We start from the raw sequence: 182,584 nt of genomic DNA on the forward strand, positions 1-182,584 counted from the left end.
TTCTTCGAGCGCGGCGGCACCGGTGCCGTCTCCCTTTACCCAGCGGTGTGTGGAATCGAAAGGCGCCTGCAGGTCGATGATGGTGACCGGTACCGATTCGGCGTCCATCGCATCGACCATCAGTTTGCCAAAGCGTCCGTGTCCGCAGATGATCCACGGCCCCCGCGGCGGCTCGCGGTGCAGTTCGATCCGGGTGCCGGGCAGGCCGGTCAGCCAGCCCAGCAGCTGCCAGGCAGCGGGGGTATGGAGCGCGAGTTCCAGCGTATCGCCGAAGCGCTCGAACGGATTGATGATGTGCGGCGTGCCGAAGGAGGCCATGTTTGCCGCGGTCTCTTGCGTCTCTGCACGCGCCAGGACGGGCAGGCCCGGCGCGAGCAGGCGCGCGGCAATGGCGATGGCGAGGTTTGCGCTGTCGTCGTTGGTGAGCGCGATCACGCCCACGCAGCTAGGGTGAGTGAGGCCGGCATAGCGCAGCGTCTCCGGGTTGCTCGCATCGGCGGTGATGGTCGGTACGTCCGCCGCATAGCTTTGCAGATCGATCTCCCCGACCTTGGATTCCTCGCGCTCGATGACGACTGCGCGGTAGCCGAGGCGGTCGAGCGCATGACAGATCAGACGCCCGGTCTCGCCGTAGCCGCACACGAGATAGAAAGGTTCGCCAAGGCGCCGGACCGCGCGCACGAAACGCTGCATGGCGATGGCCTGCTGCAGGTTGCGGTCGGCGAGAATGGCGAACACCGTCCCCAGCGTGTATGCCCACCCCACGACCGAGAGGTAGATGCAGACCAGCACCCATAGGCGCTGCTGGTCGGAGAACGCATAGGGGATCTCGCCAAAGCCGATCGTCGTTGCGGTATAGCTGGCGAAATACAGCGCATGGAAGAAGCTCAGGTGATGCGGCTTGCCTTCCGCATCCACGCCTGGCGCAAGAGTCAGGCCGAGCACCGTGACCGCAACGATGGTGATCAGCAGGATCAGCGGCACCCGCAGGCGCCGCATGATCAGGAAAAAGACGCTGTGGTGCCGCGCCAGCGGTTCGAGCGGAGGGGTGATCATCAGCGGCGCTGCATGATGGTTTCCGCGATCAGGATCACGACCGATACGACGTTGGCGAACAATGCGCCGCCCGAAAGGGAGACGACTCTGGCGGTCATTTCCGGCGTGATTCCGGCGGTCGTGATGTGCGCGGCGTAGCCCCACACCATCGCCGCAGCGATCAGTTGCAGGTCTGCAACCAGACTGGTTGCAAGGTGTACCGCGCCAATCTGCGTGCGATCACCGAATTTCAGCATGGTCGCAATCAGGCTTACGACGATGGCCGCGAACAATTCGTAGATGTCGTGATGACCGGGGTCGGCGATGTCCCCCACGAAAAAGCCGAAGTTCAAGGTGGCGGCCAGCAGGATGAAAAAACCGAAGATGACTTTTTCCAGGTTCATGTTCTTCTCTTGGGCAGGGCTTCGGAAAGTGGCGTACTCGATTATAGGGGGGCTTCCGGGCGCATGTCGGTATCGTGCATGTCGCCATCGACATAGAACCAGTGCCCGTCTTCAAGGACGAAGCGGCTGGTTTCATGCAGGCGGTGGGCCCGGCCGCCGACCCGGTAGCGGGCAATGAACTCGACCTCGGCATGGGTGGCATCGATCTGCCTGTGCCGTCGTACCTCGAGGCCGATCCACTTGGGCAAGGGGGTCGTATCGAACAGCGGCGGTACGGGTCGGGTCGATACATGCCAGGTCGACAGCAGGTAGGCTTCATCGCGACGGACATAGGCGGTGTAGCGCGAACGCATCAGCGCCTCTGCGCTGGCCGGCCGGACGCCGCCATCGATCGCCGGGGCGCAGCAGCGCGATTCGGGTGTGGTGGAGCCACATGGGCAGGGAGCAGGTTTCATCGCGCATGCGCCAAGGTTTCAAGGCCCTCATTCTGCCCCATCGGGCGGCTTCCACGCACGAGGCAAGGCGATGCACCTTGCTGGCAGTCGTGCTACCGGAACCGTACACTCCGACGATCCCCGCCTGTGGGCCGATGGTGGGCACGATGCCTCGACGATGCCACTTTCCGCATGTCCGTTTGCGGTAAAGAGGCTTGCCGAGCGTGTTCGAATGTCGGTTGCGCCGCGCTGGGGCTGTCGCGCGTCGAGGGCTTGGCTGCCAAGGCTTCCGGTCACCGCGATGCGCGCGGCGGGCGGGCAAATTACGTGTCGAGGTCTATTGCCCGACGAGGCGACCGGAGTAGAATCGGGCGACGTCCAATTTGTCTTCCATAGGCGAGGGTGTTGCACTGCACCCTAAGTCTTATAAAAGACATATAATATGTTCTGAGCCGAGCGGGGGAACCCCGGTCGGAGCCCCTGCCACCGTTATAAACTGGAAGGAAGTCGCCGTGCTTGAAGCCTACCGTGCCCATGTCGCCGAGCGTGCAGCCCTCGGTATCCCGCCGCTGCCCCTGACCAAACAGCAAACCGCCGAATTGGTCGCCCTGTTGAAGAATCCGCCGGCCGGCGAAGAAGCCGCCCTGGTCGAGCTGATCACCTACCGCGTTCCGGCCGGGGTGGATGATGCAGCCAAGGTCAAGGCCGAGTTCCTCGCCAAGGTCGCCAAGGGCGAAGAAGCCTGTGCACTGATCTCGAAGGTCAAGGCCACCGAACTGCTTGGCACCATGCTGGGCGGCTACAACGTCAAGCCGCTGATCGACCTGCTGGCCGACGGCGAGTGCGGCGCCACCGCCGCTGAAGGTCTGAAGAAGACCCTGCTGGTGTTCGACTTCTTCCACGACGTCGCCGAACTGGCCAAGGCCGGCAACGCCAACGCCAAGGCCGTGATGCAATCCTGGGCTGACGCAGAGTGGTTCACCTCGCGTCCGGCCGTCCCGGCGTCGCAGAAGCTGACCGTATTCAAGGTCACCGGCGAAACCAATACCGACGACCTGTCGCCGGCGCCCGACGCCTGGTCGCGTCCGGACATCCCGCTGCACGCGCTGGCCATGCTGAAGAACCCGCGTCCGGGTATCGAGGCTGACGAGCCGGGTGCCCGCGGTCCGATCAAGCAACTGGAAAAGCTGGCTGCCAAGGGCAACCTGATCGCCTACGTCGGTGACGTGGTCGGTACCGGTTCTTCGCGCAAGTCCGCCACCAACTCGGTGCTGTGGTTCACCGGTCAAGACATTCCCTTCGTGCCGAACAAGCGTTTCGGCGGTGTCTGCCTCGGCTCCAAGATCGCGCCGATCTTCTTCAACACGATGGAAGATGCCGGCGCCCTGCCGATCGAAATCGACGCCGGTCAGATGGACATGGGCGACGAGATCGAACTGAAGGTCGACGAAGCCACCGGCAAGGTCACCGCGGTCAAGAACGGTGCCGTGATTGCTGAATCGCAGTTGAAGACCCTGGTCATCCTCGACGAAGTCCGTGCTGGTGGCCGCATCCCGCTGATCATCGGCCGCGGCCTTACCACCAAGGCGCGCGAATTCCTCGGTCTGCCGCAAAGCACCCTGTTCCGCCTGCCGCAGAACCCGGCCGACGACGGCAAGGGCTACTCGCTGGCGCAGAAGATGGTCGGCAAGGCCTGCGGCGTGGCCGGCATCCTGCCCGGCACCTACTGCGAGCCGAAGATGACCACCGTCGGTTCGCAAGACACCACGGGCCCGATGACCCGCGACGAACTCAAGGATCTGGCCTGCCTCGGTTTCTCCGCCGACCTCGTCATGCAGTCCTTCTGCCACACCGCCGCCTATCCGAAGCTGGTCGATGTGCGCACGCACCGCGAACTGCCGTCCTTCATCAGCACCCGTGGCGGCGTTTCGCTGCGTCCGGGCGACGGTGTCATCCATTCGTGGCTGAACCGCCTGCTGCTGCCCGATACCGTCGGTACTGGCGGTGACTCGCACACCCGCTTCCCGATCGGCATCTCCTTCCCGGCCGGTTCCGGTCTGGTCGCCTTTGCCGCCGCCACCGGCGTCATGCCGCTGGACATGCCGGAATCGGTGCTGGTCCGCTTCAAGGGCAAGATGCAGGATGGTATTACCCTGCGCGACCTGGTCAACGCCATTCCGTACTACGCCATCAAGCAGGGCCTGCTGACTGTCGAGAAGAAGGGCAAGAAGAACGTCTTCTCCGGCCGCATCCTCGAAATCGAAGGCCTGCCGGATCTGAAGGTCGAGCAAGCCTTCGAACTGTCCGACGCCGCCGCCGAGCGTTCCGCCGCCGCTTGCGCGATCGCCCTGAACAAGGAGCCGATCGTCGAGTACATGCGTTCGAACATCACGCTGATGAAGTGGATGATCGCCGAAGGCTACCAGGATGCCCGCACGCTGAAGCGCCGCATCAACGCCATGGAAGAGTGGATCGCCAATGGCACGCTGCTCAAGGCCGATGCCAACGCCCAGTACGCCGCCGTCATCGAAATCGATCTGGCCGAAGTCACCGAGCCGATCCTGGCATGCCCGAACGATCCGGATGACGTCAAGCTGCTGTCCGAAGTCGCCGGCGACAAGATCGACGAAGTCTTCATCGGCTCGTGCATGACCAACATCGGCCACTTCCGTGCCGCCGGCAAGGTGCTCGAAGGCAAGTCGGACATCCCGACCCGTCTGTGGATCGCCCCGCCGACCAAGATGGATGCGCTGATCCTGACCGAAGAAGGCTACTACGGCGTGCTCGGCAAGTCCGGCGCCCGTATGGAAATGCCGGGCTGCTCGCTGTGCATGGGTAACCAGGCGCAGATCCGCAAGGGCTCGACGGCGATCTCCACCTCCACCCGAAACTTCCCGAACCGTCTCGGCATCGACACCCGCGTCTACCTGGGCTCCGCCGAATTGGCCGCGATGTGCGCCCTGGCCGGCCGCATCGTCACGGTGCCGGAGTACATGGAGCAGATCAAGCTGGTCAACGCCAAGGCCGCCGAAGTCTATCGCTACATGAACTTCGATCAGATTGCGGAGTTCGTGGAGCAGGCGGCTACGGTCGAGATGTAATTCGCGAGATCGGCGCTTTTCACGCGTCGGATGCAGTCAAGAGCCCCCGCCGGGAAACCGGCGGGGGCTTTTTTGCAGATGAACAAGCGCTATGTAAGAGTCGTACTCTTATTCAGCTCAGGACAGTTTGGCCATAGTCTGATATCTGTTGTTGAAGCCAAAAGCTGATCTTTAGCCGGCTATTGCTGAGGCCTGTTCCGTGTAGCCTCGTCCCGCAAGCGGTGGTCGTGGACTGTAGCCCAAGCATTCTTCGAATATCCGGCAGTGCTGCAAGAGCTGGTCTTCCTGCCAGCGCCGACCGACCACCTGGATGCCGACAGGAAGGTCATCGACAACGCTGACCGGTAAGGCGACCACCGGGCTGCCCGTCAGCGAGAACGGCGCAGTCAGGCTGATCGTTGCCTCGATATAGGAGAGCGGCTGGTCGTCGATCAGTAGGCTCGGCGGCGGGCGGAATCTGGACAGGGGGAAAGCGGGGTTGGCGACTGTCGGTGCCGTCGGGCAGAGCCAGACATCCCACTGGCCGAGAAAGTCTTCGAGCGCCTCGATCAGTTGTTCGCGCCTGACCAGTGCCGCGTTGTATTGGCCGGGTAGGGCATTCACGCCGCCGATAAAGGCCCGGCCCAGTATCTGCCGGCGGGGTAGAAAAGCGCTGCCGAGAAGGAAGTACAGCCGTTGCAGGGTCGGCAGGCCGCGGCCGATTTCGCTGCCAGCCAGCGTGCCGAAAGCCTGCCAGGCTTCTTCGACAGCGAATCTGTCGGGAGCGCATCGTTCGACCCAGTGCCCGGCCGCTTGCAGTTTGCTCACGGCTTGTTGCAGGCCCTGGCGGGTGCGCCGACACAGCGGCGTGCCGGCGAAATCGTCCGACCAGGCGATGCGCAGTGGTCTTTCGACGGGCGGCAACGCCAGACCGGCTGGAATGGGTGGCACCTCGCAGTCCTCTCCGTCGGGCCCGGCAATCAGAGGAAAACCGAGCTGGAGGTCGGCGACCCGCCGGCCGAGCAGGCCGAAAGACAGTAGGTGACGTACCGTGCGCGGCCGGCCCGGTAGCTGTGGAATGTGGCCGCTACGCGGAATGCGGTTTTCGGTCGCCTTCAAACCCGTTACACCGCAGTAAGCGGCAGGAATGCGGATCGAGCCAGCGATGTCGCTGCCCGCTTCGAGCAGCGAAAAGCCCATGGCGATGGCGGCAGCAGCGCCACCTGAACTGCCACCCGGCGTTCGTGCCAAATCCCAGGGATTGCGTGTCGGGCCGAACAGCGGGCTCCAGCATTGCGGATCGCCAGCCAGCTCCGATAAATTGCTCTTGCCGAGCAACACGGCGCCAGCTGCCTTGAGGCGGGCAACGACGGTCGCATCGCGGGTTGGCCGGTAATCGGCAAGGGGTGGAAAACTGCTGGTGGTGCGCAGTCCCTGCGTCGCGAAAGCATCCTTGATGCTGATCGGAATGCCGAGCAGAGGCTGCTCTTTCGGTCTGCCGGATTGCCTGATGACGGCATCGGCTGCTTCGGCCACCCGCCGGGCTCCGGCCAGGTCGAGGGTGACCAGGGCGTTGAGCGCCGGATTGTGCTGGGTAATCTGTTGCGTGCAGGCATTGAACAGATCGACGGCGCTCAGGCGACCGGCAGCGATTTCCTCGGCGGCGCGGCTGGCGCTCAGCGTATCGAGGAGATTCATGGTGTGGCACCGTTGTTGATGATCCTGACCATCCGCCTGGCCATGACGCTCGAGATGAGGTGGTGAAAGGGCAGAACGATGGCCAGGTAAAGCCAGCCGACGGCGTTATGCGGGCGGACCAGGGTACTGACTCGCAGTTGCCCGCTGGCGCAGAACAATGAAACGCGAAAATCGAGGTGCCGGTCGTCTTCGCCGAGAATGGCTTCGCCGGGCGCCAGGTGCAGGATACGAAAAACGCCGAGTTGTTGGCTGACCCGGAACGGCGCTTGTGGCACGCCTTGACGCGGGCCGGTGGTTTTCAGGCCGAAGACGCCGACAATTTGGTCGCGCGCCCGCATCAGGCTGTCGGCCCAAGCGGGCGTGGCGGCCAGGAAGGTGGCAATCAGTTCATCGCTACCGACTGTCTGGCGCAGCACCGGGTGGCATTTGCTGTCGCCGTAGGGATATTCCTCCTGTTCGGCGGCGAGGGCGGACGAGGCGGGGAGTTTGACGGGCATGGGGACACGATTCCGTGGGACATGCGGCCAATTTACCGGCCGGACAATGCCCCGGTCTTGTACCGAAACGACATCGTTCAACTGGCCGTCGTGCCAAACAAATGGGAAACCTGCTGCGAACTCAGGCGGTAAGGCCACAGGGCGGGATCATTCCCGGCCAGTTGCCGGCCGAGCATGGCCGGGGTGTAACCGGTGTAGCGGCGAAGATCGCGGCTCAGGTGGGCCTGGTCGAAATAGCCTGCACTGGTCGCGATGTCGGCCCAGGCGGCGAACCGGCGACGGCCGAAGACCAGGTCGACGAGCATGCGGCTACAGCGGGCCTGCTGGCGAAAAGCGCGCAGACTCTGGCCGTAGCTTTGGTTGAAACGCCGTTCGAACTGGCGCGAGCTGAGCGCGAAGGCGTCGGCGATGTCGGTGAGTGGGCGAAACAGCCAGTCTTGGGGGACGACCAGGTCGGCGGTGCGTTGCGCCTGCATGGCCAGCAAGGCTTGAAGAAAACTTTCGCAGTGCGCGACCCGGCTTGTTGTCGATGCGCTGGCTGCCAGTTTCTCGCTTAACTCAGCGAGCATTGGCCGTGGCAGTAGATCGATCTGGGGAACGAACTCTTCAATGACGGACGAGGCTGAGAAACCGAATAATCGCGGTAATTGCCCGGGTAGCACCGAGGCAAGCAGGATTTGCGTACCCGGCGTGGCGCTGGCGCGACGCGTGCCGCTGGTGGCGCCGCTCAGGCCAAACTGGGGGAGGTGTTGCTCGTGGCCGTTGGGCAGTTCTCGCCGGATTTCTCCATTCAGGACGAACACCAGCATCGGCTGCAATGTCGCTGGCAAGAGGTAAGGGCCACCGGGCAGCGTGCAGACCAACAGATTGCCGATCAAGCCGGAAAGCGGTGGTTGAATGGGGAAAAGTACATTGGGCATATGCGGATTGTATTGCCTCGGAGCGCTTCGTGCTGCTCCGCTTCGAGGGCAAGATGCAGGATGGCATCACGCTGCGCGACCTGGTCAACGCCATTCCGCACCATGCCATCAAGGCCGGCCTGCTGACGGTCGACAAGAAGGACAAGAAGAACGTCTTCTCCGGGCGCATCCCGGAAATCGAAGGCCTGCTGGACCTTCAGGTCCAGCAGGCCTTCGAACTGTCATTGCGGCAGGAGGCGGGTTCCTGACGCCGCCTTCCGGTCTTACAGGCCCAAGCGTGCGGCCACGTAGTCCGCGTCCTTGTCGCCACGGCCGGACAGGTTCACGAGAATCGTCTTGTCCGGATCGAGCGTGGGCGCGGTGCGCATGGCCCAGGCGACGGCGTGGGCGCTCTCGAGTGCGGGGATGATGCCTTCGACCCGCGACAGGGTCATGTAGGCGTCGAGGCACTCGTCGTCGGTGGCGGTGTCGTACTGCACCCGGCCCAGGTCCTTGAGATACGAATGCTGGGGGCCGATGCCCGGGTAGTCGAGGCCGGAGGCGATGGAGTGCACCGGCAGCGGTTCGCCGGCGTCGTCCTCGAGCACATAGCATTTCATGCCATGGATCTGGCCGGGCTTGCCCTTGCTCAGGGTGGCGGCATGGTCGGGGGTGTCCAGCCCCTTGCCGGCCGGTTCGACGCCCACGATCTTCACCGAATGGTCTTCGAGGAAGGCGGTGAACAGACCCATGGCATTGGAGCCGCCGCCGACGCAGGCGGTGATGACGTCAGGCAGCCTGCCGGTCCTGGCAAGGAACTGTTCGCGCGCTTCGCGGCCGATGATGCTCTGGAAGTCGCGCACCATCTTCGGGAAGGGGTGGGGGCCGACGACCGAGCCGATGGCGTAGATGGAGCCCTCCGGGTCCTTGAGGTATTCCTCGAAGGCGCTGTCGACCGCGTCCTTGAGCGTGGCAGTGCCGCGCGTGACCGACACCACCTTGCAGCCGAGAATCTTCATCTTGGTGACATTGGGGTGTTCCTTCTCGATGTCCACCTGGCCCATGTGGATCTCGCAGGGGATGCCCACCAGCGCGCAGGCGGTGGCCAGCGCCACGCCGTGCTGGCCGGCGCCGGTCTCGGCCAGCACCTTCTTCTTGCCCATGTACTTGGCCAGCAGCGCTTCGCCCAGACAGTGGTTGATCTTGTGCGCGCCGGTGTGGTTGAGGTCTTCGCGTTTGAGGTAGATGCGCGCGCCGCCCAGTTGCTCGCTGAGCCGGCGGGCCAGGTAGATCGGGCTGGGGCGGCCGACATAGTCGGCATACAGCATCGTCAGCTCGGTCTGAAATTCACGTTGGTGGCGTATCTCTTCATAGGCACGATCGATGTCGTCCATGATCCGTTTGAGTTCCGGCGGCACGATCTGGCCGCCGTAGTTGCCGAAATAGCCGTCCTGGGTGGGCATGGGGGCAAATTCAAAGGGCTTCACGATTTCTCCTCTGGTAATGGACCGCGGCGAGTCTAACAGCGCTTCGCGCCGCGTTTTCAGATGCAGGTCAAGGAAGTGTGCATACGGCTTGCGCACGCCGCCGGCGTGCATCGGGGCAGGATGAAGGAGCGGCTCGCTCACCCGGATGGGACCGGCCGGAGCCGGAACAGCGTGCCCGAGAGCCGGAGCAGGTCGAGCGCCTGGGTTGCAGAACCCCCAAGAACGGTCCTCTGGCGTTCATCCCAGTCCGGCCTTTTCGGGTTCCAGTCTCTCAGACTCCAGAGGGGGGCGGCGCCTTCCTGAAAGTGCTTGATTTCGCGGGTTATCAGCTCGCTTAGCGAATTCTTAGCATTCTCAGGACTGGAATTTAGTGAACCGGCTATCGCCAGGAAGGCAGACTTTGCCCTGTCCCCGCCACGATGCATCGACGGTAGCGATCGGGGATCGTTCGGGAAATCAGCATTCGAAATACCTTGAGGAGACCTTGATGTCCAAGTTGTCGATGTTGTGCGCTGCTGCGTCCTTGCTTGCCACGCCACTTTTCGCTCATGCCGGAGACGCCGCCACGAAGGAGGGCGCCTCGGCGGCGCGGGGCCGCTATCTCGTGCAGATTTCTGGCTGCAATGACTGCCATACGCCTGGCTATGCGAGCGGTGGTGGCATGGTTGCACAGGAACAATGGCTCACCGGAGATCGGCTTGGCTGGCATGGGCCCTGGGGCACGACCTATCCGACAAACTTGCGGCGCTATTTCGCGCGCGTGTCGGAGACTGACTGGCTCAAGGCCGCGCGCGCGGGCAAGTACCGTCCGCCCATGCCGGCACCCAGCCTGCGCGACATGTCCGATAACGATCTGCGCTCGATCTATCGTTTCGTGCATTCTCTGGGCGCGGCAGGTGAGGAGGCTCCGTCCTACGTTGCACCGGGTCAGGCACCTGCCGGTCCGGTGGTACTGTTTCCAATGCCGCCGGGTTGATTTTCGCGTGTCTTGCGGCGGGCTATTGGCGAGGCATGAGCCGGTGTAATTCGGGGCATGTGAATCTGCTGTAAGTGGCGTAAAAGCTGGCTATCATTCCAGCACGATGCCACTGAATGCCCCACCTGTTCTCGATCTTGACAACGCTCGGTTCATCACCGGCGCGGTGTCGATCAATGTTGCCGCCTGTCGGTCGGGCGGCTTTCCGGCGCTTGTCCGTGGGTTGGGTTGCCGATTGTCAGCCGATCGCAGTACGGTCACGTTGCTCCTTCGGGAGTCTGCAGCGGCTGAAGTCCTCGAGGCGGTGCGGCGCAACGGCCTGATTGCTGCGGTGTTCAGCGATCCGCCGACGCACCGTACCTTGCAGCTCAAGGGCGTCGATGCCATGGTGCTGAGGCCGGAGGCGGGTGATGTCGAACTGGCCGCGCACTATTGCGATCAGTTTGCTGCGGTGCTGCTACCTTTCGGGCACGAGGTGCCGATGGTGCGCGCAGTGCTCGCCTGCCGCCCGGATGATCTGGCGACCGTCCGCTTTACGCCGTCTTCTGCATTCTCGCAGACCCCGGGGCCGCAGGCCGGTGAACCCCTGGCGGGGGCGAGATGAGCATCAAGCTCGACGCGATCCGCGAGTGCCTCGAAGGCGTCGTGCCGGGCAATATCGCCACCTGTGCCGCTGACGGCACGCCGAACGTGGCCTATCTGTCTCAGGTGCAGTATGTCGATAGCGAGCATGTTGCGCTGTCATACCAGTTCTTCAACACCACCCGGCGCAATATCCTGGCCTCGCCCTATGCCCGGGTGTCGGTGATCGATCCGCACACCGGGGCCCAGTACCGCCTCAGCCTGCGCTATCTGCGCACCGAGGACAGCGGCCCCCTGTTCGAGAACATGAAAGCCCGCCTCGCAGGTATTGCCTCGCACACCGGGATGAGCGGCGTGTTCCATCTGCTAGGATCGGATATCTATCACGTCCTCGATATCGAACAGGTGGCGGGCGAACCGCTGCCTTCGCCACCGCCGCGGCGCAATCTGCTGGCGGCATTGCGTGCCTGCACCCGCAGCCTGTGTGCGGCTGCGGATCTGGATGACCTGCTCGCGCGCCTGCTCGACGGTCTCGAAATTTACTTCGGCATCGGGCATGCAATGGTGCTGATGCTGGATGAGGCTGGCGGTCATCTATTTACGCTTGCCAGCAGAGGCTATGCGGTGTCCGGCGTGGGGTCGGAGATCGCACTCGGCAGCGGAGTGATCGGGGTGGCGGCGCGCGAGCGCACGCCGATCCGCATCGGTCACTTCACGGCCGAGTACAGCTATGGCCGCGCGATCCGCAACAGCCTCGAGCAACGCGGTATCGCTGGCATCGAGACCGAGATTCCCCTGCCCGGACTGGCCGCGTCTTGCAGCCAGTTGGCGGTGCCGATTCTGGCCTGCGAGCGGCTGATTGGCATGTTGTATGTCGAGAGCGAGCAGGATCTGCGCTTCAGCTACGATGACGAGGATGCGCTGGTGACGCTTGCCGGGCATCTCGGTGCCGGCATTCGCCTGCTGCAGCAACTGGATGTTCATGATGACGTCGCCATTGCCGATGTGGTGCCGCCCCCTGTGAGCGGTGCGCCGGTGCTGGTGGCGCACTATGCCGAGAATGACAGCGTGTTTCTGGATGGCGACTACCTTATCAAGGGGGTGGCGGGGGCCATCTTCCGGGTGCTGGTGAGCGACTATGTGAATAAGGGACAGATCCGCTTTTCCAATCGCGAACTGCGCCTGGACAAGCGCATCCGGCTTCCCGATCTTGCCGACAATCTCGAGGCGCGGCTGATCCTGCTTGCGCGCAGGCTGATCGAGCGCGACGCGCCAGTGCGAATCGAAAAGTGCGGCCGCGGTCGATTCACCCTCAAAGTCAGCCGCGAACTGGTGCTCTCCGAGCGCGGCGGCAGCCGAAGCTAAAAGTTTCCTCGCGATTTCCTAAGTGTTTGCTAAGCGAATTCCCGCATGCGGTCCGCGTGGATAGAGTGCGCCTCAGCGCGTCGGCATCAAGGCCGGCGATGCACTCTATCTGGAGGATGGCATGGGCATCAGACGATATGAAGGGCGGCCTGACGAATTGCTGCAGGCGATGCTGTTGATTCGACACTATGAGGAGCGCACGGCGGCATTGCAGGCGGAGTCCGGTGTGCCAGGCACCTGCACGGCGGTGGGGCAGGAGGCCGCCGCCGTTGGTGTGGTGTCCGCGCTGGACGAGCATGACCTGATCCTGACCAATCATCGCAGCGCCGGCCACCTGCTGGCGCGGGGCGCCGATCCTGGGCGGATGCTGGCCGAGGTGATGGGGCGGCGCGGGGGCTATTGCGGGGGCAAGAGCGGGTCGCTGCACATCTCCGCAAAGGAACTCGGCGTGGTGCTGACCTCGACCATCGTTGGTGGGGAGCTCGCGCTGGCGACCGGGGTGGGGTTGTCGCAGAAGATGCTGCGGCGCCAGGGGGTCGTCGTCTGCTTCTTTGGCGACGGCGCCGCCTGCGAAGGTCGCTTTCACGAATCGCTCAATCTCGCTGCAGTATGGCAACTGCCGATTCTCTACGTGTGCGAGAACAACCAGTGGCAGGCATTCGTTCATCGGCGTGAAACCATGGTCAATGACAGCATCGCCGCCTTTGCGGCTCCGCATGGTATCGACAGCGCGGCGGTGGATGGCAATGACGTGATGGCCGTGCGGGCGGTCGCCACCGAGGCGCTCGATGCCATTCGCGTCAGCGGCCGACCTTTCCTGCTCGAAACCCGAACCTATCGTTTGCGCGGCCATTTCGAACCCGACGACCAGAGCTATGTCGATCCCGCGGAGCTGGCGTCCTGGCGCCAGCGCGATCCCTTGCCCCGCCTGCAGGCGCGCATGCTCGAATCGGGCCAGGTCACCGCTGCCGGGCTCACCGACATGGATGCGGATGCACGGCGACAGATCGATACCGCAGTGGCCTTCGCGGTCGATTCGCCGTTTCCGGATGCAGACGCACTGCTGACCGACGTTTACGCTTGAGGAAGGAAAAAATGGCTCACATGACTGTGCAGGAAGCGATTGATCAGGCACTGCAGGAAGAAATGGCTCGCGATCCGTCGGTGATCCTGATGGGCGAGGGCGTTGCAACAAAACGCAGGCATCTCGTCGACGCCTTCGGCGAAGAACGGGTGCGCAACACCCCGCTTGCCGAGGGCATCATTGCCGGTACGGCGGTGGGGGCGGCGGCGACGGGGCTGCGTCCGGTCATTGATCTGCTGTTCGCACCGTTTCTTACCCTCGCGATGGACGAACTGGTCAATAGTGCGGGCAAATTGCGCTACCTGTCGGGCGGACAGTTCTCCTTTCCGCTCGTGGTGATCGCGATGACGGGCGCAGGCTGGTGTGTCGGTGCCCAGCACAATCACAACGTCGAGGCATGGTTTGCCCATGCGCCGGGCTTGAAGGTCGTCATGCCGTCGTGTATCGATGACTTCAAGGGGCTGCTCAAGGCTGCCATCCGGGATGATAACCCGGTGCTGTTCTTTGTCGACATCGGTCTTGTCTATTCGACCGCCGATCTGAGTGAGGATCTGCCCGATATGTCGGTCGGGCAGGCCGCCGTGCGCCGCAGCGGTGAGGATGTCACCCTGATCTCCTATGCAAAGACGGGGGGCGTGTGCGAGCAGGCGGCGCAGTCGCTGGCGTCGCAGGGCATATCAGCCGAAGTCGTGGATCTGCGCACGCTCAGTCCGCTCGACGAGAAGACGATCGTGGCATCGGTACGCAAGACCGGGCGCGCGGTGATCGTGCATGAAGCCAGCCGCAGCTGCGGGGTCGGCGCTGAAGTGGCCGCGATCCTTGCCGAGCATGCGCATGGCGCGCTCAGGGCACCCGTCGTGCGCATTGCCGGGCCCGATGTGCCGGCGCCTGCAAGTTATCCGCTGGAGCAGGCATTCGTGCCGCAGGTCGACGCCGTGGTGGGTGCGGCAAGGCGACTGATGGGGTGATCCGGTCGCCGTTCGACGCTGTCCGGCCGGGGTCCCCCAAAAGGCTGGCTGAAGGATCGGCGCGGTGGCCGGGAAAGCGTTTCAATACACGAACGGGATCAGCTTCTTCACCCGCCGGCGGTAGTCTGCATACGCCGGAAAACGCGCGTCGAGCCAGGCTTCCTCGCGACGCGCCTTGATGTCGAAGAACGCGAACAGGATCGCGGCATAGGCGAGCGTGAGCCAGCCCTGCACGAACAGGGCCCAGCCGATGGCCATGACGATGAGCGCGAAGTAGATCGGATGCCGCACGACGCGATACAGGCCGCTTTCGACGAGCACCGCATTGTCCTTCGGGTGCGGAAGCGGGGTGAGATTGGGGCCGAGGTGGAGCGCCGCAACGATCGACACCATGCCCCCCGCCAATAGCAGGAGCAGACCGGCCCAGCCCGCCAACGACGCAATCGCGGGCGGCCACGGCGGCAGGTCTGGCCAGGTTCTGGGGCCGAGCACGACCAGCGCCAGCAACATCCCCTGCACCAGCACATACCATTCGCCACGCTTGCCGCCCAACCACTTTACGTTGTCTTTCATGATTCCGGCTTGCCGAAGGTGGTCAAGGTGGCCATCATGATCACGATGCCTGCCTGCGGCAAGCGGTCTTCGATCGGGATCTGCCGCGCCCGGGCCGTGTCATGGGCAGGGCTTGCGGTGCGATGTGGGCGCCGGTCGCTGCGGCGGGCAATCGCCGAGGCGCGCACCGTGTCCGGATACAGACTTTCGCAAAGGAGGAACGCAGTGAGTTCAGTAACGGGAAAGCGGGTGTTTGCGCTGGTACTGGTGGTCGTTGCCGGCGTGGCGTACTTGTTGTGGCGATCGGCGCCGCCGACGATCGAGGCGACGCCGACGCAGGTCGAGACTGTCCCCGCGGCGCAGCCCAACGCGGCGACAGGTGCGGTCGAACCGACCATCAAGTATCCGGTGCCGGCGGCGCCAGCCGACGATCAGACCTTGGTCGTGCCGACAGCGCCGGCAACCGCGGCACCGGATCTGGAAACAAGCGACAGCGTTGTGGGCGAGGCACTCGACAGCCTGCTGGGCAAGGGTGGATTGGCTGAACTTGTGATCGTAAAGGACATCGTCCGCCGCATCGTGGCGACGGTGGACAATCTTCCGGGCGAGCAGATGCCTTGGGCGCGCTCCCCGGTTCGGCGCGCCGAGGGCGGTTTCGTGGTGGATGCCCGCGATGGCGCAATGACCGTCGCAGCGGAGAATGCCGCGCGCTACCTGCCGTATGTGCAGTTGGCGGAAGTGGTCGACAGTGGGCGCCTGGTGGCATTGTATTCGCGTCTTTACCCGCTTTTCCAGGCCGCCTACGACGAACTCGGCTACCCGAATGCGTATTTCAACGATCGCCTGGTCGTGGTGATTGACCACATGCTCGCTGCGCCCGAGATCGAGGGGCCGATTCGGCTCGTGCAGCCCAAGGTGCGCTATCGGTTCGAGGATCCCGCGCTGGAAAAACTGTCAGCCGGGCACAAGATCATGTTGCGCATGGGGACGGAAAACGCGCGCAGGGTCAAGGCCAGGTTGCGCGAGCTTCGCCAGCGTCTGACTGCAGCGGCGCCACCGCGCGGATGATCCCGGCGCGAGCGTCTGCTGCGGTCTCAGGCCGCTCGCATGCCGCTGGCTTGGGCGACAAGCGAAAAGGATCGCAGCCGCGATGCGTGGTCGAAGATCTGCGAACTCAGCATGATTTCGTCCGCTTCCGTGGCGGCGAGCATCTCGGCGAGCTGGTCGGCGATCGTTGCAGTTGACCCCACCAGTGAGCACGACAGCGACTCATCGGCGAATGCCAGTTCGGCGGCAGACCAGTCGCGTTCGTCGAAGGCTTCCGGCGGCGGCAGCGGGCCGCGAATGCCGCGCGCCATGGCGGCAAAACGCAGGCGCAAGGAACGCATCAGATACTGCGCCTCATCGTCGGTGTCGGCCGCTACGGCGTTGGCACCGAGCATGAAGCAGGGCTTTGCGAGCACGGACGAAGGGCGAAACCCGCTGCGATAGACGTCGATGGCCTGCATCAGCAGACGCGGCGCGAAGTGCGATGCAAATGCAAAAGGCAGGCCGAGCTGGGCAGCGAGCTGGGCGCTGTACAGACTCGAGCCAAGCAGCCAGATCGGAATGTCGAGTCCGGCACCCGGCACGGCCTGTACCGCCTGGTCCAGCGTAGCGGGCTTGAAGTAGGACTGCAGTTCGAGCACGTCCCGTGGAAAGCTGTCGTCGCTGTCGGCGGCAAGATGGCGGCGCAGCGCCCGCGCCGTGCGCTGGTCCGTACCGGGGGCACGCCCCAGCCCGAGGTCGATGCGGCCGGGATGAAGCGATTCGAGCGTGCCGAACTGCTCCGCGATCACCAAGGGTGCATGGTTGGGAAGCATGATGCCGCCAGCCCCGACCCGGATATGCGACGTGGCCGCAGCGACATGCGCGATCACGACGGCAGTCGCCGCGCTGGCGATGCCAGTCATGTTGTGGTGTTCAGCAAGCCAGTAGCGGCGAAAGCCCAGCTGCTCGGCGTGGCGGGCCAGTTCGGTGGTGTTCCGCAGTGCATCGGCAGGGCGGCTGCCCTGGGGAACAGGGGCAAGGTCCAGTACCGACAGGGGAACGACGGAAGTGGCCATGACGCCTTATGCAAGCACGCGCTTGTCGCGTTCGATCAGCGCGTAGGCCGAGTGGTTATGGATGGATTCGAAGTTCTCCGATTCCACCGCATAAGCGTCGATGCGTGGCTCACTGTTGAGCAGTCCGGCGACGTCGCGCACCATGTCTTCGACGAATTTTGGATTGTCGTAGGCACGTTCGGTCACGTACTTTTCATCCGGGCGTTTGAGCAGACCATACACCTCGCAAGAGGCCTGGCCTTCGACCAGTTGCACGACGTCCTCTATCCAAAGGTGATCGTTCAGCGTTGCAGTGACGGTCACGTGCGAGCGCTGATTGTGGGCACCGTATGCCGAGATCTTCTTCGAGCACGGGCACAGGCTGGTGACCGGCACCAGAATCTTCATCGTGAACTCGTAGCGCCCACCTTCGACGATGGAGCCGATGAAGGTGATGTCGTAGTCCATCAGGCTTTGTACGCCTGACACCGGCGCTGACTTGTTGATGAAGTAGGGAAAGTTCATCTCGACATGTCCCGTCTCCGCTTCGAGTCGCGTGACCATTTCGCGCAACATCGGCTCGAAGGATTCGACGGAGATTTCACGTTCGTTGCCATTCAGGATTTCGAGGAAACGCGACATGTGCGTGCCCTTGAAATTGTGTGGCAATCCAACATACATGTTGAAGGTGGCAACGGTGTGCTGCACCCCGCCCGACTTGTCGCTGACCTTGATCGGGTGGCGAACGGCCTTGATCCCGACCTTGTTGATCGCGATCTGACGGCGATCGACACTGCTCTGTACGTCCGGGATGGGCGGTATGGCCAGGGTGTTCATGCGGGTTCTCTGTTGTGGTCGGGGTCTGCGCCCTTTGCAGCGCAAATCATAGCAATCCCGACAAGTCTGCTCAACTATTGCCCGGATAGGCTTTTGCAATACTGGCCAGGATGCCGGTCTTGTCGAGGCCGACCGAGGCCAGCAACTGGCCTTGTTCGCCATGGTCGATAAAACGGTCGGGCAGGCCCAGACGCAGCACGCGTGGCCGTTGCGGGAGCGCGTCGACGGCACGCGCCACTTCCGCCCCGGCGCCGCCGATCAGCGCGTTCTCTTCTAACGTCACCAGCAGTTCGTGCGTGCTGGCAAGTTCGGCAATCAAGGCTTCGTCGAGCGGCTTGATGAAGCGCATGTTCACGACGGTGGCATCGAGTTCTTCGCCGACGGCCAATGCCGTGCCGACCATGCTGCCGAATGCGAGCAGCGCGATCTTCGACCCGCGTCGACGTAGTTCGGCCTTGCCGAGTGGAAGGGCTGTCATCGCGGTGGCGGGGGTGATGCCCGCGCCGCTGCCGCGCGGATAGCGCACGGCCGTCGGGCCGTCGTGGCAGACGGCGGTGTATAGCATCTGCCGGCACTCGTTCTCGTCGGCAGGCGCCATGATCGTCATGTTCGGGATGCAGGCGAGGAAGGACAGGTCGAACGCCCCGTGGTGTGTGGCGCCGTCCGCGCCGACCAGGCCGCCGCGGTCGATGGCGAGTACGACGGGCAGATTCTGCAGCGCAATGTCATGGATCAGCTGGTCGTAGGCGCGCTGAAGGAAGGTCGAGTAGATCGCGACCACCGGGCGGTAGCCCTCACAGGCCATGCCGGCTGCGAAGGTCAGTGCATGCTGTTCCGCAATTCCGACGTCGTAGTAGCGATCGGGAAACTCACGTGCAAACCGGACCAGGCCAGACCCTTCACGCATGGCGGGGGTGATGCCGACCACCCGCGGATCGCTCGCCGCCATGTCACACAGCCAGTCGCCGAAGACTTGCGTGTACGTGAGTTTTGCCGGTGCCTTGCTGCTCTGGATGCCCGAGTTGTGGTCGAACTTTGATACGCCGTGGTAGAGGATGGGGTCGGCTTCGGCGAGCTTGTAACCCTGCCCCTTGCGCGTGATGACATGCAGGAACTGGGGACCCTTGAGCTTGCGGATGTTCTGCAGCGTGGGCACCAGAGCGTCGAGGTCATGGCCGTCGATCGGGCCGTAATAATGGAAACCGAACTCTTCGAACAGGGTGCCTGGCGTGATCAGGCCCTTGACGTGCTCTTCCACCTTGCGTGCAAGTTCCGCCATCGAAGGGGCCTTGCTCAGCACGCGTTCGCCCACTCGGCGGGCGGTGTTGTAGGTTGAGCCCGACATCAGTCTGGCCAGAATCTTGGTCAGCGCACCGACTGGCGGCGAGATGGACATCTCGTTGTCGTTGAGGATCACCAGCAGGTTGATCCCTTCCATGTCGCCGCCGTTGTTCAATGCTTCGAACGCCATGCCGGCCGACATCGCTCCGTCGCCGATCACCGCGATGCACTGGCGGTCCTCGCCGCGGTCACGGGCTGCCACAGCCATGCCGAGCGCGGCCGAGATCGACGTCGAAGAATGGGCGGTGCCAAAGGTGTCATATTCGCTTTCGCAGCGGCGGGGAAAGCCGGAGATGCCGCCCCAGCGGCGCAAATTGTCCATCGCCTGACGGCGGCCGGTGAGAATCTTGTGTCCGTAGGTCTGGTGACCGACGTCCCATACGATGCGATCTTCCGGTGTATTGAAGACGTAGTGCAGGGCAATCGTCAGTTCGACCGTGCCGAGGTTGGACGACAGATGTCCGCCCGTCTTCGACACCGACTCGATCAGGAACGCGCGCAACTCATCGGCGATGAGACCCAGATCGCGGCGGTCAGTGGCGCGCAGGTCGGCAGGGGAGTCGATGCGTTCTAGATTGGGAAACTGGGACATGTGTCGGGTCGGCAGAATGGGGGAGAGTCAGAATGGGCGATGCACGATGTAGTCGGCAAGTGCGTGCAGTCGATTGGCACGCTCGCCGAGCGGCGTCAGCAGCGCATGCGCTTCGGCCAGCATGTCCGCCGCCAGGCGTTTGGATTCGTCGAGGCCGATCAGGCTGACGTAGGTCGGCTTTGCATGATCGGCATCCTTGCCGGCGGTCTTGCCCAGCGTTGCAGTGTCGGCTTCGGCGTCGAGAATGTCGTCGACGACCTGGAATAGCAGTCCTACCAGTTTTGCATAATGGTCAAGGCGTTGCAGGTCCTCATCCGTTGGCATGTTGCCCGCCTGCGCACCGAGCAGGACCGATGCGCGAATGAGGGCGCCGGTCTTGTGAACGTGCATCACTTCGAGTTCTTCGCGCGACAATTGCTTGCCGACTGCTGCAAGATCGATGGCCTGCCCGCCGGCCATGCCGCGCGAACCTGACGCGGTGGCAAGCAGCCTGATCATGTTCAGCTGTCCGGACGGGGTGAGGCTGACGGCATGGTTCGAAAGTACCTGAAATGCCAGGGTCTGCAATGCATCGCCCACCAGCAGCGCGGTGGCTTCGTCATACTGGATATGCACGGTAGGCTTGCCGCGCCGCAATACGTCGTCGTCCATGCACGGCATGTCGTCGTGCACGAGCGAGTAGGCATGGATCAGTTCGACCGCACAGGCGGCGTGGTCGAGATGCGCAATGGGGGCGCCGGCGATTTCACCCGCTGCATGCACCAGCAGTGGCCGGACACGCTTGCCGCCGCCGAGAACGGCGTAGCGCATGGCTTCGTGCAGGCGTGCGGGGGCGATGGACGGTTCCGGCAGCGCCGCCGCCAGCGCGGTTTCGGTCCGGCTCTGGGTGTCCCGCATCCAGCGGGCGAATTCGGCGTTGCTCATTCTTCGTTCCGCATGGCGTCGGCCGGGAGGGGGGCCAGTGATCCGTTCTCCAGGACCTGGATGCGTTGTTCTGCGGCAGAAAGGGTGTCCTGGCAGTACTTGAGCAGACCGGCTCCGCGCTGATAACGGTCGAGGGCGTCTTCGAGCGTCATTTCGCCCGATTCCATCTGGTGGACGATGGCCTCGAGTTCAGAGATCGCGGCTTCGAATGATTTTGGAGCTGACGCCGACTTTGGCATGGACAGGACGTGGCGCGTGCAAAGACAGGAAAATAACCGATCGGGCGTCTGGCGGTCAAACCGGGCTTGGCTTAAGATAATACGTTTATTTGTCCGGATTCTTGTCCAGATCAGGGGGTTCGGTAATGTCCGACATCGCGGCCAAGTCGCAACTGGCGCCTGCAGCATCACAGCTGCCGGTTTCATGGTACTTCGACGAGAAGGTATTCGAATTGGAGAAGAAGCTTCTCTTCGATGCCGGGCCGGGGTACGTTGGCCATGCGCTGATGGTACCGGAAGTCGGCAATTACCGTTCGCTTGATTGGCTTGATCACTCGAAGCTGCTGTTTCGCACCGAAGCGGGCGTTCACCAGTTGTCCAATATCTGTCGGCACCGGCAGGCGATCATGCTGCAGGGCGCGGGCACGACCGAGCACATCGTGTGCCCGATTCACCGCTGGACTTACGACCGGCAGGGCGTTTTGCTGGGGGCGCCGCATTTTGCCGACAAGCCATGTCTCAATCTCAAGCGCGATGCGCTGGAAGAGTGGCAGGGGCTGTTGTTTAAGGGGCCGCGCTCGGCGGCTGCCGATCTGGCTGGCATGCAAGTGGCCCCTGAACTCGACTTTTCCGGCTACAAGCTTGATCGCGTCGAGATTCACCAGTGCAACTACAACTGGAAGACGTTCATCGAGGTCTATCTCGAGGATTACCACGTGGTGCCGTTTCACCCTGGTCTGGGAAAGTTCGTCACCTGTGACGACCTGACCTGGCAGTTCGGCGACTGGTACTCGGTGCAACGTGTCGGCATTACGTCGCTGGCCAAACCGGGATCGGCCACCTACGGCAAGTGGCACAAGGCGGTACAGGACTACTACGGTGAGAAGAAGCCCGCACATGGGGCGATCTGGCTGACCTATTATCCCAATATCATGGTGGAGTGGTATCCGCATGTGCTGGTGGTCAGTACCCTGATTCCGATCGATGTCGACAAGACTACGAATGTGGTCGAGTTCTACTATCCGGAAGACATCGTCGAGTTCGAGCGTGAGTTCGTCGAGGCCGAACAGGCGGCATATATGGAAACGGCGATCGAGGATGACGACATCGGCGAGCGCATGGACCGTGGCCGTCGTGCGCTGCTGAAGGAGGGGCGCAATGAAGTCGGGCCCTACCAGTCACCCTTCGAGGATGGCATGCAGCATTTCCATGAGTTCTATCGGCGCATCATGGAGTCGAATATCTGATGAGCTTGCACTGCGCTTTTGCGGCGGCGCAAAAGCGCAGTGCGGGTGATCAGCTTGCGTCCTGCAGTTCCTTTGGCAGCGGAAAAGTCACCTTTTCGGGCACGCCATCCAGATTGCGTACCGAAGCGCCGCTGAGCGACTCGAGTCGCCCGATGACTTCGGTGACAAGAATTTCCGGCGCGGAGGCCCCTGCGGTCACGCCGATGCGGCGCTTGCCGCTGACCCATGCGGGGTCGATGCCCTCGGCGTTATCGACCAGGTAGGCGTCGACGCCGCGTAACTGGGCAACTTCGCGCAGGCGGTTCGAGTTCGAGCTGTTTCTTGAGCCGACCACGAATACGACGTCGGCAAGCGGCGTCATGAATTTCACTGCGTCCTGTCGGTTTTGGGTGGCGTAGCAGATGTCGTCCTTCTTGGGGCCGACAATGGCCGGAAAGCGCTCGCGCAGTGCGGCGACGATCGCCGCGGCATCATCCATCGACAGCGTTGTCTGGGTGACATAGGCCAGTTTTTCGGGATCGGCGACCGCCAGGCTGGCAACGTCGCTGGCGCTTTCGACGAGGTGAATCCCGTCTTTGACCTGGCCCATGGTGCCTTCGACTTCGGGGTGCCCCTTGTGGCCGATCATGACGATCTCGCGCCCCTGGTCGCGCATGCGGGCGACCTCGATATGAACTTTCGTGACCAGCGGGCAGGTGGCGTCGAAAACACGCAGGCCGCGCCGCTCGGCCTCGTCGCGCACGCCTTGCGAGACGCCGTGTGCACTGAAGATCACGGTATTGCCCGGCGGTACTTCATCGAGTTCATCGACGAAGATTGCCCCCTTGTTGCGCAGATCGTCGACGACGAACTTGTTGTGAACCACTTCGTGGCGGACATAGATCGGCGCGCCGAAGCGCTGCAGCGCGCGCTCGACGATCTCGATGGCACGCTCGACGCCCGCGCAGAAGCCGCGCGGGGTGGCGAGCAGGATTTCCTTATCGTTCATCTAATCTCTCTGTGGGAGGCCGTGGCATCACGACGTGCCGATGATGTTTACCTCGAAGCGGATGTTCTTGCCAGCGAGCGGATGATTGAAGTCGATCAGGGCCGATTCGGCGTCGATTTCGCGCACCAGACCGGAGTACCGCGAGCCGTCGGGTGCGGTGAATTCCATGATGCTCATCGGCTCGATGTCTTCGGCAGGCATGTGTTCGCGCTTCACGCGCTCGACGAGTTCTTCGCGATGTGGTCCGAACGCGTTCTCTGCTTCGAGCTCGAAGACGTGATTGCTGCCAAGTTCGAGGCCGACGATGAGTTTCTCCATGGCCGGCAGCATCTCGCCGGCACCGAGCTGCAGCGTGGCAGGCGTTGCCTCGAAGGTGCTGATCAGCGGCTGCCCGTTGGCAAGCGTGATGCGGTAGTGGAGGGTGACAAGGCTGTTTTCGGCAACGGTCTGGATCACGAGGAACGCTCCGGGTGGGAATGGGTTTCATGTTTGCTGCCGCGCAATTGCGCCCACAGCATCAGCACGACGCCGACAAAGATGGCGGAGTCGGCGAGGTTGAATGCCGGCCAGCCATACCGCCCGACATGGAAATACAGAAAATCTACGACAGCGCCGTGCATCAAACGATCCACGACGTTGCCGATTGCACCGCCAATGATGAAGGCGAACGCGGTGGGCAGCAGGCGTTCATTGCGGTGCTGGTGAAGCAGCACGGTCAGCCAGCCGCAGATCACGACCGCCAGTCCGGTGAAAAACCAGCGTTGCCAGCCCGAGTGTTCTGCAAGGAAACTGAATGCCGCGCCGCGGTTGAATACCAGCACGAGATCAAAGAAACCGGTGACCGGGATGTGCTGGCCGAGGCGCAGTGCATTCAGGACCAGTTGTTTGGTCATCTGGTCGAGTACCGCAACCAGTACCGCCAAGGCCAGCCACGGCGCCATGGCCAGCATCGGCGAACGAATGCGACGCGGGTTCTCAGGCATGCGAGCGCGCTTCTCCGCTGCCGAACAGGTTGTCTGCGCAGCGCTTGCACAGTGTCGGATGCTCGGCATCATGACCGATATCATCGGTGTAGTGCCAGCAACGCTCGCATTTCTGCGCTTCGCTTGGTGTCGCCACGATGCGCTCGTCTTCCACTGCGGCCACTTCGGCAAGCGTGGCGCGCGAGGTCATGGTGACGAAGCGCAGGTCTGCGCCGAGACTCTGCATCGCTGCAAACTTGTCTGCCGTCAGGTGCAGTGCGAGTTCGGCCTGCAGCGATGCGCCGACCTTGCCATCCGTGCGCAAGCCCTCGATCACCTTCAATGCGTCGGCACGAACCTCGCGAATGATCTCCCATCTTGCCTTGAGGCCCGCTTCGCCTTCCTGCGCGGGGAGGGCATGGAAGGTGTGCAGCATCACGCTGTCGTCCTTGCCCGGGTTGAGCACTTCCCAAGCCTCTTCCGCGGTAAAGGACAGAATCGGAGCCATCAGCTTGAGTAGCGTCTGCGTGATGTGCCACAGCGCGGTCTGGGCGGCACGGCGCGGCAGACTGTCACTCTGGGTCGTGTACAGACGATCCTTGAGGATGTCGAGATAGAAGGCGCCCAATTCTTCCGAGCAGAAGATCTGAAGGGCCTGGACAACCTTGTGAAACTCGAAACGGCTGAAATCCGCCTCTGCCTGCACCGCCATCTGCCGAGTGAAGGCCAGTGCATAGCGGTCGATCTCCATCCACTGATCGATCGGCACGGCGTTTTCTTCGATGGAGAAATCAGCGGTGTTGGCCATCAGGAAGCGCAAGGTGTTGCGGATGCGGCGGTAGCCCTCGACGACGCGTGCAAGAATCTCCTTGGACATGGCCAGTTCGCCCGAATAGTCGGTGCTGGCGACCCACAGGCGCAGGATTTCCGCGCCCATCTTGTCCGACACTTCCTGCGGAAGGATCGTGTTGCCGAGCGACTTGCTCATCTTCCGTCCCTGCTGATCGACGGTAAACCCGTGCGTCAGCAGTGATTTGTACGGCGGATGGCCATCGATGGCGCAGCCCGTCAGCAGCGAGGAATGGAACCAGCCGCGGTGCTGGTCCGAGCCCTCGAGGTAGAGGTCGGCACGTGGGCCGTCGACATGGCCGTCATTGTGCGAGCCGCGCAATACATGCCAGTGGGTGGTGCCCGAGTCGAACCAGACATCCAGCGTATCGCTGATCTTGTCATAGTGCGCGGCTTCGTCGCCGAGCAGTTCGGCCGCATCGAGCTTGAACCAGGCTTCGATGCCTTCCTGCTCGACGCGCGTGGCGACTTCTTCCATCAATTCGATGGTACGTGGATGCAGCTCTCCGCTTTCCTTGTGCAGAAAGAACGGAATCGGAACTCCCCAGTTGCGCTGGCGCGAGATGCACCAGTCGGGCCGGTTGGCAATCATCGCATGCAGGCGCGACTGGCCCCAGGCGGGGAAGAAGCGCGTGGCTTCGACGCCGCGCAGCGCCCGCTCGCGCAGCGTCGATCCATCGGCGACCTCCTTGTCCATGCCGACGAACCACTGCGCGGTGGCGCGATAGATCAGCGGCGTCTTGTGGCGCCAGCAATGCATGTAGCTATGCGTGATCTTTTCTTCGGACAGCAGGCAGCCGACTTCTCGGAGCTTGGCAACGATCTCGGGGTTGGCTTTCCAGATGTTGAGGCCGCCGAAGAAGGGAAGGTCGGGTGCGTAACGTCCGTCGCCCATGACCGGGGTGAGGATGTCGTCGCTCGTCATGCCGTTGTCGCGACAGGACTGGAAGTCCTCGAGGCCGTAGGCCGGCGCACTGTGGACGATGCCGGTACCGGCATCCAGGGTGACGTAGTCGCCGAGGAATACCGGCGACTGGCGGTCGTAGAACGGATGGCGGAAGGTGATGCGATCGAGGGCCGAGCCCTGCACGGTGGCCACGACACGTCCATCGAGTTGGTATCGCTGAAGGCAGGTTGCGACGAGATCATGTGCCAGCACCAGATAACGCTCGCCGGTATCGACAAGTGCGTAGCTGAACTCCGGGTGCATGTTCAGCGCCTGGTTGGCCGGGATGGTCCACGGCGTGGTGGTCCAGATCACGGCCAGTGCCGGCTTGTTGAGCGGCGCGAGCCCGAAGGCATCGGCGAGGCGCGCGGGTTCTGCGCACGGGAAGCCGACGTCGACCGCGGGCGAGGGCTTGTCCGCATACTCCACCTCGGCCTCTGCCAGCGCGGAGCCACAATCGAAACACCAGTTGACCGGCTTCAGGCCCTTGAAGACATAGCCCGCCCGCGTCATTTGCGCGAGCGCACGGATCTCGTTCGCCTCGTTGGCGAAGTTCATCGTCAGGTACGGATTGTCCCAGTCGCCGAGCACACCGAGGCGGATGAACTCATTTTTCTGGATCTCGACCTGTTCTGTGGCGTAGGCGCGGCACAGTTCGCGAACCTTATCGGCCGACAGATTTTTGCCGTGCGTCACTTCCACCTTATGTTCGATGGGCAGACCGTGGCAATCCCAGCCCGGCACGTAGGGCGCATCGAAGCCCGCCATCGTCTTGGAACGCACGATGATGTCCTTGAGGATCTTGTTCAAGGCGTGGCCGAGGTGAAGATTGCCGTTTGCGTACGGCGGACCGTCGTGAAGAATGAACTTCGGACGCCCTGTGCTGGCCTTGCGGATACGCTGGTAGAGCTTCTTTTTCTGCCAGTCGGTAATCCAGTTCGGTTCGCGCTTCGGCAGGTCGCCCCGCATCGGGAAGGGCGTGTCGGGCAGGTTGAGCGTTTTGCGATAGTCGGCCATGGCGTTTGCGTCGGTCTCTGTTCAGCCTAGAAGGCTAGTCGGATTGTGTTCGAACCAGGTGCGTGCACGTTCGGCATCGCGGGCAATTTGTTCTTTCAGTTCATCGAGCGACGCGAATTTCTTCTCTTCACGCAGCTTCGACAGAAAATGAATGCGCGGATGGGCGCCATAGCAGTCGCCGCTCCAGTCAAGCAGATGTACTTCGAGTCTGGCGCGTCCCGCATCGGTTGCAGTCGGGCGTATGCCGACATTGGCGACGCCGGCCAGCGTGCGGCCATCCAGTCCTTCGACGGCAACCGCAAATACGCCCGATACCGGTGGTCGACGGTGCTTGAGCTGGATATTCAGCGTCGGGAAACCCAGCTGGCGTCCAATCTTGTCGCCGTGCACCACGCGTCCGGCAATGCTGTAAAGGCGGCCCAGCAGACGCGCCGCGTGTTCGAGGTCGCCGTTGGCAAGCGCGGCCCGCACGGCAGAGCTCGATGCCCGCTCGCCATTGACTACCAGCGTATGCATCGATTCGACTTCGAACCCGTGGGCCTGTCCCGCCGCCTTGAGCATGGCCAAGTCACCCGTGCGGCCGGACCCAAAACGGAAATCGTCGCCGATGAAAAGGTGGCGCACGGCCAGTCCCCTGATCAATACGTCGTCGATGAATGCACTGGCTGGCTGTGCCGCGAAGCGCGCGTCGAAACGACAGACGTGCACTCTGTCCACCCCGCTCGTGGCAAGCAGCTGCAACTTTTCGCGCAGGGATGCGAGCCGCGCAGGTGCGCTCTCCGGTGCGAAATACTCGCGCGGATGCGGTTCGAAGGTGAGCACGACCGCGGGCAGCCCAAGCGCACTCGCCTTGTCGGTGAGTTGCTTGAGTAGCGCCTGATGCCCGCGATGCAATCCATCAAAATTGCCGATGGTAAGCACGCAGGCACTCTGTGCCCTCTTCGGGAAACCGCGTAAAACCTGCATAACCGCCTGAAAAAAGCCGCGATTATACCGGCAAAGAAGCAATCAAATCAGCCCAGCTGAGCAACCCGTGTGCGTGGCGCGGGCGGATTGTCGTCAAAATACCGCCGAATGCCGCGGAGAATGGCCTCTGCCATCTTGTCCTGATAGGCATCGTCGTTGAGCCGACGCTCTTCTTCGGGGTTGCTGATAAAGGCTGTTTCAACCAGGATCGAGGGAATGTCTGGCGCCTTCAGCACGGCGAAGCCGGCCTGTTCCACATGGGCCTTGTGCAGGGTGTTGATGTCACCCAGCTCTGCAAGAACGGCCTTCCCAAGCTTGAGGCTGTCATTGATCGTTGCGGCCTGTGACAGGTCGAGCAGAGTACGGGCAAGGTGGCCGTCCTGACGGGCAAGATTGACGCCACCGATGAGATCGGCATCGTTTTCCTTTTGTGCCAGCCACCTTGCGGCGGAACTCGAGGCGCCGCTTTCCGATAGCACGAAGACGGAACTGCCGCGTGCTTCCGGGCGAACGAAGGCGTCGGCGTGTACGGAGACGAAGAGGTCGGCCTGCACGCCGCGCGCGCGAACGACGCGCTGTGCGAGCGGAACGAAGTAGTCGCCGTCCCGGGTCAGGACGGCGCGCATGTTCGGCATGGCATCGATCTTCTTGCGCAGGCGTTTGGCGATGTCGAGCGTGACGTTCTTCTCGTAGCTGCCCCCGCGCCCGACTGCACCGGGATCTTCTCCGCCGTGTCCGGCATCGAGTACGACGGTAAACAGCCGGTTGACCCGCGGGTCGTTTCTGGCTGCACGTTTCTGCTGCGGCGCGTCCTTCTGCGCAATTTCTGTGCTGGTATTGTCGTTGGCATCTGCTGTGCCCGTTTGTCCTGCCGCGGCGTCGATCGGTGAGGATTTCTCAATCAGCGCGAGGAGCGGATCCATTGGCACGGATGGGTACAGGTCGAGCACTAGCCGATGGCCATAGTTGCTGACGGGGGCGAGGGTAAATATCTGCGGATTGATCTCGGCCTTGAGTTCGACCACGACGCGAACGACCCCCGGCCGGTTCTGGCCCGCCCGGATATTCCGAATGTAGGGGTCGGATTCAAGCACCTTGTCCGGCAGCGACTGCAGGACGCTGTTGAGTTCGATGCCCTCGAGGTCGACCACGAGGCGCTCGGGGTCCTTGACCATCAAGTGCGAGAATTTCAACTCGCGATTACCTTCGAGTGTGATTCGCGTGTACTCCTCGGCCGGCCATACCCTTACCGCGAGCAGGCTGCCGGCGGCCATGCCGACCGGACTGACGAGAAGCGCCAGCGAGGCGCCGGCAAGTTTGAGCAGGGCGCGGCGATTCAACCCCCTTGTGGAGGGTGCTTCTGTTTCAGGATATGTGCCAGTTCTTCTATGCATTTTTGCCCCGCTTCGGTGAGGCCGCTGAGGTTGGCTCGGCGCCCGTCACCTTCTGGTTCGAGGAGTGCAACGAGGTCGGGTGGCGACACGTATGGAACAGCCTTTTCCGGCCACTCGACGATGCATACCCCGGGTCCGTCGAAGTACTCTTCCAAGCCTGCGTCAAGGTACTCTTCTGGTGAGTTCAGTCGATAAAAATCAAAGTGATATAAGTGTAATCTAGAAACTACATAAGGTTCAATCAAGGTGTAGGTCGGGCTCTTGACTTTTCCCATGTGTCCGAGCGCTCTGAGGATTCCGCGGGTCAGGGTTGTCTTTCCGCTCCCGAGGTTGCCTTCGAGCCAGATTTTCAGCCCGGGAGCGAGTGCATTCGCCAGCGCGGCGCCCAGGGCAAGGGTGTCCTCTTCATCGTCCAGGTGCGCGAGCAGTCCGCGGTCGCTATCATCATCAGGGTGAACAAGATCAAGCATGAATCTTCCTCGGTCATCGAAGGGTCGGCGGGTGACATGGTGGCATTGGCTGGGCAAGTCCGGTCGTGGGCGCACGAATTGGGGTTTGGCGCGCTGGCCATTACGGACACGAATCTTGCAGCAGCGGAGACGGGTCTTGGTGAGTGGCTGGAAGCCGGCTTCCATGGCGAGATGCATTATATGGTGCGACATGGGCTCAAGCGGGCGCGTCCGGCGGAATTGGTGCCCGGTACTGTCCGTGTCATCTCGGTGCGGATGAATTACTGGCCGGATGTCTCGCCCGCGGAGGCGGTTCTCGACGATCCCTCGCTTGCTTATGTCTCTCGCTATGCCTTGGGGCGCGATTATCACAAGGTGCTCCGGTCGAGGCTGCAGAAACTTGCCGAGAGGATCGTCACCGCCGCGCCCTCAGCTTCCAGGGTGTTTGTCGACTCGGCGCCAGTGCTGGAGGCGGAGCTCGGTGCCAAAGCGGGGCTGGGGTGGCGAGGCAAGCACACCTTGCTGTTGGACAAGACGCTCGGCTCCTATTTCTTCCTGGGTGAGATCTTCACCGATCTCCCTTTGCCCGTTGATGATCCGGTAAGCGCGCATTGTGGCAGTTGTGTCGCGTGCATCGAGGCGTGTCCGACCGGGGCAATCGTTGCGCCATATCGGCTGGATGCCAGGCGTTGCATCTCCTATCTGACCATCGAGTTACAGGGCGCGATTCCCGAGCCGCTTCGACCTCTCATCGGCAATCGCATTTATGGATGTGACGACTGCCAGCTCGTCTGTCCATGGAATCGATTTGCCCGGAGATCTGTCGAAACGGATTTTGAAGTCCGCAACGGACTCGATTGCGCGTCGTTGATTTCGCTCTTCCGTTGGAACGAGGAGGAGTTCGGTCAGCGCACTGCGGGCAGTCCGATCCACCGCATCGGCCATGAACGCTGGCTGCGAAACATCGCCGTTGCGCTGGGCAATGGCGAATGCACTGACGAAGCAGTGGCGGCGCTTCGTCAGCGCGCCGATGACCCTTCGGCGCTGGTTCGGGAACACGTCGTCTGGGCGTTGAATCAGCATCAGTGCAGGAAGAGGGCTGGTGCGGATGAACCTGGGGGTAATTGATAAGAATGGGTTGACGCAGGCTCTTAACTGTCTATAATGCGCACCTCTTCACCGCGAAACGCATTTGAGTTTCTGGTGTGCGCGCGCCCCGCGCACCCGACGGAGCGCGGGCCCGGCCCCACCGCGGCGGTCCCGAGGTGGAAGGGGGGGGGGGTGGTTTTCTCGCCGGACCCCCGCCACGCCGATGATGATCGACTCACCCCAGCCCTTATGGCAACACTCGAGCGCGGAGCGCATGACCTTCGTGTTGCCGATGCACTCGAACGAATAGTCGACCCCGCCGTCGGTGAGATCGACGATCACCTCCTGGATCGGACGGTCGTGGTCGAGTGGGTTGATGCAGTCGGTGGCGCCAAGCTGCTTCGCGATCTCGAACTTTGACGGATTGACATCGATCGCGACGATGCGTGAGGCCTTGGCCATGACCGCGCCAATGATGGCGGACAGACCAATGCCACCCAGTCCGAACACGGCCACGGTGGCGCCGGCTTCGACCTTGGCCGTATTGAGCACGGCACCGATACCGGTGGTCACGCCGCAGCCAAGCAGGCAGACCTTTTCCAGCGGGGCATCCTTCTGAATCTTGGCAACCGATATTTCAGGCAGCACGGTGTACTCGGAGAAGGTCGAGGTGCCCATATAGTGGAAGATCGGCTTGCCGTCCTTGCTGAAACGGCTGCTGCCGTCGGGCATCAGGCCCTTGCCCTGGGTGGCGCGGATGGCCTGACACAGGTTGGTCTTGCCCGACAGGCAAAACTTGCACTTGCCGCATTCCGGCGTGTACAGCGGAATGACGTGATCGCCAACGGCGACCGATGTGACGCCTTCGCCGATCGCTTCGACGATACCGCCGCCCTCATGGCCGAGAATGGCCGGAAAGATGCCTTCGGGATCGGCTCCCGACAAGGTGAAGGCGTCGGTGTGGCACACCCCGGTGGCCACGATGCGAACCAGGACTTCACCTGCGCGCGGGGGCGCGACATCGACTTCGGTGATTTCGAGCGGCTGCTTGGCGGCCCAGGCAACGGCGGCGCGGGATTTGATCATGGCTTGTTTTCCATCTGGGGTTGAACCTGCCATTGTAGGAAAGCCGGGCGGATGAGTAATCCCGTTCCTGGAAAATGATTATTGCTGAGCGGCAACAATTGTCGTTTTGCGGGTGCGTCTTGATATTTACGTGTCGGTTTGATCGGGAGGGTGTCTGCATACGGGTGATGAAAGTTGACGTTTACGTCAACGACAACTATGTTTCGGTGCTGGATATTGCGGCGCAGGCCGAGAGGAGAGGAGTACGCGATGAAAATCGACAACGGTGTTTTCGTGGTGACGGGTGGCGGGTCCGGGCTGGGCGCGGCAACGGCGCGCATGCTGGTCGAGGCGGGCGCCAGGGTCGTGTTGGCGGACGTCAATCGCGAAGCGGGTGAAGCACTCGCCGCTAAGCTGGGCGCGGCGGCGGCCTTTGTCACTACCGATGTAACCGACGAAGCCAGCGCGAAGGCGGCCATTGACCGCGCCGTTTCCGGATTTGGGGGGTTGAACGGGCTGATCAACTGTGCGGGCGTGGCACCGGCAGAAAAAGTGGTCGGCCGCGAAGCGCCGCATCGGCTCGAGTCGTTTTCGCGCACCGTGGCCATCAACCTGATCGGCACCTTCAACATGGTTCGTCTCGCTGCTGATGTGATGAGCAAAGCAGCACCGGATGCCGGCGGCGAACGTGGCGTGATCGTCAATACCGCTTCGGTGGCGGCGTTCGACGGTCAGGTGGGGCAGGCGGGTTATGCCGCGTCAAAGGCCGGCGTGGTCGGGATGACCTTGCCCGTTGCGCGTGAGTTGTCGCGCTACGGCATTCGGGTGATGACGGTTGCGCCGGGCATCATGGAGACGCCGATGCTGATGGGGATGCCGCAGGAGGTGCAGGACTCGCTGGGCAAGATGGTGCCCTTCCCCTCGCGCCTGGGCAAGCCGGACGAGTTTGCCAGCCTGGTGCGCCACATCATCGAGAATGCCTATCTGAACGGCGAGGTGATTCGTCTCGACGGCGCGATACGGATGGCGGCGAAGTAAGCCGCCGCTCCGCCCCCGTTTGCGCGAACGGGGGTAGCGCCGCCCGTGAGGCTGTCTCCGTTCGCGACGGGGCAGCCTCATTTTGCTTTCGTCTGCGCTGGCGCATTGGTGGCCTTGGGTAAATGTGCTAAAAGGGCGCTTCTCTTTTGCGCTCCCGGGCCGCCCGGAGCCGTTACCGGGCCTTGCTGCTGTTCATGAATTCAGATCAAGCGTCTCCTGTCGTGGTCGAAGAGGATCGCGACTGTTATCACTGTGGCCTGCCCATTCCGCCGGAAACCCGTCACTACGTGCGGATTGACGGTCGGGACCGGCGCATGTGCTGCATCGGCTGTGAAGCCGTTGCCGAGTCGATTGTCGATAACGGACTGGTGGACTATTACCGTCATCGTGACGCGATGCCGGAGACCCGGCGCGAGGCTCTGCCTGCCGAGTTGCAGGAGTTGGGGCTTTTCGATCACCCAGAGTTCCAGAAGAGCTTCGTTCGCCCGGTCGGTGAGCATGAGCGCGAGGCCTCGCTGATTCTGGAGGGGATTACCTGCGCCGCGTGCGTCTGGCTCAACGAGCAGCATGTGGCACAACAGCCTGGCGTGTCCGGCGTCGAAATCAATTACGCAACCCGGCGCGCACGGGTGCGCTGGGATGAGCGCCAGATTCACCTCTCCGACATCCTGGCGGCCATTCAGGCGATCGGCTATCGCGCCTATCCTTACGACGCATCGCGTTCCGAGCAGCTCGCCAAGAAGGAACGACGCTCGATGCTGTGGCGTCTGTTCGTGGCCGGATTCGGCATGATGCAGGTCATGATGTACGCACTGCCGGCCTACATCGCGCGTGACGGCGACATGACCGCGGATATCGCGTCGTTGATGCGCTGGGCGAGTCTGCTGCTGACCCTGCCCGTGGTGCTGTATTCGGCTGCGCCATTTTTCGTGCGTGCGGTCCGCGACATCCGGCTGCGTCGCCTTGGTATGGACGTGCCGGTCGCCCTCGGTGTGGGCAGCGCCTTTCTGGCAAGCCTGTGGGCGACGCTGACGGATGGCCCCGAGGTGTATTTTGATTCGGTCACGATGTTCGTCTTTTTCCTCCTCGGTGGCCGCTATCTGGAGATGCTGGCGCGGCAGAAGGCCGTGCGCGGTGTTGAGGAGCTCGGCAAGGTCCTGCCCGTATTTGCCGAGCGACTGAATGACTGGCCGGCGACAGGCGCGGAGCGGGTGCCGGTATCGCAGCTCATGCCTGGCAATCTCGTCCGTGTGCGTCCGGGCGAGGTGGTGCCCGCCGACGGGATGGTGATCGATGGTCAGGGCGAGGCAAACGAAGCCCTCTTGACCGGTGAGAGCCGGCCGGTCGCGAAGCATGTGGGTGACGCAGTCACCGGCGGCAGCATCAATATATCGAGTCCGCTGGTGGTGAAGGTGGAACATGTGGGCGACGAGACCCGGCTCGCCGCGATCTGCCGGCTGATGGAGCGCGCAGCGCTCGACAAGCCCAGAATTGCGGCCCAGTCGGATCGCGTGGCGGGTTACTTCATCGTGAGTCTGCTCTTCCTGGCGGCGCTGACCGGAGTGGTGTGGTACGTGATCGATCCGCATCGGGCACTGTGGGTGTTCGTGTCGGTGCTGGTGGTTGCCTGCCCTTGTGCGTTGTCACTGGCGACGCCCACGGCACTGACGGTGGCAACCGATGCGCTGGCGCGCATTGGGGTTCTGGTGACGCGTGGCCATGCCATCGAGACGCTTGCGCGGGCCAATCATTTCCTGTTCGACAAGACCGGTACACTGACTCAGGGGCGAATGACGCTCGAGGAAGTGGTGCCGCTCGCATCGATGCCCGTGCGTGCCCTGTGTGCGTTGGGCTCGGCGCTTGAGCAAGGCTCGGAGCATCCGATTGCCGCTGGCTTGCGCAACAGCGCCGAAGATGCGGTCCTGCCTATCGTCAGCCGCCTGGTCGCGGTAACAGGGCAGGGCGTGCGGGGTGAGATGGCCGATGGGCCGGTCTGGATCGGGCGCCCGGGCTTCGTCGCCGAATCGCTGGGGCTCGCGCTGCCAGCGCCCCTGGCGGCGCTGGAGGCGAAAGGGGGAACCGTGGTTGCGCTGGGCGGACCGGGCGGCTGGCTGGGGCTTTTCAGGCTGGCGGATCTTCCCCGGGCGGAAGCGGCCGTGCTGACGCGCAAGCTCAACGCCGAGCAGGTGCCGATGACCGTACTCTCGGGCGATGCGCAGCAGGTGGTCAGCGCCGTCGCCGGTGAGTTGGGTATTGGCGAGGCGCATGGGGGGATGACGCCGCAGGACAAGCAGACCTTCATTGCCCGCTTGCAGCAGAATCCCGACGCCGTTGTGGTGATGGTCGGTGACGGGGTCAATGACGCACCCGTGCTCGCCCAGGCACATGTGTCAGTCGCCATGGGTGGCGGCACTGATCTGGCGCGAAATCAGGCCGATATCGTGCTTTTGAGCGAAAATCTGGCTGATCTCGGGGAGGGCGCCGATCTGGCGCGCCGTACCCTTGCGATCATCCGCCAGAACCTGTGGTGGTCATTTACCTACAATCTGGTGTCGGTGCCGCTGGCCATGGCGGGGCATGTCACGCCCTGGATGGCGGGAATCGGCATGGCCGGCAGTTCCCTGCTGGTCGTTCTCAATGCGCTGCGTCTTCAACGGCGCCAGCGCAAGGCCTAGGGCGAAAAGTTGTGGAAAGTCTCTATCTTTTGATTCCCTTGTCGGTCGTACTGGTGTTCATCATAGGTGTGCTCTTCTGGTGGTCACTGCGAGATGGGCAATACGACGATCTCGAAGGGCCTGCCTATCGGCTACTGATGGATGACAAGGACGAGTTGCCGCCGTCATCTGGCGCCGCATCGACGGCCGACGAGCCGCGGCAGTCAGCGGATGAGGGGAGGGCGGAACCTGAGTCGCGCCACAAAGCACATGATGTTTGATCTAAGTCAAGCTGGGTTTGCACGGATTGGGCATACTTCCGTCATGGTTTTGGATGTACCGCAGCATCAGATGGCGGTGATCCACAAGGGTATTTTTGTCTCTCTGTTGGGGTTGGGGGTGCGTTCAATACGCACCCTTTTTTTTCGTCTGCACACGATCCGTGCGTGACTGGCCGGGCGCCGGCCGGAAATGCTCCAAAGCTGTGCCAGCGTGCTTTCCCCGGTCCCCGCGGTGCAATACAATGTTGATCTGTGTCAAATTGTAGATCCGGTCCGACGGTATCCTTGCCACGGATGATGACGAGGTCAAAGTCGTGATCGGATTAAGCGGTATCAAGGGGTTTTTAATCAAAGAGGTGACTTCACATGCAATCGCAAGCGACTTATAACTACAAAGTCGTGCGCCAGTTCACCATCATGACGGTGGTGTGGGGCATCGTGGGCATGCTGGTCGGTGTCATTGCCGCAGCACAGCTCGTGTGGCCTGAACTGAACGTGCACGAATTCCTGCATTTTGGCAGGCTGCGTCCGCTGCATACAAACGCGGTCATTTTCGCCTTCGGCGGATGCGCGCTGTTTGCAACGTCGTACTACGTTGTGCAGAGAACCTGTCATACCAAGTTGTTTGCGCCTGCGCTCGCCGGCTTTACCTTCTGGGGCTGGCAACTGGTCATCCTGCTGGCGGCAATCACGCTGCCGCTGGGCTACACGCAGGGTAAGGAATATGCCGAGCTCGAGTGGCCGATCGATCTTCTGATCGCCGTGGTGTGGGTTTCCTACGCCATCGTGTTCTTCGGCACCATCGCCAAGCGCAAGGTCAGTCACATCTATGTGGCGAACTGGTTCTTCGGTGCCTTCATCATCACAGTTGCACTTCTTCATATCGTCAATAGCGCGGCCATCCCGGTCTCGTTCATGGGCATGAAGTCCTACTCGGCCTACGCCGGCGTGCAGGATGCGATGGTGCAGTGGTGGTATGGCCACAATGCGGTGGGCTTCTTCCTGACCGCAGGCTTCCTGGGCATGATGTATTACTTTGTGCCGAAGCAGGCCGAGCGCCCGGTGTACTCCTATCGCCTGTCGGTGGTGCACTTCTGGGCGCTGATCTTCACCTACATGTGGGCTGGCCCGCACCACCTGCATTACACCGCGCTGCCTGACTGGACCCAGTCTGTCGGCATGATCTTCTCGCTGATCCTTCTTGCACCGTCCTGGGGCGGCATGATCAACGGCATCATGACGCTGTCGGGTGCCTGGCACAAACTGCGTACCGACCCCATCCTGAAGTTCCTCGTGACCTCGCTGTCCTTCTACGGTATGTCCACGTTCGAAGGCCCGATGATGTCGGTCAAGACGGTCAACGCGCTGTCCCACTACACCGACTGGACGGTTGGCCACGTTCACTCCGGCGCGCTGGGCTGGGTGGCAATGATCTCGATCGGCTCGGTCTACTTCCTGCTGCCGCGTCTGTATGGCAAGACCCAGATGTACAGCGTCAAGCTGATCAACACCCACTTCTGGATTGCCACCATCGGTATCGTGCTCTACATCGCTTCGCTGTGGGTCGCTGGTGTGATGCAGGGCCTGATGTGGCGTGCGACCAACTCGGACGGCACCCTGACTTACTCTTTCGTTGAGAGCGTCAAGGCAAGCTATCCGTTCTGGACGATCCGTCTGGTGGGTGGCTCCCTGTTCCTCGTCGGCATGCTGATCATGTTCTACAACATGGTGAAGACCATCGCCGGTGAAAAGGCCTACAACGCGCCGGTGATCGCACCTGCGGCTGCACACGCCTAAGCGGAGAAGAAGAACATGGCACAATCGAAACACGAAAAGATCGAACGTAACGTATTCCTGATGATCGTTCTCACGCTGCTTACCGTGAGCGTGGGCGGTCTGGTGGAAATCGTTCCGCTCTTCTTCCAGCACTCGACAACGACTGCGATCGATTACAAGGGCAACGAGCTCAATGTAAAGCCTTACGATGCGCTGCGTCTGACCGGGCGTGACATCTATATCCGTGAAGGTTGCTACAACTGCCATTCGCAGATGATTCGTCCGTTCCGCGCAGAAACCGAGCGCTACGGTCACTACTCGGTGGCGGGTGAGTACATTTACGATCATCCCTTCCAGTGGGGTTCAAAGCGTACCGGTCCCGATCTGGCCCGCGTTGGCGGACGTTACTCGGACGAGTGGCAGAAAGTTCACCTCCTGAACCCGCGTGACGTGGTGCCGGAGTCGAACATGCCTGCGTTCTCCTGGCTCGATCGCCCGGTCAAGGCCGGCGACATTCAGGACAAGATGCGTGCGCTGAACAAGGTTGGTCTGCACAAGTACAGCGACGAGGAAATCGCTGCTGCGCCTGCCGCCCTCGAGGGCAAGACCGAGCTTGAGGCCGTGGTTGCCTACCTGCAAGGGCTGGGCAAGGCACTTCAGAACGTAAGGTAAGGAACAGGGCGCGTCGTGGATATCAATGATCTTAGAATCGTCGTCACCGTGCTGGGCTTTGCCTGTTTCCTCGGTATTTGTGCCTGGGCATACAGCAAACACGCAAAGACCGGTTTCGACGAGGCGGCGCGTCTGCCCCTGACCGATGACGATCTGCCGGTCGACAACGACCGGCTGGAAAAGGAAGGAAAAACAAATGGCTGACTTTATCAGCGGTTTCTGGAACATGTACGTGATGGGCCTGGTCGCCCTGAGCATCCTGTTCTGTGTGTTCGTGCTGGTCTCAAACATGACCAAGCGCGAAGCGGGCGAAGTTCAGCTGCACGGTCACGTGTGGGATGAAACGCTTGCCGAGTACAACAATCCGCTTCCGCGCTGGTGGCTGTACCTGTTCTGGATCACCATTGTTTTCGGCATTGTTTATCTGGTGATCTACCCCGGCTTCGGCAATCACAATGCCGATCGGGGCGAGCACAGCCAGTACTACGCGGAAATGCAGGCCGCAGAAGCGAAGTACGGCCCGATCTTTGCCAAGTACCAAAGTATGGACCTCGCAGCCGTTGCAGCCGATCCGGACGCCAATGCCATGGGCAAACGTCTGTTCCTGACCTACTGCGCGCAATGTCACGGTTCGGCGGCGCAAGGCAACAAGGGCTTCCCGAATCTGACCGACGACGAGTGGAACTGGGGCGGTGAGCCCGAGGCGATCAAGACCACGATTCTCGGCGGACGCATGGGCGTGATGCCTGCCTTCGGGCCGGCGCTCGGCGGTGAAGGCGTGAAGGATGTCGCCAATTATGTGCGGTCGCTCTCGGGTCTGGCGCACGATTCCCTGCGCGCCCAGCGCGGTCAGGAAATCTTCGCCGCCAACTGCGTTGCCTGCCACGGGCCCGATGCCAAGGGTAACCCGATGCTGGGTGCAGTCAATCTGACCAACAAGTCCTGGTTGTATGGTTCGTCGGAAGCGACGATCATCGAAACCGTGACGAATGGCCGTCAGAACCAGATGCCGGCATGGAAAGACTTCCTTGGTGAAGCAAAGGTGCATTTGCTTACGGCTTATGTGATGAGCCTGAGCAAGGAACAGAAGTAAGTAGTGCGCTCCGGGGGCTCAGGCCCCCGGAGTTATTTTTCATACAATAATAAGAATCCACTAATAAAGCGATCATGAACAGCACAGCCCCGAGTACACAGCCCGTCACGCCGCCGCCCCCTCCCGAGCAGGATTCGCTCTACGCCGTACGACAGAAGGTTTACGTCCGTGCCGTAACGGGACTTTTCGCCAATTGGCGATGGGCGCTGGTCTGGATCACACAGATTCTCTTCTATGGTTTGCCCTGGCTGTCCTGGAACGGCCGACAGGCGGTACTGCTGCACCTGGTGGAGCGCAAGTTCTATATATTCGGTTGGGTGTTCTGGCCGCAGGATGTGTTTTTCCTGGCCATCCTGTTGATCATATCCGCATACAGCCTGTTTTTCTTCACTGCCATTGCCGGGCGTCTCTGGTGCGGCTATGCCTGTCCGCAGACGGTGTATACCGAAATTTTCATGTGGGTCGAGCAGAAGATCGAGGGTGACCGCAACAAGCGGATGAAGCTCGACAAGTCGCCGATGAGCCCCAGGAAGTTTGCCATTAAGGCGGCCAAGTACGGCTCGTGGGCGGCGATTTCCATCTGGACCGGTTTCACCTTCGTCTCCTATTTTTCACCCCTGAGTGATCTGCTGCGTTCGGTGCAAACCCTGAGCTTCGGTCCGTGGGAGTTGTTCTGGATTCTGTTCTACGGTGGTTTTACTTACCTGTTTGCTGGCGTCATGCGCGAGCAGGTATGCAAGTACATGTGTCCGTATGCGCGATTTCAGAGCGTGATGTTCGACCCCGATACGCTTGTCATCACCTATGACGAGGCGCGTGGCGAGCCGCGTGGTGCGCGCAAGAAGGGGGTGGAGCCGAAGTCAGTCAGCAAGGGCGATTGCGTGGATTGCGGGATCTGTGTGCAGGTCTGTCCGACCGGCATCGACATTCGCGACGGTCTGCAGTACGAGTGCATTGGTTGCGCCGCGTGTATCGACGCATGCGACCAGGTGATGGACAAGATGGAGTACCCGCGCGGCCTGATCCGTTATTCCACCGAGAATGCGATCAAGAAGGGGTGGGGGACCAAGGAAGTCGTGGCACATGTGTTCCGCCCTCGCACCTTGATTTACGGCTTTGTGCTCGTCGTTCTGAGCCTGGCATTTGTCTGGGGCTTGGCATCGCGCGAACCGTTGCGGGTTGACGTGATGCGCGACCGTTCCTCGCTCGCACGTGAGGTGGAAGGCGGCATGATCGAGAACGTCTATGAGCTTCAGATCATGAACATGACCGAACAGCCGCGCACCTTCGTGTTCGGTGCCCGAGGGATTGACGGTATTGCGATAGAGGGAGACAAGCGCCTGCAGGTCGACGCGGCTGGCATGCGGTCGGTGACCCTCAAGGTTCGGGCGCCCTATGATCCGGACAAGGTCGGCGCGACGGAGGTGTTCTTCGAGGTGTATCCTGAAGACAAGCCCAGCCTCAAGCTGAGCGAGAAAACCACTTTCCTCTTTCCCCGCTGAGTCTGAATCGACATGAGTGTCATGGTATCTGACAAGAAATTTCCCGTTACGCCTTGGTATAAGCAGGGATGGCCCTGGTTTCTGATTGCGTTGCCGGCAACGGCGGTCGTGGCTGGCACGATCACGTTGGTGATTGCGATCAAGAGTTGGGACGGTCTGGTCGTCGATGACTATTACAAGGAGGGCAAGGCGATCGTAAGGACGATAGAGCGGACTGAACTCGCCAAGCAGCTTGGGCTGACAGCACAACTCAAGGTGCGCAGCAATTCGGTTCGTGTCGAGGTTTCTGCCAGTGACCTCGACAATGTTCCGGGCGCGATTCATCTGACCATTTCACACCCGACTCAGAGTGGTTTCGATCAGATGTTGACGCTTAGAGGGCAGGGCGGCGTATTTGAGGGTGCGATTGCACCCTTGAGTACGGGCCGTTGGTTGTTTCAACTAGAAAACGAGTCCCGCAATTGGCGCATGAACGGGACCGCATACCTTCCGACAGAGACGGAGATCAGGATTGATCCATCTGGTTCTTAACCCGTCGTAGAAGGAGTAACAACATGGCCTGGAATGAATTGTTCAGCACCGACATCGGTCTGCTCAGTCTATTCACCATCGGTTTCATTCTCGTGATGGCGATTTACATTTACCGATTTGCAAAACGCCACATCGCGGAAGATGAAGCGAAACACCGTTTGACTCATCATTAATAGACGAGCGACTTGGCGCGGCAGTTGTTAAAAGCTGTAAGACTCGTGACTCAACGGGTCCAAGCGCATTTGGGCGGCTGCCAGCCTTGCTCGTGAAGACCGGTTTCATCACACGGTAAAAAGGGAGGATCCATGCAGAAATTGATACAGATTCTGTGGCCGTCTTTTCTGGTTGCAGGTGTCGTGGAGGCGATATTTTTTACCGTGATCAACCCCAGTGAACTGTATTTTTTCGGTTCACCGGTTCGCTTTGATGCCATTACGACATACTCGATCGGCTTCTTCGCGTTCTGGCTGATTTGTGCGGCATCCAGCCTGACCACGATCTATTTTCAACGCACTGCCAACGAGATCAATCATCCCGAAACGAAATCGTGATGGCCGGATGTCGATGTCCCGACTGGGCTGGTGACGGCGAGGGCTTCATTGTCGTACAAGTAATAATGGCCCTTGATGGGCCATTATTACTTGTCGCCTGAGATGCTGACTAGCGATAAACCAGAACCGGCGTCTTGCTGTGAGTCAGTACTTTTTGCGTTTCGCTGCCGAGCAGGAGGCCGGCGATACCCTTTCGGCCATGTGAAGCCATGAAAATGAGGTCGCAGCCGTGTCGGTCGGCCGCATCGATGATGGCTTCGTAGGGGACTTCATTGACCAAGGTATCGGTGCCGGCGAGAACGCCCGCAGCATCCGCGGCTGCCTTGGCTTTTTCCAGAATACGTTCGGCCTCCTGTTGCGCCGACTTTGCGAATTGCTCCGGGGTGGTCGGGTCGATCAGGGCACCTTCACCGTAAATCGGCATTGGAAAATCCGGCTGGGCATAGAAAAACGTGATGCGAGCACCTGCGTCCTTCGCAAATGACACCGCTCGCGATACAGTGCTTTCGGACAGGGGCGAACCGTCTGTCGGTACAAGAATATGCTTGAACATATCGATACTCCTTTTGGTCCCAATGCATAGTCAATTATAGCTGCGGCAGCATTGCTTACGGTCGTCGCTGCCAACATTCAGGTTTGATTTGTTCAGCGATGGCTCCGTCACCGGAGATTGAGCATGGATATCACGTTTTATGGCGCTGCCGGAGAAGTGACCGGATCCAGTGCTGTTGTACGCCACAGTCGCGGCGCGTTCATGGTTGATTGTGGCATGTTTCAGGGGGGCAGGGATGCAGACCGGAAGAACTTCTCTGCGCTCGACTTTGATTTTGGTACCATCGATTTCGTTCTCCTGACGCACGCCCATCTTGACCACACGGGACTCATCCCGCGCTTGGTCGCACTTGGATATCGTGGCCCGGTGTATGCGACGGACGCCACAGCGGATTTGCTGACCGTGATGTTGCTCGACTCTGCACATATTCAGGAGAAGGAAGCGGAGTGGAGCAACAAGCGCAATCGGTCGCGACGTATGCGCCGGCGTGATACTGCACCGCTCTATACGGTGGAGCAGGCGCGCACGAGTCTGCGCGCACTTGAGCGTGTTCACTATGATGAGAATCTGACGCCGCATGCCGCGGTCAGTTGCCGCTTCCGCGATGCCGGACACATCCTCGGGTCGGCAATCATCGAACTCGATCTGAGCGATGAGGGGGTAACCCGGCGACTGGTGTTTTCGGGCGATCTCGGGCAGCCGGATAGGCCGGTTCTCCGTGACCCGTTTATGCCGCGCAGGGCTGACTACCTGTGTGTCGAGTCCACCTATGGCAACCGTTTTCACCGCGACTTGCACGAAACCGAGAGTGAACTCGTCCACGCGCTCAACGATACGCTTGGACGCAAGGGGGGCAATGTCATCATTCCTGCGTTTGCCGTGGGGCGAACACAGGAGGTGCTGTTCATCCTCGCCAAACTCGTGCGGATGGGCCAGGTGCCGCGGCTTGAGGTCGTGGTGGACTCTCCGATGGCAACCGCAGTCACCGAACTGACGATGCGACACGCCGCGCTATGGGATGAGGAAACCCGAGAACTGGCTGAGTGGATGCGCACTGCGCCATCGCAGTTTCGTCTGCGCTTCGTGGCCGATGTGGAAGAGTCGATTGCGCTCAACCACAGCCGGGGCGGACTGGTCATCATCTCCGCAAGTGGCATGTGCGATGCGGGAAGAATAAAGTATCACTTGCGTTACAACCTTGGACGCGAGGAATGTTCGGTCATCATCGCCGGGTTTCAGGCTGCTGGAACACTGGGGCGGAGGCTTGTCGACCGGGCAAGGGTGGTGACCATCATGGGGGAAAGGATCGCCGTCCATGCGGAAATCTATACCATCGGCGGACTGTCGGCGCATGCTGATCAGGGCGCTCTGCTTGCCTGGATGCGGCATTTTGAAACACCGCCGCGTCAGACTTTCATCGTGCACGGCGAGGCGGAGGCACGTACCGCGTTCGCTCAGGTAATTGAGGCCGATTTGGGCTGGTCGGGGCTGATGCAGCCCGTGGCGGGAACGACGTATCATTTGAATTGAACTTGAGCCCGGCGCGTTCCTGCACGGGCGTTGGAGAAGGTCATGGCAACGAGTAGCAGCAGTAGCAAGCGCGGCAGCAAGGGGCGGAAGTCTGCGGGCGACGGCAACCACCGTCACCGTGCCGACGCATTCGATCCGGGGCAGGCGGTCCGGGAAGCGATGCGCGATTTGCATGATGGAGTGGAGGGCGCCGTGGACCCGCTAGGCATGAGCGCGCCGATCGTCCACGCGCAGATGGCGTGGCTGGCGCATCCGCAGGAACTCGCAGAGCGCTTCACCCGCCTGTCGTCGGATCTGTGGAAACTACAGATGCATTCGGTTCACCGCATGCTGGGCCTGGCAAGTTCGGATCCGATTCGTCCTCATGCCGACGATGCACGTTTTACCGATCCGGTGTGGACCGACTATCCATCGTGGGACCTGAGCAAGGAATGGTATCTCGCGTTTACCCGTCACATGCAAGACATGCTTTACGACACGCCCGGACTCGCCAGCAAGGAGCGGCGGCGTGCTGCGTTCTGGTGGCGCACGCTGCTCAACGCGATGGCACCGACGAACTTCTTGCTGACCAATCCGGTCGCGATGCGAAAGGCGGTCGAAACCAATGGTGAGAGCCTGGCGAGTGGATTCCGCAATTTTCTCGACGACATCAAGGCCGGGAATGTTCGCATGACCAACCCCGATGATTTTCAGGTCGGCAAGAATCTGGCCACCACGCCGGGCGAGGTGGTGTTTCGCAATCGCTTGCTGGAAGTCATTCACTACGCGCCCACGCAGCCCAAGGTGCATGCGGAGCCGGTGGTGATCGTGACCCCCTGGATCAACAAGTTCTACATTCTCGATCTTGTGCCGCGCAAGAGCATGATTCGCTTTCTGCTCGACCAGGGGCTGGATGTCTTCATCACGAGCTGGAAGAATCCCGATGCGTCGATGCGGGATTGCAGCTTTGACGACTATCTGACTGAAGGCGTGCACGCCATCGTCGAGTGCGCCCGTGCCTTTACCGGCGCCGAGAAGGTGCATGCGGTCGGGTACTGCATCGGCGGTACGGCCTTGTCGATGTACATGGCCTGGGCCAATCGGCGTTTCCCTGCCGATCAGGTGCCCGTTGCCGACTGGACGCTGTTTACCACGCTCGTCGATTTTCACAAGCCGGGCGATATCGAGGTCTTTATCGACGAGGCGAGCATCCGCTACATCACCGAGAACATGGCGGGGAAGGGCTATCTCGATGGCAAGGAGATGGCGTCGGCATTCCGTCTGCTGCGGTCGAACGGTCTGATCTGGCACTACGTGGTGCATGGATGGCTGTATGGCGAAACACCGCCACCGTTCGATGTGCTGTTCTGGAACATGGACACCACGCGTATGCCCTTTGCCATGCATGCATGGTATCTGCGCGAACTCTACCTGAACAACAATCTGATCCATCCGGACGCGCTCGTCGTGGCCGGTGAGCCGCTCGATCTTGGCGCGATTACACAGCCTCTCTATGCCGTGTCGGCCGAGGACGATCACATCGCGCCGTGGCTGCAGACCTTCCGCGTCGTCAATCACGTGACGGGGCCGAAGCGTTACGTATTGTCGAGTTCGGGTCACATTCTGGGTATCGTGAACCCCGTCGTCACGCCGCCGAAGCGGACTTTCTGGGCCGGGGAGGCGCATCGATCCGATACCGCCGAACAGTGGCGACATGGCGCGACCGAGCAGGCCGGAAGTTGGTGGACGGACTGGATGGCCTGGCTCAAGCCGCGCGCGGGCGAGTTGGTCGATGCGCGACCGGCGGCGACGAGCGCACATCCGTCGCTCGCGGCCGCCCCGGGCACTTACGTATTGGAGTCCTGAAACGTCGAGGCAACGAGCAGTTGCTTCGGCTGAGGCGATTCAGCCCGCGTGCACCCGGCGCGGGTTGCCGACGCCTTGGTGGATGAGGCACCGGCAGGGTGTTCAGCCGTTGAAGCGGGCGAGGGCCCGCGGGTCATGGAGGACGATGCGTTTGCCGTGGACGCTGATCAGCTTGCGTTCGGCCAGATCGTGAAAGATCCTCGAAAGCGTCTCGGGCGTCAGGTTCAGTCGGGAGGCAATGACCTGTTTGCTCGTTGGCAACGTGATCTCGCTCGCACTACTGCCGTCGTCGTCGGACTGTTGCAGCAGGTAGCCGATGACGCGCTGCGTGCTGGAATGCAGCGAATAGGTTTCGACGTCGCGGACCATGTTGTGCAGGCGTATCGCCATCCCTGCCAGTAACTTGCGGGCAAACTGCGCGTCGTGATCAATGAGGTCGGAGACGACATTCTGACTGATATGCAGCAGCGACATGTCGGTGAGAGCTTCGGCGAAGACGGGGTAAGGGCGGTCCATGAACATGACAGCCTCGCCAAAACTCTGCTGCGGGCCAACGATTTCGACGACCTTCTCGTTTCCTTGGGCAGACGAGAATGCGAGCTTGAGTTGTCCCTCGGTCACGAAGTAGAAGCCATGGGCGGGATCGCCGCGTTGAAACAGCAGTTCTCCCTTTCTCAGTCGGCGTTCGCGCGTAAACCGCGCGACCATCACGAGTTCGTCGTCGGTCAACTCTCCGAAGAGCGAAATCTGCCGCAATAGGGAGACGAGATCCGAAGGGGGCTGGGTCATGTGCTGCTCCTGCATCTATCTGAGGATCGCTTCATTTTGCTGTTCCCCGCGGGCACAGCCTGTATGCGTGGCACCATGATGAACTTTTCACGATGCGCTGCTGTTGGAGGTCCAAGTATGTATCAGGCGCTGAAGCACTTCCACGTTACCTGCGTCATTCTGAGCATCAGCGGATTCACGCTCAGGGGGTGGTGGATGTTTTCCGGCCATCGCCTGCTGAATCACCGCTTCACGCGTACGCTGCCCCACGTCATCGATACAGGCTTGCTTGCGAGTGCGATCGGGCTGGCAGCAATGAGCGGACAGTATCCCCTGCAGGCGTCCTGGGTGACGGCGAAGGTTGTCGGGCTCATCGGCTACATTTTTCTCGGAACAGTGGCGCTCAAGCGCGGCAAGACCCGATCGGTGCGCGCGGTGGCGTTTATTGCTGCCGTCCTGGTTTTCAGCTGGATCGTCTCGGTCGCACTGAGCAAGAACCCGGCCGGCTGGGTCGCCCTCGTCGGCTGAGCCGCAGTGCTCAGCGTGCGCCGGGCTGGTGCTGGATGAGTTTCTTCAGCCCGTCACCGTTGAGGATGCGAATATGCTTCTGCTGCACGCCCACCAGGCCGTCCTCCTGAAAACGGGAGAATGCCCGCGATACGGTTTCGAGTTTCAGGCCCAGGTACGAGCCGATTTCTTCACGGGTCATGCGTAGATGAAACTCGGCGGCGGAGAAGCCGCGGGCAGTGAAGCGCTGAGACATGTTGAGCAGGAAGGCTGCCAGGCGCTCTTCCGCGCGCATTGAGCCGAGCAACATCATCACGCCATGGTCGCGCACGATTTCGCGGCTCATGACCTTGTGAAACTGATGCTGCAGGCCTTCTACGACACGCGACAGTTCCTCGAGCTTTCCATACGGAATCACGCAGACCTCGCTGTCTTCGAGGGCAATCGCGTTGCACGAATGAAGTTCGGTACTGATGCCGTCGAGGCCGAGAATTTCACCGGTCATCTGGAATCCGGTGACCTGCTCGCGGCCATCTTCCAGTAGTACATCTGTCTTGAACGAGCCGGCACGGATGGCGTAGATGGCCTCGAACAGGTCGCCTGCGCGATACAGCGGTTGCTGGCGCTTGATCTTGCGGCGGGCGCCGACGAGTTCGTCGAGACGATCGAGCTCCGTATCCGTCATGCCGAACGGCAGGCACAACTCCAGGAGGTTGCACTGAGAGCAAGCTGTTTTCAGGCCTGCCGCAGTAAACGGCACTGATGCCTTCATTTGCACTGTAAGCTTTCTCCGAATCGGGGAAGGGGTTGGAGAATTGTTGCCGTTGATCCAAGTCAACCACAAATCGCCGACTTTCTGCCATTGTTAAGTACATTCTGACGCAGCCAAACCATGACCAGCCAGCCAGACCTCATCTTCGATCCGCAGTTGATTCGTCGATTCGACATCAACGGGCCTCGTTATACCTCCTATCCTACCGCAGACCGGTTTGTCGAGGCGTTCGACGCAAGCGCACTGAAGGACTGGTTGGCAAAACGTGCTGTAGGCGGCGTGAGTCGACCGCTGTCATTATACTTCCACATCCCTTTTTGTAACACGATTTGCTACTACTGTGCGTGCAACAAGATCATTACCAAGGATCATGGAAGGTCAGCCAAGTATTTGAATTATCTCGATAAAGAGATTCAGATGCAGGCGGATGCGCTGGGTGGGACGCGGCAGGTCACGCAGCTGCATCTAGGCGGCGGTACGCCGACGTTCCTGTCGCACGAAGAAATGCACCAATTGATGGCATCGGTGCGCAAGCACTTCAACCTGGTGCCTAACGGCGAGTATTCGATCGAGGTGGATCCGCGCAAGGTCGACTTCGACACCGTCGAGATGCTTGCCAATCTCGGGTTCAATCGCATGAGCGTCGGCGTGCAGGATTTCGCCGAAGACGTGCAGATTGCCACCAACCGCGTGCAGAGTGTGGAAGAGACCAAGCTGGTGATGGACGCCGCGCGCGCGACCGGCTTCAAGTCCATCAGCATGGATCTGATTTACGGCCTGCCCAAGCAGAATGTCATCAGCTTCAACCGTACGCTTGAGCAGGTACTGGAGCTGTCGCCCGATCGCATCTCGCTGTACAGCTACGCGCACCTGCCGGGGCTGTTCAAGCCACAGCGCAGGATCATCCCGATCGACTTGCCGTCGGCCGATGCGAAGCTGCAGATTCTGCAGTTGGCGATTCGCCGCCTGACCGAAGCAGGCTATGTCTATATCGGTATGGACCATTTCGCCAAACCCGAAGACGAACTGACCATCGCCCAACGCCAGGGCCGGCTTCACCGGAATTTCCAGGGCTATTCCACCCAAGCTGAATGCGACCTCCTGGCGTTCGGCGTGTCCGCCATCGGAAAGATCGGGCCGGTCTATTCGCAGAATGTGAAGACGCTCGACGAATACTACGATGCGCTTGATCGCGACGAACTGCCAGTGCTTCGCGGGGTGGAGCTGACGGCGGACGACTTGTTGCGGCGCTCGATCATCCAGGCCTTGATGTGTCACTTCGAGCTGTCGATCGAGTCGATCGAGATCGCCCACCTGATCAAGTTCGGCGAGTACTTTGCGAGCGAACTGGACGATCTCCGCGCAATGGAAGAGGCGGGGTTGGTGAAGATCGATGACGAATGGATTAGCGTATTGCCGGCTGGCAGGCTGTTGGTCCGGGGTATTGCGATGGTGTTCGACCGCTACCTGCGTTCCGATCGCGAACGTGCGCGCTATTCCCGCGTGATCTGACGCGAAGCAGCGTCGCCGTGCGGTGCGGCGTAGAATGCACGCTCTGCGTCGTCTGGATCGGAACTGACATTACATGCCTGAAACAGGTTATCTCGCTGTTTTCCTCATAGGCCTGCTTGGCGGCACGCACTGTGTCTCCATGTGCGGCGGCATCGTGGGCGCGCTTACGGTGCAGGTGCATACCCCTGCAGGTCGAAACCGGCAGTGGCCGATTCATCTGGCCTACAATCTGGGGCGCATCGCTACCTACACCGGCATCGGCGCCGGACTGGGCGCGCTCGGTTCGGTGGGCATGCTCTACGATGGCGTGCTGCCGGTTCAGATCACCTTGTACGTGCTCGCCAATCTCATGCTGGTGGCACTGGGCCTCTACCTGACCGGCTTTACCCGCCTGCTTGCCCCGGTCGAGAGGCTGGGGCACCAACTCTGGCGGCGTATCCAGCCGCTCAGCCGGCGCTTTCTGCCCGCGCGCTCGGTCAAGCAGGCGCTGCCCCTGGGGCTGTTGTGGGGGTTCCTGCCCTGTGGTCTGGTGTACTCGGTGCTGGCGACGGCGCTTGTCACCGGGTCCGCGGTACGTGGAGGAGGGCTGATGCTGGCTTTCGGACTGGGCACCTTGCCCAACTTGATGCTGGCGGGGATGTTGTTCAAACGCTTTCGCGATATCACCCGCAACGGCACCGTCCGTTTTGCCTCAGGCTTGCTGGTATTCGGCTTCGGCGTATTTGGCCTGGTCCATGCCCAGACCTTGGGCGGGCAACTCTGGAGCGGGGTGGTGTGCGCGACCTGAGTGAGCGTGTGCGGCCTCGCACCGCGCATTGAAGCTGCTCAATCGCCCTGTGACAGCGCGCGCAGAATCGGACACGGTGCGGGGGCATCGGTGCGCTCGCAACAGCCAACCAGTTCGGTCAGGGCTTTGCGCATGTCCTGCATCTGCCCGATACGCGCGTCGATGAGTTCGATCTTCGCTTGCGCCAGCGCCCGCGCTCGCTCCCGATCGGTGTCTTCGTTAAGGGCGAGCAGGCCATCGATCTCGTCCAGGGAAAAGCCCAGTTGTTGGGCACGTCGTATGGCTCGCAGGCGTACAAGGTCCTGCTCACCATACACCCGGTAGGCCCCTCGCATTTGGCGAGGTTGTGCCAGCAGGCCACGACGCTGGTAGTAACGAATGGTCTCCACACCAACGGCGGCGGCCTTTGCCAGTGCGCCGATTGTCAGCGCCTTGCCTGTCTCTTGATTCATCGCTTGACTCCGTACATGAGTACGGAGTTTACACTGCGCGCTATCGACTAGTCCCGCAAGGGGGATGCGCCATGCCAACGGGATCATCAGGCGCGCCAGGGTTGGCGCAATCTGACGCTTCGAATCAAACGCTCGAACTCGCCATTAGCGGCATGACCTGTGCCGCCTGCTCCACCCGTCTGGAGAAGGTGCTCAATCGTCTGCCCGGGGTCGATGCCACGGTCAATCTCGCCACTGAAAGGGCCACCTTGCATTTCCCGCCGGGCGCACTCACGCTCGACGCAGCGAAGGCCGCGGTGGCGCGAGCGGGCTTCTCCGCCAGTGAAGCGACCCGAATCGTGCGCGATCAGGCGCGTGCCGAACAGAAGGCGGCATGGGCCATCGAACTGCGCCATTTCTGGATTGCAGCGGCGCTGACGCTGCCGTTGGCGTTGCAGATGCCGGCGATGTTCGGACTGTGGCCAGGCGGTGAGACACAGCATGACCTGGTGCCGCGCGGGTTGCAGCTGCTGCTCGCCACTCCCGTTCAATTCTGGCTGGGTGCGCGCTTTTATCGCGGCGCATGGGCGTCGTTGCGCGGGGGTGGGGCAAACATGGACGTACTGGTCGCACTCGGCACGTCGATGGCCTACTTCTACAGTCTGTTGGTGACGATTGCGGGGCGGCACGACCTGCACGTGTATTTCGAAGCGTCGGCCATGATCGTGACCCTGATCCTGCTTGGCAAACTGCTCGAGGCACGCGCCAAGGCGCGGACGACGGCTGCGCTCGACGCGCTGCTGCGCTTGCAGCCGAAGATGGCACGCATCGAGCGCGACGGCGAGCTGCTTGAGGTTCCGGTCGAAAGTCTGGCGCCGGGAACTGTTTTTGTGCTTCGGCCGGGCGACGCGGTGCCGGTCGATGGCGTGGTCGAGGAAGGCCATTCCGCGCTGAACGAAGCCATGCTGACCGGAGAGAGTCTGCCGGTGGACAAGCAGCCGGGTGACAAAGTGTTTGCCGCGACCGTGAATGGCGACGCGGTGCTGCGTTGCCGCGCAACCGGTGTGGGGGCCAGCACCTTGCTGGCCGGAATCATCCGGCTGGTGGAGCAGGCGCAGGGGTCGAAGGCACCCGTGCAACGCCTGGCTGACCGGATCGCCGCCGTGTTCGTACCCGTCGTGGTCGCCATCGCCGGCATCACCTTTGCGGCGTGGTGGCTATGGTCGGGCGATTTCCAGCTGGCGCTGATCAATGCAGTCGCGGTGCTGGTCATTGCCTGCCCGTGCGCGCTCGGGTTGGCCACACCGACTGCGATCATGGTTGGTACTGGTCAGGGCGCGCGCGCCGGCATGCTGGTAAAGAATGCCGAGGCACTGGAGCTTGCCGAGCGACTGACGGTGCTGGCAGTGGACAAGACCGGCACCATAACCGAAGGCAAACCCGCGGTGACCGATGTCATGCCGGCGGGAGACTGGTCGGCGGCAGCCCTACTTGGCGCGGCTGCGGCGCTGGAGCAAAGCAGTGCGCACCCGATTGCGGCAGCGCTCTGCCAGGCGGCTCAGGCCGCGGGTTTGACGCTCGAACGCACGAGCGATGTCCGTGCGGTGGCGGGGAGTGGAGTCGAGGGGCGCGTTGGCGCGCGGCGCGTCATGCTCGGCACGCCGGCCTACCTGAGCGCGCAAGGCGTCGCAGTGCCTGACGCCGATAGCACGCAGCTGTCATCCGAAGGCAAGTCACTGGTTGTCGTTGCCATCGACGGCGCGTACGCGGGTGTGATCGCCGTCGCAGATCGGGTGCGCAGCGATTCCGCGGCTGCAGTAGAACGCCTGCAGCGCAATGGGGTGAAAGTCGTCATGCTGACAGGCGATCATCAGGCGACGGCGAGGGCGATTGCGGAACAGGTGGGCATTGCCCAGTGGCGGGCCGGTGTGCTGCCGGCGGATAAGGCAGCGGTCGTGAATGAATTGAGGGCGGCTGGCGAGCGAGTCGGCATGGCGGGAGACGGCATCAACGATGCACCTGCGCTGGCTGCGGCAGAGGTGTCGTTTGCGATCGGTGTCGGGGCCGACGTTGCCGTCGAGGCGGCCGACATCACGCTGGTGCGCAACAGTCTGCATGGTGTGGCCGACGCCATCGACCTGTCGCGAGCGACGCTTGCGAAGATTCGGCAGAATCTTTTCTTTGCCTTTGTTTACAATGTACTCGGCATCCCTTTGGCTGCGATGGGGATGCTCAACCCGGTGGTCGCGGGCGCGGCGATGGCCATGAGTTCGGTGTCGGTGGTAAGTAACTCCCTGCTGCTCAAGCGCTGGAAAGCCGGGCAGTGACGACTGGTTTTGTCCTCTAGGAGAATGACGGTGACTGAAGTGACGATCAAGGTGGAAGGCATGAGCTGTGGTGGTTGCGTACGCAACGTGACAGGCGTACTCAAGGCGCTGGCGGGGGTGGACGCGGCCGACGTGTCACTCGAGGAGGCTTCTGCCACCGTGCGCTTCGACCCGGCCCGGGTTGATGTTGCCGCGCTGCGGCAGGCAGTCGAGAACGCCGGCTTCGACTCGCCGGCGTGATGTGCTCTTATATCTTATAATCCGGACACTTTTTCCACGGGAGGGTTAAATGGGCTTGGACCTCGTAAAGGCCGGCAAGGATTTGCCGAACGATATCAACGTCATCATCGAAATCCCGGCGCAAGCCGATCCGATCAAGTTCGAGGTCGATAAGGAAAGCGGCGCTGTGTTCGTCGACCGCTTCATGGGTACCTCGATGCGCTACCCGATCAACTACGGCTATGTTCCGCATACCGTCGCCGGCGATGGCGATCCTGTGGATGTCCTGGTCGTGACGCCGTTCCCGCTTTTCCCCGGTGCGGTGATTCGCTGTCGTCCGGTGGGCGTGCTGAAGATGGAAGACGACGGCGGCATGGATGCCAAGGTTGTCGCTGTTCCCGTGTCCAAGCTCACCCCGCTGTACGACAAGGTCCAGTCCACCGACGATCTGCCCGAGTTGCTGATGAAGCAGACCGTGCACTTCTTCGAGCACTACAAGGACCTGGAACCCGGCAAGTGGGTGAAGATCCTGGGCTGGGGCACGGTCGAAGAAGCGCGTCAGGAAATCCTGAACGGCGTGGCCGCTGCTGCAAAGTAAGGCGTGCAGCCGGCCGCGACCGGTATCGCCTGGAGAAACCCGCCGCAAGGCGGGTTTTTTTGTCTACGCCAAGAATGCGAAACCGCCCGAGTATCGCCGGGAACCGTGAGGGGCATCGATGCAGCGGCGAGTGTCGCCGCCGGGACGGCAAAGGATCATAATCGAGCCACATCATTGACGACTGGCCGCTGTCCGTCCTGAATGTCCCGGGCGCAACGGTCACGCGGAGGGTGCAATCATGAGCCACAAGCATCTGAACCTGTTGAGAACCATTTTCCAGGACCCGATCAACGGCAACATCCATTGGCGGGAGATCGAGGCCTTGTTGATTCACCTCGGGGCGAGTGTCGAGCCCGCACATGGTGCGAGGTTCAGGGTGCTGCTCAATCGGGTGGAGTTCTTCCTGCACCAGCCTCATCACAGCAGCACCTGCACCAAGCAGGACATCAAGATGCTGCGCGAGAATCTGTCGCGCGCCGGGGTCAGCCCGTCGGCGTACGAGGCCCAGTCGGCGCAGCAGCAGTAGGCAATCGCGTGTAGTCGCGTTCAGGTACGGTTCGACCGTCCTGCAGGCAGTCGCTTTGCGTCTGTTACGCGGGCAGGGGGCCGGTCATCGTCGTTGGCGCGATCGCCTGGTCCGCTGCCCGGCGAACGAGCCTAGGCAGCCCGCAGTTCGCGAACACTGCATTTGGTGACACCAAAGGGCGTTTCCACCAGCAACGGATAGGACTCACCGTGAAAGGGCCCGAAGGTGCCGATGTTGTAGCCCACTACGCTCCCTTCGACCTGGCCGATCTGTACTCGCCGGCCGATCAGATAACCGTCCTCGATGGCTGCGGCAATTGCGTGTTCGACCGAGCCATGCCAATGCCTGGGATCAGGCGTGTTGCGGTCGCCATTGACGACGACGAATTGTTTCCTGTTCATGTCAGGCCTCTGCCAATCTATCAGGGCTGGATGTTGTAGTTATGATTAACGGCATCTCCATGCCGGGCATGACCTACTCTTAACGCTTCGCAGGCTTTGCCGCGTGATTTTTTTCACGTTTGCACCGGATTTCTGCATGCTGGCGGCTAGAGTGTCGTTTTTTTGCAATATTTCTTCCGGTTTGGAGGGGGCTCTCAGCCTGTCTTGTCGCGGAAAGGTGTGCGTTCGGACAGTTCGTCCAGGTAGAACTGGATGCCAGTGCTTTCCTGGTCGAGAAATCGATCCACTGCATCACGAAAGCGCGGGTCGGCAATCCAGTGCGCTGAGCGGGTGATGACGGGTTCGAGTCCCCGCGAGAGTTTGTGCTCGCCTTGGGCGCCACCCTCGAAGCGTTTCAGTCCGTGTTTGATGCAGTAATCGATTGCCTGGTAGTAACACAGTTCGAAATGCAGAAACGGGAGCTGCTCGATTGCGCCCCAGTAGCGACCGTACAGGGCTTCGCCGTCACAAAGATAGAAGGCGCCCGCCACCGCTTGACCATCACGCCTTGCCAGCAGCAGACGGACGCCGTCCGGGAGCGCACGACCGAGCGCAGGAAAGAAATCTGGCGTCAGATATGGCGTGGAGCGGTGCAGGGCATAAGTGGTGGCGTAGCAGCGGTAGAAGAAGGCCCAGTCGTCCGCGTCGGCGTGGTGGCCATCGAGCCATTGGAGCTCGAGGCCATGTGCGGAGGCACGCCTGCGCTCCTGGCGGATTTTCTTGCGTTTGTCGTGGTTGAGCTGTGACAGAAAGTGGTCGAAGTCGGTGTAGTCCCTGTTATGCCAATGGAACTGCACGCCGTGGCGCATCATCAGGCCTGCGTCGCCAAGCGAGTGCCCCTCGGCTTCGGTGGGAAATAGTACGTGGAAGGAAGACAGGCCGCTGTCGCCAACATATCCGAGGACCTCACGGAGCAGCTTCTTCCGGTCTGCTTCCTGGTGCCCGAGCAGGCGGGTGCCCGGTATCGGGCAGAAGGGCAGTGCCGAGAGCCATTTCGGGTAATACTCGAGTCCGTTCCTGGCATAGGCGTCCGCCCACGCCCAGTCAAAGACGTACTCTCCGTAGGAGTGGTGCTTCAGGTAGAGGGGCATGGCCGCGATCAGTTCGTTATTGCGCCACAGCGTTGCATGGCGCGGCAACCAGCCGGTGTCGCCGCCTACACAGCCGGTGCGTTCGAGCGCGCAGAGAAAGGCGTGCGTGAGGCAGGCCTGCCCGCCGGCGAGTGCGTTCCACTGTGCTGGATCGATCTGCTCGAGGCTCGAAACGAAAGCAAAATCTGCGTCTTCTGACATTTGGGGTTGCGTACTGTCGAGGGGTGTGAGCGGTTTCATGACTGCCTGAATTTTGTGCAACTGCAAAAAGCGCTTCCCTGGCAGTTGCTTGTGCGAGTTTCGCGCGGCTTATCCACAGCTTTGCCCACGCCTTCTGTGCAGACTTCGGGGTCACGCACAGCGGCAGCGCGAGGCCTGACGCGGTATAGTTATATCCCATGAATACCACGCTTTCTATCGCTGTTGCTCAGCTCAACTTTACCGTCGGCGATCTGGTTGCCAACGCTGACCGCATTATCGATGCGATCGCACGCGCGCGCGCCAGTGGCGTCGACCTGCTGCTGACCCCCGAACTTGCCCTTTCGGGTTATCCGCCCGAGGACTTGTTGCTGCGGCCCGATTTCTATCGCGCCTGTGATCGCGAACTGCGTCGCATCGCGATGGCGTCAGACGGTGTGTGCGTCGTGGTCGGGCATCCGCGCGCGCGTGGCGACCTGCGCTACAACGCCGCGACCGTCATCAATGATGGTGAAATCCTTGCGACCTATCACAAGCATCTATTGCCCAATTACGAGGTCTTCGACGAGGTCCGCTATTTCGAGGCCGGCACCGAAGCCTGTGTGTTCGATCTCAAAGGGGTGCGGTTCGGCGTCAATATCTGTGCCGACGTGTGGGCACCCGCGCCGGCTGCAGCGGCGCGGGCCGCGGGCGCAGAGGTGCTTCTGGCGCTCAATGCGTCGCCTTTCCACGTAAACAAGCAGAACAGGCGCTATCAGGTGCTGCGCGAGCGCGTGACTGAAATCGGCTTGCCCGTGCTCTATTGCAACATGGTCGGCGGGCAGGACGAGCTCGTCTTCGACGGATCCTCGTTTGCGCTTGATGCCGACGGCGGACTGGCCTATCAGGCAAGTGCTTTCGAGGAGCGGCTCGACATCGTTGCCCTGCGCGATGGACGCTGGGTGTCGGACATCCGCTGCGAACGACTGACGACCGAGGCAGAGGTATATGAAGCCTTGCGCGTCGGCGTACGCGACTACCTTGGCAAGAACCGTTTTCCGGGCGCCATCATCGGCCTGTCCGGCGGCATCGATTCCGCCCTGACGCTGGCCATCGCCGTCGATGCGCTGGGTGCCGACCGCGTGCGCGCAGTGATGATGGCTTCGCCCTACACCGCGCAGATGAGTCTTGACGATTCGCGCGAGATGGTGCGTCGCCTTGGTGTGCGGTATGACGAAATTCCGATCGAATCGGCAATGAATACGTTCGAGGCGCTACTGGCGCCGCAGTTTGCTGGATTGCCTGAAGACACGACCGAGGAGAACCTGCAGAGCCGGATTCGCGGCATGATCCTGATGGCCCTGTCGAACAAAACCGGCTCCATCGTATTGACGACCGGGAACAAGAGCGAGATGGCGACCGGTTACGCGACGCTGTATGGTGACATGGCCGGCGGTTTCGCAGTGCTGAAGGATATCTACAAAACGCTGGTGTATCGTCTGTCGAACTGGCGCAACTCGGTGGGTGAGGTGATTCCGCACAACATCATCGATCGGCCGCCGTCGGCCGAGCTCAAGCCCGACCAGAAGGACCAGGACAGCCTGCCCCCCTACGAGGTGCTCGATGCCATCATCGAAGCCTACATGGAACGCGACGAGTCACCGCGCGAGATCATCGCGGCGGGATATCCCGAGGTGGACGTGAGGCGAACCGTGGGTATGCTCAAGCGCAACGAGTACAAACGCCGCCAGGCTCCGGTCGGCATCCGCGTGACGCAGCGCGGATTCGGCAGGGACTGGCGTTATCCGATAACATCGCGCTATCAGGACGAGTATTGAACACGCGCGTGTTGCGGCGTTTGCCGTGGCACCAACCAGGAGAATGAAATGAAGAAAATCGAAGCCATCATCAAACCGTTCAAGCTCGACGAAGTTCGCGAGGCGCTGTCCGAAGTCGGCATCACCGGGCTGACGGTGACTGAAGTGAAGGGGTTCGGACGTCAGAAGGGGCATACCGAACTGTATCGTGGCGCCGAGTACGTGGTGGATTTCCTGCCCAAGATCAAGGTCGAGATCGTCATCGGCAACGACCTCGTCGACCAGACTGTCGAGGCCATCATCAAAGCGGCGCAAACCGGCAAGATCGGCGATGGCAAGATCTTCGTGTCGTCGGTGGAGCAAGTGGTGCGTATTCGTACCGGCGAGACCGACGAAGCCGCGATCTGATCGACGTGACTGGCAGCGGCCCGTGAGGCCGGGCCGGTTTAGCGGCGGGCGCTGTTTTGCGCCCGCAGCAGTACAAGCAGCGCGCCGCCGCCGCCGTCGTGCGGACCGGCCTGGCAAAAGGCGAGGATCTCCTCGCGCTGCGCCAGCCAGCCGCGCGAGAGTTGCTTGAGAATCGACACCCGTCCGGGTGAGCCCAGGCCCTTACCGTGTATGACCCGAACGCAGCGGCGACCCTGCTGCAGGCTCTGTGTCAGAAAGTGGGCCAGGGCATCGCGTGCCTGGTCGCGGATCAGGCCGTGAAGGTCGAGTTCGCCCTGCAGCACCCAGCGCCCGCGACGCAGGTCGGTCAGTACGCGTCGCGGCAGACCCGGGCGCAGGAAGGCCGCCTCATCGCCCATGTCGAGGCGATCCTCGAAAGTGAGCGGTGCGGTGAGCGATTCTTCCAGTGCGTCGCGTTCGTCCGCTTCGCGCTTGATCGGTGTGGGCTCGGGCGCGGCTGGGGCGAGTTCGACCCGGTTGCCGCTGCCCACGCGCTGGACGCCACGTGCGGCGAGGCGGAACAGCGTGGTGGGGTCGGAGAGGTCTGCGTCCGGCGGCAATACGATGGGCGGGAGTTCGCCATCCGCATGGGCCGCCTTGTCTGCCGGCTCGGGCGCAGCTGCCTCGATCCTGCGCCGTTGTCGGGGCGGAGAGAGCTCGACGCGGCCGCTGTTGGCCATGGGTGTGACATCGGTGTAGGCCGCCAGCAGCGGATCGGCCGATGGTCGTTCCGGTTTCTTTTCGGCTTCGGTATCACGCGATTTCGGTCGAGGGACCGGCGCCGGGCGTGGCGTATCGATGTCGGCGCGATTGCCTGTGGCCAAAGGTGCCACGTCGGCCAGCGTACGCCGAAACAGGGCCAGGTCTTCGGCTGCCGGTAGCGCCGCTTCGGTGGGCGGCGCTTTGCCGGATTTCGGGGGCGTTGCGGGGGCTGTGGAACTGGCATGCCCGCTGCGGCCCTTCAGGGCCGACAGGGCCTTGAAGGGGGTGTTCTTCGCAGCCACCCTGTCGGATGGCGCGGAGGATGCACGGGAGCGGCGTGCCATGGCGAAGCGTCTGCGCCGAGCGGGTCAGTGCGCAGTGGCGTCCAGGAAGCGTTCGGCGTCGAGTGCAGCCATGCAACCGGTGCCGGCCGACGTGACCGCCTGCCGGTAAATGTGATCCTGCACGTCACCGGCGGCAAATACGCCCTTGATACTGGTCTGGGTCGCATTACCGTTGCGCCCGCCCTCGGTCACGATGTAGCCGCCTTCCATCTCGATCTGGCCCTCGAAAATGTCGGTATTGGGCTTGTGTCCGATCGCGATGAACACGCCTTGCAGGGTCACGTCGCGCGCTTCGCCGGTGGTCGTGCTCCGGATTCGCATGCCGGTCACGCCGGAACTGTCGCCAAGGATTTCGTCGAGCGTGGCATTGAGTGCGAGCTCGATCTTGCCGGCAGCGACCTTCTCCATCAACTTGTCGATCATGATCTTCTCGGCGCGGAATTTCTCGCGGCGATGGACCAGTGTCACCTTCTTTGCAATGTTCGCAAGATAGAGCGCCTCTTCGACAGCGGTGTTGCCGCCGCCAACGACGGCGACTTCCTGATTGCGGTAGAAGAAGCCGTCACAGGTCGCGCAGGCCGACACGCCGCGTCCGGCAAACTTCTCTTCCGACGGCAGGCCGAGGTACTTGGCGGTAGCGCCCGTGGCGATGATCAGGGCGTCGCAGGTGTATTCGCCGGAATCGCCGATCAGCCTGAACGGACGCTCGGTCAGTCTGGCAGTGTGAATGTGATCGAAGATCATCTCGGTGTTGAAGCGCTCCGCGTGTTTCTGGAAACGCGACATCAGGTCCGGGCCCATGACACCGTCGGCGTCTGCCGGCCAGTTGTCCACCTCGGTCGTGGTCATCAGTTGCCCGCCCTGGGCCAGGCCGGTGATCATCACCGGATTGAGGTTGGCGCGCGCCGCATAGACGGCGGCGGTATACCCAGCGGGGCCAGAGCCGAGGATGAGCAGGCGGGCATGCTTGGTGGTCATGGTGTGGCTTTCCAGCGTGTTGGCAATGGCGCGGATTATAGCTGACCGACTTCGGGCTTCAGCTCAATCGTTCCGATAGCGACTGCCAATCGGGTCGCGGCGCGCAAAGGCATGGGCCGGGCGTGCCACGCGAAAATGCTTGGCCTGAGCGGTAATCTGTCGCATTCGTTATACTATTGTCCTTGACATGTTCTGAAAGCGTGCATCTTCGCGAATGGCCCGTCAGATGGAGACCTCATGAGCCAAGCTACATCGGTTTCGACCACCGCGCTAAAGACCTTCCCGTTGTTTACAGGGCTGACGGACGATGTGCTCGCTTCAGTCGCGCGCATCGCGATGATGCGACGGTTTCCGCGCGGTCAGTCGGTGGTGCGTGCGGGAGATCGCAGCGATTACGTCTATTTCGTGCTGACCGGCAGCCTCAAGGTCGTGGTGAGTGACGAGGACGGACGCGAGGTCATTCTGTCCATTCTCGGACAGGGCGAGATATTCGGCGAAATGAGCATGTTCGGTGAGCAGCCACGTTCGGCCTCGGTCGTGGCGGTGGTGGCTGCCGATCTGGTCATGATCGCCAAGCAGGATTTCCGTCAGTTGATGCAGGAAAACTTCGACGTTGCCTGGCGAATCATGTGCAACCTGGCCGAACGCCTGCGCAATGCCGACCGCAAGATTGAAAGCCTGGCGCTGATGGATGTCTACGGCCGGGTGGCCGGCCTGCTGATCGAAATGGCCGAGGATGTAGACGGCGCGTCGGTTGTGGTGCGCAAGATTTCGAAGCAGGACATCGCCAAGATGATCGGCGCCTCGCGCGAGATGGTCAGCCGCGTCATGAAGGATCTTGGGCAGCAGGGGCTGATCAAGGAAACGGCCAAGGGCATCATCCTGCAGGAACGCCTCAGCGACCTGTAGCGAGGCGCGTCAGCGCGGAGCGATCGATATTGCCCGACCGACATGTGATTGATCCGGTCGATTTGCCGCCATATTGTTTCGCCTGGCAACTTCGGCGGCGTGGGGCGCGACGGATCGCATATAATCGGGGTCCGTAGTCCCCGTTCCGGTTTTCGCCCCCTCAATGCTGTCTCGTTCGTCATCCCGCTCCCAGCCCCTGCCGGAAAAGATCTCGCTGTTGTTGCAGGAGGCACGCTGGCTGATCCTGGGCGTGATGTCGCTCTATATCGGGCTGGTGCTGCTCGGCTACAACAAGGCTGATCCTGGCTGGTCACACGCCGCGGCAGTATCGCGCGTCAGCAATCCGGGCGGCCGTTTCGGCGCCTGGCTGGCCGATCTGCTGCTCTACCTGCACGGTGTCTCGGCGTGGTGGTGGTTCGTCTTCCTCGGCTACGCGCTGATGTGGGGGTTGCGGCGGATCAAGAAACAACTGACGCTGGATCGGCGCTCCTTCTTTTTTGTTTTCGCCGGCTTTCTGGTAGTGCTCATTACCAGTAGCGCGCTCGAATACCTGCGTTTTCATTCTCACGGTGCCTCGCTGCCGCTGTCTCCGGGCGGCCTGTTCGGCATGGAGTTCGGCCGTCTGGTGCAGCGCAATTTCGGTTTCACCGGCGGCACCTTGCTGCTGCTGGCCCTGATGGCATCTGGGCTGTCCCTGTTTACCGGCATTTCTTGGCTGTCGGCCGCGGAGCGCGTCGGTGCGCTGATCGAGCAGGCAGTGGCGTCGACGCAGGCTGCGTGGCAGCGCTGGCAGGATCGTCGTGTTGGCCAGGAGGTGGCGCAGAAGCGAGAGGCGGTGATCGAGACCCGGCGGCGCAAGGTCGAGCAGGCTCCGCCCGCGCCAAAACTTCGCATCGAGCCTGCGGTGGCCGAGGTGCCGCGGTCGCCGCGAGTGGAAAAGGAACGTCAGCAGACCCTGTTCTCGGATGTCGGCGAAGGTGCGATACCGCCGCTGGGCCTGCTGGACCCACCAACCGTCAATGGCGAGCCGCCGTCGGCGGAGGCGCTCGAGTTTACCTCGCGCCTGATCGAGACCAAGCTCGCCGACTTCGGTGTCGAGGTCAAGGTGCTGGCCGCCTATCCCGGTCCGGTGATCACGCGATACGAGATCGAGCCTGCCGTCGGCGTGAAGGGCAGCCAGGTGGTGAATCTGGCCAAGGATCTGGCGCGGGCCCTGTCCATGGTGTCGATTCGCATGGTCGAGACCGTGCCTGGCAAGTCGTGCATGGCGCTCGAGTTGCCCAACCCCAAACGCCAGACGGTGAGGCTGTCGGAAATTCTCGGTTCGCGCGCCTACAACGACATGAACTCGCCGCTCACCGTGGCGCTGGGCAAGGATATCGGCGGTCAGCCGGTGGTGGCCGACCTGGCGAAGATGCCGCACCTGCTGGTGGCAGGTACGACGGGGTCGGGCAAGTCGGTCGGGATCAATGCCATGATCCTGTCCCTGCTCTACAAGAGCGAGCCCGAGCGCGTCCGGTTGATCATGGTCGACCCTAAGATGCTGGAACTGTCGATCTACGAGGGGATTCCGCATCTGCTGGCGCCGGTCGTCACCGACATGAAGCACGCGGCCAATGCGCTGAACTGGTGCGTGACCGAGATGGACAAGCGCTACAAGCTGATGGCGGCGGTCGGGGTGCGCAATCTGGCCGGTTTCAACAAGGCCGTGGTCGAGGCGCGCAAGAACGAAACACCGCTGACCAATCCGTTTTCGATCACGCCGGAAAGTCCCGAACCGCTGGATACCCTGCCATACATCGTGGTCGTGGTCGACGAACTGGCCGACATGATGATGGTGGTGGGCAAGAAGGTCGAAGAGCTGATCGCCCGCCTGGCGCAGAAGGCACGGGCGGCGGGGATCCACCTCATTCTGGCGACGCAGCGGCCGTCGGTCGATGTCATTACCGGGCTGATCAAGGCCAACGTGCCCACGCGTATTTCCTTCCAGGTCTCGAGCAAGATCGATTCGCGGACCATTCTCGACCAGATGGGGGCCGAAACGCTGCTGGGGATGGGCGATATGCTCTATCTAGCGCCGGGCACCGGCCTGCCGGTCCGGGTGCATGGCGCATTCGTCGCGGATGAGGAAGTGCACAAGGTGGTTGATCACCTCAAGCGCCTCGGTCCGCCTGACTACATCGATGGCATCCTCGCGGCACCCGAGGACGACCTGGAGGCCGCGCTCGGCGGCGGTGGCGAGGGCGGCGATACCGAGACCGACGCGCTTTACGATCAGGCCGTCGAGATCGTGGTCAAGACCCGCCGGCCGTCGATATCCCTGGTGCAGCGTCATCTGCGCATCGGCTACAACCGCGCGGCCCGTCTCATCGAGCAGATGGAGCGCGCCGGACTGGTGTCGCCGATGGGCAGCAACGGCAATCGTGAAGTGATCGTGCCACCCAAGGAAGGTGAATGAAGTCCGGATTGATGGCAGTGCTTGCAGTGTTCGCCATGCTCACCGGTGTCGGCCCAGCGCATGCGGTTGATGCCATCGCGCAACTTCGACAGTTCGTCGCGGCGACGCGAAGCGCCGAAGGCACGTTCGAGCAGACGGTCACGGCGCGCTCGGGGCGCAAGCCCCAGCAGGCCGAGGGACGCTTTGCGTTTTCGCGTCCCGGCAAGTTCCGCTGGGAGTACGAACTGCCCTATCAGCAGCTGCTGGTGGGAGACGGTCAGCGGCTGTGGTCATGGGATCGCGATCTCAATCAGGCCACGGTGCGGCCGATAGGCGACGCGCTCGGCGCCACGCCGGCCGCCATCCTGTTCGGGCAAGGCGACCTCGACCAGGATTTCGTGCTCACCGATGGTGGGACTGCGGATGGCCTTGCCTGGGTCGACGCCCGTCCGCGAAAGGCCGAAGGCAGTTTCGAATCGGTGCGGATTGGCTTGCTCGACGGACAGCTCAAACGCATGGAGATGCGTGACAACTTCGGGCAAACCACGTCCATTCGTTTTGTCAGTCTGCAGGTAAATCCTGCACAGGACGCCAGCCGTTTCCGTTTCGCGCCGCCTGCAGGCGCGGACGTGATCGGCACGCCCTGATTTCGACGTCGATGAGCGATCTCTTCGACTCCCAGGCGCCGGAGCGCGTGCCGCTTGCCGAGCGCATGCGCCCGAGCGCGCTCGACGAGGTTGCCGGACAGGCGCATCTGCTGGGCCCGGGCAAGCCCCTGCGGCTGGCGTTCGAGTCGGGAAAGCCGCATTCGATGATCCTGTGGGGCCCCCCCGGCGTGGGCAAGACCACGCTCGCGCGGCTCATGGCGAAGGGCTTCGATGCCGAGTTCGTGGCCCTGTCGGCGGTGTTCTCCGGCGTGAAGGACATTCGCGAAGCGATGCAGCAGGCGCAGGCGGCCAAGGCCCGCGGCCGCCATACCATCCTCTTCGTCGACGAAGTTCATCGCTTCAACAAGGCCCAGCAGGACGCCTTCCTGCCTTTTGTCGAGCAGGGGCTGGTGACCTTCATCGGCGCGACGACGGAAAATCCCTCGTTCGAAGTGAACTCCGCATTGCTGTCGCGGGCCGCGGTGTACGTGCTCGAATCTCTCGATGAGAACACGATGAACGCCCTGTTCGAGCGTGCGCGTCTCATCGCCTGCCCTCAACTCACCGTCGATACCGACGCGCGCGCACGCCTGGTGGGGTTTGCCGACGGCGACGCGCGGCGCTTGATGAATCTGGTTGAGCAGATCCAGGTGGCTGCCGAGACCGCAGGCGTCAATCCGGTCGGCGCCGATTTCGTCGACCAGGCGCTGTCGCAGAATCTGCGCCGCTTCGACAAGGGGGGCGAGGCCTTTTACGACCAGATTTCGGCGCTGCACAAATCGGTACGCGGGTCGAACCCGGATGCCGCGCTCTACTGGTTGTGCAGAATGCTCGATGGCGGCGCCGACCCGCATTACCTTGGGCGCCGCCTGTTGCGCATGGCGGTGGAAGATGTGGGGCTGGCCGATCCGCGGGCGCAGGAAATCTGCCTGAACGCCTGTGCCACCTATGAACGCCTCGGTTCGCCGGAAGGTGAGCTCGCGCTGGCACAGGCGACTATCTTCCTCGCCTGCGCGGCGAAATCCAACGCGGTGTACAAGGCGTACAACGCTGCGCGCAAGCACGTGGCCGAAACCGGGTCGCTCGCCGTGCCGCTGCATTTGCGCAATGCGCCGACGCGGCTGATGAAGTCACTCGGCTATGGCAAGGCCTATCGCTACGCGCACGACGAACCCGAGGCCTACGCCGCTGGCGAAAACTACTTTCCCGACGGCATGGACGCGCCGGGTTGGTACCAGCCCGTTGCACGGGGCATGGAAGCCAGAATTGCCGAAAAGCTGGCTCACCTTCGCCGCCTCGACGAGGAAGCGAAGGCGCAAGCCAGCCCGGAGCGGACGTGAGTCTGGGAAGGGTGCGTTGGCGTCAATGCGGGAGCGGGTGGTCGGCCATGAAGCGCGAGCACAGGCTGCGTGCCTGTGTAGCTTTTTCGGCATCGCCGCGTGCATCCGCTTTTTCGATGAGATCGAGCATGTACCGGGTCAACAGGACAACCCCTTCGGGTGTCTGCACAAGGCCGCAGGCTACCTGTGCAGCCGCAGCGTCCGGTATTCCCTCGTGCTCGGCAATCAGGGCAACTTCGTCTTCAGTGAGGTCACAGTAGTCCAGGCAGTCTCGAATGGATAGCATCTAGTTCTCCTCCAGTTGTATGTGCTGTCTGACGCAGCTTTATGTTCCTCTCCAAGTCTATGCGTCGGAGTTTGTTTTGCAAGAAAAGTTTCGTGTAGAAAATTAGCTAACCGATTGATTAATATAATCAAATTGTGCAGTGCGCCAAAATCGAGCGCTTTGTGTTTTTGCCGATTTTTCCGCAATTTGAACGATTGATTGAACGTGTCATGGCAACAGTTATGTTTAACCTTTTGATTCAGAACTGATTCAGGACCAACCAATGCTTGATATCCAGATGCTGCGCAGCCAGCTTGACGTCGTAGCGGCTCGCCTGGCCACGCGGGGCTTGCAACTCGACACCGCGACCTTCCTTGCGCTCGAAGAAGAGCGCAAGCAACTTCAGACCCGTACCCAGGATCTGCAGGCCCGCCGCAACAGCCTGTCCAAGCAGATCGGCATGCTCAAGGGCAAGGGCGAGGACGCCTCGACCGTCATGGCAGAAGTCGGCGCGCTCGGCGAGGAACTCAAGCGCTGCGAACAGGCCTTGCCGGCATTGCTGGACAGACTCAATGACCTGCTCTCGGGATTGCCGAATCTGCCGCACGAAAGCGTGCCGGTCGGCGAGGATGAATCGGCCAATGTCGAAGTGCGTCGCTGGGGCACACCGGCGGTGTTCGATTTCGAGGTCAAGGATCACGTCGACCTGGGTGCGGCACTTGGGCTCGACTTTGATACCGGCGCCAAGCTGTCGGGGTCGCGCTTCACCTTCATGCGCGGACAAATCGCGCGCCTGCATCGCGCGCTTGCGCAGTTCATGCTCAATACGCAGAGCGGTGAGCATGGCTATACCGAGTGCTATACGCCCTACATCGTCAACCGCGAAGTGCTCGTGGGAACGGGGCAGTTGCCCAAATTCCGGGACGACATGTTCTGGGTGCTGCGCGGCGGCGACGAGGAAGGCGGCGAGCAGTACCTCATCTCGACCTCGGAGATTTCGCTGACCAACAGCGTTCGCGAACAGGTGCTCGCGCTCGACGAACTTCCGGTGAAACTTACCGCGCACAGTCCGTGCTTCCGCTCCGAAGCCGGCAGTGCGGGACGCGACACCCGCGGCATGATCCGTCAACATCAGTTCGACAAGGTCGAAATGGTGCAGATCACGCATCCGGACCAGAGTTATGCCGCGCTTGAGGAAATGGTCGGCCATGCCGAAGCCGTGTTGCAGAAACTGGGCCTGCCGTATCGAGTCATTACCTTGTGCACCGGCGACATGGGCTTCTCTGCAGCCAAGACCTATGACCTCGAAGTGTGGCTGCCGGCGCAGAATACCTATCGCGAGATCTCCAGCGTGTCGAACTGCGAAGCCTTCCAGGCGCGGCGCATGCAGGCCCGGTTCAAGAATGCCCAGGGCAAGAACGAACTGGTACACACCTTGAATGGCTCGGGCCTCGCCGTGGGGCGGACCCTGGTTGCGGTGCTGGAGAATTACCAGCGCGCGGACGGGTCTGTCGTGGTGCCGGAGGTGCTGCGACCCTACATGGGCGGTCTCGAGGTGCTCACGCCCGCAGCCTGATCGACAGTGCCTACTCCTGCCGGCTCAAACGCAGTTTGGGCGAGCCGGGCAGGGGGGCATTTACTGTTTGCAGCCGCGTCAGGATGTCGTGGTAGTTGCGCACGTTCTCGGTCATGATCACGGCTTCGCCGCCGCGCGCCGGGCCGGATTTCAGGCGTGCCGCATATTCGGGCCTGGACATCAGTGGCAGCACCGACTTCATGTCCCACCATGAGGTTTCATCCTTGCCCAGCTTTCGTGCGATGGCCCGCGCGCCGTTGAAGTGGCCCATGCCCAGATTGTATGCGGCCGTGGCCATCCACAGCCGGTCCGGCGCCTGCACCTCGTCGGGCAGCTGTTCTTCCAGCAAGGAAATATAGCGCGCCCCGCCAAGAATGCTCTGGCGCGCATCAAGGCGATCGTCGATACCGAGCCGGTCTGCGGTTTCGGAGGTAAGCATCATCATGCCCCGCACCCCGGTGCGCGAGGTCGCCACCGGGTCCCACTGCGACTCCTGGTAGGCAACCGCAGCGAGATAGCGCCAGTCGATGCCGGTACTGGCTTCGGCATCCTGGAAGTACTTGATGAAGCGCGGCAGCCGTTCCTGGACACGCACCAGGAACGCGGTGATGTCCTGCTCGTCCAGGCGTCGGATATGACCGAAATAGCGATCGCTGATGCGGGCGATGAGGCCGTCGGATCGCGCATCGTCCAGGAAGTCGGCAACCTGTTCGCCGAGCCCGCCATCGGCTTCAATGGGTGTCGCCCAGGCGATGTGACTCTTTACCGGCAACTCGTATGCAACGGTCAGACTCGGTGCGATCTGGGCTGCGTAGCTGAAGTGCACGCGATCGGTGGCCACGAGATCCAGCTTACCGTCCGACAGATCCGCGAGCAGGGATTGGTCGCCTGCGCGGCTGACGTATTTGGCTTTGAGTGTGGGCTCCCGCCGGCGGATCTGCTCGATCGCGTCCGCAGCGAGCGTACCACGTCGCAGGGTGACCGTTCGGCCGGCGAGATCGACTTCGCGGTTGATTTCAGGGCTGTCTGCATTGCCCGCGAGCACGAATTCCACCTCACGCAACGGCGCCGACCAGCGCAGCGGGAAACGGTCATTCTGCGCCAGTCCCGCGGCGGCCAGATGCGCTTCGCCATTGAGCACGGCGTCGATGGCGCGGGCCGAATCCGGGTAGGTCTGAAAGCGCACCGGTACGCCGAGCGTGTCGGCCAGACGCTCGAGCAGATCATGCTCGAAGCCCGACGCATTGCCGTCCTCGTCTACCCGATACGAAATCGCGTCAAACCGGGTCGCGACCCTGAGCTCGCCGAGCGTTCGGTAATCCGCCAGGCGTGCCGGCGCCTGAGACTCGCAGGCCGTCAGCAGCAGGGCGGAGAGGAGGAGGGTCGCGAAGAGGCGCAAGGGCGGCAGCCGGAGTGGGATGCCGGATTCTGCGTGACTCGGGCTGGAATCGCAATCCAGCTCTACTCGGTGCTGCGGGGCAGCAGAAGTTTGATTGCGATCAGACTCCGATTCCTCTTCTTTGGTATATTAGAGAAACGCAAACTGCTTATGGAGAAGAAATGTCGAAGTCTTTCGTTGAGATCACGGGTGATGTGTCGCAGGCGCTTGGAAAACTGCGCGAAGCGGTACCCGACGCCATGCAAGGCTTCGGCGCACTGTCCAAAGCCGCGATGAAGGCAGGCGCCCTGTCCGCGCTCGACAAGGAACTGATCGCACTCGCGATCGGCGTCACCTCGCGCTGCGACGCCTGCATCGGCTTTCACGTCAAGGCGCTCATCCGGTTGGGGGTAACGCGTGAGCAACTGATGGAAACACTGGCGATCTGCACCTACATGGGTGGTGGGCCGGCGCTGATGTATGCAGCCGAAGCGGTGCGCGCCTTCGAGGAAATGTCGCCGAAGGACTGATTTAGTCACACACCCTTCACTTTTTCCGCGAATGGTCTATAATCGCGGCCTTCGAGCGGAGAGGTGGCAGAGTGGTCGAATGTACCTGACTCGAAATCAGGCGTAGGTGCAAGCCTACCGTGGGTTCGAATCCCACCCTCTCCGCCACCCTATAAAATGGCCGTGAAACCAGCGCCAGCGCTTGGATTCAGGAAAAGTAGCATGGCCTGATATACCACACGAAGTTACCACACGCCCCACCTGTCCCTGACTGCGTGGGGCTTGTCGTTTCTGGAGGTCGAAGTCTTGTTCCCGTGTTGCGGTGATGAGGACATGCTTTGTATCCAGAGCGGCTCAGGCCCCACTGACCGCGCAGCGTAATACCCTGAATTCGGGGGGAATAATGGGGGGAATCAGCCCGACTAGCTCGGATCCGGTAAGATCACCAAGGACTACAACGGAACACCCTTCGTCTTCCGTGAGGATGGCTACTTCAACATGACCCACGCAGCGAAGAAGTTCAGGAAGCAGCTGAGTGACTTCTGGAAGAACCTCGAAACGTGGTCCTACATGGAGGAACTAGCCCGCGCACTCCAAAAAATAGGGGCTTTCCCCCTAATATCCCTCCGTTTGAGCGATGCGAGGCTATCCAGAATTATCAATGATTGCACGGCCGAGTTTCGGATGCCCTCAACACGGGAAATCGGGTGAGCTCAGCTGCAGTGAACTCCATCGGCGAATTTTTCGCCCGCAGCACCGCACAGGCCTGACCTCGTGTCTCGGCGTAGTTGGCCCGCAGTTTCCACTTGCGCACTTTACCGACGCTATCAACGGCCCACAACTCATTCTTGCCGGGAAGAAACCAAATCTTCAGGAACTTACTGCTGTTGCCGCTCAGAGTTGCAATCTTAGTATAACTTCGAGTGGACCATATCTGGATGTCCTGATCGCCAGCAGCTATGGCAAGCATGGTGCCATCCTGAGAGAAGGCGCTGACTTTAGAACTCACGGGAAGCGGCTGGCTTTCCCAGGTGCTGAGATTCACGAGGTAACTGCCTTGGTAGTCCAACATATGAGCGAGCGTTCCATCCGCTGTCGTGGCGATGACGTTCTTTTTGCGCATGAAGTCTGCCTTGCCCCATAGCTGCGGCGTGCTGCCGACGCGGATAGCCCAAGTTTTCTCACCCCCCTGTTCTGACGCTAACAAGGTGTCGCCAATGGAGACAGATGGCCATAACCTTTGAGAGGTCAGGACGTACTTGCGATCTGATACAAGATCGAATCTGACGACGCCCGCACTTAAGGTTGCAATGACGGTCTGGCCATCCAGTAATGAAAAAAGGCGGTCGCCCTTGTCCGCGGGCTGCTCGGCCACGGGAGAACCATCCGAAACGCGCCACGTTCGGATCGCGGATGTGTTTTCTCTTTCGACTAGCGCGCCCACAAACTGTCCGTCGCTGGAAAAGGTGAGGTAACGCGGCCACTGACCGGGCAGCGGAATCGACAAGGCTGTGGCAAAGCCTGCGCTATCCAAGGGTTGCAAAACTAGCCAGCCTTCCTGACCAACGGCGATGGTCTTGTGATCATTCGACAGGGCGAGCAAACGGCCTTGCGGTAAGCTGAAACGAATGGGCCTGATGGACTCGCCGAGGTCGGTGAGGGGCACGTTCGTCTCCCCTTTTGCGGTCAGAGGAAATGCCGAGCTATCGGTCATCGCATAGAAGGGGTGCTTCGCGTCTCCGCTCCTCACGTACTTGATCTCATCTTGGGTGGGGCCGTAAAGAGCAACTGGCTTTTGGCCCGAGACGTCGTAGATCAGAGCCAGGTTTTTGTAGTCGGCGGCGGACACAGTGAGTACACCGCCCGCGTAATTTCCGTCCTGCGAACTTACAAAGGACTCAAGTCTGTGGAGCTGATAGGGCCTGCCCGTCTTTCGCAAGTGTGAAGTCAACATATTGCGTAACCCGCCTGCAGGCCATGACACGAAGAGGCATCGTCCGAGGTCGTAGTCACCGTAGACCTGCCCGGTCAAATCCCGGTCATCGAAGTCCTGGGTGTTCACAAGCAACACTCGCTCGGTGCCTTGCAGGAAGGTGACTGCGAGATTGCAGTCTCCGATACAGCGAGCACCGGGAATCTGTATGCGTCCGATTTCCTTTGCGGAGTTCCCCGAGTAAAACGTCAGCCACTTGCTGGATTTGTCGAACCGGGCCAGTGTCAGGCTTTCATCATTGGGCCAAAACTCCTCGGGCACATCATGAGGAAGAAGATCCTCTCTCGGCATTGGCAAATTGGTCGCCAACAGGTCGTTCGGATATTTCGCTGCTGGCTTGTGGACAACTTCGGTACAACGCTGCTGTTCTTCGGATGTCAGGCTTGGCAGAGGGCGTGCGAGCGCAGCTTTGAGGTCGAGCAACATGGTCGGTGCGCCGATTTCAGCGTAAAGCGCCTGATCGCCCTTTCGTGCCAACGCCGTGGTCTTGCGAACTTCGAACATTGCGTTTTCCCTAGTGTCTCCCTGCGGCAGCATGAATTTGAAGTTGGTGGGACGGCACGGAGTCGCGCATGCCCCGTCGGGGTCCAATGCCCAGTGTGCAGCAATCCTTTCTCCGCCATTGCCCAGTGAATACACGGAGAGGACCGAGCGTCTGTCTGAAGTGACATGGAGGGCCAGTGGGAGGTCGCTATCACCGAGGGGTTCTTCGGGCACCTCACCTCGCCAATCAGACATGCGTAAAGGTAGCCGCGAGGCAGGCCTCCCTTTTTTCGCATCCCAGATCCATAGCGCATCACCGTCTCTATCTTGAAAGGGCGCCAGGCGCTCCTGCTGCAGTACAGGTGCAGAGCCGATCCCTTCGGTATGCAACAGGGCCAACGCGTCGTTATACGAAGGCTGGCCGCGCCTCGCGATGGCCAGAAGTGTCTCCAGGTGGCTCTCGTTAGGCTGCACCAGTAGGGACCCGGGTGCCGGTGTGCTTGCAATAGAAAGTAAATCGGCCAACTCGGCCTCAAGGTTGGGTGCGACCTGTTTCGCTGCCGCGGCGATTTGCTCAAGATGCGAGGTCTCAACATCACGCCACCACAGCCCACCGGCGATGATCAGCGAAACGGTGACCAATGCCGCGAGGGCCAAGCGAATCCTTCTCCTTCGCTTTTCGCGGTGCCATAGGTCGTCAAAGTCCACACCCGAAATTCCGGCAACTAGCTTGACTATGGCCTTTGAGCGGCCGTCGCCGCCATCGGAAGCTAGTCGTAGGTCTGCAGCTAGTGGCGCCCGAACGTTCCCTTCCTGAAAACAATTCAACAACACGGGAGGGAAACACGCGGGCGGTTCTCCTCCGCCTATGATGGCGTGGATGTTGGCTCCAGGTCTCTCCTCCCGGAAGATCTCAACCTCGCGGCTGACCCAACTCTCGGGCGCAGCCGCAGCCGGCGTGCAAAGTACGATTAGGTGTTCTGACTGGCGCAGATAACCGCGAATGACGGTTTCTAGATCGTCGGCGGCCCGGGCATCAGCCCGGTCTTGGAAGACGGGAGCAATACGCCTAGGGACGGGGCCATGTGCGCCCGCTGTGCCCACAAGTCTTCGCGGGAGGCGAAATGCCTCGAGCTTGCGATGCACCCACTCGGCCAACTTGCGGTCGGCCGACCGGTAACTTAAAAAGGCGCGGTACCGCAGATCGTTGGCGGTCTCTCTTGAATCTGCTTTCACCGGCATCTCCCCGCACTCCTCCGACGACAATCTCATCTGCCTGAAAGCGGTATCAGAAACAGCAGTAAAGCCGTCGATCGAGAGCTATGAGAATTTCTCGCAGATAATGCAACAGTCTACCTTGCGGCTCCCCTTTACAGCCCGCCCATAGTCGGCAGACGGCGCCCCACTCGTCTCAGACATTCAAATGATTGTCTAGATCGCTCAGGAGTGTTTGGTCCGATTCAACGTCGGCTTTGGGGAAATAACTTCGCCAGCAGGTCAATAGCCGATGCGAGATGACTGTCATGCACTGATTCAACTTAGACGAGTGCTCTCGATCCGCAAGTGAAATGTAACGGTCACCGACAGCTCTTGGTCCAGACTGTGTAAAAACCCCGCTTTGACGCGCGCAGCGCGTAACAGTCATGTGCCCCCTCTCGGCGAGGCGGACGAGAACGAGATCGACGCTCGCAAGCTGCCGCGAGGTTGCCGGATACTGTTCCGGCAATTGTCCGGAGGCAATTCGGCCGTGTTCCTGCTCGTATTGAACCAATTGGACAGTAGTATCTTCCTGCGTCGTCCGATATCGCACGATTCGAACCAATATTGAATTCATGAATATCCAGTCCGTCGATCTCAATCTCCTCAAGACCTTCGAGGCGATCTATCTCGAGCGCAGCGTGAGCAGGGCAGCTGTCCGGCTCGGCGTGACCCAGCCGTCAGTGAGTCATGGCTTGACCCGTCTGCGGCTGTTGTTTGGTGACCCCTTGTTCGTGCGCACGCGCACCGGCGTCGAACCCACGGTGGTTGCCGAGCGCATTGCGACGCCTGTACAGCACGCCTTGCGGCTACTGCAGGGCACGTTGGATGAGCACGCCCACTTTGCGCCAGAGACGTCGGAACGGACGTTCCGGGTGCATTTGAGCGATTTCGGGGAGGTCATCTTCTTGCCCCGGTTGATGAGAGAGCTGAGTATCCGTGCGCCCGGCGTCCGCATCGAGTCGCGTCAGCTGACTGCGGTCGAACTGGCCGGGTCGCTCGATAGCGGCCAGGTTGACCTTGCGATCGGCTATCTGCCCGTGCTTGATCAGGGCTTCGCAAGCTGCCACTTGCTCTCCGATGAGTACGTCATAATCATGTCGGGGGCCCCTGCGGCAGCTACTCGCAATGTTGCCGAAAGGTCTCATGAGATGGATTACATTGCCATCACTTCACACCCCGACACGCTGGCGATTCTTCGCGATTGCGGACTGTTGGACCGGGTCAGACTCTGGGTGCCCCACTTCATGGTAGTGCCAGCGATTCTTGCCGAGCGCGCCTTCTCCATGGTTGTCCCACGCGCCGTGCTCGAGACCTTCGGTTCGCATAGTCGCATCAGCAGTATTCCGACACCGCCTCCCCATCGTGAAATGGATATCAGGCTTTACTGGAACCGGCGCTACACCGGCGATCCGGGTCACAGCTGGATGCGTGATCTCGTGGTCGAACTGTTTGCAAGGCGTTGATTGAGTCTCCGCCGCAGGGGTATGGATGACGCAAGACTCATAATGTTATCGATGCTGTCTATATTAGACGTGTAGGCAACTGAATTGCCGGTTGCGTCATGCGCGCTCAAAGTCGTGGAAACAATGCGCGACAGGAGATGCAGCATGTATACCGCCGGCACGGCCTTCCTCGAGGCCCTCTATGAATGTGGCGTCCGCTACCTCTTCGCCAATCTCGGCAGCGATCATCCGGCCATCGTCGAGAGCATGGAGGAGGGCAAGGTTGCAGGGCGCGAGATACCCACCCTCATTACCTGCCCGAACGAAATGGTTGCCCTCAGCGCCGCCCAGGGATATGCGCAGGTGACGGGGCAAGCCCAGGCCGTGCTGGTGCATGTCGAATGCGGCACGCAGGCACTGGCCGGTGCGGTCCATAACATTGCCAAAGGGCGTGTTCCCGTGCTGATCTTTGCCGGCGCGTCGCCCTTTACGCAAGAGGGCGAGTTGCGCGGTAGCCGCAACGAGTTCATTCAGTGGATCCAGGATGTTCACGATCAGCGCGGCATCGTTCGCGGCTATACAAGATATGACAATGAGATTCGTACCGGGCGCAATGTCAAGCAGCTCGTGTACCGCGCAATGCAGTTTGCGTGCAGTGATCCCAAAGGGGCGTCATACCTGACGGGCGCGCGGGAAGTGATGGAAGAGGAGGTGCCACGGGTTGTGCTGGACACGTCCCAGTGGCAGCCGATTTCGCCCTGCGCAATTCCCGACGAAGGTCTGGACTCCCTGATCGAAGATCTTGCCTCGGCACGGCATCCGGTCGTGGTGACATCCTTTCTTGGACGCAACACCAACGCGGTGACGGAGTTGCTGAAGTTGGTTGAACGCCTGGCGATTCCGGTGCTGGAATCGGTGCCGTCCTACGTGAATATTCCGACGAATCATCCGATGTATCTCGGAAATCAGTGGAATGCACCCAAGCAGAATGCCGTGCTGGCCGAAGCCGATCTGGTCCTCGTGATCGATAGTGATGTGCCGTGGATCCCCATGGTGAACCGGCCCAGCGCGGATGCGCGTGTGTACTACATCGACGTGGATCCGCTGAAGGAACAGATGCCCTTGTGGTACATCCCGTCAAAGCGCGCGTTCCGTGCGGACGCCTGCACTGCGCTCAAGCAGATCAATCGGCGACTGGAAGGCGTGGTCATCGACGAAACCGCTGTGGCGGAAAGGCGGTCCGTGATCGAGGCGCGTCACCGGCGTCGCGACGAGGCGCTTCGCGCCAGTGAGGTGGAACGCGAGGTCATTACGTCCGAATATCTCACCGCCTGCGTTCGCGAGTTCGTTGACGAGAACACCATCGTCTGCAACGAAGGCATCTCCAACTACGACGTGATCATCAACCACCTTGGCATCAGCACGCCGGGCGGGATGATTGCCAGTGGCGGCGGTTCGCTGGGCTGGAATGGCGGCGCAGCCATCGGGGTCAAGCTCGCATGCCCGGAGAAGACCGTGGTCGCCATGTGTGGTGATGGCAGCTACATGTTCACCGTGCCTTCCAGCGTGCATTGGATGGCACGGCGCTATCAGACGCCTTTTGTGCAGATCGTGTTCAACAACGGCGGCTGGAAGTCTCCCAAGTTGTCCACCTTGGCCGTGCATCCTGACGGCTATGCCAGTCGTGCAGACGACATCGGGGTGAAGTTCGATCAGCCGTCCGACTATGCCGGGATCGCCAGCGCCGCGGGTGGTGCGCTGGGGCTTACGGTATCGAGTCCGCATGAAGTGCGTGACGCGCTGGCCCAAGCGTTTGCCGCGGTGCGATCGGGGCGTTGTGCCGTGCTTGATGTGAAGCTTGCGCCGCTCTAATTCAACAAAGAAATTTGCCGAGGAGACACGAAAATGAACACATTTCTGGACCAGAAAAGATGGCAGGACAAGGTTCTGTTGAATGGGTGGCAGGCAGCAGATAGTACGGCAGCGGTCATCGACAAGGCCACGGGCGAACAGATCGGCTCGATCGGTATCGCCAGTGCGGCAACCGTTGCCAAGGCGGCGGCGGTCGCGCGCGCCGCACAACCGGGCTGGTTCACGATGCCATACGAAGAGCGGGCTGCCATCTTTCGCAAGGCCGCCCGCTTGGTCGAGGAGAACTTCGATGAGCTGGCGACGTGGATCATGCGCGAAAGTGGCGCGATTCGCCCCAAGGCCGATGTTGAACTGAAAGCGGCGATCGGCATCCTGCACGAGTCGGCTGGCATGCCCACTGAGCCGCAGGGGCTGATGCTGCCGAGCAATTCCGGCCGCATGAGCTTTGCACGTCGGGTGCCCCACGGTGTGGTCGGTGTGATCGCGCCGTTCAACTTCCCCTTGATTCTTGCCATCCGTGCAGTTTCCCCGGCTTTGGCAACCGGCAATTGTGTGCTGCTGAAGCCCGATACGCGCACGGCGGTGGTGGGCGGCGTGTTGATTGCCCGCATTTTCGAAGAAGCGGGTCTCCCGCCCGGTGTGCTCAGTATGCTGCCTGGTGGTGCGGATGCTGGGAGCATGCTATGTACAGACCCGAACGTTGCCATGGTGGCCTTCACCGGCTCGACCAATGTCGGGCGGACCGTGGGCGAGCTGTGTGGTCGTCACCTGAAGAAGGTGTCGCTCGAACTGGGTGGCAAGAACTCGATGGTGGTGCTCGACGATGCCGATATCGACCTTGCCGCCGGGTGCGCCGCCTTCGGCGCATGGCTGCACCAGGGCCAGATCTGCATGGCCACCGGCCGCATTCTGGTGCATGAATCGATTGCGGACAGCTTGATCCAGAATCTGGTTGAGAAGGCGAATCACCTGCCGGTCGGCGATCCCATGAGTGGCACGGTCGCCCTGGGGCCGATCATCAGCGACGGCCAGCTGAAACAGATCGACTCAATCGTCAAGGACAGTGTGGCCGCCGGCGCTCAACTGCTGGCAGGCGGAATCCACGACAAGCTTTTCTACCGCCCAACCGTGTTGGGGAATGTCAAGCCCGGCATGCGTGCTTTTGACGAGGAGATCTTCGGACCCGTCGCGGCGGTGGTCACCTTCCGTAACGATGACGAGGCGGTCGAGCTGGCGAATGCGACTGAATACGGTCTGTCGGCAGCAGTGATCTCGCGTTCGGTGGGAAGGGCGCTCGCGCTTGGCAACCGGCTCAATACCGGGTTGCTGCACATCAACGACCAGACCGTTGCCGATGAACCTCATGTGCCCTTCGGCGGCAGGGGGGCTTCGGGCAATGGTGGGCGTGTCGGTGGTCCCGCGAACTGGGAAGAATTCACCCAGTGGCAATGGGTGACGATCAAGGATGTCCCGCCGAACTACCCATTCTGAGTCTGGCCCGCCGAAGGCGGGACCGATGCGGACGGCGTGCGCTCGGGAGAAAGCAAGACCGGCCATCGAAATGGCTCATGGCCGGATAACGTGAGGAGACGAATGATGAACAAGAACGTAAAGAAACTGATGGCCGCAGTGATCTGCGCAGGCGTGTTCGGCTCTGCCGCAGCGGCAGAGGAAATCGTGCTGAAGGTGCATCATTTCCTGCCGCCCGGCGCGACCGCGCACAAGAGCTTCATCGAGCCGTGGTGTGAGAAGATCCATACCGAATCTGCGGGTCGCCTGAAGTGCCAGATCTACCCGGCAATGTCACTTGGCGGGACGCCCACCCAATTGTTCGATCAGGCAAAGGATGGTGTCGCCGACATCGTCTGGACGGTGCCGTCGTATCAGGGCGGTCGCTTCCCGGTGACTGAAGTATTCGAGTTGCCGTTCATGACGCGCAGCGCCGAGCACAGCAGTCCGGTGGTGTGGGACGTCCTGACAAAATACGCCGGCGCTGAATACAAGGCGGTCAAGCCGCTCATCTTTCACGTGCATGATGGCGCACAGATCCACACGACCAACCGGCAGGTCAAGGTTCTGGCCGATTTCAACGGTCTCAAGTTGAGGGCGCCCAGTCGGCAGGCGACGCGGCTGCTGACGGAGCTGGGTGCGACGCCGGTCGGCATGCCTGCGCCCCAAGTGACCGAGGCCCTTTCGAAAGGCGTTGTTGATGGTGCGCTGCTGCCATGGGAAGTCGTTCCTCCACTCAAGGTCCACGAGGTGGTCAAGTTCCATTCCGAAACCGACGACTCGATGCCGATGCTGTCGAACACCGTCTTCGTGTTTGCGATGAATCCGGCGAAATACAACAGTCTCCCTGCGGATCTCAAGAAGGTCATCGACGCAAACAGTGGTCGTGCCGCATCGGCCTGGGTTGGCAAGGTGTGGGACGAGGCAAGGGTGCTCGGCCGCAAGCAGGCTCAGGATCGCGGAAACCCGATTCATGTCGTCCCGCCCAAGGAGCTCGAGGGCTGGATGGCAGCAGGTGACAGGGTCGCCGCGCAATGGGTCGAGGAAACAGCTGCGAAGGGCTTCCCCGCGAAAGAAATTCTTGAGGCGGCCAGGCGCGGTATCAACCAGCCCTCCAAGTAACACGCACGTGACAACCACGGCCTATTCGAAGCAATTTTTCGAAGGAAGGGCTGTGGGAAGGTGGCGACGGTCCGCGTTCGAGCTTGATGCCCGGACCGTCGGTGAAGCAATCATCGATTGAGAGAAAACGAATGTCTTCGAAAGCTGCTTCAGGTGTGCCGATCCAGCGTGTTCTCGTCTTGGGGGCCGGTGCAATGGGATCGTTGTTCGGTGGCCTGCTCGCCGAGGCCGGTGCTTCAGTCACGCTGGTGGACATCAACGCGTCACACCTGGACGCCATTCGGCAGCATGGATTGAAGCTGGTGACTGACGAAGGGATGCGTCAGGTCAGACTGGGAGCGTGTCGCCCTGAAGAAGTGAGCGAAGTCCCCGACCTGATCATTCTGTTCACCAAGACGATGCACACCTCTGCTGCGTTGCAAGGCATTCGCTCCTGGATTGCACCAGAAACGCGGATACTGAGTCTGCAAAACGGGCTGGGGAACGGGGAGTTGGTTGCACGTTTTGCTGCGCCAGACAAAATCGCTGTGGGTATCACCACCTGGCCGGCGGATCTGTGTGGGCCTGGTCATGTGGCGTCCCACGGGCACGGCAAGATCCGCTGCATGCGCCTGGACGGTGGCCACGATGCTGCATTCGAGTTCATGGAAAAGATGTTGAAAGAGGCCGGTCTGGATTGCACGATCGACCCGCTGGTGTCGACGGCGATCTGGGAGAAAGTGGCATTCAATGCTGCCCTCAACAGTATCTGCGCGGTTACCGGTGCGACAGTCGATGGAATTGGCAAGACTGCCGAGTCCCTGGAACTGGCACTGGGCATCGTGGATGAAGTGCTGTCGGTCGCGCGTGCAGACGGCGTGGAAGTCGATCGCGAGCGGGTTGCGGGCACCTTGCTGCATGCGATCGAGCATCATGTCGGGCATAAGCCGTCGATGCTTCAGGACGTGTTGGCAGGGCGCCCGACCGAAATTCAGGCTATCAACGGCGCCGTCGTAGCCTTGGGCGAAAAGCTCGGTGTCGGGGTGGCCCGGACCAAGGCACTGCTGGCGCTTGTCAAGCTTGTTGAATGCGCGTGATCCTCATGGCAGGCGTTTGATCAGGCCCATGCGCGGTTATTGCATCGTGTCTGCCGCCGTACGAATCGCATGACAGTAATCGGATGCGGTCCCGGTGACCCTTTCAGTGAATAGCCGTAGGGAGGTTCAAGTGGTGGCTACGTTGCACAGCACTACGGTATTCAATACACCCTCCATCTGGCGATCGGTAGCCTCCTGCTGGGGGCGTGCGTCAGCCTCTGCCTCCGTGAGACAGCGCCGCGCAAGCATGCGCAAGGGGTGCCAGGCGGAGCATTGATTGTTGCGCAAGGAGACGCGTCAAAGCTGTGAGCGCAGATTGCCGGGCCGCATGTCAATGCGGCCCGGACGCCACGGTGGTCTTATTGATATTGCACGGAGTAGTCGTCGAAGGCGCGCAGCGCGGCGTCGATGTCCTGGTCTGCGCGCAGCGCAAACGCGTCGAATCCGCAGCGCCTCAGAAAGTAGAGTTGATCGCGCAGGATATCGCCGATCGCGCGCAGTTCCGCTGTGTAGTTGAGACGTTCGCGCAGCAGTCGGGCAACCGAGTAGCCTCGACCGTCAGTGAACACGGGAAAGTTTACGGCAATCAGGCCAATGCGCTGCAGGTCTGGCGTCAAGGCTTCAAAGGGGTCGTCCGGGTCGAGCCAGATGCCCATCTCAGCGTGGGGTATCACTCCCTCTGCGCGCCATTGCAGCCACTGTGCAAGGGCGACGACGGCGGGGTCGCGGTGGTCTGTGGCCTCGTCTCTGCCGATTAACGGGCGGGGGTCGAGTTCGACGCGATCAGGCTTCAGGATGCGTGTCATTGTCGGATCCGTAAAGATGTTGCTTGAAAGGGGCTGTGCCGAGACGACGTACGGTGTCGATGAATGGCTCGCCCGCCGTGCGTTGCGCGCGATACAGCGTCATGACTTTTTCGATGACCTCGGGTACGTCTTCCGCACGGAAGGAAGGGCCGACGATCTTGCCGATGGCGGGGGGCGCATCCTGGCTTCCGCCGAGCGTGACCTGGTACCACTCTTCTCCATTCTTATCGACACCGAGGATGCCGATGTGTCCGATATGGTGGTGGCCGCAGGCGTTGACGCAACCGGAGATGTTGAGTTCGACCGGGCCGAGGTCGTCGAGTGCGTCAGGGTCGCCGAAACGCTGCTGTATGGCCTGGGCCACCGGAATCGAGCGTGCGTTGGCCAGCGAGCAGAAGTCCCCGCCCGGGCAGCAGACCACGTCGGTAAGCATGCCGATGTTCGGGCTTGCGAGCTGGAACTCGATTGCACGCGACCACAGGGCGTAGAGATCGGCGATACGAACATGGGGCAGAATCAGGTTCTGTTCGTGGCTGACGCGGATTTCATCCGCGCTGTATGTCGATGCCAGGTCGGCAATCGCGTCCATCTGTGCGGCCGTGGCGTCACCCGGAGGATTGCCAGTCTGCTTTAGCGACAGGGTGACGATAGCGAGGCCCGGGACCTTGTGCGGGGTTACGTTGCGGCTGATCCAGCGACGAAAGGCGGGTTCGTCCATGTGACCAGGCTCGCTTGACGCGCTGTCGATGCCGTCTGGGTGCGGGCTGCGGAAATGGCGTTCCATGGCCTCGAATTTGTCGTCCGTGATGGTGGCGGGGCCGCCACGCAGAAATGCCCACTCCTTGGCGACTTCGGCGCTGAAGACTTCGGGCCCGAGTTCCTTGACCAGGATCTTGATGCGCGATTTGTACTTCTTGTCGCGGCGACCGTGGCGGTTGTAGACCCTGAGAATCGCCTCGAAATAACTCAGCAATTCGTGACGTGGCAGGAAGGTCTGGATGCGATGTCCGACCATGGGGGTACGCCCAAGTCCGCCGCCCACGAACACCTCGAATCCGATTTCGCCATCTTCGCGCTGCAGAGCACGCGCACCGATATCGTGAAAGCGCACTGCTGCGCGGTCGTTCGAGCTACCAGTCAGCGCAATCTTGAATTTCCGTGGCAGGAAGGAGTACTCCGGCGACAACGTGGACCATTGGCGCAGTATTTCGCAGTAAGGACGCGGGTCGAGGACTTCGTCCGCGGCCACCCCGGCGAAGTGGTCGGTGGTGATGTTGCGAATGCAGTTTCCCGACGTCTGGATGGCATGCATCTGTACCGTGGCCAATTCGGCCAGGATATCGGGCGTGTCTTCGAGTCGAACCCAGTTGTACTGAATATTGCAGCGGGTGGTGAAATGGCCGTAGCCACGATCGAACTCGCGCGCGATGCGGGCAAGCATGTGCAACTGCGTCGAAGACATCGTGCCGTAGGGAATCGCGACCCGGAGCATCGGCGCATGCCGTTGGATATACAGTCCGTTCTGCAGTCGCAAGGGTCTGAAATCATCCTCGGCAAGCTCGCCAGCGAGGAAGCGGTGCATCTGGTCGCGGAAGCGGGCGACACGTTCATCGACAAGGCGTTGGTCGGCATCGTTGTATTGGTACATGTCTCTGGGCTCAATGGGGCAGGCCGATGGGCTGCTGGAAAGACGGTTTCTCGACCACCGCGTTGTCGGCGCGCCGAGATCCGCTACGCCGAAGTGGACAGGCTGGCTGCCGCGAATGGCCGGGTTCGGGCGACGCCAACCCCCTTTCGGCAGGGTGGCGATGCTGCCTGATGTCGCCCCGAATCTGTCGCAACTGATCAGGCGCACGGCGTCCAGGTCTGCCAGCGGGGGGCGGTTGCATGCGTGGTTCTCCAATGCGACTCGCGGCACCTCCGACATGGGGTGTGCGGCGCAGTGCCGCGAGTAGACCACTCGCGCGCCGGGTCTTGCAGTCTCAGCTGGTCGCTAATTCGAGCGTAACAGTTTGGATTGGCATGCCCGGAAAAGCAGGGGAGGGCGTAGATCGGGGTATTGCGGGTTGGCGGTCTAGCGTTCCGTCCGCGCGGCGTCATGGCGAGCTCGACGGGCTTGACCCCGCCGGGAATGCTCAAGTTGGATGTTGCCGTCGGTTACTCCGTTTGTCCTAGATCAAAACCCCGACAGGCGAAGTATGCTGCAATGCAGCATGTTTTCGCGTGACCGGCGCCGGCATCGTGTTTGTTGGCTTGATCATGCGATACTGACCGCCGCAGATATTTATCGCGGAGGCGGGCCCCAAGCCTTAACTTCGATTCGTCACGGGAGTTTTACCGGACGAGCCTACTGATGAAGAAAACTGCCGACAATCCCTTGCCGGGCGACCTCCGCCTCGATATGTACCGAAGCGCCGTGAAGGCGATGCGGGAAGGGCAGTATTCGGTTGATTTTCCTGTCGGCAATCTGGATGAAACGGGGCAACTGGGTGTTGAGTTGCAGGGGCTCGCGGATCATCTCGAGTGGCAGTTTGCGCCTGCGCGGAAGCTGCAGGAGATTTCGGATACGGTGTCCGGGGGGCTGACGCTTGATGATGTGCTCGATCGGGTATTCGACTCCTTCCAGACGATCATTCCATACAACCGGATCGGGTGTGCGCTGCTCACCGAGGATGGCCGTTCGCTCAGGGCGTCCTGGGCGCGGGCGGACTTCGAAGAGCTCCGCCTGGTCACCGGTTTTACCGCATCGATGGCCAACAGCAGTCTCAACCAGATCATTGCGACGGGCCAGCCGCGCATTCTGAACGATCTGGAGGATCATCTCGCCAGGCATCCCGGCTCGCATTCCACTCAGCTGATGGTGTCCGAGGGGATCCGTTCCAGTCTGACCTGCCCCCTGGTCAGCAAGGGAAAACCTGTCGGCTTCCTGTTTTTCTCCAGCACCGAGCGTTTTACCTACCAGGGCATTCACCAGGGCGTCTATCTGCGCATTGCTTCGCAACTGTCGTCGCTGATCGAGAAGGGGCGCCTTTACCAGGAGCTCGTCGAACTGAACGCGCGCCTGCTGGCCACGCAGGCAGAGCTGCAGGAACTCGCGACGCGCGACGCGCTCACCGGCATCTACAATCGTCGCGGCATTCTCGAGCGCCTCTCGGCGGCCTTTGCGCGCGCGAGGCGGGAGGGGGGGCAGCTCGCGTTGATCCTGGTCGATGTCGATCATTTCAAGAAGATCAATGACTGCTTTGGCCACAGCACTGGGGATGCGGTGCTCAAGGAGATCGCCAATCGGTTGGGCAGTCATCTGCGGCAGTACAATCACCTCGGGCGACTTGGCGGCGAGGAGTTTCTGATTGTCATGGGCGACGTCGAGTGCACGCAGGGCACCTGTATTGCCGAGCGGCTGCGAAAAGAGATTGGTGCGCTGCCAGTCGAGCATGACGGCCGCAGTATCGCGGTCACCATCAGTGCCGGCGTTGTCCAGGCCGCCGATTGTACGAGCATCAAGTCGGGCGAGGCACTCGTTGCCATCGCCGACGATGCGATGTACGAGGCCAAGCGCCTGGGTCGAAACCGGGTCTCTTGCCGGGTTCTGGGTTGCGAGCCCGACTGAGGTTCGTGCCTGCAGTGGGCGATTGCGGGCGAGCGTGTTCGATTTACCGACTCATGACCGGAGTGCCTTGATGAAACCAGCGCTGATGTCGCGGAGCCCATGAGACGGATCGATTTCAATTCGATGGCCTTGTTCGTCGCCGTGTGTGAGACCGGTGCGATCGCCAGGGCAGCAGCTCGAGAGAATATCGTGGCCTCGGCCATCAGCAAGCGGCTTGCAGAGCTGGAGTCCGACTTCGGCGTACCCTTGCTCGAACGCGGTGCGCGCGGGGTCAAGCCGACTGCCGCCGGCGAGGCCCTGCTGTTTCATGCGCGCGCGGTGTTGCGCGGCGTCGATCGTCTGCAGGCTGAACTCTCGGACTATGCGCAGGGTGTGCGCGGACATGTCCGCATGCATGCGAACATTTCTGCCGTGGTCGAATTCTTGCCCGAGGACTTGCGCGTCTTCATGGCAAACAACGAGGGTATCAAGATCGATCTGCAGGAGCATCTGAGTGCCGACATCCTGCGCGCAGTGGCCGAGGGGCAGACGGATCTCGGTGTGGTGTCCGCGAGTGAGGAGGTCGACGGGCTCACGTATTTTCCCTATCGGCAGGATGAGCTCGTACTGGTGGTGCGTCCGGACCACCCGCTTGCGGCAACCGCCGAGACCGGATTCGCCGCCAGTCTGGCATACGACCATGTCGGCCTGAGCCAGAACAGTTCGCTCTACACCTTGCTCGAACACGCGGCTGCCGCGGCGGGCCTGACTCGCAGGCTGAGGATTCACGTGACGGCGTTCGATGCGCTGTGCCGGATGGTGGACGTGGGCCTGGGCGTAGGGGTCGTTCCCCGCCGGGTGGGCAATTTCTTCGCCGCGGCGCTTGGACTGCGGCTTGTCGGCCTCACCGATGCCTGGGCCACGCGCAATCTGCACATTGTCGTGCGCGATGTCGCCAGCTTGCCGGCCGCCGCGCGCTTGCTTCTAGACCATCTCGTGCGGGTGGATGATGGCGCCGGGCCGACGCGGACGGACTGAGCACCGGATTTGCGTGAGCCATCTCATTCAGAGATGGCTGGCATGGCAATTGAGCGTTTTTCGGCGTCTTCCATCTCTGCAAGTATTGCACCTCCGCGATCGTTCGCGTTGCCAGGAGCACGGAGAAAATGGGAAAGACACTCTACGACAAGGTGTGGGACGCACATGTCGTCAAGCACGGTGAAGACGCCGACTGTCTGATCTACATCGATCGTCACATCATGCACGAAGTCACCAGTCCACAGGCGTTCGAGGGTTTGCAGTTGGCTGGGCGCAAGATATGGCGTGCGTCCAGCGTGCTGGCGACGCCCGATCACAATGTGCCGACCGTCAACAGGGCTCAGGGAATGACCGACGGGATTGCCGCGCTGCAGGTATCCACGCTGGTCGACAATTGCCGCTCGAACGAGATTCCGTTCATCGGCCTCGACGACGCGCGCCAGGGCATCGTCCACGTGGTCGGTCCCGAGCAGGGCGCCACCCTTCCGGGGATGACCATCGTCTGTGGCGACTCCCACACCAGCACCCACGGCGCATTTGGTGCGCTCGCCTTCGGAATCGGCACCTCGGATGTCGAGCATGTGCTCGCCACCCAGTGCATGGTGATGAAGAAGTCCCGCAACATGCTGGTGCGGGTCGAAGGCACGTTGGCCGCTGGTGTGACCGCCAAGGATCTCGTGCTGTACGTTATTGGCGTGATCGGTACCGCAGGCGGCACTGGCCACACGATCGAGTTCGCCGGCAGCGCAATCCGTGCGCTGTCGATGGAGGGGCGCATGACGGTCTGCAACATGGCCATCGAGGCCGGCGCACGCGCAGGCATGATCGCGGTGGATGACACCACGCTCGAGTACCTGAAGGACAGGCCCTGTGCGCCCGTCGGTGCCGACTGGGATCGGGCCGTCGAGGTCTGGAAAGGCCTGTATTCCGATCCCGACGCCGTCTTCGAGCGTGTGGTCGACATCGACGCGAGCCTGATCGAACCACAGGTGAGCTGGGGGACGTCGCCGGAAATGGTGTTGCCGGTGGGGGGGCACATTCCCGATCCGGCGGCCGAATCCGATCCGGTCAGGCGTGAGGCGATGACGCGTGCCCTGGCTTACATGGACCTGGCGCCGCTGACCCCGATTACCGCGATTGCGATCGACAAGGTCTTCATCGGTTCATGCACCAATGCCCGCATAGAGGATCTGCGTGCGGCTGCGCGCGTGGTCGAGGGGCGCCGTGTTGCATCCAGTGTCACGCTGGCGATGGTGGTGCCGGGCTCCGGGCTGGTCAAGGCCCAGGCAGAGCGCGAAGGCCTCGACCGGATCTTCGTCGCCGCGGGTTTCGAATGGCGTGAGCCGGGTTGTTCCATGTGTCTGGGGATGAATGACGACCGCCTGTCGCCTGGCGAGCGCTGTGCCGCGACCTCGAACAGGAATTTCGAAGGCCGTCAGGGAAGTGGCGGCCGTACCCATCTCGTCAGTCCGCAAATGGCTGCGGCAGCGGCGGTCAGTGGGCGCTTCGTTGACGCCCGCAGCTTCGCTTGAGGAAACATCATGGAAAAGTTCACCGTATTAAATGGATTGGTGGCGCCGCTCGATCGCGCCAACGTGGATACCGACGCGATCATTCCGAAGCAGTTTCTCAAATCGATTCATCGGACCGGTTTCGGTGCGTTCTGCTTCGACGCCTGGCGCCATCTGGATCGCGGCGACATCGGCGTCGACCCGGCAAGCCGCAGGGAGAACCCCGATTTCGAACTCAACAAGCCGCGCTATCGGGGGTCGAGCATCCTGCTGGCACGGGAGAACTTCGGCTGCGGCTCGTCCCGTGAGCATGCCCCGTGGGCGCTCGGCCAGTACGGCATCCGTGTCATCATCGCCCCGAGTTTCGCAGACATCTTCTTCAACAACTGCTTCAAGTCGGGGCTGCTGCCGATCGTACTGTCGACGACGATGGTCGACAGGCTGTTCGCGCAGGTTGAAGCGGAGCAGGGCTACCGACTCAAGGTCGATCTCGAGCACAAGGTGCTGGAAACACCGTCGGGTGAGTGCATCGCGTTCGATATCGATGCGTTTCGGCGCCATCGCCTGCTCAACGGCATTGACGATATCGGCCATACCCTGCTGGACGCCGACATGATCCAAGCCTTTGAACGGCGGCACCTTGCCGCCATGCCCTGGCTGAGCAAGCGCCTCGCGGAAGCTGGCGCCTGATGTCCGCCCGCCTGACCGGACAGGGTGCCGGTCAGGCGCGGCTCATGCTGTGGGCGTAACGTTCTCTACTGTGGTGGGTTTGTCGTCGAAAGCCTGCGGAAACCAGCAGCCGGCGATGGCACCATGCAGTTGCGCGATGTCGAGTTGCAGTTGGTCCATGAAGTCGTGCAGGCCATCGCTGGCGATGAGCTTGTCGACGTCTGCGTCCAGTGCGTGGCGGCGGGCCTGCATGGCGTAACGCAGCGGCGTCGCGTTGCGAGGCAGGTTGCTGATGGCGATCTGCGACTGATTGATTGCATGCGCCACCGCGCGCGGAAAAGCGAGATCCTGCAGCAGAAAGCGCACCACGTCGGGGCCGGTGATGCGGCGGCGAACGTGTTGCCGGTACATCTGGAATCCGCTCTGGGAGCGCAATACGCTGGTCCATAGCAGCCCTTCGTAGGGCTCGGGGGTGTCCTTGCGCGACAACAGCTTGATGGCGCCGACGTCGATCTGCCGGGTGGCCATGTCGGTGCGCTCGAGGTTTCGGCCGAGGCGGATGAAGTCGTAGGCCGCATCATGGCTCATCCCGCCGGCGAGCATGCCGGTGAGCATCTGGCAGCGGCCGACGATCGATGTGAGGAACTCGAAACGGCCGCGCTTGCCGATGGCCGCGTCGACGTTGTCGCGGGCAAAGATGTAGAGCTCGTTGACAATTTCCCACGCCGCGGTCGGCACCAGGTCGCGCGTGGTGCGCACATTCTCCCTTGCGGCACGTAGCGAACTCAGGATCGAGCCGGGGTTGTAGGTGTCGGCGAGCAGGAATTTCACGCAATTGCGCTCGTCTTCACGCTGGTAGTGCTCCTCGAAGATCGCGTCGAGGCCGGACACCGCCACCAGGCCCCGCCACGAGAGCGTCTCCGTGCGAGGCATGTCCAGCGCGAGCAGGTGAAAGGCCTCCGTCATCCGCGCGATATTCTCAGCCCGTTCGATGTAGCGGGCCATCCAGTAGAGCCGTTCGGCCACTCGCGATAGCATCTCAGGCCTCCTCGTCCACGATCCAGGTGTCCTTGCTGCCCCCGCCTTGCGATGAGTTAACGACCAGCGATCCCTTTTTCATCGCGACCCGGGTGAGACCGCCAGCGGTCACGTCGGTACGCACCCCCTGCAGGATGAAGGGACGCAGGTCGAGATGGCGCGGTTCGAGTCCGTCGTCACACAGTGTCGGAGCCACCGACAGGTCCAGCGTCGGTTGCGCGATGTAATTGCGCGGATCCTTGCGGATGAGTTCGGCGAATTCGGCACGCTGCTTCTTGGTCGAGTGAGGTCCGACCAGCATGCCGTAGCCACCCGACTCGTTTGCCGGTTTTACCACCAGTTCGTCGAGGTGGGCGATGACGTGTTCGCGCTCCTTTTCACCGGTGCACAACCACGTGGGCACGTTCGGGATGATTGGGTCCTGGTCGAGGTAATACTTGATCATCGCCGGTACGAAGGTGTAAATGACTTTGTCGTCGGCCACGCCGGAGCCCGGCGCGTTGGCCAGGCCCACGTTGCCCGCACGCCAGGCGCGCAGCAGACCGGGCACGCCGAGCATCGAGTCGGCGCGAAAGGCCTCCGGGTCCATGAATTCGTCGTCGATGCGGCGGTAAATGACATCGACCCGTTCCAGTCCGTCGATCGTGCGCATGTACACGCAATCGTCGTCCTCGACGACCAGGTCCGCGCCTTCGACCAGTTGGGCGCCCATGCGCTGGGCCAGAAAGGAGTGCTCGAAGTAGGCCGAGTTGAAAATGCCGGGCGTAAGCACCGCGACCTTCGGATAATCCAGGGGACGCGGCGAGATCGAGGCCAGCATGTCAAAGAGCTGGGTGGTGTATTCGTCGACCGGAAGAATGTTGGAGTTCTCGAAGATCTCCGGAAACACGCGCTTGGTCACCTGCCGGTTTTCCAGCATGTAGGATACGCCGGAGGGCACGCGCAGATTGTCTTCGAGCACGTAGAAGGTGCCACTGCCATCGCGTACCAGATCGGAGCCGCAGATATGAGCCCACACGCCGTAAGGTGGGCTGTGGCCGACGCACTGCTTGCGGAAGTTCCGCGAGTTGGCGAAGACGTATTCAGGCACGACCTTGTCGCGCACGATGCGCTGGCCGTTGTAGATGTCGTCGATGAACATGTTGAGTGCGCTCAGGCGCTGCACCAGGCCAGCCTGCACGACATCCCATTCCTTGCGCGGGATCACCCGTGGAATGATGTCGAAGGGCCAGGCACGGTCGATGTTCTCGCCTTCGCTATACACCGTGAAGCTGATGCCCATCTCGATGATGGCAAGTTCGGCTGCCTGCTTGCGGGAGCGAATCTCCGCGTCATCGAGTGAAGCCAGGTAGTCGGTCAGCGTTCGCGCCGCAATCCGCGGCTGGCCCGGCGCCGCGATCAGTTCGTCAAAGAACGGGCGGGGGTCGTAGGCTTTCCAGTCGATGCTCATGTCGTGATCCCGATATCGATGCAAAGGCGTCGTTGGGTTCGAAATGCAGTCGGGGCCCGCTTCAAGCGGTCCGTGGACGAGTATGCATGATCGTTCGGCGTTCGGATACGTGTATCGCAGCACGGGCGTGCGCCGCCCTGGGCACATGCTGATCCATAACGAAAATCGATATCAGCAAGTCATCATCGTGCCTATCGCCGCGCAGCCACCTCGCCGACAATGGACGCAGGCGCACGATCGGCGCTTACGCGAACGCACGACCAACGCAAGACCATGGCCCGACCGCCCAACGCGAGCGGGATTGCAGGAGTTGCCCTTGCTAGACATTCTTTCCATTACGAGCCCGATCTTCATCCTCATCGGACTTGGTTACTGTGCGGTCCGCGCCGGTTTCTTTTCTCGGGCGGACATGCGCGTACTGGGCACGTTCGTGATCAATTTCGCCCTGCCGGCGATGTTGTTCAAGGCTCTGTCGCAACGCGCTTTCAGCGAGGTGATGAACGCCGGCTACCTGCTTGCATATGCAATCGGGTCGCTATTCGCGATGGGTGTTGCGGTGCTGGTGGCGCGCAAGTGGCAGCAACGGGATTATCAGAGCAGCGTCGTGGTCGGAATGGGCGCATCGATGTCCAACAGCGCCTTCATCGGCTTGCCGGTGGCGCTTCAGGTGGTGGGTCCGGTCGCGTCGATCGCGATGGCATTGACGATGCTGGTCGAAAACCTGTTGATGCTGCCGATATTGTTCATTCTCGCGGATCGCGCGGACCACAAGGGTGCAAGCCTGCTGTCCATGGTGGCGGGCACCTTTGCGCGCTTGCTGAAGAACCCGATGCTGGTCGCGATCGGAATCGGTTTCGGGTTTGCCCTCTTCAACCTGAAACTGCCTTCGCCGCTATTCAAGGTCGTGGATATGCTGTCGCTGGCTTCCGGGCCGCTGGCGCTGTTCGTCATCGGCGGCAATCTTGCCGGCATGGGCGTGAAGGGAATGGTGGCCGACGTTGCGCTCATCAACGTTGCCAAGTTGCTTGTGCATCCGGCCGCGGTGTTCGTCTGCGTATGGCTGATTCCCGGCATTGCTCCTGATTTGCGCGCCGCCGCGGTGTTGTTCGCGTGTGTGCCGATGCTCAGCATCTACGCCATCATCGGCCAGAAATACGGGCTCGAGAGCATGTGTGCAGCCGCACTTGTGGTGGCGACCGTGATGTCCTTCTTCTCCATCAGCGCGCTGATCTGGATCTTAAACGCGACCGGCTTCGTCAATCCGTTGTATTGAGCGAAAGTGCGGCGCCGCGCGGATCGTCGATGTGTGCGTCAAGATGTTGTGTGCGCACAGCGAACAATGGCGGGGGTCTCGTTATCGCCGCTGGACATGGAGGCTGTATCGTTTGCGTGCTTGCATGGCTGTGGGGACAAGGATTTCCGCGGCGATGCGTGGATGGCAGTGGCAGTCTGTTTCTGACGACCTCCATGCCGAAACCAGAAAACAACCGGAGACAAATTCCATGAAACGTCGTCTGATGATGAAGACCCTTCTTGCCGCGCTGGCCGTGGTGAGTTTCAGCAATGTGCAGGCAGCAGATTTCTCCGAACGCAGCCTGAAGCTGGGCATCCAGAACCCGAAGGGGCATCCGGCGGAACTCGGCGCGCAGAAGCTTGCCGACATCGTGTCCGAGCGCTCCGGCGGCAAGATCAGGATCAAGGTATTTGCCGGTGGCGTGCTCGGCGGCGACCAGGCCACAGTGTCGGCGCTGGCGGGTGGTACCGTCGATATGACGGCCCTCAACTCGGGCATTCTTTCTTCGCATGTGAAGGAAATGGGCATCTACGACTTCCCGTTCCTGTTCGGTAACGCACAGGAGGCCGACGCGGTGGTCGACGGCCCCTTCGGCAAGGCCCTGCATGCGAAGCTGGCGGAAAAGGGCATCATCGGCCTGGCATACTGGGAGCTCGGATTCCGCAACATCACCAACAGTGTTCGCCCGATCACGAAAGTGGAGGACATCGCCGGATTGAAATTGCGCGTGATTCCCAACCCGATCAATCTCGACTGGGTAAAGGCACTGGGCGCCAACCCGGTTCCGCTGGCCTGGCCCGAGGTGTACACCGCGCTTGAACAGAAAGCCGTCGACGGCCAGGAAAACCCGGTGACCGTCATTGCGGCGAACAAGCTCAACGAAGTGCAGAAATACCTGACACTCACGCGTCACGTCTACAATCCGCAGTCGGTGATCATCAGCAAGAAAACCTGGGATACTTTCTCGGATGCGGAGAAAAAACTCTTCTCCGATGCGGCAGCGGAAGCGAGCGCATACGAACGCAAAGTGTCGCGAGAGCAGGAAAGCTCGGCGCTCGAGGGCTTGAAGAAGGCTGGCATGCAGGTGACCGAGCTGGCACCGGCGGAAATCGCGAAACTGCGTGAGAAAATGAAGCCGGTGATCGCCCAGCACGCGGCATCGGTGGGTACCGAAACCGTCGACGCGATCAACGCCGAGCTGGCGAAGCTGCGCAAGTAAGTCTGTTGCGCGCATGGCCCGTCCGATGCCTGTCAGGGCCCGGGCGGGCTTTGTCGTTTGAACGGTCCCGGCCAGGAGGTGGGCGCCGGCCTGCCTTGAGGCCGGGACTCGTCGTCAATCAATCGAACAGGATAGTCCCATCATGAACGTACTCATGCTCCACGGCATCAACCACAACATGTTCGGCAAGCGTGATCCGGTGCAATACGGCACCATCACCCTGGCAGAAATCGATGCGCGGCTGAAAGCGCTTGGCGGCGAGCTCGGGGCAGAGGTCGAGTGCTTCCAGACCAATAGCGAAGCCGACATGTGCGAGCGCATCCACAAGGGTTTTGTGGACGGTGTCGATGCCGTGCTCATCAATGCCGGTGCATGGACGCACTACAGTTACGGCATTCGGGATGCGCTGGCGATTCTCACCTGTCCGGTGATCGAGCTGCACATGTCGAATATCCATGCGCGCGAGCCATTCCGCCATGTGTCGGTGTTCGCGGAAATTGTCCGGGGGCAGATCTGCGGGTTCGGGGTCGATAGCTATCTGCTGGCGCTCCGTGCCGCCGTTTCGGCGGTAAAGGGCTAGACCGGCGCCAGGTTCGGCGCGGAACGCGCGTCGCGAAGGTGTCGCCGCGCGCGTTGCAGCGCGCGCCCATGGCAGCCGTGGTGGAGGCGATCAGGGCGTTCGCGTCAAGCCAAGACCCAGTGGGGGGGGCAGCAGGTTGACGATGCGCGCGAAGAGCGCTTCGAAGGTCTGCTCGGGTGGATACCCGGTCAGAGGGTCGCGATTGGTTTCGAATGCGGCATTGATTGCTTGCCATTCGTCGCTTCCGAGCAGCCGTTCGGCTGCGGGAAGAACGTCGGTCTCCTCCCGATGCATGTGCTCCATCGAACACTCGCAATAGTGCTCGACCGCCGCAGCAAAGGCGGGCAGCAGGTGGGCGCCGAGCATTTCGTACTCGAGCAGCTGGTGCTGCAGATCGCGTATGGCCTGTTCGCCATGCGCGTGCTCGGCTTCGAGGTGATCGAGCACCGGGGCGAGGGACGGGGCGCGTTCGCGCAGGCGTGCGAACAGTGCCGAGTTTTCCTTGGGGTGGTGCAGACGTTCCGGGAAGGCATCGATGTAGAACAGAAGGGCACGCAGGACGTCGAAATCCGGTTTGGCGTGACGGTGGAGCATGTCGCTCACCGTGCGACGCAACGCGTGCAGGATGGCCGCCAGTGCCTGGTGTTCGTTGCGGATGATGCTCAGCGCGGTGGGGGTCATACGATCATTCCCATTCATGGCGAAGCGGGCCCTCGGGCTCGCGGATGGTGCGCATCCCGCGGGGATTTTGCGGAATGCGCGTGATCAGGCAGTCAGTGTGGGCAGATGGGCGCTCACATCTTGCACAGGGCCGACGGGGCCGGCGTCAGGTTCGGCGCAAAGGTCTGTTCGATGACCGGACGCAGCGTGCCGTCCATGGGCTTCACGCGCGCGACGAAGTTAGGCAGCACGAGCTGGTTGTCGGCCGCGCGCATGGTGACCGTGCCGTAGATGGTGTCGATGCTGGCACCCTTCAGTGCCGCGGCGACATCGGCCGGTTTTGCGCTTCCGGCTTTCCTGACCCCCTCGAACATGACCTGGGCGCCGTTGTATGCCTGTGCTTCATTGTCGGTCGGGAGACGACTGAATTTCGACTGCCAGGCCGCCACAAAGGCCTTGTTGCGCGGCGTGTCGATATCCGGGGTGTAGGCAGTCGTGCCCTGCGTCCCTTCGAGTGCGTTCTCGGTGGCGGCGACCATGAAATTCTGGATCAGCGCGTGGCCGATCAGCCGGGTCTTCGGGACCAGCCCGAACTCCTGCGCCTGCTTGACGAAGGCGATGGCATCGCGACCGATCTCCGCAACCCAGATCGCGTCGACGCCGGCATCCTTGAGCTGGGCGATGTAGGGCGAGAAGTCCTTCGTGCCCATCGGTGCGTAGAGCTGGATCTTGACCTCCTTGCCCTGGGCCTTGACTGCCTTGGCGAAGGATTCCGACGAGTCATGCCCCCACACATAGTCGGCAGCGATGGATGCGTAGGTCTTTTCCTTGAAGTTCTTTGCCCACTCGCCAATCATGGCGATGTCCATTGCATCGGAATGATTGGTGCGGAAAGCGCGCGGCTTGCACGTGTCGCCGGTGATCTTGTCGCTCTTGCTGGCGACGACGAAGTAGGCGGCATCCCAGCGCTCGAGGTTGGGCGCAAGCGCCAGAGAGATCGAGGACGGAATCGGTCCGATCAGCAGGTTGTAGCCGTCGCGGGCGAGCTTTTCGGCCGCGCGTCGACCGGCGTCGGGCGTGCCTTCGTCATCTGCCTCGGACACTTCGACCTTGCGCCCGTCGATGCCTCCGCGGGCATTGGCCTCTTCGATTGCAAACTGCACTGCGCGAATGACTTCTTCACCCTGCTGGGCGAAGACGCCGGACTTCGAACTGACCAGCCCGACGCGAACGGGGTCGGTGTTCTTGGCCATGGCTGCGAACGGCAGTGCGGCGCACAGTGCTGCGGCGAGGATGCCGCGCGTAAACGTCTTCTTCATTGTGGATGTCTCCTTCCTTGGTGATGAACGACCGGCCGGGCCGGGTGCTTCGATGCCCGTATCGCGATGCGATGCGGGCTAAACCATGATGTGTGCTTCAAGATCCTTCAGTCCGTCGCGGGAGTTGTTCACCTCGCCCGAAGCCACCACCGCGCCCTTTGCCATGGCGAGGTAGCGGTGGGCGACCCGGACCACCAGGCTCATGTTCTGCTCGATCAGCAGCAGAGCCGTGCCCTGGTCGGCGACGCGGTTGAAGATGGTTGCGAGCTGATCGACGATCACGGGGGCGAGGCCCTCGGTGGGTTCGTCGAGCAGGATCAGCGACGGATTGGCCATCAGCGCGCGCCCCACGGCCAGCATCTGCTGCTGTCCGCCGGAGAGCGCGGTGCCCGGGGTGTGCGCCCGTTCCTGCAGGATGGGGAACAGCTTGTAGATCTCGGGCACGGTCCATGGGCCTTTGCGTCCGGTTGCGGCGCCGAGCACGAGGTTCTCTTCAACCGTGAGGTTGGCGATGATGCGGCGCCCCTGGGGCACGACCACGATGCTGTGCTGTGCGGCCAGATAGGGGCGGGGCTTGCGGATCTCGCTGTCGCGAAAGCGAATCTGTCCTTCGCCGAGGCGAGCCAGGCCGAGCAGGGTGTTGACCACGGTCGTCTTGCCGACCCCGTTGCGGCCGATCAGGGCGACACGCTCGCCGGCCCTGACTTCCAGACTGAGGTTGTGAAGGATGTGGGCCGCGCCGTAGAAGGCGTTGATGCGATCGACTTTGAGCAGGGCGGTCATGCTGCACTCCCGAGATAGGCTTCGCGCACGCGCGGGTCGGCACGCACGTCCGATGGCGCGCCGCTGGCAATGACACGGCCGAGTTCGAATACGGTGACGACATCTGAGATGCCGAAGACCACATCCATGTCGTGTTCGACGAGGAGCACCGAGACGTCGCGTCGCGAGGTCAGGGCGGTCAGATGATGGGCGAGGTCATGGGATTCCTGCACCGACAGGCCGGCCATGGGTTCGTCGAGCAGAAGCACGCTGGGGTGGCCGACCAGCGCCAGTGCCAGATCGAGTCGGCGCTGTTCGCCATAGCCCAGATCCTCGGCGATGACATTCGCCAGTGGTCGCAGGTCGAGTTCCTCGAGTACCGCGTCGGCGTCTGCAGCCGAATCGCTCACGCCCATCTTGTGCGAGGCCAGTTCCACCTGCTTGCGTACCGACATCTGGCCGAAAACGCTCGTCCGCTGGAAGCTGCGCGACAGCCCGCGCATACGACGGTCGACCACGCCCAGTGCGGACACGTCTTCCGTGCCGAGCATGACCTTGCCGCGGGTCAGTCTGCGGCGACCGGTGATGGCGTCGATGACGGTCGATTTGCCGGCGCCGTTGGGGCCGATCAGACCGCGAATCTGCCCTTTCTCCAGTGTCAGCGAGACGCCATCGACAGCCTTGACGCCACCGTAGTGGATCGCCACGTCTTCAGCCTGCAATACGTAGTTGTTCATGCGTGTCTCCTCTTCTTTGCCCGGTCAATGCGAGCTGACGGCGGCCTTGGCAGGGGTGGCCTGATGACGGAACCTGAGCTTTTGCAGGGCGCCGGCAATGCCGGTCGGTGAGAACACGATCACCGTGATCAGCGCGATGCCGAAGATGGCCATCCAGTGGTCGGCGTAGTCGCCGAGAATGTCCTTGAACAGGAAGTACACCACCGCCCCGAGCGCGGGGCCCCACAGTGCCTTGTAGCCGCCCACGACCACCATCATCAGGGTCATGCCCGACAGGCTCCAGTGCAGGCTCTCCGGCGAGATGAAGCCGGTGTTGAGCGCCGAAAGCACGCCACCGACACCGGTGACGAGGGCCGACAGGGCGTAGACCGCAGCCCTCGGCAGCAGGGTGGAAATGCCGATGAAGCGGGCGCGTTCCTCGTTGTCGCGCACGGCTTCGGTGATGCTGCCGAAGCGGCTGCGCAGCAGCAGTGCGAGCAGCAGTATGATCCCGACCAGCACGATCCAGCACAGCATGAACAGGTTCGCCGGACGGAGCAGGACGGATTGCGAGATGCCGAACAGGGTCGAGGGCCAGTCGATGCTCATGCCGTCCGCACCGCCGGTCAGACCGCGGGCGCGCGATGCCGTAAGGAAGAACATCTGTCCGATGGCGAGCGTGAGCATGCCGAAGGCGATGCCCGGCACGCGCACGATCACCAGCCCGAACAGCAGGCCGACGATGGCAATGGCGGCGAGCGTGACTACGATGGCAAGCTCGGCCGGCATCAGGCCGAGCTGAAGAATGATGCCGATGCCGTAACCCGCAGCGCCGAAATAGAGCGCGTGGCCGAAGCTCACCATACCGTTCTGGCGCAACAGCAATCCCACGCCGATAGCGAACACGGCATAGATGATGGCTTGCGTCAGCAACGACAGTACCGTGCCCGAGCTCACCGTCAAGGCGATGACGGCGCCGATCACCAGTGCGGCCAGGGTGTTGAGACTCATGCGTTGAATGGACATTTTGCTTCCTCTTCGTCAGGTGCGGCTGCCGGCGAAGCCCGCGGGCCGCCAGATCAGGATGGCCACCATCAGTACGAATGGCAGCAGAACGGATGCGTCGGGCAGGTACACCGCACCGACGGCCTGCACCATGCCCAGCACCATCGCGGCGATGAAGGCACCGGCAAGCGAGCCCAGACCCCCGATCACGACCACGACGAAGGAATCGATGATGACGTCGGCACTCATCGACGGCGACAGCGACATGAAAGGTGCCGAAACCACGCCGGCGAGGCCCGCGAGCGCGGTGCCCAGTCCGACGACACCGGCGCTGAGCGCATCCGTATTGACGCCTTGCATCGAGGTGGTGGTGGGGTCGGTGCTGGCCGCGCGCACAAAGAGGCCGTAGCGGGAGAATCGCAACCACAGGCTCAGTCCGAGTGCGACCGCAGCGCCGACGACGATGACCCCGATGCGATAGGCCGGCACCTGGGTGCCGAAAAGGTTCACGGCAAAGTTCAATGCGTCCGGCGTCGCCAGGGAAAGGTTGCTCTTGCCCCAGACTGTCTGCACGAAGTCCTCGATCACCAGCAGCAGGCCGAAGGTCACCAGCACCACCGTCAGCGGATCACGGTCCTGCAGCAGACGAAAGCCATAGCGATCCAGCACCACGCCGATGGCGGCCATCACCGCGGGGGCGACGAACAGCGCGACCCAGAAGTCGGCATGGGCGGCGACCGAATAGCCGATGTAGGCGCCGAGCATGTAGAGCGAGCCGTGTGCGAAATTCACCACCCGGCGCAGGCCGTAGATCAGGGCCAGGCCGGAGCACATGACGATCAGCAATGTGCCGTAGACCAGTCCGTTGAAAAGATTGATGGTTAGCATGAGAGGTGTCTCCTCGTGATGTTCTTGTGTGGGGTTCAGACCTGGCCCAGCGCGCTCTCCGGCGCGCCCAGTACCGACCAGCCGCCGTCGGCAGACAGCGTCGCACCGGTGATGAAACTGGCCGCGGACGAGGCGAGGAACTCGATCGAGGCGGCGATCTCGTCCGGATGCGCCATTCGCCCCATTGGTGTCCGACCGAGAATGGCCTGTTCGTCGATCGCACCATCGAGCGCGAGCGCGGCCACCATGGGGGTGCGGACATAGCCGGGCGCGACGGCGTTGAAGCGGATTCCTTCGCGCGCCCACTCGACGGCCATCGCCCGGGTCATGCCCAGCACGCCCGCCTTGGCTGCGCAGTACGCGTTTCGCCCCGGTATGCCGCCCAGTCCTGCGATCGATCCGAGGTTGACGACCGCGCCGCGATTGCCCCGCTCGTCGCGGGTCTGGTTGCGCATGTGTCCGAGTGCTGCCTGACTCATCAGGAAGGTTCCGCGCAGGTGGACGGCCAGCACGCGGTCGAATGCCTCTGCCGTCTGGTGCAGCGTCGGCACGGTCTGGTCGCCGATGCCGGCGTTGTTTACCAGCGCGTCGATTCGTCCGTAGCGCTGGAGCACGCGATCAATGGCACCGTCGACGTCGCCAGCGCGGGTGACATCGCAGCCGAGACCAAGGTGCGCTTCGCCCAGTTCCGTCGCACGAGTCCTCGCCTGTTCGGCGTGGATATCGACGACGACGACCTGCCAGCCCTTGGTGGCCATGCACATCGCAGTGGCCCAGCCGATGCCGTCGGCCGCGCCGGTGATGATGGCTACCGGTGCCAGTCTGGTGTCACCCATGTCATGCTCCTGCAAGGACTGCACGGGACGACCGGGCATGGACCGGTGCAGTCGCGAGATCGGCGATGTGATTGGCGGTGACATAGCCGAAAGTCATGTTGGGGCCGTGGGTGATGCCCGCGCCGGGATAATTTCCGCCCATCATGCTGGCGCGGTCATTCCCAACCGCATACAGTCCGTCGATGACGCTGTCGTCACTGCGCAGCACTTCGCCTCGGGCGCTGGTGCGAATGCCGTCGAAAGTCCCGAGATCGCCCATGATGACCTTGACGGCGAAAAATGGCCCCTTGCGGATCGGGGCGACACAGGGGTTGGGTGTGTTCTCCGGGTCTGCAAGGTAACGATTGAAACTTGTGCTGCCGCGACCGAAGGCGGGATCCTTGCCCTGATCGGCGCCGACGTTGTATTCGCGAATCGTCGACTCAAGTCCGGCAGGATCGATGCCCGCCTTGCGCGCGAGTTCGTCCAGCGTGTTGCCCTTGATCAGATAGCCGTTGCGCAGGAAACGGCCGATCGGCATCGGCGCCGGCTTGACGAAACCGATGCCGTACTTGGCCAGCGTGGGCTTGTCGCACACCAGCCACATCGCTGTCTCCTTCCCGCCTTCGCAGGCGCGGATCATGGCGGCGCCGACGTCGTGATAGGAATTGGATTCGTTGGTAAAGCGTCGCCCGTTTCTGAGCACACCGATGATGCCTGGCTTGTAGCGGTCGAGCAGGTGGGGGAAGACGCCTTCTTCGCCATTCGCGAATACGACGCGGGACACCGGCATCCAGGCCGCGCTGTCCTTGAAGCGGATGTCGGCCACGGCGCCGACGGCCTCTGCCATTGCCAGACCGTCGCCGGTATTGCCCTTGGGGGTGGGAGAGAGATGCTCGCCACCGCGGGCAAGATGCGGATAGGCTGCGGTGATGCGCTTGAGGTCGTGCGGAAAACCGCCGCAAGCCAGCACCACGCCGTGACGCGCATTGACCGTAAGCGTCGTCGCGCCCTGGCGCGCTTTGACCCCGCTCGCGCGGCCATCGGTCATGACGATTTCGGTGACCGGGGTGTCGGTCAGGATCGCGATACCCAGATCGAGTGCCGATTTGGCCAGTCGCGCAGCCAGTGCGTTGCCGCTGGTGACGTTGATGCCCCGCCTGTAGAGCGCCAGTTCCTTGATGTGTGTCGCCAGGCGTTTGGCAACATAGATGAAGGACGTCAGCGATTTCGTGGCCTGGAAGAAGTGTTTCAGGTCGGCATTCGATGAGTTGAACATCATGCCGATGAAGGTGATCGTCTTCAGCGGCGGCTTGAGGCGGGGCATGTCCTTGCCGAGACCACGGATGTCGAAGGGGGCGGCAAGAATCGAGCGGCCGATATCGACGCCGCCGGGAGCGTACGGATGGTAGTCCGGATACAGGGTGGGGACGAATTTCATCGAGGTTTCGCGCTCGAAGAACTCGATCATTTTCGGACCGTTGTCGAGAAAGGTCTCGACCGCCGCTTCATCGAAGTAGGCGCCCGTTTCCGCCATCAGATATTCGCGTACGGCCTGCCGCGAATCGGCAGGATTCTGCTGCCGGCCGTGGGGTCCGAGCGGTATCCACAGGACGCCGCCAGACAGCGCGGTGGTACCGCCAAAGACGGCTTCCTTTTCGAGGACGACGACATTCAGGCCGCGTTTGCGTGCCGTGATGGCGGTGGCGAGACCGGCGGCCCCGGAGCCAACGACGACGAGATCAACTTCCAGCGTTTGAGACATTGTCTTCTCCATGATGCGATGCTCCGCATTCCTTACAGGGACGTCCGGATCGATGATCCGGCGGACGTACCTTTCCCCTCCACGCAGGCAGGCGCCTGTGCGGATCGGTCGCAAGGGTCGAGGAGCGAAAGGTGTTACCTGGCCGGCGCGTTCCGTACCGATTGAAGCTCCGAAGCACGGATCAGGCGTGTTTCCTGCGCGGTGATCAGATGCCCGGAGGCCGCGAGATACTGCGGAAAGTCGGGGTGCGTATCGCGTGCCCTGCACCTGGCTTCGTAGTCGGCCAGGCTGTCATAGGCCCACAGGTGAATGAACTGGTTCTGCGGGCCGACGAGGCTGGTATAGAAACCCACCGGATGGCCCAGCGTTTCCAGCAGGATCGGCATCGCGAGGCGGTCGAAGACCTCCAGAAATTCGGGCATCCTGCGCAAGGCAATGGTGTAGATCCGGTGATCGACAAGCGGCTTGCCGAGCATGACGAGCGGGGTGAGGGACATGGGCGCTTCCTTTTTCGACGTGTTCAAGCCGCGACGATCGATTGCGGAACGGTGGGCTCAGTGCGCGCCGGTGGCCGCCTGGGTGTTGAAGCCGGGTCTGGGCACCAGATCCATCAGCATGCAGTCCATGCCGCCATCCACCAGTAGTTCGGCACCATTGACGTAGGCAGCGCGGTCGCTGGCAAGGAAGACGGCGACGTTGGCAATGTCCTCCGGCTCGCCTACGCGCCGGCTGGCGGTAACGGCTGCGCGTTTCTTCTCGAAACCGGGCTCTTCGTAGAACTTTGCCGACAGTGCGGTGCGAATCATTCCCGGGCAGATCGCATTGCTGCGGATGCCTTCCGGCCCCCATTCCGCCGCCATCTGTTTCGAAAGCAGCAGCACACCGGCCTTGCTGGCACTGTAGGCGCCGCTGTTGGTTTGCGGGTTCAGTGCCGAGATGGAGGCGACGTTGACGATGCTTCCATGCCCGAGTTCGCGCATGTGTGGAGCAAAGCTGCGTGCGCAGAACAGATAGCCGGTCAGATTCACGGCCAGCACGCTGTTCCAGTCGGACAGGCTGACATCGGCGAGGGGGGCGGCGCGAAGCAGGCCGGCGTTGTTGATCAGCGCTGAACACGGGCCGAGTTGGGTGCGGATGCGATCTGCCGCAGCGCGGACCGCCGCCTCGTCCGAGGTGTCGATTGCGACGGCGAGGGTCTTGCCGCCGGCCGTATTGAGGCGGTCGGACACGAGCTGCACGCCTTCCGCATTGCGATCGACGAGGGCGACCGAGGCGCCCGCGGCGACCAGTGCCTCGGCGATGGCAGCGCCGATGCCGCTCGCAGCACCGGTCACCGCGCAGGTCTTGCCGGCGAGGCCGAGCCAGTTGTTCATGATTCTGTCTCCACTGTTCTTGGTATGGGGCCATGATAGTTGCGGCACGCTGCACCCGGAATCGACAAAAAGGTCGATGAATAGGACAATTCGTGCATTCTGTGTCTGGAGAGATCGCGATGACCCGTCTGCCGGACTACGACCTGTACGGATCCGAAGCCAAGCCCGGATGGCTTGATACCTTCAGTTTCGAATGGATTCCGGAGCGTTCGCGGCCGAACAACTGGGAGATAAATGCCCATACGCACAATGCGATGATGCAGCTTCTCTATGTTTGCAAGGGCGGCGGAGAAGCGTTGCTGGATAGCACAAAATGGACGATCGATCCGCCATGCCTGATCGTGATTCCGGCCCTGACCGTACATGGATTCCGGTTTTCGCGGGAGGTAGACGGACCGGTCGTCACTGCACCGCAGCGCCCGCTCGAAGCACTCGCCGCGATCGTCCGCCCCGAGTTGGTCAGCGTATTGCGCACCCCTGCAGTGATTCCGGTGCAGGCTTCCGGGCGCCATGTCGACGCGCTGATGCCCTTGTTCCTGGCGCTCGAGCGTGAGGCGAAAGTGTATGCGGCCGGTCAGATTGCGGCAGGCAGCGCCTTGCTCATCGCACTGTTCGTTCAGTTGCAGCGAATCTGCGAGGGACAGGCATCGGCACCCGGCGCGGAGCGTTCGCGCCGCGCGGCGCGACTGGAGAAATTTCGCGCCATGGTCGACCGCGATTTCAGAACCCGGCTACCGGTCGAAAAATACGCCAGCGAACTGGGTGTCTCCGCCGGCCAGCTGGCGCGAATCTGCCGTGAATCGCTGGGGATGTCTCCGCTCGATGTCATCAATGCACGGCTGGTGCACGAGGCCCAGCGCGAACTCATGTATTCGACCCTGAGCGTCAAGCAGATTGCCGATCTGCTCGGCTTCGCAGACGAAGCCTACTTCGGTCGTTTCTTCAAGAAGCACGCGGGACAGACGCCGACCGAATTCCGCGTGCTGGCGCGTCATCAGCTTGCCGACTGGCAGTAGGCCGGTGCGTTTGGCACACGCCCGGTGTCCGTGCAAGGCGCCATTGTCAGCATTCGTAGGCGCCCGCTCCGGCAGCGTGACGTGCTGCGACATATCCAAAAGTCATGGCCGGGCCCAGGTTGATTCCTCCGGAAGGGTAGTAGCCCCCCATCACGCTGGCCATGTCGGCACCCGCTGCGTAGAGGCCCGGAATGGGCGTGTTCGATGCGTTGACAACCTGAGCGTGACCGTTTGTTCTGAGGCCGGCAAAGGTGCCGAAACTTCCCGGCATCACTTTGACTGCATAGAAAGGGCCATTCTCGATTGGCGCTACACATGGGTTCGGGCCGGGATACAAAGGATCGCCCTGCTTACGGTTGAAGGCCGTCGATCCGCGTCCGAATTCCGGGTCTTCGCCGCGGCGGGCGTTGTCATTGAAAGCCTTGACGGTCTGCGTCAGCCCCTCGACGCTGATGCCACACGCCTGGGCCAATTCAGCGATGGAGTCCGCACGAGTCAGGTACCCGCTGCGCACATGCGGCCCGACCGGAACCGGGAATGGGCGCGAGTATCCCAGGCCGTAGCGACGCTGGAAAACGTGGTCACAGATCAACCACGACGCGACTTCTTCGCCTTGAGGCGCTGCTGCCACCAACGCTGAAGTGTAGTCGTAATATCCGTTTGCCTCATTCACAAAGCGCTTGCCGGTCGACAGGACCCCGATCACACCGGGTTTGCCGCGATCGATGATGTGCGGAAAGTGCCCGATACTGCCATCTGAATGCTTGACCCTCGATACGGGTGCCCAGGCTGCAGGGGATGCTATGTTCGTTTCCAGGCAGCCACCGGCCGATTCACCCAGACTGATCCCTTCGCCATTGCAGCTCGTCGGCGGCAAGGCCAGATGTTCAGCCCCGGTGGGGGTGCGAGGAAACAATTCCCTGCGCCGCTTCAGGTCATTGGGAAAGCCCCCGGCGGCAAGGACCACACCGCGCGCCGCCCGAATTTCCATTGCGCCGCTGGCAGTCTCGACGATGGCCCCGCAAACGGCGCCGCCTTCGATCAGGAGTCGTCTGGCCGGCGCCGACGTCATGAACGTGACGCCCAGCTGTTCGGCCGATTTGGCAAGGCGGGCGATCAAGGCCACACCATTGACCAGTTGCATGGCGCGGCCATGCATGGCCAGGTCGAGAAGGTGGAGGGTGAAGCGTTTACACACATGCCAGAAGGACTTGAACGAGCGCGTCATGCTCAGGAAAGCCATCAGATCGGGGCCCGCCATGATGGGCATGCCCATGAATGATGTTTCGCGCATGGTCTTGCGCAGGCGCTTGATCAGTGGGCCTGCCTCCCGGCCGTCATACGGTGCGGCAATGACCTGATGCCCACCGGTGGCGGCGCCTGGAATGTTGCCGTGCATGTCCGGAATGGCATTGCCGTCTGCAAATTTCAACGCAGTATGCTGGTCGAAAAATGCGACCATGTGCGGACAGTTGTCCAGAAAGGCATCCACGCGTTCAGGATCGTAGCGATCGCCCAACTGGTTTTTCAGATAGAGACGGGGTTGCTGCGGATCTTCATGGATGCCGGCCCGTTTTGCCAGCGGATTGCCAGGCACCCACATCCAGCCGCCTGACCATGCGGTGGCGCCACCCAGGACGTCGTCCTTCTCGACGACCACGACTTTCAGTCCGTGCCACGCGGCGGTAACCGCCGCAGACAGACCGGATGCACCCGAGCCGACGACGAGCAGGTCACACGCGATTTGTTCAGGTTGTTGATTCATGGCGGAGTCGATTACCGGTTGGATCATGCCTCGAGCTGGGCGAGAACGCGGCGTGTGCCAGCCAGCGCCAGGCGCGCCCGCTCGGTGGCGGCTGTGGTGCGCGCCAGCGCGTGGGTCGGAACCTCCACACTCAGTGGAATATCCTTCGGGACCGCCCGCAACAAGCCAACGAGGTCGAGTTGGCCGTCGCCGGGAAAGAGGCGTTCGGCGCGTGCTTCGGCCAATATTTCGTCCATGGTCGGGGGGATGCTTGCAGGTACGTCGCAGAACTGCATGAAGTGCAGTTGCGACGGCGGAATGGACGCGATGTCCTGAATACGGCTGCGTGAGCGGCTAAGGTGGAAAGGGTCGATCAGAACCCCTGCGTTTTGCCGGCCTGCACGCTCGACGATGCGCGCGGCCTGGGTCAGATCCTTTGCATCCGTCCAGGGCATGAACTCCAGGCTTGCGCGCAACCCATAGCGTTGTGCCAGATCGCAGAATGCGGCGAAGGTTTGGATCTGGCGTGCTTCTTCGGGATCGTTGCCCGCAACCAGCACGTCGCTTGCCCCCAGGCGAGACGCGGTTGCGATCGCGGCTTCATAGTCCGCGACCTTCGTATCCGGCTTGATACGGAAGATCTCGACATCAAGTACCTTGACGCCGGTGTCGTTCAGGCGGGCTTCGACTTCGCGTAGCATCGGCGTGTCGCACACGATGTCGTATTGCGGTTCGGTCGGGGTCGCCGCAATCAAGCGAATACCCACATGACTGTATCCTGCCTCGAAGGCACACGTCACCATGTCGGGCGGCGCCAGTTCCAGTACGGTCAAAGCAGCGAGCGAGATCGGACGTGACATGCGTTCAGCGTTCCATATTGTTGACGTGGCAAGGAAATGAAATGGGGGCAGTGCCGACTGCACACTGACCCCATTGATCGTTCTGCGAGCTTGATTATGTGCTGGCGCGTTTGCGCCAGTTCTGCCACCACGGTGTCTGGCTCAGGACCGTGAGTGCCATGGCCACGACAATGGTGGCCGTGATCGGCGAGGTGAAGAAACCGATGAAGTAGTTCATCAGGTCGCCCTGTTCCGACAGCATGGCCTGACGATAGCTGCGATCCATCAGCGGGCCGAGGATGATGCCGAGGATGATGGGCGCGACCTGGAAACCGTACATCTTCATGAAGTAGCCGAACACGCCAAAGCCAAGCATCCAGTACACATCGACCGGGTTGTTGTTGATCGCGTAGGCACCCACGGCGGACAGCACCAGGATCATCGGCAACAGGATGGGCTTGGGGATCTCCATGATCTTGCAGAAGATGCGGATGCCGGTCAGGCCGAAGATCAGCAGGAAAATGTTCGCCAGGCACAGCGCACCCACCAGGAACCAGAACAGGTCAGGGGTCTGGATCATCAGCATCGGCCCCGGGTTGAGGCCGTGGATGTAGAGCGCGCCGATGATGACCGCGGTCACCGCGTCACCCGGAATGCCCAGCGTCAGCATTGGCACATGGGCGCCGCCCACGGCTGCATTGTTTGCCGATTCCGGCGCAACCAGACCCTCGTAGGCACCCTCGCCAAACGGACGCGACGGATTCTTGGTGCTGCGCTTGGCGTGGTCGTAGGCGAGCAGGGCGGCGATGTCTCCACCGGCACCGGGCAGGGCGCCTACGATGACACCGATCGTAGACGTGCGCAGCGACAGCGGCAGATACTTCTTGACCATCGCCCAGGACGGCACGATCTTCGAAACATCCTGACGGACGGCCTTGAGCTTGATGTCGTGGACCTGGGCGAGGACCTCGGCCACGCCGAAGAAGCCGATCATCGCAGCGACATAGGAAATGCCCGCGGTAAGCTGCATGGAGCCGAAGGTCAGCCGCGGTTCGGCGGTCAGCGGGTCGAGGCCCACGGTGCCGATGGTGACGCCGAGGGCGCCGGCGAAGATGCCCTTGGCCAGCGATTCGCCCGACAGGCTGCCGACCAGCAGAATGCCCCAGATCGCCAGCAGGAGGTAGTCGCGCGAGTCGAACTTGAGTGCGAAGTCCGACATCATCGGCGCGGCCAGCGCCAGCGCGCCGATGCCGACGAAGCCGCCGATCACCGAGACCACGGTGGTGAGGCCGATTGCGGCACCGGCCTCACCGCGCTTGGCCATCGGATAGCCGTCGAAGGCGGTGGCGATGGCCGACGGTGCGCCGGGGATGTTGAGCAGGATGGCCGTGCGTGAGCCGCCATACACGCCACCGAGGTAGATGCCGCACATCAGCGCCAGGGCCTGATGGACGTCCCACTTGAAGGTGAAGGAGATCAGGATGGACACGGCCATCGTCACCGACAGGCCGGGGATGGCGCCCACATAGATGCCGGCGAGCGTACCCGCGGCGACCAGACCGATGAGTCCGGGGTCTATCCACGAACTGAGGAAGTATCCGAGCGCTTCAGTCATTGGAAGAACCTCTGAATCAGGCTGCCCTTTGGTACAGCGACGGAGAAGATGGTCTGGAAGACCACATGGATGAAACCGAGCGACAGCGCGCTGATGACGAGGTTGAGCACGATGCGAGTGCTGCCCAGCAGATACATGCCGATCACCATGAAGAGGTAAGAGCACAGCGCAAAGCCCAGCCACTCGAGCAGCAGCATGTAGGCCAGGATGGCAGCGGTGAATTTGATCACCATCGCCGGCGTGAGCACGGCGAAAAACTGCGCGGCCAGCGACTGCCCTGGCTCGCGGTCTTCACGCGGCGTGTTGAGCGATTGCCAGATGATGACGAGGGCGCTGACCAACATCACGGTCGTGGTGACCATGGGATAGGCACCGGCCGAGGTGAAGGAGGAAAAACCCGAAATCTTGTACGAGTTCCACAGCAGGAAAGCGCTGAAGGCGAGGAGCAGCAGGACGAATACGAACTCACCCGGCAAGCGGCGACGCTTGATGTGCATGAGAGTCTCCGGACGTTTGTTGTTGTTTTGTTTTATGAACTGGGCGCCACGGTCCTGGCGACCGTGGCGCACCGAGGCATCAGGGCTTGGGGATGCCGAGCTCTGCGGGCGATACCTTGGCTACGCCAGCATCCTGATAGACCCAGGCCGTCACCGACTGCCAGCGATCGATGAACTTGCGTGCCTCGTCGCCGGAGAGGTTCAGCATCACGTTGCCGCGGCCTTCCATCATTTCCTTGTAGGTCGGGTTGTCGACCGCCTTCTTGAAGGCCGCAGCGAGCTTCATCTTGGCGTCGTCGGGTACGTCGTTCTTGACGAAGATGCCGAAGAACGAGCCCCACGGCACGTATTTCTCGAGGCCGGGCAGCGCTTCGGTCATCGGGGGCGCACCGTTGTAGGGCTTGGCATCGAGTACACCGAGCACTTTCAGACGACCGGCCTTGATGTGTTCCTGCACAGCACCGGCCGCGATGAAGCCGAAGTCGACGTGTCCGCCGAGCATTGCGGTAATACCGGGGCCGTCACCGTCGAAGGGGACCGGCGTGACCGGGAACTTGGTCAGCGAGGTGATCATCGCGCTCGTGGTGAAGGGTACCGAACCCGTACCGGCGGTGTACATCTTCACCGCGCCGGGGTGGGCCTGAACGTCGGCAAGCAACTCCTTGAAGTTGGTCCATGGCTTGTCCTTGTTGGCGACCACCAGCACGTTGGCACGCGAGATGACATTGATCGGGTAGAAGGCCTTGTAGTCGAAGTCGGCCAAGCTCATGACCTTGTACAGGGCAGGGTTCTCGGCGCCGGCAAGGAAGGTATAGCCGTCCGAAGCCTGTTGCTGAACGAAGTTGGCGCCGATTACGCCCACACCGCCCGGCTTGTTCTGCAGCACGATCTTCTTGCCCAGGGCCTCTTCCGCGTAGCTCACCATGCCGCGGACGGCGACGTCGGTCGCACCACCTGCACCCCACTGGATCACGCCCGATACTTCACGCTCGGGATACTCGGCAGCCGCCATCGTGCTGAGCAGGGTCAGTGCAGCCGCGCCAAGGAACTTGGAATAGTTCGACATCTATGTCTCCTCTTGTTTGAGATGGGTGAAGCAATGTCGGGTGTTGTCTGTGAGTGCGGCACACCCGACCATACCGCTTGAAACTGATCTTCAACTTCAGGGGCGGGCCCAAAGACCCGCTTTGTCAGTCCCTCTGACCGCCGTCTTGGCGAGTTTCAGGTTTGACTGCACTCTAGTCTCGACGACCCCCGGACGTTTGCGCCACCAGGGCAATGTGTTCGCTGTGCGCACATCAATTGACTGGTTCAATTCATGATTCAGGTCTTCGAATGCGTTCTGAACAGGCTTGACGACTGGTGGCTCTGGCCCATTTCGATGGCCGTTTGCTGCAGTTCGGGCGCGATCGCCCGCATTCGATCTTCCGAAAGCCGCGCACTCGGACCGGAGACGCTGAGCACGCCAATGACATCCTTCGTCTGCGGGTGTCGCACTGCAACCGCAATGGCGGCAAGACCGGGCTGGGAACTGTCGATTACAAGTGCATAACCGCGCTTGCGTGCTTCGTCGAGGCGTTTCAGCACATCCTTGAGCGTGTGTGGCGCGTTTGGACCAAGGTCGGGGCCGTTTGCGATGCCCTGGCGCGAGACCAGTTGCAAGGCGTCTTCGTCGCTCAGGCACGCCAGCCACGCGAAACCCGTTGCGGTGCACGACAGTGGCGCCGTCTTACCCATGTCGGGGTCGTAACGCAGCCCCTGGTGCGCGCCCTGGGCCTTGCCGACCCAGACCTGACGCTGATCCGGCGGGTCGCCGTCTATGACGCTGAGGCGTACGAGCTCGCCGGTCGACGCGGCGAGACGATCCATGAGCGGCTGCACCAGATCGCTAATGCCGCTGCCGGCCAGGTATCCCAGCGCGACCGAGAGCAAACGCGTGGTGAGCATGTAGTGGGCGCTCGCGGCGTCCTGACGCACGTATCCGTACTCGGCAAGCGATGCCATGAGGCGGTGTGCTGCACTTTTGGGCAGGTTGAGCGAATCGGCGACATCCTGCAGGGCGATACCGTGCGGATGTTCTGCGAGGAGCTCGAGTGCGCCAAGTGCGCGAGAGATAAGTGATCCGGCCATGGGTGTGATAGTAGTGAATAAAGTTCAAAAATGGAATATAGTTCCGAAAAAAAATTCGTTCCGTTTTTTCTTGTGTGCCTTTGTTCGCGCTGATCGAGACGGAGCAGCTTGATTTTGTACCGAACATACGACGCGGCCCAAAACCCTGCCATTGGTGAAAGGCCTGATTCGGAGATGCGAATCGGGGCGTCGGTTGAATGGATGTCGTCGCGGGGAGGGTTTCCCGTCGGCGGATGCTGAATAAACCGGAGGAGACTGACCTATGTTGAAGGATATTGATCATATCGAGAATGGGGCCACGTTCGACGTTGTCGTCGTCGGCGCGGGCGGCGCGGGAATGTCGGCGGCGCTGTTTGCGGCGATCGATGGTGCGAAGGTGCTGTTGATCGAGTCGACCAGCCATGTCGGGGGGACGACGGCCTACTCGGGTGCAACCACATGGATTGCGGGAACACGCCATGCCGCGAAAGTGAATCCCGAGGACTCGCTGAACAATGCCCGAACCTTTCTCGATCACGCGGTTGGGCAGCGATCCGACCCCGCGGTGCGCAAGGCATTCCTCGACAACGGCGCCGAGGCGGTGGCAAAGATCGAGGACAATTCGCACGTCAAGTATCGACCGCGGGACTTCCATCCGGACTATCTGTCCGAGTTGGCCGGATCGACCGTCTGCGGTCGGGCGCTGGAACCCTATCCGTTCGATGGCCGTCTGCTGGGTGAGGATTTCGCGCTGATCCGCCCCCCCATCCCGGAGTTCACCGTGCTCAACGGAATGATGGTGGACCGCGACGACATCCTGCAGTTGATGGCGTTTCTCAAGAAGTGGTGGGGCTCCTGGTCAACCTTCAAGTACGTGACGCGGATCATGCTGCGGCATGTCGGCGATCGACTGCGCTACCCGCGTGGCACGCGTCTCGTCATGGGCAACGCGCTGATTGGCCGCCTGCTGCTTTCGCTGCGGGAGCGCGGCGTGACCCTGATGACTGAAACGCGCGTGACCGACATGACGCGCGGTGCGGATGGCGTCGATGCCGTGACGCTGACGAAGAACGGCAAACAGCGCACGATTCGCGTCAAGGGCGGCGTCATCATGGCCAGCGGCGGATTCAATCGCCATCCGGCACGCCGCGCACAACTGATGCCGGGTGCCGATGTCGCGTGGTGTCCGGGGGCGCCCGGTCATACCGGTACCATGCACGATCTGGCTGAAGCGGTCGGCGCACGCTATGGCGAAGGGGAACTGAGTCCGTGCTTCTGGGCGCCCGTATCGGTGCGCAAACGGGCTGACGGCACGCAGGCCGTCTTCCCCCATTTCGTGTTCGATCGTGCCAAGCCCGGCATGATGACGGTGAATCAGGAAGGTCGGCGGTATTACAACGAGTCCATCTCGTACCACCTTACCGGCATCACCATGCAGGAAGCGAACAGGCGGACGCCATCGGTGCCGTCCTTTCTCGTGACCGATGCGGAGGGGATGCGCAAATACGGAATGGGTATGGTGCGTCCGAACAGGATGGGTCTGCGCGAAGCGCTGGCGGAAGGTTATGTGGTGATGGGCCGCACGCTCGACGAACTGGCGCACAAGCTCGGGGTGAATGCGGCCAATCTGAAGCAGGCGGCTGCCGACATGGGGCGTTTTGCGGCGACCGGCGTCGACGAACAGTTTCAGCGCGGCACGACCACCTATCAGCGTGCCAATGGGGATGCCAACTGGCGTGGTCCCAACCCGAGTCTGGGGCCGATCGAGCAGGCGCCGTTCTACGCCGTTCGCCTTTATCCGGGTGACATTGGCGCGGCAAAGGGCTTTCTCACCGATGGCCTGGCACGTGCGCTCGACCGCGACAACAGGCCGGTGCCCGGGCTCTATGCAGTGGGCAATGATCAGCAGTCGATCATGGGGGGAACCTATCCCGGCCCGGGCATTACCCTCGGGCCCGGCCTCGTGTTTGCCTATCTGGCGGCCAAGGACGCGCTGGCGCGGGCCCGAGGGGAAGGCGCTGCCGGTTCGGAATCGTCCGCCATGGCGGCCTGACGGAGACGCCTGGATATGAGCAACGCATTCTTGCAACAGTGCTTCGGCATGCGCGACCGGGTCGCGCTGATTACCGGTGCGGCGGGCGGAATCGGCTTCGCGATTGCACAGTCGCTGGGGCACGCGGGCGCACGTATCGTGATCAACGACTTGAGTGCAGAGGCCTGCGCTGAAGCTGTCGCGAAGCTGGCTGCGGAAGGTATCGAGGCGCGGGCGGCGAGTTTCGATGTCGCGGACGAGGGCACCGTGCAGGCATCGCGCAAGGCCTTGCGCGATGCCGGGTGGGGCGTCGATGTACTCGTGAGCAATGCAGGCAATCAGAATCGCAAGCCGCTGGTCGAGATGAGCCGCGAGGAGTGGGGCCGGATCATGGCTGTCCATCTCGACGGCGCGTTCAATTGCACCCGGACCTTTCTGCCAGACATGTGCGAGCGAGGTTACGGTCGCATCGTCATGATGTCGTCTTCATCGGCCGTGGCGACGATGCCGGGCATCGGTGCCTATTCGACCGCCAAGAGCGGATTGCTGGCCCTGAGCAGGGCGATTGCGGTCGAATATGCGCGACAGGGCGTGACCTCGAACGCCGTGGTGCCCGGGTTCATCCGGACAGCGTTTACGGTTGGGTTGCAGCAAAGAGCGGGATTTGACGACGTGATTGACCAGTCGGTGCCCTGCGGCCGCTGGGGCAGCCCGGAGGACGTCGCCGCGGCGGTGCTGTTTCTGGTATCGCCCGCTGCCGCCTTCGTCAATGGGCATGCACTCACCGTCGACGGAGGCCTGCTGGCCCGTTTGTGAGTAAGACTGCCTGCACGCGGAAAGGGATGAACCGCGTGCAGGCAGGAGGGTGCGGCCCGGAGGGGAGACGGGCCGCTTTACGCCCCTCAGCGAAGCGGTGAGTTCGGCGCCGGCAGGAAGATGCTGCTATGCAGCGTGGTCAGGTTCTCCGGACCGCCCTTCGGTGGCCATACCCCTTGGGCAACCGCATCGGCACGTGCCTTCGAGCGAGCGTCAGCACTGGCATACGGCCAGATGTTCATGAACCGCGGGGAGTCGCCGTCGAGTGCATACATCGCGATCAACAGCGGCGAAACCGCGTGTCGCGCCTCGTAAGCACCCTTCCAGGCCTTGATCGTGGCCGCGACGCCGCCGGGTTTCATGCCGTAGGTGCGCACTTCATAGACAGGGCCGAGCGCGCCGGTTTCAACTGGCGGCAGGAAGGGGAACGCGGCATAGGTGGACAGGTGCAGATCGACCAGGATGTCGGCAATGCCGAAGGCGTTGCCGCCAATCAGCATGCGTTCGCGTTCGGCATCCAGGTCCGAAGCATTGGCAAACTCGCGCAGCACCATCACCTGGTTGAGCGTACCCACATCCGAATACCAGATGGCGAGCAGCTTTCCGCGGGCTTCCGGTGCGGTTGCGTAGGCTTCGATCAGCGGATAGACCTTGGCGTTGCTGAACATCGGGATGGTAATCATCGCGACTTCGTATTTCTTCATGTTGTCTTCCTCGAGTGATGTGACAGGTTTCGGGTGAACTCAGGGGTAGGTCGGCTTGACCGACCGTCTCTCGCGCGCGGCCAGGTGAATGGCATCGATGACGGCAATGGTCCGCGAAGCGTCCTCGATATCGATCAATGGCGCCGTCTCGCCTCGGGCAACACGGATGAAGTGGCGCATCTGCAGGACTTGCGGATCGTCTGCGACATGGCCGAGCTGTTGCTGGAACAGCGGCGCTTCCCAGTCGGCGTGTTCGCCGTAGCGCCAGAGCTTGAGCTGCGGAATCGACAATGCCCCTTCGGTACCGGAAAGCAGGATGCAGGGCTGGTCGTGCTCCTTGGCGAACTTGGGTACTTCGTTGAGATTCTTCTCCCAACCCCACGGCGACGCCACCGCATCCGATGCGATGATGCTGCCCAGCGCGCCATTTTCGAATCGAAAGCTGATCGTTGCCGAATCCTCGACTTCGAATCCGCGCAGCGCGTTGCTGGTGAAGGCCTGCACTTCGACGATTTCACCGTAGAGGTGGCGCAGCAGATCGGTTTCATGCACGAGGTTGATCAGGATCACGCCCGCGCCGGTCTGCCGTCGCCAGCGCATCTCGAAGTAGGCGTCCGGCTTCTTTGTCTGCCACAGTGCGGTGACCATGCTCGGCCTGCCCAGCAGTCCCGACTCGATGACCTGGCGCGCACGGGCGATGACCGGGTTGTGCCGCCGGTGATGACCGACCAGCACCGGAACCTGCATCCTGCGCTGCGCATCGATCAGGGTGCGGCAATCGTCCAGTGAGGTCGCTACCGGCTTTTCGAGCAGGACGGGGACGCCTGCGGCCATGCACTGCAGCGCGGTATCCACATGCAGATCGTTCGGATTGGCAACGATCACCGCCTCCGGTGCGATGCTGTCGAGCATCGTGCCGAGCTCCGTGAATCCGGGTACCTGGCAGTCGTCGGCGAGTGTGTGCTGGAACGGGTCAACGACGGCGACCAGTTTTGCCTCGGGTACGCCGCTCAGGGTGCCGGCGTGCTGTCGCCCCATGACCCCGCCGCCGACGATGGCAACGCGCAGCGGCCCGGGCGTGATTGCGTCAAGACTGGGCATGGTATTCAACCCGCCTTGGGCATGCCGGGAATGTTCGCCATCAGGGATTCGGTAAAGCCGCCATCCACGCAGATGTTCTGCGCCGTGATGTAGGCTGCGCCATCGCCAAGGAGAAACGCGACCGTTGCCGCAATGTCGTCCGGCCGGCCGATGCGGTGCAGCGGAATGAGCCCGACGCGCTGTGCGGTGACTTCCGGATTCTTGTAGATGCGGTCGGTCAGCGTCGTATGCACCATGCCCGGCGAAACGCTGTTGACCCGTACGCCATGCTCCGCCCATTCGAGCGCGAGTTGATGGCAGAGCATGATCATGGCGGCTTTCGATGAGGAGTAGGCGCCACTGTTCGGATGTGCCTGCATGCCGGCCATCGAGGCCACGGCAACCATGGCGCCCTTGCTCTCACCGAGTGCGGGAAATGCCGCCTTGGCAAGCAGCCAGGTGGCGCGCGCATTGACGGCGTAGAGCCGATCCCAGTTTTCGATGTCGAGTGCGGCGAGCGGGCTGGGGGCAAGAATGCCAGCGTTGCACACCAGGCCGTCAAGTCCGCCGCAGAACTCGACCGCCTCGGCGACCAGTCTTGCCGGAGTGTCGGGGTCGGCGAGATTACCCAGCACCGGTACGACGCTGGCGCCGATGCGCCGCAATTGCTCGATGAGCGCGCTCAGGTGTTCACCTTCGCCGGTGGCGCCGAGCGCAAGCCGGGCCGTCTGGCCCGCCGCTTGAGCATCGGTTGCCAGTTTGAGTGCGATGGCGGCGCCGATGCCTCGACTGGCACCAGTGATAAGTGCGCGCATGATGTGCTCTCCTTTTGGGGGGTGGGGGTGTGTGTCAGGCACGGACATCGCGCGGCGCGGCCGATGCGGTAATGATCTTCCTGGCCGCATCGAGCGCCGCGCGGGCCCATGCTTCGGGGCCGGCTTGAGGTGCGCGGATTTCATGGGGGACCTCAACGCCGACCGGCAGGCCGGACGGGAGTGCCGCCCACAGGCGATCGAGCGCAATGCCGCCTTCGCCCGGGAGGAGTCGTTCGCAGCGTGCCGCGTGAATGAGTCCTTCGTTGGTGAGTGGCCTTTCGGCGGGGCCATCGCAGATCTGTGCATAGTGCAGCCAGCGGCGCGGAACGTTTGCGATGTCGCTCAGGCGGCTGTCTGAACGGTCGAAGTGCAATGCGTCGATGAGGACGCCACCGTTGTCCTGATCCGCAGCGGAGACGATTTCCAGCGCATCGGCCAGCGTGCGAACGGCGGTCCAGGGCATGAACTCCAGATCGCCGGACAGACCGTATGGCTTCGCCGCCTCACACAGCCGTGCATAGGAAGCGGTCATGCGGGTGCGATCGGGATCGTCTCCTGCGACCAGCACGCAACGTGCCCCCAGCTGCTGGCCGATTTCAAAGAAGCGGGTAAAGCGGGTCGGGTCGAAATCAGGACCAATCCGGATCATCTCCAGATCGAAGATGCCGACACCGGTGTCGGCCATGCGTGCGAGCGTGTCCTTTAGCAGTGCGGCGTCATCCATCAACGGGTACGCGATGCCGCCCGGCGCGGCCGGCAGCAGGCGAATGCCGGCGAAGTCATAGCCGGTTGCGGCGGCAAGCGCGACGAGCTGTGGCGGTGAATGGTCGAGTGCAGTGAGTTGAGACAGCGAAAACGGCGGCAGCGCTGGAGTCGATTGCATGATATGGACCTTTTCGGGGACGTTTCAGGCTGTCCGTGACTGCGGACGGGGGACGGCATTCGTCGTGGGTTGAGCGCGTTGAGGGGAGTGGGGCATGCCGCTGTCGTTCGCGTCTGCGGCGGTCACGTCGGTGAGGTCAATGCCTGCTGCATGATGGGCGGAGATGTAGCCAAAGGTCATCGCCGGGCCGAGGGTGATGCCGCCGCTCGGGTAGCGCCCCCCCATCATGCTCGACATGTCGGCGCCGCAGGCATAGAGCCCCGGAATGGCGGCCCCTTTGTCATCGAGCACGCGCGCGTTGGCGTCGGTGCGAAGGCCGGCGAAGGTACCGAGGCTTCCGGGAACGACCCGCACCGCGTAGTAGGGCCCTTGCTCGATCGCGGCCACACAGGGATTGGGTTCGAAGTCGGGGTCGCCCTGCACGCGGTTGTACGGTGTGTCGCCGCGCCCAAATGCGGGGTCGCGACCATGGCGGGCGTCGGCGTTGTAGATGTCGATGGTCGCCATGAGTGCCGCAGCGTCGATACCACAGGTGCGTGCCAACGCGCCGATGCTGTCTGCACGACGCAGATAACCGGTGCGCAGGTGTGCACGCAACGGAAACGGCGCCGGCCGAACACGCCCGAGACCATATCGGCGGATGAAGCGGTGGTCGCAGACCAGCCAGGCTTCGGCCTTGTCGCCCGCGCGTGTGACCCCAAACAGGGCGGTGATGAAGTCGTAGTACGATCCTGCCTCATTGACGAAGCGCCGCCCCGCCCGGGTGACGGCGATGAGGCCCGGCTTGGCGCGTTCGATCAGGTGTGGAAAATGTCCTGTGCTGCCATCGGCGCGGGGCACGAGCGAGACGGGTGCCCATGCCGCTGCTGCGTAGAGGTCGGACGAGACCGTACCACCAGCCGACTCTCCCAGACGCAGGCCATCACCGGTGTTGCTGAAGGGCGCGGCGGACCAGTGTTCAGTGCCGGTCGGCGTATGTGGGAACAATGATCTTGCACGTGCCGGGTCGTGCGGAAAACCGCCAGTCGCGAGCATGACGCCGCGGCTGGCGCGGATCTCGATTTCTCTGCCCGCAGTACGCACACGTGCGCCGCAAACCTTGCCGTCTGCGCTGATCAGGTTCTCGACCGGACTGTCCGTGCGCAACTCAACGCCGAGATCGACGGCCGATCGTATGAGGCGGGCGATCAGCGCATTGCCGTTGGTCAAGTGCATGCCACGGCGGTGAAGCAGCAAATCCTTGAAATGCACGAGCACGCGCCGGGCGACATGTGCAAAGGACGGCCATGAACGCATGCTGTTCATGAAGTGGCGCAGGTCTGCACCCGAGGCGATACCCATTCCCCATGGCGAAATCAGGTCGAGCGGCGGGCGCAGACGATGGATATCGTCGCCCAGTTCGCGGCCATCGAAGGGCGCTGCACAGACCGAGCGTCCGCCCTTGGCGGCACCCGCCTGCTTGCCGTGAAAGTCGGGAATCAGGTTGCCATCGACGAACTGAACCGCGGTGTTGCGGCGGAAAAAATCGATCATGCGCGGACCGTGCTCGAGAAAGGCATCGACACGGCGGGCATCGTAGTGGTCGCCGAGTTCGTTGCGCAGATAGGTGCGCGGCGCGTCGGGCGTTTCGACGATTCCCGCTTCAACCGCGAGCGGATTGCGGGGAATCCACAGCCATCCGCCCGACCAGGCGCTTGTCCCGCCGAGTGTCGCCGCCTTCTCGACCACCAGCACCTTCAGGCCCAGGTGTGCGGCCACGACAGCACTCGAAAGTCCGCCCGCGCCGGAGCCGACGACCAGCAGGTCGACTTCGGTGGTGTGTGTGTCGTGTATTGCCTGCACTGTCTTGAGCAACCTTGTCCGAATTCGGTGGTGATGCGTGCGCATGTCGAGGACCAACGACCACGTTCGTCCTGCGCGGGGGGCTTGTGGAGCGCGCGGCGGGTGTTCAGCCCGTGTGATGGAGCGGACCGGCTTCGAGGACGAAATCGATCATGCGGTCGCGTACCGCCGCAAACATGCCGGTTCCGACCTGCGTGTTGCAGCCGCGGTCGCGCGCAGCCTGGATCAGAGGCGTGACTTCCGGTGCGGTAATGACGTCGCCGACGAACATTGAAGCGGTCAAGCGGTCGGTTTGCACCGGCATGGGATCGTCGGGCCGCATTCCGGCTGGCGTTGCGTTGACGATGATGTCGAAACCGGTCGGGTCCGAACTGCCGCTCCGGACCTTGTCGCCATGGCGCGCCTTGAGCCGGTCAATGAGGTCTTCACGACGTTTGGCGTCGCCGTCGAAGATCGCAATCTCGCTGACGCCGGCGTCGAGCAGCGCAAGGGCGATGGCCGAGCCCGCGCCACCGGCACCGACCAGCAGCGCACGCTTGCCTTCGGGCTGGCACCCGGCGACGCGGATGCCGGCGACGAAGCCTTCGCCGTCGCACATGTCGCCATGCCAGGTGCCATCCTCATTGCGACGCATGATGTTGGCCGCGCCGAGAAAGCGTGATCTCTCGGTTGCCGAGGCGCAGTGGGCGTAGGCGGCGAACTTGTGCGGCACGGTGATGCTGAGTCCGTCGAGGTTCTTCATCAGACTTGCGCCGCGGATGAAGGCATCGAGGTCTGCCGGGGAGACATGCATCGGCACGAGTACGGCATTGATTCCGCGACGGACAAGGGCAGCGGTGACACCCGCCGGTGATTTCACTTGGGCGATGGGGTCGCCGACGATGCCGAGGACGCGGGTTTCGCCGCTCAGGCCGGGTATGCGGTCAGTCATTCCTGTCTCCATGAATCCGTGTTTTTCTATAAAGTGAAACACGGTTCCGAAATGAAATCATATTTCAGTTAAAACTGCAACACGGTCCTGTTCCCATTCGGGCATTGCGTTGGAAACCGGTTTTCGGCGATGGTGATGTCGTGGCGCGCCCGGATGGGGGGGCTGATTGAGATCAAGGAGACGGATCGATGCGCATGGAGGCGGTCATCTTCGATTGCGATGGCACGCTGGTCGATAGCGAGGGGCTGGCAGTGGAGGTGATCGTCGGCTTGCTCGACGAGCGCGGAATCCGTCCGGGTTACGACGCCCTGATGGCCCGTTTTCACGGCGGGCAGTTTTCCGTGTTCGTTGACGCGTTGTGCCAGGACTATCCAACGATTGACCCCGCGACTTTTACCGCCGAGTTTCGCTCGCGGACGCAGCGTGTTTTTCGTCGCGATCTGAAAGCCATGCCGGGCGCACGAGCGCTCGTGTCCACACTCGATATCGAAAAGTGTGTGGCGTCCAACGGTCCGCTCGAGAAAATCGAGACCAGCCTGGGTGCAACCGGACTGCTGCAGTACTTCGACAACCGGATCGTCAGTGCGTACGAGGTCGGATCGTGGAAACCTGATCCGGGGCTGGTGCATGCAGCTTGTGCGAGCATGGGCGTGCCTGCGGCGCGCTGTCTGCTGATCGAGGACAGCCTCCCTGGCGTGCGGGCAGGCCTGGCTGCGGGTGTTGCCGTCGCCGCTTTCCGCCTCGGAGCCGACCGCCTGGGTGAGCTGGCACACAAGGTGCAGATGATCGATGAACTGGCACAAGTCCCCCTCCTGCTCGAGTGAGTGCGTTGCAAGTCGAAGTTTGACCGTGATGTGTTTCGGATGCCCGTGCGGATGCAGAAGGTGTGCGCCGTGCGCACAATTGTGCAAGCACGGGTGCCCGGGTAAGCTGTTCGGGCGGGTAAAGTGTCGGCTCGCGCCGCGGTGGTCTTGACGCTGCGGCGACGTTGGCTGGCGGGACGGATTCGCGTAAATTGGCCTTCGCAGCCTGATGCGGGCTTGTCGGCATATCCCTTTGGCAAAGGTGTTTAGATGACTTTGGATGCGCTTGCTCCTGATTCGAACAATCCGCTTGGCATCGATGGCGTCGAGTTCATTGAATACATCACCAACAAGCCGCAGGCCCTTGGTGGCCTGCTGCAGCGTCTTGGATTTGCGCCCATCGCCCGCCATCGCTCACGGGAAGTGATGCTCTACCGGCAGGGGACGATGAATCTGATCGTCAACGCCGAGCCGACGGCGACGAATTCCGCCTCTACCTTCCTGTCCGCCGTCGCATTCCGGGTGCGCGACGCGGCGGCGGCGATGAAGCATGCGCTGGCCGCCGGCGCGTGGGAGGTGCCACGGCGTACGGCAGCGATGGAGCTGAATATTCCTGGCATCCTTGGTAGTGGCGAGAGCGCCATCTACTTCGTCGACCGGTATCGGGATTTCTCCATCTACGACGTCGACTTCGTGCCCTTGCCAGGCGTCGACGCCCATCCACCGGCGCTGGGGGGGCTGCACTATTTCGGCCTGGTACAGGCCGTCGGTGAGTTCCGCAGTGAGGAGTGGATCGAGTTTTACCAGCATCTGCTGGGCTTCAAACTCCTGCCCGAGAGCAGTTTCGTCGGTATCCTGCCCAAGGGCTCCCTGCTCGAGAGTCCATGCGGCGGTTTCTATTTCCAGTTGATCGAACCGCCGGACGGTGCCGAAGACGTCCTTTGGGATGCCGGTCTGGTGCGGATCGGTTTCGGTACGCCCGATGTCCTCGATGCGACGCGGCTGCTCGAACAGCGCGGCATCGTCTTTCTCGATGAAGGCCCGCTGCACCCCGGGGAAAAGGGGGCGTTGACGCAGGTCTATCTCGAAAGTGTCACTTTCGAGCTGGTGGCCAGCGATGCTGTCAGTGCTTGATCGACGGGTGGGCGGCTTCGCGCGCATGCGGCCAGCCTGCAGAGGGAGAAAATAGTGGATTTCGATTCGGTCGCGCTCGATACGGGGTCAATGGCTGGGCCACTCGAGGTTCGACTGGAGGCCTCGATCGACCGGGGGTTTCGCAAGCTGGTGTTCTCGGCGTCGGACCTGGTGAATCATCCCGCCGGCGTGGAAGCGGCTGCCGAACTGGTTCGTCGCAGTGGCGTCGAGGTGCTTGCACTCAGGCAGCTGAGGGATTTCGAAGGACTCGTCGGCCCGCTCCACCTGTACAAGGTCAATGTCGCACAGGGGCTGATGAATCTGTGCCGGCTCCTCGGCGCTCCGACACTGCTGGTGTCGGCGAGCACCATTCCGGGCGCACACGAGGACCCCGCCCGCGTGGTCCGCGACCTGGCCAAGCTGGCGACGATGGCGGTGCCGAAGCGGATCGACATCGCGTACGAAGCTGTTCCTGAATCGAGGGTCGCCGGCGGCATCGTCCGTGCCGAGGATCAGGTGTGCGAGGCCGATCGTGCCAACCTCGGCGTCGCGATCGACAGTGGCCATCTCTTTACCAGCGACGACGGTCTCGACGCGGTCGATGCCTGCTACGGGCACAAGCTGTTTCTGGTGGGGCTGAGCGATACCATTGCCCGCGACCCGAACGGGCAGTCGGGTGATCGCGCCGATTTCGTCCGCGTCTTTCCGGGCGATGGCAGTCATGGCGCAGACCTCATCGAATTGGTGCGACGTCTGCGCAAGATCGGTTTTCATGGCGGTTTCTATCTGAATGCGACAAACGCCGACTATGCGCAACTGCCGGCCGATTTCGTTGCCGCGCGCGCCAGCGATGCGTTGATGTGGTTACAGGAACATCTGCGTCACGTCGATTTACCGCGGCGACGTATCCGCGGCGCCTGACGCTGAAGACGGCTGAAGTCCGTCGTCGGCGCTTATTTCAACGCACTCATGTGCGCGACCATGCGCGCTGGCGCATTGGCGGCGCCGTAGCCGTCGTAGTGATCGACCCGCTGCACGACTTCGAAGTAGAAGCGCTCGGCAAAGACGTCGGTAAACACGTGAAAGTACTCGCCTTCGGGCGTCCGGTCGTAAAGGATGCCAAGCGACTGGAGTCTGGCGACCAAGTCGTCGGCAAGTTCGAATCGGGTGGGCAGGTCGAGATAGTAATTCGGCGAGACGGCAATGAAGCGGACGCCGCGTTGGCGCAAGGCTTCGACGGTCGCGAAAATGTCCGAGCAGGTAAAGGAGATGTGGTGAACGCTCGCGCCCGCCAGTTGCGTCATGGTCCGGGCCGTGTGCGTGTAGTCGCTTTCGGAGACATTAAGGACGAAGCGCAGTTTGCGGTCGTGCGTCGACACACTGCGCGTGCTGATCAGTCCGTAGGGATCGATCAGGTCCATGCTCTCACCGGGTTCCGCCCCCAGCACCGTGCGGTAGAAGAGGGTCCAGGCATCGTGGCGAAGTCGCGGCAGGCCTTGCGCAATGTGGTCTATCGATCGCAGACCGTCCTGGGTCGCCTCGGCGGTCAGTTCGTCTTCGAGCAGGAAGTCGATTTCATACAGGCGTTTCGAGCCCTGACTGGACGGTACGAAATAGATCAGGCTGTCGTCCGGTGCGCGTATCGCCGGGATCTTCAGTTCATTGGGGCCGATTCTGCCCTCGAATCGAGGGCAGCCGTATGCCGTGGCACGGTTGAGCGCGCGCAGCGACTGTTCCGTGGCAATGCCCAGCGCGCAGATCGACGGGCCGTGGCGCAGAAAGTGGGTGTGCGCGAACGAGCCCGGTTCGGCATTGAGAATGATGTCGATGTCGCCTTGGCGAAATAGCGTGACCGCCTTCGAGCGGTGCTTGCCGGCACGCCGGAATCCGAGCATGTCCAGCACCCGCGCGAGCGCGCGTTCGCTATTCGCATCGACGGCGAACTCGATGAATGCGAGGCCATCGAGCGCTGGCAGGGCTGGTGGCTTGAACAGTTCCAGATGGTCGGCGGTGGCCTTGCGCCGCGCGTCGAGGGCTGCGTCGTCGGTGGTGTCCGCCAGTCGATGTGCTACGGCCTCCTCGAGATAGAGCAGAGACCGGTATGCATCGATTGCCGTTGGCCGCGCAGGTGCCGCTCGGAAGTGATCGTTGAAGATCTCGAGCGATAACGGGCCGGTATAGCCGGCGAGCAGGATCTGTTCGAGAAAGTTGGGGAGGTCGAGCTGACCCTGTCCCGGGAAGCACCGGTAGTGGCGACTCCATTGCAGTACGTCCATATCCTTGACCGGCGCATCTGCAAGCTGGACAAAGGCAATCTTGTCGCCGGGAATATCACGAATGGCGGCTGGATCGTCACCGAGCGACAGAATGTGGAAACTGTCGAGCAGAATCCCCAGATGCGGATGGTCGGCCTCGCGTACGAGTTTCCAGGCATGTTCGTAGTGACGGACGTGCCGTGCCCACGCCAGCGCTTCGAACCCGATCGAGATGTTCCGTTTCGCCGCGCGCTCCGCCAGCGCGTAGAGCTGAGCCGTTGAGCGCGCATCGTCGGCGATTGCGTCCGGTGCGCAACTGGAACATACCAGCAGCATCGTCGCGCCGAGCGCCTCCATCACATCGAACTTGCGTTCGACGCGGTCCAGATTGCGTCTGAATTGGGCGTCGCTCGCGCCTTCGAAATCCCGGAACGGCTGATACAGGTCGATGACCAGCCCCAGTTCGTCGCAAATGCGGCGTACGTCGTGCGCCGAGCCGTGATAGGTATTGAAGTCGTTCTCGAAGATCTCGACCGCATCGAAACGCGCAGAGGCGATCGCTTCGAGCTTTTCCTCCAGGGTTCCGCTCAGGCAGACGGTGGCAATGGCGCGGCGCATGGTGGGGTTCTCCGGATTTGGCCAGTGGATCAGCGCAGCACCAGGACGGGGACGGTACAGCGCTTGAGTACGTCCGCAGTGACGCTGCCCAGCAACAGTTCGCTGACGCCGCGGCGCGCATGAGAGGCCATATGAATGAGGTCGCAGTGGCGCTCCTTCGCCGTACGAACGATCTCGTCCGCGGGGGCGTCGCTCTCGACGTAGAAGCATTCGGCGGCCACGCCTTCGGCCTTGGCATTGTCGGCGACGGGGGTGAGGAAGGCGCGCGCGAGGTCGGCGCGCGCGGCGTTGTCCCGCATTGACTTGCCCAGTCCCTTGGCCACGCCGCTGTCATTGAGGACGTGGAGAACGGTGACGCGCGCGCCGTGGAGCTTGGCGAACTGGATTGCCTTGAACGCGGCCGCCGTGGATTGTTCCGACCCATCGACGGGTATCAGGATGTGCTTGTACATTGCTGGCTCCGGTTCGAACAGCTCAGTTCGACTTGGCGCCGACCATCGACAGGAAATGCGCCCGCATGCGATCCGCGTCCGGTTCGATATCGGTGAAGTGACGGAATGCGCCGACGGCCTGAAATACAGCCATGCCGCCGCCGTCGAGCGTGGCGCAGCCCTTGGCCCGCGCCACGCGCAGAAGCTCGGTTTCGAGCGGGAAGTAGACGATTTCGGCGACCCAGATCCGGCTCTCTATCAGTTCAGCCGGCAACGGAAGACCGGGGAGTTTCGCCATGCCCGTTGGCGTGCAGTGGATCAGTCCGTCGGTTTCGGCCATCGCGGCGGCGAGGTCGGTACCTGCAACGCAGCGTCCTTCGCCGAAGCGTTCGCACAGACTGGCCGCGAGTACTTCCGCGCGTGACGGGTCGATGTCGAACACGGTGAGCTGGCGTGCGCCCAGGGACAGCGCTGCATGGGCGACAGCGGCGCCTGCACCGCCCGATCCGAGTTGCACCACCTTGTCCATGCTGACGCCCGGCAGTCCGCGACGAAAGCCCTCAGCAAAGCCCGAGCAATCGGTGTTGTGGCCGATCGTGCGGCCATTACGGATGACGACGGTGTTGACGGCGTTGAGCGCACGGGCTTCGTCCGATAGCTCGTCGAGCAGCGGAACGATCGCCTGTTTGCAGGGGTAGGTAATGTTGAGGCCGGAATAGCCCATCTGGCGCGCGGCCGTCAGCAACTGGGGCAGGGCGTCGACATCGAGGCCGAGCGGGTCGAGGTCGATCGTCTTATAGACATACCGAAACCCCTGGGCTTCGCCTTCCTGTTCGTGCATGGCCGGGGTCAGCGAGGCCTGGATGCCGGACCCGATGAGTCCGCAGACGATCGAAGGGTGCTTGGTATTACTCATGTGTGTCTCCTTGAGTGGCCGGCCCTCGGGCCGGCCAGGTGTCGGTTCTGCATTGTTCGGTATCGTCAGCCGGCGAACCAGCGCGCGGGGATCAGCACGAGTTCCGGGAACATCACCAGTGTTGCCAGCACCAGCAACTGCGCCAGCAGGAATGGCCACACGCCTCGGACGATGTCGTCCATGCTCATTTTCGCGGTGCCGGCCACCACGTTCAGAACGGTTCCTACCGGCGGCGTAATCAACCCGATGGAGGTATTGATGATGAAGAGCACGCCGAAATAGACGGGATCGATGCCTGCCTGCTTGATGACCGGCATCAAGACCGGGGCAAGAATCAGAATGGTCGGGGTCATGTCCATGCTGGTGCCGACCACCACAATCACGACCATGATGGCGAGCACCAGTAGGGTCGGGCTATCCATCAGCGGGGCCAGCAACTCGACCAGCAGGTCCGGCAATTCGGCAACGGTGACCATCCACGACGACACCATCGCCGCGGCCACGAGGAACATCACCACCGAGGTGGTCTTTGCCGCCGACACCACGACCTCGTAGATCTGGGCAATCTTCAGCTCGCGGTAGATCACGATCGCCACGAACAAGGCATACACGGCAGCAACGACCGCAGCTTCGGTGGGGGTGAATATGCCGAACTTGAGGCCGACGATGATGATCAGCGGCAGTCCGAGCGCCCACAGTCCTTCGAGCAGCGCCTGCCGGATTTCCCGCGCGGACTTTTTCGGCGCCGGTTCGACGTTCTCGCTGCGCGTGTAGATCCACCAGGCTGCTGCCAGCGCAAGCCCCATCATCAGCCCGGGGACGATACCGGCAAGAAACAGCTTTGAAATCGACACGCCGGATGCCACGCCGAAGACGATGAAGCCGATGCTGGGCGGAATGACCGGGCCGATGATGCCGCCTGCGGCAATCAGGCCAGCGGAGCGCTTCTTGTCGTGGCCGGCCGCCACCATCATCGGCACGAGGAGGGCGGACAGTGCAGCCGCGTCGGCGACGGCCGAACCGGACAGCGAGGCCAGCAGGCAGGAGGCGAGGATCGCAACGTATCCCAGGCCGCCGCGGACGTGTCCCACCGAGGCCAGCGCGATATTGACGATGCGCTTGGACAGGCCGCCGACGTTCATGATCTCGCCAGCGAGCATGAAGAAGGGTACCGCGAGCAGCGGGAAGCTGTTGGCGCCGTTGACGAGGTTCTGGGCCACGATCTGGGCGTCGAAGAGATCCATGTGGATCATCAGCGCCACGCCCACCAGCAGCAGGGCAAACGCAATCGGGATGCCCAGCGCGATTGTGCCAAGCAGGGAAGCGAGGAAAATGGTGACGGTCATGATCGCTTCCTTCAGTGCTTGTTGCCGCTGGCGGGCGTTGCGCGGGACTGGTCGGCGTGTGCCTGCTCTTGCTGGATGCGTTCGGCTTCTTCGAGGCCGTCGCTGCTCCTGACCATCACCAGTTCGTGTGCGGCAAGCCTGCCACTGAGGATCTGGAAGAGTTCATGGGCCAGAATCGCCGCTGCCGATATTCCGAACACGACCCCTACGCCATAGAAGGCCGCCATCGACATGCCGACGGCGGGCGAGGTGACATGCAGGTTGATCATGGACTGCTGATAGCTGCCGGAGCTGATCAGCCAGCAAACGTAGAGCATCAGTCCGTGACCCAGGGCCAGCGCGGCGCGCTTCGCCAGCGGCGGCAGGCGCACGAGCAGTGTGTCGACCCCGAGGTGGCCGTGTTCGCGCAGTGCCACGATGGCGCCGATGAAGGACATCCACACGAACATCATGCGGGCCAGCTCCTCTGACACGGTGATGCCCGAGTTGAAGGCATAGCGCATGACGACGTTGCCGAACACCATGGCAACCATGCCGGTCATGCACAGGAACATCAGGAACTTCAGCAACGTGAAGTATCCGTCGACAAGCTTTTTCATCTGTCTCCTCGATTGCCTTTTGAGGCTTCTTGGCCATTCGAATGTTCGCGATTGCGGCGTCCCGTGGGACGTCTTTGGCGTGATTGAACTTTAGGGCTGATACAGCTTGATCGATAGGCTTCAATCGGGCTATTGTGCGCTGTGCGCACAAGTTATCCAGCAGGAAGCAAGGGACAGGGGATGAGCGGACCCAGGGACGGTGGTGGAGGCGGCGCGGGGAAACGGGTAGGCGTGTCGTTGCCTGCGGAGCCCGCAGCGGATGTGGCGGAAAGCGCTGCGGCACGCGCAGGCGACGACACGGACAGGAACTTCGTCACCGCATTGGCGAGGGGGCTCATGGTGATCCAGGCCTTCACCAATCAGGGGCGGGAAATGTCGATTTCGCAGATCAGCTACAAGACGGGCATCACCCGCGCGGCGGTCCGGCGGTATCTGCACACACTTGTCGAACTGGGTTTTGCACATTGCCATGCTGGCGTGCGCTACTCGCTCACGGCCAAGACGGTGTCGCTCGGGAACGCCTATCTCTCCGGGAAAACGCTGTCGGGACGTTCGCAACCGGTGCTCGACAAGCTCAGCGAGACGGTCGGCGAGGCATGCTCGATGGCCGTTCGCGACGGCACGGACATCGTCTATATCACCCGTGCGAAGTCCTCGCGGATCATGTCCTCGTCGCTCAATGTCGGCAGCCGTCTGCCAGCCTACGCAACATCGATCGGACTGGTTCTGCTCGCTTATCTCGATGAAGCCGAGCTGGCCGACTATCTTGCCGAGGTGAAATTCCTGCCCTTCACCCCTCATACCATCGTGACCGCCAGCGCGCTGCGGACAGAGCTGGCTGCAATTCGTGCAAACGGCTATGCGCTGGCCGATCAGATGATCGAGGTCGGCCTGCGGTCCATTGCCGTTCCCGTCTTCGACCAGGATGGCAATGTCGAGAGCGGCATCAATATCATCGCCAACAGTTCTCGGGTCAGTGCCGAGCAGATGAGAACGCGATTTCTGCCGCTATTGCTCGACGCGGCCCAGGTGCTGCGGAGCTGAGTCGCGATTGACCTGCGCGCGTCCAGGTCTCAGATGCCGAGCGCCGTGACGACGGCCTCGAGCTCCGCACGCAACCACGCATGGATGGGGTTGTGGCGGTGGCGCAGGTGCCAGATCATGTACATCGGCAGATACTGCGTCGCGAATGGCAGCGGCGTATGGGCAAGGCCGTGCATGCAGCCGCTGGCCAGCAGGCCAGGCACGGTTGCCAGGCGCGCACTGCCTCGAATGAAGGCGGGGATGCCGGCAAAACCGGGTACGTGGGCAACGAAGTTGCGCTGTATGCCGCGGGTGGCGAGTTCGTCGTCGAAATCCAGCGTACGGCGGGGAACGTAACGCACGGTGACGTGCTCGGCAGCCAGAAAATCCGCCAGCGTTGCTGGCGCCTGGCGTTGCCCCGGATCGTAAAAGACACGGTAGCGATCCTGGAACAGGCGCTTGTGAAGGATGTCGTCGGCTTCCGGCGGGCGGGGCGAAATCACCAGCTGACAGCGCTCCTCGCGGAGCATCGTCGCATCGGGAACATCCGAGGGGATGACGCCGAGGGTGACGCCGGGCGATTTCTCCCGCAGACGGGTCAGCAGGCGCGGTAGCAGCAGGTCGCGCTGGAAGTCGTTGGCGGCGATGACGAAGCAGGATTGGAGCGTACTGGCGTCGAAGTTCGCCGTGGTCGCGAAGCGGCGCATTTCCTCCAGCAGCACGCGCGCCTCGCTGGCCAGTGCCTCGGCCCGGCTGGTGGCGACGATGCCGCGGCCCGACTTCACCACCAGCGGGTCTCCGACGATGTTGCGCAACTTGCCCAGCAGGTGCGAGACGGCCGACTGGGTCACACCCAGACGTTCGGCCGCGCGCGTGATCGAGCCTTCCTCGACGACTGCGATCAGCAGCTGCAGCAGCTTGCCATCGAGTTGAAAATGATCGAAATTGCTCATGGGTTGTATGAATGTGGCGCTGTTTATTTGTTGAATGATGCCGGCAATACTGTGTGCTCCACAAGCCGATGTGCGAGGAGACCACAGATGACAGCAACAGCAGCGCGGCGCGAGATTCCCGGAACCCGGATCTTCGATGCCGAGATGGCGCAGAAGGGCTATGCCCTGAACAAGATGTGCTATTCGTTCAATAGTGCGGACAACCGCAGCGCATTCAGCCGTGACGAGGATGCCTACTGCCGGCAGTACGGGCTCAACGCCGAGCAGACCGAGGCGATCCGCACGCGCAACGTGCTGGGCCTTCTCGCGGCGGGCGGAAACGTCTATTACCTGGCCAAGTTCGCCGGGATTCTCGGGCTCGACGTGCAGGATCTGGGGGCGGCCCAGACCGGCATGACCAAGGAAGCATTCAAGGCCATGCTGGTGGCCGCAGGCAAGGTGGACTGAATCATGGCAAAGATCGTAGGCGGTATCTGTACTTCTCATGTCCCCGCAATCGGCCGCGCCATCGCCGGCAATCTGCAGGAAGATCCATACTGGAAGCCCTTTTTCGACGGCTTCCCGCCAGTGCGCAAGTGGCTGGATGAGGTCAAACCCGACGTGGCGGTGGTGATCTACAACGATCACGGCCTCAACTTCTTCCTCGACAAGATGCCGACCTTCGCCGTCGGCGCCGCCGAGCAGTACTTCAATGCCGACGAAGGCTGGGGAATTCCGACCTTGCCGCCTTACAGCGGCGATACGGGAATGTCGTGGCATGTGATCAACCAGCTGGTGGAGAAGGAGTTCGATCTCACGACCTGCCAGGAAATGCTGGTCGACCACGCCTTCTCGCTGCCGCTCAAGCTGCTGTGGCCGGATTCGCCGACCTGTCCGGTGCGCACCGTGCCGGTGTGCATCAACACCGTGCAATACCCGCTGCCCTCGGCCAAGCGCTGCTTCAAGCTGGGTAAGGCCCTGGGCGAGGCAATCGCCTCGTGGGATGACGATGTCCGTGTCGTCATCGTTGGCACCGGAGGGCTGTCGCACCAGCTCGACGGCGAGCGTGCAGGTTTCGTGAACCGCGACTTCGATCTCGCCTTCATGGAGAGCCTGATCAACGATCCGGAGTGGGCGACCCAGTATTCGAACGAGGAAATCGTCGAGAAGACCGGTACTCAGGGCGTCGAGTTGCTGATGTGGCTGGCAACGCGTGCAGCGCTCGGCGGCAGTGTCCGCAAGGTGCATTCCAACTACCACATTCCCATTTCGAACACCGCGGCAGGCTTGATCGTCATGGAGCCGAAAGGTTAAGTGCCGGAACGGTGTCCCGACGGATGCCGACGCTGAGTGATCGGAAGGGGCGGGGGCTGCGACAGGCGGGCCACCCGCCCTTTCCTATTGTGCGTAGTGCTTGGCACGCATGGATCGTCTGGTCGATAACCGCATGGTGTTCACAGGTATCGCGGATTGTTATATCTCCTAGTGGCTCGTTTGCCTTACTACTTGCTGCATAGGGTCGGATAATCCCCTTACTGAAGAACAATGTCGTCGAGAGGAGATCCCGGTATGAAGATGCGTAAAGTGTTCCTGGGCGTTGCAGCCCTTGCGTTGATGCCCACCCTGGCTGCTGCCGAAGAGGTGGTGCTGAAGGTGGCCCACTTCCTGCCGCCGGTCTCGCCGGCGCACACCAAGTTCATCCAGCCCTGGTGCGACAAGATCGAGGCCGAATCGAAGGGCAAGATGAAGTGCCAGATCTATCCTGCGATGCAGCTCGGCGGTACCCCGCCGCAACTGCTGAACCAGGTCCGTGACGGCGTGGCCGATATCGTATGGACGCTGCCGGGCTATACCCCGGGCCGTTTCCCGGTGTCGGAAGTGTTCGAACTGCCGTTCATGACGACCACCCACGAGGCGTCCTCGCGCGCATTCTGGGACTTCTCGCAGAAGTATGCGCAGAAGGAATTCGCCGGCACGCATCCGATCGCGGTGTGGGTGAATGGCCCCAACGTGCTGCATTTCCGCGACAAACAGGTCAAGACGCTGGACGATCTCAAGGGGGTCAAGGTCCGCGCGCCGTCGCGTCTGGGTAATTCGCTACTCGCCGCGCTGGGCGCGACGCCGGTCGGCATGCCGGTCCCGCAGATGGCCGAAAGCCTGTCCAAGGGGGTCATCGACGGCGCACTCATCCCGTGGGAAGTCGTGCCTGCGACCAAGACTCACGAGCTGACCAAGTTCCACGCTGAAGCGGGCAGCGGCAATGCGATGACGACCGCAACCATGATCTTCGTCATGAACAAGAAGAAATACGACGGCCTGCCGGCGGACCTGAAGAAGGTGATCGACGACAACAGCGGGCGTGAAACGTCGGCCTGGGTGTCCGCCCAGTTCAAGGATGCCGATGCTGGTGGTCGCGCCAAGACCGAGGCCAACGGCAACACCATCTACCAGATCGATGCCGCTGAAATGGCCAAGTGGCAGGCCGCAGCGCGTCCGGTGACGGAAGAGTGGATCAAGGACATTTCGGAGAAGGGCCTCAACGGCAAGCAGCTTTACGAAGACGCCGCCGCGCTGGTCAAGCAGTATTCGAAGTAAGCTTTGCGTCCGGAACGCCCCGCGTGCGTGATGCGCGGGGCGTTGTTTCATGTATTGAGGAGAACAGTATGGCTGAAGCCATCGATCAGGAGACGGCTGCACCCTCCGGGCCCATTGGCCGCGCGATAGAAGTGGCGTGTACGGTGTTCGCGGTGTTCGCGGGCATCATGTTCTGTGCCGAGGCGCTGATGTCGGTGGCGAGCGTGGTCGGGCGGGCGGCTTTCAAACTGCCGGTACCGGGCGACTATGAGCTGGTGCAGATGCTGTCGGCCATGGGCATCGCAATGTGTCTGCCCTACTGTCAGTTGAAGAAAGGGCATGTGTTCGTCGACTTCTTCACCCTGTGGGCACCGACTGGACTGAAGCGCGCACTCGACGCGCTGGCGGCCATCCTGCTGGCGGCTTCGTCCTTTTTGCTGACCTGGCGGATCTGGGAGGGCATGCTTGAGATGCGCGAATACGGCGAGACCTCGATGGTGATTTCGCTGCCGATCTGGTGGGGCTATGTGCCGGTGGCGCCTGCCTTCGCGCTGCTCGGGATCACTGCGCTGTACACCTTTGGTCAGGAACTGACGAACAGGAGCCCGCAATGAGTGGTTCAGAAATCGGGCTTCTGATGGGAGCCGTCATGATGGTGATGCTGGCGATGCGGGTGCAGATCGGCATTGCCATGTTCCTCACCGGCGCCGCCGGCTACGTGTGGGTATCCGGCCTCGACCCCTTGCTGGCTTATCTCAAGAACGCCCCCTACGGACGCTTTTCGCTCTACGACCTGTCGGTCGTCCCGCTGTTCCTGCTGATGGGGCAGTTCGCGACCCATGGTGGCCTGTCTCGCGCCCTGTTTCGTGCCGGCAATGCCTTCATCGGACACTGGAAAGGCGGCATGGCCATGGCCGGGGTCGCCTCGTGCGCCGGCTTCGGCGCCATCTGCGGCTCGTCTTTGGCGACGGCCGCGACGATGTCGCATGTGGTGTTGCCCGAACTGAAGCGCCATCAGTACAAGCCCGGTCTGGCTGCGGGTTCGCTTGCCGCCGGTGGCACGCTGGGCATCCTCATCCCGCCTTCGGTACCGCTGGTGATCTACGCCATTCTCGCCGAACAGAATATCGCCAAGCTGTTTCTCGCTGCCTTTGTGCCCGGCATTCTCGCGGCGGTAGGCTATATGGTGGTGATCAGTATCGTCACCCGGCTGGATCCCGAGGCCGGCGGCCCGGGTACGCCCAAGCACACCTGGGCCGAGCGCCTGCAGACGGTGATCGAGACCTGGCCGGTACTGCTGATTTTCACGGTGGTGATCGGCGGCATCTATGGCGGCCTGTTCACGCCGACCGAAGCGGCGTCGATCGGCGCACTGGCGACCGGGATCGCGGCGTGGAAGTCGGGCGGCCTCAAGGACAAGGGCTTGCTCGAGTGCATCTACGGTACGGCCAAGGGGACCGGCATGATGTTCCTGATCCTGCTCGGCGCCGACACGCTGAACTCCTTCATGGCGCTCAGCCAGCTGCCGGCGGAAGCTGCAGCGTGGGTGACGGAGATGGGCTTCGGGCCCTTTACCGTGCTGTTTGCGATCCTGGTGATCTACATGCTGCTCGGTTGCGTGATGGACAGCCTGTCGATGATCCTGCTGACGATCCCGATCTTCCTGCCCATCGTGCTCGGCATGGACTACTTCGGGCTCGGCCTGGAGGACAAGGCCATCTGGTTCGGCATGGTGGCGTTGGTGGTGATGGAGATTGGCCTGATCACGCCGCCGGTGGGGATGAATGTCTACATCATCAACGGCATCGCCAAGGACATCCCGATGGCGACGATCTTCCGCGGCGTGTTGCCTTTCCTCGCATCGGACATCATTCGCATCGTGCTGCTGGTCATGGTGCCGGGTATCTCGCTATTCGCATTGAGAGTGTTCGGCTGATCAAACTGGACGAGGTGTTCCGGCCGCGCGACGGCAGCCGGATGCATGCTGAAGGCCCGCCTGCCATCATCGGCGGGTGGGCCTTCGTGTTTGTACGCCGCCGGGGCAGGGGCGGCGCAATGCTCGGTGTGAGGTTAGAATGACGGCAATTTCATTTCCTCGCGTTTCCCACGCCGGCCACAGAAAGCTCATGAACCTGCGCCAGTTGGAGTATTTCGTCCGCGTTGCCGAACTCGGCAGCTTCAGCAAGGCGGCATTGGTGCTCGACATTGCGCAACCCGCGTTGTCCCGGCAGGTCCGCCTGCTCGAAACCGAACTGCACGTCACCTTGCTGACGCGCAATGGTCGGGGTGTGGCGTTGACCGAGATTGGCAAGAAGCTCTTCGATCAGGGCATCGGCATCCTGCAACTGGTCGACCGGGTGAGCGAAGAGCTCGGTGAGGCACGCAATGAACCCGTTGGCCAGGTGATCGTCGGCCTGCCGCCGAGCTACGGGCGCCTGCTCACGCTGCCGCTGGTCAAGGCCTTCCAGCAGCGCTTCCCGAAGGCGCGTCTCAGTATCGTCGAGGGGCTGTCTGCGCACCTGACCGAGTGGATCGCCACCGGGCGGGTCGATCTCGGGCTGTTGCACGCGCCTGCGTCGAACGTGGGTCTGGACATCACGCCCGTCTCAAAGGAGCGCTTGGGTCTGGTGACCAGGGCCGATGGCGACGATACCGAGTCCGCGCCAATCAGGCTTGCGGATATCGCGGGCTACCAGCTGATCGTACCAGAGCGCGCACATTTCCTGCGCCGCCTGCTGGAGACCCAGATTGCCCTTGGGGGCCTGCGGCTCGACGTCAGTCTCGAAGTGTCGAGCGTGCAGTCCATTCTCGAGCTCGTCGGTGCCGGCTATGGCGCGGCGGTGCTGACACGTTCGGCCTTGCGCGCGTCGGGTCGCCCGGCGGATTTTTCCTTCAGGCCGATTACCGACCCCGAACTTACCAGCTCCTTGTGCCTGGCCTATTCTTCCAACAAGCAGCAGACGCCGCTGGTCAAGCTGACGGTGGCGCTCCTGCAGGAATTGATGGCGGATTTCCGTCCCTGATCCTGGCGCGGCGGGCATATTGGATTCCGCCTTTGCGCAGCCGGGGCGGTGAGCTGCAGGACCGGACTCGCTGAAGTGCAATCCGGCATAACAAAATGCGATAGCTAGTAGTGTCCCGGCCATCTTGGTTGGATGCGCTGGAGTGGTCAGACTGCGCCCTATACGAAGGGGAGCCTCCATGTCTGAATTCTCGCAAACTGCCATTCCCTGCCTGTTCATGCGCGGCGGCACCTCGCGCGGACCGTTCTTCCTCGAATCGGATCTTCCCGCAGACATCGCCTCGCGAGACAAGGTGCTGCTGGCGGTGATGGGTTCGCCCGATCGCCGTCAGATCGACGGTCTGGGCGGGGCCAATCCGCTCACCAGCAAGGTCGGCATCGTGCGTCGCAGCGCTACGCCCGGCGTCGATGTGGATTTTCTGTTCGCACAGCTGCAGCCCGAGAAGGACACGGTCGATACCACGCCCAACTGCGGCAACATGCTCGCTGCGGTGGTGCCCTTCGCGCTCGAGCGCGGACTGCTGCAGGCCAGCGGCGAAACCTCCACCTTCCGCGTGCTGACACTGAACACCGACATGCAGTGCGACATCACCGTGGCCACGCCGGGTGGGGTAGTGCGCTACGACGGCGATGCCCGCATCGACGGCGTGCCAGGTACGTCGGCGCCCATCACCATCAATTTTCTCGATACCGCGGGATCGGTGTGTTCCAGCTTGCTGCCGACCGGCCATGTGCGTGACGTGATCGACGGCGTCGAGGTAACGTGTATCGACAACGGCATGCCCCTGGTGATGTTCCGTGCTGCCGATGTCGGTCGGACCGGTTACGAAAGTGTGGCCGACATGAACGCGGACACCGAGCTCAAGGCGCGCATCGAGCGCTTGCGCCTGGCCTGCGGCCACGCCATGGGCCTGGGTGACGTCAGCGCGAAGAACTACCCGAAGATGACGCTGGTTGCGCCGCCGGTCGCTGGCGGCAACATCTGCACCCGCAGTTTCATTCCCCACGTCTGCCACGACGCCATCGGTGTACTCGCTGCGGTGACGGTGGGGACGGCCTGTGTGCTCTCGGGCTCGGTGGCCGACGGTATTGCCATTCTGCCCGATGGATCGCCGAAGCGGATCTCGGTCGAGCATCCGACCGGCGAGTTTTCGGTCGAACTCGAACTCGATGCGCTCGACCCACAGAAAGTCACCCGTGCCGCCTTGCTTCGCACTGCACGCCTGATCATGCGCGGCGAGGTGATGGTACCCGCAAGCGTATGGCCCGGACACTGAACGACCCGCAACAAGAACAGCATTTTCAGGAGACAGGACAATGACAAATCCTTCTACAACCCGCACCCAGGTTGCCATCATCGGCGCCGGCCCGTCCGGCCTGTTGCTCGGGCAGCTGCTGCACAAGGCCGGCATCGACGCCATCATTCTCGAACGCCAGACCGGCGAATATGTGCTCGGCCGCATTCGTGCCGGCGTGCTCGAGCAGGTCTGTATCGACCTGATGGACGAAGCCGGTGTCGGCGAGCGCATGCATAAGGAAGGGCTGGTGCATGGCGGGTTCGAGATGCTCTATCACGGCAAGCGCCATCGCATCGACATGAACGCGCTCACCGGTGGCAAGAACGTCATGGTCTATGGCCAGACCGAAGTCACCCGCGACTTGATGGAAGCCCGTGAGGCCGCCGGCTTGCCGACGGTGTACGAGGCCCACAATGTGAGCATCCACGACTTCGACTCCACCAGACCGCGCGTCAAGTACGAGAAGGATGGCGTCGAGCACACCATCGAATGCGATTTCATCGCCGGTTGCGACGGCTTCCACGGCGTGTGCCGTGCCAGCGTGCCGCGCAACGCAATCACCGAGTACGAGAAGGTCTATCCCTTTGGCTGGCTCGGTCTGCTCTCCGATACGCCGCCGGTGTCGGACGAACTGATCTATGTGAACAGCCCGCGTGGCTTCGCACTGTGTTCGCAGCGCAGCAAGACACGCAGCCGCTACTACCTGCAGGTACCGCTGACCGACCGCATCGAGGAGTGGACCGACGAGGCCTTCTGGCAGGAGCTGCGCCTGCGTCTCGACGACGAAGGCCGCGAGAAGCTGGTCACTGGCCCCTCCATCGAGAAGAGCATTGCGCCGCTGCGCTCCTTCGTCACCGAGCCGCTGCGCTTCGGCCGACTCTTCCTGGCCGGCGACGCCGGCCATATCGTGCCGCCGACCGGTGCCAAGGGGCTGAACCTTGCCGCGACCGACGTCAAGTATCTGTCCAGCGCCATCATCGAGTTCTTCGATGAGAAGAGCGAGGCGGGCATCGACAGCTACTCGCAGCGCTGCCTGCGCCGCATCTGGAAGGCCGAGCGCTTCTCGTGGTGGTTCACCGCGCTGATGCACCGCTTCCCGGAAGACGGCCCCATCGTGTCCAAGTTCCAGGAAGCCGAGCTCGACTACCTGCTCAACTCGGAGGCGGGGTCGCGCTCGATCGCCGAGAACTATGTCGGCCTGCCGCTGAATTTCGGCGAGTGATGCTGCACGCCAGAACCCGCAAAACGAATATCAAGTATTGAGGATAGGACCTGCCATGATCATCGACATTCACGGCCATTACACGACCGCACCCAAGGCGCTGGAAGAATGGCGCAACCGCCAGATCGCCGGCATCAAGGACCCCGCATCGATGCCCAAGGTGTCCGAGCTGAAGATCAGTGACGACGAACTGCGCGAGACCATCGAGACCAACCAGCTCGCCAAGATGAAGGAGCGCGGCTCCGACCTGACCATCTTCTCCCCGCGCGCCAGCTTCATGGCCCACCACATCGGCGACTTCAACGTGTCCTCGACGTGGGCGGCGATCTGCAATGAGCTGTGCTATCGCGTCAGCCAGTTGTTTCCGGACAACTTCATCGGTGCTGCCATGCTGCCGCAGTCGCCCGGTGTCGACCCCGCGACCTGCATTCCGGAGATGGAGAGGTGCGTCAAGGAGTACGGGTTCGTCGGTATCAACCTCAACCCCGATCCGTCCGGTGGCCACTGGACCAGCCCGCCGCTGTCGGACCGCGCCTGGTACCCGATCTACGAAAAGATGGTGGAGCTGAACATCCCGGCCATGGTGCACGTCAGCACCAGCTGCAACAGCTGCTTCCACACCACCGGCGCGCACTACATCAACGCCGACACCACGGCCTTCATGCAGTGTCTGACCTCGGACCTGTTCAAGGACTTTCCCGAGCTGAAATTCGTGATCCCGCATGGCGGTGGCGCCGCACCCTATCACTGGGGCCGCTACCGTGGTCTGGCGCAGGAGCTCAAGAAGCCCTTGCTCAAGGATCACCTGCTGAACAACATCTTCTTCGACACCTGCGTGTATCACCAGCCGGGCATCGATCTGCTGACCAAGGTCATTCCGGTCGAAAACGTGCTGTTCGCCTCGGAAATGATCGGTGCCGTGCGCGGTATCGATCCTGAGACCGGCCACTATTTCGACGACACCAAGCGCTATATCGAAGGCGCGAACCTGACGGCCGATCAGCGCCACATGATCTACGAAGGCAATGCGCGTCGCGTCTATCCGCGCCTCGATGCCGCATTGAAGGCCAAGGGCCTGTAAGGAGAATCGACATGAGCCTGCCCATGAACCAGCTTGGTATCGTCAAGCGCAACATCGTCCGTGCCGACAAGGCCGCGGTGGAAAAACTCTCGCGCTTCGGCGTGGCCACCATCCATGAGGCGATGGGCCGCGTCGGCCTGATGAAGCCCACCATCCGCCCGGTCTATACCGGTGCCGCCACCTGCGGCACGGCCGTCACCGTGTTGCTGCAGCCGGGCGACAACTGGATGCTGCACGTCGCCGCCGAGCAGATCCAGCCGGGCGACGTGGTCGTTGCCGGCTGCACTGCCGACAGCACCGACGGCTTCTTCGGCGATCTGCTCGCCACCTCGTACAAATCGCGTGGCGCCAAGGGGCTGATCATTGACGGCGGCGTGCGCGATGTGAAGGATCTCACCGAGATGAATTTCCCGGTGTTCAGCCGTGCCATCCATGCCAAGGGCTGCACCCGCGCCACGCTCGGTTCGGTGAACATTCCGGTGGTGTGTGCCGGTGCCGTGGTCAATCCGGGTGATGTCGTCATCGCCGATGCCGACGGCGTGGTCGTCGTGCCCGCGGCGATCGCACAACAGGTGGCCGACGCCGCCGAAGCCCGCGAGAACAACGAGACGGCCAAGCGCGAGCGCTTCGCCGCCGGCGAACTCGGTCTCGACATGTATGCACTGCGCGAGCCCCTGGCCAAGGCCGGGCTCAAGTACATCGACTAAGGGGCGCGTAAATGGAATTTACCAAGACCCCCGGCTGGCTCGACTGGTATGCCGGCCCGGCCAAACCCCGATTCCAGGTGCCCGCAGGCGCAGTGGACGCCCACTGTCACGTGTTTGGCCCCGGCGCCGAGTTTCCCTACGCGCCCGAGCGCAAGTACACGCCGTGCGACGCCAGCAAGGCCCAGCTCTACGCCTTGCGCGACCACCTCGGCTTTGCCCGCAACGTGGTCGTGCAGGCCACCTGCCATGGTGCGGACAACCGCGCCATGGTCGACGCGCTGGTCAATTCGGGCGGCAAGGCGCGTGGCGTGGCCACCGTCCGTCGCACCATTACCGACCAGGAATTGCAGGATCTGCATGCGGCAGGCGTGCGCGGCGTACGTTTCAACTTCGTCAAGCGCCTGGTCGACTTCACCCCCAAGGACGAACTGCTGGAGATCGCCAATCGCATCGCCCCGCTGGGCTGGCACGTGGTGATCTACTTCGAGGCGGTTGACCTGCCCGAGCTGTGGGATTTCTTCACTGCGCTGCCGACGACGGTGGTGGTCGACCACATGGGGCGGCCGGACGTGAGCAAGCCGATCGACGGGCCCGAGTTCGAGCTCTTCGTCAAGTTCATGCGCGAGCATTCGAATGTGTGGTCCAAGGTGAGCTGCCCCGAGCGTTTGTCCGTCACCGGCCCGAAGGCCCTGAATGGCGAGCAGAATGCCTATCGCGACGTGGTGCCGTTCGCCAGGCGTATCGTGGAAGAGTTTCCCGATCGTGTGCTATGGGGCACCGACTGGCCGCATCCCAACCTGAAGGACCACATGCCCGACGATGGCCTGCTGGTGGACTTTATCCCCCACATTGCGGTGACGGCCGAGCTGCAGAAGAAGCTGCTGGTGGATAATCCGATGCGGCTCTACTGGCCGGAGGAGTGTTGATCATGGCGCTGGACAAACCGTACCAGGACATTCCCGGCACCATCATTTTCGATGCCGAACAATCGCGCAAGGGCTACTGGCTCAACCAGTTCTGCATGTCGCTGATGAAGGCCGAAAATCGCGCCCGCTTCAAGGCCGACGAGCGCGCCTATCTCGACGAGTGGGCGATGACCGAGGAGCAGAAGCAGGCCGTGCTGGCGCGCGACCTGAACTGGTGCATGCGCACCGGCGGCAACATCTACTTTCTTGCAAAGATCGGTGCCACCGACGGCCTGAGCTTCCAGCAGATGGCCGGCAGCATGACCGGCATGACCGAAGCCGAATACCGCGACATGATGATCAAGGGCGGGCGCTCGGCCGAAGGCAATCGCCACTTGGGCGAAGACGGCGACGCGCAACCGCAGCACCAGCCGCAAGGCGCCGCCGGCAAGAACAAGGGAGCCTGAGCATGGCCAAGATTTCCGCATCCGTTTACACCTCGCACGTGCCGGCCATCGGCGCGGCGATCGATCTCAAGAAGACCGGCGAGGAATACTGGCAGCCGCTGTTCAAGGGCTACGAATATTCCAAGCAGTGGATGAAGGACAACACGCCCGACGTGATCTTTCTCGTCTACAACGACCATGCCACGGCCTTCAGCCTGGACATGATTCCGACCTTTGCCATCGGTACCGCGGCCGAATTCACGCCGGCGGACGAGGGCTGGGGCCCGCGTCCCGTGCCCAAGGTGATCGGCCACCCTGAGCTTGCCTCGCACATTGCACAGAGCGTGATCCAGGACGATTTCGACCTCACCATCGTCAACAAGATGGACGTCGATCACGGCCTCACCGTGCCGCTGTCGCTGATGTGCGGCGAGCCACAGGCCTGGCCGTGCCCGGTCATCCCCTTCGCGGTCAACGTGGTCCAGTATCCGGTGCCGTCGGGCAAGCGTTGCTTCATGCTCGGACAGGCCATCCGCAAGGCGGTCGAATCCTTCGACCAGGACCTCAAGGTACAGATCTGGGGGACGGGCGGCATGAGCCACCAGCTGCAGGGGGCACGTGCCGGCCTGATCAACCGCGAATGGGACAATGCCTTCCTCGACCGTCTGATCGCAGACCCCGCCGACCTGGCGCAACTGCCGCACATCGACTATGTGCGCGAAGCCGGCTCGGAAGGCATCGAGCTGGTCATGTGGTTGATCGCGCGTGGCGCCATGAGCGACGTCAACGGCGGTCCGGCACCCACGCTCAAGCACCGCTTTTATCATGTGCCCGCATCCAATACCGCGGTGGGCCATCTGATTTTGGAGAACAACTGATGAGCAAGACGATCAAGGTCGCGCTGGCCGGCGCCGGCGCCTTCGGTATCAAGCATCTGGACGGCATCAGGAACATCGACGGCGTCGAAGTCGTCTCCCTGATTTCGCGTGACCTCGACAAGACCCGTGAGGTTGCGGCCAAGTACGGCATCGGCCACGTCACCACCGAACTCGCCGACAGTCTGGCGCTGCCGGAGGTCGACGCCGTCATCCTGTGCACGCCGACGCAGATGCACGCCGATCAGTCGATCCAGTGCCTGAAGGCCGGCAAGCATGTGCAGGTCGAGATCCCGCTCGCCGATACGCTGAAGGGCGCCGACGAAGTGGCGGCGCTGCAGAAGTCGACCGGCCTGGTCGCGATGGTCGGCCACACCCGTCGTTTCAACCCCAGTCACCAGTGGGTGCACAACAAGATCACCGCGGGCGAGTTCAACATCCAGCAGATGGATGTGCAGACCTACTTCTTCCGTCGCACCAACATGAATGCGCTGGGCCAGCCGCGCAGCTGGACCGACCACCTGCTGTGGCACCATGCCGCGCACACGGTCGACCTGTTCGCGTACCAGGCCGGCAGCCCGATCGTGCAGGCCAACGCCATCCAGGGGCCGATCCACCCGACCCTGGGGATCGCCATGGACATGAGCATCCAGCTCAAGGCCGCCAACGGTGCGATCTGCACCCTGTCGCTGTCGTTCAACAACGAAGGCCCGCTGGGCACCTTCTTCCGCTACATTGGCGACACCGGCACCTATATCGCCCGTTACGACGATCTGTTCAACGGCAAGGAAGAGCAGATCGATGTCAGCAAGGTGGCGGTGTCGATGAACGGTATCGAACTGCAGGACCGCGAGTTCTTCGCCGCCATCCGCGAAGGGCGCGAGCCCAACTCCAGCGTGGGCAAGGTGTTGCCCTGCTATCAGGTGCTGCATCAGCTCGAGCAGCAACTGAACGCTGCCTGAACCTGTCGCATCCGACGACAACCGGCTCCATCCTCACGGCTGGAGCCGTTTCCATTTTGAGGAGTCCTGCATGCAACAACGTTCTCTCGGTCCATTCCAGGTGGGGGCGATCGGCCTGGGCTGCATGAACCTGAGCCACGCCTACGGCGTCCCACCGTCGGCAGACGTCGCCGAATCCGTGCTGCTGCGCGCGCTCGATCTCGGCATTACCCATTTCGATACCGCGGCGCTGTATGGTTTCGGTGCCAACGAAACCCTGGTCGGCAAGGTGCTGTCCCGCCACCGTTCGCGCTTTACCCTGGCGAGCAAGTGCGGCATGACCGGCGTTGACGGCAAGCGCGTCATCGACGGTCGTCCGGATACGCTCAAGCGCACCTGCGAAGAGGCGCTCAAGCGGCTGCAGACTGACGTTATCGATCTCTATTACCTGCATCGCTGGGACAAGAAGGTGCCGATCGAGGACAGTGTCGGCGCGCTTGCCGAACTGGTGCGCGAGGGCAAGATCCGCAGCATCGGGCTGTCGGAAGTGTCTGCCGGTACGCTGCGCAAGGCGCACGCGGTGCATCCGGTCGCCGCGGTGCAGACCGAGTATTCGCTGTGGACGCGCAACGCCGAGATTGCCGTACTCGACGCCTGCCGTGACCTGGGTGTGAGTTTTGTCGCCTTCAGCCCGGTGGCGCGCGGTTTTCTCGCCGATGCGCTGAAAACCACCGCGGACGTCGAGGCATTCGATGCCAAGGACATCCGTCGAGCCATGCCGCGCTTCCAGGGCGATAGTTTCGCCGCCAATCTGCGTCTGCTCGACGGCTATCGCTCCCTGGCGGTGCGCGCCAACTGCACCCCCGCGCAACTCGCACTGGCCTGGCTGCTCGCCCGTGGTGATCACATCCTGCCGATCCCCGGCACCACCAGCACCGCCCATCTCGAAGAAAACGTCGCTGCCGCGGATGTCGTGCTCGGGACGGACATCCTTGCGGAACTCGATGCGCTGATCAACCGTCACACCGTGACCGGCCCCCGCTACCCGGCGAGTACCCAGCCGGAGATCGACACCGAGGAGTTTGATCACGCATGAACGATCCCGCAGCGCGTTCGGGCCGGCGCCGCGCAAGGCGGCTGGCTGCCGCGGTACTGCTGGCCTTCTTTCTGCCGCTGGGCGGTTCGGCCGCGCTGCATTACGTGGGGGATGTGCATGCGGCCGACTGGCGTACCGCCCGGCGTGACAGCAGCGGCCAGGCGCCCGACCCGGCGCTGACGCGGGAAGCGGTGATCCAGGTCTATGCGGCACGCGCAGTGCGGTGGCGCGGCATCTTCGGCGTGCATACCTGGATCGCAGCCAAAACGCGTGACGCCGATCACTACACGCGTTTCGAGGTCATGGGCTTTGGCGTGTCACAGGGACGCCAGGCTGTCCGCATTCATCAGGGCATCCCGGATGCCTACTGGTTCGGCAGCGAACCCACCTTGCTGCGCGACGTACGCGGCGGTGAGGAGGTCGATGCGCTGATCGCCCGCCTGAGCGAGGCGGCCGCACACTATCCGCATGCGAACGAGTACCGCATCTGGCCCGGCCCCAACAGCAACACCTTCACTGCCTACCTGGCGCGTGAAGTGCCCGAACTCCGCGTTGAACTGCCATCTACTGCGATCGGCAAGGACTACCTGCCGGAAGGCGCGTTACTCGGTGCGGCACCCAGCGGGTCGGGCGTCCAGGTTTCCGTGCTGGGCTTGCTCGGCGTCACGGTCGCGGCGGAGGAGGGGCTCGAACTGAGCCTGCTCGGCCTGAGCCTGGGTGTGGATGTGTGGCCGCCGGCGATCAAGCTGCCGGGCATCGGGCGTATCGGTGTGCCGGAACATTTGCCGGACAGCGAGTACTGGGGGGTACGCAGGGTGACACCTTGAATGCCTGTTCCGGTAGCACGCAAACAGACGCTAGTCGCTTTCGGGACAGGCGAAGACCGCGATTTTCCCGGTCCGTGTGACCTGTCCGCATCCTGGCTTCTATTCCACCGGTACGATCAGTACGACCCGGCGATTCTGGGCTCGTCCTTCAGCCGTGGCGTTGTCGGCAATCGGGTACTTGTTGCCGAGTCCGCGCCGGATCACGCGGTCATGACGGAAGCCGTGACTTTCAATCTCCCTGGCTACCGTCTCCGCACGGCGTTCGGACAAGGACTGGTTGTAACGGGCGTCGCCGGTACTGTCCGTGTGTCCTTCCACGCGCATTCTGTCGATGCCGACGGATTCGAGCATGGTAACGACGTTGCCAATCGTATCGCGGGCAGAAGGTGTCAAACGGTCGGTGTCGGAGTCGAAGAGGATGGCGCCGTCCATCTTCAGGCTCCAGTTACCGTCGGTGTCGGTAAATCCGATCTTGCGCATGACCGCGATCTGTTCGTCCGAGAACCCTCCGGGATTCGTGGCCGGCGTCTGGCACGCCACAAGCTGCGTGACGAGCAGAACGACCAATCCGGCTTGTCTGAAAAATCGGAAGAAACGGGACCTCATGCATGCTCCTCGGCAGGGTCGGAGGCAATGCCGTGGACACGATATTGCCCACGACCGCTCCGTTTGGCTTCGTACATGGCCTTGTCGGCAGCACGTAACAGTTGATCTGCGTCTTGTGCGTGATCGGGGTAGAGTGCAACGCCAATGCTGACACCGGGGTCGATCTGCGTATTCTCGTTGAGAACCATTGGCTCAACCATAGAGGCAAGAATCTTCTCCGCAATCCGCAGCGCATCGTCCAAGCAGCGAAGCGGTGACAGCAGGACGGCAAACTCGTCGCCACCCAGGCGTGCAACCAAGTCGCCTTCACGTAGTACGCGCCTGGTGCGCAGGCCGACTTCAACCAGCAGCGCATCGCCAGCGGCATGGCCAAAGCGGTCATTGATCGACTTGAAGCGGTCGTTGTCGAGGTACAGCACACCGATGAGGGTGCCCTGCTGCCGGGCGTCGACGATCGCCTGATCGATGCGTGCGGAAAAACCGGCACGGTTGGCGAGACCGGTCAAGCTGTCGTGCATCGCAAGGTGCGACAGGGACATGTTTGTCTGTTCGAGGTGCGACTGACGGACGAGGAGCGCTGCGTTCTTCGCCTGGATCTCGCCCAGAAGGGCATTGAAATCCTTGCCGAGCTGGTCGAATTCGACGATATCGAACTTCGGTAGACGGCGCTCGAAGTCCCGGTCCTGAAGTGCGGTGTGGGCAATCGACCCAAGTGCATCGAGCTGCGACACGATTCGTGCTGCCATTCTGCGTGCAAGGGCCCATGTCGACAGGCCGGCGATGCACAGGCACGCCAAGGTGGCCAGGAGCGCCTTGAGGAAAAATCCTGCGAATACGCCTCCGCCGCCGCGCAACTCGACTCGCCCCAGCTGTTGTTGCGCGCGGATGAGATCGGTCCCGGTCTGGTCGGGAAACAGGAGGCCACCGAGATGGATGCCGACGCGTTCGAGTAATGAATCCGCAGGACGTTCAACACGCGCGATCAGCTTGCCGGATGCATCGAAAAGGGATGCCTGCCAGAGGTTCTCGCGGGTCGCGATCTGCGTGAGGATCTCCGTCGCCGTCTCGTCGTCGCCGAACATGACGGCCGCTTCGCTGGAGTAGGCGATCGTGCGTGCAACCAGGTTCAGATTATCGGTGACCTGCGTCCGAAGCACCACGAAGGTGATCAGTGCCAGCGACAGCCCCAGCAGCATTAGTCCGAGCGCCGAAGAGGCGAGATAGGCCCGACGTAGCGCCGAAAAGAGCGTAGTAGTCGGATTCTTCATGATCCGATGGGACGAAGTCGTTTGGACAGTCGCAGAACTTGCGGGTTGATGCGCAACTCGCTGCGGGAAATGGCGTTGAGATTGGCAGAGAATCGCGTGCTACCTGACTGGTCTTCGAAGCAGAACATGCCGCCGGCCGAACAGAACTCGCTACCCTCCCCGATGCTCAGGACCGGCGCGGTGACAATCTGCTGCAGAAGGGCGCTAGTCTCGTCGGGGGGCAGATTGCCTACGTAGACGATGTCGCAACGCTGCACGGCTGCTTCGCCGGGTGCGAGATCCTTCACCACATAAGAGCGCCCGGTCTCGAGCCAGCTGGCCGATTGTCGAATCGACACTGCAGCAGTGGTGGATCCGACGATGCAGAGACGGACCGGATTGGGATCTGACGGCCAACGGGTGTAACTCAGGATTCCCCACACTGCCTCGCCCCGACTGACCTGATTGCCGGCCACGATGTCGTTCCCGGCACGACTCGCCGAGACGCCGGCGGCCAGCGAGGCAAGCGCGCAGAGCAGTGCCGTACGGCGACGCAGCGTTGGTAATCGAAGGAACATGAATCGACCAGTCGGCAAGCAAGTTGGAGCACGATGAAACGGTCGCGAACGCGAAACCGCTCGGCGTATCCGAAGAGGTCGGCATTTTACCCCAATGTGCTGGCGGTCGGCACGACTTGCATATTCCGCTGGCCTGCGGTTGAAGGCAGCAGGCGCGGACTCGACGGGCAAGACCCGGTCAATTCCGATGCCGGGCGATCGGTCGGAGAATGGCTTTGTGGTCGGAAAATGATATGCAGGGGCCGGATGGGGCCGGAACGCGCGCCTGCATTTCCGTCTACATGCTAAGACGGGAATGCGGGGTGTGCAGGCGCGCGCCTTGCCAGGCGCCACACCTGATTCGCGCGTTCAGTCGAGCAAAGACGCGAGCTTGAATGCCGTGTCCGCGGCTTGCGCTGGCGTAGGCCCAACACCGCGTTCGAGCAGTTTGCGCCCCGCCATGTGATCCTGGGGCTGGTTGATCGAGTCGATGGCAATCAGCGTGCCGGCGCGGAAATAGCACACCGAGAACTGGCGTGTGCATGCATCGCCGCGGGTGACCACGGTGTCGTAGCCGGCGGAAAGGCCCACCATCTGCAGCTTGACGTCGTACTGGTCGGACCAGAACCACGGTGCGGCGGTGAAGGGACGATCCTTGCCCATCAGGGCGGCGGCGGCGGATTTGCCCTGTTCCACCGCGTTCTGCACCGACTCCAGGCGTAGTAGGCTGCCATCGCTCAGGCGCCGGGCGGTGCAGTCGCCGCTGGCGACGATGTGCGGGTCGGCGGTACGCGAGCAGGCGTCGACGATGATGCCGCGCTCGCAGGGAAGACCGGCGGCGTCTGCAAGTTCGGCGTTGGGCAGGATGCCGATGCCGACGACGAGGATGTCTGCGGCGAATTCCCTTCCGTCGGCGGTGCGCACGGCGCGGACCTTGCCCGCGTCGCCCACCAGTTCGACGACCTGGGCGCCGAGCTCGATGCCGACGCCATGATCGCGATGCAGCTGTGCATAGAAGTCGGAGACGGGCGGTGCGACGACCCTCGCCATCAGGCGCTCGGCCGCTTCCAGCACGGTGACCTGTCTACCCTGCTTGGCGGCCACGGCGGCGAACTCGAGGCCGATGAAACCGCCGCCGATCACCACGACGCGTCTGGCGTCTGCCAATGCCGAAGCAATACGGCGTGTGTCGTCCAGCGTGCGCAGCGCGAAAATGCCGCCCAGCGCATCTGCGCCGGGAAGCGGAAGCGGGCGGGCGCGCGAGCCAGTGGCCAGTGCCAGGCCGGCATAGGACAGGCTGCGGCCGTCCGACAGGCTCACGACGCGTTGCACGCGGTCGATGGCAAGGACCTCGACCCCACTGACCAATTCGATCTGCTTCTTGGCGAGGGCTTCGGGCGCGCGAATGGTGAGCTGCGCCTCGCTGGCTTCGCCGGCGAGATAGGCTTTCGACAGCGGCGGACGGTGGTAGGGCGCGCAGGGCTCGTTGCCGATCATCACGATGCGGCCGGTGTGGCCTTCGCTGCGCAGCGATTCGGCCACCTGCAGGCCGGACTGGCCTGCGCCGACGATGATCATCGTGCCCGCCGAGTCGGCGGCTGCCTGGGGCGCGTTCATGTCAGCTCTGGGCGTCGGGCATGCGCACGATGAGGCCGTCCAGATCGGCCGTGGCCTTGATCTGGCAGCTCAGGCGGCTGGTGGGGCGGCGCTCGGCAACCACGTTTTCGAGCATTGCGAGCTCGTTCTCGGCGGCGGCCGGGATGCGGTCGGCCCAGGCCTCATCGACGTAGCAGTGGCAGGTGGCGCAGGCGCAGGAGCCACCGCATTCGGCTTCGATGCCTTCGACGCCGTTCGACATGGCGGCCTGCATCAGGCTCCAGCCTTCGGTGACGTCGATCTGTTGCTCGGAGCCGTTGGGCTCGATATAGGTAACCATGACCATGATGCTTCTCCTTTGGGGGATCTGTCTGTGCCGCGCGACGACGTCGAGGTCGCCGCGCGGTAAATCGTAATATCCGTAATACTCAGATGCGTGCCAGGTCCAGGCGCAGCGGGCTGCGGAAGGTCGAGGACGGCATCCACGGCAGGTGCTCCTGCACGCGCTGATAGTCGGGCACGACCTGATGGAAAGCCTCCATCGCCGCCTTGACTGAGATGCGTGCGATGGTGGTACCCAGGCAGGCATGCACCGCACCACCGAAACCGAGGTGACCCTTGGGTTTGCGGCTAATGTCGTAGACATCGGGATTGGGGAATTGACGCTCGTCGCGGTTTCCCGATCCGTAGGCAAGACAGACGAAATCGCCTTCGCGCATGGTCTGACCATGCAGGGTGTGGTCACGGGTCAGGCAGCGGCGGAAACGCTGCGCCGAGGTATTGAAGCGCAGCGACTCTTCAACCGCGTCGACCAGTAGCGCCGGATTGGCGACGCACTGACGGCGGGCGTCGGCGTGATCGGCCATGTTGAGCGCAAACATGCCCATGAAACCGCCAAGCGATTCGATGCCGGCCATGATCAGCGTGGTGACCGTGAGCAGCACTTCGCGCTCGTCCAGCCGGTCGCCGTCGATCTCGGCCATCGAAAAGTGCGAGATAAGATCGTCCTGGGGCTTCTGGCGGCGTTCCGCGATCACCTTGCTCGCATACTCCTGCATCCAGTTGTAGGCGGCGATGTGCTCGGGGCCTTTCTGCCGCGTCGCCGCATCGGACTGCACCATGGTGACCGCCTTCTCGCGCACCTGGGCTTCGTCGCCCAGCGGCAGGCCGAGGGCGGCGAATAGCACGCGCACGGTGAACTTCGACGAGAAGTCCTCGATGAAGTCGAACTGCTTCATGTCGGCCAGCGGCGCGGCCGTTTCGTGGGCGATCTGCTTGATCGGCTCGACCAGACTCTCGAGGTTGCGCTTCATGAACGCATGTTGCACCAGGCCGCGCAGGCGATCGTGGCGCGGGGGATCGGTGGTGCCGAGGGTGGCGCCGGCACGGTTCGGCAGCTCGGTCATCAGGTTGCCCTTGGCCGACGAGAAGGTCTGCCAGTCGTTCAGGGCGGTGACGATGTCGGCGTAGCGCGACAGCACCCACATGTTGGCTTCCTTGCTCCAGAAGCAGGGATGTTCGTCGCGCAGTGTCTTGTAATAAGGAAACGGATCCGCGTCTACCGCGGGCGAGTAGGGATCGAAACTGAACATCGGTTGTCTCCGGCCGTTCTAGGTTTGTATTGCGTCGAATCAGCGTGTTGCAGTGATGGCGCAGTTGCACTATAGGTCAGCATGGTTATTCGAGTCAGTGCAATAATCTGGCCTGTGCTTGTACTTTTCGATCAAATTGCTTTGCCTCATTCAGGGTGCGCCGCAACATGCAGAGGAGTCCGTCCCCCATCCCCGCCCGGTCTGGCGCGCTTGCCCGCGGGCAGGCCATTCCTGCGTTCTCGTTATATGGCGAGATCGGGATACCCACGCTCGAGATGCTGCATATCGAGGAAATCGAATCGCGCAGCAGCCTGTACCAGTGGGAGATCGATCCCCATCTTCACAGCGGGCTCTATCAGGTGGTCTGGGTCGGGCAGGGCAGCGCGCTGGTGACGCTGGACGAATGGCGCGAGGAGGCGCTCGGGCCGGCGGCGGTGGTGATACCGCCTGGCGTGGTGCACGGTTTCCAGTTCGCGCCAGGCACGCAAGGGGTGGTGCTGACCGTCAATGCGCGATTCCTGGTCGAGGGCGAGTTGCAGACGGCGGGGGAATCCTTGCGCGAACTGTTTGCCGGGCCACGCCTGGTCCATTTCGACCGTGACGATGCGACGGTGCTGCGCCTCGAAGGCTTGCTGCGCCAGCTCGGAGACGAGTTCGCCAGCCACGATGCCGGTGATGCGCCGGTGGTGCGCTGGCTGGCGCAGGCGGCGGTGTGGCGGCTGGCACAGGCATGCGCGCGCGATGTGATGGCAGGTTCGGGCAAGCGCGCGCGCCATCACCAGGCCCTGTTTACCCGCTTCGTGCTCCTGGTGGAGGAGCACTTTCTCAAGCACTGGCCGGTGTCACGCTATGCAGCTCAACTGGGGCTGAGCACGCCCAGCCTGAACCGGCTGGTGCAGGCGGCGAGCGGGCGTTCGGCGCTGGAACTGATCCATGATCGGGTCAGCCGCGAGGCCTGTCGCAGACTGGTGTACATCGCGGCACCGGTCGCGGTGATCGCCGCCGAGCTGGGTTTTGAAGACCCCGCCTACTTCTGCCGATTCTTCAAGCGCCGCCTTGGGGTGAGCCCCTCGGCCTATCGCGAACAGCACGGGGGATGATCCCCCGCGCCAGCGCGCCAGATTCAGCCCGGGAAGGAAAATCGAAGGATCGCCAGCACGACGCCTGCCAGACACGCAAGAGGGGAGAACAGCCAGCGCCATACGATGAGCCGCGGGCGAAAGCCGACGCCAGCGACGAAGCCGGCGCTCATGGCCCAGAACAGCGCCATCGCGGCCCAGTGGTCGGCACCGCCATCGGGCGAGGCGAGTACGCCGGGCCCGATGGTGATGCCAAGCATGATGGCGATGGCCGCGAACAGCGGCAGCACGCGGATGCGGCCGCCTTGCTCGGTGGCTTCAACGGGGCGGTTGGTCATCATCGGTGCCTGCCGGGTTGGATCCGGCTGTACGGGCCGCTTCGCGAGCCGCTTCATTCTCGCCCCACATCGCGTTCAGGATCGCCAGCAGAACGGCAAAGCCGATACCCAGTACCCAGGTGAAATACCACATCGTGTGCTCCTTTCTCTGTTGGCTCAGTAGGCCGAGTGTTCGTTTTCGCGGATGTAGGCCGTCGTGACCTTGCCCGACATCACCTTGTAGGCCCAGCTCGTGTAGATGATGATCAGGGGCATGAAGAGGATCGTGGCCCAGAACATGATGCCCAGCGTGCGATGGCTGGAGACGCTGTCCCATACGGTCAGGCTGGCCGCCGGCATCGTCGAGGACGGCATCAGGAAGGGGAACATCGACACCCCGGCGGTGCCGATCACGCCGACGATGGCGAGCGACGATGCGACGAAGGCGATCAGCGTGCGACCGCGTGCCACCATCAGCATTGCCATGGCCGCCCCCAGATAGGCCATCGCCGGCACGATCAGCGTCAGCGGCATTGTGCGGTAGTTGGCGAACCATGCGCCGCTTTGCTGCACGACGGTTTTCGCCAGCGGGTCGGGCTGGGCGGCCGCATCGACGACCGAGGTGATGGCATAGCCGAAATTGCCCTGAGACAGCCACACCCCGGCGGCGGTGAAGCCCGCCAGCATCAGCGCGCCGAAAATCAGCGCCGCTGCACGGGCACGGCGATGGATGTCGCCCTCGGTGCGGTGGGCCAGATATACCGCACCGTGAAAGGTGATCATCGCCGTACTGACCACCCCGGCCAGCAGCGCGAACGGGTTCAGCAGTGCCCAGAACGACCCGGTGTAGGAGGACACCAGATTGTTGTCGAAGTGAAAGGGCACCCCCTGCAACAGGTTGCCGAAGGCAACGCCGAAGATCAGCGGTGGCACTGCACCGCCCACGAACAGGCCCCAGTCCCACGTGCTCCGCCACGTGGCGTTGTGGATCTTGCTGCGGTAGTCGAATCCCACCGGCCTGAAGAACAGCGCCCACAGTACCGCCAGCATGGCCCAGTAAAAGCCGGAGAAGGCCGTGGCATACACCAGCGGCCAGGCGGCGAAGATGGCACCGCCGCCGGTGATGAACCACACCTGGTTGCCATCCCAGTGGGGCCCCACGGTGTTGATCACGACACGGCGCTCTTCATCGTTCTTGCCGACGAAGGGCAGCAGCGTGCCGACGCCCATGTCGTGGCCGTCCATGATGGCGAAGCCCACGAGCAGCACCCCCACGAGCAGCCACCAGATGAATTTCAGGGTCGGGTAGTCGAAAATCATGATGTTGGCTCCTGATCAGGCGTGCGCGCCGGCGTGACGGGTTTCGTTGAGGTAGCGACCGGTGCCGAGACTGCCCGGTCCCTGGCGTGCGAAGCGAACCATCAGGTACATCTCGACCACCAGCAGCAGGGTGTAGAAACCGACGAAACCGGCGAGTGAGCCGTAGAGGCTCTCCACCGTGAGTGTCGATACCGACAGGTGCGTCGGCAGTACGCCATAAATGGTCCATGGCTGGCGACCGTACTCGGCGACAAACCAGCCCATCTCGCACGCCAGCCACGGCACCGGCAGGAACCATAGCGCCCACTTCAGCAGCCAACCGCGGGTAGCGAAGTCGCCCTTGATCGAATACCACAGCGCGAGACCGAACAGCGCCAGCATGGCGAAGCCCATCGCCACCATGATGCGGAAGGTCCAGAACAGCGGGGTCACGCGGGGCAGGGTGTCGCGGGCGGCGCGGTCGATGATCTCCGGGGTGACGTCGTCCATCGACACGACATACTTCTTGAGTAGCAGACCGAAGCCGAGATCGGCTTTCACTTTGTCGAAGGCCGTGCGGGTGGCTTCGTCGGCCGAGCCCTGACGCAGCTTTTCGAGCAGTCTCACCGCTTCGATGCCGGTGACCACGCGCTCGCGGTTCCTGACCAGAATCTCGTTCAGACCGGGGAGTTGCTTGTCGAACGAACGCGTGCCGATGATGCCCATCATCCACGGAATCTGCACCGCGAAGTCGTTCTTCATCTCCGCCTGATTGGGGATGGCAACAAGGTTGAAGCCGGCGGGCGCGGGTTCGGTTTCCCACATGGACTCGATGGCTGCGAGTTTGGTCTGCTGGGCTTCGCCGAGCGCATAACCGGACTCGTCGCCGAGCACGATCACCGAACATACCGACGCGAAACCGAAGGCAGCCGCGATGCGGAAGCTGCGCTTGGCGAACTCGATGTCGCGCCCGCGCAGCAGATACCAGGCCGAAATCGACAACACGAACATCGCGCCGGTGACATAGCCGGCCGATACGGTATGAACGAACTTGTCCTGCGCGACCGGGTTGAACAGCACCGACCAGAAGTCGGTGAGTTCCATGCGCATGGTTTCGTAGCTGAATTCCGCGCCTACCGGGTTCTGCATCCAGCCGTTGGCGATCAGGATCCACAGCGCCGACAGGTTGGTACCCACCGCCATCAGGATCGTCACCAGCAGATGCTGGCGGCGCGAAAGGCGGTCCCAGCCGAAGAAGAACAAGCCGATCATGGTCGATTCGAGGAAGAAGGCCATCAGCCCCTCGATCGCCAGCGGGGCACCGAAGATGTCGCCCACATAGTGCGAGTAGTAGGCCCAGTTGGTCCCGAACTGGAACTCGAGGGTGATTCCGGTGGTGACGCCGAGCGCGAAATTGATGCCGAACAGCTTGCCCCAGAACTGGGTCATGTCACGGTAGATGGTCTTGCCTGTCATCACATAGACGCTTTCCATGATGACCAGCAACCAGACCATGCCCAGCGTGAGCGGCACAAACAGGAAGTGGTACATCGCTGTCGCGGCGAACTGCAGCCGCGACAGATCCACGAGTTGTTCACTGACCATCGTGTTCTCCATCAGTCGGGGTTTGTTGTTTTGCAGATGCGGGGGCTACGAACCTGTTTGCGACCCTCTCCGGCGCGACGGCTACGCTGTCGTCGCGAACGAACAGCCACCAAAGCGCCGTGATCAGGACCAGCTTGATGACGACGATGATGACGAGTTCGCGAACGAGTTTGCGGTTTGAAATGTTTGGGGATGGCATGGAGGTGTCCAGGTTCGTCAGCATCCTATCAAGATCTGTACCAATCCATAAAGCATTAAAAAGTTGATAAAAATCAACTTAATATTGAAGTTATGAAGTACTTCTCTTGATCCGTTTGTGTCACTGTGGCAGAGTTGTGCCACTCAAAATGACAGGAGTGGCAGTCAATGTCCCCGGATCCGCGCCCCTTGCCCGAGCTTGTCTCCTTCATCGAGACCCTGCCCGAACCACACATCCTGTGCGATCGCGAATACCGCATCATTGCCGCCAATGCGGCCTACCGTACGTCGTGCGCGGACGGGCGCAGCGTGGTGGGCCGCACCTGCTTCGATGTCTCGCATCACTACAGCGTTCCCTGTGATCGGGCCGGCGAGTCCTGTCCTTTGTCGCGCAGTGTGCAGTCCGGGCAGCGCGAGCGCGTGCTGCACCTGCATCACACGCCCCGCGGCGAGGAGTACGTCAATATCGAGCTTTCGCCGGTGCGCGACGGTGGTGGCGAGATCGCCTGGTTCATCGAAAAAATGGAGCCGATGCCGGTGGCGCGCGGGGTGTCCGACAATCACGGACTCATCGGGCGTGCACCGGCCTTTCAGCGCATGCTCGAACTCGTCATGCGGGTCGCGCCCTCGGAAGCGAGTGTGCTGCTGCAAGGCGAATCCGGCACCGGCAAGGAACTGGTGGCCAGCGCGGTGCACCAGGCCAGCCGACGCGCCGATCGGCCTTTCGTGGTCGTGGATTGCTCGGGGCTGCCCGATACCCTGTTCGAGAGTGAAGTCTTTGGCCATGAGCGCGGCGCCTTCACCGGCGCGGTCGCACGCAAGCCTGGGCTCGTCGAGGCCGCCAGCGGCGGCACGCTATTTCTCGACGAAGTCGGCGACATTCCGTTGAGCATGCAGGTCAAGCTGCTGCGTCTGCTCGAGACCGGCACCTATCGGCGGGTCGGCTCGACCGAACTGCGCCGCGCCGATATCCGCCTGGTGTCGGCCACCCATCGGCCCTTGCAGGAGATGATCCGCGAGGGCACCTTCCGTCAGGATCTTTACTTCCGCCTCAACACGTTTCCGATCGTCGTGCCGCCGCTGCGCCAGCGTCTGGAAGACCTGCCCTTGCTCGTCAGCTCGCTGCTCGACCGCGTGGCGCCCCGGCGCGCGCTCAAGCTCTCCGACGAGGCGATGCACGTACTGCTTGCCTATGACTTCCCCGGTAACGTGCGGGAGCTGCGCAACGTGCTCGAGCGGGCCAGCCTGATGTGCGACGGCGAGCTCATTGCGCCGGAACACCTGGCAGACGAGGTCAGGCTGCGCGCGCTCGACAGCCCGGGGGAAGGTCGTCCCGACCGGACGGCAACGGGCGGTGACGGTGGCACGGAATTGATGGATCTGGGTGCAATCGGGCAGCGGGTATTGCGCCAGGCCGTCGTGTCGCACCGAGGCAGCCGGCGCGAACTGGCGGCGCGACTCGGCATGAGCGAGCGAACGCTTTACCGCCGGCTGAAGGCGCTCGGCCTGGACAAGCTACGCGACTGACTGCTGCCATCGGACACTGTCATGGCGTCGGGCTGATTGCCATATTGGCAGTTGTGGCAGTGCCCATGCGTTGCCAATCGCCCTGTTTTCGCGGGGTCGGCTTCTTCGCACCGCTGGCACGCCGTTTGCTGTTGGAGGGACGAAGCGAGGTTGTGCTGCGAAGGCTGCCCGGTCGTCACCTCCGACCCCCAACCCCTTGGGGCAGCCAACCGCCCGATGAGCGCCCGGTACGGGGTTCCATCCAGCCTCGCTTTGTTTTTTCTTCCCGATTTCCGGGTGCCGATGACGATGAGCACACGAGGATGCACGCATGTCCGATTGCCTTGATGAGCGTCGAAAACTTCTGATTGCGACCACTGGCGTCGGTGCTGTCGCCCTGGCTGCTGCGGCCGTTCCCTTTGTCGCCAGCCTCACCCCCTCGCAGCGCGCACGCGCGGCCGGCGCGCCGGTCGAGGCCGATGTCAGCCGGCTGGCCGCGGGCGAGATGATGACGGTGGAGTGGCGTGGCAAACCTGTGTGGATTCTGCGCCGCACGCCGGACATGCTGGCCGGGCTTGAAGCGCACGAAGCAACGCTGGCTGACCCCGCGTCTGATGAGAATCAGCAGCCCGCGTACGCGACCAATCGCCATCGTTCCATCAATCCCGAGTATCTGGTGGTGGTCGGCATCTGCACCCATCTGGGCTGCTCCCCTTCCGAGAAGTTCGTCGCGGGGCCGGACAGTGGCGTCCGCGCCGACTGGCCGGGGGGTTTCCTGTGCCCGTGCCACGGGTCGACCTTCGACCTTGCGGGGCGCGTTTTCCTGAGTCAGCCGGCACCGACCAATCTCGAAGTGCCGCCCTACATGTGGCTGTCGGATACGGTGCTTCGTATTGGCGAAGACGGGTCGGGGCTTGCCTGAACATCCCGGCTCCGCGTGGCCGTACAGGGACGACACCTCCGGTGCCGCCCGCTGTGCCGAGATACCGAAGCCTCGTCGTCGAGGCCACACTCACCAGGAGGACCCATCATGAGAGTTGCAGTCACAAGCCAGAACTTCAGAACCGTCACCGCGCACGCAGGCAAGGCGCGGCGCTTTCTGATCTACGACGTCAGCAATCCGTGTTCGCCGCGCGAAGTCGAGCGGCTGGACCTGCCGATGGAGATGTCATTCCATGAATTTCGCGGCGTGCAGCACCCGATCGACGGTGTGGATGCGATCGTGACCGGCGGTGCGGGCGAAGGGTTCGTGGCCCGCATGGGACAACGTGGTATCGAGGTTGTCATGTGTGGCGAAGATGACCCCCTGCAGGCGGTGAAGGATTACCTGGGCGGCACGGTCAAACCTGTGCCCCCCGGCGACCACGACGATCACCATCATCGAGGCGATCATCAGCACTGACCGGGCTTGACATGGGGTGTGACGGCGGGCGGAGGCTAGCCGCAAGGGGACTGAATGGGAACTCGGCCAGAAAATTGTGGGTTGAACGTTGAGCAGGTGCGTCGCGGCGAGCATGTGACCTTCATGCCGATCGAAGGTCATGTCACCGGGCTGATCGGCTACATGCTGGGCGACCCCGCCGCCCGGCTTGCCGTTGTCATCGACCCGCCGCTAGGCGGGACCGAGCTGATTCTTGCGCTGCTGGCCGAGGGGGCCCAGCGTCTGAGCATGGTCGTTCGCACGCACGTGCATGCGAACGACCGCGAGGGCGACAGTTGCGCCGGCCTGTGCGAGCGCACGGGCGCGACGCTGGTGGTGGGGCATACGCCGCATTCGCACGCACCGACCGGTGTGTGTGCCGTCCACCATGGCGACATGCTCACCTTCGGCGGCGAGACCCTGAGCGTCCTGGCCACGCCGGGACACACGATGGACAGTGTCAGCTATCTGTGGCGAGACCGTCTGATGTGTGGCGACATGCTCGAGTTCGGCGGCGGGAGTGGCGAGGATGACCAGTCCAGTCCGGCGCTGCAGTACGACAGTCTGACCCGGCGCCTGTTCTCCCTGCCCGAGCAGACCCTGATCTTTCCGGCGCATCCGATGAAGGGGCGCAGGGTGGCGTTGCTCTCCGAGCTGAAAGGCCGATTGACACCCATGCTCGGCGCCGGGCGGGATGCCTTCATCGCCAGCATGGCGCTTCGCCGGACTGCAGTGGGCTGAATCCCGGACGGGCATCTGGCGCGCATCGATCGCGCGCCTGAGGGGCGGATGTGCGCCGGACCGCAGTCTTGCGGCGGTGGGCGGAAAAGTCTGCCCTATGCCACTTTCTGCGTCAGGTCGGCGAACACCGAAATCATTTCCGCGAGCACCGAAAAGTCGTGCGCTTCCACCAGCCGCTGCTGCGCCCGTTCCACGGCCGCAGCGTGTTCGGCGTTCGGCCGGTGTTGCAGCAGCGCGCGGTAGGCGGCGATCTCTTCGCCCAGATACCAGAATTCGTCATTGGTTTCCTTGAGCTTCTTGCCCTCGTCACGCAGCAACTGGGCGCAGCGGATGTTCAGCAGGCGGCGATGGATCGTCAGCGCCTGGGCCGGCAGTTCGCCGGGCAGGGCGAGCACCTGCACCCCGAGATCGCGACACCAGTTGCCAATGGCGGCGGGCAGGCTGCTTGCCATGTCGACGATGTCGAAGGGCTCGCGCAAGGTGCCGATGATGTCGGCGCGCAGATTGCGAAAGCCGACGTCCGCCAGCAGCAGGGTCGGCTTGTCCAGCGCCCGCATGAAGCCGTACTCCAGCGCCACGTTGGGGTTGAATTCGTCCTTCACCCGATCTTCCAGCACCGCCAGGCCATACTTGCAGCACAGCATGTACACACAGACGTTGGTCCACACCTGGCGGTCGCGCGGATACATGCGGTCGTCGGCGCGCAGACCCACGAGGCCCTGACGGCAAAGGGCGCGGCGCAATTCCTCGTCGAGCTGCGCGAGCAGCCGGTTGCCCGCGTCGAAGCGGGTCATGATGAACACGTTGCGACTGTAATCCGGGTGGTCTTGGAAAAAGCGCTCGCAATCGGGCGCCAGATGCGAATAGCCGGGCGGTAGTTGGAAATCGTCGATCACGCAGTGTGCTCCTCGGTATCAAGGCGCTGGTCGGTGAGGGCCCGGAAGCGCGCCTGGTAGCGGTGTGCCATGGCCACATCGGTGAAGTGTCGAAGGGCGCGGGCGCGTGCAGCCGATCCCATCAGCTGCAGGGCGTCGGCATCCATCTCGCGCCAGCGCTGCATGGCCCGGCAGAAAGCGGCAAAACTGGTGTCCTCGCAATAGATGGCGTGCTCGCCGAGCACTTCCACCAGCCCGTCCACCGGCGTACACACCACCGGAATGCCCCGTGCCGCGCCTTCCAGTGCGGCGAGGCCGAAGGGTTCGTACGTGGACGGCTGCACCAGCACGTCGATCGTATTGAAGAATGCGTCCAGGCGGGCGCCGCCGCACCAGCCCAGGTAGAGCACCCGCGCCTCGATCCCCAGGTCATGCACCAGATCGCGCGCGTAGGCGCTGAAAGCCTTGCCGGCGATCATGGCCTCGAAATTTTCGAAGCCGGGCTCGGTCAGCAGCATCTGGACATATTCCGGATGCTTGCGCGGCACCAGGCGGCCACAATAGCCCAGCACATTGCGCCGCGGCCGCACCGTCACCGGGGTCGGCGGCACGATGCCGTTGGCAACGACGCTGACGCGCGGGTTGAGGCGGGGGTAACCCAGCGTGTGGTAGTAGGCGCGCTCGGCCTCGGACACCAGCACGACTTCGTCGCACGCGGCGATGAGGCGCTCCTGTTCCATGACCGAGCCGTGCAGGTTCACCGCGTTGGAGATCTCCTCGTAGGCCAGCAGGGAATGAATGGTGAACATCGACCGGGCGCTGCCGGTGGCGTCGAGCAGACCCGGCCCATGATTGTACGAATGCACATGCACCACCGGCGCGCGAAAGTGGGCCAGTTCGGCTTCGCTGCCCACCGCCACGCAGGGCTGGTTGGCCAGGATCGCCTCGATTTCGTAGGGCTGGTATTCGTGATCGGTGACATACCAAAGGGCGCGCACGCCAATCGCGGCAAAGCCGCTGGCCAGCGCCTCGATCACGCTGCCGACGCCGCCCATGCGGTTGTGCGGCATCTCGTTGGTGATCTCGATGACGTCGAAATCGCGCTCGGCGGTATTGGTGATCACGGCTCGAACTCCGCCAGGCCGGCGTCGTCCGGCACCTGCAAGGTGCCCAGCACGCCGACCGCCCGGCATTCCACCGGAAATCGCTCCGGTGCCTCCCAGCTGCCGTCACTGCGCCGGGCGGCGAGAAAAACGCCGGCCACGCATTCGGTCAGGCAGGGATTGCAATCTTCCACATGGAAGTTGTGCACCGCCAGCACTTGATAAGAACCCGGCGCAATACCAGTCAGATCAATCCGGATCTCGCGCCTCGAGTGGTAACGCTGGCCGTAGCGGTCGATCCGGAACGGCGCCACGATCAGCACCGTCCCCGCCAGGCGGCAGGGGCTGGGCGCCGAAGAGATAGCCCGACACCCGCCCACCGCCGGTGCCGCCCCCGACGACGCCGCGCCGGTAGGGCTTGCCTGATTCCGCTGAGTCCTGTCCATCGTGGATGACTCTCAATAGGAATGCCAAGTTGATGCCGGCCTGTTAGAGGATTGGTCTATTGTGGCCCAGGGGCAGGGGCGGCTCAAGGTGAAGTTTGCCGTGCCAGGGCAGCTGGCGTTCCGGAGGGGGACACATCAGGTGATTTTGCCGACGCCGACATGGCATTTGGCAGGTTACCAATGCGCACGATTCCGGGAGTATTGCGTCTGCACCACGACGCTAGTCGTAGCCATCTTGAGATTGCCCGCCCCATTGTTGCGTCACCGACGACGGCAGGCGAGATTTTGCGGCAAGCCAAGCTGGCCGGCATCGGCTATCCGTTGTCGAGCGACATGACGGAGATTGTGTTCGATGCCGCCATCTATCCGCCAGCGGTGCTGTCCTTGAACAAACGGGCCGGGCCCATATAGATTGCGGTTCGTTGGGAACTGCACTGTATGGGTGTGACGCTCGATTTGTTGTTGCAGGAGTACAAGGCCGAGCATCCGGACGGACAACTCACTTTACTTATTAGTCCGGGACGCGCGGTCGTGTCGGCCAGGACATCACGAATGCGCTTCCCGAGCCAATCGCTTGGGCCGCAGCATGACCGCCATGAGCCTCTGCGATAACCTTGACCACAGCGAGACCAAGGCCGCTACCACCGGTCTTTTTTGAACGTGCCGGGTCGCCACGGCGAAAGGCATCGAAGATCTTGGCGGTCAGCGAGCTGTCAATACCGGGGCCGTCATCCTCGACGCTCAGATGGCAGAAGCCATTTGTCTGGTGTAGTCGCACCGAGATATGGCCCGGATCGGCATGCTGCAACGCGTTTTCCAAGAGCGCCATCAGCGCCTGGCGGATACGCACCACATCGCATTCCACGAGCAGGTCGGCATCGAGTTCGATACATAGCTCAAACCCTTGAGCTGCGAAGCGGGGGGCGAAGGCCTCCAGAACGGATCTGAGCTCGTCGGCCAGCCGGACCCTGACCCGCTGCACGTCCAGATGACCACTGTCGCTGAGACTCAGCACGCGCAGGTCTTCAATAAGGCGATTGAGGCCTTCCACTTGGCGCAGCAGTCCCTCGAAAAGTTCGCTACTGGGGCTGAATACACCTTCCGCCAGACCCTGCAGGCGCCCGCGCAGGATGGTGACCGGGGTGCGCAGTTCATGCGCGATGGCGGCGTTCCAGAACTCGCGCTCGCGGGTCATGCTCTGCAGGCGTTCGGCCATGGCGTTGAAGTCACGCACCAGTTGCGCCGTCTCGCCCATGGTTTGTTCGTCCAGCGGCGCTCGGGCGTCGAGCTTGCCCTCAGCTACTTCACGCAGGCTGTGCGCCACCGAATTCAGCGGCGTGATCAGGCGCCGTGACAGGCGAACGGCGACGAACACCGCCATGCTCAGCGCGGCGACGATGGTGCATACGATCCACAGCAGCTCCACCCGTGAGGGCACCATGGTGTCGGAGATACTGCCCGGCAGATAGGTCATGGCCAATGCATAGAACACGTAGGTGCCGATCACCGAGAGGCAGATGATACCCAGCGCCATCACCGCCAGGGATTGGATGATCTGCCGGCGCAGCCCCTGGGCCGGCTTCATGGCTCGGCGCCGAAACGATAGCCCACGCCCCAGACGCTGGCCGGTACGCCCTGGATGTCGAGCGCGTCGAGCTTCTTGCGCAGTTTGCTGATGTGGCTGTCCACGGTTCGCTCCTGGGTATCGCCTTCGGGCAGGCAGTTGACCAGCAGTTCGGCGCGGCTGAATACCCGCTTCGGCGAACGCATCAGGCAGGCCAGCAGCTTGAATTCGGTGAGGGTCAGCTCCAGCGTGTGCGCCTGGCCGTTTTGCTGCACGCTGGCTTCGTGGCTATCCAGGTCAATCTGGAAAGGGCCGACGCGCAGCATCTGCGTGACGGCGGGTGCGCTTACCCGGGTGCGCCTCAGCACCGCCTCCACGCGCGCAACCACCTCGGCCGGATTGAAGGGTTTGACCACGTAATCGTCGGCCCCCAGACGCAGCCCCATCAGCTTGTCGATGTCCTGATCGAGCGCGGTGAGCATGATCACCGGGGTGTCACCACGGGTTCGAATCTCGCTGAGCACCTTCCATCCGTCTAGCTGAGGCATCTGCACGTCGAGCAGTATTAAATCCGGCTTGAGCATCTGGTGCAGAGCCAGGGCCTGGTGGCCGTCGCTGGCGTGCTGGGTGCGCAGCCCGCTGCGTTGCAGGTAGGCGATGAGGATGTCGGCGATCTCGGCCTCGTCCTCGGCGATCAGCACCAGTGCCGGGGAAAGGGCGGTGGAGCTGGCGCGCGTGTTGGGATCGGTCATGGGCGGCTCGCAGACGACGGCGCTGGATTCTATCGTGCCCTCCATGCTTTCTCCACAAAGCCTCGACGCATTCGCAACAGCCGCACGCCAGACTGCCGCCTCGATCAGTCCCGGTCGCCGTAAGGTCGTCGGGGCGAAGTGTTCAGCGAGGAGTGGGTTATGGTCAGCAAACAACGGCATCTGGGCATTCTGCTCACAGGGCTTGCAGTGCTGGGATTGGCAGGGTGCGATTCGGCGCCGGAGCAAGCCGGAACACCCCCGCCGTTGCAGGTGTCGGTGCTAACACTCAAGGCGCGCGAGCTGTCGGTGAGCGAGGATCTGCCGGCGCGTGTGGCCGCCGTGCGCAGTGCCGAGATTCGCGCGCAGATTGGCGGCATTGTCCAGCGCCGTCTGTTCGAGCAGGGGGCTGAAATCGAAGCCGGTGCCGTACTGTTTCAGATCAATCGGGCGCCGTTCAAGGCCGAGGTCGAAAGCGCCGCCGCTGCCTTGCAGCGTGCCGAGGCGGCCTTGGCGCGGGCGCGGGTTCAGGCCGAGCGGCTCACCCCGCTGATGGAGGCCGAAGCCGTTAGCCGCCAGATGTTCGACGATGCCGTGGCCGTGCGCGCCCAGGCCGCCGCCGATGTGGCCCAGGCCAAGGCGACGCTGGCACGGCGCAAGCTGGACCTGGCGTTTGCCAGTGTCGAGGCACCGATTGCCGGGCGCATCGACCAAGCGCTGGTCAGCGAAGGCGCACTGGTTTCGCCGACCGATGCCACGCCGATGGCGCGCATCCAGCAAATCGACCAAGTCTACGTCGATGTGCGCCAGTCTGCCTCGGTGTTGGAGAGGCTGCGTCAGCAGGTCGGCTCGGACAAGCCGGCGCTGACCGTGGATATCCTCGGCAGCGACAGCAAGCCCCTGGGCATGCGCGGGCGCATCCTGTTCTCCGGTATCGAGGTGGACACCGGAACCGGCGACGTACTGCTGCGTGTGCTGGTGGATAACCCGCAGCGTCGCCTGCTGCCCGGCCTCTATGTCCAGGCGCGGATTCCCCGCGCCCATTATCCGGCTGCCCTGAGCGTGCCGCAGCAGGCGGTGACCCGCACTGCGGGGCAGGCCAGCGTGTGGGTGGTGGATGCCCAGAGCCAGGTACGTGCGGTGCCCGTCGAGCTCGGTGAGCTTGTCGAGCGCCGCTACCGCGTGGTGTCCGGGCTCAGCGCCGGGCAGCAGGTGGTGGTCGAGGGCATCGAGCGCCTGCGCCCCGAGGCCCGGGTCGCCACACGGCCTTGGCAGCCCGCTGCCAGTGGCGAACAACTCAGCGCCGTCGTGAACTGAGCCCGGAGAAGCCGCAATGCCCCAGTTCTTCATCAATCGCCCGGTGTTCGCCTGGGTGATCGCCCTGTTCATCGTATTGATCGGCGTCATCGCCATCCCGCAGCTGCCTGTCGCCCGTTACCCCTCGGTGGCACCGCCGTCGGTGACCCTCTACGCCACCTATCCGGGGGCGACCCCACAAACGCTCAACGACTCGGTGGTGAGCCTGGTCGAGCGCGAGCTGTCGGGGGTGAAGAACCTGTTGTACTTCGAGTCCTCGGTCGACACGTCGGGTACCGCGCAGATCACCGCCACGTTCAAGCCTGGCACCGACGCGGAACTGGCGCAGGTGGACGTGCAGAATCGCATCAAGTCGGTCGAGCCCCGCCTGCCCCAAGCCGTGCGACAGAACGGCCTGCAGGTAGAGTCCGCTGCCTCGGGCTTTCTGATGATGGTCGGCATGACCTCGCCCAACGGCCACTTCGACGAAGTCGCGCTGAACGACTACCTGGCGCGCAATATTGTCCAGGAGCTGCGCCGCATCGACGGCGTGGGGCGGGTGCAGTTGTTCGGCGCCGAACAGGCCATGCGCGTCTGGGTCGACCCGAACAAACTCACCGCCTATGGCCTCACCATGAACGAGTTGGCGCAGGCCATCGAGCAGCAGAACGCACAGATCTCCCCGGGCCGGATCGGCGACGAGCCAGCGCTGCCGGGGCAGCGCTTGACCGTGCCGTTGACCGTGCAGGGACAACTGAGCACGCCGGAGGAGTTCGCCGCCGTCGTTCTGCGTGCAGGCGCCGACGGCGCGAAGGTGGTGCTCGGTGACGTGGCGCGGGTCGAACTTGGCGCCCAGTCATATGGTTTTTCCAACCGTGAGAACGGCGTGGCGGCGACCAGTGCCGCCATTCAGCTCTCGCCTGGCGCCAACGCCGTGCGCACTGCATCGAACGTGCGCGAACGCTTGGCCGAGCTGGCGCCGAGCATGCCGGCGGGTATGGCCTACTCGATACCGTTCGACACCGCACCCTTCGTCAAGCTGTCCATCGAGAAGGTGATCTACACCCTGTTCGAGGCGATGGCGCTGGTGTTCCTGGTAATGTTCCTGTTCCTGCAGAACCTGCGCTATACCCTGATCCCGGCCATCGTCGCGCCCATCGCGCTGCTTGGCACCTTCGCGGTGATGCTGCTGGCGGGCTTCTCGATCAATTCGCTGACCATGTTCGGCATGGTGCTGGCCATCGGCATCATCGTCGACGACGCCATCGTGGTGGTGGAGAACGTCGAGCGACTGATGGCCACCGAGGGGCTGTCGCCGAAGGAGGCGACCACGCGGGCGATGAAGGAAATCACCGGGGCGATCATCGGCATCACGCTGGTGCTCACCGCCGTGTTCATCCCCATGGCCTTCGGCAGCGGCTCGGTGGGGGTGATCTACCAGCAGTTCACCCTGTCGATGGCGGTGTCGATCCTGTTCTCGGCCTTCCTCGCCCTGACCCTGACGCCGGCCCTGTGCGCCACGCTGCTGCGCCCGGTGAGCGCCGACCACCATGAAAAACGTGGATTCTTCGGTGCCTTCAACCGGGGCTTCGAGCGCCTCACGGTGCGCTACGGCGCCCGCGTAGCGCGCCTGGTCAGGCGTAGCGGGCGGATGATGGCGGCGTTCGCGGCCCTCTGCGCAGTATTGGCCATTGCCGCCGGGCAGCTACCATCGTCCTTCTTGCCCGAGGAGGACCAGGGCTACTTCATGACCTCCATCCAGTTGCCCACCGGCGCTACCAGCGAACGCACGCTGGACGTGGTCAAGGCCTTCGAGGCCCACGTGGACTCGCGCCCGGCGCTGGACGCCAACCTGGTGGTGCTGGGCTTCAGCTTCGCCGGCTCCGGCCCCAACGCGGCCATGGCCTTCACCATGCTCAAGGACTGGGATCAGCGAGATGGCGCCACGGCCGCCGAAGAAGCCGAACTGGCGCAGCAGGCCATGGCCGACAACGTCGAGGGCACGGTGATGAGCCTGATGCCGCCGGCCATCGACGAGCTGGGCACCTCCTCCGGCTTCACCCTGTTTCTGCAGGATCGGGCCAACCGGGGCGAAACTGCATTGCTTGTCGCGCAGACGCAACTGCTGGCGCTGGCCGCGCAGAGCAAGGTGGTCAGCGATGTCTATCCGGACGGCCTGCCGCCTGGCGAGAGCATCCGCCTGGAAATCGACCGGCAGAAAGCCGAGGCCATGGGCCTGTCCTTCACCGCCGTTAGCAGCACGCTGTCAGCGGCCATGGGCTCGCTGTACGTCAACGATTTCCCGAACGCCGGGCGCATGCAGCAGGTCATTCTGCAGGCCGATGCTTCGGCGCGCATGCAACTGGATGACGTGCTCGGTCTGCGCGTGCGCAATGCCAGCGGCGGCATGGTGCCACTGCGCGAGGTGGTGACGGCGGTGTGGCGCGAGTCGCCACAGCAGATGATGCGCTTTCAGGGCTTTCCGGCGGTGCGCATCGCCGGGGGCGCAGCACCTGGTGTTTCCAGCGGCGCGGCGATGGCCGAGATGGAACGCCTGGTGACACAGTTGCCGAAAGGGTTTGCCGTGGCCTGGACGGGGCAGTCGCTGCAGGAGCGCCAATCGGCCGCGCAGGCGCCGCTGCTGATGCTACTGTCGGCGCTCGTAGTATTCCTGGTGCTGGCAGCGCTGTACGAGAGCTGGTCGATCCCGCTCTCGGTGATGCTGGTGGTGCCGCTGGGCCTGCTCGGTGCGGTGGCAGCGGTGATGCTGCGCGGTATGCCCAACGACGTGTTCTTCAAGGTGGGAATGATCACCATCATCGGCCTGTCGGCAAAGAACGCCATTCTCATCGTCGAGTTCGCCCGCCAGTTGCACGCAGAGGGCCGCACGCTGGTCGATGCTGCGGTGACCGCTGCGCGCCTGCGCCTGCGCCCGATCCTGATGACCTCGCTGGCCTTCACCCTCGGCGTGGTGCCGCTGATGCTCGCCAGCGGCGCCAGCGCGGAAACCCAGCACGCCATCGGCACCGGGGTGTTCGGCGGCATGTTGAGTGGCACCTTGCTGGCGGTGTTCTTCGTGCCGACATTCTTCGTCTTCGTCATCGGAACGCAGGAGCGCTTCGCCGCCTGGCGTGCGCAACGTGGCGCCGTAGCGCTACCTCGGGAGAATCGATGATGCGCCTGTTACTGACCCTGCCTCTGATCGGCTGCCTCACTGCCTGCTCGCTGACGCCGCCCCTGCAACGCCCGCCCGCGCCGGTGCCGTCAAGCTTCCCTGCAACGGCGCAGACACCCGCCTCCGGCGTGCCGGCCAGCGCGCTGGGCTGGCGCGCTATGTTCGGTGACCCACGCCTGCAACGGCTGATCGACCTGGCACTAACCAATAACCGTGATTTGCGCCTAGCGGCGTTGAACGTGGAAGCGACGCGGTCGATGTTCAATATCCAGCAGGCCACGCGCCTGCCGTCGGTGTCGCTCGATGGCAGCCGCACCCGCGAGCGGGCGGTGGCGCCGGGCAATGATGGGCAATCGCCGCGCGAGGTGAGCAACCAGGTCGCGGTGAACGTCGGCACCAGCGCCTTCGAGCTGGATCTGTTCGGCCGTGTGGGCTCGCTGTCCGATGCGGCGCTGGCCCGCTACCTTGCCAGCGAGCAGGGCCGCGATGCGGCGCAGATCGCCCTGGTGGGCGCGGTGGCCGAGGCCTACTTCGCCCAGCGCCTGGCCGACGAGCAACTGCAACTGACCGAACATACCCTGGCCGACTGGCAACAGTCGCTGGAACTGGCACGCCTGCTTAAGCAGGCCGAGCAGAATAGCAGCCTGGACGTGGCCCAGGCCGAAGGGCAGGTGGCCCTCGCCGAAGCCGATCGGGAGGCGCGCCGTCGCGCTCTTGCACGGGCGGACAATGCTCTGCAGTTGCTAGTGGGCAGCGAGTTGCCAGGCGACCTGCCCGCTGGCTTGCCGTTGGAGCGCCAATCGGTGATCGCGCAACTACCGGCGGGCTTGCCAGCCGACCTGCTGCTGAATCGACCGGATCTGCGCCAGGCCGAGCAGGCGCTGGTCGCCGCCAATGCCGATATCGGCGCGGCGCGGGCGGCGTTCTTCCCGCAGATTTCCCTGACCGCGTCCTTCGGTTATGCCAGCACCTCGCTCGGTGGCCTGTTCGACCCGGCCCGGCAGGTCTGGCGTTTCGCCCCGCAGATTTCCCAGCCGCTGTTCCAGGGGGGGCGTCTGCGCGCTGAACTGCGTTTGGCCGAGGTTCGCAAATCCGAGGCGGTCGCCCAGTACGAGCGCGCCATCCAGACCGCCTTTCGTGAAGTGGCCGACACTCTGGCCGGTACGGCCACCTTCGAACGTCAAACTGAGGCACAACTGCGCGCAGTGACGGCGGCCAAGCGGCGTCTCTACCTGTCAGACCTGCGTTACCGCGCTGGCGTCGATGGCCGTTTGGAGTTGCTCGATGCACAGCGCCAGTTGCAGGTGGAACGGCAGACTCTGTTGGAACTGCGCCGCGCGGAAATTGCCAACCGGGTGGCGCTGTACAAGTCCCTCGGGGGTGGCCTGCAGGAACTCAATGCCCCGGAGATTACCGCTGTCACCAAAGGTCAGTAGAGTCCATTCGGCTCGTCCTCGAGTCCGTTCACGAGTGCTGCCATTCCCCACCGGTGGCTGAACCTGCAGACCGATTAGGCGGTCGTCAAGTAGTTGCTACCGAGGAGCCGGGAAAGTCTCATGGGGTTCATGAACCCTTGACGTGCGCGAGGTAGTGGTTGTCGGTGAAGCCAGCCTGCTGCCAGCGCGCTTCAAGATGCCAAAGCCAAGACACGAGCCCCATAACGCTACGGTTCCTTTCCGGAGCCGCTGGGCGATAAGCAAGGCAGAGGCCGAATTGGTCGCTGCCGTCGAAGATACGCGCCGGCAGTCTCGCTCTGAATGGCAGGCCGGTAGCGAGCGGTTTGCGGTCTGATTGGTCGTGATCCCCAGACGACCGATCAGGTGGACGAGCCGTCAACGACAAAAACTTGGCGATCCAGGCATCTCCGCCGTCGGTCTCTCGCATTCGTCCTGAACCTCGACGCTCCATGCGAAACACCATGCATGACGCAAGCCGTCTCAGATAGCGTGAGGCTACGTCCCCTCCAGACCCGCATACGCCGGATCTGACCAACGACCGAAACAAGAATGGTGATTAGTCATTTTTCGAGAACATAGCTGTTCAATTTCATCTGATTATCTTTAGATTGATATCCGATAAGGTGTCCTCACTACCTGTTTCGACCCTTGAGGGTCGTGTCAGGGCTGTCGAAACAAGTCTGGAGGACACCTCATGAACGCACCCGAAAGAATCCACTCCCCAATGGTCGATGCGGCGCAGCTGCGCCGTGCCGATCACCTCATCGAACCGCTGTTCCTGCAGCGCTGGTCGCCGCGAGCCTTTGATGCATCGAACTTGGCGCCGGAGAATCTGATGCGCATGCTCGAGGCTGCGCGCTGGGCGGCCTCGGCATACAACGTGCAGCCGTGGCGATTCGTTTATGCGTTGAGGGGCGATGCGGTGTGGTCGCGCTGGCTGGGGCTGCTCGACCCCTTCAACGCCGCCTGGGCCAGTAAGGCGTCGGCGCTGGTCTTCCTGTGTTCCGATCGTCTCATGCCGGCACGGGACGGGCATGCGCGGCAGCCGTCGAGAAGCCATCGCTTTGACGCCGGCGCGGCCTGGGCGCAGTTGTCTCTGCAGGCGGCTGCCATGGGCTACCAGGCCCATGCGATGGGTGGGATAGACGTCGACGCCGTCCGCGAGGTGCTGGCGGTACCCGAGCATTTCGAGGTCGAGGTCGGTATTGCGATCGGCCGCCAGGCTTCGCCCACGCAACTGGCGCCGGCATTGCGCGAGCGCGAGCTGCCCAGTGAGCGTCTGCCGCTGGCGCAACTGGCGTTCGAGGCGCGATTTCCGCGCGTGGTGACTTGAGGGAGGGCGACCATGCAAACGATATCGGGCACGCCGGTCGCGGGGCGTTGGGCCGCGGTGGCGCAGTCGCCTTCTGTGCTGCTGGTGGTCACGGGGACGCTGATCGGCCTCAATTTTCCACTCGGCAAGCTGGGCGGGCAGGCCGGTGTGTCGCCGGCCATGTGGGCGCTGCTGATCTCGTTTGGCGCATCGGCGGCGCTGCTGCCGGTGCTGTGGCTGCGCGGGCGCTTGCGGTGGCCGTCGGTGCGCATCCTTCGATACTCGGTCATCTCGTCGCTGGTGTCCTTCGTGGGGCCGAACCTGCTGCTGTTCTCGGTGATGCCGCATGCCGGCGCCGGCTATACCGGGCTCATGTTTGCGCTCTCGCCGGTGGTCACGGTGCTGTTCGCCGGGCTGTGTCGCTTGCGCACGCCTGGGCGCCTGGGTCTGCTCGGGGTGGCGGTGGGTCTGGTTGGTGCGGTGGTGGTCAACGTCAGCCGGGGCGGCGATGCGGCCGGTCCGTCGGCGTACTGGTTGATGCTCGCGCTGTTGATACCGGTCAGCCTGGCCGGGGGCAATGTGTATCGTACGCTCGCCTGGCCACCGGATGCGGCGCCCAATGTGCTGGCCTTCTGGGGCCAGGTCTGTTCCAGCGTGGTGTTTGTGGCGGTACTGATGGCGACCGAGGGACGCATTCCCGTGGCCGACGTGGTGCCGGCCGGTGGGGCGGCAGTCGGGCAGTTGGTGGTGGCGGCAATGACCTTCCCGGCGGTCTTTCGGCTTCAGCAGCGCGGCGGGCCGGTACTGTTCAGCCAGATCGGCTATGTGGCCGCCGCCGTGGGCCTGATCGTGGCCACGATTGCGCTTGGCGAACGCTACGCGACGCTGACCTGGGTGGGCGCGGGCGTGATTGGCGCGGGCATCGGCATTACGGTGCTGTCGCAATGGCGGGATGGACGGGTGCTTACGGCTCCCAGCGCGGCGGGTCCTGGATCTGTTCGGTCATGAAGTCGACGAAGGCGCGAATCTTCGGTGACAGGTGCTTGCGCTGCGGATACACCGCGTAGATCGAAATCTCCAGCGCGGTGTAGTCGCTCAGCACGGCCTTGAGCCGGCCGGCCCGGATGTCGGCACCGACCACGAAGGTGGGGGTGAGCATCACGCCGGCTCCCTGCAGCACCACCTCGCGCAAGGCGAGGCTGTTGTTCATTCGCAGCCGGTGCTCGAGGCTGACGCGGTGGAAACTGCCATCCGGCGCAGTGAAGCGCCATTCGTCCGGTGAGTCGTGGTAGCGAAACACCAGGGCAGAGTGGTGCGCCAGATCTTCCGGCGTCTGCGGCACGCCATGGCGCGCGAAATAGTCGGGCGTGCCGCACACCACGTGTCTGCAGGGGCCGAGACGACGGGCCACGAGGGACGAATCCGGCAGGTCGCCAATGCGGATGGCCAGGTCGACACCTTCATCCACGAGATCCACCTTGCGGTCGTCTAGCACCATGTCCACCGTCAATTCGGGGTAGCGCGCCTGAAAGGCCGGCAGGTGCGGCGCGACGTGCAGGATGCCGAACGACATCGGGCTGTTGATGCGCAGTTCGCCGCGTGGCGTGCCCTGTAAACGGGAGACCTCGGCCTCGGCATCCTCGATTTCCAGCAGGCCGCGCCAACTGCGCTCGAAGAAGGCGCGTCCGACTTCGGTGAGGCTCAAGCGTCGCGTGCTGCGGTTGAGCAGGCGCGCGCCGAGGCGGTCCTCGAGGCGGGAGACGTACTTGCTCACCACCGATTTGGACATGTCCAGCTTGTGGGCCGCAGCGGTGAAGCTGCCGCTGTTGACCACCTGGACGAATACAGCGACATCATTGAGGGTGTCCATGGCGCTTCTGATGGTGAATAGGCGACAACGATCTTATCGGTATTGTGGCCGTCTGTTCTTCAGGCCGGGGCGAAAATTAGTCATCCCCGGCTGAGGGGCGTACGCAGGGCGCTATGCTGGCAGGTGTATCACTGATCGGAACTTGTGATTCATTCTGCGTGTCTTCCAGACGTTGTTTGGCTCGGAACATTGTGCGATGACAGGTGGAGTAGTCTGCAGTACATTGGCAACTCACCATCAGTTGAATCCTGTGCTCCGGCGCGAGATTTCTCCACTGTCGCCTGATTTCCTGGAAGCTTCGCAGCGGCGAGATCCGGTTCGCAATTATTTCGTCAAAAGTCGGATGAAAGTGTGAAAAACATCATAAATGATATAAAAGAATAATTTGATGGATGGCCGGTCAGCTTTAGCATAGGACCTACACCTAGGACTGCTTGTTCGAGACCATGCGCCCAACCTTTGTCTTGAGGATTTTCCCTGAGGGGTTGCGATTGGAGCGTGCCGCCTTGGTAAGACGCATTTCTATGAGCTTGGTCTGGATGGTTCTGGCCATACTGGCATGTGCGGCGCGTGCAGATGGCAAGACGTTGCGGGTTGTCACCGATAACAACTACCCACCGTATGTCTTCCTTGGCCCAGATGGGCAAGCCCAAGGCTACATTGTCGACCTTTGGAAACTCTGGGAGAAGAAGACGGGCGTGACCGTCGATTTCCAGGCTGTTCAATGGGCGATTGCTCAACGGAGGCTGCTCGAAGGGCAGGCCGACGTGATCGACATGATCTATCGCACCCCGACCCGCGAACAGCTCTATGATTTCTCGCAACCCTACGCAACGCTGCCGGTTAGCATATTCGTAGACGCGTCAGTTCACGGAATTATTGACGTCAGTACCATGCAGGGGTTCTCTGTTGGCGTTCAGCGCGGGGACGCCTGTATCGAACAGCTCACGATGATGGGGGTCGGCAATCTGGTTCCCTATCCCAATTACGAAGCCATTCTGGCCTCCGCGCGTGCAGGTCAGATCAAGATGTTCTGTATGGATGAGGCCCCAGCCAACTATTACCTCTATCTGTATCGCGACCAAATGCGCATTGCCAAGGCATTCACATTATACGAAGGGCAGTTTCACTGGGCGGTGGCAAAGGGGAGTCAGGATATCTTTGCGGTCGTTCGGAACGGCATGGATCTCATTACCGCCGCCGAGCGCGACGCCTTGCATAAGAAGTGGTTTGTGCAGCCGGTGGAGTACAAGTCCTATCTGAAGCTGGCCTTGGTCGTCATTGGCGTTGTGCTGGCCATAGTGGCCGCCGTCACATTGTGGATCCGTTTCCTTCGTCGGCTGGTGAATGCGAGGACTGTCGAGGTTCGCCAGAAGAACGAGGCGCTGGAGCTCGCGACGCGCCACCTTATGGTGGAGCAGGCTCAACTGCGGGCGGTCTTCGAGAGCAGTCCCGATGCCATCGCACTTAAAGATCGCAACGGCGTGTACGTTGACTGCAACACCGTCGCCGCGCAGATGCTCGGCCGGTCTCGAGACCAGATTGTTGGCCACACTGACGGCGAACTTTTCAGGGATGAGGCGTTTGTTGCATTCGTGAAGCGGTACGACCAGGACGTGCTACATGGCAAGCGACGTGTGTATGAGAGGCAATTCGACGCAGCCGACGGCTCGGCACGTCACAGTGAAATTGTGAAAGTGCCAGTTCGCGCCGCCGATGGAGCGATCGAGCGCGTGCTGATTGTTGGACACGACTTGACCGAACGTCATCGTTCCGAACAAGAGCTCCGAATTGCAGCGGTCGCTTTCGAAAGTCACGACGGCATGATGATCACGGATACCCGCGGAATGATTCAACGTATCAACGCGGCGTTCTCACGCATGAGTGGCTATTCGGCCGATGAGGTCGTGGGCCGCACACCGCGTTTTCTGAATTCGGGGGTGAATGGCCGTAACTTCTACGGTGCGATTGTGGCAGCCTTGTCGCGCAAGGGTTACTGGGCCGGCGAAATTACCAATCGGCACCGTGATGGCGGAACATTTATCACCCGCGTGTCGATCACTGTGGTGCCGGATGCGCAGGGGCAGCCGCTTCACTATGTTTGCCATTTCCAGGATATCTCGGCGGAACGGCAGGCTCAGGCGCTTGCGGAACACCTGAGACGGTTTGACCAGCTCACAGGTCTGCCGAACCGTAGTCTGCTGGAAGAGCGCATCGACCGTGCGTTGATCGACAGCGCAGAGAGTCACGAGTTTGGCGCCGTGATGATGCTCGACCTTGACTTCTTTCAAAAGGTGAATGATTCACGAAGCCATGCTGTTGGTGACCGCGTGCTTATTGAAGTGGCTGATCGAATGAAGGCTGCTGTCAAAGAGGGCGATACGATCGGCCGGTTTGCGGGCGACAGTTTCGTCCTGATCGCCGCAAATCTGGGACGGGATCGCCAAGCTGCGGCCGGAAGCGCACAAGCGTTGGCGGAGACGGTCCGGCTGGCGGTCAGCGAGCCGATGGAAGTTGGCGAGCACCGGATCGTGAGTACGGTTTCGATCGGCATGACGATGTTCTTTGGTCGCCAGACGCCTGCGGATGCATTGCTGCGCCAAGCGGAGCTGGCCATGTACAAGAGCAAGAATATAGGTCGTAATGCTGTACGATTTTTCGAAGACGAAATGCAGCTGGAGCTGGACCGGCGCAATCTTCTGGAAGACGAATTGCGTGACGCTATTGAACATCAACAGCTCGCGTTGTACTACCAGGTGCAGGTCGATAACGAGGGTGTCCCCGTCGGCGCCGAGGCACTCGTGCGTTGGATCCATCCGGTGCGAGGCGTCGTGCCGCCTTCAGCGTTCATCCCGCTGGCAGAGGAGACGGGCCTGATTGAGCCAATCGGCCGTTGGGCGCTCGCAACGGCATGTCGGCAACTTTCCAGATGGTCGAGTCACGAGGTGTTCTGTTGTTTGAGTCTTGCCGTCAACGTGAGCCCGCGCCAGTTCAAATCCGCCACCTTCGTTCAGGACGTTCTTGCTGAACTGGAGCGAACCGGGGCGTCGGCTTGCAAGCTGAAACTCGAGGTGACCGAGAGCCTTGCAATAGATGATTTCGATGCGTCGGTCGATAAGCTTGAACGACTCAAGCAGAGCGGCATACGGATTTCGCTGGACGATTTCGGCACGGGGAATTCTTCGCTCAACTATTTGACGAAACTGCCGCTGGCGCAACTGAAGATTGACAAGTCATTTGTTGATGAGCTGCCGGCAAGCCACCGCGATGCAATGGTGGCCCAGACAATCATTGCCATGGGCCGGGGCCTGGAGCTCGATGTGATAGCTGAGGGCGTCGAAACCCGCGCGCAGTATGAATATCTTGCAGACCAAGGTTGTCATGCATTTCAAGGTTATCTGTTCGGAAGACCTCAGCCTCTGAGCGTCTTCGAGGCGGAAGTTCGTGAGCAGACTGCATTGCAGGCCTCCCGATGAAATACAGCAGCAGTCGACTTTTCTCCTGGGTCGGATTTTGTGTGCTGACTGTTTTCTCGGCAATGTCGACGCATGCCGGTACGTTGGTGATCGCAACGGTGGACAATGGCCACATGCTTCGTCTGCAAGACCTGAGTAGCTTCTTTGAGAAGGAGCATCCGGATATTCACCTTCGGTGGGCTGTCTTCAAGGAAAGCGTGCTGAGGCAGGCTGTTCGAGCTGACATCAATACGCAGGGCGGGCAATTCGATGTGATCACCATTGGCACGTTTGAAGCACCGATCTGGGCTTCCCGTGGCTGGATTGTTCCGATCCGCACTGGATCTGATTACGACGTCGACGACCTTCTGCCCAATGTCCGAGAATCACTCTCATACGACGGCGTTCTCTACGGCGCGCCGATCTATGGTGAGAGTTCCATGTTGATGTATCGCAAGGATCTGATGCGCAAGGCGGGACTCGAGATGCCTCGCAATCCGACCTGGACACAAGTTGCCGCATTTGCTGCCAAGCTCCACGACCCCGCAAATGGTGTGTATGGCATTTGTCTGCGTGGTAGTCCGGGTTGGGGGGAAAACATGACGTTGGTGACGACAATCGTCAATGCGTTCGGGGGCCAATGGTTCGACATGGATCAGCGCCCTCGGTTAGACAGCCAGGCGTGGAGCCGTGCTGTAGGTCTTTATGTTGATCTGCTGAAAGCATATGGTCCGCCCGGAGCGGTTTCGATGGGATACAACGAGATTCTGGCGCTGTTTCGGACAGGCAAATGCGCGCAATGGGTCGATGCGACGGTTGCCGCAGGTTTCCTCGCGGACCCGGAGTCGAGCGCGGTGGCAAACGAGGTTGGCTTCGCCGCCGCGCCGTCCGAGGTGACGACCAAAGGTTCGCATTGGCTTTGGGCTTGGGCGCTGGCTATTCCGCGTGGCACCGATCCGGTCCGGGAAACTGATGCGCAGAAATTCATCACTTGGGCGACCTCACGCGAGTACATCAGGCTGGTTGCTGCACGGAATGGCTGGTCGGCTGTGCCGACGGGTGCTCGTCGCTCGACCTACGCAAACCCGGATTTTCAGCGGGTGGCGCCTTGGGCCAAATATGAGCTTGAGGGGATACTTCGCGCCGATCCGACGGACGCTACATTGTCTCCCAGCCCCTATTCAGGGATCCAGTTCGTGACGATTCCTCCGTTCCGCGCCATTGGCGATGAAGTTGGCAAGTTGATCCGCCAAGCAGTCACAGGACACTTGAGCGTGAAAGAAGCGCTTGCCCGAGGGCAGTACTTCGCGCAGCGGCAGATGCTTCTAAATGGCTACCCGAAATGGAAATGAGGTTTTCTTAGCCGCCACTACCCCGCAGATCAGAGGCCGAGCTGGGCGGTCAGAGCGGTTTCGACCGGCATGGCTTCGCGTCCGAGCAGTCGGGCGAAGTCGCCGGTCTGGATGTCGTAGCCGCCGCGGTCCATGGCGGCGAACATGCCGGCCAGCGCGTCGGCCAGCCATTGCGGCATACCGGTGGCGCCGACCAGAATCGCCGCGTAGTCGGCCGTCGGCAGCACGTGGTAAGCCACCGGCTTGCCGCTGCGCACTTCGAGCAGCGCGGCCACGTCGGCCATGTTCAGTGCGGTGGGGCCGGTCAGGGTGTAGGTCTTTCCCGCGTGTCCTTCAGTCGTCAGCACCCGCGCGGCCGCAGCGGCGAGGTCGGCGCGGCGGATGAAACGCGCCTTGCCATGCTGGTTGGGCGATGCCACGCCGCGTTCGGCATAGCCATTGACGAAGGCGGGCAGTACGTCGGTATAGACCCCATGGCGCAGGATAGTGGTGTCGAGGTCGCTTTCTGCCAGTGCGCGCTCGGTGTCCGCATGGATGCGGGCGAAGCCGAAAGGCGAATCTTCTGCGGTATCGACGAAGCTGGTGTAGACAATGCGCTTGACGCCAGCGCGCTTGGCGGCGGCAATGGCATTGCGGTGCTGCGCGATGCGGATGTCGATCGGGGCATCGCCGGAGACCAGGTAGAGGGTGTCGATGCCCTGGTAGGCGGCGTCGAGGCTTGCGGGATCGGCGTAGTCGGCCTTGCGCAGCTGGACGCCCTTGGTTTCGAGTGCGGCTGCGGCTTCCGGCTTGCGCGTACCGGCGACGATCTGTGCGGCAGGGGTGCCGCTTTCGATGAGGGCGTTGATGACAGCGTTGCCGAGTTGGCCGGTGGCGCCTGCGATGAAGATCATGATCTGCTCCTGTGGTGGTTGAGGTCCCGATGGGATGGGACGCATCTTGCCTATCCTCAATATGTAGATAAACGCCGGGAATATCATATGATTGATACGTTCAGTACATAAATCGAGGTGGAGATGGACCGGCTTCAGTCGATGAAGATTCTGACCTGCGTGGTCGACAGCGGCGGTTTCTCGGCGGCAGCCGATCAGCTGGGCCTGTCTCAGGCCCAGGTCACGCGCCATGTCGCGGCACTCGAATCCGATCTCGGCCTGCGCCTGCTCGAGCGCACGACGCGGCGCATGCATCTGACCGAGATCGGTGAGGCATACCTGGAACGCTGCCGGCGGATACTGGCGCTGGTCGAAGAGGCTGATGCGATGGGGGAGGCGCACCGTGGCGAGCCGCGTGGGGTGTTGCGGCTGACCAGTTCCGTATCCTTCGCGCGCGTGCATCTGGCTCCGGCGGTTGCGGCGTACATGCAGCAGTTTCCGGAGACGGGCTTCGATCTCATACTCAGCGACCGAACGCTCAACATGGTCGACGAGGGCATCGATCTCGCGTTCCGGATCACGCAGGCCGTGGATCCGGGCCTGGTGGCGCGGCGCCTGGCGCCGTGTCGCATCGTGGTCTGTGCCGCGCCTGCCTACATCGAACGCAGGGGACGGCCGTCGACGCCGGCCGATCTGCTCGCTCACGACTGTCTGAGCCACAGTTACTTCAAGCGCAGCGTCTGGCCGTTTCGCGGCGCGGGCGGTGAGCAGAACATCGCCGTGCACACGCGCGTGGCCGGCGATGTGGATTTTCTGCATGCGCTGGCGCGCGCCGGGGCAGGGGTGGCGCATCTGCCGTCCTACATGCTGGGTGACGACATCCGCGCTGGCGCGCTGGTGCCGCTACTCGAAAACGACGAGATTCCGCCCGCTTCGATCTACGCCGTCTATCCGAGCCGTCACTATCTGCTGCCCAAGGTCAGGAGCTTTCTCGATTTCTTTGCTGCGTGGATTGGTGATCCGCCTTATTGGGATCGCGACTGGCGGTAAGGCATCCGTTCATGCGCCCGGTGCTCGCGAGCGGCGTAAGGTGCGGTCGCGGCGAAGCGCCCTTGCAGAAACGTCGGCAATACCGCCTGTTTGACAGGGCGCGAGGGCGTGCGACGTGGTCTCACTGCTCGTCGTTTCGGCGCAGGAGCAGTCGGACAAACGCGTCCGCGGCAGGGGACAGGGTCGTGTTTCGTCTTCGGATCACGACAATCTTGCGTTTGATGGTCGGACCTTTCAGCGGAATCCGGCGCAGGCCCGGGCGCGCGCCGACTTCGAGCGTGGAGGAGGGCAGTATGGCTGCCCCGACGCCTGCGGCAACAAGGCCGATCGCCGTGGACAGGTGTCTGACCTCGTAGCGTCCGGACAGGTTGATGCCGTGCTTCTCGAGCTGCGCGTCCAGTGCAAGCCGGTTCGCACTCATGGTGCTGATGGCGATCAATTCCGCTTCGTGCAGATCGGACCACACCACATGATCACGATTGCTGAGCGGATGTTCTTCCCGGCAGAAGAACATGTAGGGGTCTTCCAGCAGCTGTGTCTCTTCCAGTTCCTGGTGTCGGTCGGTGGGCAGGCCAATCCCGATTTCGGCCTGGCCATGCAGGACGGCATCGCGGACTTCGAAACCGCTTGCATCGATGATCCTGATCCGGTTTCCGGGGTAGGCGAGCGCATAGCGGCGGATTGCCGCCGGCAGCGCCTGTGAAGCCATGGTCGGAATGCATGCAATGGTGAAATTGCCGCGCCCCCTGCTGGACATGTCCTTCAGCGTGCCGACCGCGCGCGTGACCTCGCCAACGATGGATTTCGCCTGAGGCAGGAATTCGCGCCCGACTGCGGTGAGTTCCACGTATCGGGTCGTGCGGTCGAGCAGGCGCAGGTCCAGATAGGCCTCCAGCTTCTGCAGACGTCGGGTGAGGGCTGTCTGGGTCACGTGCAGGTGTTCGGACGCCTTGCTGAATCCGCCCAGCTCCGCAATGGCGACAAAGGCCTGAATGCCGTCGAAGTCGATCTTCATGCTGTGTGTCTCCTGGCTGGAATCTCGTTTTGTTTATGCAAGGATAGCAATAATTACGAAATTTATTGCATTTCCATCATTTAGCACTCCGCCCTAACATGCATCAAAACAGGCACAGCCGATGGTGCAGGAGACGAGCAGATGAAAAGCATACCGTGCGTTCTGATGAGAGGGGGGGCCTCGAAGGGCCTGTTCTTCCTTGCCCGGAGTCTGCCGGCATCTGTCGCCGAACGTGACCGCCTGCTGCTTGCGGCGATGGGTTCGCCGGATCTGCGCCAGGTCGACGGCATGGGTGGGGGCGACAGTCAGAGCAGCAAGGTGGTGATCGTGGGACCGTCGAGCCGACCCGACGCCCAGCTCGAGCACCTGTTCGTGCAAGTCTCGGTGGCTCGGAACTACGTCGATGTTCGGCCCAATAGCGGCAACATGCTCTCCGGCGTGGTTCCCTTCGCCATCGATGCGGGTCTGATTGCGGCGACCTCGCCGACCACGACGGTGCGCGTACTCAATCTGAACAGCGGCAAGATCGCCGAAGTGACCGTGCAGACGCCCGGCGGCAAGCTGACCTATGAGGGCAACTGCCGGCTTGATGGCGTGCCCGGGAGCTTTGCGCCGATCACGCTGCGCTTTCTCGATCCCGCTGGCACCCGTACCGGGGTGTTGCTGCCAACCGGCCGGGCTCGCGACCTGATCGGCGATGTCGAAGTCAGCTGTATCGATTGCGCGATCCCGCTGGTTCTGGTCAAGGCCGAAGCGCTGGGCAAGACCGGCCATGAATCCAAGGCGGAACTCGATGCCGATGCGGCGTTCTCGCAGCGGCTGAAGGCAATTCGTTTCGAGGCCGCCAGGCTGATGGGTCTCGAAGAGGGGGAGAGCGTGGCGCTGCCCAAGATCGCCATCGTCGCGTCGCCGCGTCACGGCGGCAGCATTGCCGCGCGTTATTTTTCGCCGAAATGGTGTCACGCCACTTTCGGTATTTCGGGAGCATTGGCACTGGCAGCAGCCTGTCATGTCGGCGGCTCGGTGGCCGAACACTTCGTCGAACTCGATATCGATCATCCCGGCCAGATCGTGATCGAGCACCCAAGCGGCACCCTGTCTTTCAAGGTGCAACTGGCAGAGCGGGCCGCCACCCCGATTCCCGCTATTCGTAGCGCCACCGTTGTGACGACCGCGAGGCCGTTGCTCAGTGGCGACGTCCTGGTGCCCTGAGGGGCATCGTCAGGCATCACAGGCTCGATCGATGCCGACTTTCATTTGATCCATTCAAGAGCCACAACAGATTCAGACAGACCACAAAGAGGAGACACACCATGAACCGCATGCTCGCCATTTCCGCCGCTGTTGGCATCTTCTGTTCCGGCGCCGCCCTTGCGCAGGAGCCGATCGTGATCAAGTTTTCGCATGTCGTCGCCGCGGAGACGCCCAAGGGCCAGGCCACGGATTTCTTCAAGAAGCGCGCCGAAGAATTGACCAACGGCAGGGTCAAGGTCGAGGTCTTCGGTAACAGCACGCTGTACAAGGACAAGGAAGAACTCGAGGCGCTGCAGTTGGGGTCGGTCCAGATGCTGGCGCCTGTTGCCAGCAAGTTTGCGCCGGCTGGCATCAAGGAGTTCGAAGTTTTCGACCTGCCCTACATCTTCCCCGACGCCGAGGCGCTGCACCGTGTGACCCGTGGCCCGATCGGCGAGTCCCTGCTCAAGAAACTCGAGCCGCGTGGCATGGTCGGCCTCGGCTTCTGGGATGCGGGCTTTCGCGTGCTGAGCTCGAACAAGCCGATCCATGTGCCGGACGATGCCAAGGGTCAGAAGATCCGCATCAACTCGTCAAAGGTGAACCAGGCGATCATGCGCTCGATCGGTGCGCTGCCCCAGAGCATGGCCTTTTCCGAGGTCTACCAGGCGCTGCAGACCGGTGTCGTGGATGGCGCGGACGGCAACATGGCCAACCTCTACACCCAGAAGCAGTACGAAGTGCAGAAATACGTCACGCTGACCCATCACACCTATAGCGGCTATGTCGTGGTCGCCAACAAGAAGTTCTGGGACGGGCTGCCTGCCGATATCCGCGGCCAGCTGGAAGTTGCGATGAAGGAAGCCATCGCCTTCAACGACAAGGTTGCCGAGCAGGATGAAGCGCACGCGATCGCCGAGATCAAGGCTTCCGGCAAGACCGAGATCTACACCCCGACCGCTGCCGAGAAGGCGCTCTGGATCAAGGCAATGGAGCCGGTGCAGGACGAACTCGCCCCGCGCGTAGGTAAGGAGCTGGTCGAGGCCATCCGCAAGGAAACCGCGGCCGTCGCCAAGTAATCATCCTCGCGGCGTGCGGCGGGGGGGGCCGGGGCCACGCCCGCCCCCCCCACTTTTACGCGGCGGTTCCAATGAAAATCCTCCATCACCTGGGGGGGGGGGTCGATCACGTCCCCAACCGCGCACGCACG

The 182,584-nt window shown here is 62.3% G+C and carries 172 protein-coding genes, 1 tRNA gene and 1 pseudogene (1 of these 174 cut by a window edge); 90 read left to right on the top strand and 84 right to left on the bottom strand.

The window, feature by feature from the left end; translation table 11 throughout:
• The 3 genes in view from J5J83_RS00665 to J5J83_RS00675 are tightly spaced (at most 41 nt apart) and all read right to left on the bottom strand, a layout consistent with a single transcriptional unit that may run on beyond the window.
• Nucleotides 1-1,056 carry the 5' portion of an NAD-binding protein gene (locus J5J83_RS00665; protein WP_212344007.1) on the bottom strand. It extends 696 nt beyond the left edge of the window, so the window shows 1,056 of its 1,752 coding nt (coding positions 1-1,056); the start codon lies at nucleotides 1,054-1,056; its stop codon lies off the left edge, out of view.
• Nucleotides 1,056-1,439 (bottom strand): DUF6394 family protein, encoded by a 384-nt coding sequence (locus tag J5J83_RS00670; protein ID WP_212344009.1) that lies wholly within the window; start codon nucleotides 1,437-1,439, stop codon nucleotides 1,056-1,058. Before J5J83_RS00670 ends, J5J83_RS00665 begins: the two co-directional genes overlap by 1 nt.
• A 41-nt stretch (nucleotides 1,440-1,480) precedes the next feature.
• Entirely contained in the window at nucleotides 1,481-1,894 is a 414-nt protein-coding gene (locus tag J5J83_RS00675) for a YchJ family metal-binding protein (protein WP_212344011.1), read from the bottom strand.
• Nucleotides 1,895-2,385: 491 nt separating this feature from the next.
• On the opposite strand from J5J83_RS00675, the gene acnB reads away from it, so the two are divergent.
• Nucleotides 2,386-4,974: a bifunctional aconitate hydratase 2/2-methylisocitrate dehydratase gene (gene acnB / locus J5J83_RS00680; protein WP_212344013.1), complete on the top strand. Its 2,589-nt coding sequence runs from the start codon at nucleotides 2,386-2,388 to the stop codon at nucleotides 4,972-4,974.
• A gap of 171 nt (nucleotides 4,975-5,145) precedes the next feature.
• Here the strand turns inward: acnB and J5J83_RS00685 are convergent, their stop codons facing one another.
• The 3 genes from J5J83_RS00685 to J5J83_RS00695 all read right to left on the bottom strand — a co-directional run bounded on the left by J5J83_RS00685 (nucleotide 5,146) and on the right by J5J83_RS00695 (nucleotide 8,026).
• A complete protein-coding gene (locus J5J83_RS00685) occupies nucleotides 5,146-6,651 on the bottom strand; it encodes an amidase (RefSeq protein WP_212344015.1) in 1,506 nt (501 codons plus the stop codon).
• Nucleotides 6,648-7,148, bottom strand: a complete 501-nt coding sequence (locus J5J83_RS00690; RefSeq protein WP_212344017.1) for a DUF2867 domain-containing protein — start codon at nucleotides 7,146-7,148, stop codon at nucleotides 6,648-6,650. Before J5J83_RS00690 ends, J5J83_RS00685 begins: the two co-directional genes overlap by 4 nt.
• 77 nt (nucleotides 7,149-7,225) lie before the next feature.
• Nucleotides 7,226-8,026: an AraC family transcriptional regulator gene (locus J5J83_RS00695; RefSeq protein ID WP_212344018.1), complete on the bottom strand. Its 801-nt coding sequence runs from the start codon at nucleotides 8,024-8,026 to the stop codon at nucleotides 7,226-7,228.
• Nucleotides 8,027-8,097: 71 nt separating this feature from the next.
• Between J5J83_RS00695 and J5J83_RS00700 the strand changes: the two genes are divergently transcribed.
• Nucleotides 8,098-8,316 carry a hypothetical protein gene (locus J5J83_RS00700; RefSeq protein WP_212344021.1) on the top strand — a complete coding sequence of 73 codons (219 nt, stop codon included), beginning with the start codon at nucleotides 8,098-8,100 and terminating at the stop codon, nucleotides 8,314-8,316.
• 15 nt (nucleotides 8,317-8,331) lie between these two features.
• Here J5J83_RS00700 and trpB read toward each other — a convergent pair whose 3' ends face one another.
• Entirely contained in the window at nucleotides 8,332-9,534 is a 1,203-nt protein-coding gene (trpB, locus tag J5J83_RS00705) for a tryptophan synthase subunit beta (RefSeq protein WP_349251848.1), read from the bottom strand.
• A 487-nt stretch (nucleotides 9,535-10,021) separates the two neighbouring features.
• Between trpB and J5J83_RS00710 the strand changes: the two genes are divergently transcribed.
• The 5 genes from J5J83_RS00710 to J5J83_RS00730 all read left to right on the top strand — a co-directional run bounded on the left by J5J83_RS00710 (nucleotide 10,022) and on the right by J5J83_RS00730 (nucleotide 14,509).
• On the top strand, nucleotides 10,022-10,510 hold the full coding sequence (locus J5J83_RS00710) for a cytochrome C (RefSeq protein ID WP_212344023.1): 489 nt from the start codon (nucleotides 10,022-10,024) through the stop codon (nucleotides 10,508-10,510).
• Between the two features lie 106 nt (nucleotides 10,511-10,616).
• Nucleotides 10,617-11,114, top strand: a complete 498-nt coding sequence (locus J5J83_RS00715; protein ID WP_212344030.1) for a hypothetical protein — start codon at nucleotides 10,617-10,619, stop codon at nucleotides 11,112-11,114.
• A complete protein-coding gene (locus tag J5J83_RS00720) occupies nucleotides 11,111-12,457 on the top strand; it encodes a GAF domain-containing protein (protein ID WP_212344032.1) in 1,347 nt (448 codons plus the stop codon). The genes J5J83_RS00715 and J5J83_RS00720 overlap by 4 nt, the downstream gene beginning before the upstream one ends.
• A 121-nt stretch (nucleotides 12,458-12,578) precedes the next feature.
• A complete protein-coding gene (locus J5J83_RS00725; RefSeq protein WP_212344034.1) occupies nucleotides 12,579-13,541 on the top strand; it encodes a thiamine pyrophosphate-dependent dehydrogenase E1 component subunit alpha in 963 nt (320 codons plus the stop codon).
• An 11-nt stretch (nucleotides 13,542-13,552) separates the two neighbouring features.
• Nucleotides 13,553-14,509, top strand: a complete 957-nt coding sequence (locus tag J5J83_RS00730) for a pyruvate dehydrogenase complex E1 component subunit beta (protein WP_212344036.1) — start codon at nucleotides 13,553-13,555, stop codon at nucleotides 14,507-14,509.
• 81 nt (nucleotides 14,510-14,590) lie between these two features.
• Here the strand turns inward: J5J83_RS00730 and J5J83_RS00735 are convergent, their stop codons facing one another.
• A complete protein-coding gene (locus J5J83_RS00735) occupies nucleotides 14,591-15,082 on the bottom strand; it encodes an isoprenylcysteine carboxylmethyltransferase family protein (RefSeq protein WP_212344038.1) in 492 nt (163 codons plus the stop codon).
• Nucleotides 15,079-15,249 (bottom strand): hypothetical protein, encoded by a 171-nt coding sequence (locus J5J83_RS23225; protein ID WP_212344040.1) that lies wholly within the window; start codon nucleotides 15,247-15,249, stop codon nucleotides 15,079-15,081. Before J5J83_RS23225 ends, J5J83_RS00735 begins: the two co-directional genes overlap by 4 nt.
• A gap of 37 nt (nucleotides 15,250-15,286) precedes the next feature.
• Here J5J83_RS23225 and J5J83_RS23095 point away from each other — a divergent pair, with 37 nt between their 5' ends.
• Nucleotides 15,287-16,129, top strand: coding sequence for a DUF3014 domain-containing protein (locus tag J5J83_RS23095; protein ID WP_212344041.1), 843 nt, complete (start codon nucleotides 15,287-15,289; stop codon nucleotides 16,127-16,129).
• Between the two features lie 26 nt (nucleotides 16,130-16,155).
• On the opposite strand, the gene J5J83_RS00750 is transcribed toward J5J83_RS23095, so the two are convergent.
• From J5J83_RS00750 to J5J83_RS00770, 5 genes are all read right to left on the bottom strand, one after another.
• Nucleotides 16,156-17,166: an LLM class flavin-dependent oxidoreductase gene (locus tag J5J83_RS00750; RefSeq protein ID WP_212344042.1), complete on the bottom strand. Its 1,011-nt coding sequence runs from the start codon at nucleotides 17,164-17,166 to the stop codon at nucleotides 16,156-16,158.
• A 6-nt stretch (nucleotides 17,167-17,172) separates the two neighbouring features.
• Nucleotides 17,173-17,982, bottom strand: a complete 810-nt coding sequence (gene folE2, locus J5J83_RS00755; RefSeq protein ID WP_212344043.1) for a GTP cyclohydrolase FolE2 — start codon at nucleotides 17,980-17,982, stop codon at nucleotides 17,173-17,175.
• A 70-nt stretch (nucleotides 17,983-18,052) separates the two neighbouring features.
• Nucleotides 18,053-19,915, bottom strand: coding sequence for a 1-deoxy-D-xylulose-5-phosphate synthase (gene dxs / locus J5J83_RS00760; protein ID WP_212344044.1), 1,863 nt, complete (start codon nucleotides 19,913-19,915; stop codon nucleotides 18,053-18,055).
• Between the two features lie 27 nt (nucleotides 19,916-19,942).
• Complete coding sequence (locus J5J83_RS00765) at nucleotides 19,943-20,839, bottom strand: farnesyl diphosphate synthase (protein WP_212344045.1); 897 nt, start codon at nucleotides 20,837-20,839, stop codon at nucleotides 19,943-19,945.
• Nucleotides 20,836-21,078, bottom strand: coding sequence for an exodeoxyribonuclease VII small subunit (locus J5J83_RS00770; RefSeq protein ID WP_212344046.1), 243 nt, complete (start codon nucleotides 21,076-21,078; stop codon nucleotides 20,836-20,838). Before J5J83_RS00770 ends, J5J83_RS00765 begins: the two co-directional genes overlap by 4 nt.
• A 125-nt stretch (nucleotides 21,079-21,203) precedes the next feature.
• Between J5J83_RS00770 and J5J83_RS00775 the strand changes: the two genes are divergently transcribed.
• A complete protein-coding gene (locus J5J83_RS00775; protein ID WP_212344047.1) occupies nucleotides 21,204-22,304 on the top strand; it encodes an aromatic ring-hydroxylating dioxygenase subunit alpha in 1,101 nt (366 codons plus the stop codon).
• A 49-nt stretch (nucleotides 22,305-22,353) separates the two neighbouring features.
• Here the strand turns inward: J5J83_RS00775 and ispH are convergent, their stop codons facing one another.
• The 7 genes from ispH to tsaE are packed head-to-tail and all read right to left on the bottom strand — an operon-like array spanning nucleotide 22,354 to nucleotide 29,896.
• Nucleotides 22,354-23,292 carry a 4-hydroxy-3-methylbut-2-enyl diphosphate reductase gene (ispH, locus tag J5J83_RS00780; RefSeq protein ID WP_212344049.1) on the bottom strand — a complete coding sequence of 313 codons (939 nt, stop codon included), beginning with the start codon at nucleotides 23,290-23,292 and terminating at the stop codon, nucleotides 22,354-22,356.
• Between the two features lie 27 nt (nucleotides 23,293-23,319).
• Nucleotides 23,320-23,748, bottom strand: coding sequence for an FKBP-type peptidyl-prolyl cis-trans isomerase (locus J5J83_RS00785; protein ID WP_212344051.1), 429 nt, complete (start codon nucleotides 23,746-23,748; stop codon nucleotides 23,320-23,322).
• Complete coding sequence (gene lspA / locus J5J83_RS00790) at nucleotides 23,745-24,275, bottom strand: signal peptidase II (RefSeq protein WP_249115572.1); 531 nt, start codon at nucleotides 24,273-24,275, stop codon at nucleotides 23,745-23,747. The genes J5J83_RS00785 and lspA overlap by 4 nt, the downstream gene beginning before the upstream one ends.
• On the bottom strand, nucleotides 24,268-27,066 hold the full coding sequence (gene ileS, locus J5J83_RS00795; protein WP_212344057.1) for an isoleucine--tRNA ligase: 2,799 nt from the start codon (nucleotides 27,064-27,066) through the stop codon (nucleotides 24,268-24,270). Before ileS ends, lspA begins: the two co-directional genes overlap by 8 nt.
• Nucleotides 27,067-27,087: 21 nt before the next feature.
• Entirely contained in the window at nucleotides 27,088-28,032 is a 945-nt protein-coding gene (locus tag J5J83_RS00800) for a bifunctional riboflavin kinase/FAD synthetase (RefSeq protein WP_212344058.1), read from the bottom strand.
• A gap of 47 nt (nucleotides 28,033-28,079) precedes the next feature.
• Entirely contained in the window at nucleotides 28,080-29,426 is a 1,347-nt protein-coding gene (locus tag J5J83_RS00805; protein WP_212344059.1) for an N-acetylmuramoyl-L-alanine amidase, read from the bottom strand.
• Entirely contained in the window at nucleotides 29,369-29,896 is a 528-nt protein-coding gene (tsaE, locus tag J5J83_RS00810; protein WP_212344064.1) for a tRNA (adenosine(37)-N6)-threonylcarbamoyltransferase complex ATPase subunit type 1 TsaE, read from the bottom strand. Before tsaE ends, J5J83_RS00805 begins: the two co-directional genes overlap by 58 nt.
• Before the next feature lie 36 nt (nucleotides 29,897-29,932).
• Here tsaE and queG point away from each other — a divergent pair, with 36 nt between their 5' ends.
• Nucleotides 29,933-31,003, top strand: coding sequence for a tRNA epoxyqueuosine(34) reductase QueG (gene queG / locus J5J83_RS00815; protein WP_212352699.1), 1,071 nt, complete (start codon nucleotides 29,933-29,935; stop codon nucleotides 31,001-31,003).
• 171 nt (nucleotides 31,004-31,174) lie between these two features.
• Here the strand turns inward: queG and J5J83_RS00820 are convergent.
• Nucleotides 31,175-32,050, bottom strand: a pseudogene (locus J5J83_RS00820) (S-(hydroxymethyl)glutathione dehydrogenase/class III alcohol dehydrogenase); the annotation flags it as partial.
• Between the two features lie 249 nt (nucleotides 32,051-32,299).
• On the opposite strand from J5J83_RS00820, the gene J5J83_RS00825 reads away from it, so the two are divergent.
• The 11 genes from J5J83_RS00825 (at nucleotide 32,300) to J5J83_RS00875 (ending at nucleotide 42,127) form a co-directional block, all read left to right on the top strand.
• Nucleotides 32,300-33,067: a 3-hydroxyacyl-CoA dehydrogenase gene (locus J5J83_RS00825; protein ID WP_212344066.1), complete on the top strand. Its 768-nt coding sequence runs from the start codon at nucleotides 32,300-32,302 to the stop codon at nucleotides 33,065-33,067.
• Nucleotides 33,068-33,261: 194 nt separating this feature from the next.
• Nucleotides 33,262-35,742 (top strand): heavy metal translocating P-type ATPase, encoded by a 2,481-nt coding sequence (locus J5J83_RS00830; RefSeq protein WP_212344068.1) that lies wholly within the window; start codon nucleotides 33,262-33,264, stop codon nucleotides 35,740-35,742.
• An 11-nt stretch (nucleotides 35,743-35,753) separates the two neighbouring features.
• Nucleotides 35,754-36,002: a cbb3-type cytochrome oxidase assembly protein CcoS gene (gene ccoS / locus J5J83_RS00835; protein ID WP_212344070.1), complete on the top strand. Its 249-nt coding sequence runs from the start codon at nucleotides 35,754-35,756 to the stop codon at nucleotides 36,000-36,002.
• A 366-nt stretch (nucleotides 36,003-36,368) separates the two neighbouring features.
• Nucleotides 36,369-37,799 (top strand): cytochrome-c oxidase, cbb3-type subunit I, encoded by a 1,431-nt coding sequence (gene ccoN, locus J5J83_RS00840; RefSeq protein ID WP_212344072.1) that lies wholly within the window; start codon nucleotides 36,369-36,371, stop codon nucleotides 37,797-37,799.
• A gap of 15 nt (nucleotides 37,800-37,814) precedes the next feature.
• Nucleotides 37,815-38,450: a cytochrome-c oxidase, cbb3-type subunit II gene (ccoO, locus tag J5J83_RS00845; protein ID WP_212344074.1), complete on the top strand. Its 636-nt coding sequence runs from the start codon at nucleotides 37,815-37,817 to the stop codon at nucleotides 38,448-38,450.
• Between the two features lie 15 nt (nucleotides 38,451-38,465).
• A complete protein-coding gene (locus J5J83_RS00850; RefSeq protein WP_212344076.1) occupies nucleotides 38,466-38,654 on the top strand; it encodes a cbb3-type cytochrome c oxidase subunit 3 in 189 nt (62 codons plus the stop codon).
• Complete coding sequence (gene ccoP / locus J5J83_RS00855) at nucleotides 38,647-39,543, top strand: cytochrome-c oxidase, cbb3-type subunit III (RefSeq protein WP_212344078.1); 897 nt, start codon at nucleotides 38,647-38,649, stop codon at nucleotides 39,541-39,543. Before J5J83_RS00850 ends, ccoP begins: the two co-directional genes overlap by 8 nt.
• Nucleotides 39,544-39,617: 74 nt before the next feature.
• Nucleotides 39,618-41,045 (top strand): cytochrome c oxidase accessory protein CcoG, encoded by a 1,428-nt coding sequence (gene ccoG, locus J5J83_RS00860; RefSeq protein ID WP_212344080.1) that lies wholly within the window; start codon nucleotides 39,618-39,620, stop codon nucleotides 41,043-41,045.
• Nucleotides 41,046-41,066: 21 nt separating this feature from the next.
• Entirely contained in the window at nucleotides 41,067-41,576 is a 510-nt protein-coding gene (locus J5J83_RS00865) for a FixH family protein (RefSeq protein WP_212352704.1), read from the top strand.
• 23 nt (nucleotides 41,577-41,599) lie between these two features.
• Entirely contained in the window at nucleotides 41,600-41,749 is a 150-nt protein-coding gene (locus J5J83_RS00870; RefSeq protein WP_212344082.1) for a DUF3149 domain-containing protein, read from the top strand.
• A 132-nt stretch (nucleotides 41,750-41,881) separates the two neighbouring features.
• Nucleotides 41,882-42,127, top strand: coding sequence for a hypothetical protein (locus J5J83_RS00875; protein ID WP_212344084.1), 246 nt, complete (start codon nucleotides 41,882-41,884; stop codon nucleotides 42,125-42,127).
• 109 nt (nucleotides 42,128-42,236) lie between these two features.
• Here the strand turns inward: J5J83_RS00875 and J5J83_RS00880 are convergent, their stop codons facing one another.
• Nucleotides 42,237-42,680, bottom strand: coding sequence for a universal stress protein (locus J5J83_RS00880; protein ID WP_212344086.1), 444 nt, complete (start codon nucleotides 42,678-42,680; stop codon nucleotides 42,237-42,239).
• A gap of 123 nt (nucleotides 42,681-42,803) precedes the next feature.
• Here J5J83_RS00880 and J5J83_RS00885 point away from each other — a divergent pair, with 123 nt between their 5' ends.
• Together J5J83_RS00885 and J5J83_RS00890 are read left to right on the top strand one after the other, a co-directional pair.
• On the top strand, nucleotides 42,804-44,210 hold the full coding sequence (locus J5J83_RS00885) for an MBL fold metallo-hydrolase (RefSeq protein WP_212344088.1): 1,407 nt from the start codon (nucleotides 42,804-42,806) through the stop codon (nucleotides 44,208-44,210).
• A 159-nt stretch (nucleotides 44,211-44,369) separates the two neighbouring features.
• Nucleotides 44,370-46,055, top strand: a complete 1,686-nt coding sequence (locus J5J83_RS00890; protein ID WP_212352706.1) for an alpha/beta hydrolase — start codon at nucleotides 44,370-44,372, stop codon at nucleotides 46,053-46,055.
• Nucleotides 46,056-46,157: 102 nt separating this feature from the next.
• On the opposite strand, the gene J5J83_RS00895 is transcribed toward J5J83_RS00890, so the two are convergent.
• Nucleotides 46,158-46,844 (bottom strand): Crp/Fnr family transcriptional regulator, encoded by a 687-nt coding sequence (locus J5J83_RS00895; protein WP_212344089.1) that lies wholly within the window; start codon nucleotides 46,842-46,844, stop codon nucleotides 46,158-46,160.
• 117 nt (nucleotides 46,845-46,961) lie between these two features.
• On the opposite strand from J5J83_RS00895, the gene J5J83_RS00900 reads away from it, so the two are divergent.
• Nucleotides 46,962-47,351: a SirB2 family protein gene (locus J5J83_RS00900; protein WP_212344090.1), complete on the top strand. Its 390-nt coding sequence runs from the start codon at nucleotides 46,962-46,964 to the stop codon at nucleotides 47,349-47,351.
• Nucleotides 47,352-47,361: 10 nt separating this feature from the next.
• On the opposite strand, the gene fnr is transcribed toward J5J83_RS00900, so the two are convergent.
• Nucleotides 47,362-48,102, bottom strand: coding sequence for a fumarate/nitrate reduction transcriptional regulator Fnr (gene fnr, locus J5J83_RS00905; protein ID WP_212344091.1), 741 nt, complete (start codon nucleotides 48,100-48,102; stop codon nucleotides 47,362-47,364).
• Between the two features lie 120 nt (nucleotides 48,103-48,222).
• Here fnr and hemN point away from each other — a divergent pair, with 120 nt between their 5' ends.
• Both hemN and J5J83_RS00915 read left to right on the top strand, forming a co-directional pair.
• Entirely contained in the window at nucleotides 48,223-49,614 is a 1,392-nt protein-coding gene (gene hemN / locus J5J83_RS00910; RefSeq protein ID WP_212344094.1) for an oxygen-independent coproporphyrinogen III oxidase, read from the top strand.
• 73 nt (nucleotides 49,615-49,687) lie between these two features.
• Nucleotides 49,688-50,401 carry a sulfite exporter TauE/SafE family protein gene (locus J5J83_RS00915; protein ID WP_212344096.1) on the top strand — a complete coding sequence of 238 codons (714 nt, stop codon included), beginning with the start codon at nucleotides 49,688-49,690 and terminating at the stop codon, nucleotides 50,399-50,401.
• Nucleotides 50,402-50,439: 38 nt separating this feature from the next.
• On the opposite strand, the gene J5J83_RS00920 is transcribed toward J5J83_RS00915, so the two are convergent.
• The gene (locus tag J5J83_RS00920) at nucleotides 50,440-50,853 is read right to left on the bottom strand and encodes a MerR family transcriptional regulator (protein WP_212344098.1); all 414 of its coding nucleotides are present in this window, start codon (nucleotides 50,851-50,853) and stop codon (nucleotides 50,440-50,442) included.
• A 101-nt stretch (nucleotides 50,854-50,954) separates the two neighbouring features.
• On the opposite strand from J5J83_RS00920, the gene J5J83_RS00925 reads away from it, so the two are divergent.
• The 4 genes from J5J83_RS00925 (at nucleotide 50,955) to J5J83_RS00940 (ending at nucleotide 54,502) form a co-directional block, all read left to right on the top strand.
• The gene (locus tag J5J83_RS00925) at nucleotides 50,955-53,159 is read left to right on the top strand and encodes a heavy metal translocating P-type ATPase (protein ID WP_282959117.1); all 2,205 of its coding nucleotides are present in this window, start codon (nucleotides 50,955-50,957) and stop codon (nucleotides 53,157-53,159) included.
• Nucleotides 53,160-53,189: 30 nt separating this feature from the next.
• Nucleotides 53,190-53,399 (top strand): cation transporter, encoded by a 210-nt coding sequence (locus J5J83_RS00930; protein WP_212344102.1) that lies wholly within the window; start codon nucleotides 53,190-53,192, stop codon nucleotides 53,397-53,399.
• A gap of 49 nt (nucleotides 53,400-53,448) precedes the next feature.
• Nucleotides 53,449-53,976 (top strand): inorganic diphosphatase, encoded by a 528-nt coding sequence (gene ppa / locus J5J83_RS00935; protein ID WP_212344104.1) that lies wholly within the window; start codon nucleotides 53,449-53,451, stop codon nucleotides 53,974-53,976.
• Nucleotides 53,977-54,214: 238 nt separating this feature from the next.
• Nucleotides 54,215-54,502: a type II toxin-antitoxin system HicA family toxin gene (locus tag J5J83_RS00940; RefSeq protein ID WP_212344106.1), complete on the top strand. Its 288-nt coding sequence runs from the start codon at nucleotides 54,215-54,217 to the stop codon at nucleotides 54,500-54,502.
• 131 nt (nucleotides 54,503-54,633) lie between these two features.
• On the opposite strand, the gene J5J83_RS00945 is transcribed toward J5J83_RS00940, so the two are convergent.
• Entirely contained in the window at nucleotides 54,634-54,903 is a 270-nt protein-coding gene (locus tag J5J83_RS00945) for a hypothetical protein (RefSeq protein ID WP_212344108.1), read from the bottom strand.
• A gap of 194 nt (nucleotides 54,904-55,097) precedes the next feature.
• Complete coding sequence (locus J5J83_RS00950) at nucleotides 55,098-56,234, bottom strand: GNAT family N-acetyltransferase (protein ID WP_212344110.1); 1,137 nt, start codon at nucleotides 56,232-56,234, stop codon at nucleotides 55,098-55,100.
• Nucleotides 56,235-56,431: 197 nt separating this feature from the next.
• On the opposite strand from J5J83_RS00950, the gene J5J83_RS00955 reads away from it, so the two are divergent.
• Nucleotides 56,432-58,048 (top strand): NAD+ synthase, encoded by a 1,617-nt coding sequence (locus J5J83_RS00955; RefSeq protein WP_212344112.1) that lies wholly within the window; start codon nucleotides 56,432-56,434, stop codon nucleotides 58,046-58,048.
• Between the two features lie 48 nt (nucleotides 58,049-58,096).
• The gene (locus J5J83_RS00960) at nucleotides 58,097-58,435 is read left to right on the top strand and encodes a P-II family nitrogen regulator (protein ID WP_212344114.1); all 339 of its coding nucleotides are present in this window, start codon (nucleotides 58,097-58,099) and stop codon (nucleotides 58,433-58,435) included.
• A 38-nt stretch (nucleotides 58,436-58,473) separates the two neighbouring features.
• On the opposite strand, the gene J5J83_RS00965 is transcribed toward J5J83_RS00960, so the two are convergent.
• Together J5J83_RS00965 and trxB are read right to left on the bottom strand one after the other, a co-directional pair.
• Nucleotides 58,474-59,520: a Smr/MutS family protein gene (locus J5J83_RS00965; RefSeq protein ID WP_212344116.1), complete on the bottom strand. Its 1,047-nt coding sequence runs from the start codon at nucleotides 59,518-59,520 to the stop codon at nucleotides 58,474-58,476.
• Nucleotides 59,521-59,544: 24 nt separating this feature from the next.
• On the bottom strand, nucleotides 59,545-60,498 hold the full coding sequence (gene trxB / locus J5J83_RS00970; RefSeq protein ID WP_212344118.1) for a thioredoxin-disulfide reductase: 954 nt from the start codon (nucleotides 60,496-60,498) through the stop codon (nucleotides 59,545-59,547).
• Between the two features lie 237 nt (nucleotides 60,499-60,735).
• Here trxB and J5J83_RS00975 point away from each other — a divergent pair, with 237 nt between their 5' ends.
• From J5J83_RS00975 to J5J83_RS00990, 4 genes are all read left to right on the top strand, one after another.
• On the top strand, nucleotides 60,736-61,407 hold the full coding sequence (locus J5J83_RS00975; protein ID WP_212344127.1) for a cyclic nucleotide-binding domain-containing protein: 672 nt from the start codon (nucleotides 60,736-60,738) through the stop codon (nucleotides 61,405-61,407).
• 163 nt (nucleotides 61,408-61,570) lie between these two features.
• The gene (locus tag J5J83_RS00980) at nucleotides 61,571-63,865 is read left to right on the top strand and encodes a DNA translocase FtsK (protein WP_212344129.1); all 2,295 of its coding nucleotides are present in this window, start codon (nucleotides 61,571-61,573) and stop codon (nucleotides 63,863-63,865) included.
• 35 nt (nucleotides 63,866-63,900) lie between these two features.
• A complete protein-coding gene (gene lolA / locus J5J83_RS00985; protein WP_249115841.1) occupies nucleotides 63,901-64,491 on the top strand; it encodes an outer membrane lipoprotein chaperone LolA in 591 nt (196 codons plus the stop codon).
• 11 nt (nucleotides 64,492-64,502) lie between these two features.
• Nucleotides 64,503-65,831 (top strand): replication-associated recombination protein A, encoded by a 1,329-nt coding sequence (locus tag J5J83_RS00990; RefSeq protein ID WP_212344132.1) that lies wholly within the window; start codon nucleotides 64,503-64,505, stop codon nucleotides 65,829-65,831.
• Nucleotides 65,832-65,853: 22 nt separating this feature from the next.
• Here J5J83_RS00990 and J5J83_RS00995 read toward each other — a convergent pair whose 3' ends face one another.
• Nucleotides 65,854-66,117: a hypothetical protein gene (locus J5J83_RS00995; RefSeq protein WP_212344134.1), complete on the bottom strand. Its 264-nt coding sequence runs from the start codon at nucleotides 66,115-66,117 to the stop codon at nucleotides 65,854-65,856.
• Between the two features lie 262 nt (nucleotides 66,118-66,379).
• Between J5J83_RS00995 and serS the strand changes: the two genes are divergently transcribed.
• On the top strand, nucleotides 66,380-67,672 hold the full coding sequence (serS, locus tag J5J83_RS01000) for a serine--tRNA ligase (protein ID WP_212344136.1): 1,293 nt from the start codon (nucleotides 66,380-66,382) through the stop codon (nucleotides 67,670-67,672).
• A 10-nt stretch (nucleotides 67,673-67,682) separates the two neighbouring features.
• Here the strand turns inward: serS and mltF are convergent, their stop codons facing one another.
• A complete protein-coding gene (gene mltF, locus J5J83_RS01005; protein WP_212344138.1) occupies nucleotides 67,683-69,071 on the bottom strand; it encodes a membrane-bound lytic murein transglycosylase MltF in 1,389 nt (462 codons plus the stop codon).
• Between the two features lie 161 nt (nucleotides 69,072-69,232).
• Here mltF and J5J83_RS01010 point away from each other — a divergent pair, with 161 nt between their 5' ends.
• Both J5J83_RS01010 and J5J83_RS01015 read left to right on the top strand, forming a co-directional pair.
• Nucleotides 69,233-69,580 (top strand): carboxymuconolactone decarboxylase family protein, encoded by a 348-nt coding sequence (locus tag J5J83_RS01010; protein WP_212344141.1) that lies wholly within the window; start codon nucleotides 69,233-69,235, stop codon nucleotides 69,578-69,580.
• 57 nt (nucleotides 69,581-69,637) lie between these two features.
• Nucleotides 69,638-69,727, top strand: a tRNA-Ser gene (locus J5J83_RS01015).
• 490 nt (nucleotides 69,728-70,217) lie between these two features.
• Here the strand turns inward: J5J83_RS01015 and J5J83_RS01025 are convergent.
• Nucleotides 70,218-72,692, bottom strand: a complete 2,475-nt coding sequence (locus tag J5J83_RS01025; protein WP_249115574.1) for a WD40 repeat domain-containing protein — start codon at nucleotides 72,690-72,692, stop codon at nucleotides 70,218-70,220.
• Nucleotides 72,693-73,867: 1,175 nt separating this feature from the next.
• On the opposite strand from J5J83_RS01025, the gene J5J83_RS01030 reads away from it, so the two are divergent.
• From J5J83_RS01030 to J5J83_RS01050, 5 genes are all read left to right on the top strand, one after another.
• Entirely contained in the window at nucleotides 73,868-74,758 is an 891-nt protein-coding gene (locus J5J83_RS01030; RefSeq protein ID WP_212344147.1) for a LysR family transcriptional regulator, read from the top strand.
• A 144-nt stretch (nucleotides 74,759-74,902) separates the two neighbouring features.
• Entirely contained in the window at nucleotides 74,903-76,609 is a 1,707-nt protein-coding gene (locus J5J83_RS01035) for a thiamine pyrophosphate-requiring protein (protein ID WP_212344149.1), read from the top strand.
• Between the two features lie 33 nt (nucleotides 76,610-76,642).
• Nucleotides 76,643-78,100: a benzaldehyde dehydrogenase gene (locus J5J83_RS01040; RefSeq protein ID WP_212344151.1), complete on the top strand. Its 1,458-nt coding sequence runs from the start codon at nucleotides 76,643-76,645 to the stop codon at nucleotides 78,098-78,100.
• A gap of 105 nt (nucleotides 78,101-78,205) precedes the next feature.
• Complete coding sequence (locus tag J5J83_RS01045) at nucleotides 78,206-79,240, top strand: TRAP transporter substrate-binding protein (protein WP_212344153.1); 1,035 nt, start codon at nucleotides 78,206-78,208, stop codon at nucleotides 79,238-79,240.
• Nucleotides 79,241-79,341: 101 nt separating this feature from the next.
• Complete coding sequence (locus J5J83_RS01050) at nucleotides 79,342-80,316, top strand: 2-dehydropantoate 2-reductase (protein WP_349251849.1); 975 nt, start codon at nucleotides 79,342-79,344, stop codon at nucleotides 80,314-80,316.
• A gap of 359 nt (nucleotides 80,317-80,675) precedes the next feature.
• Here J5J83_RS01050 and J5J83_RS01055 read toward each other — a convergent pair whose 3' ends face one another.
• Together J5J83_RS01055 and J5J83_RS01060 are read right to left on the bottom strand one after the other, a co-directional pair.
• Complete coding sequence (locus tag J5J83_RS01055; protein ID WP_212344155.1) at nucleotides 80,676-81,122, bottom strand: DUF934 domain-containing protein; 447 nt, start codon at nucleotides 81,120-81,122, stop codon at nucleotides 80,676-80,678.
• Nucleotides 81,100-82,770: a nitrite/sulfite reductase gene (locus tag J5J83_RS01060; protein ID WP_212344157.1), complete on the bottom strand. Its 1,671-nt coding sequence runs from the start codon at nucleotides 82,768-82,770 to the stop codon at nucleotides 81,100-81,102. The genes J5J83_RS01055 and J5J83_RS01060 overlap by 23 nt, the downstream gene beginning before the upstream one ends.
• A 705-nt stretch (nucleotides 82,771-83,475) precedes the next feature.
• Here J5J83_RS01060 and J5J83_RS01065 point away from each other — a divergent pair.
• From J5J83_RS01065 to leuD, 4 genes are all read left to right on the top strand, one after another.
• Nucleotides 83,476-84,732: a sensor domain-containing diguanylate cyclase gene (locus J5J83_RS01065; protein ID WP_212344164.1), complete on the top strand. Its 1,257-nt coding sequence runs from the start codon at nucleotides 83,476-83,478 to the stop codon at nucleotides 84,730-84,732.
• Nucleotides 84,733-84,831: 99 nt separating this feature from the next.
• Nucleotides 84,832-85,749 (top strand): LysR family transcriptional regulator, encoded by a 918-nt coding sequence (locus J5J83_RS01070; RefSeq protein WP_212344165.1) that lies wholly within the window; start codon nucleotides 84,832-84,834, stop codon nucleotides 85,747-85,749.
• 128 nt (nucleotides 85,750-85,877) lie between these two features.
• Nucleotides 85,878-87,281, top strand: coding sequence for a 3-isopropylmalate dehydratase large subunit (gene leuC / locus J5J83_RS01075; RefSeq protein ID WP_212344166.1), 1,404 nt, complete (start codon nucleotides 85,878-85,880; stop codon nucleotides 87,279-87,281).
• Between the two features lie 9 nt (nucleotides 87,282-87,290).
• Nucleotides 87,291-87,950 (top strand): 3-isopropylmalate dehydratase small subunit, encoded by a 660-nt coding sequence (gene leuD / locus J5J83_RS01080; RefSeq protein ID WP_212344172.1) that lies wholly within the window; start codon nucleotides 87,291-87,293, stop codon nucleotides 87,948-87,950.
• Between the two features lie 42 nt (nucleotides 87,951-87,992).
• Here leuD and J5J83_RS01085 read toward each other — a convergent pair whose 3' ends face one another.
• Together J5J83_RS01085 and J5J83_RS01090 are read right to left on the bottom strand one after the other, a co-directional pair.
• Nucleotides 87,993-88,967, bottom strand: a complete 975-nt coding sequence (locus J5J83_RS01085) for an alpha-E domain-containing protein (RefSeq protein WP_212344182.1) — start codon at nucleotides 88,965-88,967, stop codon at nucleotides 87,993-87,995.
• 1 nt (nucleotide 88,968) lies between these two features.
• Nucleotides 88,969-90,417: a circularly permuted type 2 ATP-grasp protein gene (locus J5J83_RS01090; RefSeq protein ID WP_212344183.1), complete on the bottom strand. Its 1,449-nt coding sequence runs from the start codon at nucleotides 90,415-90,417 to the stop codon at nucleotides 88,969-88,971.
• A gap of 316 nt (nucleotides 90,418-90,733) precedes the next feature.
• Between J5J83_RS01090 and J5J83_RS01095 the strand changes: the two genes are divergently transcribed.
• From J5J83_RS01095 to aroQ, 3 genes are all read left to right on the top strand, one after another.
• The gene (locus J5J83_RS01095) at nucleotides 90,734-91,690 is read left to right on the top strand and encodes an AEC family transporter (protein ID WP_212344185.1); all 957 of its coding nucleotides are present in this window, start codon (nucleotides 90,734-90,736) and stop codon (nucleotides 91,688-91,690) included.
• A 229-nt stretch (nucleotides 91,691-91,919) separates the two neighbouring features.
• Nucleotides 91,920-92,930, top strand: coding sequence for a TRAP transporter substrate-binding protein (locus tag J5J83_RS01100; RefSeq protein WP_212344187.1), 1,011 nt, complete (start codon nucleotides 91,920-91,922; stop codon nucleotides 92,928-92,930).
• 142 nt (nucleotides 92,931-93,072) lie between these two features.
• Nucleotides 93,073-93,510, top strand: coding sequence for a type II 3-dehydroquinate dehydratase (gene aroQ / locus J5J83_RS01105; protein ID WP_212344190.1), 438 nt, complete (start codon nucleotides 93,073-93,075; stop codon nucleotides 93,508-93,510).
• 90 nt (nucleotides 93,511-93,600) lie between these two features.
• Here aroQ and J5J83_RS01110 read toward each other — a convergent pair whose 3' ends face one another.
• The 10 genes from J5J83_RS01110 to J5J83_RS01155 form a co-directional block, all read right to left on the bottom strand.
• Nucleotides 93,601-94,191, bottom strand: a complete 591-nt coding sequence (locus tag J5J83_RS01110) for a hemerythrin domain-containing protein (protein ID WP_212344194.1) — start codon at nucleotides 94,189-94,191, stop codon at nucleotides 93,601-93,603.
• 113 nt (nucleotides 94,192-94,304) lie between these two features.
• Entirely contained in the window at nucleotides 94,305-95,489 is a 1,185-nt protein-coding gene (locus J5J83_RS01115; RefSeq protein ID WP_212344197.1) for an ABC transporter substrate-binding protein, read from the bottom strand.
• Nucleotides 95,490-95,567: 78 nt separating this feature from the next.
• Nucleotides 95,568-96,272, bottom strand: coding sequence for an ABC transporter ATP-binding protein (locus J5J83_RS01120; RefSeq protein WP_212344208.1), 705 nt, complete (start codon nucleotides 96,270-96,272; stop codon nucleotides 95,568-95,570).
• Nucleotides 96,269-96,988, bottom strand: a complete 720-nt coding sequence (locus J5J83_RS01125; protein ID WP_212344212.1) for an ABC transporter ATP-binding protein — start codon at nucleotides 96,986-96,988, stop codon at nucleotides 96,269-96,271. The genes J5J83_RS01120 and J5J83_RS01125 overlap by 4 nt, the downstream gene beginning before the upstream one ends.
• A gap of 24 nt (nucleotides 96,989-97,012) precedes the next feature.
• The gene (locus tag J5J83_RS01130) at nucleotides 97,013-97,993 is read right to left on the bottom strand and encodes a branched-chain amino acid ABC transporter permease (protein WP_212344221.1); all 981 of its coding nucleotides are present in this window, start codon (nucleotides 97,991-97,993) and stop codon (nucleotides 97,013-97,015) included.
• A 15-nt stretch (nucleotides 97,994-98,008) separates the two neighbouring features.
• Nucleotides 98,009-98,860 (bottom strand): branched-chain amino acid ABC transporter permease, encoded by an 852-nt coding sequence (locus J5J83_RS01135; protein WP_212344222.1) that lies wholly within the window; start codon nucleotides 98,858-98,860, stop codon nucleotides 98,009-98,011.
• A 35-nt stretch (nucleotides 98,861-98,895) separates the two neighbouring features.
• Entirely contained in the window at nucleotides 98,896-99,696 is an 801-nt protein-coding gene (locus J5J83_RS01140; protein ID WP_212344225.1) for an SDR family oxidoreductase, read from the bottom strand.
• A 1-nt stretch (nucleotide 99,697) separates the two neighbouring features.
• Nucleotides 99,698-101,440, bottom strand: coding sequence for an FAD-dependent oxidoreductase (locus tag J5J83_RS01145; RefSeq protein ID WP_249115575.1), 1,743 nt, complete (start codon nucleotides 101,438-101,440; stop codon nucleotides 99,698-99,700).
• A gap of 134 nt (nucleotides 101,441-101,574) precedes the next feature.
• Nucleotides 101,575-101,937: an NIPSNAP family protein gene (locus J5J83_RS01150; RefSeq protein ID WP_212344237.1), complete on the bottom strand. Its 363-nt coding sequence runs from the start codon at nucleotides 101,935-101,937 to the stop codon at nucleotides 101,575-101,577.
• A 57-nt stretch (nucleotides 101,938-101,994) separates the two neighbouring features.
• Nucleotides 101,995-102,813, bottom strand: a complete 819-nt coding sequence (locus tag J5J83_RS01155) for a glucose 1-dehydrogenase (RefSeq protein ID WP_249115576.1) — start codon at nucleotides 102,811-102,813, stop codon at nucleotides 101,995-101,997.
• Nucleotides 102,814-102,932: 119 nt separating this feature from the next.
• On the opposite strand from J5J83_RS01155, the gene J5J83_RS01160 reads away from it, so the two are divergent.
• Nucleotides 102,933-103,829: a helix-turn-helix domain-containing protein gene (locus tag J5J83_RS01160; RefSeq protein ID WP_212344240.1), complete on the top strand. Its 897-nt coding sequence runs from the start codon at nucleotides 102,933-102,935 to the stop codon at nucleotides 103,827-103,829.
• 46 nt (nucleotides 103,830-103,875) lie between these two features.
• Here J5J83_RS01160 and J5J83_RS01165 read toward each other — a convergent pair whose 3' ends face one another.
• From J5J83_RS01165 to J5J83_RS01190, 6 genes are all read right to left on the bottom strand, one after another.
• A complete protein-coding gene (locus tag J5J83_RS01165; protein WP_212344242.1) occupies nucleotides 103,876-105,594 on the bottom strand; it encodes an FAD-dependent oxidoreductase in 1,719 nt (572 codons plus the stop codon).
• A 23-nt stretch (nucleotides 105,595-105,617) separates the two neighbouring features.
• Entirely contained in the window at nucleotides 105,618-106,433 is an 816-nt protein-coding gene (locus tag J5J83_RS01170) for a sugar phosphate isomerase/epimerase (RefSeq protein ID WP_212344244.1), read from the bottom strand.
• A gap of 94 nt (nucleotides 106,434-106,527) precedes the next feature.
• Nucleotides 106,528-108,027 carry a tripartite tricarboxylate transporter permease gene (locus tag J5J83_RS01175; RefSeq protein ID WP_212344246.1) on the bottom strand — a complete coding sequence of 500 codons (1,500 nt, stop codon included), beginning with the start codon at nucleotides 108,025-108,027 and terminating at the stop codon, nucleotides 106,528-106,530.
• Entirely contained in the window at nucleotides 108,024-108,524 is a 501-nt protein-coding gene (locus J5J83_RS01180) for a tripartite tricarboxylate transporter TctB family protein (protein WP_212344247.1), read from the bottom strand. The genes J5J83_RS01175 and J5J83_RS01180 overlap by 4 nt, the downstream gene beginning before the upstream one ends.
• Before the next feature lie 79 nt (nucleotides 108,525-108,603).
• On the bottom strand, nucleotides 108,604-109,590 hold the full coding sequence (locus J5J83_RS01185; RefSeq protein WP_212344248.1) for a tripartite tricarboxylate transporter substrate binding protein: 987 nt from the start codon (nucleotides 109,588-109,590) through the stop codon (nucleotides 108,604-108,606).
• Nucleotides 109,591-109,847: 257 nt separating this feature from the next.
• Nucleotides 109,848-110,654 carry an IclR family transcriptional regulator gene (locus J5J83_RS01190; protein WP_212344249.1) on the bottom strand — a complete coding sequence of 269 codons (807 nt, stop codon included), beginning with the start codon at nucleotides 110,652-110,654 and terminating at the stop codon, nucleotides 109,848-109,850.
• Nucleotides 110,655-110,916: 262 nt separating this feature from the next.
• On the opposite strand from J5J83_RS01190, the gene J5J83_RS01195 reads away from it, so the two are divergent.
• Both J5J83_RS01195 and J5J83_RS01200 read left to right on the top strand, forming a co-directional pair.
• A complete protein-coding gene (locus tag J5J83_RS01195; protein ID WP_212344251.1) occupies nucleotides 110,917-112,686 on the top strand; it encodes an FAD-dependent oxidoreductase in 1,770 nt (589 codons plus the stop codon).
• Nucleotides 112,687-112,701: 15 nt separating this feature from the next.
• Nucleotides 112,702-113,481 (top strand): SDR family NAD(P)-dependent oxidoreductase, encoded by a 780-nt coding sequence (locus J5J83_RS01200; RefSeq protein WP_212344253.1) that lies wholly within the window; start codon nucleotides 112,702-112,704, stop codon nucleotides 113,479-113,481.
• 86 nt (nucleotides 113,482-113,567) lie between these two features.
• Here J5J83_RS01200 and J5J83_RS01205 read toward each other — a convergent pair whose 3' ends face one another.
• The 6 genes from J5J83_RS01205 to J5J83_RS01230 form a co-directional block, all read right to left on the bottom strand.
• Entirely contained in the window at nucleotides 113,568-114,185 is a 618-nt protein-coding gene (locus J5J83_RS01205; protein WP_212344255.1) for an NIPSNAP family protein, read from the bottom strand.
• Nucleotides 114,186-114,224: 39 nt separating this feature from the next.
• Complete coding sequence (locus tag J5J83_RS01210; RefSeq protein ID WP_212344258.1) at nucleotides 114,225-115,286, bottom strand: Gfo/Idh/MocA family oxidoreductase; 1,062 nt, start codon at nucleotides 115,284-115,286, stop codon at nucleotides 114,225-114,227.
• Between the two features lie 5 nt (nucleotides 115,287-115,291).
• Nucleotides 115,292-116,080, bottom strand: a complete 789-nt coding sequence (locus J5J83_RS01215) for an SDR family oxidoreductase (RefSeq protein WP_212344260.1) — start codon at nucleotides 116,078-116,080, stop codon at nucleotides 115,292-115,294.
• A gap of 34 nt (nucleotides 116,081-116,114) precedes the next feature.
• On the bottom strand, nucleotides 116,115-116,963 hold the full coding sequence (locus J5J83_RS01220; protein WP_212344263.1) for a TIM barrel protein: 849 nt from the start codon (nucleotides 116,961-116,963) through the stop codon (nucleotides 116,115-116,117).
• A 24-nt stretch (nucleotides 116,964-116,987) separates the two neighbouring features.
• A complete protein-coding gene (locus tag J5J83_RS01225; protein WP_249115577.1) occupies nucleotides 116,988-118,817 on the bottom strand; it encodes an FAD-dependent oxidoreductase in 1,830 nt (609 codons plus the stop codon).
• Nucleotides 118,818-118,911: 94 nt separating this feature from the next.
• The gene (locus tag J5J83_RS01230; protein WP_212344267.1) at nucleotides 118,912-119,736 is read right to left on the bottom strand and encodes a shikimate dehydrogenase; all 825 of its coding nucleotides are present in this window, start codon (nucleotides 119,734-119,736) and stop codon (nucleotides 118,912-118,914) included.
• 188 nt (nucleotides 119,737-119,924) lie between these two features.
• Between J5J83_RS01230 and J5J83_RS01235 the strand changes: the two genes are divergently transcribed.
• From J5J83_RS01235 to J5J83_RS01245, 3 genes are all read left to right on the top strand, one after another.
• Nucleotides 119,925-120,560 (top strand): HAD-IA family hydrolase, encoded by a 636-nt coding sequence (locus J5J83_RS01235; protein ID WP_249115578.1) that lies wholly within the window; start codon nucleotides 119,925-119,927, stop codon nucleotides 120,558-120,560.
• 249 nt (nucleotides 120,561-120,809) lie between these two features.
• Nucleotides 120,810-121,673, top strand: coding sequence for a 4-hydroxyphenylpyruvate dioxygenase (locus J5J83_RS01240; RefSeq protein WP_212344269.1), 864 nt, complete (start codon nucleotides 120,810-120,812; stop codon nucleotides 121,671-121,673).
• A 54-nt stretch (nucleotides 121,674-121,727) separates the two neighbouring features.
• Complete coding sequence (locus J5J83_RS01245; RefSeq protein ID WP_212344270.1) at nucleotides 121,728-122,594, top strand: sugar phosphate isomerase/epimerase; 867 nt, start codon at nucleotides 121,728-121,730, stop codon at nucleotides 122,592-122,594.
• Between the two features lie 32 nt (nucleotides 122,595-122,626).
• Here J5J83_RS01245 and J5J83_RS01250 read toward each other — a convergent pair whose 3' ends face one another.
• The 5 genes from J5J83_RS01250 to J5J83_RS01270 form a co-directional block, all read right to left on the bottom strand.
• A complete protein-coding gene (locus tag J5J83_RS01250) occupies nucleotides 122,627-124,546 on the bottom strand; it encodes a sugar phosphate isomerase/epimerase and 4-hydroxyphenylpyruvate domain-containing protein (protein ID WP_212344273.1) in 1,920 nt (639 codons plus the stop codon).
• A gap of 29 nt (nucleotides 124,547-124,575) precedes the next feature.
• The gene (locus J5J83_RS01255) at nucleotides 124,576-124,998 is read right to left on the bottom strand and encodes a universal stress protein (protein ID WP_212344276.1); all 423 of its coding nucleotides are present in this window, start codon (nucleotides 124,996-124,998) and stop codon (nucleotides 124,576-124,578) included.
• Nucleotides 124,999-125,020: 22 nt separating this feature from the next.
• Nucleotides 125,021-125,893, bottom strand: coding sequence for a shikimate dehydrogenase (locus J5J83_RS01260; protein WP_212344279.1), 873 nt, complete (start codon nucleotides 125,891-125,893; stop codon nucleotides 125,021-125,023).
• A 65-nt stretch (nucleotides 125,894-125,958) separates the two neighbouring features.
• Nucleotides 125,959-127,239 carry a TRAP transporter large permease subunit gene (locus J5J83_RS01265; RefSeq protein WP_212344281.1) on the bottom strand — a complete coding sequence of 427 codons (1,281 nt, stop codon included), beginning with the start codon at nucleotides 127,237-127,239 and terminating at the stop codon, nucleotides 125,959-125,961.
• Nucleotides 127,240-127,250: 11 nt separating this feature from the next.
• Nucleotides 127,251-127,838, bottom strand: coding sequence for a TRAP transporter small permease (locus J5J83_RS01270; RefSeq protein ID WP_212344284.1), 588 nt, complete (start codon nucleotides 127,836-127,838; stop codon nucleotides 127,251-127,253).
• A 180-nt stretch (nucleotides 127,839-128,018) separates the two neighbouring features.
• Here J5J83_RS01270 and J5J83_RS01275 point away from each other — a divergent pair, with 180 nt between their 5' ends.
• The gene (locus J5J83_RS01275) at nucleotides 128,019-128,882 is read left to right on the top strand and encodes an IclR family transcriptional regulator C-terminal domain-containing protein (RefSeq protein WP_212344286.1); all 864 of its coding nucleotides are present in this window, start codon (nucleotides 128,019-128,021) and stop codon (nucleotides 128,880-128,882) included.
• A 29-nt stretch (nucleotides 128,883-128,911) separates the two neighbouring features.
• On the opposite strand, the gene J5J83_RS01280 is transcribed toward J5J83_RS01275, so the two are convergent.
• A complete protein-coding gene (locus J5J83_RS01280; protein WP_212344289.1) occupies nucleotides 128,912-129,814 on the bottom strand; it encodes a LysR family transcriptional regulator in 903 nt (300 codons plus the stop codon).
• Between the two features lie 87 nt (nucleotides 129,815-129,901).
• Here J5J83_RS01280 and J5J83_RS01285 point away from each other — a divergent pair, with 87 nt between their 5' ends.
• The 16 genes from J5J83_RS01285 (at nucleotide 129,902) to J5J83_RS01360 (ending at nucleotide 144,787) form a co-directional block, all read left to right on the top strand.
• Complete coding sequence (locus J5J83_RS01285) at nucleotides 129,902-130,261, top strand: protocatechuate 4,5-dioxygenase subunit alpha (RefSeq protein WP_212344291.1); 360 nt, start codon at nucleotides 129,902-129,904, stop codon at nucleotides 130,259-130,261.
• A gap of 3 nt (nucleotides 130,262-130,264) precedes the next feature.
• Entirely contained in the window at nucleotides 130,265-131,107 is an 843-nt protein-coding gene (locus J5J83_RS01290; protein ID WP_212344293.1) for a class III extradiol dioxygenase family protein, read from the top strand.
• A 255-nt stretch (nucleotides 131,108-131,362) separates the two neighbouring features.
• Nucleotides 131,363-132,388: a TRAP transporter substrate-binding protein gene (locus J5J83_RS01295; protein WP_212344295.1), complete on the top strand. Its 1,026-nt coding sequence runs from the start codon at nucleotides 131,363-131,365 to the stop codon at nucleotides 132,386-132,388.
• Between the two features lie 68 nt (nucleotides 132,389-132,456).
• Nucleotides 132,457-132,981 carry a TRAP transporter small permease gene (locus J5J83_RS01300; protein WP_212344297.1) on the top strand — a complete coding sequence of 175 codons (525 nt, stop codon included), beginning with the start codon at nucleotides 132,457-132,459 and terminating at the stop codon, nucleotides 132,979-132,981.
• A complete protein-coding gene (locus J5J83_RS01305) occupies nucleotides 132,978-134,303 on the top strand; it encodes a TRAP transporter large permease (protein ID WP_212344299.1) in 1,326 nt (441 codons plus the stop codon). The genes J5J83_RS01300 and J5J83_RS01305 overlap by 4 nt, the downstream gene beginning before the upstream one ends.
• A 190-nt stretch (nucleotides 134,304-134,493) precedes the next feature.
• A complete protein-coding gene (locus tag J5J83_RS01310) occupies nucleotides 134,494-135,390 on the top strand; it encodes a LysR family transcriptional regulator (protein WP_212344300.1) in 897 nt (298 codons plus the stop codon).
• Nucleotides 135,391-135,568: 178 nt separating this feature from the next.
• On the top strand, nucleotides 135,569-136,666 hold the full coding sequence (locus J5J83_RS01315) for a 4-oxalomesaconate tautomerase (RefSeq protein ID WP_212344301.1): 1,098 nt from the start codon (nucleotides 135,569-135,571) through the stop codon (nucleotides 136,664-136,666).
• Between the two features lie 40 nt (nucleotides 136,667-136,706).
• On the top strand, nucleotides 136,707-137,909 hold the full coding sequence (gene pobA, locus J5J83_RS01320; RefSeq protein ID WP_212344309.1) for a 4-hydroxybenzoate 3-monooxygenase: 1,203 nt from the start codon (nucleotides 136,707-136,709) through the stop codon (nucleotides 137,907-137,909).
• A 55-nt stretch (nucleotides 137,910-137,964) separates the two neighbouring features.
• Nucleotides 137,965-138,990, top strand: a complete 1,026-nt coding sequence (locus J5J83_RS01325; RefSeq protein WP_212344316.1) for an amidohydrolase family protein — start codon at nucleotides 137,965-137,967, stop codon at nucleotides 138,988-138,990.
• 11 nt (nucleotides 138,991-139,001) lie between these two features.
• Nucleotides 139,002-139,697 (top strand): 4-carboxy-4-hydroxy-2-oxoadipate aldolase/oxaloacetate decarboxylase, encoded by a 696-nt coding sequence (gene ligK / locus J5J83_RS01330; RefSeq protein WP_212344317.1) that lies wholly within the window; start codon nucleotides 139,002-139,004, stop codon nucleotides 139,695-139,697.
• 11 nt (nucleotides 139,698-139,708) lie between these two features.
• The gene (locus tag J5J83_RS01335) at nucleotides 139,709-140,623 is read left to right on the top strand and encodes an amidohydrolase family protein (protein ID WP_212344318.1); all 915 of its coding nucleotides are present in this window, start codon (nucleotides 139,709-139,711) and stop codon (nucleotides 140,621-140,623) included.
• A 2-nt stretch (nucleotides 140,624-140,625) separates the two neighbouring features.
• Nucleotides 140,626-141,069: a protocatechuate 4,5-dioxygenase subunit alpha gene (gene ligA, locus J5J83_RS01340; RefSeq protein ID WP_212344320.1), complete on the top strand. Its 444-nt coding sequence runs from the start codon at nucleotides 140,626-140,628 to the stop codon at nucleotides 141,067-141,069.
• A gap of 2 nt (nucleotides 141,070-141,071) precedes the next feature.
• The gene (locus J5J83_RS01345) at nucleotides 141,072-141,926 is read left to right on the top strand and encodes a class III extradiol dioxygenase subunit beta (protein WP_212344323.1); all 855 of its coding nucleotides are present in this window, start codon (nucleotides 141,072-141,074) and stop codon (nucleotides 141,924-141,926) included.
• Entirely contained in the window at nucleotides 141,926-142,885 is a 960-nt protein-coding gene (locus J5J83_RS01350; RefSeq protein ID WP_212344325.1) for a Gfo/Idh/MocA family oxidoreductase, read from the top strand. The genes J5J83_RS01345 and J5J83_RS01350 overlap by 1 nt, the downstream gene beginning before the upstream one ends.
• 70 nt (nucleotides 142,886-142,955) lie before the next feature.
• Nucleotides 142,956-143,960: an aldo/keto reductase gene (locus J5J83_RS01355; RefSeq protein WP_212344336.1), complete on the top strand. Its 1,005-nt coding sequence runs from the start codon at nucleotides 142,956-142,958 to the stop codon at nucleotides 143,958-143,960.
• Nucleotides 143,957-144,787 carry a DUF3750 domain-containing protein gene (locus J5J83_RS01360; RefSeq protein ID WP_212344338.1) on the top strand — a complete coding sequence of 277 codons (831 nt, stop codon included), beginning with the start codon at nucleotides 143,957-143,959 and terminating at the stop codon, nucleotides 144,785-144,787. The genes J5J83_RS01355 and J5J83_RS01360 overlap by 4 nt, the downstream gene beginning before the upstream one ends.
• A gap of 99 nt (nucleotides 144,788-144,886) precedes the next feature.
• On the opposite strand, the gene J5J83_RS01365 is transcribed toward J5J83_RS01360, so the two are convergent.
• The 6 genes from J5J83_RS01365 to J5J83_RS01390 all read right to left on the bottom strand — a co-directional run bounded on the left by J5J83_RS01365 (nucleotide 144,887) and on the right by J5J83_RS01390 (nucleotide 150,385).
• Entirely contained in the window at nucleotides 144,887-145,393 is a 507-nt protein-coding gene (locus J5J83_RS01365; protein ID WP_212344340.1) for an OmpA family protein, read from the bottom strand.
• Entirely contained in the window at nucleotides 145,390-146,661 is a 1,272-nt protein-coding gene (locus J5J83_RS01370) for a sensor domain-containing diguanylate cyclase (protein ID WP_212344347.1), read from the bottom strand. Before J5J83_RS01370 ends, J5J83_RS01365 begins: the two co-directional genes overlap by 4 nt.
• Nucleotides 146,658-147,218 carry a YfiR family protein gene (locus J5J83_RS01375; RefSeq protein ID WP_212344356.1) on the bottom strand — a complete coding sequence of 187 codons (561 nt, stop codon included), beginning with the start codon at nucleotides 147,216-147,218 and terminating at the stop codon, nucleotides 146,658-146,660. The genes J5J83_RS01370 and J5J83_RS01375 overlap by 4 nt, the downstream gene beginning before the upstream one ends.
• A gap of 348 nt (nucleotides 147,219-147,566) precedes the next feature.
• Nucleotides 147,567-148,814, bottom strand: coding sequence for an FAD-dependent oxidoreductase (locus J5J83_RS01380; RefSeq protein ID WP_249115579.1), 1,248 nt, complete (start codon nucleotides 148,812-148,814; stop codon nucleotides 147,567-147,569).
• Nucleotide 148,815: 1 nt separating this feature from the next.
• Complete coding sequence (locus tag J5J83_RS01385; RefSeq protein WP_212344359.1) at nucleotides 148,816-149,139, bottom strand: 2Fe-2S iron-sulfur cluster-binding protein; 324 nt, start codon at nucleotides 149,137-149,139, stop codon at nucleotides 148,816-148,818.
• Between the two features lie 82 nt (nucleotides 149,140-149,221).
• Nucleotides 149,222-150,385 carry a cytochrome P450 gene (locus tag J5J83_RS01390; RefSeq protein WP_212344362.1) on the bottom strand — a complete coding sequence of 388 codons (1,164 nt, stop codon included), beginning with the start codon at nucleotides 150,383-150,385 and terminating at the stop codon, nucleotides 149,222-149,224.
• A gap of 167 nt (nucleotides 150,386-150,552) precedes the next feature.
• Between J5J83_RS01390 and J5J83_RS01395 the strand changes: the two genes are divergently transcribed.
• Nucleotides 150,553-151,485 carry a helix-turn-helix domain-containing protein gene (locus J5J83_RS01395; protein ID WP_249115580.1) on the top strand — a complete coding sequence of 311 codons (933 nt, stop codon included), beginning with the start codon at nucleotides 150,553-150,555 and terminating at the stop codon, nucleotides 151,483-151,485.
• Between the two features lie 23 nt (nucleotides 151,486-151,508).
• On the opposite strand, the gene J5J83_RS01400 is transcribed toward J5J83_RS01395, so the two are convergent.
• Genes J5J83_RS01400 through cydP form a run of 5 tightly spaced genes read right to left on the bottom strand, consistent with a single transcriptional unit; the run spans nucleotide 151,509 to nucleotide 154,908 of the window.
• Complete coding sequence (locus J5J83_RS01400) at nucleotides 151,509-151,805, bottom strand: cyd operon YbgE family protein (protein ID WP_212344365.1); 297 nt, start codon at nucleotides 151,803-151,805, stop codon at nucleotides 151,509-151,511.
• Nucleotides 151,783-151,935, bottom strand: a complete 153-nt coding sequence (gene cydX, locus J5J83_RS01405) for a cytochrome bd-I oxidase subunit CydX (protein WP_212344368.1) — start codon at nucleotides 151,933-151,935, stop codon at nucleotides 151,783-151,785. Before cydX ends, J5J83_RS01400 begins: the two co-directional genes overlap by 23 nt.
• 23 nt (nucleotides 151,936-151,958) lie before the next feature.
• Entirely contained in the window at nucleotides 151,959-153,101 is a 1,143-nt protein-coding gene (gene cydB / locus J5J83_RS01410; protein ID WP_212344371.1) for a cytochrome d ubiquinol oxidase subunit II, read from the bottom strand.
• Between the two features lie 15 nt (nucleotides 153,102-153,116).
• Complete coding sequence (locus tag J5J83_RS01415) at nucleotides 153,117-154,685, bottom strand: cytochrome ubiquinol oxidase subunit I (RefSeq protein WP_212344373.1); 1,569 nt, start codon at nucleotides 154,683-154,685, stop codon at nucleotides 153,117-153,119.
• Complete coding sequence (cydP, locus tag J5J83_RS01420; RefSeq protein WP_249115581.1) at nucleotides 154,675-154,908, bottom strand: cytochrome oxidase putative small subunit CydP; 234 nt, start codon at nucleotides 154,906-154,908, stop codon at nucleotides 154,675-154,677. The genes J5J83_RS01415 and cydP overlap by 11 nt, the downstream gene beginning before the upstream one ends.
• 143 nt (nucleotides 154,909-155,051) lie before the next feature.
• Here cydP and J5J83_RS01425 point away from each other — a divergent pair, with 143 nt between their 5' ends.
• The 4 genes from J5J83_RS01425 to J5J83_RS01440 all read left to right on the top strand — a co-directional run bounded on the left by J5J83_RS01425 (nucleotide 155,052) and on the right by J5J83_RS01440 (nucleotide 158,550).
• Complete coding sequence (locus J5J83_RS01425; protein ID WP_212344375.1) at nucleotides 155,052-156,410, top strand: sigma-54-dependent Fis family transcriptional regulator; 1,359 nt, start codon at nucleotides 155,052-155,054, stop codon at nucleotides 156,408-156,410.
• A gap of 310 nt (nucleotides 156,411-156,720) precedes the next feature.
• Entirely contained in the window at nucleotides 156,721-157,311 is a 591-nt protein-coding gene (gene petA, locus J5J83_RS01430) for a ubiquinol-cytochrome c reductase iron-sulfur subunit (protein ID WP_212344377.1), read from the top strand.
• Between the two features lie 108 nt (nucleotides 157,312-157,419).
• Nucleotides 157,420-157,791: a NifB/NifX family molybdenum-iron cluster-binding protein gene (locus J5J83_RS01435; RefSeq protein ID WP_212344379.1), complete on the top strand. Its 372-nt coding sequence runs from the start codon at nucleotides 157,420-157,422 to the stop codon at nucleotides 157,789-157,791.
• Nucleotides 157,792-157,872: 81 nt separating this feature from the next.
• On the top strand, nucleotides 157,873-158,550 hold the full coding sequence (locus J5J83_RS01440; RefSeq protein WP_212344381.1) for an MBL fold metallo-hydrolase: 678 nt from the start codon (nucleotides 157,873-157,875) through the stop codon (nucleotides 158,548-158,550).
• A gap of 95 nt (nucleotides 158,551-158,645) precedes the next feature.
• Here the strand turns inward: J5J83_RS01440 and J5J83_RS01445 are convergent, their stop codons facing one another.
• The 3 genes from J5J83_RS01445 to J5J83_RS01455 are packed head-to-tail and all read right to left on the bottom strand — an operon-like array spanning nucleotide 158,646 to nucleotide 160,851.
• Nucleotides 158,646-159,446 carry a hypothetical protein gene (locus J5J83_RS01445; protein ID WP_212344383.1) on the bottom strand — a complete coding sequence of 267 codons (801 nt, stop codon included), beginning with the start codon at nucleotides 159,444-159,446 and terminating at the stop codon, nucleotides 158,646-158,648.
• Nucleotides 159,443-160,549, bottom strand: a complete 1,107-nt coding sequence (locus tag J5J83_RS01450; protein ID WP_349251850.1) for a glycosyltransferase family 4 protein — start codon at nucleotides 160,547-160,549, stop codon at nucleotides 159,443-159,445. Before J5J83_RS01450 ends, J5J83_RS01445 begins: the two co-directional genes overlap by 4 nt.
• Nucleotides 160,546-160,851: a hypothetical protein gene (locus J5J83_RS01455; RefSeq protein WP_212344388.1), complete on the bottom strand. Its 306-nt coding sequence runs from the start codon at nucleotides 160,849-160,851 to the stop codon at nucleotides 160,546-160,548. Before J5J83_RS01455 ends, J5J83_RS01450 begins: the two co-directional genes overlap by 4 nt.
• Nucleotides 160,852-161,154: 303 nt before the next feature.
• Between J5J83_RS01455 and J5J83_RS01460 the strand changes: the two genes are divergently transcribed.
• Nucleotides 161,155-161,385 carry a hypothetical protein gene (locus tag J5J83_RS01460; protein WP_212344391.1) on the top strand — a complete coding sequence of 77 codons (231 nt, stop codon included), beginning with the start codon at nucleotides 161,155-161,157 and terminating at the stop codon, nucleotides 161,383-161,385.
• Nucleotides 161,386-161,485: 100 nt separating this feature from the next.
• On the opposite strand, the gene J5J83_RS01465 is transcribed toward J5J83_RS01460, so the two are convergent.
• Both J5J83_RS01465 and J5J83_RS01470 read right to left on the bottom strand, forming a co-directional pair.
• Entirely contained in the window at nucleotides 161,486-162,559 is a 1,074-nt protein-coding gene (locus J5J83_RS01465; protein WP_212344393.1) for an ATP-binding protein, read from the bottom strand.
• On the bottom strand, nucleotides 162,556-163,290 hold the full coding sequence (locus J5J83_RS01470; protein ID WP_212344396.1) for a response regulator: 735 nt from the start codon (nucleotides 163,288-163,290) through the stop codon (nucleotides 162,556-162,558). The genes J5J83_RS01465 and J5J83_RS01470 overlap by 4 nt, the downstream gene beginning before the upstream one ends.
• Before the next feature lie 159 nt (nucleotides 163,291-163,449).
• Here J5J83_RS01470 and J5J83_RS01475 point away from each other — a divergent pair, with 159 nt between their 5' ends.
• The 5 genes from J5J83_RS01475 to J5J83_RS01495 all read left to right on the top strand — a co-directional run bounded on the left by J5J83_RS01475 (nucleotide 163,450) and on the right by J5J83_RS01495 (nucleotide 171,535).
• Nucleotides 163,450-164,604 carry an efflux RND transporter periplasmic adaptor subunit gene (locus tag J5J83_RS01475; protein WP_212344398.1) on the top strand — a complete coding sequence of 385 codons (1,155 nt, stop codon included), beginning with the start codon at nucleotides 163,450-163,452 and terminating at the stop codon, nucleotides 164,602-164,604.
• Between the two features lie 16 nt (nucleotides 164,605-164,620).
• Entirely contained in the window at nucleotides 164,621-167,758 is a 3,138-nt protein-coding gene (locus J5J83_RS01480) for a multidrug efflux RND transporter permease subunit (RefSeq protein ID WP_212344401.1), read from the top strand.
• Nucleotides 167,755-169,194: an efflux transporter outer membrane subunit gene (locus tag J5J83_RS01485; RefSeq protein WP_249115582.1), complete on the top strand. Its 1,440-nt coding sequence runs from the start codon at nucleotides 167,755-167,757 to the stop codon at nucleotides 169,192-169,194. The genes J5J83_RS01480 and J5J83_RS01485 overlap by 4 nt, the downstream gene beginning before the upstream one ends.
• 715 nt (nucleotides 169,195-169,909) lie before the next feature.
• Nucleotides 169,910-170,548: a nitroreductase family protein gene (locus J5J83_RS01490; RefSeq protein ID WP_212344404.1), complete on the top strand. Its 639-nt coding sequence runs from the start codon at nucleotides 169,910-169,912 to the stop codon at nucleotides 170,546-170,548.
• 12 nt (nucleotides 170,549-170,560) lie between these two features.
• Nucleotides 170,561-171,535 (top strand): DMT family transporter, encoded by a 975-nt coding sequence (locus J5J83_RS01495; protein WP_212344406.1) that lies wholly within the window; start codon nucleotides 170,561-170,563, stop codon nucleotides 171,533-171,535.
• Here J5J83_RS01495 and J5J83_RS01500 read toward each other — a convergent pair.
• Complete coding sequence (locus J5J83_RS01500; protein WP_212344409.1) at nucleotides 171,492-172,397, bottom strand: LysR family transcriptional regulator; 906 nt, start codon at nucleotides 172,395-172,397, stop codon at nucleotides 171,492-171,494. The genes J5J83_RS01495 and J5J83_RS01500 overlap by 44 nt on opposite strands.
• Before the next feature lie 434 nt (nucleotides 172,398-172,831).
• Between J5J83_RS01500 and J5J83_RS01505 the strand changes: the two genes are divergently transcribed.
• Nucleotides 172,832-175,873 carry an EAL domain-containing protein gene (locus J5J83_RS01505; protein ID WP_249115583.1) on the top strand — a complete coding sequence of 1,014 codons (3,042 nt, stop codon included), beginning with the start codon at nucleotides 172,832-172,834 and terminating at the stop codon, nucleotides 175,871-175,873.
• The gene (locus tag J5J83_RS01510; protein WP_212344412.1) at nucleotides 175,870-177,204 is read left to right on the top strand and encodes a sugar ABC transporter substrate-binding protein; all 1,335 of its coding nucleotides are present in this window, start codon (nucleotides 175,870-175,872) and stop codon (nucleotides 177,202-177,204) included. Before J5J83_RS01505 ends, J5J83_RS01510 begins: the two co-directional genes overlap by 4 nt.
• Nucleotides 177,205-177,233: 29 nt before the next feature.
• Here J5J83_RS01510 and J5J83_RS01515 read toward each other — a convergent pair whose 3' ends face one another.
• Nucleotides 177,234-178,097, bottom strand: coding sequence for an SDR family oxidoreductase (locus J5J83_RS01515; RefSeq protein ID WP_212344415.1), 864 nt, complete (start codon nucleotides 178,095-178,097; stop codon nucleotides 177,234-177,236).
• 123 nt (nucleotides 178,098-178,220) lie between these two features.
• Between J5J83_RS01515 and J5J83_RS01520 the strand changes: the two genes are divergently transcribed.
• Nucleotides 178,221-179,126 carry a LysR family transcriptional regulator gene (locus tag J5J83_RS01520; protein WP_212344417.1) on the top strand — a complete coding sequence of 302 codons (906 nt, stop codon included), beginning with the start codon at nucleotides 178,221-178,223 and terminating at the stop codon, nucleotides 179,124-179,126.
• A gap of 121 nt (nucleotides 179,127-179,247) precedes the next feature.
• Here J5J83_RS01520 and J5J83_RS01525 read toward each other — a convergent pair whose 3' ends face one another.
• Complete coding sequence (locus J5J83_RS01525) at nucleotides 179,248-180,141, bottom strand: LysR family transcriptional regulator (protein WP_212344419.1); 894 nt, start codon at nucleotides 180,139-180,141, stop codon at nucleotides 179,248-179,250.
• A gap of 141 nt (nucleotides 180,142-180,282) precedes the next feature.
• Here J5J83_RS01525 and J5J83_RS01530 point away from each other — a divergent pair, with 141 nt between their 5' ends.
• Both J5J83_RS01530 and J5J83_RS01535 read left to right on the top strand, forming a co-directional pair.
• On the top strand, nucleotides 180,283-181,353 hold the full coding sequence (locus J5J83_RS01530; RefSeq protein ID WP_212344421.1) for a PrpF domain-containing protein: 1,071 nt from the start codon (nucleotides 180,283-180,285) through the stop codon (nucleotides 181,351-181,353).
• 101 nt (nucleotides 181,354-181,454) lie between these two features.
• Entirely contained in the window at nucleotides 181,455-182,453 is a 999-nt protein-coding gene (locus J5J83_RS01535) for a DctP family TRAP transporter solute-binding subunit (RefSeq protein ID WP_212344422.1), read from the top strand.
• The last annotated feature ends 131 nt before the right edge of the window (nucleotides 182,454-182,584 follow it).

The organism is Azoarcus sp. L1K30 (genome assembly GCF_018122735.1).
GTDB lineage: Bacteria > Pseudomonadota > Gammaproteobacteria > Burkholderiales > Rhodocyclaceae > Parazoarcus.

Coding starts and splice junctions, on each gene's coding strand:
- J5J83_RS00880 (WP_212344086.1), bottom strand. CDS start 42,680: ATGTTCAAGCATATTCTTGTACCGACAGACGGTTCGCCCCTGTCCGAA.
- J5J83_RS01435 (WP_212344379.1), top strand. CDS start 157,420: ATGAGAGTTGCAGTCACAAGCCAGAACTTCAGAACCGTCACCGCGCAC.
- J5J83_RS00890 (WP_212352706.1), top strand. CDS start 44,370: ATGCGCGATTTGCATGATGGAGTGGAGGGCGCCGTGGACCCGCTAGGC.
- J5J83_RS01315 (WP_212344301.1), top strand. CDS start 135,569: ATGTCTGAATTCTCGCAAACTGCCATTCCCTGCCTGTTCATGCGCGGC.
- J5J83_RS00710 (WP_212344023.1), top strand. CDS start 10,022: ATGTCCAAGTTGTCGATGTTGTGCGCTGCTGCGTCCTTGCTTGCCACG.
- J5J83_RS01120 (WP_212344208.1), bottom strand. CDS start 96,272: ATGACCGCCCTGCTCAAAGTCGATCGCATCAACGCCTTCTACGGCGCG.
- J5J83_RS01500 (WP_212344409.1), bottom strand. CDS start 172,397: ATGGACACCCTCAATGATGTCGCTGTATTCGTCCAGGTGGTCAACAGC.
- J5J83_RS01375 (WP_212344356.1), bottom strand. CDS start 147,218: ATGTTCCTTCGATTACCAACGCTGCGTCGCCGTACGGCACTGCTCTGC.
- lspA (WP_249115572.1), bottom strand. CDS start 24,275: ATGCCTGAGAACCCGCGTCGCATTCGTTCGCCGATGCTGGCCATGGCG.
- J5J83_RS01055 (WP_212344155.1), bottom strand. CDS start 81,122: ATGACACGCATCCTGAAGCCTGATCGCGTCGAACTCGACCCCCGCCCG.
- J5J83_RS01400 (WP_212344365.1), bottom strand. CDS start 151,805: ATGATGACCAACCGCCCCGTTGAAGCCACCGAGCAAGGCGGCCGCATC.
- J5J83_RS00990 (WP_212344132.1), top strand. CDS start 64,503: ATGAGCGATCTCTTCGACTCCCAGGCGCCGGAGCGCGTGCCGCTTGCC.
- J5J83_RS01185 (WP_212344248.1), bottom strand. CDS start 109,590: ATGTCGAACTATTCCAAGTTCCTTGGCGCGGCTGCACTGACCCTGCTC.
- J5J83_RS01165 (WP_212344242.1), bottom strand. CDS start 105,594: ATGAATCAACAACCTGAACAAATCGCGTGTGACCTGCTCGTCGTCGGC.
- ccoP (WP_212344078.1), top strand. CDS start 38,647: ATGGCTGACTTTATCAGCGGTTTCTGGAACATGTACGTGATGGGCCTG.
- J5J83_RS01465 (WP_212344393.1), bottom strand. CDS start 162,559: ATGAAGCCGGCCCAGGGGCTGCGCCGGCAGATCATCCAATCCCTGGCG.
- J5J83_RS00965 (WP_212344116.1), bottom strand. CDS start 59,520: ATGGCACGCCGCTCCCGTGCATCCTCCGCGCCATCCGACAGGGTGGCT.
- J5J83_RS01215 (WP_212344260.1), bottom strand. CDS start 116,080: ATGCGCGCACTTATCACTGGTGCCAGTCGAGGCATCGGCGCCGCCATC.
- J5J83_RS00995 (WP_212344134.1), bottom strand. CDS start 66,117: ATGCTATCCATTCGAGACTGCCTGGACTACTGTGACCTCACTGAAGAC.
- J5J83_RS00720 (WP_212344032.1), top strand. CDS start 11,111: ATGAGCATCAAGCTCGACGCGATCCGCGAGTGCCTCGAAGGCGTCGTG.
- J5J83_RS01390 (WP_212344362.1), bottom strand. CDS start 150,385: ATGTTCAGTTTCGATCCCTACTCGCCCGCGGTAGACGCGGATCCGTTT.
- J5J83_RS01360 (WP_212344338.1), top strand. CDS start 143,957: ATGAACGATCCCGCAGCGCGTTCGGGCCGGCGCCGCGCAAGGCGGCTG.
- J5J83_RS00675 (WP_212344011.1), bottom strand. CDS start 1,894: ATGAAACCTGCTCCCTGCCCATGTGGCTCCACCACACCCGAATCGCGC.
- J5J83_RS00875 (WP_212344084.1), top strand. CDS start 41,882: ATGCAGAAATTGATACAGATTCTGTGGCCGTCTTTTCTGGTTGCAGGT.
- J5J83_RS01520 (WP_212344417.1), top strand. CDS start 178,221: ATGGACCGGCTTCAGTCGATGAAGATTCTGACCTGCGTGGTCGACAGC.
- folE2 (WP_212344043.1), bottom strand. CDS start 17,982: ATGAACACCCTGGCCATACCGCCCATCCCGGACGTACAGAGCAGTGTC.
- J5J83_RS01240 (WP_212344269.1), top strand. CDS start 120,810: ATGACTTTGGATGCGCTTGCTCCTGATTCGAACAATCCGCTTGGCATC.
- J5J83_RS01085 (WP_212344182.1), bottom strand. CDS start 88,967: ATGCTATCGCGAGTGGCCGAACGGCTCTACTGGATGGCCCGCTACATC.
- J5J83_RS01160 (WP_212344240.1), top strand. CDS start 102,933: ATGACCCGTCTGCCGGACTACGACCTGTACGGATCCGAAGCCAAGCCC.
- J5J83_RS01130 (WP_212344221.1), bottom strand. CDS start 97,993: ATGTCCATTCAACGCATGAGTCTCAACACCCTGGCCGCACTGGTGATC.
- J5J83_RS00800 (WP_212344058.1), bottom strand. CDS start 28,032: ATGCAGGTTTTACGCGGTTTCCCGAAGAGGGCACAGAGTGCCTGCGTG.
- J5J83_RS01310 (WP_212344300.1), top strand. CDS start 134,494: ATGAACCTGCGCCAGTTGGAGTATTTCGTCCGCGTTGCCGAACTCGGC.
- J5J83_RS00870 (WP_212344082.1), top strand. CDS start 41,600: ATGGCCTGGAATGAATTGTTCAGCACCGACATCGGTCTGCTCAGTCTA.
- ispH (WP_212344049.1), bottom strand. CDS start 23,292: ATGAACGATAAGGAAATCCTGCTCGCCACCCCGCGCGGCTTCTGCGCG.
- petA (WP_212344377.1), top strand. CDS start 156,721: ATGTCCGATTGCCTTGATGAGCGTCGAAAACTTCTGATTGCGACCACT.
- J5J83_RS00865 (WP_212352704.1), top strand. CDS start 41,067: ATGGTATCTGACAAGAAATTTCCCGTTACGCCTTGGTATAAGCAGGGA.
- J5J83_RS00950 (WP_212344110.1), bottom strand. CDS start 56,234: ATGTCAGAAGACGCAGATTTTGCTTTCGTTTCGAGCCTCGAGCAGATC.
- fnr (WP_212344091.1), bottom strand. CDS start 48,102: ATGAAGGCATCAGTGCCGTTTACTGCGGCAGGCCTGAAAACAGCTTGC.
- trxB (WP_212344118.1), bottom strand. CDS start 60,498: ATGACCACCAAGCATGCCCGCCTGCTCATCCTCGGCTCTGGCCCCGCT.
- J5J83_RS00900 (WP_212344090.1), top strand. CDS start 46,962: ATGTATCAGGCGCTGAAGCACTTCCACGTTACCTGCGTCATTCTGAGC.
- J5J83_RS01230 (WP_212344267.1), bottom strand. CDS start 119,736: ATGACTGACCGCATACCCGGCCTGAGCGGCGAAACCCGCGTCCTCGGC.
- cydB (WP_212344371.1), bottom strand. CDS start 153,101: ATGATTTTCGACTACCCGACCCTGAAATTCATCTGGTGGCTGCTCGTG.
- cydX (WP_212344368.1), bottom strand. CDS start 151,935: ATGTGGTATTTCACCTGGGTACTGGGTATCGGCTTTGCCGTTCTGCTG.
- J5J83_RS01325 (WP_212344316.1), top strand. CDS start 137,965: ATGATCATCGACATTCACGGCCATTACACGACCGCACCCAAGGCGCTG.
- J5J83_RS01490 (WP_212344404.1), top strand. CDS start 169,910: ATGAACGCACCCGAAAGAATCCACTCCCCAATGGTCGATGCGGCGCAG.
- J5J83_RS01180 (WP_212344247.1), bottom strand. CDS start 108,524: ATGCACATCAAGCGTCGCCGCTTGCCGGGTGAGTTCGTATTCGTCCTG.
- J5J83_RS01135 (WP_212344222.1), bottom strand. CDS start 98,860: ATGCTAACCATCAATCTTTTCAACGGACTGGTCTACGGCACATTGCTG.
- J5J83_RS01220 (WP_212344263.1), bottom strand. CDS start 116,963: ATGCAATCGACTCCAGCGCTGCCGCCGTTTTCGCTGTCTCAACTCACT.
- ileS (WP_212344057.1), bottom strand. CDS start 27,066: ATGGCCGACTATCGCAAAACGCTCAACCTGCCCGACACGCCCTTCCCG.
- ccoG (WP_212344080.1), top strand. CDS start 39,618: ATGAACAGCACAGCCCCGAGTACACAGCCCGTCACGCCGCCGCCCCCT.
- J5J83_RS01060 (WP_212344157.1), bottom strand. CDS start 82,770: ATGTACCAATACAACGATGCCGACCAACGCCTTGTCGATGAACGTGTC.
- J5J83_RS01460 (WP_212344391.1), top strand. CDS start 161,155: ATGCGCACGATTCCGGGAGTATTGCGTCTGCACCACGACGCTAGTCGT.
- J5J83_RS01040 (WP_212344151.1), top strand. CDS start 76,643: ATGAACACATTTCTGGACCAGAAAAGATGGCAGGACAAGGTTCTGTTG.
- J5J83_RS01200 (WP_212344253.1), top strand. CDS start 112,702: ATGAGCAACGCATTCTTGCAACAGTGCTTCGGCATGCGCGACCGGGTC.
- J5J83_RS01475 (WP_212344398.1), top strand. CDS start 163,450: ATGGTCAGCAAACAACGGCATCTGGGCATTCTGCTCACAGGGCTTGCA.
- pobA (WP_212344309.1), top strand. CDS start 136,707: ATGACAAATCCTTCTACAACCCGCACCCAGGTTGCCATCATCGGCGCC.
- J5J83_RS00895 (WP_212344089.1), bottom strand. CDS start 46,844: ATGACCCAGCCCCCTTCGGATCTCGTCTCCCTATTGCGGCAGATTTCG.
- J5J83_RS01415 (WP_212344373.1), bottom strand. CDS start 154,685: ATGGTCAGTGAACAACTCGTGGATCTGTCGCGGCTGCAGTTCGCCGCG.
- J5J83_RS01090 (WP_212344183.1), bottom strand. CDS start 90,417: ATGAGCATCGACTGGAAAGCCTACGACCCCCGCCCGTTCTTTGACGAA.
- J5J83_RS00725 (WP_212344034.1), top strand. CDS start 12,579: ATGGGCATCAGACGATATGAAGGGCGGCCTGACGAATTGCTGCAGGCG.
- J5J83_RS01030 (WP_212344147.1), top strand. CDS start 73,868: ATGAATATCCAGTCCGTCGATCTCAATCTCCTCAAGACCTTCGAGGCG.
- lolA (WP_249115841.1), top strand. CDS start 63,901: ATGCTCACCGGTGTCGGCCCAGCGCATGCGGTTGATGCCATCGCGCAA.
- J5J83_RS00765 (WP_212344045.1), bottom strand. CDS start 20,839: ATGAGCAACGCCGAATTCGCCCGCTGGATGCGGGACACCCAGAGCCGG.
- J5J83_RS01010 (WP_212344141.1), top strand. CDS start 69,233: ATGTCGAAGTCTTTCGTTGAGATCACGGGTGATGTGTCGCAGGCGCTT.
- J5J83_RS01280 (WP_212344289.1), bottom strand. CDS start 129,814: ATGAGCAATTTCGATCATTTTCAACTCGATGGCAAGCTGCTGCAGCTG.
- J5J83_RS01045 (WP_212344153.1), top strand. CDS start 78,206: ATGAACAAGAACGTAAAGAAACTGATGGCCGCAGTGATCTGCGCAGGC.
- queG (WP_212352699.1), top strand. CDS start 29,933: ATGGTGGCATTGGCTGGGCAAGTCCGGTCGTGGGCGCACGAATTGGGG.
- J5J83_RS00975 (WP_212344127.1), top strand. CDS start 60,736: ATGAGCCAAGCTACATCGGTTTCGACCACCGCGCTAAAGACCTTCCCG.
- J5J83_RS01195 (WP_212344251.1), top strand. CDS start 110,917: ATGTTGAAGGATATTGATCATATCGAGAATGGGGCCACGTTCGACGTT.
- J5J83_RS00685 (WP_212344015.1), bottom strand. CDS start 6,651: ATGAATCTCCTCGATACGCTGAGCGCCAGCCGCGCCGCCGAGGAAATC.
- J5J83_RS00775 (WP_212344047.1), top strand. CDS start 21,204: ATGTCCGACATCGCGGCCAAGTCGCAACTGGCGCCTGCAGCATCACAG.
- J5J83_RS01305 (WP_212344299.1), top strand. CDS start 132,978: ATGAGTGGTTCAGAAATCGGGCTTCTGATGGGAGCCGTCATGATGGTG.
- J5J83_RS01110 (WP_212344194.1), bottom strand. CDS start 94,191: ATGACCCCCACCGCGCTGAGCATCATCCGCAACGAACACCAGGCACTG.
- J5J83_RS01250 (WP_212344273.1), bottom strand. CDS start 124,546: ATGCGCCGCGCCATTGCCACCGTCTGCCTGAGCGGAACCCTGGAGGAA.
- J5J83_RS00945 (WP_212344108.1), bottom strand. CDS start 54,903: ATGAACAGGAAACAATTCGTCGTCGTCAATGGCGACCGCAACACGCCT.
- J5J83_RS01485 (WP_249115582.1), top strand. CDS start 167,755: ATGATGCGCCTGTTACTGACCCTGCCTCTGATCGGCTGCCTCACTGCC.
- J5J83_RS00885 (WP_212344088.1), top strand. CDS start 42,804: ATGGATATCACGTTTTATGGCGCTGCCGGAGAAGTGACCGGATCCAGT.
- J5J83_RS01265 (WP_212344281.1), bottom strand. CDS start 127,239: ATGACCGTCACCATTTTCCTCGCTTCCCTGCTTGGCACAATCGCGCTG.
- leuC (WP_212344166.1), top strand. CDS start 85,878: ATGGGAAAGACACTCTACGACAAGGTGTGGGACGCACATGTCGTCAAG.
- J5J83_RS01175 (WP_212344246.1), bottom strand. CDS start 108,027: ATGACTGAAGCGCTCGGATACTTCCTCAGTTCGTGGATAGACCCCGGA.
- J5J83_RS01170 (WP_212344244.1), bottom strand. CDS start 106,433: ATGTCACGTCCGATCTCGCTCGCTGCTTTGACCGTACTGGAACTGGCG.
- J5J83_RS01275 (WP_212344286.1), top strand. CDS start 128,019: ATGAGCGGACCCAGGGACGGTGGTGGAGGCGGCGCGGGGAAACGGGTA.
- J5J83_RS00670 (WP_212344009.1), bottom strand. CDS start 1,439: ATGAACCTGGAAAAAGTCATCTTCGGTTTTTTCATCCTGCTGGCCGCC.
- J5J83_RS01355 (WP_212344336.1), top strand. CDS start 142,956: ATGCAACAACGTTCTCTCGGTCCATTCCAGGTGGGGGCGATCGGCCTG.
- J5J83_RS01385 (WP_212344359.1), bottom strand. CDS start 149,139: ATGGTCATGGTTACCTATATCGAGCCCAACGGCTCCGAGCAACAGATC.
- J5J83_RS01115 (WP_212344197.1), bottom strand. CDS start 95,489: ATGAAGAAGACGTTTACGCGCGGCATCCTCGCCGCAGCACTGTGCGCC.
- ppa (WP_212344104.1), top strand. CDS start 53,449: ATGGGCTTGGACCTCGTAAAGGCCGGCAAGGATTTGCCGAACGATATC.
- J5J83_RS01395 (WP_249115580.1), top strand. CDS start 150,553: ATGCAGAGGAGTCCGTCCCCCATCCCCGCCCGGTCTGGCGCGCTTGCC.
- J5J83_RS01365 (WP_212344340.1), bottom strand. CDS start 145,393: ATGAGGTCCCGTTTCTTCCGATTTTTCAGACAAGCCGGATTGGTCGTT.
- J5J83_RS00805 (WP_212344059.1), bottom strand. CDS start 29,426: ATGCATAGAAGAACTGGCACATATCCTGAAACAGAAGCACCCTCCACA.
- J5J83_RS01345 (WP_212344323.1), top strand. CDS start 141,072: ATGGCCAAGATTTCCGCATCCGTTTACACCTCGCACGTGCCGGCCATC.
- J5J83_RS01470 (WP_212344396.1), bottom strand. CDS start 163,290: ATGACCGATCCCAACACGCGCGCCAGCTCCACCGCCCTTTCCCCGGCA.
- J5J83_RS01125 (WP_212344212.1), bottom strand. CDS start 96,988: ATGAACAACTACGTATTGCAGGCTGAAGACGTGGCGATCCACTACGGT.
- J5J83_RS00940 (WP_212344106.1), top strand. CDS start 54,215: ATGAGCCACAAGCATCTGAACCTGTTGAGAACCATTTTCCAGGACCCG.
- ccoN (WP_212344072.1), top strand. CDS start 36,369: ATGCAATCGCAAGCGACTTATAACTACAAAGTCGTGCGCCAGTTCACC.
- J5J83_RS01480 (WP_212344401.1), top strand. CDS start 164,621: ATGCCCCAGTTCTTCATCAATCGCCCGGTGTTCGCCTGGGTGATCGCC.
- J5J83_RS01145 (WP_249115575.1), bottom strand. CDS start 101,440: ATGTCTCAAACGCTGGAAGTTGATCTCGTCGTCGTTGGCTCCGGGGCC.
- J5J83_RS00960 (WP_212344114.1), top strand. CDS start 58,097: ATGAAGAAAATCGAAGCCATCATCAAACCGTTCAAGCTCGACGAAGTT.
- J5J83_RS00730 (WP_212344036.1), top strand. CDS start 13,553: ATGGCTCACATGACTGTGCAGGAAGCGATTGATCAGGCACTGCAGGAA.
- J5J83_RS01065 (WP_212344164.1), top strand. CDS start 83,476: ATGAAGAAAACTGCCGACAATCCCTTGCCGGGCGACCTCCGCCTCGAT.
- tsaE (WP_212344064.1), bottom strand. CDS start 29,896: ATGCTTGATCTTGTTCACCCTGATGATGATAGCGACCGCGGACTGCTC.
- J5J83_RS00750 (WP_212344042.1), bottom strand. CDS start 17,166: ATGGCCACTTCCGTCGTTCCCCTGTCGGTACTGGACCTTGCCCCTGTT.
- ligK (WP_212344317.1), top strand. CDS start 139,002: ATGAGCCTGCCCATGAACCAGCTTGGTATCGTCAAGCGCAACATCGTC.
- J5J83_RS01035 (WP_212344149.1), top strand. CDS start 74,903: ATGTATACCGCCGGCACGGCCTTCCTCGAGGCCCTCTATGAATGTGGC.
- ccoO (WP_212344074.1), top strand. CDS start 37,815: ATGGCACAATCGAAACACGAAAAGATCGAACGTAACGTATTCCTGATG.
- J5J83_RS01425 (WP_212344375.1), top strand. CDS start 155,052: ATGTCCCCGGATCCGCGCCCCTTGCCCGAGCTTGTCTCCTTCATCGAG.
- J5J83_RS01525 (WP_212344419.1), bottom strand. CDS start 180,141: ATGAAGATCGACTTCGACGGCATTCAGGCCTTTGTCGCCATTGCGGAG.
- J5J83_RS00770 (WP_212344046.1), bottom strand. CDS start 21,078: ATGCCAAAGTCGGCGTCAGCTCCAAAATCATTCGAAGCCGCGATCTCT.
- dxs (WP_212344044.1), bottom strand. CDS start 19,915: ATGTCCCAGTTTCCCAATCTAGAACGCATCGACTCCCCTGCCGACCTG.
- serS (WP_212344136.1), top strand. CDS start 66,380: ATGCTTGATATCCAGATGCTGCGCAGCCAGCTTGACGTCGTAGCGGCT.
- J5J83_RS01380 (WP_249115579.1), bottom strand. CDS start 148,814: ATGAACGCGCCCCAGGCAGCCGCCGACTCGGCGGGCACGATGATCATC.
- J5J83_RS00915 (WP_212344096.1), top strand. CDS start 49,688: ATGCCTGAAACAGGTTATCTCGCTGTTTTCCTCATAGGCCTGCTTGGC.
- J5J83_RS01140 (WP_212344225.1), bottom strand. CDS start 99,696: ATGGGTGACACCAGACTGGCACCGGTAGCCATCATCACCGGCGCGGCC.
- J5J83_RS01300 (WP_212344297.1), top strand. CDS start 132,457: ATGGCTGAAGCCATCGATCAGGAGACGGCTGCACCCTCCGGGCCCATT.
- cydP (WP_249115581.1), bottom strand. CDS start 154,908: ATGCTGACGAACCTGGACACCTCCATGCCATCCCCAAACATTTCAAAC.
- J5J83_RS00955 (WP_212344112.1), top strand. CDS start 56,432: ATGAATACCACGCTTTCTATCGCTGTTGCTCAGCTCAACTTTACCGTC.
- J5J83_RS01285 (WP_212344291.1), top strand. CDS start 129,902: ATGACAGCAACAGCAGCGCGGCGCGAGATTCCCGGAACCCGGATCTTC.
- J5J83_RS00980 (WP_212344129.1), top strand. CDS start 61,571: ATGCTGTCTCGTTCGTCATCCCGCTCCCAGCCCCTGCCGGAAAAGATC.
- aroQ (WP_212344190.1), top strand. CDS start 93,073: ATGAACGTACTCATGCTCCACGGCATCAACCACAACATGTTCGGCAAG.
- J5J83_RS01150 (WP_212344237.1), bottom strand. CDS start 101,937: ATGTCCCTCACCCCGCTCGTCATGCTCGGCAAGCCGCTTGTCGATCAC.
- J5J83_RS00735 (WP_212344038.1), bottom strand. CDS start 15,082: ATGAAAGACAACGTAAAGTGGTTGGGCGGCAAGCGTGGCGAATGGTAT.
- leuD (WP_212344172.1), top strand. CDS start 87,291: ATGGAAAAGTTCACCGTATTAAATGGATTGGTGGCGCCGCTCGATCGC.
- J5J83_RS01210 (WP_212344258.1), bottom strand. CDS start 115,286: ATGCCCAGTCTTGACGCAATCACGCCCGGGCCGCTGCGCGTTGCCATC.
- J5J83_RS00690 (WP_212344017.1), bottom strand. CDS start 7,148: ATGCCCGTCAAACTCCCCGCCTCGTCCGCCCTCGCCGCCGAACAGGAG.
- J5J83_RS01535 (WP_212344422.1), top strand. CDS start 181,455: ATGAACCGCATGCTCGCCATTTCCGCCGCTGTTGGCATCTTCTGTTCC.
- J5J83_RS01495 (WP_212344406.1), top strand. CDS start 170,561: ATGCAAACGATATCGGGCACGCCGGTCGCGGGGCGTTGGGCCGCGGTG.
- J5J83_RS01370 (WP_212344347.1), bottom strand. CDS start 146,661: ATGAAGAATCCGACTACTACGCTCTTTTCGGCGCTACGTCGGGCCTAT.
- hemN (WP_212344094.1), top strand. CDS start 48,223: ATGACCAGCCAGCCAGACCTCATCTTCGATCCGCAGTTGATTCGTCGA.
- J5J83_RS01260 (WP_212344279.1), bottom strand. CDS start 125,893: ATGAGTAATACCAAGCACCCTTCGATCGTCTGCGGACTCATCGGGTCC.
- J5J83_RS01510 (WP_212344412.1), top strand. CDS start 175,870: ATGAAATACAGCAGCAGTCGACTTTTCTCCTGGGTCGGATTTTGTGTG.
- J5J83_RS01255 (WP_212344276.1), bottom strand. CDS start 124,998: ATGTACAAGCACATCCTGATACCCGTCGATGGGTCGGAACAATCCACG.
- J5J83_RS01515 (WP_212344415.1), bottom strand. CDS start 178,097: ATGATCTTCATCGCAGGCGCCACCGGCCAACTCGGCAACGCTGTCATC.
- J5J83_RS01100 (WP_212344187.1), top strand. CDS start 91,920: ATGAAACGTCGTCTGATGATGAAGACCCTTCTTGCCGCGCTGGCCGTG.
- J5J83_RS00825 (WP_212344066.1), top strand. CDS start 32,300: ATGAAAATCGACAACGGTGTTTTCGTGGTGACGGGTGGCGGGTCCGGG.
- J5J83_RS01335 (WP_212344318.1), top strand. CDS start 139,709: ATGGAATTTACCAAGACCCCCGGCTGGCTCGACTGGTATGCCGGCCCG.
- J5J83_RS01350 (WP_212344325.1), top strand. CDS start 141,926: ATGAGCAAGACGATCAAGGTCGCGCTGGCCGGCGCCGGCGCCTTCGGT.
- J5J83_RS01530 (WP_212344421.1), top strand. CDS start 180,283: ATGAAAAGCATACCGTGCGTTCTGATGAGAGGGGGGGCCTCGAAGGGC.
- J5J83_RS01205 (WP_212344255.1), bottom strand. CDS start 114,185: ATGAAGAAATACGAAGTCGCGATGATTACCATCCCGATGTTCAGCAAC.
- J5J83_RS00920 (WP_212344098.1), bottom strand. CDS start 50,853: ATGAATCAAGAGACAGGCAAGGCGCTGACAATCGGCGCACTGGCAAAG.
- ligA (WP_212344320.1), top strand. CDS start 140,626: ATGGCGCTGGACAAACCGTACCAGGACATTCCCGGCACCATCATTTTC.
- J5J83_RS01190 (WP_212344249.1), bottom strand. CDS start 110,654: ATGGCCGGATCACTTATCTCTCGCGCACTTGGCGCACTCGAGCTCCTC.
- J5J83_RS01235 (WP_249115578.1), top strand. CDS start 119,925: ATGCGCATGGAGGCGGTCATCTTCGATTGCGATGGCACGCTGGTCGAT.
- J5J83_RS00715 (WP_212344030.1), top strand. CDS start 10,617: ATGCCACTGAATGCCCCACCTGTTCTCGATCTTGACAACGCTCGGTTC.
- J5J83_RS00830 (WP_212344068.1), top strand. CDS start 33,262: ATGAATTCAGATCAAGCGTCTCCTGTCGTGGTCGAAGAGGATCGCGAC.
- J5J83_RS01070 (WP_212344165.1), top strand. CDS start 84,832: ATGAGACGGATCGATTTCAATTCGATGGCCTTGTTCGTCGCCGTGTGT.
- J5J83_RS01290 (WP_212344293.1), top strand. CDS start 130,265: ATGGCAAAGATCGTAGGCGGTATCTGTACTTCTCATGTCCCCGCAATC.
- J5J83_RS01295 (WP_212344295.1), top strand. CDS start 131,363: ATGAAGATGCGTAAAGTGTTCCTGGGCGTTGCAGCCCTTGCGTTGATG.
- J5J83_RS01270 (WP_212344284.1), bottom strand. CDS start 127,838: ATGAAAAAGCTTGTCGACGGATACTTCACGTTGCTGAAGTTCCTGATG.
- J5J83_RS01155 (WP_249115576.1), bottom strand. CDS start 102,813: ATGAACAACTGGCTCGGCCTCGCCGGCAAGACCTGCGCGGTGACCGGT.